This is a genomic window from Actinotignum sp. UMB0459, from assembly GCF_051905915.1.
Classification (GTDB): domain Bacteria; phylum Actinomycetota; class Actinomycetes; order Actinomycetales; family Actinomycetaceae; genus Actinotignum; species Actinotignum sanguinis.
On the sequence record NZ_JBQAIK010000012.1, the window covers coordinates 1 to 230,686 of the forward strand.

At 61.7% G+C, this 230,686-nt stretch carries 196 protein-coding genes, 3 tRNA genes and 1 other RNA gene (1 of these 200 cut by a window edge); 143 read left to right on the forward strand and 57 right to left on the reverse strand.

Going from position 1 to position 230,686, the window contains the following annotated elements; translation table 11 throughout:
- Both ACTFPK_RS03220 and nrdR read left to right on the forward strand, forming a co-directional pair.
- Positions 1–651: LysM peptidoglycan-binding domain-containing protein (locus tag ACTFPK_RS03220; RefSeq protein ID WP_394532332.1), on the forward strand; the 651-nt coding region annotated here is incomplete at its 5' end.
- A gap of 102 nt (positions 652–753) precedes the next feature.
- Positions 754–1,257 (forward strand): transcriptional regulator NrdR, encoded by a 504-nt coding sequence (gene nrdR, locus ACTFPK_RS03225; RefSeq protein WP_016442531.1) that lies wholly within the window; start codon positions 754–756, stop codon positions 1,255–1,257.
- 110 nt (positions 1,258–1,367) lie between these two features.
- Here the strand turns inward: nrdR and ACTFPK_RS03230 are convergent, their stop codons facing one another.
- On the reverse strand, positions 1,368–3,527 hold the full coding sequence (locus ACTFPK_RS03230) for an AMP-binding protein (protein WP_394532330.1): 2,160 nt from the start codon (positions 3,525–3,527) through the stop codon (positions 1,368–1,370).
- Positions 3,528–3,721: 194 nt separating this feature from the next.
- Positions 3,722–5,995 carry a HelD family protein gene (locus tag ACTFPK_RS03235; RefSeq protein ID WP_394532329.1) on the reverse strand — a complete coding sequence of 758 codons (2,274 nt, stop codon included), beginning with the start codon at positions 5,993–5,995 and terminating at the stop codon, positions 3,722–3,724.
- A 267-nt stretch (positions 5,996–6,262) separates the two neighbouring features.
- Between ACTFPK_RS03235 and ACTFPK_RS03240 the strand changes: the two genes are divergently transcribed.
- Positions 6,263–7,384 carry a PAC2 family protein gene (locus ACTFPK_RS03240; protein ID WP_394532327.1) on the forward strand — a complete coding sequence of 374 codons (1,122 nt, stop codon included), beginning with the start codon at positions 6,263–6,265 and terminating at the stop codon, positions 7,382–7,384.
- On the opposite strand, the gene ACTFPK_RS03245 is transcribed toward ACTFPK_RS03240, so the two are convergent.
- Positions 7,381–8,214 carry a spermidine synthase gene (locus ACTFPK_RS03245; RefSeq protein WP_231366666.1) on the reverse strand — a complete coding sequence of 278 codons (834 nt, stop codon included), beginning with the start codon at positions 8,212–8,214 and terminating at the stop codon, positions 7,381–7,383. The two genes, ACTFPK_RS03240 and ACTFPK_RS03245, sit on opposite strands and share 4 nt — an antisense overlap.
- Before the next feature lie 132 nt (positions 8,215–8,346).
- On the opposite strand from ACTFPK_RS03245, the gene ACTFPK_RS03250 reads away from it, so the two are divergent.
- From ACTFPK_RS03250 to ACTFPK_RS03390, 29 genes are all read left to right on the forward strand, one after another.
- On the forward strand, positions 8,347–9,666 hold the full coding sequence (locus ACTFPK_RS03250; RefSeq protein WP_439911067.1) for a DNA polymerase IV: 1,320 nt from the start codon (positions 8,347–8,349) through the stop codon (positions 9,664–9,666).
- 69 nt (positions 9,667–9,735) lie between these two features.
- Positions 9,736–10,143: a DUF3040 domain-containing protein gene (locus tag ACTFPK_RS03255; RefSeq protein WP_439911068.1), complete on the forward strand. Its 408-nt coding sequence runs from the start codon at positions 9,736–9,738 to the stop codon at positions 10,141–10,143.
- Positions 10,144–10,486: 343 nt separating this feature from the next.
- Complete coding sequence (gene mraZ / locus ACTFPK_RS03260) at positions 10,487–10,918, forward strand: division/cell wall cluster transcriptional repressor MraZ (protein ID WP_320757854.1); 432 nt, start codon at positions 10,487–10,489, stop codon at positions 10,916–10,918.
- 112 nt (positions 10,919–11,030) lie between these two features.
- Complete coding sequence (gene rsmH, locus ACTFPK_RS03265; RefSeq protein WP_016442539.1) at positions 11,031–12,017, forward strand: 16S rRNA (cytosine(1402)-N(4))-methyltransferase RsmH; 987 nt, start codon at positions 11,031–11,033, stop codon at positions 12,015–12,017.
- Positions 12,014–12,403: a hypothetical protein gene (locus ACTFPK_RS03270; RefSeq protein ID WP_320757853.1), complete on the forward strand. Its 390-nt coding sequence runs from the start codon at positions 12,014–12,016 to the stop codon at positions 12,401–12,403. The genes rsmH and ACTFPK_RS03270 overlap by 4 nt, the downstream gene beginning before the upstream one ends.
- A gap of 16 nt (positions 12,404–12,419) precedes the next feature.
- A complete protein-coding gene (locus ACTFPK_RS03275) occupies positions 12,420–14,273 on the forward strand; it encodes a peptidoglycan D,D-transpeptidase FtsI family protein (RefSeq protein ID WP_320757852.1) in 1,854 nt (617 codons plus the stop codon).
- The gene (locus ACTFPK_RS03280) at positions 14,273–15,877 is read left to right on the forward strand and encodes a UDP-N-acetylmuramoyl-L-alanyl-D-glutamate--2,6-diaminopimelate ligase (RefSeq protein WP_439911071.1); all 1,605 of its coding nucleotides are present in this window, start codon (positions 14,273–14,275) and stop codon (positions 15,875–15,877) included. Before ACTFPK_RS03275 ends, ACTFPK_RS03280 begins: the two co-directional genes overlap by 1 nt.
- Positions 15,874–17,343 carry a UDP-N-acetylmuramoyl-tripeptide--D-alanyl-D-alanine ligase gene (locus ACTFPK_RS03285; RefSeq protein WP_439911072.1) on the forward strand — a complete coding sequence of 490 codons (1,470 nt, stop codon included), beginning with the start codon at positions 15,874–15,876 and terminating at the stop codon, positions 17,341–17,343. Before ACTFPK_RS03280 ends, ACTFPK_RS03285 begins: the two co-directional genes overlap by 4 nt.
- The gene (gene mraY / locus ACTFPK_RS03290) at positions 17,343–18,428 is read left to right on the forward strand and encodes a phospho-N-acetylmuramoyl-pentapeptide-transferase (protein WP_126134623.1); all 1,086 of its coding nucleotides are present in this window, start codon (positions 17,343–17,345) and stop codon (positions 18,426–18,428) included. Before ACTFPK_RS03285 ends, mraY begins: the two co-directional genes overlap by 1 nt.
- Positions 18,425–20,017 carry a UDP-N-acetylmuramoyl-L-alanine--D-glutamate ligase gene (murD, locus tag ACTFPK_RS03295; RefSeq protein ID WP_439911073.1) on the forward strand — a complete coding sequence of 531 codons (1,593 nt, stop codon included), beginning with the start codon at positions 18,425–18,427 and terminating at the stop codon, positions 20,015–20,017. The genes mraY and murD overlap by 4 nt, the downstream gene beginning before the upstream one ends.
- Entirely contained in the window at positions 20,010–21,248 is a 1,239-nt protein-coding gene (locus ACTFPK_RS03300; RefSeq protein ID WP_439911074.1) for an FtsW/RodA/SpoVE family cell cycle protein, read from the forward strand. The genes murD and ACTFPK_RS03300 overlap by 8 nt, the downstream gene beginning before the upstream one ends.
- A complete protein-coding gene (murG, locus tag ACTFPK_RS03305) occupies positions 21,245–22,336 on the forward strand; it encodes an undecaprenyldiphospho-muramoylpentapeptide beta-N-acetylglucosaminyltransferase (RefSeq protein ID WP_439911075.1) in 1,092 nt (363 codons plus the stop codon). The genes ACTFPK_RS03300 and murG overlap by 4 nt, the downstream gene beginning before the upstream one ends.
- The gene (gene murC, locus ACTFPK_RS03310; RefSeq protein WP_439911076.1) at positions 22,333–23,688 is read left to right on the forward strand and encodes a UDP-N-acetylmuramate--L-alanine ligase; all 1,356 of its coding nucleotides are present in this window, start codon (positions 22,333–22,335) and stop codon (positions 23,686–23,688) included. The genes murG and murC overlap by 4 nt, the downstream gene beginning before the upstream one ends.
- A complete protein-coding gene (locus ACTFPK_RS03315; protein ID WP_439911077.1) occupies positions 23,685–24,575 on the forward strand; it encodes a cell division protein FtsQ/DivIB in 891 nt (296 codons plus the stop codon). Before murC ends, ACTFPK_RS03315 begins: the two co-directional genes overlap by 4 nt.
- Before the next feature lie 231 nt (positions 24,576–24,806).
- Entirely contained in the window at positions 24,807–26,018 is a 1,212-nt protein-coding gene (ftsZ, locus tag ACTFPK_RS03320; RefSeq protein ID WP_320757843.1) for a cell division protein FtsZ, read from the forward strand.
- Positions 26,019–26,082: 64 nt separating this feature from the next.
- Positions 26,083–26,898 carry a polyphenol oxidase family protein gene (locus ACTFPK_RS03325; protein ID WP_439911079.1) on the forward strand — a complete coding sequence of 272 codons (816 nt, stop codon included), beginning with the start codon at positions 26,083–26,085 and terminating at the stop codon, positions 26,896–26,898.
- Positions 26,899–26,938: 40 nt separating this feature from the next.
- On the forward strand, positions 26,939–27,346 hold the full coding sequence (locus tag ACTFPK_RS03330; protein WP_439911080.1) for a cell division protein SepF: 408 nt from the start codon (positions 26,939–26,941) through the stop codon (positions 27,344–27,346).
- A complete protein-coding gene (locus tag ACTFPK_RS03335) occupies positions 27,346–27,639 on the forward strand; it encodes a YggT family protein (RefSeq protein ID WP_126134614.1) in 294 nt (97 codons plus the stop codon). Before ACTFPK_RS03330 ends, ACTFPK_RS03335 begins: the two co-directional genes overlap by 1 nt.
- A gap of 102 nt (positions 27,640–27,741) precedes the next feature.
- Entirely contained in the window at positions 27,742–28,317 is a 576-nt protein-coding gene (locus ACTFPK_RS03340; protein ID WP_284891192.1) for a DivIVA domain-containing protein, read from the forward strand.
- Between the two features lie 5 nt (positions 28,318–28,322).
- Positions 28,323–28,925: a signal peptidase II gene (locus ACTFPK_RS03345; protein ID WP_439911081.1), complete on the forward strand. Its 603-nt coding sequence runs from the start codon at positions 28,323–28,325 to the stop codon at positions 28,923–28,925.
- Position 28,926: 1 nt separating this feature from the next.
- Positions 28,927–29,847 (forward strand): RluA family pseudouridine synthase, encoded by a 921-nt coding sequence (locus ACTFPK_RS03350; protein WP_439911082.1) that lies wholly within the window; start codon positions 28,927–28,929, stop codon positions 29,845–29,847.
- Positions 29,844–30,299, forward strand: coding sequence for a GNAT family N-acetyltransferase (locus ACTFPK_RS03355; protein ID WP_439911083.1), 456 nt, complete (start codon positions 29,844–29,846; stop codon positions 30,297–30,299). The genes ACTFPK_RS03350 and ACTFPK_RS03355 overlap by 4 nt, the downstream gene beginning before the upstream one ends.
- A gap of 10 nt (positions 30,300–30,309) precedes the next feature.
- Positions 30,310–33,840 (forward strand): DNA polymerase III subunit alpha, encoded by a 3,531-nt coding sequence (dnaE, locus tag ACTFPK_RS03360; protein ID WP_439911084.1) that lies wholly within the window; start codon positions 30,310–30,312, stop codon positions 33,838–33,840.
- Between the two features lie 76 nt (positions 33,841–33,916).
- Positions 33,917–34,891 (forward strand): metal ABC transporter substrate-binding protein, encoded by a 975-nt coding sequence (locus tag ACTFPK_RS03365; protein ID WP_439911085.1) that lies wholly within the window; start codon positions 33,917–33,919, stop codon positions 34,889–34,891.
- Entirely contained in the window at positions 34,882–35,568 is a 687-nt protein-coding gene (locus tag ACTFPK_RS03370; protein WP_439911086.1) for a metal ABC transporter ATP-binding protein, read from the forward strand. The genes ACTFPK_RS03365 and ACTFPK_RS03370 overlap by 10 nt, the downstream gene beginning before the upstream one ends.
- Positions 35,565–36,425 (forward strand): metal ABC transporter permease, encoded by an 861-nt coding sequence (locus ACTFPK_RS03375; RefSeq protein WP_439911088.1) that lies wholly within the window; start codon positions 35,565–35,567, stop codon positions 36,423–36,425. The genes ACTFPK_RS03370 and ACTFPK_RS03375 overlap by 4 nt, the downstream gene beginning before the upstream one ends.
- A complete protein-coding gene (locus ACTFPK_RS03380; RefSeq protein ID WP_439911089.1) occupies positions 36,412–36,840 on the forward strand; it encodes a Fur family transcriptional regulator in 429 nt (142 codons plus the stop codon). The genes ACTFPK_RS03375 and ACTFPK_RS03380 overlap by 14 nt, the downstream gene beginning before the upstream one ends.
- A 2-nt stretch (positions 36,841–36,842) precedes the next feature.
- Positions 36,843–37,367 carry a VTT domain-containing protein gene (locus ACTFPK_RS03385; RefSeq protein ID WP_439911090.1) on the forward strand — a complete coding sequence of 175 codons (525 nt, stop codon included), beginning with the start codon at positions 36,843–36,845 and terminating at the stop codon, positions 37,365–37,367.
- A gap of 45 nt (positions 37,368–37,412) precedes the next feature.
- Positions 37,413–38,810, forward strand: a complete 1,398-nt coding sequence (locus ACTFPK_RS03390) for a glycine--tRNA ligase (RefSeq protein WP_439911091.1) — start codon at positions 37,413–37,415, stop codon at positions 38,808–38,810.
- On the opposite strand, the gene ACTFPK_RS03395 is transcribed toward ACTFPK_RS03390, so the two are convergent.
- On the reverse strand, positions 38,807–39,043 hold the full coding sequence (locus ACTFPK_RS03395; RefSeq protein WP_016442565.1) for an RNA-binding S4 domain-containing protein: 237 nt from the start codon (positions 39,041–39,043) through the stop codon (positions 38,807–38,809). The genes ACTFPK_RS03390 and ACTFPK_RS03395 overlap by 4 nt on opposite strands.
- Before the next feature lie 99 nt (positions 39,044–39,142).
- On the opposite strand from ACTFPK_RS03395, the gene ACTFPK_RS03400 reads away from it, so the two are divergent.
- On the forward strand, positions 39,143–40,375 hold the full coding sequence (locus tag ACTFPK_RS03400; protein ID WP_439911092.1) for a carboxylate--amine ligase: 1,233 nt from the start codon (positions 39,143–39,145) through the stop codon (positions 40,373–40,375).
- 15 nt (positions 40,376–40,390) lie between these two features.
- Entirely contained in the window at positions 40,391–42,208 is a 1,818-nt protein-coding gene (murJ, locus tag ACTFPK_RS03405; RefSeq protein WP_439911093.1) for a murein biosynthesis integral membrane protein MurJ, read from the forward strand.
- Positions 42,209–42,285: 77 nt separating this feature from the next.
- Here the strand turns inward: murJ and ACTFPK_RS03410 are convergent, their stop codons facing one another.
- Positions 42,286–43,518, reverse strand: coding sequence for a lipid II:glycine glycyltransferase FemX (locus ACTFPK_RS03410; RefSeq protein WP_439911095.1), 1,233 nt, complete (start codon positions 43,516–43,518; stop codon positions 42,286–42,288).
- An 84-nt stretch (positions 43,519–43,602) separates the two neighbouring features.
- Between ACTFPK_RS03410 and ACTFPK_RS03415 the strand changes: the two genes are divergently transcribed.
- A complete protein-coding gene (locus ACTFPK_RS03415) occupies positions 43,603–44,757 on the forward strand; it encodes a YibE/F family protein (RefSeq protein ID WP_439911096.1) in 1,155 nt (384 codons plus the stop codon).
- A 107-nt stretch (positions 44,758–44,864) separates the two neighbouring features.
- Here the strand turns inward: ACTFPK_RS03415 and ACTFPK_RS03420 are convergent, their stop codons facing one another.
- Both ACTFPK_RS03420 and ACTFPK_RS03425 read right to left on the reverse strand, forming a co-directional pair.
- Positions 44,865–45,209 (reverse strand): PRC-barrel domain-containing protein, encoded by a 345-nt coding sequence (locus ACTFPK_RS03420; protein WP_439911097.1) that lies wholly within the window; start codon positions 45,207–45,209, stop codon positions 44,865–44,867.
- Positions 45,210–45,309: 100 nt separating this feature from the next.
- Positions 45,310–45,963, reverse strand: coding sequence for a DUF2382 domain-containing protein (locus ACTFPK_RS03425; protein WP_439911098.1), 654 nt, complete (start codon positions 45,961–45,963; stop codon positions 45,310–45,312).
- A gap of 288 nt (positions 45,964–46,251) precedes the next feature.
- Here ACTFPK_RS03425 and dusB point away from each other — a divergent pair, with 288 nt between their 5' ends.
- The 3 genes from dusB to dnaG all read left to right on the forward strand — a co-directional run bounded on the left by dusB (position 46,252) and on the right by dnaG (position 51,096).
- Positions 46,252–47,559: a tRNA dihydrouridine synthase DusB gene (gene dusB / locus ACTFPK_RS03430; protein WP_439911099.1), complete on the forward strand. Its 1,308-nt coding sequence runs from the start codon at positions 46,252–46,254 to the stop codon at positions 47,557–47,559.
- 100 nt (positions 47,560–47,659) lie between these two features.
- Entirely contained in the window at positions 47,660–48,910 is a 1,251-nt protein-coding gene (locus ACTFPK_RS03435; RefSeq protein WP_435723762.1) for a deoxyguanosinetriphosphate triphosphohydrolase, read from the forward strand.
- Between the two features lie 89 nt (positions 48,911–48,999).
- Positions 49,000–51,096 carry a DNA primase gene (gene dnaG, locus ACTFPK_RS03440; RefSeq protein WP_439911100.1) on the forward strand — a complete coding sequence of 699 codons (2,097 nt, stop codon included), beginning with the start codon at positions 49,000–49,002 and terminating at the stop codon, positions 51,094–51,096.
- Positions 51,097–51,193: 97 nt separating this feature from the next.
- Here the strand turns inward: dnaG and ACTFPK_RS03445 are convergent, their stop codons facing one another.
- Complete coding sequence (locus ACTFPK_RS03445) at positions 51,194–51,961, reverse strand: IclR family transcriptional regulator (RefSeq protein WP_439911102.1); 768 nt, start codon at positions 51,959–51,961, stop codon at positions 51,194–51,196.
- 640 nt (positions 51,962–52,601) lie between these two features.
- On the opposite strand from ACTFPK_RS03445, the gene fucP reads away from it, so the two are divergent.
- From fucP to ACTFPK_RS03505, 12 genes are all read left to right on the forward strand, one after another.
- Positions 52,602–53,981, forward strand: coding sequence for an L-fucose:H+ symporter permease (gene fucP, locus ACTFPK_RS03450; RefSeq protein WP_439911104.1), 1,380 nt, complete (start codon positions 52,602–52,604; stop codon positions 53,979–53,981).
- A gap of 69 nt (positions 53,982–54,050) precedes the next feature.
- The gene (locus tag ACTFPK_RS03455; protein ID WP_439911105.1) at positions 54,051–54,470 is read left to right on the forward strand and encodes an RbsD/FucU family protein; all 420 of its coding nucleotides are present in this window, start codon (positions 54,051–54,053) and stop codon (positions 54,468–54,470) included.
- Between the two features lie 73 nt (positions 54,471–54,543).
- Positions 54,544–55,332, forward strand: a complete 789-nt coding sequence (locus ACTFPK_RS03460; RefSeq protein ID WP_394532286.1) for an SDR family oxidoreductase — start codon at positions 54,544–54,546, stop codon at positions 55,330–55,332.
- Positions 55,333–55,383: 51 nt separating this feature from the next.
- Entirely contained in the window at positions 55,384–56,169 is a 786-nt protein-coding gene (locus ACTFPK_RS03465; protein WP_439911106.1) for an amidohydrolase family protein, read from the forward strand.
- A gap of 91 nt (positions 56,170–56,260) precedes the next feature.
- Positions 56,261–56,334, forward strand: a tRNA-Ile gene (locus tag ACTFPK_RS03470).
- Between the two features lie 98 nt (positions 56,335–56,432).
- Positions 56,433–57,716 carry an enolase C-terminal domain-like protein gene (locus ACTFPK_RS03475; RefSeq protein WP_439911107.1) on the forward strand — a complete coding sequence of 428 codons (1,284 nt, stop codon included), beginning with the start codon at positions 56,433–56,435 and terminating at the stop codon, positions 57,714–57,716.
- Positions 57,717–57,844: 128 nt separating this feature from the next.
- Positions 57,845–58,696 (forward strand): methyltransferase domain-containing protein, encoded by an 852-nt coding sequence (locus ACTFPK_RS03480; RefSeq protein ID WP_439911109.1) that lies wholly within the window; start codon positions 57,845–57,847, stop codon positions 58,694–58,696.
- Positions 58,697–58,707: 11 nt separating this feature from the next.
- Entirely contained in the window at positions 58,708–59,049 is a 342-nt protein-coding gene (locus ACTFPK_RS03485; protein ID WP_439911110.1) for a cupin domain-containing protein, read from the forward strand.
- A gap of 9 nt (positions 59,050–59,058) precedes the next feature.
- The gene (locus ACTFPK_RS03490; RefSeq protein ID WP_439911111.1) at positions 59,059–59,364 is read left to right on the forward strand and encodes a hypothetical protein; all 306 of its coding nucleotides are present in this window, start codon (positions 59,059–59,061) and stop codon (positions 59,362–59,364) included.
- Positions 59,365–59,411: 47 nt separating this feature from the next.
- A tRNA-Asn gene (locus tag ACTFPK_RS03495) sits at positions 59,412–59,483 on the forward strand.
- Between the two features lie 103 nt (positions 59,484–59,586).
- Positions 59,587–60,099, forward strand: a complete 513-nt coding sequence (def, locus tag ACTFPK_RS03500; protein WP_320757686.1) for a peptide deformylase — start codon at positions 59,587–59,589, stop codon at positions 60,097–60,099.
- 55 nt (positions 60,100–60,154) lie between these two features.
- The gene (locus ACTFPK_RS03505; protein ID WP_016442598.1) at positions 60,155–60,661 is read left to right on the forward strand and encodes a DUF3145 domain-containing protein; all 507 of its coding nucleotides are present in this window, start codon (positions 60,155–60,157) and stop codon (positions 60,659–60,661) included.
- Positions 60,662–60,714: 53 nt separating this feature from the next.
- Here ACTFPK_RS03505 and ACTFPK_RS03510 read toward each other — a convergent pair whose 3' ends face one another.
- Entirely contained in the window at positions 60,715–61,104 is a 390-nt protein-coding gene (locus tag ACTFPK_RS03510; RefSeq protein WP_439911112.1) for a phosphopantetheine-binding protein, read from the reverse strand.
- A gap of 34 nt (positions 61,105–61,138) precedes the next feature.
- Here ACTFPK_RS03510 and ACTFPK_RS03515 point away from each other — a divergent pair, with 34 nt between their 5' ends.
- From ACTFPK_RS03515 to ACTFPK_RS03530, 4 genes are all read left to right on the forward strand, one after another.
- Entirely contained in the window at positions 61,139–61,753 is a 615-nt protein-coding gene (locus ACTFPK_RS03515; protein ID WP_439911113.1) for a hypothetical protein, read from the forward strand.
- A gap of 46 nt (positions 61,754–61,799) precedes the next feature.
- The gene (locus ACTFPK_RS03520; RefSeq protein WP_439911114.1) at positions 61,800–62,414 is read left to right on the forward strand and encodes an L-threonylcarbamoyladenylate synthase; all 615 of its coding nucleotides are present in this window, start codon (positions 61,800–61,802) and stop codon (positions 62,412–62,414) included.
- Complete coding sequence (locus ACTFPK_RS03525; protein WP_439911115.1) at positions 62,411–63,073, forward strand: HAD hydrolase-like protein; 663 nt, start codon at positions 62,411–62,413, stop codon at positions 63,071–63,073. The genes ACTFPK_RS03520 and ACTFPK_RS03525 overlap by 4 nt, the downstream gene beginning before the upstream one ends.
- A 174-nt stretch (positions 63,074–63,247) precedes the next feature.
- Positions 63,248–63,715: a hypothetical protein gene (locus tag ACTFPK_RS03530; RefSeq protein ID WP_439911117.1), complete on the forward strand. Its 468-nt coding sequence runs from the start codon at positions 63,248–63,250 to the stop codon at positions 63,713–63,715.
- Between the two features lie 69 nt (positions 63,716–63,784).
- Here the strand turns inward: ACTFPK_RS03530 and ACTFPK_RS03535 are convergent, their stop codons facing one another.
- The 3 genes from ACTFPK_RS03535 to aceE form a co-directional block, all read right to left on the reverse strand.
- On the reverse strand, positions 63,785–65,572 hold the full coding sequence (locus ACTFPK_RS03535; RefSeq protein WP_439911119.1) for an ABC transporter ATP-binding protein: 1,788 nt from the start codon (positions 65,570–65,572) through the stop codon (positions 63,785–63,787).
- Positions 65,569–67,512, reverse strand: coding sequence for an ABC transporter ATP-binding protein (locus ACTFPK_RS03540; RefSeq protein WP_439911120.1), 1,944 nt, complete (start codon positions 67,510–67,512; stop codon positions 65,569–65,571). Before ACTFPK_RS03540 ends, ACTFPK_RS03535 begins: the two co-directional genes overlap by 4 nt.
- A 147-nt stretch (positions 67,513–67,659) precedes the next feature.
- A complete protein-coding gene (aceE, locus tag ACTFPK_RS03545; RefSeq protein ID WP_439911169.1) occupies positions 67,660–70,395 on the reverse strand; it encodes a pyruvate dehydrogenase (acetyl-transferring), homodimeric type in 2,736 nt (911 codons plus the stop codon).
- A 337-nt stretch (positions 70,396–70,732) separates the two neighbouring features.
- Here aceE and ACTFPK_RS03550 point away from each other — a divergent pair, with 337 nt between their 5' ends.
- Positions 70,733–71,131, forward strand: a complete 399-nt coding sequence (locus tag ACTFPK_RS03550) for a DUF3052 family protein (protein WP_016442607.1) — start codon at positions 70,733–70,735, stop codon at positions 71,129–71,131.
- 99 nt (positions 71,132–71,230) lie between these two features.
- Positions 71,231–71,304 (forward strand) — tRNA-Val (locus tag ACTFPK_RS03555).
- A 57-nt stretch (positions 71,305–71,361) separates the two neighbouring features.
- On the opposite strand, the gene ACTFPK_RS03560 is transcribed toward ACTFPK_RS03555, so the two are convergent.
- On the reverse strand, positions 71,362–72,225 hold the full coding sequence (locus tag ACTFPK_RS03560; protein WP_274734444.1) for an aldo/keto reductase: 864 nt from the start codon (positions 72,223–72,225) through the stop codon (positions 71,362–71,364).
- 125 nt (positions 72,226–72,350) lie between these two features.
- On the opposite strand from ACTFPK_RS03560, the gene ACTFPK_RS03565 reads away from it, so the two are divergent.
- Positions 72,351–73,136: a Nif3-like dinuclear metal center hexameric protein gene (locus tag ACTFPK_RS03565; protein ID WP_274734443.1), complete on the forward strand. Its 786-nt coding sequence runs from the start codon at positions 72,351–72,353 to the stop codon at positions 73,134–73,136.
- A gap of 107 nt (positions 73,137–73,243) precedes the next feature.
- Positions 73,244–73,984, forward strand: a complete 741-nt coding sequence (locus tag ACTFPK_RS03570; RefSeq protein ID WP_274734442.1) for a zinc ribbon domain-containing protein — start codon at positions 73,244–73,246, stop codon at positions 73,982–73,984.
- Positions 73,985–74,341: 357 nt separating this feature from the next.
- On the opposite strand, the gene ACTFPK_RS03575 is transcribed toward ACTFPK_RS03570, so the two are convergent.
- Positions 74,342–76,729, reverse strand: coding sequence for an LPXTG cell wall anchor domain-containing protein (locus ACTFPK_RS03575; RefSeq protein WP_274734441.1), 2,388 nt, complete (start codon positions 76,727–76,729; stop codon positions 74,342–74,344).
- A 546-nt stretch (positions 76,730–77,275) separates the two neighbouring features.
- On the opposite strand from ACTFPK_RS03575, the gene rnpB reads away from it, so the two are divergent.
- Positions 77,276–77,621, forward strand: an RNA gene (rnpB, locus tag ACTFPK_RS03580) — RNase P RNA component class A.
- A 76-nt stretch (positions 77,622–77,697) separates the two neighbouring features.
- Here the strand turns inward: rnpB and map are convergent.
- Together map and panB are read right to left on the reverse strand one after the other, a co-directional pair.
- Entirely contained in the window at positions 77,698–78,609 is a 912-nt protein-coding gene (gene map / locus ACTFPK_RS03585) for a type I methionyl aminopeptidase (protein ID WP_439911121.1), read from the reverse strand.
- Positions 78,610–78,618: 9 nt separating this feature from the next.
- On the reverse strand, positions 78,619–79,425 hold the full coding sequence (gene panB, locus ACTFPK_RS03590; protein ID WP_126134775.1) for a 3-methyl-2-oxobutanoate hydroxymethyltransferase: 807 nt from the start codon (positions 79,423–79,425) through the stop codon (positions 78,619–78,621).
- A gap of 90 nt (positions 79,426–79,515) precedes the next feature.
- Here panB and ACTFPK_RS03595 point away from each other — a divergent pair, with 90 nt between their 5' ends.
- From ACTFPK_RS03595 to ACTFPK_RS03605, 3 genes are read left to right on the forward strand one after another with little or no spacing between them, the layout of a single operon-like run.
- On the forward strand, positions 79,516–80,715 hold the full coding sequence (locus tag ACTFPK_RS03595) for a DUF2207 family protein (protein ID WP_274735403.1): 1,200 nt from the start codon (positions 79,516–79,518) through the stop codon (positions 80,713–80,715).
- Positions 80,716–80,766: 51 nt separating this feature from the next.
- A complete protein-coding gene (locus tag ACTFPK_RS03600) occupies positions 80,767–82,104 on the forward strand; it encodes a glutamine synthetase family protein (protein ID WP_274734438.1) in 1,338 nt (445 codons plus the stop codon).
- A 17-nt stretch (positions 82,105–82,121) separates the two neighbouring features.
- On the forward strand, positions 82,122–85,067 hold the full coding sequence (locus ACTFPK_RS03605) for a bifunctional [glutamine synthetase] adenylyltransferase/[glutamine synthetase]-adenylyl-L-tyrosine phosphorylase (protein ID WP_284898605.1): 2,946 nt from the start codon (positions 82,122–82,124) through the stop codon (positions 85,065–85,067).
- Positions 85,068–85,096: 29 nt separating this feature from the next.
- On the opposite strand, the gene glnA is transcribed toward ACTFPK_RS03605, so the two are convergent.
- Both glnA and ACTFPK_RS03615 read right to left on the reverse strand, forming a co-directional pair.
- Complete coding sequence (gene glnA / locus ACTFPK_RS03610) at positions 85,097–86,521, reverse strand: type I glutamate--ammonia ligase (RefSeq protein ID WP_126134779.1); 1,425 nt, start codon at positions 86,519–86,521, stop codon at positions 85,097–85,099.
- 173 nt (positions 86,522–86,694) lie between these two features.
- A complete protein-coding gene (locus ACTFPK_RS03615) occupies positions 86,695–87,396 on the reverse strand; it encodes a DUF4191 domain-containing protein (RefSeq protein WP_126134780.1) in 702 nt (233 codons plus the stop codon).
- Positions 87,397–87,600: 204 nt separating this feature from the next.
- Between ACTFPK_RS03615 and ACTFPK_RS03620 the strand changes: the two genes are divergently transcribed.
- A complete protein-coding gene (locus ACTFPK_RS03620; RefSeq protein ID WP_274733667.1) occupies positions 87,601–88,116 on the forward strand; it encodes a hypothetical protein in 516 nt (171 codons plus the stop codon).
- Between the two features lie 1,191 nt (positions 88,117–89,307).
- On the opposite strand, the gene sucB is transcribed toward ACTFPK_RS03620, so the two are convergent.
- Complete coding sequence (sucB, locus tag ACTFPK_RS03625) at positions 89,308–91,080, reverse strand: 2-oxoglutarate dehydrogenase, E2 component, dihydrolipoamide succinyltransferase (protein ID WP_274733665.1); 1,773 nt, start codon at positions 91,078–91,080, stop codon at positions 89,308–89,310.
- 18 nt (positions 91,081–91,098) lie between these two features.
- Entirely contained in the window at positions 91,099–92,472 is a 1,374-nt protein-coding gene (gene lpdA / locus ACTFPK_RS03630; protein WP_274733664.1) for a dihydrolipoyl dehydrogenase, read from the reverse strand.
- A 125-nt stretch (positions 92,473–92,597) separates the two neighbouring features.
- On the opposite strand from lpdA, the gene ACTFPK_RS03635 reads away from it, so the two are divergent.
- On the forward strand, positions 92,598–92,912 hold the full coding sequence (locus ACTFPK_RS03635; RefSeq protein WP_274736065.1) for an oxidoreductase: 315 nt from the start codon (positions 92,598–92,600) through the stop codon (positions 92,910–92,912).
- An 81-nt stretch (positions 92,913–92,993) separates the two neighbouring features.
- Positions 92,994–93,419, forward strand: a complete 426-nt coding sequence (locus ACTFPK_RS03640; RefSeq protein WP_274733661.1) for a hypothetical protein — start codon at positions 92,994–92,996, stop codon at positions 93,417–93,419.
- 89 nt (positions 93,420–93,508) lie between these two features.
- Here the strand turns inward: ACTFPK_RS03640 and ACTFPK_RS03645 are convergent, their stop codons facing one another.
- A complete protein-coding gene (locus ACTFPK_RS03645) occupies positions 93,509–94,204 on the reverse strand; it encodes a DUF3043 domain-containing protein (protein WP_274736067.1) in 696 nt (231 codons plus the stop codon).
- Positions 94,205–94,396: 192 nt separating this feature from the next.
- On the opposite strand from ACTFPK_RS03645, the gene ACTFPK_RS03650 reads away from it, so the two are divergent.
- Positions 94,397–95,752 (forward strand): dipeptidase, encoded by a 1,356-nt coding sequence (locus ACTFPK_RS03650; RefSeq protein WP_439911123.1) that lies wholly within the window; start codon positions 94,397–94,399, stop codon positions 95,750–95,752.
- A gap of 64 nt (positions 95,753–95,816) precedes the next feature.
- A complete protein-coding gene (locus tag ACTFPK_RS03655; RefSeq protein WP_439911124.1) occupies positions 95,817–96,818 on the forward strand; it encodes an FKBP-type peptidyl-prolyl cis-trans isomerase in 1,002 nt (333 codons plus the stop codon).
- Positions 96,819–96,982: 164 nt separating this feature from the next.
- Here ACTFPK_RS03655 and ACTFPK_RS03660 read toward each other — a convergent pair whose 3' ends face one another.
- The 3 genes from ACTFPK_RS03660 to ACTFPK_RS03670 all read right to left on the reverse strand — a co-directional run bounded on the left by ACTFPK_RS03660 (position 96,983) and on the right by ACTFPK_RS03670 (position 99,800).
- Positions 96,983–97,198, reverse strand: a complete 216-nt coding sequence (locus tag ACTFPK_RS03660; protein ID WP_439911126.1) for a Fe-Mn family superoxide dismutase — start codon at positions 97,196–97,198, stop codon at positions 96,983–96,985.
- Between the two features lie 133 nt (positions 97,199–97,331).
- Entirely contained in the window at positions 97,332–99,236 is a 1,905-nt protein-coding gene (locus ACTFPK_RS03665; RefSeq protein ID WP_439911128.1) for a DEDD exonuclease domain-containing protein, read from the reverse strand.
- 54 nt (positions 99,237–99,290) lie between these two features.
- Positions 99,291–99,800 carry an SdpI family protein gene (locus ACTFPK_RS03670; protein ID WP_439911129.1) on the reverse strand — a complete coding sequence of 170 codons (510 nt, stop codon included), beginning with the start codon at positions 99,798–99,800 and terminating at the stop codon, positions 99,291–99,293.
- Between the two features lie 69 nt (positions 99,801–99,869).
- On the opposite strand from ACTFPK_RS03670, the gene ACTFPK_RS03675 reads away from it, so the two are divergent.
- Both ACTFPK_RS03675 and ACTFPK_RS03680 read left to right on the forward strand, forming a co-directional pair.
- On the forward strand, positions 99,870–101,084 hold the full coding sequence (locus ACTFPK_RS03675) for a pyrophosphate--fructose-6-phosphate 1-phosphotransferase (RefSeq protein ID WP_016442634.1): 1,215 nt from the start codon (positions 99,870–99,872) through the stop codon (positions 101,082–101,084).
- A 199-nt stretch (positions 101,085–101,283) separates the two neighbouring features.
- Positions 101,284–102,642 (forward strand): class II 3-deoxy-7-phosphoheptulonate synthase, encoded by a 1,359-nt coding sequence (locus ACTFPK_RS03680; RefSeq protein WP_439911130.1) that lies wholly within the window; start codon positions 101,284–101,286, stop codon positions 102,640–102,642.
- 26 nt (positions 102,643–102,668) lie between these two features.
- Here the strand turns inward: ACTFPK_RS03680 and ACTFPK_RS03685 are convergent, their stop codons facing one another.
- Both ACTFPK_RS03685 and ACTFPK_RS03690 read right to left on the reverse strand, forming a co-directional pair.
- Positions 102,669–104,384 carry a protein kinase domain-containing protein gene (locus tag ACTFPK_RS03685; RefSeq protein WP_439911131.1) on the reverse strand — a complete coding sequence of 572 codons (1,716 nt, stop codon included), beginning with the start codon at positions 104,382–104,384 and terminating at the stop codon, positions 102,669–102,671.
- Between the two features lie 36 nt (positions 104,385–104,420).
- Complete coding sequence (locus ACTFPK_RS03690) at positions 104,421–104,918, reverse strand: lytic transglycosylase domain-containing protein (protein WP_274733648.1); 498 nt, start codon at positions 104,916–104,918, stop codon at positions 104,421–104,423.
- Positions 104,919–105,094: 176 nt separating this feature from the next.
- Here ACTFPK_RS03690 and ACTFPK_RS03695 point away from each other — a divergent pair, with 176 nt between their 5' ends.
- Complete coding sequence (locus ACTFPK_RS03695; RefSeq protein WP_274733647.1) at positions 105,095–105,457, forward strand: Rv2175c family DNA-binding protein; 363 nt, start codon at positions 105,095–105,097, stop codon at positions 105,455–105,457.
- A 58-nt stretch (positions 105,458–105,515) separates the two neighbouring features.
- On the opposite strand, the gene ACTFPK_RS03700 is transcribed toward ACTFPK_RS03695, so the two are convergent.
- On the reverse strand, positions 105,516–106,556 hold the full coding sequence (locus ACTFPK_RS03700) for a polyprenyl synthetase family protein (protein ID WP_274733645.1): 1,041 nt from the start codon (positions 106,554–106,556) through the stop codon (positions 105,516–105,518).
- A 106-nt stretch (positions 106,557–106,662) separates the two neighbouring features.
- Here ACTFPK_RS03700 and ACTFPK_RS03705 point away from each other — a divergent pair, with 106 nt between their 5' ends.
- Both ACTFPK_RS03705 and ACTFPK_RS03710 read left to right on the forward strand, forming a co-directional pair.
- The gene (locus ACTFPK_RS03705) at positions 106,663–107,943 is read left to right on the forward strand and encodes a hypothetical protein (protein WP_274733644.1); all 1,281 of its coding nucleotides are present in this window, start codon (positions 106,663–106,665) and stop codon (positions 107,941–107,943) included.
- A 245-nt stretch (positions 107,944–108,188) separates the two neighbouring features.
- Positions 108,189–109,961, forward strand: coding sequence for an RNA polymerase sigma factor (locus ACTFPK_RS03710; protein ID WP_274733643.1), 1,773 nt, complete (start codon positions 108,189–108,191; stop codon positions 109,959–109,961).
- Here ACTFPK_RS03710 and ACTFPK_RS03715 read toward each other — a convergent pair.
- Positions 109,909–110,682, reverse strand: coding sequence for a 3'-5' exonuclease (locus ACTFPK_RS03715; protein ID WP_274733641.1), 774 nt, complete (start codon positions 110,680–110,682; stop codon positions 109,909–109,911). The two genes, ACTFPK_RS03710 and ACTFPK_RS03715, sit on opposite strands and share 53 nt — an antisense overlap.
- Positions 110,683–110,763: 81 nt before the next feature.
- Between ACTFPK_RS03715 and ACTFPK_RS03720 the strand changes: the two genes are divergently transcribed.
- Complete coding sequence (locus ACTFPK_RS03720; RefSeq protein ID WP_026428827.1) at positions 110,764–110,958, forward strand: DUF7455 domain-containing protein; 195 nt, start codon at positions 110,764–110,766, stop codon at positions 110,956–110,958.
- 114 nt (positions 110,959–111,072) lie between these two features.
- Here the strand turns inward: ACTFPK_RS03720 and ACTFPK_RS03725 are convergent, their stop codons facing one another.
- Positions 111,073–111,537, reverse strand: coding sequence for a GNAT family N-acetyltransferase (locus tag ACTFPK_RS03725; protein WP_274733639.1), 465 nt, complete (start codon positions 111,535–111,537; stop codon positions 111,073–111,075).
- Positions 111,538–111,761: 224 nt separating this feature from the next.
- Between ACTFPK_RS03725 and ACTFPK_RS03730 the strand changes: the two genes are divergently transcribed.
- Positions 111,762–113,885: a DNA gyrase/topoisomerase IV subunit B gene (locus ACTFPK_RS03730; protein WP_439911132.1), complete on the forward strand. Its 2,124-nt coding sequence runs from the start codon at positions 111,762–111,764 to the stop codon at positions 113,883–113,885.
- Positions 113,886–113,940: 55 nt separating this feature from the next.
- On the forward strand, positions 113,941–114,975 hold the full coding sequence (locus ACTFPK_RS03735) for a hypothetical protein (RefSeq protein WP_016442644.1): 1,035 nt from the start codon (positions 113,941–113,943) through the stop codon (positions 114,973–114,975).
- An 88-nt stretch (positions 114,976–115,063) separates the two neighbouring features.
- On the opposite strand, the gene ACTFPK_RS03740 is transcribed toward ACTFPK_RS03735, so the two are convergent.
- Positions 115,064–117,496, reverse strand: coding sequence for a DNA gyrase/topoisomerase IV subunit A (locus ACTFPK_RS03740; protein WP_439911133.1), 2,433 nt, complete (start codon positions 117,494–117,496; stop codon positions 115,064–115,066).
- Between the two features lie 77 nt (positions 117,497–117,573).
- Here ACTFPK_RS03740 and ACTFPK_RS03745 point away from each other — a divergent pair, with 77 nt between their 5' ends.
- Entirely contained in the window at positions 117,574–118,746 is a 1,173-nt protein-coding gene (locus ACTFPK_RS03745) for an alkaline phosphatase family protein (RefSeq protein ID WP_439911134.1), read from the forward strand.
- Between the two features lie 75 nt (positions 118,747–118,821).
- On the opposite strand, the gene sepH is transcribed toward ACTFPK_RS03745, so the two are convergent.
- Entirely contained in the window at positions 118,822–120,069 is a 1,248-nt protein-coding gene (sepH, locus tag ACTFPK_RS03750; RefSeq protein WP_439911135.1) for a septation protein SepH, read from the reverse strand.
- Positions 120,070–120,294: 225 nt separating this feature from the next.
- On the opposite strand from sepH, the gene ACTFPK_RS03755 reads away from it, so the two are divergent.
- From ACTFPK_RS03755 to ACTFPK_RS03770, 4 genes are all read left to right on the forward strand, one after another.
- On the forward strand, positions 120,295–120,594 hold the full coding sequence (locus ACTFPK_RS03755; protein WP_016442648.1) for a DUF4193 domain-containing protein: 300 nt from the start codon (positions 120,295–120,297) through the stop codon (positions 120,592–120,594).
- Between the two features lie 125 nt (positions 120,595–120,719).
- Positions 120,720–121,469 carry a DUF3710 domain-containing protein gene (locus ACTFPK_RS03760; protein ID WP_439911136.1) on the forward strand — a complete coding sequence of 250 codons (750 nt, stop codon included), beginning with the start codon at positions 120,720–120,722 and terminating at the stop codon, positions 121,467–121,469.
- A 6-nt stretch (positions 121,470–121,475) separates the two neighbouring features.
- Positions 121,476–121,727, forward strand: coding sequence for a hypothetical protein (locus ACTFPK_RS03765; RefSeq protein ID WP_016442650.1), 252 nt, complete (start codon positions 121,476–121,478; stop codon positions 121,725–121,727).
- Between the two features lie 29 nt (positions 121,728–121,756).
- Positions 121,757–122,455 (forward strand): DUF3159 domain-containing protein, encoded by a 699-nt coding sequence (locus ACTFPK_RS03770; RefSeq protein ID WP_394532236.1) that lies wholly within the window; start codon positions 121,757–121,759, stop codon positions 122,453–122,455.
- On the opposite strand, the gene ACTFPK_RS03775 is transcribed toward ACTFPK_RS03770, so the two are convergent.
- Together ACTFPK_RS03775 and ACTFPK_RS03780 are read right to left on the reverse strand one after the other, a co-directional pair.
- Positions 122,407–123,129 (reverse strand): potassium channel family protein, encoded by a 723-nt coding sequence (locus ACTFPK_RS03775; protein WP_016442652.1) that lies wholly within the window; start codon positions 123,127–123,129, stop codon positions 122,407–122,409. The genes ACTFPK_RS03770 and ACTFPK_RS03775 overlap by 49 nt on opposite strands.
- Positions 123,126–123,773: a potassium channel family protein gene (locus ACTFPK_RS03780; RefSeq protein ID WP_016442653.1), complete on the reverse strand. Its 648-nt coding sequence runs from the start codon at positions 123,771–123,773 to the stop codon at positions 123,126–123,128. Before ACTFPK_RS03780 ends, ACTFPK_RS03775 begins: the two co-directional genes overlap by 4 nt.
- A 51-nt stretch (positions 123,774–123,824) precedes the next feature.
- Here ACTFPK_RS03780 and ACTFPK_RS03785 point away from each other — a divergent pair, with 51 nt between their 5' ends.
- The 12 genes from ACTFPK_RS03785 to ACTFPK_RS03840 all read left to right on the forward strand — a co-directional run bounded on the left by ACTFPK_RS03785 (position 123,825) and on the right by ACTFPK_RS03840 (position 143,331).
- A complete protein-coding gene (locus ACTFPK_RS03785; protein ID WP_439911137.1) occupies positions 123,825–125,612 on the forward strand; it encodes a hypothetical protein in 1,788 nt (595 codons plus the stop codon).
- Complete coding sequence (locus ACTFPK_RS03790; protein WP_439911139.1) at positions 125,609–126,748, forward strand: class I SAM-dependent RNA methyltransferase; 1,140 nt, start codon at positions 125,609–125,611, stop codon at positions 126,746–126,748. The genes ACTFPK_RS03785 and ACTFPK_RS03790 overlap by 4 nt, the downstream gene beginning before the upstream one ends.
- Before the next feature lie 258 nt (positions 126,749–127,006).
- The gene (locus ACTFPK_RS03795) at positions 127,007–129,841 is read left to right on the forward strand and encodes a hypothetical protein (RefSeq protein ID WP_439911140.1); all 2,835 of its coding nucleotides are present in this window, start codon (positions 127,007–127,009) and stop codon (positions 129,839–129,841) included.
- Between the two features lie 270 nt (positions 129,842–130,111).
- Positions 130,112–131,098, forward strand: coding sequence for a methionine ABC transporter ATP-binding protein (locus tag ACTFPK_RS03800; protein WP_274732765.1), 987 nt, complete (start codon positions 130,112–130,114; stop codon positions 131,096–131,098).
- Positions 131,095–131,844 carry a methionine ABC transporter permease gene (locus ACTFPK_RS03805; RefSeq protein ID WP_274732766.1) on the forward strand — a complete coding sequence of 250 codons (750 nt, stop codon included), beginning with the start codon at positions 131,095–131,097 and terminating at the stop codon, positions 131,842–131,844. The genes ACTFPK_RS03800 and ACTFPK_RS03805 overlap by 4 nt, the downstream gene beginning before the upstream one ends.
- A gap of 117 nt (positions 131,845–131,961) precedes the next feature.
- Complete coding sequence (locus tag ACTFPK_RS03810) at positions 131,962–132,804, forward strand: MetQ/NlpA family ABC transporter substrate-binding protein (protein WP_274732768.1); 843 nt, start codon at positions 131,962–131,964, stop codon at positions 132,802–132,804.
- A 296-nt stretch (positions 132,805–133,100) separates the two neighbouring features.
- Positions 133,101–134,690: a trigger factor gene (tig, locus tag ACTFPK_RS03815; protein WP_274778498.1), complete on the forward strand. Its 1,590-nt coding sequence runs from the start codon at positions 133,101–133,103 to the stop codon at positions 134,688–134,690.
- Between the two features lie 493 nt (positions 134,691–135,183).
- Positions 135,184–139,851, forward strand: a complete 4,668-nt coding sequence (locus ACTFPK_RS03820; RefSeq protein ID WP_279057994.1) for a metallophosphoesterase — start codon at positions 135,184–135,186, stop codon at positions 139,849–139,851.
- A gap of 242 nt (positions 139,852–140,093) precedes the next feature.
- The gene (locus ACTFPK_RS03825) at positions 140,094–140,741 is read left to right on the forward strand and encodes a ClpP family protease (protein WP_126135012.1); all 648 of its coding nucleotides are present in this window, start codon (positions 140,094–140,096) and stop codon (positions 140,739–140,741) included.
- 38 nt (positions 140,742–140,779) lie between these two features.
- On the forward strand, positions 140,780–141,457 hold the full coding sequence (locus ACTFPK_RS03830; RefSeq protein WP_375712894.1) for an ATP-dependent Clp protease proteolytic subunit: 678 nt from the start codon (positions 140,780–140,782) through the stop codon (positions 141,455–141,457).
- A gap of 237 nt (positions 141,458–141,694) precedes the next feature.
- Positions 141,695–142,954 (forward strand): ATP-dependent Clp protease ATP-binding subunit ClpX, encoded by a 1,260-nt coding sequence (clpX, locus tag ACTFPK_RS03835; protein WP_274732774.1) that lies wholly within the window; start codon positions 141,695–141,697, stop codon positions 142,952–142,954.
- A complete protein-coding gene (locus tag ACTFPK_RS03840) occupies positions 142,954–143,331 on the forward strand; it encodes a chorismate mutase (RefSeq protein ID WP_274755730.1) in 378 nt (125 codons plus the stop codon). The genes clpX and ACTFPK_RS03840 overlap by 1 nt, the downstream gene beginning before the upstream one ends.
- A gap of 77 nt (positions 143,332–143,408) precedes the next feature.
- Here ACTFPK_RS03840 and ACTFPK_RS03845 read toward each other — a convergent pair whose 3' ends face one another.
- On the reverse strand, positions 143,409–145,244 hold the full coding sequence (locus ACTFPK_RS03845) for an AMP-dependent synthetase/ligase (RefSeq protein WP_126134973.1): 1,836 nt from the start codon (positions 145,242–145,244) through the stop codon (positions 143,409–143,411).
- A 130-nt stretch (positions 145,245–145,374) separates the two neighbouring features.
- Here ACTFPK_RS03845 and ACTFPK_RS03850 point away from each other — a divergent pair, with 130 nt between their 5' ends.
- The 5 genes from ACTFPK_RS03850 to ACTFPK_RS03870 all read left to right on the forward strand — a co-directional run bounded on the left by ACTFPK_RS03850 (position 145,375) and on the right by ACTFPK_RS03870 (position 150,707).
- Entirely contained in the window at positions 145,375–146,280 is a 906-nt protein-coding gene (locus tag ACTFPK_RS03850; RefSeq protein WP_274732778.1) for a PIG-L deacetylase family protein, read from the forward strand.
- Positions 146,281–146,439: 159 nt separating this feature from the next.
- Positions 146,440–147,369, forward strand: coding sequence for an ATP-grasp domain-containing protein (locus ACTFPK_RS03855; RefSeq protein ID WP_274732780.1), 930 nt, complete (start codon positions 146,440–146,442; stop codon positions 147,367–147,369).
- The gene (locus ACTFPK_RS03860; protein ID WP_274732782.1) at positions 147,366–148,592 is read left to right on the forward strand and encodes a glycosyltransferase; all 1,227 of its coding nucleotides are present in this window, start codon (positions 147,366–147,368) and stop codon (positions 148,590–148,592) included. The genes ACTFPK_RS03855 and ACTFPK_RS03860 overlap by 4 nt, the downstream gene beginning before the upstream one ends.
- Positions 148,589–150,007: a sensor histidine kinase gene (locus tag ACTFPK_RS03865; protein WP_274732784.1), complete on the forward strand. Its 1,419-nt coding sequence runs from the start codon at positions 148,589–148,591 to the stop codon at positions 150,005–150,007. The genes ACTFPK_RS03860 and ACTFPK_RS03865 overlap by 4 nt, the downstream gene beginning before the upstream one ends.
- Positions 150,008–150,035: 28 nt before the next feature.
- A complete protein-coding gene (locus ACTFPK_RS03870; RefSeq protein ID WP_274732786.1) occupies positions 150,036–150,707 on the forward strand; it encodes a response regulator transcription factor in 672 nt (223 codons plus the stop codon).
- 70 nt (positions 150,708–150,777) lie between these two features.
- Here the strand turns inward: ACTFPK_RS03870 and ACTFPK_RS03875 are convergent, their stop codons facing one another.
- Positions 150,778–151,305 (reverse strand): hypothetical protein, encoded by a 528-nt coding sequence (locus tag ACTFPK_RS03875; RefSeq protein ID WP_439911143.1) that lies wholly within the window; start codon positions 151,303–151,305, stop codon positions 150,778–150,780.
- Here ACTFPK_RS03875 and ACTFPK_RS03880 point away from each other — a divergent pair.
- The gene (locus tag ACTFPK_RS03880; protein ID WP_274735061.1) at positions 151,304–151,501 is read left to right on the forward strand and encodes a hypothetical protein; all 198 of its coding nucleotides are present in this window, start codon (positions 151,304–151,306) and stop codon (positions 151,499–151,501) included. The genes ACTFPK_RS03875 and ACTFPK_RS03880 overlap by 2 nt on opposite strands.
- Positions 151,502–151,534: 33 nt before the next feature.
- On the opposite strand, the gene valS is transcribed toward ACTFPK_RS03880, so the two are convergent.
- The 10 genes from valS to proC all read right to left on the reverse strand — a co-directional run bounded on the left by valS (position 151,535) and on the right by proC (position 162,496).
- Positions 151,535–154,177: a valine--tRNA ligase gene (gene valS, locus ACTFPK_RS03885; protein WP_274733993.1), complete on the reverse strand. Its 2,643-nt coding sequence runs from the start codon at positions 154,175–154,177 to the stop codon at positions 151,535–151,537.
- Between the two features lie 159 nt (positions 154,178–154,336).
- Positions 154,337–155,062, reverse strand: coding sequence for a tyrosine-protein phosphatase (locus ACTFPK_RS03890; protein ID WP_126134982.1), 726 nt, complete (start codon positions 155,060–155,062; stop codon positions 154,337–154,339).
- Entirely contained in the window at positions 155,062–156,078 is a 1,017-nt protein-coding gene (locus ACTFPK_RS03895) for a metallophosphoesterase (protein WP_274733995.1), read from the reverse strand. The genes ACTFPK_RS03890 and ACTFPK_RS03895 overlap by 1 nt, the downstream gene beginning before the upstream one ends.
- Entirely contained in the window at positions 156,075–156,980 is a 906-nt protein-coding gene (locus ACTFPK_RS03900; RefSeq protein ID WP_274733997.1) for an ABC transporter ATP-binding protein, read from the reverse strand. The genes ACTFPK_RS03895 and ACTFPK_RS03900 overlap by 4 nt, the downstream gene beginning before the upstream one ends.
- The gene (locus ACTFPK_RS03905; protein WP_274733999.1) at positions 156,977–157,783 is read right to left on the reverse strand and encodes an ABC transporter ATP-binding protein; all 807 of its coding nucleotides are present in this window, start codon (positions 157,781–157,783) and stop codon (positions 156,977–156,979) included. The genes ACTFPK_RS03900 and ACTFPK_RS03905 overlap by 4 nt, the downstream gene beginning before the upstream one ends.
- Complete coding sequence (locus ACTFPK_RS03910) at positions 157,780–158,664, reverse strand: ABC transporter permease (RefSeq protein WP_274734000.1); 885 nt, start codon at positions 158,662–158,664, stop codon at positions 157,780–157,782. The genes ACTFPK_RS03905 and ACTFPK_RS03910 overlap by 4 nt, the downstream gene beginning before the upstream one ends.
- The gene (locus tag ACTFPK_RS03915) at positions 158,661–159,701 is read right to left on the reverse strand and encodes an ABC transporter permease (protein WP_274734001.1); all 1,041 of its coding nucleotides are present in this window, start codon (positions 159,699–159,701) and stop codon (positions 158,661–158,663) included. Before ACTFPK_RS03915 ends, ACTFPK_RS03910 begins: the two co-directional genes overlap by 4 nt.
- Positions 159,701–161,230 carry an ABC transporter substrate-binding protein gene (locus ACTFPK_RS03920; protein ID WP_274734003.1) on the reverse strand — a complete coding sequence of 510 codons (1,530 nt, stop codon included), beginning with the start codon at positions 161,228–161,230 and terminating at the stop codon, positions 159,701–159,703. Before ACTFPK_RS03920 ends, ACTFPK_RS03915 begins: the two co-directional genes overlap by 1 nt.
- A gap of 123 nt (positions 161,231–161,353) precedes the next feature.
- Positions 161,354–161,695: a hypothetical protein gene (locus ACTFPK_RS03925; protein WP_126134989.1), complete on the reverse strand. Its 342-nt coding sequence runs from the start codon at positions 161,693–161,695 to the stop codon at positions 161,354–161,356.
- Entirely contained in the window at positions 161,696–162,496 is an 801-nt protein-coding gene (gene proC, locus ACTFPK_RS03930; protein WP_274734006.1) for a pyrroline-5-carboxylate reductase, read from the reverse strand.
- A gap of 146 nt (positions 162,497–162,642) precedes the next feature.
- Between proC and ACTFPK_RS03935 the strand changes: the two genes are divergently transcribed.
- The gene (locus ACTFPK_RS03935) at positions 162,643–163,425 is read left to right on the forward strand and encodes an SDR family oxidoreductase (RefSeq protein WP_274734007.1); all 783 of its coding nucleotides are present in this window, start codon (positions 162,643–162,645) and stop codon (positions 163,423–163,425) included.
- A 75-nt stretch (positions 163,426–163,500) separates the two neighbouring features.
- On the opposite strand, the gene ACTFPK_RS03940 is transcribed toward ACTFPK_RS03935, so the two are convergent.
- Positions 163,501–164,229 carry a pyroglutamyl-peptidase I gene (locus ACTFPK_RS03940; protein ID WP_274734008.1) on the reverse strand — a complete coding sequence of 243 codons (729 nt, stop codon included), beginning with the start codon at positions 164,227–164,229 and terminating at the stop codon, positions 163,501–163,503.
- Between the two features lie 208 nt (positions 164,230–164,437).
- Here ACTFPK_RS03940 and ACTFPK_RS03945 point away from each other — a divergent pair, with 208 nt between their 5' ends.
- The 12 genes from ACTFPK_RS03945 (at position 164,438) to ffh (ending at position 184,907) form a co-directional block, all read left to right on the forward strand.
- A complete protein-coding gene (locus ACTFPK_RS03945; protein WP_126134993.1) occupies positions 164,438–164,776 on the forward strand; it encodes a hypothetical protein in 339 nt (112 codons plus the stop codon).
- Positions 164,777–164,787: 11 nt separating this feature from the next.
- Positions 164,788–166,707, forward strand: coding sequence for an alpha/beta hydrolase (locus ACTFPK_RS03950; protein ID WP_274734010.1), 1,920 nt, complete (start codon positions 164,788–164,790; stop codon positions 166,705–166,707).
- A 266-nt stretch (positions 166,708–166,973) separates the two neighbouring features.
- Positions 166,974–170,183, forward strand: a complete 3,210-nt coding sequence (gene ileS, locus ACTFPK_RS03955; protein WP_439911171.1) for an isoleucine--tRNA ligase — start codon at positions 166,974–166,976, stop codon at positions 170,181–170,183.
- A gap of 127 nt (positions 170,184–170,310) precedes the next feature.
- Entirely contained in the window at positions 170,311–171,684 is a 1,374-nt protein-coding gene (gene brnQ / locus ACTFPK_RS03960; RefSeq protein ID WP_274735064.1) for a branched-chain amino acid transport system II carrier protein, read from the forward strand.
- Between the two features lie 105 nt (positions 171,685–171,789).
- Positions 171,790–172,758, forward strand: coding sequence for a uridine-preferring nucleoside hydrolase UriH (gene uriH / locus ACTFPK_RS03965; protein WP_016442457.1), 969 nt, complete (start codon positions 171,790–171,792; stop codon positions 172,756–172,758).
- A 94-nt stretch (positions 172,759–172,852) separates the two neighbouring features.
- On the forward strand, positions 172,853–174,292 hold the full coding sequence (uriT, locus tag ACTFPK_RS03970; RefSeq protein WP_394532602.1) for a uridine transporter UriT: 1,440 nt from the start codon (positions 172,853–172,855) through the stop codon (positions 174,290–174,292).
- 123 nt (positions 174,293–174,415) lie between these two features.
- On the forward strand, positions 174,416–175,954 hold the full coding sequence (locus ACTFPK_RS03975; protein WP_394532601.1) for a bifunctional folylpolyglutamate synthase/dihydrofolate synthase: 1,539 nt from the start codon (positions 174,416–174,418) through the stop codon (positions 175,952–175,954).
- Between the two features lie 95 nt (positions 175,955–176,049).
- Positions 176,050–177,609 carry an aspartate:alanine exchanger family transporter gene (locus tag ACTFPK_RS03980; RefSeq protein WP_394532600.1) on the forward strand — a complete coding sequence of 520 codons (1,560 nt, stop codon included), beginning with the start codon at positions 176,050–176,052 and terminating at the stop codon, positions 177,607–177,609.
- Positions 177,610–177,750: 141 nt separating this feature from the next.
- On the forward strand, positions 177,751–181,284 hold the full coding sequence (smc, locus tag ACTFPK_RS03985; protein ID WP_439911145.1) for a chromosome segregation protein SMC: 3,534 nt from the start codon (positions 177,751–177,753) through the stop codon (positions 181,282–181,284).
- A 36-nt stretch (positions 181,285–181,320) separates the two neighbouring features.
- Positions 181,321–181,947 (forward strand): hypothetical protein, encoded by a 627-nt coding sequence (locus ACTFPK_RS03990; RefSeq protein WP_394532598.1) that lies wholly within the window; start codon positions 181,321–181,323, stop codon positions 181,945–181,947.
- A gap of 47 nt (positions 181,948–181,994) precedes the next feature.
- The gene (ftsY, locus tag ACTFPK_RS03995) at positions 181,995–183,173 is read left to right on the forward strand and encodes a signal recognition particle-docking protein FtsY (protein WP_016442463.1); all 1,179 of its coding nucleotides are present in this window, start codon (positions 181,995–181,997) and stop codon (positions 183,171–183,173) included.
- Between the two features lie 171 nt (positions 183,174–183,344).
- Positions 183,345–184,907 carry a signal recognition particle protein gene (gene ffh, locus ACTFPK_RS04000; RefSeq protein WP_439911146.1) on the forward strand — a complete coding sequence of 521 codons (1,563 nt, stop codon included), beginning with the start codon at positions 183,345–183,347 and terminating at the stop codon, positions 184,905–184,907.
- Between the two features lie 64 nt (positions 184,908–184,971).
- On the opposite strand, the gene ACTFPK_RS04005 is transcribed toward ffh, so the two are convergent.
- Positions 184,972–186,045: a cation diffusion facilitator family transporter gene (locus ACTFPK_RS04005; RefSeq protein WP_394532595.1), complete on the reverse strand. Its 1,074-nt coding sequence runs from the start codon at positions 186,043–186,045 to the stop codon at positions 184,972–184,974.
- 294 nt (positions 186,046–186,339) lie between these two features.
- Between ACTFPK_RS04005 and rpsP the strand changes: the two genes are divergently transcribed.
- The 12 genes from rpsP (at position 186,340) to ACTFPK_RS04065 (ending at position 196,815) form a co-directional block, all read left to right on the forward strand.
- The gene (gene rpsP / locus ACTFPK_RS04010; RefSeq protein WP_016442466.1) at positions 186,340–186,819 is read left to right on the forward strand and encodes a 30S ribosomal protein S16; all 480 of its coding nucleotides are present in this window, start codon (positions 186,340–186,342) and stop codon (positions 186,817–186,819) included.
- Positions 186,819–187,058, forward strand: coding sequence for an RNA-binding protein (locus ACTFPK_RS04015; protein ID WP_439911148.1), 240 nt, complete (start codon positions 186,819–186,821; stop codon positions 187,056–187,058). The genes rpsP and ACTFPK_RS04015 overlap by 1 nt, the downstream gene beginning before the upstream one ends.
- Before the next feature lie 100 nt (positions 187,059–187,158).
- Positions 187,159–187,821, forward strand: a complete 663-nt coding sequence (gene rimM, locus ACTFPK_RS04020; protein ID WP_394532592.1) for a ribosome maturation factor RimM — start codon at positions 187,159–187,161, stop codon at positions 187,819–187,821.
- An 8-nt stretch (positions 187,822–187,829) separates the two neighbouring features.
- A complete protein-coding gene (trmD, locus tag ACTFPK_RS04025) occupies positions 187,830–189,338 on the forward strand; it encodes a tRNA (guanosine(37)-N1)-methyltransferase TrmD (protein WP_439911172.1) in 1,509 nt (502 codons plus the stop codon).
- A gap of 120 nt (positions 189,339–189,458) precedes the next feature.
- Positions 189,459–189,812: a 50S ribosomal protein L19 gene (gene rplS, locus ACTFPK_RS04030; protein WP_016442470.1), complete on the forward strand. Its 354-nt coding sequence runs from the start codon at positions 189,459–189,461 to the stop codon at positions 189,810–189,812.
- A gap of 714 nt (positions 189,813–190,526) precedes the next feature.
- On the forward strand, positions 190,527–191,426 hold the full coding sequence (gene lepB, locus ACTFPK_RS04035) for a signal peptidase I (RefSeq protein ID WP_439911149.1): 900 nt from the start codon (positions 190,527–190,529) through the stop codon (positions 191,424–191,426).
- Positions 191,427–191,431: 5 nt separating this feature from the next.
- On the forward strand, positions 191,432–192,109 hold the full coding sequence (locus ACTFPK_RS04040; protein WP_016442472.1) for a ribonuclease HII: 678 nt from the start codon (positions 191,432–191,434) through the stop codon (positions 192,107–192,109).
- Positions 192,109–192,432 carry a DUF2469 domain-containing protein gene (locus ACTFPK_RS04045; protein ID WP_016442473.1) on the forward strand — a complete coding sequence of 108 codons (324 nt, stop codon included), beginning with the start codon at positions 192,109–192,111 and terminating at the stop codon, positions 192,430–192,432. The genes ACTFPK_RS04040 and ACTFPK_RS04045 overlap by 1 nt, the downstream gene beginning before the upstream one ends.
- Positions 192,433–192,561: 129 nt before the next feature.
- Positions 192,562–192,987 (forward strand): YraN family protein, encoded by a 426-nt coding sequence (locus tag ACTFPK_RS04050; protein ID WP_051106973.1) that lies wholly within the window; start codon positions 192,562–192,564, stop codon positions 192,985–192,987.
- Positions 192,984–194,504: a YifB family Mg chelatase-like AAA ATPase gene (locus ACTFPK_RS04055; protein WP_016442475.1), complete on the forward strand. Its 1,521-nt coding sequence runs from the start codon at positions 192,984–192,986 to the stop codon at positions 194,502–194,504. The genes ACTFPK_RS04050 and ACTFPK_RS04055 overlap by 4 nt, the downstream gene beginning before the upstream one ends.
- A 136-nt stretch (positions 194,505–194,640) precedes the next feature.
- Positions 194,641–195,858: a DNA-processing protein DprA gene (gene dprA, locus ACTFPK_RS04060; protein WP_196800239.1), complete on the forward strand. Its 1,218-nt coding sequence runs from the start codon at positions 194,641–194,643 to the stop codon at positions 195,856–195,858.
- A gap of 21 nt (positions 195,859–195,879) precedes the next feature.
- A complete protein-coding gene (locus tag ACTFPK_RS04065; RefSeq protein WP_016442477.1) occupies positions 195,880–196,815 on the forward strand; it encodes a tyrosine recombinase XerC in 936 nt (311 codons plus the stop codon).
- Between the two features lie 38 nt (positions 196,816–196,853).
- Here ACTFPK_RS04065 and ACTFPK_RS04070 read toward each other — a convergent pair whose 3' ends face one another.
- The 5 genes from ACTFPK_RS04070 to ACTFPK_RS04090 all read right to left on the reverse strand — a co-directional run bounded on the left by ACTFPK_RS04070 (position 196,854) and on the right by ACTFPK_RS04090 (position 201,248).
- On the reverse strand, positions 196,854–197,486 hold the full coding sequence (locus tag ACTFPK_RS04070; RefSeq protein ID WP_155875922.1) for a M23 family metallopeptidase: 633 nt from the start codon (positions 197,484–197,486) through the stop codon (positions 196,854–196,856).
- A 237-nt stretch (positions 197,487–197,723) separates the two neighbouring features.
- The gene (gene rsgA / locus ACTFPK_RS04075) at positions 197,724–198,794 is read right to left on the reverse strand and encodes a ribosome small subunit-dependent GTPase A (protein ID WP_394532587.1); all 1,071 of its coding nucleotides are present in this window, start codon (positions 198,792–198,794) and stop codon (positions 197,724–197,726) included.
- Positions 198,791–199,543, reverse strand: coding sequence for an ABC transporter permease (locus ACTFPK_RS04080; RefSeq protein WP_439911150.1), 753 nt, complete (start codon positions 199,541–199,543; stop codon positions 198,791–198,793). Before ACTFPK_RS04080 ends, rsgA begins: the two co-directional genes overlap by 4 nt.
- Positions 199,543–200,271: an ABC transporter permease gene (locus tag ACTFPK_RS04085; protein ID WP_394532584.1), complete on the reverse strand. Its 729-nt coding sequence runs from the start codon at positions 200,269–200,271 to the stop codon at positions 199,543–199,545. Before ACTFPK_RS04085 ends, ACTFPK_RS04080 begins: the two co-directional genes overlap by 1 nt.
- A gap of 14 nt (positions 200,272–200,285) precedes the next feature.
- Positions 200,286–201,248 carry an ABC transporter ATP-binding protein gene (locus tag ACTFPK_RS04090; RefSeq protein ID WP_394532583.1) on the reverse strand — a complete coding sequence of 321 codons (963 nt, stop codon included), beginning with the start codon at positions 201,246–201,248 and terminating at the stop codon, positions 200,286–200,288.
- A 664-nt stretch (positions 201,249–201,912) separates the two neighbouring features.
- Here ACTFPK_RS04090 and rpsB point away from each other — a divergent pair.
- From rpsB to ACTFPK_RS04115, 5 genes are all read left to right on the forward strand, one after another.
- Complete coding sequence (rpsB, locus tag ACTFPK_RS04095) at positions 201,913–202,770, forward strand: 30S ribosomal protein S2 (protein WP_016442484.1); 858 nt, start codon at positions 201,913–201,915, stop codon at positions 202,768–202,770.
- 29 nt (positions 202,771–202,799) lie between these two features.
- Positions 202,800–203,648: a translation elongation factor Ts gene (tsf, locus tag ACTFPK_RS04100; protein WP_016442485.1), complete on the forward strand. Its 849-nt coding sequence runs from the start codon at positions 202,800–202,802 to the stop codon at positions 203,646–203,648.
- Between the two features lie 454 nt (positions 203,649–204,102).
- Positions 204,103–205,830: an SHIRT domain-containing protein gene (locus ACTFPK_RS04105; RefSeq protein ID WP_016442486.1), complete on the forward strand. Its 1,728-nt coding sequence runs from the start codon at positions 204,103–204,105 to the stop codon at positions 205,828–205,830.
- Between the two features lie 49 nt (positions 205,831–205,879).
- Positions 205,880–209,842, forward strand: coding sequence for an SHIRT domain-containing protein (locus tag ACTFPK_RS04110; RefSeq protein ID WP_016442487.1), 3,963 nt, complete (start codon positions 205,880–205,882; stop codon positions 209,840–209,842).
- Between the two features lie 176 nt (positions 209,843–210,018).
- Positions 210,019–210,900: a formate/nitrite transporter family protein gene (locus ACTFPK_RS04115; RefSeq protein WP_016442488.1), complete on the forward strand. Its 882-nt coding sequence runs from the start codon at positions 210,019–210,021 to the stop codon at positions 210,898–210,900.
- Positions 210,901–211,001: 101 nt separating this feature from the next.
- Here the strand turns inward: ACTFPK_RS04115 and ACTFPK_RS04120 are convergent, their stop codons facing one another.
- Positions 211,002–212,096: a YeiH family protein gene (locus ACTFPK_RS04120; protein ID WP_016442489.1), complete on the reverse strand. Its 1,095-nt coding sequence runs from the start codon at positions 212,094–212,096 to the stop codon at positions 211,002–211,004.
- 64 nt (positions 212,097–212,160) lie between these two features.
- Here ACTFPK_RS04120 and pyrH point away from each other — a divergent pair, with 64 nt between their 5' ends.
- The 6 genes from pyrH (at position 212,161) to ACTFPK_RS04150 (ending at position 218,017) form a co-directional block, all read left to right on the forward strand.
- The gene (gene pyrH, locus ACTFPK_RS04125) at positions 212,161–212,910 is read left to right on the forward strand and encodes a UMP kinase (RefSeq protein WP_284898402.1); all 750 of its coding nucleotides are present in this window, start codon (positions 212,161–212,163) and stop codon (positions 212,908–212,910) included.
- Between the two features lie 99 nt (positions 212,911–213,009).
- Entirely contained in the window at positions 213,010–213,567 is a 558-nt protein-coding gene (gene frr, locus ACTFPK_RS04130; protein WP_016442491.1) for a ribosome recycling factor, read from the forward strand.
- A complete protein-coding gene (locus ACTFPK_RS04135) occupies positions 213,567–214,445 on the forward strand; it encodes a phosphatidate cytidylyltransferase (protein ID WP_394532580.1) in 879 nt (292 codons plus the stop codon). The genes frr and ACTFPK_RS04135 overlap by 1 nt, the downstream gene beginning before the upstream one ends.
- Before the next feature lie 142 nt (positions 214,446–214,587).
- Entirely contained in the window at positions 214,588–215,127 is a 540-nt protein-coding gene (locus tag ACTFPK_RS04140) for a DivIVA domain-containing protein (RefSeq protein ID WP_016442493.1), read from the forward strand.
- Between the two features lie 10 nt (positions 215,128–215,137).
- Entirely contained in the window at positions 215,138–216,001 is an 864-nt protein-coding gene (locus tag ACTFPK_RS04145) for a GNAT family N-acetyltransferase (RefSeq protein ID WP_284898398.1), read from the forward strand.
- Positions 216,002–216,193: 192 nt separating this feature from the next.
- Complete coding sequence (locus tag ACTFPK_RS04150) at positions 216,194–218,017, forward strand: proline--tRNA ligase (RefSeq protein WP_284898461.1); 1,824 nt, start codon at positions 216,194–216,196, stop codon at positions 218,015–218,017.
- A 149-nt stretch (positions 218,018–218,166) separates the two neighbouring features.
- Here ACTFPK_RS04150 and ACTFPK_RS04155 read toward each other — a convergent pair whose 3' ends face one another.
- The gene (locus ACTFPK_RS04155; protein ID WP_284898396.1) at positions 218,167–218,370 is read right to left on the reverse strand and encodes a hypothetical protein; all 204 of its coding nucleotides are present in this window, start codon (positions 218,368–218,370) and stop codon (positions 218,167–218,169) included.
- 245 nt (positions 218,371–218,615) lie between these two features.
- Positions 218,616–219,755, reverse strand: a complete 1,140-nt coding sequence (locus ACTFPK_RS04160) for a hypothetical protein (RefSeq protein WP_284898395.1) — start codon at positions 219,753–219,755, stop codon at positions 218,616–218,618.
- A 222-nt stretch (positions 219,756–219,977) separates the two neighbouring features.
- Between ACTFPK_RS04160 and rimP the strand changes: the two genes are divergently transcribed.
- From rimP to truB, 6 genes are all read left to right on the forward strand, one after another.
- A complete protein-coding gene (gene rimP / locus ACTFPK_RS04165; protein ID WP_274734904.1) occupies positions 219,978–220,529 on the forward strand; it encodes a ribosome maturation factor RimP in 552 nt (183 codons plus the stop codon).
- Positions 220,530–220,543: 14 nt separating this feature from the next.
- Positions 220,544–221,620: a transcription termination factor NusA gene (gene nusA, locus ACTFPK_RS04170; protein WP_081637310.1), complete on the forward strand. Its 1,077-nt coding sequence runs from the start codon at positions 220,544–220,546 to the stop codon at positions 221,618–221,620.
- 70 nt (positions 221,621–221,690) lie between these two features.
- Positions 221,691–221,927 (forward strand): YlxR family protein, encoded by a 237-nt coding sequence (locus ACTFPK_RS04175; RefSeq protein ID WP_439911173.1) that lies wholly within the window; start codon positions 221,691–221,693, stop codon positions 221,925–221,927.
- 127 nt (positions 221,928–222,054) lie between these two features.
- On the forward strand, positions 222,055–225,123 hold the full coding sequence (gene infB / locus ACTFPK_RS04180) for a translation initiation factor IF-2 (protein WP_439911153.1): 3,069 nt from the start codon (positions 222,055–222,057) through the stop codon (positions 225,121–225,123).
- 89 nt (positions 225,124–225,212) lie between these two features.
- Positions 225,213–225,710: a 30S ribosome-binding factor RbfA gene (rbfA, locus tag ACTFPK_RS04185; RefSeq protein ID WP_274734901.1), complete on the forward strand. Its 498-nt coding sequence runs from the start codon at positions 225,213–225,215 to the stop codon at positions 225,708–225,710.
- Entirely contained in the window at positions 225,688–226,707 is a 1,020-nt protein-coding gene (gene truB, locus ACTFPK_RS04190) for a tRNA pseudouridine(55) synthase TruB (RefSeq protein WP_439911154.1), read from the forward strand. The genes rbfA and truB overlap by 23 nt, the downstream gene beginning before the upstream one ends.
- Positions 226,708–226,806: 99 nt before the next feature.
- Here the strand turns inward: truB and ACTFPK_RS04195 are convergent, their stop codons facing one another.
- Entirely contained in the window at positions 226,807–227,706 is a 900-nt protein-coding gene (locus ACTFPK_RS04195) for a DUF4862 family protein (RefSeq protein ID WP_016442504.1), read from the reverse strand.
- Positions 227,707–227,729: 23 nt separating this feature from the next.
- A complete protein-coding gene (locus ACTFPK_RS04200) occupies positions 227,730–228,683 on the reverse strand; it encodes a carbohydrate kinase family protein (RefSeq protein WP_016442508.1) in 954 nt (317 codons plus the stop codon).
- A gap of 239 nt (positions 228,684–228,922) precedes the next feature.
- Here ACTFPK_RS04200 and ACTFPK_RS04205 point away from each other — a divergent pair, with 239 nt between their 5' ends.
- From ACTFPK_RS04205 to rpsO, 3 genes are all read left to right on the forward strand, one after another.
- The gene (locus ACTFPK_RS04205; RefSeq protein ID WP_394532342.1) at positions 228,923–229,915 is read left to right on the forward strand and encodes a bifunctional riboflavin kinase/FAD synthetase; all 993 of its coding nucleotides are present in this window, start codon (positions 228,923–228,925) and stop codon (positions 229,913–229,915) included.
- 58 nt (positions 229,916–229,973) lie between these two features.
- Entirely contained in the window at positions 229,974–230,354 is a 381-nt protein-coding gene (locus ACTFPK_RS04210) for a phage holin family protein (RefSeq protein ID WP_016442510.1), read from the forward strand.
- Between the two features lie 182 nt (positions 230,355–230,536).
- Positions 230,537–230,686, forward strand: the 5' portion of a protein-coding gene (gene rpsO / locus ACTFPK_RS04215) for a 30S ribosomal protein S15 (RefSeq protein WP_394532340.1). 120 nt of this gene lie beyond the right edge of the window; 150 of the gene's 270 nt are visible here — the first part of the coding sequence; the start codon lies at positions 230,537–230,539; its stop codon lies beyond the right edge, outside the window.

Below are 230,686 nucleotides of genomic sequence, written 5' to 3' on the forward strand. Positions count from 1 at the left end.
ATGAGTGTCGCATACCAGGAGATAACGCGGGAAACTAGCCGTGCTCACACCAGCCGGCGGCACCCGAAACTGCGGGTAGTGGGTGAGCAGTCCGCGGCCGTGCACAGTAAGCCGTGCGGGGAAGAAGTTCGCCACGGGGATGTTCGCGGGGGAGCTTCGGTCACCGCGCTACGGGTAGCTGGCGCACGCCGGCGCTGGAACACTCCGGCTCTGGGTGCGGTGCGCCGCCCGGTGGTCGTTGCGCCACGGCCGGTTGTGCGATCGGCGGCGGGTGCGGCAGCCCGATCCGCTAGTCATATAGCTACTCGAGGGGAAGCCTCATCTGCTACTCGGGTAGCGGCTCAGGCGTCGGTACCTTCGCGCGCCGCTTCAGCTTCGTTGGATGGAATCGTGCGGATGGGTGTACGGGTAGCGCTGACCATTGCTGTCACTCTTCTCCTGGCCAGTTTTGCCATGATCGTAGGGACCACTTTCCTGGAAACAGGAATGGCAACCGTAACAGTGCAAGGCGGGGATACCTTGGCGAGTATTGCCGCCAGCATCCCGGGTGTTCCGGATATTTCCACCGGGGTGGCGGATATTGTCAATCTCAATGGGCTCGTTTCTCATGATCTGGTTCCCGGCCAGGTGCTTGAGATTCCGGGTTATTAGTCATGAGGTACCGGTTGGGCATAGACCGCCCGGATGGTACGGGTGATACCTATGGGACTACCATAGTTATGCGGTTGGCGTATTATAGCTGAGCCATTTAGAATGATTAATGTGCATTGCCCATTTTGTCGCAACCCTGATTCACGGGTGATTGATTCTCGTACCGCTGATGATGGCCTGTCCATTCGCCGTCGTCGTGAATGCCCGAACTGCCACCGGCGCTTTTCCACGCTGGAAACAGCTAGCCTTGTGGTCGTCAAGCGTTCGGGTGCTACCGAACCTTTCTCACGTCAAAAAATTATTAACGGGGTGGGGAAGGCGTGCCAGGGGCGTCCGGTTACCGAAGACCAACTGGCATTGCTCGGAGCCCAGGTGGAAGAAAAAGTCCGCTCCTCGGGCAGCTCGCAGATTGATGCGCATGATATAGGCCTCGCCATTCTTGAACCGCTCAAGGCCCTTGACCTAGTTGCGTATCTTCGGTTCGCATCGGTCTACTCAAATTACGATTCCATTGACGATTTCGAGCGGGCCATCGCAGATCTCCGCCAGGATCCGGATGTTCCGGTTGCATCAGAATCGCCGGATTTCTCGAAACCTCAGTCCTGAGGGAGCAACACGCGGAAAACTGCGTGAATGCTGTGCACCGCCGGAGGTCAGCGTGCTATGCGGCGTCGTTATGAAAACGATGCCGCACGCGCAGACACAATGCTAGGGGCCTAACTCTCAGCGTTCTCCGGGTTTTCCCTATTTCGTGATACGGCGGTGTTCTCCATGTCTGGGCGAGTAGCACCATCGGTGCTTCCCTCAGGATTGGTCTGGTCATTGCGGCCGGTTCCGTTATCTCCTACGGCAGGTGTCATGGATCGCGTGGCACCTGCAACTAGGTCGTGGCTGGACCGTACTACCCAGGTGGCAAAAGATTCTAAAGTAGCCCCGGCAGAACGCACGAAAGTGGCAATCGTTTCCTGGCTGGGGGCAGTCTTATCCACCCACTGGCGTACCGCACCGCCACTTTCCGTAGCAGACTTCGTGACGCTAGAGGCCCAGCTTTGAATTTGATCGACAGTCAGATTATAGGTGGCCTCCAACCCGGCCAATACACGCTCGAAAGTTTCACGGGTCATATCACCTACCGCGGCAGTGGCGCTTCCGGCAACTGCGCCGGCTTTTTTCACCCACACCCCGGCCGTCAGTTCGAAATTATCCAGCTGTTCGCGCACCGAGCGGCGCATTACCTTCCCTAACTGGGAGGTGGGAAGGGCATCAAAAAGAGCAATGGACGAGGGCATAGCGTAATGCGCAAGCTTGCCTTCGGCCCAGCGGCGCACCGCCGCCAGATCAACCGTGGACCCCGGCTCTAAAACGAGAGCTGCTACCACGGATTCGCCACGTTCCGCGGCGGGGATCCCCACAACTGCCACGTCGCGGATCTCTGGCATTTCTCGCAGGACATCCTCCACCTCGGAAGGATAAATATTGAAACCGGAGGAATTAATCATCTCCTTCGCGCGATCTGCCATAACGATGAAAGGCCCATCCCAGCGCCCCAAGTCACCGGTGCGCAGCCAGTCTCCGAACAACGCCTGCGCGGTTTCCTCTGCTTCACCCAGGTACCCAGCAAAAACTTGCGGGCCGCGCACCAAGATTTCCCCCACATCCTCGGCATCTTCCGCCAAATTATCGGGATTGGCGATGCGTACCTCGGTACCGGGGAAAGGAACGCCTAGGGTGGAGGGGCGCCGATCCTGGCTCATCGGAGATCCAGAAACCACCGGAGACGATTCCGTCATCCCGTACCCCTCGATAAGGAAACCTCCGGTGCGTTCTTCCCAGCGGCGCGCCACCTCCTCCGGCAGCGCCATCGCGCCGGACACCCCGAAACGAATCGAGGACAGATCAATAGTTTCCCCGGCGGATTCCCGCTTTTCCACCTCGGCAAGAATACGGGAGAACATGGGTGTTACCCCGGGTAGCACGGTGATGGGGCGCCGCTTCTGGGCAGCCAGCAAGGACTGAATATCGAAATTCGGCAAGAAAATAGCGGTCGCAGCCAGATCAAGGCCGCACATCATCATGAGGGTAAAGCCGAATGCATGGAAGAGGGGCAGTACCCCAGCAATCACCTCGTGATGATCAGCTTCAAAAGGCACCCAAGCAATGATCTGCTTGCGGTTGGACACCAAATTCCGGTGCGTGAGCATTACCGCTTTCGGTTTACCAGTGGTACCCCCGGTGAACATATACAGCGCCACGTCGTCCGCCTGCGGTTTACGGAAGGTAGCGAGGTCCATAGGAACCGCTTTCCGCCACTCCCGATCAAAAGACGCCACGTGAGCCGGAACACTCCCGCGCAAGCGAGCACGCTGGGTGCGAGCCTGCGCCACCGGAAGCTTGAGAAGCATCCGAGAGGTCAGCGGTAAATCTCGGGAGAGGTCCACTGCGAAATAGTGGCGCGGGTCGTGGGGATCTGGTGCCAACGTGGCAATGGTCTTCTCCCATGCGATAACAACTCGCGCATCAACCATCGCAATTTGGCGGCGCAATTCTGGTTGCGGAGCTAGCGGATTCATCTCCGCGACGGTTGCGCCCGTCAGGATCGCACCCCACAGGGCATACATATGTTGGGGGCAATTTGGCAAGGCCACGGCAACGGTATCCCCGCGCTGCACCCCCAAACTGCGCAGGAGAGTGGCAACACGGCAGGACCGCTCAACAAGTTCACGGTAACTCGTTGTTGCCCCGAGGAAATCTAAGGCCACCCGATTGGGATAGCGTGCGGCCGCGCGCAGGAGCGACTCTTCTAAAGTTTCCTCGTCCACCGTGATATCGGAAGGCACCCACTCCGGATAAATATCCAGCCAAGGTTTCACGGTCATTCGTACTCCTTCACCCACCCGAACAGCGGCCTCATAGCATTGACTAATCAATCATAGTGGTAATAATTGCGAACTGCGGTACGCGAAGCTACGGTACGCGTAGCTACGCGTACGCGTAACCACGGCACGCGAAGCCGCGACGTGACGGCCCGAAGCCCACGCACTCTGAACCGCAGCGCAAGGGGCGCGCGGTCTTAGGAACCAACACCGGCGGTGCTCGCGGTGAGCCCGGCCGGGAGCGCGCCTTCAGAAACCACGTGGAGAAGCTGGGTGGGGCGCGTCATCGCCACGTAAATATTGCCCGGTCCTTCGGCCAAAATCTCACTTGGCTCCACGAGCACGACAGCGTCAAATTCCAAGCCCTTGGACTGCACTGCCGTGAGAACTTGGATCCGGGCCGTGACATCACGACCGGTGACGTCTACAGTCCATCCGGCCAGTTCCGGAGCTGTTGCGATAGCGGCCGCTACCCGAGCTACTCGAGTCTCCGGCACGATCACGCCGAGGGTACCGGCCTGCCCGTAACGTGCATCCAAGCGTTCGCACACCTGCGCCGTCGCCCTAATAGTGCCCGTGGTAAGAGTTCCGGGTGCGCAGCGCTCGGCGATCTCCACGGCGCCACCCTCGGTACGGGCCGCACGCACGGGGCGCACCATGACCCCGGCCGCGCGCTGCACCGCCCCGGCGGTATCCAAAATAACGGCCGGTGTTCGGTAGGACACCGTGAGTTCTTCTACGCGCACTCGATCAGCTAGGCGGCCCAGCAACCCCTCCCAGCCGGCTCGTGGTGAACCATCCGGGCGTTGGTCAAGGTCACCGACCACCGTCATGGAACGGGAAGGATTACGCCGGATGAGCATTTCCCACTGCATGGGGGAGAGCTCTTGGGCTTCATCGACCACTACGTGACCGTAGGTCCAGGTCCGATCCGCGGCGGCACGCTCGGCTAGTGAGGTACCGTCCCCGCGTCCACCCATCCGTTCGGCTAGCAGCTCTGCACTCACGATCCCGCCGCCCACGCCCAGCGCCTCCATTGTTTCTCCGGCATAGCTGAGTCGATTGTGTTCGGCCGCATCGCGTGCCGCCCGGGCGTGGCGTTCCGCATCGGTGGCAAAAGATCCGAGAACTTCGGCGAACTCATCGATGAGGGCAATATCGGCGATGGTCATGCCATGCCCGACCGGACGCTGCAACGCGGCTCGTTCCGCAGCATTGAGCTCGGGCGCCACCTCGGCAAGAAGATGCGGTTTGGTGAGCAAGCGCTCCAGCAGTGCCACCGCGGAGGAAGGCATCCAGCGCAGGTTGATTTCCCGGCGAGCATCAATGCTCTCTGCCACATCGGCAATAATCCACGGGTTTTCCGAGAGCTCCACGTTCTGGCCCTCGGCCACCTGGCGGGCCAACACATCGACGAGGTATTTCGCGTAAGTATCGCGGGCTTCGTTATGACGCTTACCTGTACGGCGCGCCCGCCGTTGCGCGTTTTCGACATCCTGCGGGGTTAGGCGTACATCAACCCCGCTGATGCGCATCCGCACGGCCTTGCGCAACGGACGTTCGAGGAGGGTGCGCACCGCCCGCGGGGCGATAGTACGCCATACTAGGCGGCCCTTAATCTCCGCGGCGGGGGCAGTATCGACGGCGCTTACCGTTACCCCGGGCACCAGCCCGGCAATCGTCGTCGATACGACATCAGATTCTCCCAGTGACGGTAACACCTGATCGATATAGCGCAAAAAGACTGGCGAGGGGCCCACAATGAGCACGCCAGAACGCGCCAGGCGCTCGCGATGGGTATACAGAAGGTAAGCAGCGCGATGGAGGGCCACCGCTGTTTTCCCGGTCCCCGGCCCGCCCTGGACCACCAGCACATTATTAGAATCGGCGCGAATAATACTGTCTTGTTCGGCCTGAATCGTCGCGACGATATCGTTCATTTTCCCGTCGCGCGCCGCATTCATCGCCGCCATGAGGGCGCCCTCGCCCGTCAGATTGAGATCTGAGGCGGCACGCGAAGAGTCAAGAAGCTCATCTTCCACTCCGGTGACCGTGCGCAGGCGGGTCTGAATATGGCGGCGGCGCCGCACCTTTCCCGGATGTGCGGCGGTGGCCCGATAAAACGGTTCGGATTGCGGGGCACGCCAATCCAGGAGCAAGATCTCTCCGCTTTCGTCCTTCAAACCGATCCGCCCGATATGATCCGTTTCACCCTCGCGGGTATCGAGCCGGCCGAGAACCAGCCGGTTTTCGACTCGCCGCAAGCGGGTGAGATTATCTTCGTAATGGGTGGCGAAAGAGTCTCTCTCGGTCATCTCACCGGCGCTTTCCTGACCGCTCTGGCTGCGAACCGCAGCCAAGCGCTGGGCATAGGCTTCACGCTGGCGATCAAGGGCACGGTACGCAGTATCCACGAAAAGCTGTTCTTCCCGTATTGCGTCCTCGCGCGCGCTATGAGGATCGTTGACCACGAGCGGCTCCTCCTGATGACCGAACATAATCGGGTGGTGTCCTGGAAAAAAGTAACAATCAATTATGACGGAAAACGCCGGGGCGCGCTATAGTGCGGTGACGGGAACGACAGCGATCAGCCGGTGGCGAATACCGGAACCGTGTTCGGTTACGTCTCGTTGTAGAGGTTGCCGTTATTGAAGTACGACGGCGCCCGGCGCGCTCGGCCGGGCCGGTAGTCTAGGCTGGAGGGGAAGCTAGCGAGCTGGAGAGGGAGGAGGATCACGGTGAATTATTTCGTTTACCCCTGTGAGGGGGAACAGGAAGATTCCTGGGCGAGCGGGGAGCGTTGTGAAAGCGTCGTCGTTCATCTCACCGATCCCATCAATGACATTGGTTCGGTTTCAGAACTCATTGCCTCGCAGCTCTACACCCTAGAGCTCAGCCCGGTGGCTGACATAAATGTGGACGGGCTGGTTGATTATCGGGCGCAGCGCCCGCGGGTGCACTATCTCAACGGTGCGCTGGAAGACATTGCCATCCCGGCGCTCGGGCTGTTCCACGCCAAAGATATCGAGGGCACCTCTTTCTTACTTCTGCTCGGTACCGAACCAGATTTTTGCTGGCAGGGGCTCAACTCTGAGCTCATGGCGGTTTTCGCGCAGCTGGGAGTGAAGCGGCTCTACCGGGCCGGATCGGTGGCCGGGGCACTACCCCATACCCGCCAGCCGGATATGCTCATCCGCACCCGCAATGCCGATCCGGTGGCTCCCGCCCTGGAAGCTGACGTGTGGTATCCGGCGTCCTTCTCAGATTTTTTGGAATACAGTCTCGGGCAGATGGGAGTGGCGACCTTCTCTGTGACGGTGCGGGTGCCCATGTATATTGCCGGGCACCATTACGCGGCCGGGGCAGCCAGCGCGCTCTCCATGCTCGCGAAAACGGCCGGGCTGAGCCTGCCGCTGGGAGACTTGGAAGCCAGTGCCGCCGAAGAATCCGAGCAACTTGCCCAACTCACCGAACATAATGAGCAGCTCGCGGAAATCGTAGCTGCCCTGGAAGCCGAATATGATCGCGCGGAAGGGCATCCGGGCCTTATCCAGGCCCCGCAGCACAGCCTCACCGTTCCCAGTGCCGATGAAATTGGGCGTGCGGCGGAAAGTTTCCTCGCCCGAGTGGATGCCTCAATGGTCAAGCGCAAGGAGCACGCCGATAACGAACAGGCGCAACTGACGGAACGCCTGAAAAATATGCGGGCTGCGTGGCAGCATGCCAGTAGTGGGCACCGGTCCAGCGCCGAAGCACATACTGAGGCCGAGCCGCGTACGGCAGGCGAGCCGGATGCCCACGGCCAGGAAGACGGGTGCCCGGCGCCTCAGCGCCCGCGCGGTCGGCACGCCGCGGACTAGTCTTCGGGCAGGGGAGCGCCTGCGGGTAAGTAGCCGATATCGGCATCCCGCTCGAGGATGGCGCCGCGAGCCCGCCGGCGTAAATCCGCCCGTCCCACCATGCGCGCGGGCAGTGGGAGGCGGCGAACCAGTCGCTCGATCTGCGCGAAAGCGAATTCTCGCTGGGAGGCAGCCAATACGATATTGCCGAAGCGACGCCCGCGCAGCACCGCCGGATCCATAATCGCTAGCACATACTCGAAATGCTCGAGGAGGGCCCGTGATTCATTCGCGAAGCGGGTCAGGCCGGTGGAGGCCACCGAGTTGAGGAGATACACACCGTCGGGTTGCAGAACTTCGGCGACTCGCGCAGCGGCGTCGCCGGTACGTAAATGGGACGGAACATCACGGTCAGCAAAAGCATCGCGCACCACCACGTCCCAGCGCGCCGCCGTGGTGTCCAGGGTGACGCGCGCGTCCTGTACCCGGATACGCAAACGCGGGGACGGGGGCAGATCGAACCATTCGCGTGCGTAGGTGGCGAGTTTGCCGTCAATTTCCGCTGCTAGCTGGCGTGAGCCGGGCCGAGCCGCATCCAGGGCACGTGGAAAAGCGCATCCGGCTGCCCCCAGGTGGAGTACTCGCAGCGGCTGGAGCTTGGGATACATGGCTTCGAGAATGCACCTAAACTGTTGCATATACTCGAATTCTAGATACGTGGGATCGTCAAGATCCAAGGCGGAGGATTCCACCCCGTCCAGGTAGAGGGTCACGAGGGAAGGGCGATCCGAGCGCCGATCCAGTTCGGCGAGGGCATAATCAGTTCGCACGGGTTCGGTAGGCACACTCACAGCTCCAGCCTAATGGAGAGCGCACCGTAACGACGGGAACTCGGAAAAAGAAACCGCGCGTGAGGATACGCGGGCGGAACCGGGCGAACGGAAACGGGGCGACAAAATGGAGCGAGAGGAAACGGAGGGCTTATGTCACGCGCACCGCGCTCACGCGCAGTCCGCCATTCCTGGGGCGATGACGATTCGCGTACTCCTATCCTCCATATTGATATGGATGCCTTTTTTGTATCCGTGGAGCTTCTCGACCATCCGGAGCTGCGCGGGCGCCCCGTCGCGGTGGGCGGCCAGGAACGCGGTGTTGTGGCCGCCGCTTCCTACGAGGCACGCGCCTTCGGGGTGAATTCCGCGATGCCGGTGGGACAGGCACGGCGGCGTTGCCCGAATCTCATTATGCTCACCCCGCGCCTGGAACTTTACCGCGCGGTATCGGAAAAAATCATGGCGATTTTGCGGGAGGTCACCCCGCTGGTGGAGCAGCTTTCCGTGGATGAAGCTTTTCTGGACGTCGGGGGAGCGCGCCGGCTTTTCGGCCCTCCCGTTCATATTGGTCAGCAGCTGCGCGCACGTATCCGCACCGAGGTTGGAGTACCTGCCTCCGTGGGGATCGCCGCCACCAAACACGTGGCTAAAATAGCATCCGCGCACGCCAAACCAGACGGGCTTCTCCTTGTTCCCGCCGCGGCTACCCTCCATTTTTTGCACGATTTACCGGCCGGAGCCCTCTGGGGTGTGGGCGGGCGTACCGAAGAACGTTTGCGTTTGCACGGGATCGAAACGGTGGGGGACGTCGCCGCTGCCGGCCCGGACCAGCTACGCCGCCTCCTTGGCACCGCTGCCGGGGATCACCTCTTCCAGCTGGCCAGCGGCGTCGACCCGCGCCCCGTTACCCCGAGCCGTGAGGAAAAATCCATCGGACGTGAAGAAACCTTTTTCGACCCCCTGGCTGACCGGGACGAACTCCACCGTATTCTGCTTTTCCAGGCGCATGACACCGCAGTCCGGTTGCGTGCAAAAGGCCTGGTGGGGCGCACCGTCGCTATTAAGGTGCGCTTCCCGGATTTCACCACCATTACCCGGTCGGCAACACTGCCGCAAGCCACCCAGGTTGCCGCCGAGATCTACGAACGCGCACGCGAGCTGCTGGACGGGGTGGAGGTCACCGCCGCGGGCTTGCGGCTCCTGGGCTTGCGCGTAGAGAACCTGAGCGAGCAGGGCGGCTACCAGCAGCTCGCTTTCGATGATGATCCGCGCCGTGGGAAAGCTGAGAGTGCCATGGATGCGGTGCGTTCGCGTTTCGGAGCCGGGGCACTCGGGCCAGCAAGCCTCTTGCATCGGCCGACGACGGGGCGCGACAGTGGGGTAGAAGATGCCGGTACGGGGCACGGTGGGACGGGGCGCGGCGATGCCCTAGCCGGTGGGCGCGAAGGGCTCGGAAACGGTGTATCGTGACACAACATATCGTGACGGTGGTGCGCCGGGCACGGTAGACTGGCAGCAGTACAGTAACAAGGAGGCACAGTGGCCCTATCGGACTACGAGAAGAAGATGCTCGCTGAGCTGGAAGCGCAGCTCACCAACGAGGATCCCAGCTTCGCGCGTAATATGAAGCCCGCTGCGCCGGAAGTAGAAGCCATCAGTCGGCAACTGTCCGTGCGCAATCTCGTACTGGGGATTCTCGGGCTGGTTGCGGGCATCGCCATTCTTATCGGTGGGATTTCTGCACCGAAGATGTGGTGGCTTGGTTTGCTCGGCGTCATCATCATGTTTGCCTCGGTATGGTATGCGCTCGCGGGTGTACATACTGAGAAAATTGCGGTGCCTGCCGGAGGTGCGGGATCCCCGAGTGCGTCGGGGCCGCGCGGAGTATCGTCTTTTATGCAGCGCCAACAAGAAATGTGGGAAAAGCGCCGCCGCGGCGAGCACTAGAAACTACGGTAGCGCGGGCCCGGTTCGTCCGGTAGTGCAAACTCGGCACCCATAACGGTGAGAGGATATCGATCCTCTCACCGTTTTCTTTTTATAGATACGACGGCGCAGCTGGGTGCGCCCCGTGCTACCGGACGTTCTGCTTTACCGAGCGCCTCGCGTAACAAATTGGGCGTTCTTCACCCCTGAACACTCCACCGTACTCCACCTGCGCTCCACTCAGTTTCCCCTGTTATGGCGGGCTTTTCTGGGAATCACTAGCGCGACATACCCTCGTCATGGCAAACTGGTGGAGCAAAGTGGAGTAAAGTGGAGACAAGCGCCACGAGAGGGGGTGCGGTAGATGTTCCTCGGCACGTATGAGCCCAAATTGGACGACAAAGGTCGAATCATTCTGCCCGCCAAATTTCGTGATCAGCTCCAGGGCGGGCTGGTGATGACGCGCGGTCAGGAACACTGCATCTACGTTTTTCCGCTCGCGGATTTTGTGGAATTGCAGCAAACCCTGGCTAAAGCCCCCTTGACGTCCAAAGAGGCGCGGTCATATACCCGCGTGCTGCTCTCCGGCGCCGTGGATGACGTCCCTGATAAACAGGGACGAATCACCATCCCGGCGATGTTGCGCACGTACGCGGGCCTGGATCGCAACCTCGCGGTTATCGGCACGGGCAACCGGGTCGAAATCTGGGATAGCGCCGCGTGGGCGGTCTACCTAGAGGATCAAGAATCGGCTTTCGCCGATAGGGAAGAAGAGGTCATCCCCGGCCTCTTCTAGGAATCGCGTGATCGCGGTGGCGGTCTTTCGCGAGAGCTCTGAGGCACTTCCCCAGCTTCAGATCGCTCGCGGGGGATCACTATCGCGGGCGCCGCAATAAGAAGGGCACAGGATGGAGACAGCACGTACCTCGGGCGCGCCGCGCGCCGCCGGGAACGCGCTGCATGCCCCGGTGCTCGTGGACACCTGCATCGAGCTCCTCGCTCCCGCTTTCCAGGTTCCCGCCCCTGTTCTTATTGACTGCACCCTCGGGATGGGCGGGCACACCGAAGCCTTCCTCGAGCGTTTTGAGAACCTCACCGTTATCGGAATTGACCGCGATCCCGCAGCCATTACTTTGGCGGGGGAGCGCCTGGCCCGCTTCGGGAAGCGGTTCCGCCCCGTCCAAACCACGTACGACGACGTGGCCGCGGCAGCGGGCAATCGCCCCGTGGATGGAATCCTCATGGACTTGGGAGTGTCCTCCCTGCAATTGGATGAAACCGAGCGCGGGTTCTCCTACTCCCACGATGCTCCGCTTGATATGCGTATGAACGCCCAGGTCGGGCGCACCGCCGCAGATATCCTCGCGGAAGAATCGGTAGGTGAGCTCACTCGGATTTTGCGCGAGTACGGGGAAGAAAAATTCGCCCATCGTATCGCTACCACCGTTGTGCAACGGCGCGCCAGTGCCCCGTTGCTCCGTACCGGCGAACTGGTGGATATCGTGCGTTCGGCCATCCCCGCCCCGGCGCGGCGCACCGGGGGAAATCCCGCCAAACGCACTTTCCAGGCCTTGCGCATCGCGGTGAATGACGAACTCGGAACACTTGAACGGGCCTTGCCGGCAGCCCTCGCCGCTTTGCGGGTGGGTGGGCGCATCGTCGTCGAAGCGTACCAGTCCCTGGAAGACCGCCTGGTGAAACGGGCTTTTGCCGCCGGGGCCACCTCTCGGGCACCCAAGGGACTGCCCGTTGAACTTGAAGAACATAAACCTTGGTTGGAACTCCTCACCCGAGGAGCGATTCGAGCCAGCGAAGAAGAAATCACCCGCAACTCCCGGTCCGCGTCCGTTCGCTTACGCGCTGCCGAGAAAATCCGTCCCGGAGGTCAGCTATGAGCGCACAGCCCCACGCTGTTGCAGCGCCGCGTACCCGTCCCGTGATCTCGGGGCGTCCCGAACTCACGCTTATCCCCACCCCGGCGGCGCACCGTGGCTTTCTCGGTACCGTGATCATATGCATGGCGCTTTTCTTCGGCGCGTTTGCCACGGTTTTCGCTCTTAATACGCGTATGGTAGGCACGGCGTACGAAATCCGCTCCGTTAAGCAGGAGCTGGCGGTCGCGCAATCGGTGGAGTCCACCCTCACGGATGAAGTGGTGGGGGCTTCCACTCCGCAAGGCCTCAAGGAACGCGCGCAGGACCTCGGCCTCGTCCCCGCCACGGACGTTCAGCATATGGACCTGGGGTCCGCTACGATTCTTGCTCCGATTCCGGGGGAGTGACACGAAGGAAAAGCGCATGAAGGAACTAGCCCGTCGCTGGAAGGCCGCGCAGCCGCATGTACGGCGCGTGCGAACCATGGCGATCATCTTCTTCTTCGCGCTGGGGATCCTCGGGGTGCGGCTCATCGATTTGCAGTTTATTCGCGCCGATGCCCTGGCTGCCTCGGCAGATGCTTTCCGTACCCGTACCTACACCCTGCAGGCCAAACGGGGCGATATCGTGGACACCAACGGGGCAGTTTTGGCGACTTCTGTGGAACGCTACAACGTGGGCGTCAACCAGAATCTCATTGGTTCTTACCAGCACTACAAAACCGATGACAACGGGGACTATGTCCTAGACGCCAATGATCAGCTCATCGTGGAAGGTACCGGGGCGGCAGAAGCCGCGAAAGTGCTCGCACCTCTGCTCGGCGTGGATCGGGCGGAATTGGGAGGCACCCTCCTAGGGGGTGAGAAAAAATCTACCTTTGTGTATATCGCCCGTGATATTTCCCCTGAGAAATGGCGGAAAATCAACGCCTTAGGAATTCCGGGTATCGAACCCGAACAGTTTATGAAGCGCGAATACCCCAATGGTTCAGTGGCCGGAAACGTCCTCGGCTACGTGGGGGAAACCGCAGAAAACCCGCTCCCTACCGGGCAGGCCGGTATTGAGCGCACGTTCAACGATGCCCTTTCTGGCACGGATGGGCGCTTGACGGTGCAAACCGCCGGAGGCGGCGCCGTCGTACCGAACGGAAAAACCGAGCGCGTGGATCCGGTTAACGGCGCGAGCGTGAAACTCACCATCGACCGCGATCTGCAAAACGCCCTCATGGAATCCCTCGACGCTTCGGTGGATGCCAACGCTGCGGATTGGGGCGCCGCCGTTGTTATTGAAGTGGGGACGGGGCGGGTGCTCGCCCTCGCAGATTCCCATGCCCCCGATCCTTCCCGTCTCCAGGAAGCGAGTCCGGATTCTTGGGGCTCGCGTGCCGTACAGGCACCGGTCGAGCCGGGATCTTCAGGAAAGCTCCCCACCTTCACCGCGGCCATTGATACCGGAACCGTCACACCCCTCACCCAATTCACGGTGCCGGATACCATCACCATGCCCAATGGCGAAAGCATCTCCGATAATGATCCGCATCCCACCCAGGGGATGACGGTGGCTGGGATTCTCGCGCAGTCCTATAACACCGGACTCGTTCAGATTGGTGACACGGTGGACGATAACGTGCGCTATGACTATATGCGCAGCTACGGGCTGGGAAGCCCCACCGGGATCGAATTACCGGCCGAATCGGGCGGTATTTTGCGCCCGCCGGAGCAGTGGGGCCAGCGTGATCGCTACACCACCATGTTCGGGCAGGGATGGGCGGCTACCACCGTGCAACTGGCGCAAATCGGGGCCACCATCGCCAACGGGGGAGTATATATTCCGCTCCACGTGGTGGACTCCACCACCGATGCCAGCGGGCGCACCACCCCCACCGTTCCTGGGGAAAGCCACCGTGTTATGAGCGAGGAATCCTCGCGCACCATGATGAATATGATGCAGGCGGTTACCAATAACCAGTCCACCGGGTGGCGCGGCAAAGTTCCCGGCTACAACGTGGCCGGTAAAACCGGCACCGCTCAGGTTCCGGACGCTAACGGAAACCTCACCCGCCGTGTGGGTACCTTTATTGCGGCCATCCCTGCCGAAGACCCGCAGATCGCGGTAGCGATAGCGGTCTACGGCGGGGCTGGGGCCGGATACGGTGGTGACACCGCGGTGCCTGTTTTCGCGAACTTCGCACCTTTCGCGATGCGGCACCTGGGCGTGCCGCCCAGCACCGTTCCGCTTTTCAAATATCCGTGGTTTTCATCCGAGGTAGGCAACTAGTGAGTGACGAATTCCCCCTTCCGCAGGTGCGCCCGGTGGCGCTCAATGAGATTCCGGGCGTGGAAGCGTGCGCCCCCGCGGGGAAAGCGCAGGCTGAGGATACGGATCTAAGCGGTCGTAGCGGCACCACCGTCACTTCCGTAACTGCCGATTCGCGCGCGGTGCGCGATGGTGCACTCTTCGCCGCGCTGCCCGGCGCCCATGCTCATGGGGCGCGCTTTGCCGGACAGGCGGTGCGACGGGGCGCCCGCGCCATCCTCACCGATACCGCCGGGGCAGCGCTTATCGCGCAGGCCGGCCTGGATCTTCCACTAGTGGTTTTGGAGGACCCGGCCGCCCACCTGGGCGCCATTGCGGCACGCGTCTACGGGGAACCGGCAGAGCGCTTGCGCAGTTTCGCGGTGACTGGCACCAATGGTAAAACGACGACGACGTACCTCCTGGACGGCCTACTTACCGCGCTGGGCCGCACCACCGGGCTGGTAGGAACCGTGGAAACAAAAATTGCGGACCTGTGCGTCCCGGCGCATCTGACCACGCCCATGCCCGCGGATCTGCAAGCATTGCTCGCCCTCCTGGTGGAACGGGGCGGGACGGATGTATCCATGGAAGTTTCCTCCCACGCGCTGGCCCAGCACCGTACCAGCCCCGTGGTCTTCAGTGTGGCAGGATTTACCAATCTCACTCGGGACCATCTCGACTACCACCACACCATGGAAAACTACTATCAAGCCAAACGTAGCCTTTTTACCCCGACCTGTTCGCGTAAGGCAGTTATCACCGTTGACGATGATTGGGGCCGGCGCCTGGTTGGGGAAACCGAGGTGCCCACCGTGGCCCTCGGGGTGTTCTCCGAGCTGGATGGCCGAAGCGGATACCAGGTGCGCGATATCGAGCGCGGCCCCGTTACATCCTTCACCCTGGCCCATAGCGAGGGCTGGGAGATGACGGTGCGCACCGGCCTGCCCGGAGATTTTAATATTGCCAATACCGCGCTCGCGGTTGCCATGGTGCTGGAAAGCGGAGCGGACCGAGGCGCCGTTGGCGCGGTGGTGGGTGCCGGGCTCACCCCACAAGTCCCCGGCCGCATGGAAGTAGTGGGCAGCGCACCGCGCGTCGTCGTCGATTTTGCGCATAATACCGCGGCGCTGCGTCTGGCCATGAACGCGCTGCGCCCGACTACCTCCGGTGAGCTCATCGTTGTAACCGGAAGCGCCGGGGAACGCGACGTGGATAAACGCCCCGAGATGGGGCGGACAGTCGCCGAACTGGCCGACGTCGTCTACATCACGGACGACGATCCGCACGAAGAAGATCCCGCACCGATTCGCGCCGCACTCCTGGACGGTGCCCGCAGCGCGCACAGCCCCGCCCGCATCGTGGAGATCGCTGATCGGACCACCGCCATGCGCACCGCCATCCGTGATGCGGCAGCGGAGGATACCGTGCTGCTCGCCGGGCGTGGGCACGAAACTTATCAACCGGTGGCCGGGGGGCGTAACATTCCGCTGGACGACCGCGAGGTAGCGCGGGCGGCGCTCGCTGAGCGCGCTAGCCGCGGTGTACTCAACAAAAACACGCAAGAAGAGAAAGACACGCAATGATTTCCATGTCCTCCGCGGAGGTTATCGCCGCCGTCGGCGGGGCCGCGCTCGCACCGTTGTGCGATACCGAGGTCACCGCGGCGGTTATCGATACCCGCGCCATCACGCCCGGTGCGCTTTTTGCCGCCGTGAAAGGCGCGCGCGTGGACGCGAATACCCTGAGCGGCCAGGCGCGCGCGGCAGGAGCCAGCCTCATTCTCACCGAAGATGGCCCAGCGGCCCTGGCCGGTGGCGCCGAAGCCGAGCGTATTATCGTGGTCGATGATATCCCCGCGGCGCTCGGACGCCTGGCTCGGCATAATCTTGAACTGGCCAGCCAGCTCAATCCCGATTTGCGGGTTATCGCGGTGACCGGGAGCGTGGGGAAAACGACCACGAAGGATCTTCTTGCCGCGATATGCCGGGAACGTGGGAACGTGGTTGCCCCACCGGGATCACTCAATAACGAAATCGGCTTACCGCTCACGGTGCTCCGTGTGGACGCGAGCACCGCCACCCTGGTGGCGGAAATGGGTGCCGACCACATCGGCAACCTCGCCTACCTCACTTCCATCGCGCCCCCGGATATCGCTGTGGTGCTGGTGGTGGCCCGCGCGCACCTGGGCGAATTTGGCGGCATCGAGAACGTGGCGCGCGCCAAAGCAGAACTTGTGGAAGGCCTGCGCGAGGACGGCATCGCCATCCTCAACGCCGATGATCCGCGGGTGGCCGCCATGGCCGGGCGAGTTGCGAGCGGTCGGGTACGCACCTTTGGGCGCGTGAACCCGGCGGACGTGACGGCAACCGATATCACCCTCGGAAGCGACGGCCGGGCGAGTTTCACGCTCCGTATGAACGACGGCGCAGCCAGCTTCGCACCCTCCGCCATCTCCGCCCCGACCGTGCAGTCGGCGCCATCCGCCTCCGCTACACCGTCCGCTCCAACGGTCAGCCTCGGGCTCGTGGGGGAACACCAAGTCATGAACGCACTCGCGGCGGCAGCTGCCGCGTCCGCCGCCGGGGTGAGTTTGCCCGCCATCGTGGCGGGACTGTCGAGTGGGCCGGCCAGCGCTCACCGTATGGATGTGTTCCGCCGCGGCTCGACCCTTATTATCGACGACTCCTACAATGCCAACCCGGATTCTATGCGCGCCGGCATCGCCGCGCTCGGACAGCTCGGGAATGGGCGCAAAGCCGCGATTCTGGGCGATATGCTTGAACTCGGCGCGACATCTCGGGAAGAACACCTCGCCCTCCTCCCGGCCCTGGAAACGGCCGGTGTGAGCCTTCTTATCGCGGTGGGCCCCCAGATGGCAGCCCTCGCGGCGGCGGCCCGTGAGGCCGGTATCACCGCCCGCTCCGTCGGCGCGTGGGAAGAAGCGGAAGCAGCGCTCTCCGATATGCTCAATGAGGATGGGGCACTCCTCATCAAAGGTTCGCACGGTTCGGGTGTGTGGCACATCGCCACCCACCTCAAGGGGGAATAGTGCTCGCGCTTATTATCGCTTTTGCGGTCTCGCTTCTCGTCACCCTATTCGGGACCCCGCTTCTCATCCGTTTTCTCGTGCGCAAACAATTTGGCCAATTTATCCGCCAGGATGGCCCCACCTCGCACCTGGTCAAACGCGGCACACCAACCATGGGCGGTCTTGCTATTGTGGCGGCGGTTGTTATCGGTTACCTGGTGGGCAATATCGGGGCCGGGCGCAGTCCGGGTATGTCCGGGATCCTCCTCCTCGGACTCATGATCGGTATGGCGGGCGTAGGTTTTGCCGATGATTTCACTAAGATTTCTCGCAAACAAAGCCTGGGCCTCACCCCCTGGGCAAAAATCGCTGGCCTGGGGATTGTTGGCGTCGCCTTCGCGGTGCTCTCCCTCATGTTCTCGGATGAAAATAACCGAACTCCGGCATCAATGCGTATTTCCCACGTGCGCGATACCGGCCTGAGTCTCGCCTTTGCCGGCACTGCCGTTGGCATTATCCTCTTCATTATCTGGGCGAATTTCCTCATCACCGCCTGGTCCAATGCCGTGAACCTCACCGACGGCCTCGACGGCCTATCCACCGGTGCCTCCATCATCGCTTTCGGGGTTTACACTCTTATTACGATGTGGCAAAGCAACCACCCTTGCTACGGTCTCGTTGATGCCGCACCCGGGTGCTATCCCATCCGCGACCCGCGCGATCTCAATATCATCGCGGTGGCCCTTGTCGGGGCACTTATCGGATTCCTCTGGTGGAATACCTCGCCGGCCCAGATCTTCATGGGGGATACCGGCTCCCTCGCCCTGGGTGGGGTCTTCGCGGGAATGTCTATCTACACCCACACCGAATTCCTCGCCGTACTCATCGGCGGGCTCTACCTCCTGGAAGTCATCTCCGACGTAGTCCAGGTGGGCGTTTTCAAAATGACACGAAAACGGGTATTCCGCATGGCACCTATCCACCACCATTTCGAACTCAAAGGGTGGAACGAAGTCACGGTCGTGGTGCGCTTCTGGGTAATCCAAGCCCTGTGCGGCTTTATCGCCCTGGGTATTTTTTACGCTGAGTGGTTGATGCAAAGATGAGTGAGTGGCAACATCCGGGCGCGGCGGAACTGGCAGGGCGCCGTATCGCCGTCGTCGGTTTAGGGAAATCAGGGCGGGCCTGCGCGCGGGCACTGACCGAGCTCACCGAGGCGCGCGTGAGCGTGTGGGACGCAGATATCACCAAACTCGGGGCGGTCACCGCGCTCCCCGTGGACACCGGCGGCAGCGACCCGACCCCGGCCGAACTGGCGCGCAAAGTGCTGGCCTGGCGGCCCGACGTCATCATCCCCGCACCCGCCATACCCGAAATCGGCCCGCTTTTTTCCGCAGCCGCTGATAACGGTATTGAGCTGTGGTCCGAAATCGAACTTGCTTGGCGCCTGCGCGCGCACGACGGCACCGGGAACGCCGCCCCGTGGCTTGCCGTGACCGGCACCAATGGGAAGACCACCACGGTGACGATGGCGGCTCATATTTTGCGGGCTGCGCACCTGGGCGGCGAACCCATCGGGAACGTCGGTAATCCCGCCGTTACTGCCGTGAGCGCCACCGGCCCGGATGCTCCGCAGGCCTTTGCTTTGGAGCTATCTTCCTTCCAGCTGCGCACCACCCACACCATGGAACCGGCTGCCAGCATCTGCCTCAATATTGCCGACGACCACCTCGAGTGGCACGGTAGCCGTGCCGCCTACGCCGCCGCAAAAGCCCGCATTTACGAGCATGTGCGCACCGCCGCGGTCTACCCGGTCGGAGATAGCGCTGTCCAAACTATGGTCGATAACGCGGATGTGTGCGAAGGTGCTCGGGCCATCGGCATCACTACCGGCATTCCTGCCGTCGGCCAGATCGGCATCGTGGACGGCCTTATCGTGGACCGTGCGTACGGGAAGCAACGGTGGAGTAGCGCCGTGGAGATTGCTTCTTTGAACGACGTCGCCCAGCTGGCTCCTGCCGCCGCGGCGCTTCCGCGCCACCTTATCTGGGACTCCCTGGCCGCCGTGGCTCTCACCCGTGCCATCGATATTCCCGCGGAGGTGGTACGCGCCGGCCTTCAGCATATGCGGCCGGGCCACCACCGGATCGAAACGGTGAGCGAACGGGCCGGGGTGCGCTACGTGGATGATTCCAAGGCCACCAATGCCCATGCCACACTCGCTTCCGTGTCCGCACTGGCTGAGGGTAGCTGTGTATGGATCGTGGGCGGGCAACCCAAAGGTGCCCGCTTTGAATCCCTCGTGGCGCAGGTGCGGGACAGGCTGCGCGCCGTCGTCGTTATTGGCATCAACCAAGAACCCTGGCACGCGGCTTTGGACGGAGCAAATCTTCCGGTCACCTATATTGACCCGGCTGCCTCCGAACCGATGGCACGTGCGGTGCTGGCCGCTTCGCGCTACGCCCAAGCGGGGGACACCGTCATGCTTGCCCCCGCCAGTGCCTCCATGGATCAATTCACGTCTTACGCGGATCGCGGTGATCGTTTCGCCGCGGCCGTGCGAGCCCTACCGGCACCGCCAGCGGGCGGCGCCTCGTCGGAGAGCGACTCCTTGGCAGGGGAAGGTACCCCAGCGGAGGGAACGGCGCGAGACAACGGTGCACAGGATAGCTCCACGGGGACACGGCATGCGTGATCGGATCGAGAACCCGCAGGCCCCGAGTATCCCGGAGGAACGCGTGCGCAATGTCATGCACCGTTCCATTCTCCTTCTCGTGGTAGCCACTGCGATCCTCACTCTCCTCGGGCTCCTCATGGTGTTTTCTGCCATTACCCCCGGGGCGGTGCGAGCCGAATACGAAGACGGCCCCAACCTGTTCCGCTCGGCCTACTTGCAGATGGCTTACGCTGCTATTGGCACCATCTTGGCGGTGATCTGCGCCCGTATTCCCCTCGCTGTTTTCCAGCGCCTATGGGGCCTGGCCCTCGGCTTCGGGATACTTTTGCAGCTCCTCGTGCTCACCCCGCTGGGTGCCTCCGTTGCCGGCAATCGCAACTGGATTGCCTTCGGCCCTATCCGGCTCCAACCCTCGGAATTTCTCAAACTCGCCATGGTGGTGGCCCTGGCCGCGGTGCTCGGGCGCATGGTGCAAGGCGCCCACTTCCAGCTTTCCGACTGGAGCATCCCGATTGGCATTACCGGCGCGGCCATCGGCGCGGTGCTCGTGGGTGGCGATATGGGAACCGCCCTCATCTTCCTCCTCATTGGAGTGGGAATGTTCTGGATGGCGGGTTTCCCGGGGCGCTATTTCCTTATCAGTGGAGCCTTGGGTTTCTTCCTCGTCGTCGTTCTTATTTTTTCAAGCCGCTCGCGCATCACCCGCATCCAGGACTTCTTCCAGAACCTCTTCACCCTTCCCACCGGGCAAACACCCTCCCAGGCCGATTACGCGCTCTGGGCTTTCGGTTCCGGGGGGCCGGGCGGCTCCGGCCTGGGTACCGGAATTGAAAAATGGCCCGGGAACCTCGCCGAAGCACATACCGATTTCATCTTCGCCGTGGTGGGAGAAGAACTTGGGTTCTTCGGATGCGCCGTCGTCATCGTTCTTCTCGGCACAATCGGCTATGCTCTCCTCACCATCTGCATGTACCACCCGCACCGTTTCGGGCGTTTCGTTGCCGGGGGTGCCGCACTGTGGCTATGCGGACAGGCCGTAGCAAATATGTTCGTCGTCACCGGCCTGCTGCCCGTTTTTGGGGTGCCGCTACCTTTCATGAGCCAGGGCGGCTCCTCCGTCATCTCCTGCCTCATGGCGGTGGGAGTCTGCGTGGCGGCAGCCCTGGCGGTTCCGGGCGTGAAAGAATCATTCCGGCGCTCCAGCTCGCTCGCGGGCAGGGTGCGCGCAGTTATCAGGAGGACCTCGTGACACTAGTGCTCGCCGGCGGGGGAACCGCCGGGCACGTCAATCCGCTACTGGCCACCGCTCATGAACTCGCCGGACGCGGGCACCGTATCCTCGTGGTCGGCACCGCGACCGGTATGGAAAAAGACCTTGTTCCCGCCAGCGGTTTCGATTTTGCTACCGTGGAACGCGCACCGTTCCCGCGCCGTCCCGATAAAGATGCGTTACGTTTCCCCGTGGCTTTCCCGCGGGCGATACGCCAAGCACGCCGTATTCTCACCGGTGTCGATGCCGAGCTGGCGGTCGGCTTCGGTGGTTTCGCCTCCACCCCCGTCTACGCCGCGGCGCGCCGCGCCGGCATCCCGGTGGTGGTGCACGAACAAAACGCACTGCCGGGCCTCGCCAATAAACTTGGGGCACGGGGCGCGGCCGCCGTCGCCCTCACCTTCCCCTCCACGCCGCTGCGCGCCGCGCGCGGCATCACCCGCACCGTCGGGCTGCCGCTACGCCCCGCCATCGCTGCCCTTGCCGGTGCAGATAGAGCGGAGGCGCGCACCGCCGCCGCGGCGCGCCTCGGATTAGACCCGCTGGTACCTACCCTGGTGGTCACCGGGGGTTCCCTGGGCGCTGCTCACCTCAATGACGTGATGACCGCCGCCGCCTCCCGCTGCGCCGCGGCTGGCGTGCAGGTACTTCACCTCACCGGGCGAGGCAAAGCCGCCGAGGCCCAGCGCACCGCCGCTACCATCCCCAGCTACCACGTGCTCGAATATCTGGAAGAAATGGAACTTGCCTACGCGGTGGCCGATACCGTGGTGTGCCGCGCCGGAGCCGGCACCGTGGCGGAAGTATCCGCCTTAGGGCTCCCCGCCGTTTTCGTTCCGCTCCCCATCGGGAACGGTGAACAGGCGCGCAACGCCGCGGACGTTGTGGCTGCCGGTGGAGCGCTGCTCATCCCCAATGCCCAGTTCACCGCAGACTCGGTGGGCACCGTATTGGACATCGTCACCGACGCATCCACCCGCACCCGCATGGCCCAGGCCTCGCGCGCTATCTGTCCGGCTGACGGCGCGGCCCGGCTCGCTGATCTTATTGAGGAGGTTCTCAGGTGACACATATCCATCTCATCGGCATCGGCGGGGCAGGCATGAGCGTGATCGCCGATCTGCTGCATGCCGAAGGCTGGACCGTGACCGGCTCCGACGCCCGCGCCTCGGCCACCACGGAGCGCCTGGCGGATTCCGGCATCACCCTGTGGATCGGAACGGAACCGGAGCGCCTCAGCGCCGACACCCTCGTGGCGGTCTCCTCCGCCATCCGGGAAGATAACCCGGAACTTGCGCGGGCCCGCCAGCTCGGTGCCCGCGTCATCCACCGTTCCCAAGCCCTCGCCCTCGCGAGCGGGAACCGCGATTTTGTAGCCGTGGCCGGCGCACACGGAAAAACCACCACGTCGGCAATGCTGGCGGTGGCACTGGATGAAGCGGGCCAGGCACCGTCCTGGGCTATCGGCGGGAGCGTACGCGGGCACGGCTCCGGAGGGCATCTGGGCACCGGGAAGGTCCTCGTTGCCGAAGCCGATGAATCCGATGCTTCCTTCCTCAACTACCGGCCCCGTATCGCCTTGGTCACTAACGTCGAACCCGATCATCTCGACCATTACGGTAGCCGGGAAGCTTTTGAAGAGGCCTTCGCGGAATTCGCGCGCTGCATCGTCCCCGGCGGGCTCCTCATTGTTTGCGGCGACGACGCCGGTGCAGCCCGCCTGGGTGCTCAAGCGGTAAACGAAGGTATTCGGGTGGTTAGTTACGGGCGGGGCGCACCGCTCCCTGGCGCGGAAGCCCACGTGGCTCTCGAGAACAGGGCGTTACGGTGCGGGGAAAGCCGCGCGCCGCTCTCCCTCCAGGTCCCCGGATCCCATAACGAACTCAACGCGGCCGGAGCGGCAGCCGCAGGTCTAGAACTGGGCGTGAGCCTGGCCGATATGGCCCGCGGTCTGGAGACTTTTACGGGGACGGGGCGGCGTTTCGAGCTGCGCGGTGAGGTCGGGGGAGTCCGTCTCTTCGATGATTACGCTCACCATCCCACCGAAGTGGAGGCTACCTTGCGCGCCGCCCGCACCGAGGCCGGGGAGGGGAGCGTGCGCGTCCTTTTCCAGCCGCACCTGTATTCGCGCACCCGCAATTTTGCGGACCGTTTCGCCACCGCCCTCAAGCTGGCCGATACCGCCATTGTCACCGCCGTATACGGAGCCCGCGAAACGCCGTTCAATGGTATCGAGGGCGATATGATTACTTCCCGCATGGGAAGCGCTGGGCATTTTATTGCCGATAAACACGAGGCTGCCCGGGCGCTCGCGAAAAGCGCGAAGCCTGGGGATCTGCTCCTCACCATGGGGGCCGGCGACGTGACGGCACTGGGACCCGAAATACTGGCGGCGCTGGGGGAGGGGACGGTGCGGTGAAAGAACCATCTCGGCGTCGCTCCGCGCGCGATATTAATCCGCACGCGGAGATCACCTACGTTCCCACCGCTACCACCGCTCCGGTGATATACGACGACGGTGATGCCCCGCTAGCCGACCTTGCGAGTACCACCACGGTTTCTCTGGATGAGCGCCTCGAAGAGAAAGCCTCCGAGAAACGCCGGGTGCGCTGGCGGCGCGTCGGGGTGGCCGGTGCGGGACTTGCCGCGTTCGCCGCCCTGGCCTGGGTAATTTTCTTCAGCCCGCTGCTGGCCTTGCGTGCCAGCGATATTACCGTCTCGGGTATCCCCGCGAACACTGCGGTGACGGCGGAAGACATCACCGCAGCCCTCTCTGAACGGTCAGGAACCCCGCTCCCACGCCTGGATACTGAAGCTCTTGCCACCGACCTAAGCGAGCAATTCCCAGCCGTCAAGGAAGCGCAGCTACGCCGCAGCTACCTCCACGGACTGGAGGTTACCCTCACCGTACGTGAGCCGGTAGCCTGCCTGGTGGACAGAGGATCATGCTCCGCCATGGATCGGGACGGCGTGAGTTTCCCGGTTCTCCCCGAGGTGGAAGCAAAACTCCCGCGAGTAAGCCTCACACCTGGGCCGGCCACCCGCTCCGAGGATGGGAACGACGGTCCGGGTATTCGCATCGCCCTCGATGTACTCTCCAGCCTGAAGGAGGATGTGCGCGCTCAGGTAGCCGGGGTATCGGTGAGCGATAGCGGGCGGGTAGGACTCGATCTCAACTCCGGGCAGAAGGTGATCTGGGGCGATGCCCAACGCTCGGACCTCAAGGCGGCAGCACTGGCCACCGTTATCACCGTCCCCGGCCAGGTGTACGACGTGTCAGAGCCTACGGCCGTCGTCGTTCATTAATCCTGAACCGGTTATCGCACCGATGCAGACCACCGCCGCACCGCTCTACGTAATTTCCGCACCGTTCTGCGCGATTACCGGACCGTTCGACCGGATTTCCACACCGTAGCGCAGATCACTTCGCAACACACCAGCGCGGGGAATTGCACCGTTGTCATTCACCTACTATCTTTTCCGCGAAGTCAGGAACGAAAAACCTCAAGTTTTACTTGAGGTTCGGGAGGAAAGCTCATGGCCGTAGTCAATAACGCCGCCAATATCAAAGTCATCGGGGTCGGCGGGGGCGGCGTCAACGCTGTTGACCGCATGATTCAAGACGGACTTGCCGGTGTCGAATTTATTGCCGTTAATACCGACGGACAGTCCCTGGTGAAATCCGAAGCGGAAACCAAACTTGATATTGGGCGCGAGGTTTCCAAGGGCCTGGGTGCGGGTGCGGATCCCTCGGTGGGTAAGCGTGCCGCGGAAGAAAATGTGGAAGTTATCCAAAGCGCCCTCGAAGGTGCGGATATGGTGTTCGTCACCGCGGGTGAAGGCGGGGGAACCGGCACCGGTGCCGCCCCCGTTGTTGCCAAGGTGGCTCGGGATCTGGGAGCGCTGACCGTCGGCGTCGTTACCCGTCCCTTTGAATTTGAAGGTGCCCAGCGCGCTAATAATGCCTCCATGGGTATCGCGGAACTGCGCCAAGCGGTGGATACTCTCATCGTTATCCCCAATGATCGCCTGCTGGAGATCGCCGAAGAAGACCTCACCATTATTGAGGCCTACCACCTCGCCGATGAGGTGCTGCGCTCGGGCGTCAAGGGAATTTCGGATCTCATTACCATTCCGGGCCTGGTCAACCTCGACTTCGCGGACGTCAAGGCCATTATGAAGGATGCGGGTACCGCGCTCATGGGTATCGGCTCGGCCTCCGGGGAAGATCGGGCGGTGCGCGCTACTGAAAGCGCCATCTCCTCCCCGCTGCTGGAAGCCTCCATTGACGGGGCGCACGGTGTGCTTATTTCCTTCCTGGCCGGCGCGGACTTCGGTATGAAGGAGCTCGCCTCCGCTTCCAAGATGGTCAAGGAAGCGGTGGATCCGAACGCGAATATTATCGTTGGTCAGATTATTGACGAATCCCTCGGTGATGAGGTGCGCGTGACCGTTATCGCCGCGGGCTTTGATGAGGCACGTGATCACCTGCTGCAGATGGACGGCGTACCCGCCGGTCACGATACCGTTGAGCCGATCGAAGATCTGGCCCCGGCGGAACCCGAACCGGAAGTTGAAGCGGTGGCCAGCCCGGCCCACCCGGTGGCCAGCCCGGCCTATCCGGCGGCCCAGCCCGAAGCGCAGGCAGCACCGCAGCGCCCGGGAACCCACCGTGCTATCCCCCCGCGGGTGGAAGAACCTCAGCGTTCCGATTTGGATATCCCCTCCTTCCTTTTCGAGGAAAACTAAAGGGAGTACAAGGGGACTCAAGGGACTTCAGGGAAACACAGCGTATAGGAAACCTCAGGCAGCAATGACTCGTAACGCTCTGGTGGAGTGGGTAGCGAATATCTCCGTTCCCGGCGGTCGCATCCGGGCGGGATTTACATCCCGCGCTGGCGGGGTATCTCACGCTCCTTTTGCGGGTCTCAATGTGGCCCACCACGTGGGGGATGACCCCGCGGATGTGGAGCGTAACCGGGCTCTCCTGGCAGAGCAAATCGGACAGCGCCCCGTCTATATGGACCAGGTGCACGGGGACCACCTTGAAGATGCCGGCGTTCTGACTTCCGCCGGTACCTTCGTGGCCCCCGGCACCGACGGCCTCCTTATTGACATCCCGTTTAGTTCGGGCACCGCACCGGTACCGATGGGTGCTGCTGCGGTAGTCATGGTGGCCGATTGCCTCCCATTGCTCCTGGTGGCGCGTGATCGTCGCGCCGGAGCTGCGGTGCACGTGGGCCGGCGCGGGTTGGAGGCCGGTATCGGGCCGGCCGCCGCGCGCGCCCTCGGTCCGGAGCACCTCATCGCCTACCTCGGCCCGTCCATTTGCGGACGCTGCTACGAGGTACCTGAGGAACTCCGGGCCAGCGTTGCCGCGAGCGTTCCGGAAGCTGCCGGGCGTACCGCCTGGGGCACGCCCTCCCTTGATATTGCGGCCGGGCTCACCGCTCAGCTGCGCGCTGCCGGGGTAAGTGAGATCCACGTCAGTTCTCAGTGCACCCGTGAAGATACCGATTTTTATTCCTACCGACGTGCATCGCGCACCGGCCGCTTTGCCGGCGTGCTCGCGGTGGACTGTAACGCGCCCACGGCGCGCCGTGCTGACAAGGCCGGGCGCGTCGCCTAACGTAAAACGAGAACAGCGAGAAGGGTTGGCTGCTATGGGAATGTTCCAGCGTTTTGTCTCCAAGGCAACGCTTAATGACGACGAGTACCTGGATTACCAGGACGACGCCGATTACTACGAAGATGATTACGAGGCGGAAGCGGAAAGCCCCGTTAGTGAAATTCACGCTGTGGAGCAGCCCGTGGATATCGCCCGGATTATCACCGCGAAACCGCGTTCCTTCACCGAGGTGCGGGGCTTCGCGGAACAGTTCCGTGACGGCCTGCCCGTCATTATCAACCTGGCGGAAGCCGATGATATTGCGCGTAATCGCATTGTCGATTTCGCCACCGGGATCTGCTTCGGGCTGCATGGGGATCTCAATAAGATTTCCGCCGATGTTCTGCTCATGACCCCGCGCACCGTTCGCATGGAAAACCAGCGTCCGGAGTCGCGCGATTCGTTCTAATGGCAGTAGTTGGAATTATCCTTTCCACCCTCATCAGCATCTATCTTTTGGTGCTGCTCGCGCGGGTGATTATTGATCTAGTAACCATTGCGGCGCGTGATTGGCGCCCCAGTGGCGCCCTTCTCGTTATCGTTAATATTGTCTACGCACTAACGGACCCGATTCTCAATCTGGTGCGCAAAATTATCCCGCCCTTGCGGCTGGGAGGTATCGCGATTGACATCGGTTTCATCGTTGTTTTTATCGTGCTTCAAATTCTCAATGGGATAATTTTACGTATCTTTGTCTCGTAGTTCGCCCAGATGAGGTAGGCTTTATCCGAGAGGCGTGTGCTCATAACACAGTCACGTGCTCTTAACACAGTTTCGTTACACTACTTGAGGTGAGAAATGGCAATGCTCACGGCACAGGATGTCATGGATGTCCGCTTTAAGCGCCCGGAAACCGCGGAGACCGGTTACGACGAGGTACAGGTCGACGAATTCCTTGACGCGATCTACGAAACCATCGTTGATCTGTCGAAGCAGCTCCAGGAAGCGGAGAATCGCGCCACCGTCGCCGAAGCGCGCGTGACCGAACTCCAGAACGGTTCGGGTGAAGAACCCGCAGCGCCGGACCAGGCCACAACCACCGCGTCCTTCGCTCAGCCCACCGGTACCGTTGGGGAACAGGCGGCTGCCGTGCTCCAGATGGCGCAGCAGACCTACGAAGAACTCGTGGCCCGCGGTGAAACGGAGAAGGCTCAGAAGATCCAGGATGCGGAAACCCGCAGTGCCAAGATCATCGAGGATGCCGAAGCTCAGTCCAACCGTACCCTGGCCCAGTTGGAGCAGGAACGCGGTCTGGTGGAGCGCAAGATCTCCGAGCTGCGTGATTTCGAGCGTGATTACCGCACACGCCTGCACAGCTACCTTGAGACGCTGCTCGCCAACGTCGATTCTGGCGCGCAGGAACCCGAAGCTCGTAACTAGTGCGTATGGTGAGGCGAAGCACCTCGTGGTTCCTCATCCTCGTGGGGGCGTTGGCTGTTGTGGCCATCGACCAACTCACGAAGCAGTGGGCCATAGCTAACCTCAGCCAAACGGAGCGTATCGCCATTGTGGGGGATGCCCTCGGGCTGCACCTGGTCTTTAACCCGGGCGCAGCATTCTCACTGGGGGCAAATTCCACCCGCGTTATCACCGTCATCGCACTTATTGTGGTGCTCGCGGTCTTCCCAGCTCTCGCGGCGCGAGTACGCCACCGGTGGATCGGTGTCGGTCTCGCCCTCATGTGGGGTGGCGCGGCCGGCAACCTCATCGACCGCATTTTCTTCGAACCGGGCGGTTTCGCCGGGCACGTGGTCGATTTCATCGCCTACTTCGACTGGTTCGTTGGAAACGTGGCCGATATTGCGCTGGTAGCCGGGGCCGTGATCATGATCGTTGTCGCGTTCTTGATGAACGACGGCGCAGCTCCGGGATCAGCGGACTCAGGCACGACTCCGGATACCGCCGCGCTTCCGCTCTCCCAGTCGGCAGATACGGTGCATCCATCAGATTCTGTGCCCGCGCCAGGCGGCCCCGAGCGAGGCGACTAGCATGTGGCGGACCTATCCGGTCACGGAAGAATTCACCGACGTACGTATTGATGCCGCTATCGCGCGTCTTACCGGTCTTTCGCGCGCCGAAGTGCAGCGCCTGATCGATGCCGGAGATGTGCTCTTGGACGGCAACCCGGTGCCGAAATCAGTGCGGCTACGCGCGCAGAGCATCCTGGAAATCGATATTCCTACCCCGCGCACCGTGGCCCCGCGCGGGGGAGATGCCACGATCCCCATCCTTTACGAAGATGCCGATCTGGTGGTGGTGGATAAACCCGCGGGCCTGGCCGCTCACCCTTCCCTTAACTTCACCGGCCCGGACGTGCTGGGCGCTCTCATGAACTCCGGGATGCAACTCTCCGCCTACGGCCCGGCCGAACGCAAGGGGATTGTGCATCGCTTAGACGTGGGAACCTCCGGCTGTATGGTGGTGGCCAAATCGGAACGCGCCTACGTGCTACTCAAGGATGAGTTCCGCAACCGCGTTCCCGAAAAGATCTATCATGCCCTCGTCCAAGGGCATCCCGACCCGCTTTCCGGCACCGTGGATGCCCCTATTGGGCGCGACCCGCGCCACCAGTGGAAAATGGGGGTGCGCGCAGATGGACGCCACTCCATTACGCACTATGACACCCTGGAAGCCATGGCCGGAGGCAGTCTCCTCCGGGTCCACCTGGAAACGGGGCGCACCCACCAGATTCGGGTGCATATGGCGGCGCTCGGCCATCCCTGCGTGGGCGATGCTACCTACGGAGCCGATCCGGGGCTGAGTGAAACGCTCGGCTTGACCCGCCAGTGGCTGCACGCCACCCACCTCGGCTTCGAACATCCCGATGGCAGCTGGCGCGAATTTGAGGCCCCCTACCCGGAGGATCTTGCCACCGCGCTCGAACGTATGCGCGCGGGAGTCTTTTCATGACGACGGCGCAGCTGCGTTGTCTCGAGGGAGACCTGGAACGGGCCCGCGCTATCCGCATCGAGGTCTTCTGCGGGGAGCAGGGCGTGCTGCTGGAAGAAGAACTTGACGACATAGACGAACGCGCCCACCACGTCGTCGTCGAAAATAATGCGGGTGAAGCATTAGGTGCGGCACGGGTTTACGCAACCACGGAGGGCGTCGTACACCTGGGGCGGGTCTGCGTGCGCCCTTCCGCCCGCGGCCTGGGCATAGGGCGCTTCCTGTGCGAGGCCGCGGCCCAGATTGCGCTGCGCGAATTCGGACACGCCGGGCAGGTGCGAATTGTCCTCGATGCCCAAGAGGACAAAATCGGCTTCTACCGGGCCCTCGGCTACGAACTCACCACCCGTGGACCCTTCCTAGACGCGCGCATCTGGCACCGGGAAATGGCGCGGATAGTGAGCGCTGGATAGACTAGGCCCCATGGCCGCTCCCTCAGATTTCGTTCACCTCCACACCCATACCGAATACTCCCTGCTGGACGGGGCCGCTAAAATCAAGCCCTTGGTGGCGCAGGCCGTTGCCCAAAATCAAAGTGCGTTGGCCATTACTGACCACGGCTACTGCTTCGGCGCCTACGAGTTTTACCGGGCCTGTAAAGACGCGGGTATTAAGCCGATTATCGGGGTGGAAGCCTATATGACCCCGGGTACCTCGCGGTACTCCAGTAACCGGGTGCTATGGGGGGATGAATCGCAGCGCAGCGATGACGTGTCCGCGCGCGGGGCCTATACCCATATGACTTTGCTTGCCACCAATAACACCGGGATGCATAACCTTTTCCGGCTCGATTCGCGCGCCTCGCTGGAGGGCCAGATGGGCAAATGGCCCCGCATGGATCTCGAACTCCTCGAGGAGCTGCACGAGGGACTCATCGGCACCGCCGGCTGCCCCTCCGGGGAGGTACAAACAAGGCTGCGCCTGGGGCAGCACGCCGAAGCTCTGGAAGCTGCCGGGCGGATGCAGGAGATCTTCGGTAAAGAAAACTACTTCGTGGAAATCATGGACCACGATAACGAAATCGAGCGGCGCACTCGAAATGACCTGCTCGACCTCGCGAAGAAAATCAATGCGCCGCTACTGGCCACCAATGACTCGCATTATGTGCGTGCGGAGGACCATTCCGTCCAGGATGCCATGCTCTGCATTAACTCCGGTTCCACCCTCCAGGATCCCAATCGTTTCAAATTTGATGGGCACGGCTACCATCTGCGCTCCACCGAAGAAATGTATCGCCTTTTCGGGGACCTGCCCGGGGCGATGGAAAACACCCTCTTGGTGGCCGAACGCTGCAATATTTCCTTCACCACCGCCGCCGAAGGCGCCAATTACATGCCGGTCTTCCCGGTGCCCGAAGGGGAGGACATCACTTCCTGGTTTATTAAAGAAGTGGAACGCGGCCTGCATTCGCGCTACGGGGAACATATTCCCGATCACGTGCGCCAGCGTGCCAATTACGAAGTGGAAGTTATTGTCCAGATGGGCTTCCCCGGCTACTTCCTCGTGGTTTCCGATTACATTCTCTGGGCCAAACGCAATGGCATCCGGGTGGGCCCGGGGCGTGGCTCCGGGGCCGGCTCCATGGTGGCCTACGCGCTGCATATCACCGAATTGGATCCCATCGAACACGGTCTCCTCTTCGAACGTTTCCTCAACCCGGAACGCGTATCCATGCCCGATATCGACGTGGACTTCGATGAACGCCGCCGCGGGGAAGTCATCGCCTACGTGGAAGATAAATACGGGCATGACAAAGTTTCCCAGGTGGTTACCTTCGGCACCATTAAAACGAAGCAGGCTCTCAAGGATGCCTCTCGGGTGCTCGGCTACCCCTTCGACATGGGTGAACGTCTCACCAAGGCCCTCCCGCCCTCGGTTATGGGCAAGGACATCCCGCTTTCCGGCGTGTTCGATGAGAAGAATTCTCGCTATATGGAAGCCGGGGAATTCCGCGATATGGTTTCCACCGACGTGGATGCCAAACGCGTTTTCGACCTGGCCCAGGGTATTGAAGGACTCACCCGCCAGTGGGGCGTGCACGCCTGCGCCATCCTCATGTCCTCCGTCCCGCTCACAGATGTTATTCCGGTGATGAAACGCCCGGCCGACGGCGCGGTCATCACCCAATTCGAATATCCCGAATGCGAGGACCTTGGCATCCTCAAAATGGACTTCCTGGGACTGTCCAATCTCACCACCATTGAAGACGCCCTGGAGAATATCGTGGCAAATAATAAAGAGCCGCTCGATATTGACAGTGTTCCCCTCGATGATGAACGCACCTTTGAGCTGCTCCAACATGCCGATACCCTCGGCATTTTCCAGCTGGATGGTTCGGGGATGCGCACTCTGCTCAAGCAGATGAAGCCCACCAATTTCGAGGACATTTCTGCCGTTTCTGCGCTCTATCGCCCCGGCCCCATGGGGATGAATTCCCATACCAATTACGCGCTGCGGAAGAACGGCCTGCAGAAAATCGAGGCGATCCATCCCGAGTTGGAGGAGATTCTCGAGCCGATTCTGGCCCCCACCTACGGCCTGATCGTCTATCAGGAACAGATCATGCAGATCGCCCGGACGGTGGCCGGCTTCACCATGGGCCAGGCAGATTCGCTGCGCAAAGCCATGGGTAAGAAGAAAAAAGACGTCATGGATAAGATGTACGTCGATTTCGAAGCCGGGATGGTGGCCCAGGGCTTCAGCAAGGACGCGGTGAAAACCCTATGGGGCACCATGGAACCTTTCGCGTCCTACGCGTTCAACAAGTCCCATTCAGCTTGCTACGGTGTGATCTCCTACTGGACGGCTTACCTGAAAGCCCACTACCCAGTGGAATACATGGCAGCCCTCCTCACCTCGCGTAAAGACAATAAAGACAAAATGGCGGTCTACCTCGGGGAAGCTCGCCGTATGGGCATCAAGGTGCTGGTCCCCGATGTGAACGAATCCCTGGCGAATTTCTCCGCTGTGGGGGAGGAGATCCGCTTCGGTCTGTCCGCGGTGCGCAACGTGGGCGCGAAAGTCGTGGACGGCATTATTAGTGCCCGCGAAGAGAAGGGTGCTTTCACTTCCTTCCAAGATTTCCTCGATAAGGTCCCTCTTGAGGTCCTCAATAAGCGCAGCGTGGAATGTCTTGTACGCGCCGGGGCTTTCGATTCCATGGGCTATACCCGCCGCGCTTTGCTCTCCAAAGTCGCGGAAGCGGTGGATGCCGTCGTCGCCCTGAAGAAGAATGAAGCGGTGGGGCAGTTCGATTTGTTCGGCGGTTCGGAAATCGCCGGCGGGGTGGAGGTCGATATCCCCGAGCTGCCCGAATGGGATAAACGCGAAAAGCTCAACCTCGAGCGCGATATGCTCGGCCTGTATGTTTCCGACCACCCGCTCTCCGGCATGGAACATATTTTGGATCGCGCGGCCGATACCACGGTGGTGCGTCTTTTGGACGACGACGCCGCAACGGACGGGCGGACTGTGACCTTGGCCGGACTCGTGACAGCTGTCCAGCCGCGCATCTCCAAGAAAAACGGGAAGATGTGGGCGACGATTGTTCTGGAGGATATGACGGGCAGTACGGAGATCAACTTCTTCCCGGCCACCTACCAGACCGTGGCCGGGCTGCTCGCCCCGGATCAGGTAGCCATTATTACCGCGCGCGTCTCGGATCGTGATGGCAATATTCAGCTCTCCGCACAGGATATGAAAATTCCCAGCGGTGACTTGCTCCCCGATTCTCCCGTGGATGTGCAGTTGGCTGAACGTATCTGCACTCGCGATCTGCTCGGGCAGCTGAGCGACCTGCTGCGTACCTACCCGGGAAGTGCCCCGGTGCGGCTCCATATCCAGCGCCCCGGGCGTACCTCGGTGGTGCAGGTGGGCCAGGAATTCTACGTCAAACCCGAAGCGCGTTTCTTCTCAGATCTCAAGGTACTCCTCGGGCGTAATTGCCTGGTGTAGCAGCTGCGCGGGGCGGGGCGGGCAGTGGGGCCGGCCGCTCCGGCGCGGGTACGGGCGCGTTGGGTAGACTGGCCGGGTGAAGAAAACTTTGACTCGTACGGCGGCCTTGCTCGGATGCACAGCGCTGCTGGGAACCACCGCGCTGCTGACCGGATGCCAGCCATCCTCCACCTCGTCCGCGGATGGTGCCGCAAGCTCCGCAGCTGCACCGAGTGCGGATACCGCACGCATTGGTGTGACGGCATCTTTCACCCCGATCCGGTGGCTCGCCGAACAAATCGGCGGGGACTACGTGGAGGTCACCTCCGCCACCCCCACCAATGTAGAACCCCACGATTACGAGTTCTCCCCGAAACAGGTCGCGGAACTGGAAGCCACGGACGTTATCTTCTACGTCGCCGGATTCCAGCCCTCTCTCGATGCGGCGATCTCTACCATCGGGGGCGGTCATGCCGTCAATCTGGCCGACGCCGCCAAACTGGTTCACCACCGCGGTCTGGCTGATAACCACGGGGATGAAGCCACTGAAGCCGGGCGTGTCCTGGACCCGCATTTCTGGCTCGACCCGGTGCGGATGCGGGACGTGGGTGAGGCAATCACCGCCTCGCTCTCCTCAATGGACCCGGAACACCGCGCTGATTTTGAAGCGAATTTCGCGCGCCTCAAGCAGGAGCTTTCCGATCTCAATTCGCGCTACTCCACCGGTCTTTCCCAGTGCGCTACCACCACGGTGGTTTCCTCCCACGCGGCCTTCGGTTACCTCACGGACCGATACAACCTTGTCCAGGTGGGAATCTCGGGAATTGACCCGGATCAGGACCCCTCCCCGCTCGATATTTCCGAAGTGAAACGCATAATGGCGGAAACCGGGACCCGCACCATCTTTGCGGAAGTAAATAGTCCGGCGAAAACCGCCGAGGCTATCGCCGCGGAAACCGGGGCGCGCCTCTCCTCGCTGAGCACCGCGGAATCCGATCCGGAGGGCGCGGGTTATCTGGCCATTATGGATACCAACCTCGCCCATTTGCGTGAGGGATTGCAGTGCCAGTAAGTCCGTCCCCGGCCCTCTTCGCGCGCGATCTGTGCATTACCCTGGGCGGGCGCGAGATTGTGCATTCGGCGCAGCTGGAGATAGCGACCGGGGAATCGGTGGGGATCTTCGGGCCCAATGGCTCGGGCAAATCAACCTTGGTCAAAGGGCTTCTCGGCGTCGTTCCCCATACCGGAACCGCGCAGGTTTTCGGGGTGGATACGGCCCGGTCCCGCCGGGTGCCCTGGCACCGGGTAGGCTACGTGCCCCAATCGATGGTGCACGCCGGTAACCTGCCTGCCACCGCTCTGGAAGTGGTGCGCTCCGGTTTGCTGTCCGGTCGTCACCTCTTCGCGGATAAAGGGAAAGCGGCCCGCGCGGCCGCCTATGAGGCCCTCGCCGCGGTGGGTTTGGACAACCGCGCCCAGGATCCGGTGCGGGTCTTTTCCGGCGGGCAGCAACACCGCGTCATGATCGCTCGCGCGCTGGTGCGACGCCCCGATCTGCTGGTTCTTGACGAACCCTTGGCCGGGATTGACGCTCGAGCCCGTGCCGATCTGGCCGATATTCTCACCCGCTTGCACGGCGCGGGCCTCACTCTCGTTATGGTGCTCCACGAACGCGGGGAACTTGAGCACCTGGTGGGTCGCGATATTCAGGTATCAGATGGCTACGTCCACGGGGGAGTGGCGCAATGATCGCAGATATTCTTTCCTCGCCCCTCATGATGCGCTCGCTGCTGGTAGCGGTACTCGTAGGGCTGGCCGCACCGGTGGTGGGCAGCTACCTCGTCCAACGCGGCATGGCCCTCATGGGCGACGGCATCGGACACGTGGCTCTGACCGGAGTGGCTCTCGGCTGGTTGACCGGTACCTGGTTGCACGGCCAACCCGAACGTTATGCGGTACCCGGTGCGCTCATTATCGCGGTGCTCGGCGCGCTCATTATCGAATGGGTGCGATCCTCGGGGATAACTTCGGGAGATACCGCACTTGCGATTTTGTTTTACGGCGGTATTGCTTGCGGGGTACTGCTTATTTCCCTCGCGGGTGGGACGACGGCGAACCTCAACTACTACCTCTTCGGCTCGGTTACCACGGTCACGGGGCAGGACGTGTGGTACACGGTGGCCCTCACCGTGGTGATTCTCGCGGTGGGTATCGGGCTGCGCGGCCCGCTCTTTTCGGTGACGAACGATGAAGATTTCGCGCGGGCCTCGGGCCTGCCGGTGCGGGCTTTTAATATTCTCATCGCGGTCACGGCGGCCCTAACGGTGGCGGTCTCCATGCGGGTGGTGGGAATCCTGCTGGTCTCGGCCATGATGATCGTCCCGGTGGCTACCGCCCAGCTGGTGTGCTCCTCGCTGGCTCACACCCAGCGCCTGGCCATGGGGCTCGGATGCGGAGCTGCACTTGTCGGATTGGTCATTACCCGCTATGTTTCTGCCTCTCCGGGGGCTATGATCGCGGTGATTCTCATTGCCGGGTACGCGGCCGTGGCAATGGTATCCACGCTGGTACGGCGCAACCACAGGAGGGTTCATGAACGCGTCTAAACCGCGGGTAACTGCCCAGCGGATCGCCATTTCGAAGATGGTGGAAACAATTCCGGAATTTGTTTCCGCCCAGGAGCTCCACGAAAAGCTCTCCCGGGAGGGCCGGCGCATCGGCCTCGCCACCGTGTATCGCACCTTGCAGGCCATGGCGGAGGAAGGGATTCTCGACACCATGCAGGAGGGTACCGAAACCCTCTACCGCTATTGCGAAACCGAAGAACACCACCACCATCTCATGTGCCGGCGCTGCGGGAAAACCGTGGAAATCGCACTCGCAGGTGCCGAAGATTGGGTGCGTTCCATCGCCACGGCCAACGGATTCTCGGATGTGGACCACACTCTTGAACTCATTGGAATCTGTTCCGATTGCGCCGGGAAAACATCGGGGCGGAGCCGGGAAGGAACGGATCGCTGAGCATGGATTCTTTCTCATTCCTGGCCGGGCGTTCCTTTGCTTTCGTCTATCTTTTCCTTTTCCTGGTTGTTTCCTTGCGCTCCAGCGCCACCTTCTGGCTGGGGCGCTACGCCGCTTACCTGGTGGCGCGGCAGCGCGAACCGCGCAATCGCCTCGCCCACCGCGCCTGGGCATGGGCGCACGACGAACGCGTGATCGCTGCCTCGCAGCGGGTGGCGCGCCGCGGCTGGCCCCTCGTCACCCTCGGCTTCTTCACCATCGGCGTGCAAACCGCCATCCTCATCGGTGCCGGGCTTACCCGCATGAGTGGCTGGCGTTTCACCTTGGCCGCGCTTCCCGGCTGGCTGGGGTGGGCGGCGATCTACTCCACGGTGGGTATGCTCGCCTTGCGAGCGGTGTGGGCAGCTATTTTCGGTAACCCGTGGGGAATTGCCGCAGTGGTGGTGCTGGGCGTCGTCGTCGCATATTTCCTTTTCGTTTTCCGCACCGGCCGGGACCGCGCGGAAACGGGCGCGGCGGTAGACTAGACAGGCCACGCATCATCCGGATGCGCGCAATAGAAAGGAACAACGTTGGCTAAGCCTGCTCCCTCCCGTCTCGATAACGTTATTTCTTTGGCCAAGCGCCGCGGTTTCGTTTTCCCCGCCGGGGAAATTTATGGCGGCACCCGCTCGGCCTGGGATTACGGCCCGCTGGGAACCGAGCTAAAAGAAAATATTAAGCGCCAGTGGTGGCGGTATATGGTGCAAAGTCGCGATAACGTTGTTGGCATTGACTCCTCCATCATTTTGCCGCGAGAAGTGTGGGTGGCATCCGGGCACGTCGGTGTGTTCAACGATCCCCTCATCGAATGCCTCAACTGTCACAAGCGCCTGCGTATGGATCAGCTCCAGGAAGCCCAGGCCGCGAAAAAGCATATTGACGACCCGGATTCCATCCCTACCTCGGAGCTGGGCTGCCCGCATTGCGGGGTGAAGGGCCAATGGACCGAGCCGCGCGATTTTAATATGATGCTGAAAACCACCCTCGGCCCGGTGGAAGACGAATCCGGTCTGCACTACCTGCGCCCGGAAACCGCGCAGGGTATTTTCGTCAACTTCGCGAATGTACAAACCACCTCGCGGAAGAAGCCGCCTTTCGGCATCGGTCAGATCGGCAAGTCGTTCCGCAATGAAATCACCCCCGGAAACTTCATTTTCCGCACCCGTGAATTCGAGCAGATGGAACTGGAATTCTTCGTTAAACCCGGTGAGGACGAAGAATGGCACCAGTACTGGATTGACCAGCGCCTGGATTGGTACAAGGACCTGGGGATCAACCCGGAGCACTTGCGCCTGTACGAACACCCCAAGGAGAAGCTCTCCCATTACTCCAAGCGCACCGTGGATATCGAGTACAAATTCGGTTTCCAGGGGTCGGATTGGGGTGAGCTGGAAGGCATCGCCAACCGTACCGATTTTGACTTGACCACCCATATTAAGCATTCGGGTAAGGATCTGTCCTACTTCGACCAGGCCAGTGGGGAACGCTATGTTCCTTACGTGATTGAGCCCTCGGCGGGGCTCACCCGTTCGCTTATGGCTTTCCTCGTGGATGCCTACGTGGAAGATGAAGCCCCCAATACCGAGGGCGGGGTAGATAAGCGTACCGTGCTGCGCCTGGATCCGCGCCTGGCACCCGTCAAGGCCGCGGTGCTCCCGCTCTCGCGTAACGAGAAGCTCACCCCCTTGGCCGCGGATCTTGCCGCGCGCTTGCGGGCCTCGTGGAATGTTGATTTCGACGACGCCGGGGCGGTCGGGCGCCGCTACCGCCGCCAGGACGAAATTGGCACCCCGTACTGCGTGACCGTGGACTTCGATACCCTCGAGGATCAGGCGGTGACGGTGCGTGACCGTGACACCATGGAGCAGGTCCGTATCCCACTAGAGAAGGTGGAGGGTTTCCTGGCCCAGAAACTGGTGGGCTGCTAAAGGCTCGTAACTCGTACGCGCAGCGCGCCGCGCGGCTGGGCGAGGGCAACCACATCGCCGTCGCGCAGTGCGCTGCCGCGTCGGGTTTCTACCCGACCGTTCACGCTAATATCGCCTGCCTCAATAAGCTCGCGGGCTTCGGCGCCCGAAGCGGCCAGCGATGCTAATTTCACGAACTGGCCGAGTTTAATCGGCAAACGAACCTCGATGTTGGGGATATCGGCTTCGGTCACGATGGTCCTTTCACGTGGGCGGAGTGCTGCCTTCTACTTTAGCGCGGCGCTGCTAGCATAATGACCGTGCCCGCGGCCGGGCACGGAGGGAGAACACGTATGGATGCACTGCCGGTGATTTTCGGTAATGAGGTGGAAGCCTATAGTTTTGCGCGGCTTTTCCACGAGACTTACGGGGTGAATTCGCTCGTCGTTGCCGAATACCCGCGCGGGCATATCAATAATTCCTCTATCCTCTCGGTGCGGTACTGTGAACGCCACATTATGGAGGACGAAGAAAAATTCGTGGCGTTGCTCAATTCTTTGGCCGCGGAGTTCGCGGACCGGACCCTCATCTGCCTCGTTAATGTTGATGAAGGCGTGGATGTGATTGTGCGCAACCGGCACCGTCTGGCTTCTAACTGGTTCTTCCCTTTCGCCGCACCGGAGGTCGTGGACCTGGCGAATTCGAAAGAGGCGATGGCGCAGGTGTACGAAAAGGTGGGGGAGGCGGCCCCGCGGCGCGCCGTCGTACATCTTTCCCAACCCGATACCTGGGATGCGGCGCTCGCCACGCTGCCCTTCCCCATTGTCGTCAAACCCGCGCGCGCCGATAACCCCACTTCGCTTTACGCCACAGGCCTGAAAAAGGTGGAGGTATTCGACGACGCCGCAGCAGCCCGCGCGAAATTTGCCACGCTTGCCGGACGCCAGGTCGATATTGACCTCATCGCTCAAGAACTTATTCCGGGGGATGACACCACCCAGTGGGTTGTCAACGGGTATATCGATTCGCGCGGGCACCTCAGCGCGATTGGCTCGGGGAGGGTATTGCTGGGGCTGCATGAGCCTTCGCTTATCGGCAATGCCGGGATTATCCTCACGGATCCGGATGGTTTCCTGACCGAGCGGGCCGAACGGATCGTGCGCGAGGTGGGCCTGCGCGGCTTCTTCTCCATGGACGTGAAAATTGATCCGCGTACCGGCCGGGCCTACTGGTTGGACCTCAATCCGCGGGCCGGGCGCGGGCACTACTACCTCAAGGTGGGCGGGGTGAATCTGGCGCGTGCCCTGATGGCGGATATCGCCGGGGAAACCGCGCCGCTCCAGCGGGTCAATCGCGCCGGGATTTTCGCGATTATTCCCGCGTGGCTGGCGGGGCGCCGCTACCTGCGCGATCCGCAGCTGGCCGCGGAAGTGCGGCGGGTGCGCCGGCAGGGCCCGGTGGTTAACCCCATTGCCTATAGCAAGGACCGCCACCTGAAACGCACTGTTTTCCGGATGCTTTCCGATATCCGCGCGGTTCAGAAGATGCGGCGCTTCTATCCGCATCCCACCGAATCTGGATTCTAAGGCTAAGCTCAAGGCATGCGTTTCTTCCCCCCGCGCCGTCCGACCGGACGGCATTTTGTGGCTGATCACGGTGCGGATGCCCGCCCGGACATGGCGGAATCCGCTGCCGCAGGCCCCGAGCCTGATACTTCCTGCGGCTCCGCGGGAGCCGATACCTCAGCGAGTTCCGGTGAAAAAAGCGCGAGTGCCGCGCGGGCCTCCATCATTATGTTCTTCGGTACGCTCGTTTCGCGTATCCTCGGCCTGGTGCGTTCCCCGATTCTCCTCGGTGCGGTGGTGGGTCTGACCTCGCCAGCCGGCAACGCTTTCGGGATCGCCAATAAACTCCCCAATCTCATTTACATGATTATTGTGGGGGGCCTGGTCAACGCGGTGCTGGTGCCGGCAATCGTGCGGGCCACCAAACGGGGGGAGAAAGAAGGCGCCGCTTTTATCAACAAGCTCCTTACCGTGGCGATTGTGGGCCTGGGTGCGGTGACGGTGCTTATTACCCTAGCCGCGCCCGCCGTGGTCAAAGTTATGGCGGCTACCATGTCCGAGGACTGGTATCGGCTCACGGTGGCCTGGGCCTACTGGTGCCTGCCTCAGATTTTCTTCTACGGCATGTATACCGTTATTGGGCAGATCCTCAACGCCCGCGAAAACTTCGGGCCCTATATGTGGGCTCCGGCTCTCAATAACGTGGTGGCGGTTCTCGGGATGCTCGCCATCCTCGCTCTTTTTGGTTCGGCCACCCCGGAAGACGCTCTGGAAGCCGGGCGCTGGACCGCCTCACGGGTGGGCTGGCTCGGCGGTATTTCCACCTTGGGGATCGTCGCCCAAGCCCTCATCCTCATCTGGCCGCTGCGCCGCCTGGGCATCCATTTCCGTTTTGATTTCCGGTGGCGTAATTCCGGGCTGGGAGCGGCCGGCCGGGCTTCCTGGTGGATGCTCCTCATGATGGTCACCTCCATTATTCCGACGGCGCTCATCTCCAATGCTGCCGCCGGGGCCTCTGACCGGGCCATTCGCATGGGGATGAATTCGGAGTACGTGGCGGGTAATTTCGCTTACGATACCGCCTACACTATATACTCCCTGCCCACCTCCCTTTTCGTGGTTTCCATCGCCACCGCGGTCTTTACCCGTATCTCGCGGGCAGCGGCGGACGGAGACCGGGATCGGATGCGCCGCGACGTGTCCCGAACCTTGCGTATCGTCTCCACCATCATGTTCTTGGCCGCCATCGGCCTCATGGTTTTCGCGGTGCCCGTCTCCCGCCTCTTCGCTATCACCTCGAGCGCGGAGCAGGCCGTCACTCTCGGGAAAGTGGTGGCCTCCATGGCCCTCGGGCTCTTCGGCATCGGCGCGGTGAGCGTACTTGACCGCGTCTACTACGCCTTTGAGGATACCCGCGGCGCCTTCCTCATTAGCTTGCCTTTCCAGGGTGCCTCTTGCGTGCTCACGGTTTTCTGCGCGCTACTCCCACCCCAGCACGTGGTGTGGGCGGTGGGTATTGTGGGCTCGCTCGCCAATATTTTTGCGGTCATCGTGATGCTGTGGCACCTGTCCCCACGCATGGGTGGGGTCGACGGCGCAGTCCTGGCTTCCTTCCATCTCAAACTCCTGGGGATTTCCGGCCTGGCAGCCGCGGCCGGCTACGGGGCGGCCCGCCTGGTGGGCCCCGTCTTCAGCCCCATGACCCCGGCGCAGGCCCTCCCGGGCCTCATCGTGGGAGGGAGCGTTATGGTGCTGGTGTACGTGGGCGGCATGAAAATCGCGAAAATGGAAGAAATCGACGTGCTCTTCCGCCCCGTGGTTAAGATTTTGGCCCGTTTGCGCCGCCGCTCATGAGCTGGCGGTAGCTAGCCGGGCTGCGCCGGCGGCGCAGCCCCGTCGTCGTACCTATCTTCGGCACCGTGCCGGAGGGGCTAGATCAGCGCTCCCGTGAGCTTGGCCTCCGGGCGTAGCGCCAGGGCGAAGGTACCGATGAATTCCTCCACGTTCCCGTTGAGTTTGCGCTTGTATTCGAGCACCGGGTAATCGGGAGCGGAATCGTCAAAAATACCGGAAATCCCGAGGGAGTTGTAGGTGGAAATATCGTGGGCCGCCGCCCAGCGCAGCAGGGTGGATTCGACCGGGTAATCACGGTTATAGGTGGTGAAATCCTTATTGAAGCCGCGGAGCAGCTGCACCAGCTCATCGCCCCAGCGGAAAGCCAGAACTCCGGCAAAAGGCACACTAGTGCCGTAACGCTGCGTTAAATCGCGGGCCTCGGTTTCCTGCTTGAGGAGGGAAGCGCGCTGGCTGCCGAGCTCCTTGAGGGCGCCCTCCTTTTTGCGGGTGCGCGGCTCGGTGGAATTCTGGGCGATCTGCTCATCGAGGCGGGCGATATTCGCGGTGATCTCTTCCAGGTAGGTAGCTGGATGCGCGTAGGCAATCGCTAGGAAAGAGCGCTCAGGGCCCAGCTTCTCCATCATCCCGGTATACAGCTGTGCGGAATAATCAGAGATTTCCGCCATCTCGGTGCGTTCGCGCGAGGACTCGTAAAGCTGGTGGAAGGTCTGCCATAGCTCAACCCCGCCGGTATGCACCTCCACGCCGTAGCGTCCCACGTGCTTGACCTGGCGGCGCATCGTTTTCGTGAGGGAATCAGCGATCTCCTCGAAACTCTTCCCGGCAATATCTTTCGTGTAAATAAAATGAATATCGGCCGGGTCATGGGGATCCACCGCGATACGCTGAAACCCGGCCGCGCGCAGCTGCTCGGTTACCCGCGCCCCCAGGGGCGAATCCGCAACCTTTTCGATGTCCGCGTATAGAGCGGCGGGGACATTGGGGGTGATGCGCAGCGCAATCACCCACTTCTTGGTGGCAAGATACGCGGCGAGCTGCGTGAAAAAGAAATCGACCAGCTCGCCGTCCTCCCAATCCAGGGTGGGGCCATTGGCAATAATGGCGCGGGTGAACAGCTTTTTCCACGGCTGGTAGGTAATGAGGGCAACACCGCGCAGCTCCTCACCTTCGCGCACCCCCACATAATCTACGGTGTCGCCCTGCTCGGTGCGCCACTGGCCGTATTCGGGAAGCTGGGCGAGGAAGAGACGCGAGCTGTGACGGGTAGCGGAAGCGTATTCCTCGGCAGTCAGGGTGGTGAAATGCATATATATAGTCTAATGACGAAGACGGGCAGTCCCGGGAGGAAACACCGGTTCCCACGTGCGGCGGCGGGCCGGTAGCCTGAAGGCGTGCATCATCATTCAGATATCGAAGTCCCGGCGCGGGTGCGCCGCAAGGTCGGGCGCCTGCTTGCCGCTATTGTTGTTCCCCTCGCGCTTCTCACCGCGATTGCGCTGGCGGTGCTGTGGCCGCGCGGGGAGTCTCCGGTGGGCTCCATTCCGCTGAATTCCCCGGGTGTGCAGATGGTGAGCGGGCCGATTACTTCGGTGGGGCAGACGGATGCGCAGGGCCAAACCCCGGTGGAGATGGAAGTGGAAGGCGTTTCCGTTCCCGTGCACGTTCCCGCCGAGGTGGTGGCCTCCGGGCTGGAAGTGGGGGATGTGATCGAAGCCCGTTTCAACCCGGCTATGGTCACCTCGGGCACCGCACATATTTTCGTTGATTTTGAGCGCGGGATGCCCCTGGCCTTGCTCGCCGGGCTGTACGTGCTGGTCATTGTGGTGGTGGCGCGCTGGAAGGGCCTGGCGGCGCTCGCGGGCCTCGGGGTATCCCTCCTGGTGGTCGGCTTCTTTATTATTCCGGCGCTGGCCGCCGGCGGGAATGCTTTCGCGGTGGTGCTCACCGGTGCTTCAGCGATGATGTTCGCTTCGATTTATCTGGCCCACGGTATTTCTATCCGCACCACCACCGCGATTATCGGCACTTTCCTGGGACTTCTTATCACCACGGCGGTGGCGGTGTGGGCGGTGGGCGCCCAAAATCTCAGCGGTACGGGCGGGGAACAAACCGCGATGCTCTCCTGGAGTCTGGGCGGTATTAATATGCGTACCCTGTTGCTGGCGGGCATTATTCTGGCTGGGCTGGGTGCCCTCAATGATGTCACTATTACCCAGGTTTCCACCATCTGGGAGTTGCATGCCGAGTCGCCGAGTACGCCGCGCCGCCGCCTCATCCGCCGCGGGATGGCCATTGGGCGCGACCATATTGCCTCAACCGTTTACACGCTGGCTTTTGCCTACGTGGGGGCTTCGCTGCCCCTTCTCATTCTTGCCTCGATTTACCAGCGGTCTTTCCTTGACCTCATGCAGGTGGAGCAGATCGCGGAGGAGATCACCCGCACCCTGGCCGCTTCCGTTGGTTTGGTGCTGGCGATTCCTTTGACGACGGCGGTAGCCGCGCTCCTCGCCCCCGTGGCACCGGCGCGAGATCGGGTGAGCGTCTAGCTTGTGGGTTCCCGCTGCGGCCAAACAGCAGGCGATACGTTGGCGACCGGGTTCCCGTGGAGAGCGGGTTCCCCTCGGAGAACAGCTTCCCCGTGGAGATCAGGTACCTAAGCGTTAGTGGCGTGCTCCTTGCCGTCGGCAATATCGGTGAGGGCGAAATGTTCGTAAATACGCTGCTGTTGGTCCTCGGTCAGGCCGTCCTCCACCGACCAGGCAGGAGCACTGGCCACCGCTTCTGCGGAAACCGAGAGGATGAGCTTGCCCTCCACCAGGCGCGAACCGCGCAGCGGAACCAGGGCGGAGCGAAGATTGAATAAGCCGCGCCCGATGAGAGCGAAAGTGGGTTGCCCGCTGGCATCATCGAGAAAAACCTCGCGCACCGGCCCAATCTCCGCCTCGGAGCGGTCATAAGCGGTCGCATCCATAATGTCGCGGACGGTTACCTCAGCCATTCTTCCTCTTTCCTTAGCTTCGCTGCGCGGCTCGCGTGTCTGCACGGCTCACATTCCTGCCTGGTTGTCTGCCGAGCAGACCAGGTTTCTCACGAGCCTACTACTTGGTGGAGCGGTCCGTTTCGTCGTCGATGTCGATCCGTTCCACCCGTACTTCTTCGCGGGTCACGGGCACCTCCACCGTTTCGGTGTCATGTACAACGTACTTATGCACCCGCACGGTACCGGTCGCCACATTGTCCTGAGAGACGTTGAGACGCTCTTCAGAACGAACCACGGAATTATCATTCGTGTCAGTTATCGGGGCGGGATGCTCGGTCGCATTGCGGGGTGTGCTCTCTGACATGCCTCCGGCCGCGATCGGCGGCACGCCAGCTGCAATGCGGGGCTCACCGGCACCGACCGGCGGAACCTCGGTGGCGTAGCGGTCACCTTCGCGGGTATCAGTGAGGTGGTAGTGGGCGAGCAGGCGGTCTTGCTCTTCGGGGGTGATGCCCTGTTCCACGTCGAAATCAGGGGCATCCTTAATCGCATCTTTGACGAACGCCAGGTGGAGTTCTTCACCCTCGAGGTGCGAACCGCGCAGCGGAACGAGGCTGGAGGACATACCGAAGAGCCCGTGGCCCACTTCCACGAAGAAAGGCTGGCCCGTTTCGGCGTCAAGGAATACCTCCTTCACTCCGCCGAGCTTATCGTTATGGGAATCAAATGCGGTGGCGTTCAGGAGATCCTGAACATTCTTGTTCTCGGCCATATGTGGTGTGCCTTCCTGATAGAAAATGTAGAACCGAGGCCAGGTAGCCGAAGCTAACTGATCACGTGTGGTGGTGACACCTAGGTCCCAGCCGCGGCGGAAGAGCCTGGGCCCCACGCGGCGTGGGCGGTGCGGGAAGAACGCAATCTGCCTGGGAACTCTGGCGAGTTCTCTTGTAGCCTACCGTGATGCAGGTCATATAGCTGGGTGTTTAGCTCACGGAATAACTCTCGGTCGTAGCTGTGCGGTACCCTCATCCATGACGCAGGAAGGGAAGAAGGGAAACGTATGGCGGAGAATGCCGCATGGCCGGCGATTCAGCTGGGCGATCTGACTCTGGCTACGCCGGTCATGCTCGCGCCGATGGCCGGGGTGACCAACCCGCCTTTCCGCCAGCTCTGCCGCGAAGAAGCCGAAGCGGGAATCCGGTGCGCTCAGGGCGAAGTGAACGGTGCTGTGAGCACGGGCGCCGGCGGCGTCCCAGGGGTGATCGCAAGCAGCGCAGCGGAAGGGTCCTCTCCAGAACTCCACGTACCCGGTTCCTATGCCCCGGCCGGGCTGTGGGTATGCGAAATGATTACCTCCCGTGCCCTGCTGGAACGAACTCCGGAAACCATGACCATGATCCAGCCCGATCCGAGCGATCCGGTGCGCTCCATTCAGCTCTACGGGGTAGAACCCAAGGTGGTGGCCGCCGCGGTGAGGCTCCTTATCGAGGAAAACCGCGCGGACCACATCGATATTAACTTTGGTTGCCCCGCCCCCAAAGTCACCCGTAAAGGCGGCGGCTCGGCCCTGCCGTGGAAATTGGATTTGTATGAGGACCTGGTGCGTCAGGCTACCGAGGCAGCGAGCGCCTCGAACCGCGGGCGCGATCACGCCGTACCGATCACGGTGAAATTCCGGGTCGGGATCGACGCCGCTCACGAAACTTTCCGGGATGTGGCCCGCATCTCCGAAGACTACGGGGTCGCCGGGCTCACCTTGCACGCGCGCACCACTGCCCAGCACTACGCCGGCCACGCGAATTGGGATTATATTGCCGAACTGGTGGACTCCACGGACCTGCCCGTTTTCGGTAACGGTGATGTTTTTGATGCCACGGATGCCGCCGCGCTGCGCGCCCATACCGGCTGCGCCGGAGTGGCAGTTGGGCGCGGCTGTCAGGGGCGCCCTTGGATTTTCTATGATCTGGCTGCACTCATGCACGGGGCCACGGCGCAGCGCCGCCCCTCCCTGCGGGAAGTTGCCGCGATTATCGAGCGCCACGCCCGTCTCTCGGTGGAGCATTTCGGAAGCGAAAATAAAGCCATGCGGGAGCTACGCAAGCACATCACCTGGTATCTCAAAGGCTTCGCGGTCGGCGGGGAAACCCGCCATTCCCTGGGACTCGTCTCCACCCTGGAGGAACTCCATGAGCGCCTCCAGGGCCTGGACCTGGACCAGCCCTATCCGGCGGCCGCGGAAGGTAAACGCGGGCGCGCCGGAGGGGAAAAGCGCCCGCATCTACCCGATGGCTGGCTCGATTCGCGCGAGCTTAGCCCGGAACAAGCGGCTCGGATTCACGAGGCCGAACTCGATATTTCCGGAGGCTAAACCGGCTACGGTGCGGAGGCTTGCCCGCTACGGTGCCACGCCCGCCAAGACCGCCCGCCCCTCATCACCGTACCGCCCGCAGGCTTGGTACCCTCTAGCTGTGACGGATTTATTTGGGGCTGCCGAAGTCTACGGGCCCGACGACCGCGAACGGTGGGTGCACGAACCACCCAAATCCCGTTCGCGTACCGATTTTGAACGCGACCGTGCGCGGGTGCTACATTCCTCGGCGCTGCGCCGTTTAGGGGCGAAAACCCAGGTGCTCGGGCCCGAATCGGACGATTTCGTGCGCACCCGTCTCACCCATTCCCTTGAAGTGGCTCAAATCGGACGCTCGCTGGCCAGTAACTTCGGATGCGATCCGGATATCGTGGAAACCGCGTGCCTGTGCCATGACCTCGGCCACCCGCCCTTCGGGCATAACGGGGAGCGGGCCCTCGCGGAAGTCGGCGCGGATATCGGCGGTTTCGAAGGCAATGCCCAGACTCTACGTATTCTCACTCGCCTCGAGCCTAAACGCACTACCCGCACCGGGCGCCCGGCCGGTCTTAACCTCACCCGTGCCACTCTGGACGCCGTGATCAAATACCCCTGGGGTAATAACGAAGGTCCGGGCGGAACCCCGAAATTCAATTACTATCGCGATGACGCCGATATTTTCGAGTGGATCCACGGCGAACACGGGCATAACCGCTGCGTTGAAGCCCAAATCATGGATCTGGCCGATGATATTGCCTACAGTGTCCACGATGTTGAGGACGCGATCGCCCGCGGATTCTTCGACCCGTCCTGCCTGACCGACCCGGGCGAACGCCAGAAAGTCGTGGAGGATACCCTTGCCTGGTACGGCGAACCGAGCGCGGGTGAGCTTTCCGATGCCCTTGACCGCCTGCTGCGCGAAGAAGCGTGGCCGGTGCACTTCGGGGGTAATTACCGTGATTTTGCCCGCATGAAAGACCTCACCTCCGACCTCATCGGGCGTTTTGTTTCTGCCGTCTGCCAGGCAACCTGGGCGCAGTCCGGGCACGGCAAATTGGTGCGCTACAACGGTAACGTCGTCGTACCACCAGAAACTTTTGCCGAAATCACGGTCCTGAAAGGGATCGCGGTGGCCTATGTTATGGCTCCGCGCGAACACGAACCGCATTACGTGGAGCAGCGCGCCATTATTTTTGACCTGGTCGAAGCACTATTGGAGAATCCGGATGAGTTGGAGCCGCACCTGGCAGAATCGTGGGCCAGTAGCGATAAGGACGCGCGGCTACGCCTGGTGATTGACCAGGTTGCGTCGCTTACCGATCTTTCCGCGCGACAGTGGCACGCGCACCTGTGCGGGATGCTGCGCCACTAAGATTGCGGCGGTAGTCTCACGCGGGGTGAATTGTGGATCCGCGCGGTCCTTGTGTGCACGGCGCCGCGGCCTCGCTTAGACTAGGCGGCATGGCCGGGCTCATCAAAAGGGAAGACATCGATCGGGTGCGCGCCGCGGTGCGGATCGACGACGTCGCCTCCCAGTACGTGGCCCTGCGCCCCGGCGGAGTGGACTCTCTCAAAGGCCTGTGCCCCTTCCATGATGAGAAAACTCCGTCTTTCCACGTGCGCCCGAACCTGGGGCGCTGGCATTGCTTTGGCTGCGGGGAAGGCGGAGACGTTTTCGCTTTCGTGCAGCGCGCCGAAAGTATTGACTTTGTTGAGGCCGTGGAGCTGCTGGCGCGGCGCGCCGGAATCGAGCTGCATTACGAGGGCGCACGTGAACGCCGGCCGGGGGAGCCTTCCAAGCGACGCCTTATCGATGCCCACCGGGTGGCTTTACAGTTCTATCGTGCTCAATTCGATACGCCGGCCGCGGCACCGGCCCGCACTTTGCTAGCTGAACGCGGGTTTGAGCGGGCGGCCATTGATCATTTTGAATGCGGTTACGCCCCGGACTCCTGGGACGCGCTCTATACGCACTTGCGCAGCCACGGTTTTTCCGACCGGGAGATCGAAACGGCGGGCCTGGCCACCCGAGGGAACCGCGGGCTTTACGACCGTTTCCGCGGGCGGCTCATGTGGCCAATTTTTTCGATTACCGGCGAACCGATTGGCTTCGGGGCGCGCCGCCTCGGGGAAGATGACCGCGGCCCGAAATACCTCAATACCCCCGAAACACCTATCTATAAAAAATCGCAGGTGCTTTACGGTCTTAACCTCGCGAAGAAGGAGATTGCGACTTCCCGTTCCGTGGTGATCGTGGAGGGCTATACGGATGTCATGGCCGCGCACCTAGCCGGAATCACGACGGCGGTAGCAACGTGTGGTACAGCTTTCGGCGCCGAGCACGTGAAAATCGTGCGGCGGCTTTTGGGCGACGGCGCCAATCCGGCCGCCGGGGTGGTGCTGTCCTCCGGGAAGGCTTACGGCGGGGAAGTTATTTTTACCTTCGACGGCGATAGCGCCGGCCAGAAGGCTGCTTTGCGCGCCTTCGGGGAAGATCAGGCTTTTGCCACCCAAACCTATGTGGCGATTGCGCCGGATAATCTAGATCCCTGCGATGTGCGGCTCCAGCGCGGCGATGAGGCGCTGCGCGAGGTGATCGCCGGACGGCGGCCCCTCTTTGAATTCGCAATTCGTTCCCTTATTGAGGATCTTCCCCTCACCACCGCGGAGGGACGCAGTGCCGGGCTGCGAGTGAGCGCTCCGATTGTGGCCGGAATTCGGGACCGGGTGCTGCGCGGGGAATACACCCGAAATCTAGCTGGCTGGCTCGGTATGGATGAGCATGTGGTGCGCCAGGCGGTCGCGGAGGCCGGGCGTCAGGGGCGGGCCCAGGCGCGTGCCGTGCTCGAGGCCGCCAGCGAGCACGCGGATAGCGCTCGCGGTGGAGATAGCTGGTACGGTGCGGAAAACCGGTATAAAGCGGAAAGTCGGTACAGCGGATCATCTGACTATGCCGGTGGTGCGCCGCAGCAGGGGAGCGCCCCCGATGTCGATGCTCACCGGGCATTGACCTTGCCGGCGGTTTCTGAGCTGCGTGACCCCACCGAAAAAGTGGAGCGGGCCGCACTGGAGATTTATCTTCAGCTTCCGGCTTTTGCAGCGCGGGCGGAGATGGACAATCTGCCCCCGCATACCTTCACCCATCCGGTGCACCACGCCATTCATACGGCGATTAGGTCGGCTGGGGGAACCCGGGTATTTGCGGAGCGTTTTGCGCAGCTGACCGGCACGGGTATGGATGTGGAACACGCGGAGCCTCAGGCAAGCGCTGCTTATGTGGAGGCGGTGATCGCGGCCGGGGGGCCGGAGCTAGCCGGGGTTATCTCCCAGCTCGCGGCGGAACCGCTTCCCGAGACTGATGTGCAGCGCCTCCCGCATTACGTGTGGGGGATCGCCCTGGCGCTCATTCGTTTGGGTGTGCTGCGCCAAATTGAGGACGTGCGCTCTGCGCTCCAGCGCACCAACCCGGAGGATGCCGCCTACCAGCAGCATTTCGCCCGCCTCATGGAACTCGAGGCGCAGCGTCGCACCTGCGAGGAACGGATGGAGCTGGGGTAATTCCGGCATATGCACAGCGGCTGCGGCAGCGTGAGTGAATTATTATCAGATTATTTGCGAACTCATTCTCGCCACCGAGGTGATTTCAAGCCTCTTGCTAATCCCAGGAACCTAGTGAGCGCGAAATTTTCGCGGCCGTTTCCACCACGAAGGGCACCAGCTCAATGACTTCGTCCATGGTTTTTTCCAAAGCGAGGGTGGTGATGGACATGGCGTGATCCGCCCGCCCCATATGGTTGCGGATAGGGACTGCCACGCAGCGGATACCGGGAACGTTCTCTTCATCATCCACGGCGTAGCCGCAGTCACGCACCTGGTAGAGCTCCGCGAAAAGCGCGTTGGCCGTGGAAATCGTGCGCGGAGTTTTACGAGGCAAACCGACATCGGCAATATATTTACGCACTGTTTCATCACTTTGGGCAGCGAGGAGGCACTTTCCGATAGAAGTGGAATGGAGCGGAAGTCTATCGCCGATATCGGAGGGGATGCGGTAGGGCATCTCCGATTCCTCAATAGCGACATATACTGCTTCATTACGGGCTCGTGCCCCCACATGCACCTGGCATTTCACTTTGCGGGCCAATTCACGCATAAAAGGCTGAGCCCGCTCGGAAATATCAATATTTTTAAAAGCGTGACTGGCCAGAGCCATCGCCGCCGGGCCCGCTAAATAGTTACCTTCTTCATTAACCGTTACGAACTCGTAATCGACAAGACTTTGCAAGAGCCGATGCACGCTGGATTTCGCCAGCCCGGAGGCCTCCACGATATCGGTGAACCGCGAATGTTCCAGCGCGGCACGTAAAACTATGAGTGTTTTATCCGCCGCACCAGGATTTTTAGGACTTTTGGAAGGCTGCGCCACAGGGAACCTCTTTTCTCATCGACTGTTCGCGACGCCGCGCACGGTCGTAACGATGTCATATTTTAGCGCGCCCGCCTAGGGAAAGGAACAATATCAAGCGCTTCAAGGAACACTGTTCCAGTATGTGGAATTTTGTCGAAAGCATTCAATGATAATCATCTTAATGTCGGTAGTCGCCGCACGGTTCGTGGTGTGGCGTAGCGAAGGTCACGGAGAAAATCGAGCTAGGTCCTAGCCTCGTTCGTATAGAGAGGAGTAAAGCGTCGGTAGATATGCCAGAAATCAAATATGGAACTCAAGTCCGTAGGGTAGAACAAATAGAAAAATGGGGTTATGCTGAGTCACAGCGACGGTGGTGTGAAGGTCTGAGCCGATCTTGACATTGCCGAGCAGCTACGCGAAAGCGGCAGGTGCTTGCGCGTATCGATGGATTTGAGGCTCGATGGGAGGCTGATTTTTACCTCGCTAGCGCGGAAATACGATGGCACAACCACGCAGGATTCAGCGGCGGTGAAGCTGGTGAATCACGGAAGTGCCGGAGTGCTACCACGTTAGCCTTCCTTGCCGGGGGAGAAAGGAACCCCCACTTCCCATGACTTTCAATGATGAAAATGTCGTTCGTGTAAAGAAAGTAACATCTATGTCTAATCAGGATTCGGTTGCGGTCCCTTCGGCTCACGGTGAAGTGACTGCCGGAACGAAAAAGAAAGCGCCATTTGTGTGGCCGGGAATGTTGGTTCCCTTCGTGCTCCTCGTCTCGTGCTTCGCGGCATGGGGTATTTCCACCGACTTGACCGCACCGCTGGTCAACGTATTCTCCTCGGTATTCCATATGTCGGCGTTCCAGTCCTCGCTGGTGCAATTCGCCTACTTTGGTGCCTACTTCCTCCTTGCCATTCCCGCGGCGTACATTAACTCGAAGCTGGGATACAAGGGCGGTGTCGTTATTGGCCTGAGCCTGGCGGCGACGGGTGCGCTCCTCTTCTTCCCGGCTTCCAAGCTCATGACTTTCGGCGCTTTCATCGCTGCCCTCTTCATCCTGGCTGGTGGTCTGTCCATCGTGGAAACCTCCGCGAACCCGTTCGTAATGGCGATGGGACCGGAAAAGACTGCCACCCGGCGCCTCAACCTGGCCCAGGCATTCAACCCGATCGGATCCAATGTGGGTGTGCTAGCGGCCACCCTCTTCATCCTGCCGAATATCCACGTTGCTACCGCCGAAGAACGTGCCAGTATGCCGGAAGCCGAGCTCCTGGCTACCCGGTCCGATGAACTCCAGGCCGTTATGGCTCCTTATATTGCTCTCGGCTGCCTCTACGCTTTCCTCGCGATCAGCATCGCCTTCGTGAAGATCCAGAAGCGCCGCACCATGATCTCCGATTCGGCAGCCGGTGTGAAGCGCCAGAGGGGCACCTTCATGCGCCTCATGCGCAATAAGCTCTACAGCTTCGGCGTGGTGGCACAGTTCTGCAATATCGCAGCCCAAACCTGCATCTGGACCTACATTATCTTCTACGTTATGGAAACCCTCGGGGTGGACCGTCCGACCGCCGGCTGGTGGCTGCAGGGCTCGCTCATTTCCTTCCTCATCATGCGCTTCCTCATGGTGTGGATCATGGGCCGCGTTGATCCCCGCGTTCTCATGACCGTCATGGCTTCCCTCGGTCTCATCTTCACCGCGACCGGTATGCTCTGTGGCAATATCGTCGGTGCAATTGGTATCGCCCTGCTCTCCGGCTGCATCTCCCTGATGTTCCCGACCATCTACGGCCTGGCTCTGACCGGCTTGGGTGACGACACCAAGTTCGGTTCGGCAGGCCTGGTCATGGCGATTATCGGTGGTGCTGTTGTGCCTCCGATTCAGGGTCTTATCCTTGACCACACCAGCGCCCAGTTCTCCTTCATTGTGGTTCTCATGTGCTTCGCGGTCATGCTCGGCTACGCGCTCTACGCTCGCCGGCAGGATCTGGACGCGCTCGCTGCTGCTGATGATGCCAACGCGCAAATCATCGCTGACTAATCCATCCCTCTCTATCGCACGGGTGCCGGGTCGTGTAGACGCGGCCCGGCACCCGAAAGTGAGAACGCTATGCTCAAGAATATTTCCCCGGTTATTAGCCCGGAACTCCTCTACACGCTGGCCAGTATGGGACACGGTGACGAAATTGTCCTCGCCGACGCGAATTTCCCGTCCGAGTCCACCAATGACACCGTCATTCGCGCGGATGGCATCACCATCCCGGTGCTGCTAGACGCTATTTTGAACCTCATTCCTCTGGATCGTTACAACGAGTGGCAGATTGCGCTTATGGAACCGGTTCCCGGCGACGAAGCCCCCGAGGTGTGGAACGAATACGCCCGGATAATCACCGCTCATGAAGGCGATTACCAGCAGCATCTCTTCGAGCGCTTTGATTTTTACGAGCATGCTCGGACAACTTTCGCTGTTGTCGCAACCGGCGAAACCGCATCCTACGGAAATATCATCCTCAAGAAGGGTGTCCTCTAAAAAGCTGACGGAATGGGCCGTCCGTGGGTAGTAGCACTGCTACCCGTGATCACACAATGGAAGTGAGAAAATAATGGATCTGCATCTGCAAGGCAAAGTTATTATCGTGACCGGCGGCATGCGCGGGATCGGTAAGGGAATCGTTGTGGAGCTCGCCAAGGAAGGCGCGATCCCGGTTGTTATCAACCGTTCCCAGATTCTTGATGAGTACCGCGACGAAATGAACTCGCTCACCGATACTTGGGACTTCTACTCCCTTGACCTCAACGAAACCGATGGCATCGCCCCGATCGTGGAGGAAACCTACAAGAAGTACGGGCATATTGACGGCATCGTCAATAACGCCGGTGCCAATGACAACCTCGATCTGGAATCCACCGGCTGGCGCGAATTTGAAAAGTCCCTGCACGGGAACCTCACCCACTACTACGAGCTCGTCCACCAGGCAGTTCCTTACCTCAAGGAATCCCAGGGCGCCGTGGTGAATATTGGTTCCAAAACGGCCATCACCGGCCAGGGTAAGACCAGTGCTTACGCCGCGGCCAAGGGCGCGATCCTGGGCCTGACCCGCGAATGGGCAGCCGCACTCGCGAAGGATAATGTCCGCGTCAACACTATTGTGGTGGCCGAAGCCTGGACCCCGCTCTATGCCAACTGGATCAAGACTTTCGGTGACGAAGAAGCTCAGAAGGCCCGCCTGGCCCTTATCGAGGACAAGATTCCGCTCGGCAAGCGCATGACCCGCGTGGAAGAAATCGGTGCGCTCGCGGCCTTCCTGCTTTCGGATCGCTCTAGCCACACCACCGGCCAGTGGCTCTTCCCGGATGGCGGTTACGTCCACCTGGACCGGGCCCTGAGCTAAATTCGCCTCGCACTAACGGAACGCTGACAGGAAGAGAGGAAGGTCAGGACCGTGCTAGAACTCATTGATACCCATTTCCATGTCTGGGATCTGGACACCCAGGATCTGCCGTGGTTGGCCACAACGGATGGGAGCATCACCCGCACGTGGACATTCAATCAACTCCTGGAAGCGTACCGGCAACAGGAAGATATCAACTTCCGGGGTGCCGTCGTCGTCGAAGCAGATACAGCCGATGCCGCCCAAGAAGTTGAGCTTACCAAAGAACGCCGGGCTGCCCATCCTGAGATTCTCGGGGCGGTGCTGCGTACCGATCTGACAGAGAATACTTACATTCCGGATGGAATCGTGGGGATTCGTGAACCTCTGCATATCGATTCGCAGCCCCGCGGGCGCTGCCTGGAGGAAGGCTTCCTGGCCGGTCTCTCCCAGCTTGCCGAGCGTGGGCTCACCTTCGATGCGTGCATCCGCGTCGGGGAGCTAGGTGATCTGTACCGGGCGGCCGCGCAGGTGCCCGAGGCTCGTATCATCATCGATCACCTGGGGAACGTCGAAAGCCTCGATACCCCCTACCGGGACGCGATGACGCAGCTTGCTTCACTGCCCAATGTATTTTGCAAGGTCTCCGGGCTGCCGAATATCGATAACGCGGCCAACGAGGGTATTTTGAGTTTCGTCACCGAGTTGTTCGGGACTGAGCGCCTCATGTATGCCTCAAATTGGCCAGTCGTTTCGTTGTACTCCAGTTTTGTTGAGAACCTTGCGCTCCTGCGTGGTTTTTATGGCGACGACGCCGATATCTTCCACTGCACTGCCCAACGCTGTTACGGACTTTAAGGACGGTGTGACAACGAGATAAACAATTTGCTGTTAACCGCTGTTCTTATGGGTAGGAGCTGGCACGCGGCGCTGTTATGATAAAGCAGTTGCCCCCGTAGCTCAGCAGGTTAGAGCAGTGGACTCATAATCCATCGGTCGCGGGTTCAAGTCCTGCCGGGGGCACTGCTCGCAGTGCGCCGCCGTCGTCCCTACCATTGTGTTTCAACGTATAGGTTTATCCACCGTGCTTGGCCCACGGGCCGGCACGTCAAGGAGCTTTCATGTCAAAAATTACTGGCGTAACAACGCATGATTTCCGTTTCCCCACCTCGAATACCCTCTCCGGTTCGGATGCTATGAACCCGGATCCGGACTACTCTTCCGCATATGTGGAAGTGAAAACCGATGCCGATGACGGGATCATCGGTGTGGGCTTTGTTTTCACCATTGGCCGTGGAAATGACGTGGTGTGCAAGGCTATTGATTCCATGGCTCAGGCCCTCATTGGGCGCAATGTTGAGGAGCTCCTCGACAATATGCGCCTGGCCTGGGATCTTTTCGTCCACGATTCTCAACTGCGTTGGCTCGGCCCGGAAAAGGGCGTGGAGCATATGGCCATCGGCGCCCTGCTCTCCGCGCTCTGGGATATTAAGGCCAAGCGTGCGGATAAGCCGCTGTGGCGCCTGTTGGGTGAAATGGAACCTGAGGAACTCGTTTCCACTCTCGACTTCCGCTACATGACGGATGCGCTGCGCCCCGAAGAAGCTATTGAGATCCTGCGGGCCGGCCAGCACGGCAAGGAAGAACGTATCGCTAACCTCATTGCCAATGGCTATCCGGGATACTCCACTGCTCCGGGGTGGTTGGGCTATTCCGATGAGAAGATGGTGGCCCTGGCGAAGGAAGAAACCGAGGTCAAGGGCTTCAAGCAGATCAAGCTCAAGGTGGGCCGTGACGTTGCCGAAGATATTCGCCGTCTCGGTCTGGCTCGCGACGCTATCGGTCCGGACGTTAAGCTGGCCGTGGATGCCAACCAGGTGTGGGATGTGCCCCAGGCTATTTCCTGGATCAACGAATTCCACGAATTCGATCTGGCGTGGGTGGAAGAACCCACCTCGCCGGACGATGTCCTCGGCCATGCCACCATCGCGCGGGCGATCAACCCGATTCCGGTGGCGACCGGCGAACAGATGCAGAGCCGCATTCTCTACAAGCAGTACTTGCAGATGAACGCCTTTGGAATTATGCAGATCGACGCGACGCGCGTGGCAGGTCCGCAGGAAATCGTCCTCGAATACCTGCTGGCGAAGAAGTTCAACAAGCCGGTGTGCCCGCACGCCGGTGGTGTGGGCCTGTGCGAAGCCGTGGCTCACTTCGCAATGTTCGACTATGTGGCTGTTTCGGGTACCACGGAGAACCGCGTTATCGAATATGTGGATAACCAGCACGAGCACTTCGTCCACCCGACCATCATCAAGAACGGCAATTACATGCCGCAGCTGGCGCCGGGCAACGGTACTGAGATGACCCTCGAAACTGCCAAGAAGTACACCTATCGCGGTTAGGTTATAAGGGCGATAACAGAACGGGGCGGCCAGGGGAATGGCCGCCCCGTTTTCGCGACATGTGCACATAGAGGACGAAGCTCCGGACGTCTCTTTTCTTTGCGGAGTACCGGGATTAAAGTGAATCCATGATTGATGACAATGCTCCGCTTCCGCAATCTGATCGTCCCACCGCTACCGCCGCCGGGCACTGGGTGCTCGCCCGCGCCGGGAAGCGAGTCCTGCGCCCGGGTGGCTTGCATTTGACGAAAGCCATGCTTGAACATGCCCAGCTGGCCAGCGCGGACGTGGTGGAATTCGCCCCCGGCCTGGGCCGGACCGCGGAACTCATTATCGCCCAGCCCATTCATTCCTACACCGGAGTCGATCAAGACAAGAATGCGGTGACCCGCGTCAAGGGGATCGTCGACAAAGTGGGCGGCGTCGTCGTTAATTCCACCGCGCAAAAATCTGGACTTCCTGATGCCGGTGCCGATGTGGTCGTGGGCGAAGCGATGCTCACCATGCAGGGTGCCAGTTCGAAAGCCGCGATTGTGGGCGAGGCGTTCCGGCTGCTGCGCCCGGGCGGGCGCTACGCCATCCACGAGCTAAGCCTCACCCCGGATAGTATCGATCCGGCCATTGCCGATACCCTGCGCAAGGGCCTGGCCCAGACGATTCGCGTCAACGCACGCCCGCTCACCCAGGCCGAATGGCGCCAGGTACTTACCGATGCCGGTTTCGAGGTGGAATGGGTGGGGGATGCCCCCATGGCGCTGCTTTCCCTGCGGCGCAACCTCGCTGACGAAGGTCTGCGCGGGGTGGCACGGATCCTCCGCAATGTACTGCGCGATAAAGAGCTGCGGGCGCGAGTGCTGGCCATGCGTGCTCTCTTCCGCAAGTACCGCCACCACCTGGCCGGCGTGGCCATGGTGGCTCGCAAGCCCACCGAATCCGCCAGCGCTGCCGATGCCGGCACTTCCGCTACTACCTCTAACTGAAAGGACGACCGATGACTGACAACACCCCGCAGCTTTCCTACCTGGAAGATCTTGGTGCCACGGTGGATTACGCCGCTGCCTCGACCGTTTCCACCACCGCACTGCGCGCTGAAGGCGCGAATGTGGTGGTCTTCTCCTTCGATACCGGGGAGGAACTTTCTGAGCACACCGCCGCCGTTCCTGTACTTATCCAGGTACTGGAAGGGGAGGTGGAGATGCGTACCCAGGGACGCACTGTACAGCTGCGCCCCGGCGGGCTCGTACACCTGCCCACCCGCCTCCCGCACGCGGTGCGTGCCCTGGCTCCCACCAAGATGGTGCTGTTCATGCTCACCGGGCAGAGCGTGGGCTAGAGTAACCCCATGTCAGCATCCGAGAAACTGGACCCATCAGAGAAGCCCGAGCTGCCGGAACAGTCGGAACAGCCGGAGACGCAGGTAGAACCCGTTCCCCTTGACGCCGCCCAGGCGGAGGAGATTCAGCGCATCGCGCGCCGCCGCATGATCGCTGCCGCAATTGTGGGAGTCATTCTGCTGATTATCATGTTCTTCGCCGGGCGCGCCCTGCGCCAGCACCTGAGTGCACCCTCGACTGGTGCGGGCGAATCGGTGGCTGTGATAGTGACGGGCGGCGCTCACGGTCTGGAGTGGCAGAGCGCACACCTCTGAAGTTGCTTCGTGTCCCGCCATTGACTATTATCTTTTCTGTTGCAAATTCCCGCATAGCTCAATGGCAGAGCATTCGACTGTTAATCGAACGGTTGCTGGTTCGAGTCCAGCTGCGGGAGCGAACGAACGGCGGTGAGCGTAGGCTTGCCGCCGTTCTGCTCTGTCCGGCACTCGCGGCGCGGGGCAACATAAGTGTGAAGAATCTTACCAAAGGAGATCGCTATGGCATACCGGGAGATTCGCGTGGTGGGGGACCCGGTCCTGCGCACCCCCTGCGATCCAATTCGGGAGATCACCCCGGGCATCGTGCGCCTGGTCGAAGACCTCCTCGAAAACGTGAACGACGACGCCCGGGCGGGCCTAGCAGCCAACCAAATCGGGGTCTCCCTGCGCGCTTTCTCCTGGCATATCGACGGGGAGATCGATTACATTCTCAACCCCGTGATTGTGGCGCTTTCCGAAGATGAATACCAGGACGGTGAGGAAGGCTGCCTGTCCGTCCCGGACCTGTACTACCCGACTACGCGGGCGTGGTATGCCCGCGCTGAAGGTATTGACCTGGACGGCAAGAAGAAAATTGTGGAGGGGGAGGGGCTCCTCGGGCGCTGCATCCAGCACGAATGCGATCACCTGGACGGCCACCTCTACCTCGACCGCCTGGAACGGGACGTACGCAAACAAGCGATGCGCGATATTCGCCAGCTGCGCGTCTCTTCTGCGCTACAATCGCTCTAGTAGCCCCTCCGCGTGGGTAGCACGGGGAAAGCCACCCAAGCGCAGGAGGAATGCTATGGCACACAAATACGCCACTCGCGGCGTCATATTCATTCACTCTGTTATGCCGGCCGTTCAACCCCACGTTGAATGGGCGGTCACAAGCGTGCTCGGATACGAACCGCATTTTGAGTGGACCAAACAACCCGCCGCCCCGCATATGAACCGGGCAGAAGCCTCGTGGACGGGGGAAGTGGGAACTGGCGCCATACTCGCCTCCGCACTCAACGGCTGGGAACACTTACGTTTTGAGATCACCGAAGATGCCAGCCCGGTATCCGAAGGAGGCCGCTGGTCCGCCACCCCCGGCCTCGGTATTTTCTACGCCCAAACAGATCTCACCGGCAATGTGGTCATTCCCGAAAACCGGGTGCGGGCCGCGCTGGAAAACGCGGGGAACGACGCCGCAGAAATGCGCCGGCTCCTCGATATTGCCCTCGGCCAGGCCTGGGATGATGAGCTCGAACCCTTCCGTTATGCCGGCGCGGGCGCACCGGTGCGTTGGCTGCACCGCGTGGGCTAAAACCCGGGCCGTGGTGAGCTAAGCCCGCGGGGGCGTACCCGCTACTGCGCACGCTACAGCCCGAGGGCGGCCCGCAAATCCTCCGCGTAAAGCGGGGCATTTTCATCCGGCTTCTCCTGCTTCTCAGGGTTAGGCCCCGCGGCATCCGCGCTTGTGGCAGCGGGAGTGGGGCGGGCCGCAGCTGCGCCGTCGTGCTGAGAAGAAGAGGTGGTGATGCTCAGGTCCGCGCCCGGGCAGCTGAGCCGCACCAGATCCCCGAGGGTGCGCGCCGCGCAAACCTCGCTATCGGGTACCACCACGCCGCTAGCGTCTTCCAGCGTGACCGCAATAGCCCAGCGGGTGACGCTATCCACGCGGCTCAGCTCGAAACTTTCGGTGGCATCCGGGTAGCCTTCGCGCTCCAGGATATCCGCGCCCAGCGACATGAGTTGCGCTACCTCCATCGCACGACCTCCCTATTTTCGGTACGCTCGCATCATGGCATTCCTTGATTTGATGCAGCAACTCTTCCAGCATACCCGGGCCCCGGAAGCTGATACTGCCACCGCGCAGGCGCTGCGTGATCGGCTTGCTGAGGACCCGAACGACGTCGAGGCTTTCACGCAGCTCGTTGGCCTGGCGCGTGAAGCTGAAGGTGAACTCCCGCCCGCGGATCCGCTCACCGCGGAGCTCACCGGAACCGGAAGCATTCTTTCCGCGGACCTGGCGATTTATGCCCTCGCCGAAGAACTCTCTAGCTCACCGGCCTCCTGGTACCCGCAGCTGCATATGGCTCGCCTCGCGGTGGAGTCCGATCCCGAGCGGGCCCTGCGGCTTCTCACCACCGCCACGGATCGCAATCCGGACGGGCGTATCCTCGCCCGGGCCATGGCGATTTTGCGCGAGGCCGGCCACCCGGATCAGGCACTCAGCTTAGGGCTGGCCCATTGGGATCCGGCCACCCATAGTTTCGAGGCTGGGGAAGCGCTGGTACGTACCGCGCTGGCGGCCGGGCGCGCCAGCGAAGCCCGCGCGTACCTGCGGGAAATGGAGCCCTATGCCAGTGCGGCGGAGCTCGCGGAGTTGCGCGAGGCTGCGCGCGTGGCGGAGTAAGGCTGCGCGGCTTCTTCCTGTCGCGGCCTCGACTAGACTAGTTGCTATGGCTACCTTCATTGATATTCATCCTGAGGATCCGCAACCGCGGCTCGTCACCAAAGTGGTGGATCGGCTGCGGCGCGGTGAGGTGGTGGCGCTGCCCACTGATTCCGGTTATGCCATTGTGTGCCAGATGGGTAATAAGGAGGGCTTGGAGCGGATTCGTACCATCCGGCAGGTGGGGGATAAACACCATTTCACGCTGCTGTGCCACGATTTCGCGCAGCTCGGGCAGCTTGTGATCGTGGATAATCCCGATTTTCGGCTCATCAAAAGCCTCACGCCCGGGCCCTACACCTTCATTCTCAAGGGCACTAAAGAAGTGCCGCGCATGACCCTCAACCCGAAGAAACACACGGTGGGCGTGCGCATCCCGGATCATCGCATCACCCAGGCGGTGGTCACGGAAATGGGCGAACCGCTGCTCTCCTCCACGCTTATTCTTCCCGGCGCGGAAGAACCCCTCGAAGAAGGCTGGATTGTGGAAGATGAACTGGGGCATGCCCTGGATGTGGTGGTGAACGGGCCCGTGGGGCGCGGCCCCACCACCGTACTTGACCTAGTAGCCAAGGAAATTGCGAGACAAGGAGCAGGCGATACCGCCGGACTTAACCTGTGAACCCCATCCTTATTGATCTGGACGGAACTTTCCACGATTCCGCCGCCATCGTCAAAAAAACTTTCCGGGCTACCCTGCGCGAAGAAATGGGGGAGGACCACCCCGAAGAGTTCTTCGTGCAGTTCATCGGTCCGCCGCTCATCGATACGTTCACGAAGCTCGGCGCAGCCGACCCGGTGGAGATGGTGCGTCGCTACCGGGTGCGCTACGAGCAGTGCATGCTTGACACCCCGATTTTCCCCGGGATGCGTGAATTGGTGAAGGAACTGGACGCGGCCGGGGTGCCGCTGGCCATTGCGACGTCGAAAAACGAAAAGAATGCCCGTGCGATTCTGGAACACCAGGGCGTGGCGCAGCATTTCCGCTATATTGCCGGGGATCCCGAAGATATCCCCGGGTACGGGAAAGCTGAGGTGGTGGGGGCGGCGCTGCGCGAATTGCGGGCGCACGGCGTTGATACCTCGCGGGCCCTCATGGTGGGGGATCGTATTCACGATGTCGAGGGCGCAAGCCAGCATGGCCTTCCCACGGTGCTCGTGGAGTGGGGGACCGCCCCGCGTTCCGAGTGGGAGCTGGCCTGGCGGCACGTGGGAACTGCCCGCGAGCTCGGTGAGATCCTGTGGGATTTTGCCGGGGTGGAGCGGTCACAATCCCATTAACACCAGCCACGGGCATATTAACAAGGGTTACAGTTACATCACCTCGGGATACAGTTTGGTTAAGATGTGACGAGGACGGTTCGCGGCCGTATATATCCATGTGAAGCGTGTTAGACTCAAAAATAAGATCGTCACCGCGGAGGTTGATTATATGACTCAACGGAGGGATCTTATATGAACGCGTATATTGCTGGAAAAATCGCGGCGGGAACTGCGGTTCTGGGTGGTTTTCTTGGCTATCCGCTTCTCTATATCAATGCCTTGGATATCTTACAATGGGCCCCGGAATTTAGCCTTGCTATCTGGACCTGTACCTGTTTTGGGATGCTCTGGGTTGCGCTCGGCCAGGTTTATTTCCTGGGAGTCTACCAGTGGTTTGGATTGTTGGAACAACCCCGGCGCTCGGCACCGGCGTGGCTGCGCCCCACCATGCAGGCCATCCCGGTGACGGTAGCCGCCCTCGGAGTAATCCTCCTGGTCTTCCTCATTATTAAGGATGCCGGGCATCCGAGCATTCTGATTCTTATGGCTGCCCTGTGGGTGCTCAGCCTGGGCGCCAGCGCGGTAGCGCGGCTCATGGCCGGGTATCTTGCCGGCCGGGAAATCCCGGCGGAGGAGAAGCTCGCGGTCCCGGTCGCTTAGGCCCGCAGGTCTCAGGCTCGCGGTTAGCTTGGCGCACCACCGCCAGCATAGGCTCACACCGCCGCCAGCTTAGGCCCACTGGCTTTCGTAGAGGCGGGCATAGGCACCGCCGGCCGCCAGCAATTCCTCGTGGGTGCCGCTTTCTACCACGTCCCCAGCTTCAATAACCAGGATCGTGGTGGCATTGCGGACGGTGGAGAGCCGGTGCGCAATAATGAAGGAGGTGCGCCCTTCGCGCAGCCGCTCCATGGCATCCTGGATAAGCGCCTCGGTGCGGGTATCCACCGAACTGGTGGCCTCATCCAAAATCAGCACATCGGGATTGGCGAGGTACGCCCGCGCGATGGTGATGAGCTGTTTCTCCCCGGCGGAAACATTCTCGCCCTCATCCCCAATATGGGTATCAAAACCGTGGGGGAGGGTCTCAAGAAGATCAGCAATGCCCAGGGCGGCCGCGGCGGCAATGGCGTCGTCGCGCGTAGCACCGTCCTTCCCGAAAGCGATATTTTCCCAGACCGTGCCGTCAAACAGCCAGGTGTCTTGCAAGACCATCCCGAAATGCTCCCGCAGGGATTCCTTGGTGAAAGAATCGATGGGTGCGCCGTCCACGGTAATCGCCCCGCCGTCTACCTCGTAAAAACGCATAAGCAAATTGACGAGCGTAGTTTTCCCCGCGCCGGTGGGCCCCACAATCGCCACCGAATGGCCCGGCTCCACTCGCAGCGAGAGATCGCGGATCACCGGGGTATCCGGCTCGTAGGAAAAACGCACGTGCGAAAACTCGATGGTGCCGCTTCGTGCTTCGGGGGCCACCACCTCGCGATAGCTCGAATGCGCATCCGGGGCCATCTCCTCCTGGGCGAGGTAATCGAAAATTCGCTCCGCGGAGGCCGCCGCGGATTGGATGAGATTCGCGGTGGAGGCCAGGGATTGGAGCGGGTGGGACAGCTGGCGAGTGTATTGCATCATCGCCTGCAGCCCGCCAATTGTCATGGTGCCGGCCATCGCCTGGATACTGCCCAGGAGGGTGACGATAGCGAAGGAACCGTTCTGCACCAGCATCATAAGCGGCTGGGACATCTGCGCAATGGCCTGGGCGCGGAAGGAAGCGTCGTAAAGATCGCCATTCGCGGCATCAAACTGGCCCTGGAATTCATCTTCCAGCCCGTAGGCAGCTACCACATCCAGCCCGGTGAAGCTCTCCTCGACCACGGCGGAGACATCACCCGTGAGCCGCCATTGGTCCCGGAAATAGGGGCGGGAGCGGCGCAGTAGCAGCAGGATCCCAATAATCCCCACCGGGATGACCACCAGCGAGGCAAGGGCCACCGACCAGGACAGATAGACCATGACCGCCACGATCCCGATAATCTGGTAGATCGCGGAGAGCACTTCGGAAAGAGTTTGCAGCAGGGACTGGGTGACATTATCGACGTCGTTCGTAACCCGCGAGAGCACATCCCCGCGCTGCTGTTTGTCCAGCACGGATAGCGGCATCCGATCAATTTTCTGCTGGCAATCCCTCCGCATCTCATAGCCGAGATCCTGAATAATGAGGCGAATAATATAGCCGAACCAGAAACGCAGCAGCGCTGAGAGAATATAGCATCCGGCAGCCAGGCTCAGTACCCGCGCCAGCTCCGGGAAATCCACGCCGCCGGAGCGGATTCCATCAACCACCACATTGGTGCCCTGCCCGAGCAGGAAGGGCGCGGCCACCACCGCCGCGGTGGAGATAAGTGAAAGCAGCAGCACTGCCACAATGCGTCCCACGTAATGGCGTAGGTAGTGGCGAATAAGGGTGAGGAGCGCCCCGCGGATATCGCGGGCTTCGTCAATATTTCCGGCACCTCTCATGCCCGCACCTCCTCACTCGTTGCGGTCGCTGTGCCGCTTGGTTCCGTATCGCTTGCCGCCGTTCCGCCTTCCGGCCCGCTCGGTTCCGTTCCGCGTTCCGCACCACCTTCCGGCCCGCGCTCCTGGGAACGCACAATGGAGCGGTACATCTCATTGGTTTCCATGAGTTCGGCGTGCGTCCCGCAGCCCACCACCTCGCCGCAATCCAGAACGACGACGCAATCGGCGCTGCGCGTGGTCGAAATACGTTGGGCGATAATGACCACCGCCGTATCCCGGATCCGCTCCTTGAGGTTGGCCCGCACCCGGGCATCGGTGGCGTAATCGAGGGCGGAGAAAGAATCATCAAAGACCACCAGGTCAGCACCGGCTCGCCCGGAGCTATCAGGGAGGGCGCGGTACAGAGCCCGTGCGATGGTCAGGCGCTGGCGTTGCCCGCCGGAAAGATTGGTTCCCCCGGTTTCCACCGGCATCTCCAGCCCGCCCCCGGCCTGCACAAAATCCCAGGCCTGGGCGCAGTGCAGCGCATTAATCACCCGTTCCTGGTCAATATCGCGGGTGGAGCCGGCAACATTACTGGCTACCGTGCCGCTAAACAGGAACGCACGCTGGGGTACCAGGGCCACCCGGCGGCGGAAATCAGCGAGTCGAATATCGCGCACATCCACTTCGCTCGCTCCGGCGCCGCGTGCTGCGGCACCGCTCGTTTTCGTTTCGCCGGTCTCGCCATCTGCGCCAGCCCCGGCGCTGCCTTCGACGGTGAAGCGGCCCGTGCTCACATCCACGAGGCGCGGCAGTATTTTGACCAGCGATGATTTGCCCGAGCCCGAGGCGCCAATAATCGCCGTCGTCGTTCCTGGTCGGAGACACAAAGAAATGCCGCGCAAGGCAGGTTCGTCCGCATCCGCGTAGGTGAGGGAAATATCGCGCAAGCGGAAGGTGACCGGGCCGGGCGGCATCTCCCGCGCATCCGGCGCGTCCGCGATGGAGGGAACGGTGGTGTTCACCTCGATCACGCGCTCGGCGGAGACGTTCCCGCGCGGAACCACCATAATAATCATGCCGAGCATCATGACCGCACCCAGAATCATCATGAGGTAGGTGATAAAAGCGGCCAGCGCTCCCACCGGCATGGAACCCCCGGCAATCCGATGCCCGCCAATCCACACGATCAGCGCGGAGGCCAGCCCGATGACCGCACTCATGGCCGGTAGCAACGCGGACCAAATCGTGCCGATCTGGAGCATAATCGAACGGAAATTGCGGTTATGGACCTCGAATTCCCCGGCCATCGCCTCCTCGCGGCGGAAGGCTCGAATCACCCGCACTCCAGAAAGCTGGGAACGTAGCGCATCGTTAATCGCATCCACGCGCCGCTGGAGGGTTTCGTAGCGTGTGGCGAGCATCGCGGTACATACCAGAATAATTGCGGTGAGTACCGGAATAATCACGAGGAGCGTGAGGGAGAGCACGACGTCCTGCCCGATGGCCATGAGCACCCCGCCCACTCCCATAATCGGGGCCGTCACCATAATGGTGAGGGACATGAGGGTGACCATTTGGATTTGATTGACGTCGTTTGTGGTACGGGTGACGAGGGTGGAAGCCCCGAAGCGCTGCTGATCCGCGGGGGAGAAACGCTGCACGTGCGCGAAAGTTTCGCGGCGCAGTTCCCGGCCGAGATGGGTGGATACCAGCGCCCCGTAATAGATCGCCCCGATGGCGCAGAGTACTTGCGCGAGAGTGAAGAGTCCCATGAGTAGCCCGCGCGACCAAATATAGGAGCTATTGCGTTCCAAAATGCCGTAATCGATAACGTTCGCGCCCAGCGCGGGGAGGGTGAGCCCGAGGAGCACCTGCGCGATCTGTAGCACAGCAATCGCGAAGAGCTGGAATTTGCGGTCGCGTAGATGCCTCCACGCCAATCGATAAACGGTCAATCACTCGCCTCCATATAGGTGTGGCGGTCCGAAAGCTCGCGTGCGAGAAATAGCTCGCCGCGTGAGGAAGGACCGCCACACTATGCTACGTGTGAGAGCACGGATGCTCAAACACTATTCAATTAGTTACGACGACGCCGGGCCGCTTTACTCCGGATCGTTATCGGGAACAGGTTCGGCAGCTGCCGGGTTATGCAGATCGTACTTCTCGATTGCCTGGCGGACAACCGAGCGATCAATCTTGCCGGCCTTGGCCAGCGCATACAGGGCCCGCACCACCATCGTGGCATCATCGATCTTGAAGTAGCGCCGGGCTGCCGGGCGGGTATCGGAAATACCGATACCGTTGGCGCCGAGCGTCTCGTAATCACCCGGGATCCATTCGCGGATGGAATCTTGAACCTGGTGCTCGAAATCGGAGGTGGCGATGAAGGGGCCTTCTTCGCCTTCCAGCTTCGCGGTCACATAGGCCTTGCGCGGTTCTTCTTCCGGGTGGAGGTAGTTGTATTCGTTGGTGGCCAAACCATCCTTACGCAGCTCATACCAGGAGGTCACCGAATAGACGGTGGCATCCACGCCCCAGTCATCGCGCAGCATGCGCTTGGCTTCGCGGGCCCAGCGCACCCCCACGCCCGAGGAAAGCAGATTGACACGCGGGCCACCCTGGCCATCGGCTTCATCGAGCTTGTAGATACCGCGGATAATGCCATCCACATCCACATTCTCCGGTTCGGCGGGCTGGTGGATGGGTTCGTTATAGACCGTGAGGTAGTACATGACGTTCTGCTCACGCCCGTCAGAGCCGTCCCCGTACATACGCTTCAGGCCATCCTTGAAGATATGGCCCAGTTCGTAGGCGTAGGCCGCATCGTAAATAATCATGCCCGGGTTGGTGGAGGCGAGAACGGGGGAGTGCCCGTCCATATGCTGGGAGCCTTCACCCGTGAGGGTGGTGCGCCCGGCGGTGCCACCAATAATGAAACCGCGTGCCAGTTGATCGTAAGCTGCCCAGAACTGGTCCCCGGTGCGCTGGAACCCGAACATCGAGTAGAAGATGTAGAAGGGCACCATCGGGGTGTTATGGGTGGCATACGAGGTTCCGGCCGCCACGAAAGCGGAGAGGGAACCGGCTTCGGTAATACCCGTGTGGAGCAGCTGGCCCTGGGTGGATTCCTTGTAGGAAAGCAGCATATCGTGGTCCACCGCGGTGTACTGCTGGCCCTGGGTATTGAAGATCTTGGCCGAGGGGAACATGGAATCCATGCCGAAAGTACGCGCTTCGTCCGGGACAATCGGCACCATGCGGAAGCCGAATTCCTTATCGCGCATAATGTCCTTGAGGAGGCGGACCAAGGCCATGGTAGTGGCCACCTTCTGCTTGCCCGAACCCTTCTTCATGGACTGGAAAGGCTTATCGGCCGGCAGTGCGATCCCGCCCTGGTGGGTGCGGCGCTGGGGCAGGTAGCCACCCAGTGCTGCGCGCCGCTCACGCATATGCTTCATTGCCGGGTGATCTTCGGCCGGCTTGTAATAGGGCGCGTTATAGGGATCTTCCAGCTGGGAATCATCAATGGGGATACGCAGGGTATCACGCAGCAGCTTGAGATCATTGCTGTTGAGCTTCTTCATCTGGTGGGTGGCATTGCGCCCGGCGAAATTGGAGCCGAGATCATAACCCTTGACCGTTTGCGCCAAAATGACGGTGGGCTGGCCCTTATGAGCTAGGGCTGCCCGGTAGGCAGCGTAAATCTTGTGATGGTCATGGCCGCCGCGGCGCAGTGCCCAAATCTCATCATCGGACCAGTCCTCCACCATGGCCTTTGTGCGCGGGTCCCGCCCGAAGAAGTTATTGCGCACATACGAACCATCGTTTGCCTTGAAGCCCTGGTAGTCACCATCCGGTGTGGATGTCATAAGATCCACGAGGGCATGGTCCTTATCCTGGGCGAGGAGTTTATCCCAGCCCGAACCCCACAGCACCTTGATAACATTCCAGCCCGCACCCTTAAAGAAGGACTCAAGTTCCTGAACGATATTGCCGTTGCCGCGCACCGGCCCGTCCAGGCGCTGGAGGTTGCAATTGACCACCCAGGTGAGGTTATCCAGTTTCTGGGAGGCGGCCAGCTGGAGCATCCCGCGCGATTCGGGTTCGTCCATTTCACCATCGCCCAGGAAGGCCCACACGTGCGAATCGGAGGTGTCCGTAATGCCGCGTTCGTTCAGGTAGCGATTGAACCAGGCCTGGTAGATAGAGTTCGTGGCACCAATACCGAGGGACACGGTGGGGAACTGCCAGAAGTCTTGCATCTGGTGGGGATGCGGGTAGGAGGGTAGGCCGCGCCCACCGGAAATACGGGAGGCTTCCTGACGGAAAGAATCCAGGTCCGCTTCGGTCAAGCGCCCTTCCAGATAAGCGCGGGCGTAATTGCCAGGGGAGGAGTGCCCCTGGAAGAAGATTTGATCCCCGCCGCCGGGCGCATCCGGGCCGCGGAAGAAGTGATTGAAGCCCACTTCATAGAGAGTGGCCTGGGCAGCGTAGGAAGAAATATGCCCACCAACACCCACGCCGGGGCGCTGGGCGCGCGTCACCATCACGGCCGCGTTCCACCGGGTCCAGCTGCGGAATTGGTGTTCGAGTTCCTCTTCTTCCGGGGTACCCGGGTAGGGAGGTTCTTCTTCGGCCGGAATCGTATTGATATAGGGAGTGACGAGATCAGGGGAGACCGAAACTCCCTTGGCGCGTGCGTGCTCATCCACGCTGGCGAGGATAAACCGCGCCCGATCCGCACCGTTTGTTTCAATCAGATCATCCACGGACGCTAGCCATTCGCGGGTTTCTTCCGGATCGACATCCGGGATCTGGCTGAGCTGGCCGGATACCATGCGAGCATCAGAATCGTGTGAAGCCACGGAATCTCCTCCATTGCTTGAGTGGTCATGTTTCTTAGGGACGTGTCAAGGCTACCCGTTCGCGGCTTTAGTCCCAGAGCGGCTGTGGTACCTCTTACACATACACTCCTATATTACCGCGTTGTTGAGAGCCATCGCACAGGCGTGAGCCGAATTAAGCTGAGCGGTGGACGGGGCGCACTGCGGGTGGGTTTCGCGGCGCCCGAATACCGGGCGCCGCGCGTCGTCGTAGGGTAATGATCACTAAAATCACGGGCGACGCGGCTGAGATTAACTTGAAAAAATGCCGGCGATCAGATGAGCTTAAGCCATGAGTTCGTTTGGTTTCCAGAAAGGGAACATCATCCAAGAATTTGGCTACGACGACGACGTAGCCACCCAGGTCCGCGCGCAGATCGAAGAAACAATAGGAAGCGAGCTGCTGGACGAAGATTCGCGCGATATCGTGGACGGCGCCATCGCCTGGTGGCGTGCGGACGATGGCGACGTCGATGATCTCGCCGATCTGCTCCTGGATATCAAGGCTAATTTCGACGACGAAAATGCTATCTGCTGGCTCTTCGTGCCCACCGGGCGAGTGTCGAATGCGGTGCCGCATAACGATATTGAAGAGGCCGCCGATACCGCGGGTATGCAACCAACCACGTCCGTGGCCCTCGGGGAATCCTGGACGGGCGTGCGCCTGACCAATAAGGGCCTGCGCTACTAGGCTCCTTACCTCGCCCAAGGATGTGGGCGGTAGGTATTTTCGGTGAGAAGGTGCGCGCGGGCCGCGCATCGGGTAGGATCATCCGAGTGCGCAGCGCGCGGGCCCGTAGCTCAGTTGGTCAGAGCACCTGGTTTACACCCAGGGTGTCATCGGTTCGAATCCGGTCGGGCCCACTCTTTATACCGCCTATGCGCTTATACCGCTATGCGCTTCATCGCGCGCCGGTGGTGCTACCACTCTTCATGCGTACGCGCATCCCAAACGTGCAGGTCACCGGTATCCAATGCGGCTAAATCTCGCATATCCGATTCATCCAGGGTGAAGCTGAAGAGATCAGCATTCGCCCGCCAGCGCTCGCGGCGGGACGACGAGGGAATCACCACAATGCCCTGCTGGACACACCAGCGCAGCACAATCTGGCCGGCACTTACCCCGTGCTTGGCAGCCAGGCGCCCTACCACAATCTGATCCAGCAGCTTCTCCGGGCCGCCCAGCGGGCGCCACGCTTGGGTGACAATGCCGTGGCGCTCATGGAAGGCGCGCAGATCGGTGCGCGGGAGGGCAACCGAGAGCTGGATCTGGTTGAGTACCGGCCACACCCCGGTGGCCTCATGCAGGCGCGTGAGATGCTCCGGCAAGAAATTAGAGACTCCCACGTGGCGCACCAGGCCCTCGGCCTGGGCGGCGAGCATTTCTTCCCAGGTTTCCACGTACAGGCCGCGGGAAGGATTGGGCCAGTGGATGAGGAGGGCATCGAGGTAATCAGTATCGAGGCGGCGCAAGGAATCTTCGATGCTGCGCCGGGTATAGCGTTTCCCCTGTTCCGCGCCGGCCACTTTCGAAGTGATAAACACCTCCGCGCGCGCCACCCCGGAGCGTTTCACCGCTTCCCCCACGGCTGTTTCATTGGCGTACTGCTGGGCGGTATCGACGAGGCGGTAGCCATCGGCGATGATGTGGCCCAGGATGGTGGCAAGTTCGTTTCCCTTGGCTAGCAGAGAGCCGATCCCGACGAGGGGAATCTGCCCGCCATCGGCAAGGGGAACGGTGGGAATAACGGTGGGAATAACGGTGGGAATATCGCATGCGGTCATGCCCCTCAGCCTATCAATGTGACCGATGTCATGTCTATGTGGTGTTTTCCTGGCGGAATTAGGCGCCGTACTTGAGAATGAACGCGCATTTTCAGTTCCGCAGGCGCCCCGGGTAGGGTGGATTCATGACATATACAGTGGCGGATATCACCGCGGTTATGGACGAATTATTCCCACCCGCGTGCGCGGAAAGTTGGGACCGGGTTGGTCTGATAGCCGGCCTGCCCAGCGATGAGGTGCGCAGCGTCGCTTTCGCCGTCGACCCGTGTGAAGCAACCGTGCAAGAAGCCTGCGAACGCGGCGCTGACCTCCTCATCACCCACCACCCGCTCTTTTTGCGCGGAACTTCCACCGTGGCGGGAACTTTCGCCAAGGGGAGATGGGTGACACAGTTGGTGCGCGGGCGAGTCGCGCTTTTCAGTGCCCACACCAATGCGGATGTGGTGGCCTCCACCGTTGCGCTCGCGCGGCTTCTGGGCGTGGAGATCGAGAGGCCGCTGGATCCCGAATCCGGAATCGGCGGGGTGGGGAGCATTGCGCCCGTGCCCTTCGGGAAACTGGTGGAGAAGGTAGCTCAGGTATTACCGCATACCCCGGCCGGGGTGCTCGGGGCGGGTGATCCCGAGCGGGAAGTGCGGCGCCTGGCTATCTGCTCCGGTTCGGGAGATTCACTCTTAGCGGCCGCGAAAGCCGCGGGCGCGGATGCCTATCTCACCGCGGATTTGCGCCACCACCCGGCCACCGACCATATCTGGGACGGTGGCTGCGCGCTCATCTGCGCCACCCACTGGGCCAGTGAATGGCCGGTGCTCGGTGAGATGGAGGAGCGCCTGCGTGAACATTTCCCGCAGCTGGATACGTATATCTCCGCGATTCCCACGGATGCGTGGAATATCGCGGTGCGTGGCTGAGGCTACCGCGGCTGCGGTGGCGGTACCCTGCGCGGGGCGGGCTCTCCCACATAGAATAGGGGAGGCGCGCCGCGCGCCTTTCGTGCGAGTCGAAGGAGATCCACCCGATGAAAGCACCCCGTGCCGATCAACTTATCCTGCTTCAAGTTGCCGATTTGGATGCGCAGCTCAACCGCCTCGAGCGGGAGAATACCCAGCATCCGCTGCGGATCTCCCTGGGGAAACTCCTCAATGCGATTGCCGCGCGCGGGCGGGAAAAAGCCGCGGCGGAAACGCAGCTGGAGCAGGCGCGGGCGGATTTGGCACGCATTGAAAAAACCAGCGCGGAATTAGCGCGCCAGGTTGCGGACAAAGAAGAAAAATATAATGCCGGAACGGGGCTGACATCCCGGGATCTGCTCGTTTTAGAAGACGAAATGGCAGCTTTGCGGGCTACCCTCGAGGAAACTTCGGATAGAGAATTCACCGCGCTTGAAGCGGTTGAAGGCGGCGAGGAACGGGTGCGGGAACTGGGCGCAGCTATTGATGCACTCCAAGAAAAAGTACTGGCGCAGCGTTCCGAATTGGAAGATGTGGTTGCCGAGCTTACCGCCTCTCAAGAAAAAATCCGCGCCCACCGCGAGGAGCTTTATGCACCGCTGGCGGCGTCGCTCAAAAAAGTGTACGAACACTCGGTTGCCACCGGCGGCTACGCGGTCATGACCATGACTCCCAACGGTGCCACCGGCGCCGGAATCACGCTCTCCCCGGTAGAAGTAGCACAAATCAAGTCCACCCCGGAAGATGATATTTATCTTTCCGAGGATTACGACTGCATTATCGTTCCGGTGGATTACGACGAAGCCTAGGTGATTGCCCGGGTGCGGCGGGGCGCGGAGAACATTTTTTCCTTGCCCGAGCATTAGCCAGACCCGGGAGCGAGGCTCGCGTTGAGCCAGATGAGCCATCAGAGTGGTACTCGAGAACACCGGGCCGCACGTAGTGGTTCTCGAGAACACCGGGCCGCACGTAGTGGTACTTCCCGACAAGAAAATGGGCTCTTGCTGTAGCTCCAGTACCACTTCAGCTCTGGCACACATATAGGTGGCCGGAAAGACCATAAAGATCTTCCCGGCCACCATCCGAATGCGCTTCTTGGTGCTATGTTCCCGGCTGCCCGTGCCGGCTAGGCCCGCGGCTGGTAGGGAACGCTAGCCATGCGGTTTCTAGCGCGCGGCACGCTTGCGGGAGGCATACGCCACCGCGCCCGTCCCGGCCAGCATAAGCAGCAGAGCCGCACCGGCCACACCGGTACTTTCCGTACCGGTGTTCGGCAGCTGCGCCGCGGGTGCGGCGTGCTTGGCAACCGACTGCTTAGCGCGGGCTGCCGGGGCTACCGGAGCGGCAGGATCGGCGTGCTTGCCGCCCGGTGCCGGGGCATTCGGTGCGGGCGTTTCCGGTGCCGGCGCGCTCGGAGTGGCAGCCCCGGTGCCGGGTTGCTCACCCGCACCCGGCGTCTCGCCCGCACCAGGAGTTTCCGGCTGCTCTGCCGCACATTTCTCCAGGAAAGTACGCAATGCCGCGATACGGGCATCGACCGCCGCTAGATCATCCGTGAGCTGTTTCGCCGCAGCATCCGCCGCCGCGACCTTCTGCGTCGCTTCGGCAAGGGTGGCGCTCGCAGCCGTATCGTGCTCACGGGCCGCCGCGGCATCAGCTTCCGGCTGGGTAGCCGCCGCTACCAACTTGTCATATTCGGCCTGCAAGCCGTCCAGCTTCGCCGCGGCTGCTTCCAGATCCGCAACCTGCTGGCGGGCCTTATCGCGTGCCCCCTCGGCGGCCGTCAGCGCGGCAGAACTCTTGTCCGCCGCCGTATTCGCCTTCTCAAGTTCCTGGTCGGCAGCGCCCTTCGCGGTCTCGGCCTCCGTCAGGGCTGTTGCCGCTTGGGTGTGCTCCTGCTGGGCTTCTTCGCGCTTAGCCTTGAGGTCATTGAGCTTCGGCACGAACTCATTGATAATCTTCGCGGAGAGGTCTTCCAGCTCCTTGTTCGCCTGCGTGGCTTTCTCCTGTGCGGCGGTGGTTTCCTGCTGGGCTGCCGTCAGCGCCTCATCGGCCGGGCGGGTTGCTTCGGTCGCGGCGGTCTCCGCGGCGGCGAGGGCTGCCTTCGTGGTTTCTACCTGCTGCTGAGCCGCGGTGAGAGCCGCGTCTTTCTCAGCAAGAGCAGCGCGCTTCGCCTTCTCGGTTTCCACCGCGGCCGTCAGCTGCGCGGCGCTTTCCTGCGCGGCCTGCTGATTCGCGGCGTGGGTGGCCTCCAGGCCAGTCTTCTCGGTCTGCGCCGCATCACGCTCCGCTTCTTTGGCGGGAATCTGGGTGGCGAGCTCATTCTTTTCCGCAACCTTGGCGGTATACGCCTCATTCGCCTGCGTGAACGCAGCCTTCTTCGGGGCGGTTTCAGCCTTCTTCGCTTCCCATTCCTGCCGGAACTGCTCCACGTCCTCGTCAGTGTAATTCTTCTTGTCCCCGGCGGCGGCTTCGTACATCTCCTTCGCCTCATCCTCGGCCGCTTGGGCCTCGTTGTAGGCGGCTTCGGCATCATTCTTGGCCTGTTCCAGTCCCGGCAGTGCGGCCTGCACCTCGGCCTGGCGGTTCTTGAGTCCGGTAAGCGCATTCTCAAGATCACCGAGTTTTTGCGTGGCCTGCGCCAGCTTCCCCTCCGAATCCTTGACATTACGCTGGGCAGTTTCATCATCAGCGCGCTTGAGCGTCACATCGTCAGCTGCCGCGGTGGCCGCCTGCTGCGCTTCATCCTTCGCGTTCTGGGCGGCGGGAACGGCAGCGACGGCGTCGTCGTGCGCCCGCTGCGCTGCGGCAACCTTTTCCGCTTCCTGCGCGGCAACCTGGTCGCGGGTATCCTGAGCCGCGCGTTCCTTGGCCCGTGCAGTCTGCAAATCCGCGTCCGCCTGATTCTTCTTCGCGGTTACCTCACGCAGCTGCGCGGCGAGCTTCTCGCGTTCAGCGTTTCCGGCAGCCTCGGCCTTCTGTGCCGCCTCCAGCTTTGCGCGGGCATCTTTCTCCACCTGCGTCTTCGCGTCGAGCTGCGCAGTCTTCTCGTCAAAAACGCGTTGCGCGTCGGCCACCGTTGCGGCGTCTTTCCCCTTTTGGGCCGACGCCGCCACTACCTGGCTCTCCGCCTCTTCCAGAGCGGTGCGCGCCGCGGGAATCGCATCTTTTGCCGCCTGCCCTTCCGCCTGGAACGCATCCAGCGCAGCCTTGGCCGTATCGCGGGCCTGTACGGCAGCCTGGGCGGCCTTCTCCGCGGCGTTCAGTTTCGCGGTAGCCGCATCTTTCGCGGCCTGTGCCTCCGTTGCGGCAGCCTGGGCGGCTGTGAGATCTTGCTGCGCAGTTTCCGATTTCTGGAGCAGCGCGTCCCGTTCGGAATTCGCTTGGGCGACCGCGGCCGTTGCTTTCGGGGAATCCGTGCAGGAGCTAAAGGAAGCGCCCGGAGCGGGGGAGTCGGCGGTCGGTTGGGCCTGGGCAGCCACGGTACCCGCCATTGTGAGGGCGAGGGTGGTCACGGTGAGAGTACTGGCGATTCGGGAGATACGCTGCGTCATGGGAATCCTTCGCGAAAGACATTGCAGTACTATCCTGAGCGGCTAATCTGCAATTTTGAGTGTTTAATGAAACATCCAAAGTCTACGGGCCGTGCGGTGTATCCGTATATGACCTTTGGTTAAATGTGGTGAGCGTCTACGGCGGTGTATATATGCAGCTCGTGGCGTGTGCGTAGCCGTCTGTGTTGCGGTGCGGGGGCCGACCCTCACGCAAAGTCGGCCCCCGCATCCATTACCTACTAACAGAGAAAACTTGCGAAACGTCGCTGTTTTGACTGTTGATCGGATTCTAAGCAGGTTTAATATTTAGGGGCAAGGGATCCTCAAATACTTAATAATTGCGGTAGCTCGAGTAGGAACGGCCTGCCTTACTTTCCCGGCCTTTCGCACTTTCGTATATGAGCAAAGTAACAATCTGGCAATATTACTCGCGGTAATTGATGCGGTATATATATTCAGAAAAGGCATTCTTGTATCGTTTCGAATCCGGGTAATAATCGCGGGGATGGCTGCCGTGCACCCGTCAGACTGGTAGCATAAACGGGTCATGTTGGCTGGGCGGCCGCGCGGCGCGTAAGGCGTCTCGAGGAACGTCCGGGCTCCGTAGAGGACGGTGGTGGGTAACACCCACCCGGGGTGACCCGCGGGAAAGCGCAACAGAAAGTAAACCGCCGCAAGGTAAGGGTGAAAGGGTGGTGTAAGAGACCACCGCGTGCCGGGTGACCGGCATGGCACGGCAAGCCCCACCGGGAGCAAGATCAGACAGTGCCCCGCCAGGCTCCTCGTCTAGGGCACGGGTGGATTGCTAGAGTGCGTCAGTAATGGCGCACGTAGATGGATGGTCGCCGCCGCGTTAGCGGTACAGAACCCGGCGTATAGGCCAAGATGACAGTGGGGGCGGATTCTCGGATCCGCCCCCACGTGCATATCCGCCCCCACGTGCCTATCTGCCCGCCGGGTATATCCACCTAGAGCCGTAGCCCAAGATTGGGATCGGAGGGCAGCGTCAAAATCTCCGGTCCGCTTTCCCGCACCACGATGGTGTGCTCGAATTGGGCGGTGCGTCCACGGTCCTTGGTCACGACCGTCCAGTCATCATCCCAGATCTCATAGTCGATAGTTCCCAGCGTCACCATGGGCTCAACCGTGAAGACCATATTCTCTTCGATGGTTTCCCCGTGTAGAGGTGCGGCGTCGTAATGCGGAATAATGAGGCCGGAATGGAAAGCCTCTCCTACGCCGTGCCCGGTGAAATCACGGACGTCCCCGTAATCGAAACGCTTGGTATACGACTCAATCACTCGGCCGATCACGTTGATCTGGCGCCCCGGGCGTGCCGCCTTAATCCCGCGTAGGGTAGCGGTGGCGGTGCGTTCGATGAGAAGGCGGGATTCTTCGTCGATTTCGCCCACGCCGAAAGTGGCATTGGTATCTCCGTGCACGCCGTCCTTGTAGGCAGTCACGTCCAGGTTGATAATGTCTCCCTCGTGTAGCACCTGGTCATCAGGGATGCCGTGGCAGATGACTTCATTGACGGAGGTGCAGATCGACTTGGGGAAACCCATATAGCCCAGGCACGAGGGGTAGGCGCCGTTATCGATCATGTACTCGTGGGCGATGCGGTCTAGTTCATCGGTGCTCACGCCCGGGCGGATCGCTTTGGCGGCCTCGTACATGGCATCCGCGGCAATGGTTCCCGCCACCCGAATCCGCTCAATCGTTTCCTCAGTTTTCACATCCGAGGCGGTGATCACTTCCGGCCCGTCATGGAACATGTATTCGGGGCGTTCAATATGGGCCGGAACTTTACGGCGCGGCGAAATCTTTCCGGGACGCGCCGAACCGAGCGGCGCACGTGCTGCAAGACTCATAGCCACCATTGTAGTGGCTTAGAAACTGTGCTCCTTATCCGGGAATTCCCGGCTCTTGACGGCCGTGCGGAAAGCCGTGACCGCGTTGCTGAGCGCGCTACCCACCTCACCAAAACGCTTGGCGTAGGAGGGCTGCCATTCATTCATTCCGGCCATATCCGGCCAGACGAGTAGCTGCCCGGACGTGCGGTAGCCGGCCCCGATCCCGAGGGTGGGAACCGAGAGAATTTCGGTAATTTTCGCTCCGAGTTTCCCGGGTACCATTTCGACGACGACGGCAATAGCGCCCGCCTTCTCCAGCGAGACCGCATCATCGATAATGGCCTCGCTTTCTTCTTCATCCCGGCCTTGCACCCGGGGGCCACCCAAGGCAGCGTCGGCGTGGGGCCGGTAGCCGACGTGGGCCACCACGTTAATCCCGGCGTGGGTGAGGGCTTCGACGATGGGTGCGAAAGCTTCCCCGCCTTCTAATTTCACCGCATCGGCGCCTGCCCGCACCAGGCGGATAGCGGTGCGGATAGCTTGCGCAGGGCCTTCTTCATAGGTACCCATCGGCATATCGGCAATGATGAAAGCCCGGGTGGTGCCGCGCATAACGGCGCTGGTGGCGCGCTCAATATCTTCCAGGGTGACCTGGATTGTGGAGGAGAATCCCAGGGCGGTATTGCCGATGGAATCACCCACCACCAAAATATCGATTCCGGCCGCGTCCAAAATGCGCGCTGTGAGAGCGTCATAGCAGGTCAGTGCCGTGAGCACCTCTCCGTTAGCGACCATTTCATTCAGGTGCTGCACCCGAATTCGTGCCGGTGAGAACTCCGTCATGATTACCTCCCGATATCTATGGCTTAGAGTACTAGGTCACGCGCGCCGGTGCATCATCGGGCACGGTACGCTAGGTGCGAGGAGGTGACTGTGGAACCCTTGCTTGAGCTGGTGTCCATGAACGCACTGGAATTCTGGTTAGCCTTAGGGATCGGGGTGACTGCCCTGGTCATTATGTGCCTGGCGCTTATCCCCAGTAGGGAATATGCCGATCTGCCGCGCGGGGTGTATCCGCGTGAACCTGCCGGGGTAACCGGCCATAATTACCGGCGCCGCCGCCGGCATACCCGCCCGCCGGTGCGCACCATCCCTCCGGAGATGCCGGCCGCCCTCGGGGCTTTTATGCACCGCCACTACGCCGCGGACGATGCCGCCATCACCACCCTCCTCGACCTGGCCGCCCGCGGGTTCCTCACCATTGACTTCTTCCGCGATCCGGCCTTACGTGGCCAGATGATCACAATTTCGCTCACCGAGGCGGATACCTCCACCCTCGAACCTTTTGAGATGCGGGTTCTGGCGGCCCTCGCCTCCCCGCAGAGCGCCGAATCGGCAGCATTCCGTGAATCTGAGCCATTCGATGATCGCTCGTATCGCACCGCGATGGAAAACGCCGGGCTGCCCGCCGCCTCCCGCCCGGTGCTACGCGTGCAGGGCTTCTCCACCCGCCTCGCCCTCGCCATCGCGCGCGATAGCAAAGCGGAAGTGGTATCGCGGCGGGGCTGGTACCACCACGGGCGCGAATTAGTGGGGTCGCTGGCAGCCGTACTCTTCTTCGGTGGTATCGCCCTGACGGGATTGGCCTTTATCGGGGCCCTGGCTTTTGAACTGTCCTGGTATTGGCTCATCGTGGGCGGCTGGCTGGTGTTCTGCGGATTCGTGGGGCTCCTCAATTTTTCTTCTCTCACTCCGAACGGGGTGGTGGCCAGCGACCAAGTGGAAGGTTTCCGGCGTTTCCTCACCGCGGCTCCCCGTTTCGCCGGGGTGAGCGCGGACGTCCTCGCTTCTTATGTGGGCTGGGCTTATGCCCTGGAATGCGCGGATGAGTGGGTCCGTTCCCTCGAGCGAATTAACTCGCGGGATATGCGCGACGTCGGCGCGGCCCTCCCGTGGCTGCATTTTGCCGGCGAAGACATCACAAATTGGTACCAGCTGCGCGAGGCCCTGAGCGTATTGGAAACCCGCTTCCGTTCCCACCCGCTCGCCCACGATCTCCCGCACGCACGGCGCCGCCACCTGCGGCGCTTCGTGCGCGGATTACTACCCGCCGCAATTCGCACCCACACCTAATGGACCACGCCTGCAACACCCCACGGATACAGAACGGAAAGATGAAGCGCCATGGATGACCAGCAAGAACACGTCCTTCGCACCATAACCGACCGGGGCATCCGCTACGTGCGGTTGTGGTTCACCGATATCGTCGGCACCCTCAAATCCGTGGCGGTAGCCCCCGTGGAGCTCGATAATGCTTTCGCGGAGGGCGTCGGTTTTGACGGCTCGGCTATTCAAGGGCTCACGCGCGTTTATGAGTCAGATATGATTGCGCGCCCGGATGCTTCTACCTTTGCGGTATTGCGTGGCGTGGATGGGAGCGACGACGCCGCGTTCATGTTCTGCGATATCCTCACACGCGAAGGTGAACCAGCCCGCTCCGACCCCCGGGCCATTCTGCAACGTACCCTGCGGCGCTGCGAGGATCTGGGCTTCACCGCCTACGCCCACCCGGAAGTCGAGTTCTACCTGTTCCAGCCCGGGGCGAGCGATGATGAAGAGCCCACCCCGATTGATTCGGCCTCCTATTTTGATTACGTTACCCGCTCGGTGGCTCATAATTTCCGCAGGGATGTGATCCTCTCCCTGGAGGACGTGGGCATCAGCGTGGAATTTTCCCACCACGAAATTGGCCCGGGCCAGCAAGAAGTAGATCTGCGCTACGCCGATTGCCTAACGATGGCCGATAGCATTATGGCCGCCCGCGTCATCATTAAAGAAGTGGCGCTGCGTCACGGGGTGGAAGCATCCTTCATGCCCAAGCCCTTGGCGCACTGGCCAGGATCGGCCATGCACACCCATTTCTCGCTTTTCGAAGGCGAAACAAATGCCTTCCACGATCAACGCGGCCAGTTCGGAATGTCGGTGACGGCGCGGCGTTTCCTCGCCGGCCTCATGCGCCACGCCCGCGAAATTACCGCTGTCACCAACCAGCACGTCAATTCCTATAAGCGACTGTGGGGTGGCGGGGAAGCCCCACCCTATGTGTGCTGGGGGCCGCGCAATCAATCCGCACTCGTGCGGGTACCCGAATATAAACCCACGAAACCGCAATCAGCGCGCCTGGAATACCGCGCCCTGGACACGGCCGCCAATCCCTACCTAGCTTTTGCTGCGGTACTCGGCGCTGGCCTGGCCGGAATCGAAGGGAAATACGATCTTTCCGATCCGGCCGATACGGACGTTCTTCTCCTCACCGATATGGAACGCTCGGTACTCGGCATCGAATCCCTACCCGGGAGCCTGGACTCCGCCCTCAAGCTCATGGAGGGCTCCGATCTGGTTGCCGAGATTCTGGGCGAAGATGCCTTCGACTACTTCCTGCGTGATAAACGCGCCGAATGGGCCGAATACCGCGCCCAGGTTACCCCGCTGGAACGCGCACGTTTCCGCGCGGATCGCTAGGGTAGCGGGGAACGGGTATGCGTCGTCTCACCCTCGCCCAGCGGGCCCGGCGCTCTGGATTCACGGCCCCCGAACGCGCCGTTCCGGATCTGGAGGCCGGCGCCTGGCCGCCCGAGGATTTCACGCACGTGGCGGACCCGGACCGGGCACTTGCGGCCTGTGCCCGACTCGGTTTAACTCGCCGGGAGGGCGTGGGCTGCGATGCCGCCGCCCGGCCGCGCCTCCTCGCTGTCCTCGGGCTTTCCACCGCGCTGGCCGATCACCTGGCCCGGCACCCGGAAGCCGCCCGTAACCTGTGCGGCAGCGCGGAGGAAGCAGAAAGGCGCGCGCTCCTGAGCGAGGCGGAGGAACGCACCGCCATGCGAGCCGCCCTCGCCCCCTGGCTCACCGGCACCGCAAACAACCTCCAGGATGCTATTGCCGCGCTACGAGCCCACTATTACACCCGTATTCTCACCCTGGCCGGCTGGGATCTCACCCTCCCCGACCCCCTTATCCGTCTGCCCGAGGTGGCCGCCACCCTCTCCAACCTGGCCTGCGCCACCCTGGAAGCTGCCCTCCAGCTCGCCCGCACCCGGGTACCCGATGCCCAGGATATTGACTTCACGATCATCGCGCTCGGGAAAACCGGGGGAGGGGAACTCAATTACGCCTCCGACGTGGACGTTGTTTATATCACCGAACCCCGGCCGGGCGTGAGCGAAGAACGGGCACTGGAGATCGGCACCGCACTGGCCACCACCCTCGCCGGATATATCAGCGCACCCGGTCCCGAAAGTGCCCTGTGGACCATTGATACCGCGCTACGCCCCGAAGGCGGCACCGGCTCCCTTGTCCGCACCCTTGCCTCCCACCTGGATTACTACGCTACCTGGGCGCAAAGCTGGGAATTCCAAGCCCTCCTCAAAGCCCGGGTAGCCGCAGGAAACCGCGAACTCGGTGAAAGTTACGTGCGCGCCACCCGCCCGCTGGTATGGAACGCTGCCTCCCGAGAGAATTTCGTGACCGACGCCCGGGCCATGCGCACCCGCGTCGAATCCCATATCCCCACCGCCCAACGCGAACGTCATATCAAACTAGGGGCGGGCGGCCTGCGCGACGTCGAATTCACCGTCCAGCTCCTCCAATTAGTCCACGGGCGAGTAGATACCACCATCCGCTCGGCCACCACCACCACGGCGCTCGCGAGCCTGTCCGAAGGCGGATATATTTCTCGCACGCACGCCGCCCGCCTCGACCACCACTACCGGTGGCTGCGCTGCCTGGAACACCGCGCCCAAATGGTGCGCTTGCGCCGCGCCGCCGTGCTTCCGACCCGGGAAGATGACCTGCGCCGCCTGGCCCGCTCCCTCGGCCTGCCCGATGCCGCCGCGCTTCTCGAAGCTTTCGCGCAGGTACGCCGGGAGGTGCGTGAACTCCACCAAGATATTTTCTATCGGCCTCTCCTGCCCGCCGCAGCCCAGCTCTCCGCGGATGATATTTCCCTCGCCCCCGAGGCCGCCCGCAGCCGCCTCGCCAGTATCGGCTACCGCGACCCTGCCGGGGCCTTGCGCCATATCGCCGCCCTGACCGCGGGAAGCAGCAGGCGCGCAGCGATCGCCCGCCAGCTCCTCCCCGTGATGCTCGGCTGGTTTGCGGAAGGTCCCGAACCGGATGCCGGGCTCCTCGCCTTCCGGGTGCTCTCGGAAAAAATGGGGGATACCTCCTGGTATATGCGCACCCTGCGCGACGGCGGGCCCGTCGCGCACCGCCTCGCCCTTATCCTGGCACGTTCGCGTTTCCTCGCCCGCGATATCCCCGAGCTTCCTGAATCCATCGCGTGGTTGGGCGACGACGCCGAACTGGCCCCGCGCAGCGCGGATGCGCTGCGCGGGGAGCTGGACGCGCTTCTTGAGCGGCGCAGCAGCCCTAAGGAGATCGCCGGGGCGGGCCGGTGGTTGCGCTGGCGCGAGGTGTTGCGCACCGCCATGGCCCAGGCTCTCGGGCTGCTCGGGCCCGATGAGGTGGCGGGCGCGGTGAGTAACGCTGTGGAATGCGCGGTGGAAGCCGGAGTGCGCGCGGCCAAGTGCGCCGTCGTCGCAGAAAATAGTGCGGCGGATAGCCAGCCCGAGGTTTCTTTTGCGGTGATCGGTTTGGGGAGCCTGGGCGGACGCGAATGTGGCTATACCTCCGATGCTGATGTGATGTTCGTCTGGGATGGACCCGAGGCGGCCGCGGGATATGCCGATGCGCTGGCCCGGGCCTTCATGCGCGTGGAACAGGAAACGGGCGGGGTACCGCCGTTAGCCGTGGACGCGGATATGCGCCCGGAGGGCCGGAGCGGGCCGCTGGCCCGGCGCCTGGATTCCTACGCGGAGTACTACCGGGCCTGGGCCGAGCCCTGGGAATTCCAGGCTTTGCTGCGGGCCCGCCCGGTGGGTGGGGATCGCGCGCTCGGGGAACGTTTCGTGGAGATGATCGCCCCGCTGCGCTACCCGGCACACTGGGATGAGGCGCGGCGTACCGCTATCCGGCTCATGAAAGTGCGGGTGGAAAAGGAACGAATCCCCGGGGGAGTGGCCCCGGCTTCTCATCTCAAACTAGGCCCGGGTGGGAGTGCGGATGTGGAGTGGACCGCGCAGCTCCTTCAGCTTGAGCACGCGGCGGCCTATCCGCAGCTTCGGGTGACCGGAACGGGGGAGGCGCTGCGGGCGGCGGGTGCCGCCGGGCTCATCACCGCGGCGCAGGAAAATGCCCTGCTGGAAGGCTGGCGGGCTGCCAGTGCACTCCGCCAGGCCGCCTTTGTGGCTACCGGCCGGACCGGGAGTGCCGCCCAGGTCATTCCGCGTGATCCGCGCGAACGCGAACGTATGGCCGCGATCCTGGGCGCCGAGCACGCCGCCGATGTCCTCGACCGGCGCGCCCGGGCCGCACGCCATGCCCGCACCGCCGTGGAACATGTTTTTTACGGGCGGGATACGTAGCCCGCGCCCCTTGAGAGCGGGTAGCCCGTTTAGAGCGTGTAGTACAGCTCGAATTCGTAAGGGTGCGGGCGGGCGCGCAGGGGCGTGACTTCCGCATCCATCTTGTACTTAATCCAGGTGGCGATGAAATCCTCCGTAAAGACATCCCCTTCGAGAAGGAAATCGTGATCGGCTTCCAGCTCGGCCAAAGCCTCATCGAGGGAGGCGGGGATCGTCTCGATATCCGCGTATTCTTCCGGAGGTAGCTCGTAAATATCCTTGTCGATGGGGGCGGGCGGTTCGATCCGGTTACGGATGCCGTCCAGGCCCGCCATGAGCTCGGCGGAGAAAGCCAGATAGGGATTAGCGGTGGGATCGGGAACCCGGAATTCAATACGCTTGGAGGCCGGAGAATTTCCGCTGAGCGGAATCCGGATCGCGGCTGAGCGGTTGCGCGCCGAATAGACCAAATTAATGGGAGCTTCGAAACCGGGAACCAGGCGCCGGTACGAGTTCACGGAGGGGTTGGTGAAGGCCGCGAGTGCCTTCCCGTGCGCCAGCAGGCCGCCCACGTACCAGCGGGCCAGGTCCGAAAGCTGGCCGTAGCCGCGCGGATCATGGAAAAGCGGCTGGCCATCCTTCCAGAGCGACATATGGCAGTGCATCCCCGAGCCGGCTGAATCAAAAAGCGGCTTGGGCATGAATGTGGCAGTTTTCCCGCATTCATCGGCGGCCCGGCGAATCACGTACTTGAATTTCATGAGGTCATCTGCCGCGGCGCGCAGGGAATTGAAACGGTAGTTAATTTCCTGCTGGCCGCCCGCACCCACTTCGTGATGGGCGCGTTCCACATCCAGGCCCACCTGCGCCAAATATTGGCACATGACATCGCGTACATCCTCATTGGCATCCACCGGTGCCACCGGGAAATAACCCTGCTGGTGCGGAATCTTGTAGCCGGTATTCCCGCCCGGCTCCGGCCGGCTCGAATTCCACGATCCCTCATTGGAATCGATGACGTACATAGAATGATTGACCGCGGTGTCATAGCGTACGTCGTCGAATAAATAAAACTCTGCTTCCGCACCCACTGAAATCGTGTCCGCAATTCCCGTGGAACGCAGGTAGGCTTCGGCACGTTCGGCAACATTGCGCGGATCGCGCGCAAAGGGCTCATCCGTATAGGGATCCACCACGTTGAAATTCATGATGAGGGTGGGCTCCGCGCGGAAAGGATCCACGAAAGCGGTGGACACATCCGGGAGCAGTTTCATATCCGATTCGTGAATCGAGGTGAATCCGCGGATAGAGGAGCCATCAAACATGTAGCCCTCGTTCATTTTTTCCGCGGTTGCCTGGGTGGCGGGCACCGTGAAATGTTGCATAACGCCGGGCAGGTCGCAAAAACGAATATCGAGGAACTGGATTTCGTGCTCCGCGATAAACTCGGCAGCTTCGGCGACACTTGTGAACATGGTGGACTCCTCCCGGCGCGCGGCTCGGCTAGCGGTGCGGTTTACCCCATGTATTTTAGCGCGCTACGCCCTGCTCAAAAACCTGCGGACACGCCTCCGCCCGGCGGAACTCGTGTGGAATTCCCCGGGCGGATAGCGAAAATTGCGTTGAATATGTACGACGGCGGCGCGGCCTACTGGCCGCGCAGGGCCCGCCGATTAGCGCGAATATTAGTGGGATCAATGCCCTTGGGGATATTGAGCGCCTTATTCCCCAATGCGTCGAGGCGCTGGGACAGGGCCGAAACTTCCTGGGCGGAAATTTCCTTCTTAAGCTTCTTAATAGCCCGCTCGAGCTTGGCGAGCGGAACCTGGCCTTCGCCATTACCCATGAAAATAGCGTGCACCGGGGCATTCGGTGCTACCCGGCGAATAGCGCGGCGCTCATCATCAATGAGCTTGCGGGTGCGTGAGATAGGGCCTTCGGCGACGAGAACCACGCCGGGCCGCCCGATGAGCCGGAAAACGAAATCTTGGTGGCGCGCGTTGAAACGTACCGGTTCGGTTTGCTTGACCCACGAGCCGCGCAACGAATCGAGAATCGCGGAGGTTGCCCCCGGCATGCCATCTAGCTGCGCGTAGCTGGCCGACCGCACCGCCCGGGTGAGAAGCAGCATGGGGAGCAGGAGCATGAGGAGAATACCGAAAACGGTCCACGCGATCCAGCTCTTCGTAAGGAAGCCGAGGAGAATGCCGATCCCCAGGCCCGCGAGCCCGGCCAGGGCAAGCCACCAGCCTAGATGCCGGTAGGTACGCTTCGCGATGGTGAATGCGTCACGCAGAGTCTTGAAAAAGCCCGGCTTCTTCTTCGCGCCCTTGTTCTTATCCTGTGCCATCTGATTCCTTTTAAATCCTTCTCGATAGTCCCCGTCGATTCTAGACGATAGCGCCGGCTTTGTTGAGCACCGGGCCCAATCTCACGCCTGTGGGCAGCTTGAGGAGCGCCGCTGACCCGTGCGACTTGTGGAAAACGACGCCGCGGCAAGCTCGCCTGTGGATGGTCCCTGGACGGGATGGGGCGGTGGTGGTGAACTGTCCCTATGTCCGGGGAAGGGAAGACGAAGCCGGTGGCTCTCCTGGTGCGATTATGCGTTTTCGGGATGGTCGCGGGCATACTCGCGGGAATGGTTCTCGGTGCTCTTGTTCCCGGTATGAAGGAGGCGCGCACCGGCCCGCAGCAGGCGGCCAATGCGGAGCTTCGCGGCGGTCGGGAGCCGGAAGCGCTGGCGGTGGCCCGCCAGCTGGTAGCGGCTCGCGATGCTGCACTCACTGCTGGTGATACCGCTTCTTTGAGTAGCTTGAGCGTTCCGGAGGGCGCCGCGGCGGCAGTAGATGCACAGTTGCGCAGCGCATTGGAAACCTCTCCGATTGCGAAGGTGGAAACCGAGGTGCGGAAAGCGGCGTGGGTGGGGGAGGATCTCCTTGAGGTCATCACCGTGCAGCGGCGCCTCGTGCTTGCCAACGGGGAAACTGTCGGGCCGCAACCGGAGCGGTGTGCGCGGTGGCAGCTGAGTCCACAGCCGTGGCGGATTGTGGCGGTTCACCCGTGTTTGTAAGCGGGCCGCCTGTGTTTATCACCGCCGAGACAATTGACCGGTTACTAACATCACCAGGCGTGTTCGTAAGATTAAACGACACCCCAAGTACAGGCTTAGCAACAACAGGTTTGCGGTAGCGATACCGGGGCGGGTTAGTCGCATCCAGGGCGGGTTAGTCGCATCCAGGGCCGGTGCGTTGTGGAGTGTTAGGGACGCAGAATGTAGGTCACGGATATAGAACCGCAGAAAAAACTGTTACCCACGTGCATACTGTTAGCTGGCCCTGCCGTGGTCACTCGCTCGACATGGGCAAGCGTGGACGATGCGAGCGGTAATACCCATAAATAGCAACGCGCCAACAGTGAAGCCCCCAGGATGCGCCCTCCCGGCAGGAGGCCCCCACAAAAAGCAACCTCACGACAGTGGGCCCCATAAAAAGCAACATCTCGACGGGCAGCTCTTCAGAATGCAACCCCACGACAGTGGGTCCCACAGGATGCAACCCCACGACAGTGCGCCCCACAAAAAGCAACCCCACGACATCAAAACAATTTCTTAATGTAGCTGCCGTTGCATTTTGATTTCGGGCAAACGCGGCTGCCTTCCCGCGAGAGTCTCATGGGTTTCACGAACTTCAATAGTCACACCGGCCTCTGGGGAGGGGGCTCTGTTTTCATAACTGTACTGCGCTTGTCGTACATGCGCAGTACATCCCGGGAAAACACCCCCTCCCCGCCGGCGCGGCAGGCGGTGGGCGGCGAGGCAAGGCAGCAGGCGGCGCGGCGGGCGGCGAGGCAAGGCGGTGGGTGGCACAGGCCCCAATCAGCGTTTCAGCGCGGTGATACAGCGCAATGCTCAGGCGCGGTGGTCCGGTGCAGTGCTCCAGATTCGCGGGTCAGCCAGGCAGCCCGGCTAGGTAAAGTGCGAGTGCGGGACATCGCCTCCCACAGGATGCGCGTAAAGGACACGAAACCATCCCGAAAGGGTGCTCTCCCTCGGACTTTGTTTCCGGGCACGGTTCGTGCAGCTCCGACTGTCTATTAACCCTATTAACCCGTCTATTAACCCGAAAGCTCCCCGGTTCCGATAATGCCCATGAGCACTATCGAAACCGGGGAGCATCTTCACGCGCGGTCACGCGTGCGGCCGAGGTTGTGTTAGTAAGCTACTTTGCTACCCAGGTGCTGAGTAGCCCACTAACCGAGTTCCTTAGAACGCACCCTCGAAATCGGCTTCTTCCAGGCGAGCCTTGAACTCCTTGAGGAAGCGGCCCGCATCTGCACCGTCGACCAAACGGTGATCGTACGTGATGGCGGGGTAGAGGTAGGAACGAATACCGATGGATTCGTTGCCGTCCGCATCCTTGACGATGCCAGGTTCGCGCATAATCGCACCGATCCCCAGAATGGCTACCTCCGGCTGGTTGATGACCGGGGTGTCAAACATGACGCCGTTAGAGCCGGTATTCGTAATGGTGAAGGTACCGCCGGTGAGGTCATCAACCGCGGCTTCGCCATTGCGTACCTTGGCGGCACCGGTGTTAATGGCGCGTGCCAGGCCCGCGATATTGAGATCACCGGCGTTCTTGATCACCGGGACGAACAGGCCCTTGGGGGTATCCACCGCGATGCCGATGTTCTCGTAATCGAAGTACTCCACTTCGTTGTCCTTGATGGTGGCGTTGAGCTTCGGGTGGTTCTTCAGGGTATCGACAGCAGCCTTGACGAAGAAGGGTAGGTAGGTCAGCTTGGTGCCTTCACGTTCTGCGAAAGCAGCCTTATTGGCTTCCCGAAGCTTGACGATCTTCGTGACATCCACCTTGATAACGGTGGTCAGCTGCGCCGAAATCTGGAGGGATTCCACCATGCGCTTGGCGATGGTCTGGCGCAGGCGCGTCATCTTCGCGGTGGTACCACGCAGCTGAGCCGCCTCAGCGGAAGGCGCGCTCGGCGTGGCCTTCTTTGCCGGGGCGGGGGCCGCAGCTGCGGCCGGGGCCGGCTGAGAAGCGGCAGCCTGGGCACGCGCGGCTTCTTCCGCGGCCTTCTGTGCGGCAGCGGCTGCCTCTTCCACATCCTGGCGGCGAATACGCCCACCCACGCCGGAGCCCTTGACCGCGGAGAGATCCACGTTCAAGTCCTTGGCCAGCTTCCGCACGATCGGGGTGATATAAGCATCGGGTTCGGAGAATCCGGTACCGGCAGCAGCCGAATCCAGATCCGGCGTATGCGCCTGGTTTTCCTGCTGGGCAGGGGTGCCGTGCTGCGGGGTACCGGAAGCCGGTTCTTGGACCGCTGCCACACCGGCCGGTGCTTCAGCCGGGGCCGCGCCGGCGGCGGGAGCCGCGGGAGCGGGCGCGGCTGCGCCGTCGCCGATATAAGCGATCACGGTACCCACCGCAACCGTTTCATCTTCCTGGACCACAATCTTCTGAATGGTGCCAGCGGCCGGGGCCGGAACTTCCGAATCGACCTTATCGGTGGAGACTTCCACGATGGGCTGGCCGGCTTCGACTTCCTCACCTTCGGCCACCAGCCACGAGGTGACGGTTCCTTCACTAACCGATTCACCCAGGGCCGGCATTTTCACTTCCACACCGGTGGTAGCCGAGCCGCCCTGCTGCGGGGCGGGAGCTGCTGGTGCAGGAGCGCTCGGAGCGGGGGCCGGTGCCGCCGGAGCAGCAGCCGGGGCCGCTTCTTCCGCGTGGGCCGCGTTGCTGGCGGGAGCCGCCGGAGCAGCCACGCCGGAGCCATCACCGATATAGGCGAGGATGGCACCTACTTCAACTTCTTCGTCTTCCTGGACGAGGATCTGTTCGATAACACCTTCCGCGGGAGAGGGAACTTCCGAATCGACCTTGTCTGTGGACACTTCGACAATCGGCTCATCGAGCGACACGGTATCGCCCACCTGCTTGAGCCAGGCGGTCACGGTACCGGTGGTGACGGATTCGCCCAGGGCGGGCATCTTCAACGGTTCAGACATAGAGTTTTCTCCCTCGATTTAGTGGTTGTGGAGCGGCTTGCCCGCGAGGACCAGTGCCGCTTCGCCGATTGCTTCGTTCTGGGTGGGGTGGGCGTGGATAAGACCATCGAAGTCCTGCGCGTAAGCTTCCCAGGCCACCATGAGTTCACCTTCACCGATCTGTTCGGACATACGTGCCCCGATGGCGTGGAAGCCCACGATGGGGCCGTCCTTGACCGCGACCAGCTTAACGAAACCGGCCGCACCCAGCATCTGGGACTTGCCATTACCGGTGAGGTTGAAGGTGGCGGTGGTGATATTTTCCTTGCCGTATTGTTCCTCGGCCTTGTCCTGATTGAGGCCGACCGAGGCGATTTCCGGGGTGCAGAAAGTCACGCGCGGAATCTTCGTTTCGTCAATCACCTTGGGGTTGAGACCCGCAATATCTTCCGCAACGAAAATACCCTGGAGGAAACCGCGGTGTGCCAGCTGGAGGCCGGGCACAATATCGCCCACCGCGTAGACTCCATCAATGTTGGTGCGCAGCCGCTCATCAGTGAGGACGAAACCACGATCCATCTTTACCCCGACTTCTTCGTAGCCGAGGTTCGCGGTGGCCGGACCGCGCCCGATAGCGATGAGTAGATAATCCGCCTCGAATTCCTTGCCGTCCTGGGTGAAAACCTTGACGGAATGATCGGTCTGTTCGAGGTGATCAAACATGGTTCCGGTGGCGAATTTAATTCCGCGCTTGCGGAACTGGCGTTCCAGATTCTTGGAAACTTCCGGATCCTCATTGGGGACCAGGTGCGGCAGGCCCTCAATAATCTGGACTTCTGCCCCGTAGGAGCGCCACGCGGAGGCGAATTCCACCCCGATGACTCCGCCGCCCAGCACGATCACAGATCCGGGGGCTTCACCCAGCTCCAGTGCTTCGGTGGAGGTGAGCACACGGCCGGTGATCTCCTGGCCGATGGTCTTCGAATAGGAGCCGGAGGCAAGCACCACGTGCTTGCCGCGGTAGTGCACGCCATCAACGGCGATGGTGTCTTTCGCAACAAGCCTGCCCCAGCCCTGCACAATCTCAACTCCGCGCGAGGAGACCAGGCCGGTCAAGCCCTTGAACATCTTTTCGATAACGCCATTCTTGTAAGCCTGCAAGGTAGGCATATCGATGCCCTCAAAAGAGCCCTTCACACCGATGGAGGGGCCTTCGCGCATTTCATCGGCAACATCAGCGGCGTGCAGCAGTGCTTTGGTGGGGATGCACCCGCGGTGCAAACAGGTACCGCCGAGTTTGTCAGCCTCAATGAGAGCAACGGTCAGGCCCAGCTGACCGGCACGAAGCGCGGCCGCGTAGCCGCCGCTGCCGCCACCGAGGATGACGACGTCGTACTCTTTCGTTTCTGCCACAGGATTTCCCTTCGCAATACAACATTTTGGAATGCGGTACAAGAGCCGCTATACCTATATTCTGCCATGCCGAGGTGTTATCTGGAACGCATCACGCTCCCAGCGAGGGTCGCTAAAATCACCGTATGGGTCTTTTTTCGCGTCGCTCCCGTTCCCGTGCTGCTCACGGCGGTGTTCGCCGTTCGACGACGGCGAAACACTTCGCCGATTTCATCGAGACTCGCGCGGGGGTGGAAGCCTATTTTGAGGTGGAAACTCCGCGTGAGCCAGCAGCTCTTCTTCTCGTTGCTCGCACGGGGGAGTGGACCCGCCGGCGGGTGCCCGATCTGGCGGCAGGAGCGCAACTTGCTCGGGAACTGGGCATACCTTTCTACGAAATTAACCGCACCGGCTACCCCGAGTCGGTACGTCGTTGGAATGCGGAGCACCGGCGCGCTTAAAGGTTTATGATGGTACGTCGTCTCCGCGGTCGATCCCGCGAAGGAGACGCACAGCCAGTGCAGGATTCTGGGAGGAGCCAGGTGACTAGTGAAATGATTCGAGACGAGAGGCGCACCGCCGTGGGCTGGCCTCTCTTCCTCCTCATTGCGCTGAGCCTGGGGGCCGCTATTTTCGTGTGGCGTGCCATCGTCGCGGGCACCGAAGATTTTCAACTGGGCTATCCCGGGCGCATGGCTACCACGCTGGTTGCAGCGCTCGTCTGGGTGCTTGCCTGCGCTGGCTCACTCCACAACGGGCGGCGGATGCGCTGGGTGGCCACCACTTGCTGGAGTGCCAATATTGTGATGGCCGTGGTGGGCGTGGTGATTCCTGATCTTTTCCACCAGGTGAGCCCCTGGTACCAGGCCGGAGCCACCTATTATTACCTTCCTACCCTCGGGGCCATTGCCGGGCTGGCCTGGATCATGTGGTCGCGGCCAGCCAGCATCGCCCAGCGCAATCTTTAGAGCTTTCGTTGCAATCTTTAGATTTTCGCCCGCGCCCCTGCGCCCGCACCTGGGCCCCGGCACCGAGGTCTAATTTTTGAGTTACGGGCCTAGCTCTTAGCGGCGCGCTTGGTTTCTTTCTTCGCTTCCCGCGCCTTCTTCAGGTCAGCGGGAGTGCCGCCCTCGGGATACTCACCGAATTTCACCATGGGGCGGGGCATACGCCAACGCCGCGGGGTGAAGCCGCGTGACATCATCTGCCCGACCAGACGATCCGGAGTTTTATCTTCCCCGAATTTGTATTCCACCAGGGTGCGAACCTGGCGGGCGCGCCACCACGCCTCCAAGGCCATGAGCACCAGGACCGCGTAGCAGGTAATAACAAATACATTGAAGACCAGCGGATAGCGGGTGAGGGTGAACACGCCCACGATCATAATGATGGCGAGGCCAAGCATGAGCGAGGAGAACTGGAAACGCGAATCAAGCGCATCGCGCGCGAAAGCTCGCTGCACACCCGCGTGGGCGAGGGGCATATTCCGAATATCCCCCGTTTTCATCGCGGTTTGTTCGCGTTCCCAACGTTCGGACGAGCGGGCGCGTTCCTCGGCCTTGCGGGCCTTCTTTTCCTCGCGCGTCATGGAGGATTTGTCAGAAATAATCGGCCGGCGGTGGCGTGCCTCCACGTCCTTGCGCTTCGGGGTGGGAACTCCCTTGCCCGGTGTGTATCCCTTGGGATGAGTAGGGGCGGGGGCTGCCTGTTCTTGCGCCTGTTCTAGTGCCTCTTTCTTGCGGCCGAATGCCATCTCAACTCCTGCGTCGTCGCCAACTATGCCTTGAACGAGAATAGTCTAACCGTTCGCGCGCGACCGTCCTGTCCATTACGTGCGCGTGCACGGCCCGCGGCCGCTCCGTTTGCCGCATGCGCACGGCCGGCGCCGTCGTCGTTCAGCACCCGCCCGCGCGGGCGCGGGCGCGAACCCGGTACCCTAGGACGTATGAGTAGTGATCTTGTTGCGCGCGTAGATGAGGCCTTGCCCGTCCATCGCGCTTTGCTTGAGGACCTTGTCCGTATCCCCTCCGTCTCCGCTGACGCTTTTGACCAGGCTAAAGTGCGTGAATCTGCGGAATTCGTGGCGCGCATGGCCCGCGAACGCGGCTTCGACGTCGATATTATTGAATTGGAAACGCCCCAGGGGAAGGGCCGTCCGGCAATTCTCGCCCATAAGCACGTTGGGGATGATAAGCCCACCATTCTTCTCTACGCGCACCACGATGTGCAGCCGCAGGGAACCTTGGAGGGATGGGAATCCGATCCCTTTGAGCCGGTAGAAAAGAACGGGCGGCTGTACGGGCGGGGCACCGCTGACGACAAAGCGGGTGTGCTTGTCCACATGGCGGCGATCTCGGCCCTCGGTGATGACCTGGCCGTGAACGTCACCCTCTTTATTGAAGGTGAAGAAGAAATCGGTTCGCCTACCTTCCATGCTTTCCTGGAAACCTACCGGGATCGCCTTGAGGCTGATGCCATTGTGGTGGCCGATTCGGGTAACTGGAAGGTGGGGGTTCCCTCCCTGACCACCTCGCTGCGCGGTGTCGTGCGCCTGGGCGTGGAAGTGTCCACTCTCACCCACGGTGTACATTCGGGACAGTACGGCGGGCCCACCCTCGATGCGGTGACCGCACTCGCGCGGATTATCGCGACCTTGCACGACGAGAACGGTGACGTTGCGGTTCCCGGTTTGGATGCGTGGGACGATGCCGACGTCGATTACGAAGAAGAACACCTGCGCCGCGATGCCGCGATTCTGCCCGGCATGCAGCTCCTGGGGACCGGCTCTTTCAATTCGCGTATGTGGACGAAACCCTCTATTGCCGTTATCGGTATGGATGTGACCTCCACAGCGGAAGCCTCCAATACCGTGATTCCCTCCGCGCGCGCCTTCCTGTCCATGCGGGTGGCCCCCGGTCAGGATCCGCAGCGCGCCGGCGAGCTACTGGCCGAATACATCGAAGCGCAGGCGCCCTTCGGAGCCACCGTGGTCACCGAAGTTGCGGAAGCAGGTTCCGGTTTCAAAGCCGGGGAGGATACCCCCATTATGCATCTGGCTCGTGAAGCGCTCAGCGAAGCCTTCGGTCACGAATCGGTGGATATCGGAACGGGTGGATCTATCCCCTTCATTTCTGACCTCGCGGAAGTCTTCCCGGAGGCGGAGATTTTGGTGACCGGCGTGGAAGATCCGGACGCACGTGCTCACGCTCATAACGAATCCTTGCATCTGGGCGATTGGCGTAACGCTATTCTGGCGGAGGCGCTGCTCCTGGAGAAGCTGGGTGCGGACGAAAGCCGCTAAGCGCGGGTACGCGAAGGCCGTGGCGCGCCCGAGCGGCGCGAACGGGACAAAGAAAGTGACGTTGATGGGAAAGATAATTCTTGCGGGATGCACGGCGGTTTTGCTCGCGTGCGGCCTCGCGGCATGTTCGGGTGGGAACGACGGCGCAGCTAGTTCAACACCGGCTGCTTCGGAATCCGCGAGCGCTGAGGCAAGCGGCGCGGTGGAAAGCCCCGCCCCCGGGGAAACGCCTGAGATTGTGTACTCAGAGGAGGGCATGCCGTCCCTGGGTGGCACGGCGCAGGCGCCGCTGCTGGAGTTCCCGAAGGGGGACGCTCCGGCGGATGTGCGCGTGCGGGTGCTGGAACAGGGCAGCGGCGCGGAATTGGGTGCCGATGCGGTGGCCAAGGTCAATTACGTGGGCCAAGTGTGGGGGAAGAACGAGCCTTTCGATTCCTCCTATTCGCGCAACGCCCCGGCGACCTTCCCGCTCGCCCAGGTGATCCCGGGCTGGAGCCACACCCTGGCCAAAGCCCACGTGGGGGATAAGCTGATTTTGTCCATCCCGGCCAAGTGGGGTTACGGGCCTTCGGGTGGTACCAAGGATGGTTCCATCGGGGCCACGGATACCATTGCTTTCTACGTGGAAATTCTGGATGCCTGGAACGCGAAGAGTGCGGGCGAGGCCGGTGCTACGGTGGAAACCGAGGCCGATGCGCTCCCGGTGGACTACACGGGTGAGTTGGGTCAGCCCATTACCGATATCCGGGTGAAAGAAGGGGCGGAAGCTCCCGCGGAACTCAAGGCCACGGTTATTGCCCGCGGCAGCGGGGCTCCGCTCCCGGAGAAGGGCACCTATGTGCTCCAGTTCGCGGCCGCCCAATGGGATAACGCCCACGCGGAAAATACGTGGGCCCCCACAACTGCGAACTACCCGGCAGGGCCGCGCTCGGTACCTTCCACTCAGCAGATTTTCGCGCCCCTGGCGGGGGTGCCGGTCGGCTCGCGAGTTCTGCTGAGCGTGCCTAGCAAGGATAATCCGGCCCAGGCTATTGCCGTGGTCGTGGATATTCTTTCTGCGGTGTAGTTGCCGGGTAGCTACCGGTTGGGTCTGAGAGGACCGAAAATACACCTGATAGTCACGAAGGGCGAGGTGCCTCTGAAGAGGAGCCTCGCCCTTGTGCTATCCAGAAATGATGCCGCGTTAGCCGCCGCTATCCATGAATAGCGGCGGCGCGGTTTGCTCCTGACTTATGCGCGGATGAGAAGGCTGGTGGATCGCTCCTGTGCGATTGCCAAACGCGCTCCGACTTCTTCCCGATTGACGATATTCCAGATGGCTTTGACGTAATCGGCCTTGACATTGAGGTAGTCAAGGTAGAAGTGGAGCTCCATGAGCTTTCCGGAAATATGCGGTTCGAGTGCCGCGTAAGCGTAGGGAAGATCGGGGAGGATGTAGGTTGCCATTCTCATACTCCAATTCGGGGGCATCGCGGTGCCAGCCCGCTTAGATACATTCGGAATCTCCGAATGGTAATTGAATGCGAATGCGGGCCAGTATATGGGACGCTCATCACATACGTGGTGGAAATGGGGAAGTTTAGCGCTCAGCCAAGCCGGGTGATTCTTCCGATCCCGGGAAGAAAGCTGGGAAACGGTGGGCTGAGGTGAGGGGAACCGCGAGGGGAATCTCGCCCTCGATGGCGAGCACTCGCGAGCGGGGATCGGAAAGCCAGGCGGCAAGGAGCAGGGTTTCCTCCGGGTGCGCGTGCTCAGACGCGCGGGTGGGAGCCGGGAGGAGGGGAGTCGCGCTGCGGAGCGCTGCGGCCTGCTGGGGAACCTCGCGGGCTTCGGTGACAGTTGCGGTACCAAGCAGTCTGCCGTAACTCGTGAGGATAATTTCCCAATGATCCTCTCGCTTAGACGCGGCGACGACGCAGCTTGCTCGCCACAGCGGAACCAGCAAGTCCCGCCGCTGGGCTGCGGTGAGGAGCGCCGAAAGCCGGTCGCGTTCCACCATCGCTTCTTCGAAACGCTCCTGGGCGGCCAGGCGGGCAACGCGATCCATCTGGTGATCCCATACTTCGGCAAGGGAACCAGCTAACAGCCGCCGGGCGCGCGAGAGGGCCACTGCTCCGGTATTGACGGTGCCCCGCGGGGCCAACGCGCAAGGTGCGTGGGAAGCGAAGTGGCACGGGCAATCGCTCAGATCGGCCTTGCGTGGCACGTTGAGTCCGGCGGGATTGAGCCCGGCTTCATCTCCGATGAGCTCGGCGGCGCGCCGGGCAGCTTTGCGGGAGCCGAAAGGCCCCAGTGAGTGTGCCACCTCTGTTGCCGAACAGCTGCGCGTAGTTTTCAGGCGCGCCACAGGCGTGGTATCCAGGCTGATCCAGGTGCGAGTGTGCGGGCGGCGCGAGCGGCGATTATAGGGCGGATCGAAGCGAGTAATATCGCGCAGCTCCACCACCCGTGCTTCCAGGAGAGTGGCGGTGGGGGTGGTTTCTACCCGGGTGGCTAGGTCCACCATCTCCGCCATGCGGCGGCGTTTTTCCGCGGCGGTGAAATACTGGCGCACCCGCCGGTACATATTCCCGGAGCTACCCACGTACAGTACTTCGTTATTCGGGCCGATAAAACGGTAGCTGCCCGGGCTGTGCGGCACCTGATCGGCGAGCACGGCGCGGCGGCGCCGGCGGGCCGGAACCGGGTTGGAGGCGGTGAGCAGATCCTCAATATGGGTGACGCCGAGCGGGCCGAGCCGCCCGATCATCGCGTGGAGCACATCCACGGTAGCCCGCGCATCATCGAGGGCACGATGGCTTGGCTGTACCGCGGCCCGGCAGTAGCCAGCGAGGGTGCTTAATTTGTGATTGGGGACTTCATCGCGAGTGAAAATACGCCGCGCCAGCCCGAGGGTATCGAGGACCCGCAGGCGCGGCCACGCCACATCTATCGCTTCGCACGCCCCGCGCAAATGGGACATATCGAAGCGGGCATTATGAGCCACGAGCACCGGTGGCTCCGCCGCCCGGTTTCGGGCAGGTACTCTACTGCTAGAAGCGAGAGTTCCGCTGCCGGGAACAGGCACTCCACTGCCTAGAACAGACGCTCCACCGTCAAGCGCTGGGGCATCGGGCTCAAGGAAATTGAGAAAAGCAGGGAGGACCTCGCTCAGCGGGGGAGCGCTCACCGTCATTGCGGTGGTGATTCCGGTGAGTACGGTGATCTGGGCCGGGATGGGCACCCCGGGATTAACGAGTGAGGAAAACTCTTGCACCACCTCCCCGCCGCAGGCTTTCACCGCTCCAATTTCGGTGAGCGCATGCGCTCCGGGCCGACCTCCGGTGGTTTCCACATCTACCACCACGAAAGTGACCTCATCCAGAGGAGTCCCCAGATCCGCGAATTCCAACTGGCGGGGAGCCAAGGTGCGGCCGGACCGATACACCTCAATAGGCTCGGTATCGACCCGGGTGCCGGGCCTCGGAATATGCCGTACTGTCATGATTCTTTAAACCTAGCGCGGCCCTCTGACAAAATAATGCGGGGAAGTAGCGCGCTAGAGGCGGGCGCCGTCGTCGTAAGGATCGGTATCTTCGCGAGCCGGGGCCGTCAAAATAATGGCGACCACCACGCCCACCAGAGCGCCTCCCGCCAGAATCCACGCGGTCAGGCGCGGCGCAGGCAGCAGGCCGATAAACATGAGCGCACTGATAAGGACCAGCACCCCGGTGGCCACCCAGGCGAGACTGGCGTAGCGGTGCGCGGGGGCCTGGGGAACATAATATTCGTCGCGAGAGGCCGGGTTGAAAGTAGCGTCGTCGTCGGAAAAATCTGAATCCTCCGGCGCCGGGGACCAATCGCGCGGACCGGCCGCTCGCCCGCCACCCAGAGCCCAGGCCGCATCGGTGTAGCGCGGGGAAACATCCGCCGGCGGCAGCGCGGCATCACTATCCCGGGTGGTATTGACATTCGCTCCCACCCCCTCGGCTTCCAGCTCGCGGGCGATCTTGTCCCATTGCGCATCGAAGCTATTATCCGAGTGCTTGCCTGTAGGTCCTTCTCCCATGAAAGACACTATAGCTGCGGGTATAATCAACAGCGGAATAATCCCCCAATCAGAAACGGAAGGTTAACGATGACTGTCCGCCGCGTTGCGCTCTTGACCGCCGGAGGTTTCGCCCCGTGTTTGTCCTCGGCCGTGGGTGGCCTCATTGAGCGCTATACGGAAATTGCGCCCGATGTGGAAATTATTGCCTACCAGCATGGCTACCACGGGCTACTCACCGGGAATTACATCACCATCGATAAAGAAGGGCGTGAACAAGCCCATATCCTGCACCGTTTCGGCGGTTCGCCCATCGGTAACTCCCGCGTCAAGCTGACCAATACCGAGGATTTGGTCAAGCGTGGCCTCGTGGAAGAAGGCGTGAATCCGCTGGAATTCGCCGCCCAGCGTCTCGTGGAAGATGGCGTGGATGTGCTCCACACCATCGGCGGTGATGACACGAATACCACCGCCGCGGATCTGGCTGCCTACCTGGAAGAAAACGGGCATCACCTCGTGGTGGTGGGCCTTCCCAAGACCATCGATAATGACATTATTCCGGTGCGCCAGTCCCTGGGCGCCTGGACCGCCGCGGAAGAAGCCTCGCTCTACGCCCAGCATATTATTGGTGAGCACCGCTCCAACCCGCGCATGCTTATCGTGCACGAAGTCATGGGTCGCAATTGCGGCTACCTCACCGCGCAGGCCTCCAAGTACTACCACGATTGGGTCCAGGAGCAGGAATGGGCTCCGGCACTGGGGCTAACTAAGGAACGCTGGGATGTGCACGCCGTGTTCCTGCCCGAAATGGCCTTGGATATCAGCGGGGAAGCCGAACGCCTCAAGAAGATTATGGATGAGATCGGCAACGTCAATATCTTCCTCTCCGAGGGTGCGGGCGTGGATGAAATTGTGGCGGAAATGGAAGCCGCCGGCCAGGAAGTGCCGCGTGACCCCTTCGGGCACGTCCAGCTCGATAAGGTCAATCCGGGCCGCTGGTTCGCTGAGCAGTTCGCGCAGAAGCTCGGCGCGGAAAAGGTTATGGTGCAAAAGTCCGGGTACTTCTCCCGTGCCTGGCACGCCAATGCTGAGGATCTGCGCCTCATCAAGGGCATGGTGGACCTGGCCGTGCAGTGCGCCCTGGAAGGCAAGCCCGGCCTCATCGGTCACGATGAGGAGAACGGTAACGTCCTCACCAATATCGCTTTCCCGCGGGTGAAGGGCCACAAGGCCTTCGATATCACCCAGGATTGGTTCGTGGAGACCATGCAGGCCATCGGCCAGGAGGTTCGCCCGCACGCCTAATGCGGCTGCGCCGTGGGCCCGGGCTGCCCGGGTGCCCCGTATCCACACGTGAATGTTCGCCCCGTACCGGTTGACCTGGTGCGGGGCGAGCTTGTATGCAGATCATTTTTAGTGTGGTGCGCGCCTTTGCGTGCAGGCTGCGTCTCATGGCGTTGACGCAATTCTGCCCGCGCCCCCGTTCCGGGCTAAGATTTCGTTTATGTTTGAGGACGATACGCATAAAATTGCTGCGCTGGCCCACACCTGGCGCGATAAGCCTGCTTTGCACCAACCCCATTACGAGGATGAAGCAGAGCTTGCTGCCGTCATGCAGCGTTTGGCGAAAATGCCGCCCCTCGTTTTTGCGGGTGAATGCGATCGGCTCCGTGAGAGCATCGCCGCTGCCCAACGCGGAGAAGCTTTCGTCCTCATGGGTGGGGATTGCGCGGAATCTTTCGAGCAAATCACCGCGGATCGCATCCGTGCCAAGGTCCGCACTCTCCTGCAAATGTCGGTTATTTTGACCTACGGGGCTTCGGTGCCGGTAGTGAAAATTGGGCGGATGGCCGGCCAGTACTCTAAGCCGCGCTCCCAGGCCACCGAAACTATTGGCGATACCACCTTGCCCTCCTACCTGGGCGATTCCATTAACGGGCACGAATTCACGGCCGCGGCGCGCCGCCACGATCCGCACCGTTTGGAGGAGGCGTACCTGTACTCGGTGGCCACCCTCAACCTCATGCGTGCGTTCACGCGCGGTGGTTTCGCCGACTTGCGTTCGGTCCACGATTGGAACCGCGGTTTTATTGCCAACCCGGCTTACGTGCGGTACGAAAAAACAGCGAGCGAGATTGATCGCGCCATGCGTTTCGTGACCGCGGCCGGGGTCGATGGCGCACAGCTGGCAGAAACGCAAATTTATTCTTCCCACGAGGGTCTCGTACTACCCTTTGAGGAAATTATGATGCGCATTGATTCGCGCACTCACGAGCCCTACCTCACTTCCGCCCACTTCTTGTGGATCGGGGAGCGCACCCGCGATGTCAATGGTGCCCACGTGGAGATGTTCTCCCACGCACGTAACCCGATCGGGGTGAAATTAGGTCCGACGACGACGCCAGATACCGCCCTCGCCCTTATTGACAAGCTCAATCCGGAAGGCGAACCGGGCCGACTCACGTTCATTACCCGCATGGGGGCCGGGCGGGTAGAAGAAGCTCTGCCGCCCCTGGTGGAAGCGGTGCAGCGTGACGGGCGCCCGGTTACCTGGGTATCCGACCCCATGCACGGAAATACCATCAAGGCATCCAATGGAATTAAGACCCGCCGCCTGAGCGATATCATGGCGGAAATCCGCGGGTTCTTCGCGGTTCACGAAGCCTTAGGTAGCCACCCGGGCGGTATCCACGTGGAACTGACCGGGGATGACGTGACAGAAGTGCTGGGTGGCTCGGAAGAAATCTTCGAAGAGACCCTGACCGAACGCTACGAATCCTTGGTCGATCCGCGTCTCAACCACCAGCAGTCCCTGGAGTTGGCCTACCAGCTAGCCGAAATGCTGCGCGACGTCCACCTGTAAAACGGGGCGGGACTAGCGCGCCTTGGCTAGCGCGCCGCAATAATGAGCGTGACTTTCTGCCCGGCTGCGGTGCTCACTCCCGGTCCGGGATCCTGGCGCAACACGGTGCCCGGCGCGGCAGCCCGGGTTTCCCGGTAGCGCACCTGCACCTGGAATCCCGCTTGTTCGAGCACGGCGCGTGCCTCTGCCTCCGCCATATCTGCCACGTCGGGAACGGCTGCATCACGGCTTGCGCCGGCAATAAGAAGTTCAACTGTGCTTCCCGGGCGCACCCGGCTACCTGCCTCCGGATCGCTACCCAGCACGGTACCCGGTAGCGCTCCGCTCCCGCCCCGCACCTCCGTCTCCACTGTTAGCCCGAGGGCCTCCATCTGGCCACGCGCTTGGGTGAGTCCGGTGGCAAGCTCGGGTACCGTTACCCGTGCCCACGGGCCCGCCGTGAGAGCCCACGTCGCGCCGCCTGCCCCAGCAAGCAACGCGATTGCGCCTACCCAGGCGGCAATCCACCACGCGCGGGCGCGCCGCCGCCCAGTGCTACGCTGCCGCGGTTTTCTCGGGTGCTGCTGCGGTCGGCCCGTACCTTGTTGCGAGCTAACCGGGCTTACCTTTAGTTTCCGAGTGGGGCGGAGGATTGACGGGGCACGGTGCGCAGGTGCGTGCACCGGAACAGTCGCGTCGGCACCCAGCGTGGGGGCATCCAGCGTGGGCGCTCCAGTCGCGGCAGCGTTGATCGTGACGGCGTGCTCGACTCCTTCTCCAGCCGCGGTCGCCGGCTCGGCACCCCCACTTTCACCCGCCGTCTCTTCGCCCCGAACCGGTTGTGGGCGGCGCGGCGTAACCGGAATACGCCGTAGCGCGGCATCGTCAAGGACCCGGGTTCGCACCGCCCGCAGCAACTCCCGGGCCTCTCCGGCGCTCGCCGGGCGATCCGCCGGATTTTTAGCGGTAAGCACCCCGATAAAAGAATCCACCTCCGCCGGCAACCACGGATTATCCCCCGCTAGGCGCGGTAAATCTTCCCGTGCTTGTGCCGCCGCGAGCTGGGCGGCTGAGTATCCGGCCCAGGGCAGGCGCCCGGCAAGTAACTCAAAGAGCACCAGGCCGGTGGCGTAAACATCGCTAGCCGGGCTCGCCGCCCGCCGCTCCAGAATTTCCGGTGCGGTATAGGCCAGGGTTCCCCAGCGCGGCAGCGCCCCCGAGGATGCGCTCACCGCATGGGCGAGTCCGAAATCAGTTACCGTCACGGCGAGCTGCGGCAGGCGCACGGGGGAGGGCGGCGGGCAGGCGTCGTCGAATAAAATATTTTCCGGCTTGATATCCCGGTGAATAATTCCGGTCCGGTGGGCAGCTGCCAGGCCCTGGAGGACCTGATCGCAAATCTCCAGGGCGGTGCCGAGCTGGAAGGACCCTAGGCGCTCCAGCTCGTGGCGCAGCGTGGGCCCGGGGACGTATTCCATGACGAGGTAGGCGCGCTCGGTTGCGCCGTCGTTCCACACCCCACGGTCGTAAATAGTGACGATATGCGGGCTGCTGAGCGCGGCAACAGCCCGGGCTTCCCGCTGGAAGAGCCGAGTGAAATCATCAAGCGCCGCCAAATCGGGGTGCATAATTTTGATGGCGACCACGCGATCAAGCTTGGTATCGTAGCCGCGGTATACCGCGGCCATCCCGCCGCGCGCCACCGGGGCGTCGAGACGGTAGCGGCCCTCAAGCCACCCGGTCGGCAGGGAAGGAATAGTCACATACTTAGGGTAGCGTGCTGCTGGGAAATGCCGCGTTTAGAAACTCTTTGCTGCACGCAAGACCCGCAGCACATATTTTTGGGTGGAGGGATAGGGCCCCGCCTCCCGCAGGCGCGCCAGACCCTGGTAGTAGGCGGCAATCGCCTCATGTGTGCTGGTGGTGTGGCGCTGCAAATACCGAATAATGGCGATCCCTGCGGTGATGTTATCCGCGGGAATGAGCCAATCCAGATCACGACCGACCATCCGCCCCGCCCACCGCGAGGCGGCGGGAATTAACTGCATCACACCTGCCGCACCTTCCGGGGAGAGCGCGCGGGAATTAAAACCGGATTCGATATAGGCATGCGCCATTGCAAGCCGAGGATTGACGCCCATGAGCGCCGCCGTATCACGCACCATCTTCTGCGTATCGGCCCGACTCGGGGCGATAATCGCATTCAAACGCGCCGCGATTTCCGCGTGCGATAGTTCGTAGCGCGGGGCAGGTGCCTGCGCCCGTAAACGCGCAAGATTCGCCTTCGATCCCACCATTTCTCACTTCCTGGCCGGGGCGGGGGACATTCGATAGCGTCCCGGCCGTTGTTCCACTTGTGACAATAGTGCACTGTTGTGAAAATGTCACCAGATTGTGACGATTTTGTAATGGCGACGACGCCGCGCCCTTGCCCACCGACGCGCATGAGCGGCGCCGGCATTAAGATGGAACTGTGGAAAAAGAGATAACGAATGTGACCTGGTTGAGCCTCCCGGAGCTAGCGGAGTACCTCGAGACTGATCTGCGCACGGTCCGCTCCCAACTGCGCGACGCCCGTTTCCTGGCGGTGCGGCGTGGGGACAATAACGCGCTCTACGCCGACGCGGGACAATTCGTGATGAAAGACGGCAAGCGCGTGCCCCTGCCCTCGCTGCGCGGCACCATTATTTCCCTGCGCGATGCCGGATATAGCGACGACGAGGCGCAGGAATGGCTGCGGCGCTTCGATGCGGAATTACGGGATACCCCGCTGAGCGCACTCATTGCCGGGCACACCCACGCGGTCCGCCGCGTCATCGCCGGCCTGGCTTTTTAGTTCCTCGCTGGCCCGCTTCGGTGTGGCCACGTTCGTGCGGGCCGATGCGCCTCGTGGACTAGTGGGTGCGCGAGCGCAGCCGCTGCAAGAGTTCGCCCAGGCTCTCGCGGGCGGCCTCATTCAGCCGCGGCAAGATAGCACGAGCACTATCCTCACGCTGGCGGATCATGCTTTCCACGTGAGCACGCGCTCCCGAGCTTTCCATAAGATTTTGGGCACGAACGACGTCGTCGCCCTCCAAGGGCTTCCCACGCAAGGACCGCAGCCACCGGGCATCCGCCTCGGTTACCCGCTCTAGCGTTTCGAGGAAGAGGAACGTGTTTTTCCCTTCGGTGAGGTCATCGCCGGCGGGTTTACCGGTAACGGCCGGATCCCCGAAAATGCCGAGGATGTCGTCGCGCAATTGGAAAGCCTCACCGAAAGGCGTGGCAAAAGCTCGTAAATCTGCGATTGTTTCCGGCGCGGGCTGCCCGGTGAGCGCGGCTCCGATGAGCAGCGGGAACAGCGCGGAATACGACACCGTTTTATGGGTAATGATCGCGCTAATATCCTCCCGGGTAGCCGCGCGGGTATATTCGCAGCGGATATCGAGGAACTGGCCGATGCCCACGTCCTCACACATGGTGAAGAAAGGCTCAAGGGGAGCGGTGCGCCCGGCACTCACCGCCTCCTGGGAAGCCAGCGCCAGCACAGCATCGCCCACAATAAGGCCGGCCCGCAAACCGTAGCGCTCGGGGGAACCATCCCACCCGGACGCTCGGTGATAATTCTCCAGCTCGGCGTGCACCGTGGGTACCCCGCGGCGGGTGGCAGAAGCGTCAATAATATCGTCGTGAATAAGGGCCGCGAGCTGGAAAAGCTCCACGGCAGCTCCCAAACGCACCGCCGCCACCATATCCGCACAGTCGGGTTCGGGCAGAGCGGCGAGCATTCCCGCGCGCACAAGCCGGGCCCGGGTGCGTTTACCGCCGGCTGCAAGGGCGGTAACCGTATCGATGAAATCCTCCACCTCAGGCTGATCCCAGCGCCGCAACGAATCCAAACGCGCCTCGATACGGCTATCGACCCCGTTGGTGAAATCGCGAGTGCTCCACTCCATTGCTCCTGCTCCGCTTCTTTATCCACAGATTCGTGAGGTGCGCGCCCCATCCACAGGGTACCGGCACTCGCCAGCACGTGCCGGCTGAAGCTGGTTATCTAGCCCTATGGACACGATCACACTTCATCATCCACGCGATGCCCTCGCTGTTATTCCCCATCTGCTGGGCTTCCACCCGCGCCACCACTTCGTACTCTTCGGGGGAAGCCCGGAATTACATCGGGCCGTGGGCCCGGAGGGTGAGGCACTCCCGCAATGGTTCGGCTCGCTGGAATCTTCTAAGCGGCCAGAAGTTGCTGTGGCCGGGGGTGAAACGCCACTTATCCGCCTGGATCTGCGTGCCGGCCCTATCTCACCCTATGTTGCCCGGCAGATATCTGACACGGTAACTGCCTGCCGCATGTTCAGCTGCGTGGCGGTGGTCTACTGCCCAGATTTTGTTCGCTTCGCACATACCCGCGAATTTGCCTCGGTGCTGGCCCTCCTCGAACTGCTGTGCGCCGCGCTTTCCCGGCTCTGGGATAGCAACCCTGGCACTCGCGATGCGTGGAGTCTTGATTTTTTTATTGCCGATAACGAAGGGTTTATGGATATGGGAGAAGAAACATTTTGCCGCTGGGAAGAACTCGAATCTACCGAGGCTGCGGCTACTCTCGTGTATAAAGGCTCGGCACCGCTGGAGGAAGAACCGCGCCGCGATATCGTCAAAGCCAGTCCCACCCGGATGCGCAATACCGCCGTGGCGCTGGAAGAAGCGCGCGGGGAGCCGCTCACCGCACTGGAAGAGCATTGGGATATGCTCCTCGCTCGGGTGGTACGCCGCCGCCAGGCGGGCCCACCGCGCCTGACCACCCGCGAAGCGGGTCGGGCCCTGGCCGGGCTCGTGCACATTCCCATTCGGGACAAAATTTTGCAGGTGTCTCTCGAACATGATCCGCTGTTGCCCATGTCTTCGGTGGATCCCGCTTCGGGTTTTGCTACCGGGATAGGGGAGCGCCCCAATATTGTGCGAGCTTTGGGGATGATGGCACTTCTGGATGAATTAGCCCGCCTAGCTCCGGATGGGGTAGAGGTTCCTTATGTGTGCTCAGCGTATTTAGCCTGGTGGGTGGGGCAAAATTCCATGACCGCGCTGCGTGCTCAGGAAGCCCTGGAGATCAACCCCGGCTCGCGCCTGGCACGCATGCTCAAAGATGCTGCCGCATGGAACGCGCTGCCGCCCTGGCTGATCGGCCCGAATGAAGGCGGGAGGAGCTCTCGCGCCGAAGCTGGCGGTGAAAGTGGAGGTGCGGGTGAGGACGGAGGTGAAGATGCCACACCTCGCGCTCTGGCCGATAGCGATCCCGAAGCCGTGGCCGATAGTGGCCCCGGCAGTAAAGCGGCGTAAGTAGCTACGTGCGGGAAGGTACCAGTGCCCCCCGGGGAAGGTACCAGTGACCCCCCGGGGAAGGCGGGAGACCTAAGGTGGGAGAACTATAGTCACCGAATATAAGAATATTCTGTGATGATCGGCACGTTAGGGAGGGTGGGGAACAAAAGGCGGGTCGGGCGCGTTCCGCTAAGTAGCTCTTTGGGGTGGATACCCCGTGCCGGTTCTCGGCATTCGTTGATAACACTAGGGAAAGGTCTCACGTGGCCACAAAGTCTGCCAGTGCACAAGAAACCGCTGCCGTGGAAAAAGACACCGCGGCCTCCGCATCCGCTTCGGGTACGAAGAAGAAGGCGGCCTCTCGCTCTTCCAGTCGCACGGCATCGGCCACCTCGGCAGCTTCCGCTTCTGAAAGCACCACGGCTGCGAAGAAGCCGGCGCCTAAGAAAGCCAGTGCTACCAAGGCCACCACTACCAAGAAGGCAGCCTCCAAGACAAGCGAATCGAAGGCGGCCGAATCCAAGGCATCTTCTTCCACCAAGAAGGCCGCTACGGCGAAAACCACCGCGAAGTCCACCGCCTCAAAGTCCACCGCGGCAAAGAAGACGTCCGCGAAGAAGGCAGCGGCTGAAAACGAGGTGCCGGAAACCGCATCTGCCGCTACGGAGGCTACCGCGGCCGGCACGGAATCCACCGAAGATAAGCCGGCGGCTAAGAAGCCTGCCACCCGCAAGACTTCCGCGAAGAAGGCAACTTCGAAGGCAGCTGAATCCAAGACAGCTGCTGCCTCGAAGAAATCCACCTCGAAGCGTGCCACCGCTAAGCAGGAAGAACCCGAAGATCCCGAAGAACATGAGGATCTCGAGGATGAAGATTTCGACGTCGACGCTGAAGATGTTGATGCCGAGGATCTTGACGACGATCTCGAGGATGACGAAGACACCGACCACGATTCCGAGGACGCTGAAGAAGAGCCCGAGGAAGAAGAGGACGAAGCCGATAAGGAAACGGATAGCGCCGCTAAAACGGAAACAACCGGGCGTAACTCCCGGGGTGGTTTCACCGTTAAGGACTCTGATGATTCCGATGAACCGGCGGTGCGTGTTCATGTTGCCGGTGCCACCGCGGATCCGGTCAAGGATTACCTCAAGCAGATCGGTAAAGTTCCCCTGCTCAACGCCGCGGAAGAAGTGGAACTCGCCAAGCGAATCGAGGCGGGGCTCTACGCGCAGCACCTGCTGGATCAGGGAAATCTCGATAAGGAGAAGGATCACGCCTATATCCGTGAACTGCGGATTATCTCCCGTGATGGCAAGCACGCCAAGAACCACCTCCTGGAAGCTAATCTTCGCCTGGTAGTTTCTTTGGCTAAGCGCTACACGGGCCGGGGCATGCTCTTCCTTGATCTTATCCAGGAAGGGAATTTGGGGCTGGTGCGCGCCGTTGAAAAGTTTGACTACGCCAAGGGCTACAAGTTCTCTACCTACGCCACCTGGTGGATTCGCCAGGCCATTACCCGCGCGATGGCGGACCAGGCCCGCACTATCCGCATCCCGGTGCATATGGTCGAAGTTATCAACAAGCTCGCGCGGGTCCAGCGCCAGATGCTCCAGGAACTCGGGCGGGAACCAACCACCGAGGAACTGGCGAAAGAACTGGATATGACCGAAGAAAAGGTCGTCGAAGTTCAAAAGTACGGGCGCGAACCGATTTCTTTGCACACACCGCTGGGTGAAGATGGCGATTCCGAATTCGGTGACCTCATTGAGGATTCCGAAGCGGTGGTCCCGGCGGATGCCGTTGGCTTCACCCTGCTCCAAGAACAGCTCCATCGCGTTCTCGATACCCTATCCGAACGCGAAGCCGGGGTGGTTTCCATGCGCTTTGGCCTTACCGACGGCCAGCCGAAAACCCTGGATGAAATTGGTAAGGTCTACGGGGTTACCCGCGAGCGCATTCGCCAGATCGAATCCAAGACCATGTCTAAGCTGCGCCACCCGAGCCGTTCGCAGGTGCTGCGTGACTACCTGGAGTAAAGCTAGCAGCGGCAGGTTCCGCGTGGCCCCGCGGGGCGCGGCGTTTGCAGCGCACGCTGCGGAACTCCACGTCGAATAACGGGGTGGGCCATATAATCTCAGCGGCGTGGCGGCGAGCATCGTCCCACGCCGCTGCTGTTATTTCCCGGCCATCTCTACTACGCGCGCGGGTGGCGTAGCGCTGCCCCCGCGCCTCCCGGCGCAGATACTCAGCCAGGAGCCGCCCGCACATGCGCGCATCCGTGATGGCGCGGTGGTGTTCTTCTATCGCAATCCCGGCCCGCTGGGCCACAGCCATGAGGGAGTGGCGCCCCTCGGGAAGGTAAATACGCGAGAGATCCATCGTGCATACCGCGGCGTTGCGGGGGATATGTAGTGGGCTGCCCGCCCGGCGAAAAGCCTCGTTGAGAAAAGCAAGATCGAAACGGACGTTGTGCGCCACGAGGATACGCCCGCGCAGCAGCCGTTCCACCTGGGGGAGAAGTTCGGAAAACGACGGCGCCTGCGCCACTTCCGCGCCGCGCACCCCGTGAATTTCCGTGGCTCCCATGGGCCGCAACGGGTTCACCAGGCTCTCCCATTCGCGTTCCGGGCTGCCCTGCTCATCCAGAAGCACCACCCCGATCTCCACAATTCGATCGGTGCGCGCATCTAAACCGGTGGTTTCCAGATCGAGGGCGGCATAGCCCAAAGAACTACCGTGTGCGTGAGAAAGAGCCATGCGTTCAGCTTACCGAGAGCACGGGCCTGAGGTGATCTTCTCCTCAGGAATAAGCGCGCCCTTTTATGCTTTGATAGGTATGTGAGTACTACATTGACTGAATTAGCTCCCTTGACCGCGCAGGATCGTTGCGATGCCTGCGGAGCCCAGGCCTACGTTCGGGTACGCCTGCCCTACGGAGAACTTTTCTTCTGCGGCCATCATGCTTCCCAGCACCTCGATAAGCTGCGTGAAGATGCCCTTGAGATTCAAGACGAACGCGAAAATATCGCCTAACCTCGCTTCGATCTCAACACGAGCGGCCCATCCGGGCCGCTTTTTCGTGGCCAAATCCCGGCTCAGGGGTATCTGAAAGCTCAGCGGCGTTCCTCCATAGTCCCCTGCGATTACCTACGCTGGAAGGCGCTTCATATACAGAAGAGGGAACGGACGTCCTTCCTCATCAACATCGCTGCGTTTGTACGTGCTAAATCCGTGATGAGAATAAAATCCAACCGCCAGCGGGTTCTGTTCATTGACGGTTAGCTCGGTGACCCCGTACCTATCCACGGCTAGATTCAGTAGCCGTGCCCCAAGGCCGACGCCGCGCGCCGGAGCGGCAAGGAATAACATTTCGAGGCGGTGGGCCGCTACACCCATAAACCCGACGACGCCTCCCGTCCGATCCTTCGCGACCACCACATGTTCAATTCCCGTGAATACCTGCGGTAAATCCTGCCGGATCTGATCGATATCGGCTTCAGATAAAAACAGGTGGGTCGCGCGTACCGAAGACTCCCATACCTGGACTAGTTCCTCAAGGAGTTCCTCGGTCCTGTGCGATTGAGCTACCTCAACAACGGTCGCGTCTTCCATACGTTTAGCGTACCGGTACCAGAGGGACCTGAAATATTTTAACTGCTGACGTTACGAACCATGCGAAATGCAGGTTAAATCTGCAGCCCTCGTGACTACGAATTGCCTGTCTAGCGCAGGGAAAAATTCACACGCAGCGCAACCGAGAAGCAGTACCACTCACATATGAGGCGCATACGCGCGCCGCTGCGGCTCGCGAACAGCCGTTCGCGTAAACTACCGGTGTGTCAACTTCCGAAGAATACTCAGCTCGTCACCTCCAAGTCCTCGAAGGCCTGGAAGCCGTGCGCAAACGCCCCGGTATGTACATCGGCTCCACGGATTCACGCGGACTCATGCACTGCCTTTGGGAAATCATCGACAACGGCATCGACGAAGCTCTGGAAGGATTCGCCACCCATATCACCGTTACCCTCTATGCTGACGGCTCGGTTGAGGTAACCGACGACGGTCGCGGGGTGCCCGTGGATACCGTCCCCGGGGTGGGGCTTTCCGGAGTGGAAGTTGTGTATACCCGCCTGCATGCCGGCGGGAAATTCGGAGGCGGATCCTATTCCGCCTCGGGCGGCCTCCACGGCGTAGGTGCCTCGGTGGTCAATGCCCTCTCCGCCCGCATGGACGTGAAAGTCCGGCGCGGCGGCAAGATCTACCAAATGCAATTCAAGCGCGGGGAACCCGGGCGTTTCCAGGACGACGCCCAGCCCTCCCCGGAAGCACCTTTCGAAGCTTTCACCCACGGCAGCGAACTCGATATAGTCGGAAAAGTAGCGAAGAAAAACACCGGAACATCCGTGCGCTACTGGGCTGACCCCCAGATTTTCCTGGCCGAAGCAGAATTCTCCTATGACCTGCTCACCGAACGGGTACGCCAATCCGCGTTCCTGGTGCCCGGCCTGACCATCACCATTCGCGATGAACGCGGCCTGGCGGGCACTCCGGGGGAGAACGGCCCCCACGAGGAAGTGTTCCACTACGAGGGCGGCGTCGTCGATTTTGCGGACTACCTGGCCACCGATCCGGCCCTCACCGCTACCATGCACCTCACGGGCAGCGAAACCTTCACCGAAAACGTGCAGGTCCTCGACCCGGAAAGCGGGCATTTGCGCGCCCAGGAAGTTGAACGCACCTGCGAAGTGGATGTGGCCCTGCGGTGGGGGACCGGATATGACACCACCACCGAATCCTTTGTGAACATTATTCGCACGCCCGGGGGAGGTGCGCACCAGAGCGGCTTCGAACAGGGCGTGGTGAAAACCCTGCGGGCCCTGATCGACACCAATTCGCGGCGCCTCAAGCTCACCGCCAAAGATGCCAAAATCGAGAAAGACGATATTTTGGCCGGGATGACCGCGGTTGTCACGGTCCGGTTAGCCGAACCCCAATTCGAGGGACAAACGAAGGAGATCCTGGGGACTGCGGCAGTGCGCCCCATTGTGGCGCGCGTCGTCGCCGCACAACTCCACAGTATCCTGGCGTCCACGAAACGCGACCAAAAAACCGAAACCTCCAGGCTCCTCGAAAAAATCGTGGCGGAAATGCGGGCGCGGGTGGCCGCGCGCGTCCACAAGGAAATCTCGCGGCGCAAAAACGCGCTCGAAAATTCCACTCTGCCCGCCAAGCTCGCCGATTGCCGCAGCGATGATATTGAGCACACCGAACTTTTTATCGTCGAGGGAGATTCGGCGCTGGGCACCGCGAAGTTGGCGCGTTCCTCGGAGTTCCAGGCCCTGCTACCCATCCGTGGGAAAATCCTCAACGTCCAGCGTGCCTCGCCGGCCGATATTCTGCGCAACCAGGAAGTTTCTTCCATTATTCAGGTGGTCGGGGCCGGTTCCGGGCGCACTTTTGACCTCGCGGCAGCGCGGTACGGGAAAATTATTATGATGACGGATGCGGACGTGGACGGCGCCCATATCCGCACCCTGCTGCTCACGCTTTTCTTCCGCTATATGCGTCCCCTCGTGGAAGCCGGGCGGGTTTTCGCGGCGGTGCCGCCACTGCACCGCATCGAGGTGGCCGGGCGTGGCGGGAAAAAGGGCTCGTATATTTATACCTATTCCGAAGAAGAATTGCATCGGGAACTCAAGAAGCTCGAACGCGCCGGGAAAAGCTATAAGGAACCCATCCAGCGTTACAAGGGCCTGGGGGAGATGGACGCGCACCAGCTCGCTGAAACAACCATGGATCCGGCCCACCGAACCCTGCGGCGTATCCGCATCGAGGACGAAGCTGCGCTGCGGGAAGCCGAGTCCGTTTTTGAGGTATTGATGGGTAACGAGGTGGCCCCGCGGCGCGAATTTATTGTCGAGGGCGCCGACGATATCTCCTACGACAAGATCGATGCCTAAGATTCCGGGCCCGCGCTTCGCTACACTTGAGAGTCATACCCGTAAAGGAGGGCTCATGGGTAACGGCGCGATACGGTGGAGCGATCTCACAGCGGCGGATGGCCGCGCGATTTTCACGCTGCTGGATACTCACCAAAGCACCGTGAACTCCAGCTTCCGCACCTCACGCGAAGAAATCGATCTCATGTTTGAGCCCTCGGTTCCGCATAGTGTTTTTGGGTGGTACGACGACGCAGTACCGGTCCGGCGCCTCCTCGCCTTCGGTATCGTGCGCCTCTACGATGCCCGCACCGCACATCCCACGGTTACACTCTCGGCCAGCGTGCACCCCGGGCTGAGCCCGGAGCTGCGCGAACAGGCAGCTCGCGGGGTGCTCGCCGAACAATTGCGCCGGGCTCCGGCCCTGGCGGCCGGAACCCTGCACCCCGTGGCCGTGGCGAATGTGGAAAGTTGGGATCCGGAACGGGGGAGGGCCCTGGCGGCTGCCGGCTTCACCGACCGGCTCTCCTATCTGCAAATGCGCCGGCCGCTCACGCGTGGGCCGCTGCCCCTACCGCCTTCCGCGCATGCTGAGAACAATGGGGTGGAGTTAGTTCCTCTCACACCCGATTGGGACGACGCCGCGCTTCTTGCCCACAATTCTTTTTACGCAGATAAATTGAATTACCCGATTTACACCCGGGAGCAGTGGCGTATTGAATGCGCTTTTATGCGCCGGGAATGGAGTTTCCTGGCGGTGGATACACGCGGGGATCGCCCCCGGGTACTCGGGTGCATTATGACCGCAGCCTATGAGCAGGACTGGCCCGGCCTGGGATTCTGTGAGGGCTATGTTGATGAGCTCGCGGTGCGGGCGGAAAGCCCGGACGGGGTCAATGCCCGCCTGCTGGCTGCCAGTATTGCCGCCCAGGCGGAGAGCGGCATGGATGCCACCACGTTGGATCTCACCGTCCACTACGAGCCGGACGGCACCTGCCTGACCCCCGACAGTGCGGCGCGCCTGAGCCTGTATGAAAGCTTCGGCTTCGAAGTCACCGAACGCACCCGGGTAGTGCACCACCCGCTTCCGGATCTGCCGGCGCGCTCGTAAGGAGCCGCGTTCCGCGGCGGCGCGCGGTGCCTAGCTGCGTGCGAAAGCACGTGCGCCAAGGCGGCCGCGTCGCGTCGTGCCTGCGCGGCTAGCTTCCGATAGCGGCAACCGGGACCGTCAGGGCACTGCCCGAAGCATCCCGCTTCTCTTCAACCTCGGGTAGCTCAACCGGCTGGCCGGAGGCCGTGATGGCGCGCAGTGGCTCCGGGCCGATAGCGGCCAGTGCCACAACATTTTCCCCGCGCAGGAAACGCTGGGCGCGCACCCCGCCCGTACCCCGGCCTTTTGCCGGGAAACGATCCAGGGGCGTGACCTTGGCACTACCCGGTTCGGTACCCGGGAGGGCCTGCGCATTCGAGGCAATCGTGACCACCAGGGAACCGGCAAGATCATCACCGGGCACCACCCCGAGGGCAATGACCTGGGCACCTTCCGCGCAGCGAATCCCGGCAATACCCTGACCGGCCCGGCCCTGCGGGCGCACCAATGATGCCTCAAAGCGCAATAACTGCGCATCGCTCGTGATAAGAACCACCTGGTCGGTATCGCGGGCCAGCGCGCAGCCCACCACGCTATCGCCTTCCGCCAGGGTAATAACTTCCCAGCTCTCCTTATTCGGGTACGCGCCGTTCACCCGCTTAATCCGCCCGTGCGCGGTGGCCAAGGTGAGCACCGGATCACCCTCGGCGGCGGTAAGCGGGGCCAGCCCGATGACACGCTCCCCGGAATCTAGAGAAATTAGATCCACTACGGGGGTGCCCCCGGCTAGCGAGGGAGCCCCCGCGGTATCCGGAAGTGCGGGGACAGTAAGTACATCCAGGTCGATCATGCGCCCGTGGCTCGTCACCACGCCGATATGCCCGCGGGCCGTGGCAGCAACCCGCGAAATAATCGCATCGTGGGCCCGGCGCGGGCCGCCGCGCTCGGGAGCATCGCCGCTTGCGGTGCGCGCCACCAGCCCCGTTCCCGAGAGCAGCACCCAGGTCGGATCATCGGAGACCTCCAGGGGGAGAGCTTGCGGTGCCGCGGCGCTGGCCGCTCCGTCCGATTCCAGCAGCACGGTGCGCCGCGGAGTCCCGAATTGCTGGGCCACCTCCGTCATCTCAGTCGCCACTACCTCCCGCAAACGATCGGGCGACCCCAAGATTTCTTCCAGCTCCGCGATGGTGCGCTCCAACTCCTCGCGGCGCCCTTCCAGCTCAATTTGGGAGTACTTCGTGAGGCGGCGCAGCCGCAGCTCCAAAATATAATCAGCCTGAGCCTCGGACAGATCAAAAACCGCCATGAGCCGCTCGCGGGCCGCCGCGGTATCATCCGAAGAACGAATAACCGCGATCACCTCATCAATATTGAGGACGGCAATAAGTAGGCCCTCCACCAGGTGCAAATCAGATTGCGCAGCCCGCAAACGATGCTCACTGCGCCGGCGCGTCACCGTGATGCGGTGCTTAATCCACACCCGCAGCAGTTCCAGTAGCCCCAGGGTTTGCGGCTGGCCATCAACCAAAGCCACATTATTAATCCCGAAAGAATCCTCGAGCGGAGTGTGCTGGTACAGCTGGGCGAGTACCGCCTCGGGGTGGAACCCATTTTTTACTTCGACGACGAGCCGCATGCCGTGGTGCCGGTCGGTCAGGTTTTGAACCCCGGAGACACCCTGGATTTTCTTGGAGTTAACGGCGTCCTTGAGCTTATCAATGATCTTTTCCGGACCCACAAGATAGGGCAGTTCCGTAATAACAATGCCGCGTTTACGGGCGCTGATTTTTTCGATGCGCGCCGTCGCCCGGGTACGGAAAATACCGCGCCCGCTTTCGTACGCTTCCCGGATACCATCCAAACCAATAATTTTGCCGCCTTCGGGCAGATCCGGGCCGGGGATAAAACGCATAATATCCTCGAGGCTCGCATCCGGGTGGCGCAGTAGATGCTTCGCCCCGTTAATAACCTCAATAAGATTATGCGGCGGAATATTGGTCGCCATTCCCACCGCGATGCCGGAAGAACCATTGACCAGCAGATTTGGGATGGCTGCGGGGAGCACCTCGGGCTGCTGGAGGGTGTTGTCATAATTGGGGACCATATCGACAACGTCCTCGTCGAGCGAGGAAATCATCGCCATGGCCGGGGCCGCTAGGCGGGCCTCGGTATAGCGCGAGGCAGCTGGCCCGTCGTCGAGTGAACCGAAATTACCGTGCCCGTCCACCAGCGGTAGCCGCATGGTGAAAGGCTGGGCGAGGCGCACCATCGCATCATAAATAGCGGTATCACCGTGGGGATGGAGGCGGCCCATCACGTCACCCACCACACGCGAAGATTTCACGTGCGCGCGGTCGGGGCGCAGGCCCATCTGCCCCATCTGGAAGAGAATACGGCGCTGCACCGGCTTGAGACCGTCACGAGCATCGGGCAGAGCACGCGCGTAAATCACCGAGTAGGAATACTCGAGGAAGGAGGTGCGCATCTCCTCCGACACGTTAATATCGACGATATGTTCCGCGGGGCTCGTATTCTTGGGCATTGCTCAATTATCCCGCTTTTTGACCGCGCGCGGGGCGGCGGCGCAGGAGTGTCGGGGCGGAAAGTAGACTGAGAGGCATGACTGAGCTTCCTGTATTGCCCGGGGCGCGCTCCCTGCGTGCCGTCTTGGGTGAATGTTTAGCCGCCTGCGGGGTGCTGCCCGAACCGGAAAACCCTGCGGCTGAAACGGAACGGGTGGATGGCCCCACATCGGGCCGGGCGAGCGTGCTGGACTTGCCGCCGGCCAGCCGGGTCTGCCTCGTCCTCGTGGACGGCCTGGGGGCGGAAAACCTGGCGGCGCGCATCGGCCATGCACCCACCCTGCGTGCCTTGACCGCGCGCGAACCACTCACTTCCACGGCACCGTCCACCACCGCCGCCGCCCTCACCACCCTGGGTACCGGGGCGCTTCCCGGGCGCACCTCGATGCTGTCCTACTCCCTGCGTTCCCCGCGTACCGGCCGTAATTTCTCCCTGATTAGCTGGGAGGATAGCGGGCTCGACCCGGAAGAATGGCAGCCGGTGCCCACCTGGGCGCAGCGCCTGGAAGCCGCCCGCCCCGGCACGGCCACGCAGCTGGGCGCCATCCAGGATCCGGACCACATCGGCTCGGGGCTAACCCGGGCCGCTTGGCGCGGCTTTACCGCGATCGGGGGGCCGGCCCTCGATGACCGGGTCCACCTAGCCGCCCGGTTCCTGCGCGAGGGTGGGCGTTTCGCCTACCTGTACTGGGGGGAAGTTGATCACCGCGGGCACCGCTGGGGAGCCACCAGTGAGGAATGGACCATGGCGCTCGAAGATTTGGACGCCGGTATCCGCCTGCTCACCCGGCTGCTGCCCCCGGATACTCTGCTGGTCCTCACCGCTGATCACGGCATGGTTGATCCGAGTGAACGCATCGATGTAGCTACCACGCCGGCCCTGAGCGAAGGCGTGGACTTATATTCGGGCGAAGAACGCGCGGTGCATCTCTACACCCGGGAACCGGAAAAAGTGGCGGCGCGCTGGCGGGACTACCTCGGGGACCGATCCTGGGTGTACACCAAAGAAGAAGCAATCGCGACCGGCATGTTCGGGCAGGTTACCGCGCAGGCACGCGAAGCTATGGGGGATGTGCTCGCTTTCCAGCGTGGCCACCTGAGCGTGGTCCACACCGGGCAGATGCAGCCGGGGGCCACCTTTATGCGCGGGGTCCACGGTTCGCTTACCCCCACGGAGATGCTTATTCCCCTGCTCCTGGAGCTCAAGTAGCGCCGGAATGCGTAGCGGTGCGCGCGCTCGCGGGTACACGTGGTGCTAGCACGCTAGCACGGGCGCCCGCCCAAGCTAGTCCTTTTTACCGAAGACAATCTCATCCCAGGACGGCATGGTCGGCCGATCGGTGCGCTTGCGCCCGCGCCGTGCATCGGTAGCTGCCTGTGCTGTTTTCTCTGGCGCACTTGCCGGCGCGGTTTTTTCGGCAGTCGGCACGCTAGCCGAGGCAGCGCCAGTCGCACCGCTCGCCTCAGTTGAGGCATCGGACGGTCCGCCATCGGCATCGGAGGCAGCACCCGCACCAGAAACCGTGCCCGCGGCTGAGCTAGCGGCCCCGCTCTCATCTGAAACGGAAGCCGGGCGGAGCACCGGGGCCTGGGTGAGTTCCTCGGGCTCCAGCAGCGCTCGCTGGCCGGGTAGCTGCCCCTCGCGTGAGGGTAGGGAAACAATGGTGGCCGGAGCCCGCAGCTCCTCCTCATCTTCGGGAGCCCGATGTGCCCCGTCCCATTCATCGGGATCGATATCATGATCGGCATCCGGCATGGGGCGTGACTTACCCCGCTGGGAATCAAGCGAGGCCAGCACCTCATCAATAGAGGCGCGCGCCGGGGGAGTATCCGCCGCGCTCGGGAGGGCAGCGGGGGAGGCCGGTACCGCGGCGGGAACCGCCGCGGGCGGCGTCGTACCGGAAAAAACAGGATCCGCAGTTCCTGCCACCACCGCGGGAGTGTGATCCGGGCGCCACGGGCCCGCATCTGCCGTGAGGGAAGTTTCCGACAGCCACGAGGCCTCATCATTGCGGGCCTGAAGAGTATGGCGATCCGTGTCGATAAACCAGCGGGCCTCGTGCTCGCGCCCGGCGGACACGAAGCGCACAATCAGCGCCCAGGGTTGCCCAGCCTCACGCACCGCATCCCAGGTGATCGAGGCGGTATCCACATCGCGGGCAACGAGACGGGATGTGACGAGTTCTTCAACTGTGAAACCTCCCACATCGCGCCCGAGAGTGTAGTTACGGGCCTGCGCGGCGGTGTAGTTACGTTCAGCAATAATGGGATACGCCAGGGCGGAGATGCGTGAGGGAGGTAGCGCGGCCATCTCGGAAATATCGTCCACGCTGCGGCCGGCACGCACGAGAGCTTGGATTTCACGCGGCCCCATCGGGGGGATCTCCTCATCGGGAGTGCTGGGATGGGGATCCTTGCGCAGGGCAGCACGCAGATCATCGGTGACGGGCAGCAGATAGCGATTGCCCTCCTCATCGTTGAGCGTGAGGTTGTGACCGTCGGGTTGCAAGCCGAGCAGCTCCAGCTTTTTCATCTTTTCCCTTACTCTTGGTACCACTCTTAGGGTGCCACCTCCGGGCCCGAAAAGCAGGTATTGGGCGCGGGTGTGTTTCCATGTGCCGCGCGTGCTGTTACACTAAGCGCGCAGTACCACCCGTCAGGACCATACGCGAGGGCGGAAAGATCCGTTTCTCGCGGGTGGACGCCGGTTCGTGCGGAATCCACCGCGTGGACCCCGGCATTTTTGGAGAGTGACTTTATGGCAACAGATTACGATGCTCCGCGTAAGCAAGACGAGGAGCTCCGCGAGGATTCTTTCGAACAGCTCGCCGGGCGGCGCTCGGACCAGCAATCCGGCGCGGTTGATGAGGACGAGGTCGAAGCGGCCGAGGGCTTTGAGCTCCCCGGTGCGGACCTGTCCAATGTCGAGCTATCCGTCAATGTGATTCCGGCCCAGGATGATGAATTCACCTGCTCACAGTGCTTCCTGGTTCACCATCGCTCCCAATTGGATCACGTGGAAGACGGACTGCCCGTCTGCGTGGATTGCGCGGGCTAACTGGAAGTACGACGACGCCGCGGCCCTTCGGGCCGCGGTATCTCACCACAGTGCATCTCAACACGGTGCGACTTCCCTCATTAGACTAGAGAAAATGAAGGAATCGGGACGAGGAGTATAAAGCTATGGCATGGTTCTCACGGCGGAAGAAAAACACGACCTCGGCATCGCAGCCGGTAGAGCGTGAAGAAACCGGCCAGAACCTCGCTGCGCAAAATTCCGGAGCGGCGGAAGGTAGCGTGGAGGCCACTGCCGGTGCCGAAGCTCCCGCTGCAGGCCCGAAGGAACGCGGCCCCTACGATGAATCCGAAGCCCCGGAGAACCCCGCTCTTATTGACGGCGGTGCGCTGCGACTACCGATTTTGCCCGATGCCACCATGCAATTCTCCGTGGATCGCGAACGTCAGGTCGTGCTCGGCGTGGTCTACGTGATGGGGGATTCCGCGGTGCAATTGCAGGTATTCGCCGCACCGAAATCCGCTAGCCTGTGGGAGGAGATCCGGGTAGAAGTGATTTCCTCCATCGCCAATCAGGGCGGGCGTTTCCGGGAAGCCGAAGGGGAATACGGCCCCGAAATCCAGGCCCAGATGCCCGCGGAGAACGGCCGGGTACCGGTGCGCTTTATCGGTATCGACGGCCCGCGCTGGCTGCTGCGGGTAGCCGTGACCGGGCGCGGGGCGGTAGATCCGGAACGCGGTACCGAAGTACTCCACCGCGTTCTCGATGATCTGGTGGTTGTGCGCGGCACCCAAGCTATCCCGCCGCGCGAGTTGCTTCCCCTCGCTCTTCCCCAGCAGGGTGAGCCGGAACCAGAAACTCCTGATACCGGCATCGAGCTCCCCAAGCGCGGCCCGGAAATCCAAGAGATCCACTAGATAGCTATGGCTACACCGGTGTGGGTGACGGGGGATATTATCGCCATCACGTACCCGGGCGCCCCCGGAGGGAATGGGGCCCATACCCCGGAAGTACGTATCGCTGTGGAAACCACCGCGGGGCTCCTCACCCTTATTTTCCAAGGGAGGCGCACCATCGACTGCGTGCGAGTTGGGGATCGTATTCGTGCTCGGATAGTGCCATTGCGGCGCAGGGGCGTGCTGGTAGCATATAACCCGGAATATATTGTGCTTTAGCGAGCAGCCCTGAGCAGCCGGGAGGCCACATGGATACCACCACACCCGGCGGCGGCCTGCGCGCGGTTCTCGGGGAAGAATTCGATGCCTGGAAAGCGATAGGTGGGGTGCGCGGTGTCATTGAAGCTAATGTTCCCGCCCTCGTTTTTGTCATTATTTATTTAGTTACCCGCAATATTCCCCTGGCGGTCCTCGTTCCTCTGGGAATGGCCGTTCTGGCTATCCTGGTGCGGCTCATGCAGCGGATTGACGTGATGCCGGCCCTCGGCGGGCTTTTTGTGGTTGGAATCTCGGCCTTTTTCGCCTGGCGCTCCGGACGCGCGGAAACCTATTTCCTTCCCGGTTTCCTCACCAATGCCGCTTACGCGGTAGGGGTGACTATTTCCCTTCTCATCCGCCGGCCCATCATGGGATATATTATCGGGATGCTGCGCGGGGATATTGCCTCGTGGCGCAGCGCCACCCACCCGGCCGCTCGGCTCACCTACCGGCGCTATACCCGCATTACATGGCTGTGGCTCGCCATGTTCGCCGGCCGCGTCGTCGTACAACTGCCCTTCTTTATCAGCGGCAATACCGCAGCGCTGGGCGTTATCAAAATTATTGCCGGGCCGGTGCTTTTCTGCCTTATCCTCTGGGCCACCTGGCTACTGGTACGTGGCCTGCCCCCGGCCAGCACCTACCTGGAGCCTTCCGAATCTACGGCGGCCTCTCCTTCCGCATCTTGAGCGGGGGCCGGGCGGGGCCGGAAATAGCTCTTGAGAGCGGACATATCCACATCGTCCCCGCCATCAATGAGGAGTACCTGATCATCCACATCCACGATTAAATCGGCATCGGCGGTCAGTGGCACACCATCACGAATAATGGCGTTAATGGCGACTCCGGAGGGCAGCTCAATATCGCTGATGGCGCTTCCCACCACCGGGGCATCGGCGGATACCGAAACCTGCCACAGGCTCGCCCCGCTGCGATGGAAACGCATGACCTGAGTGAGGGAGCCATCCGAGACCGCATCCTCCACCAGGGAGGCCATAATTCGCGGAGTGGAAACCGTGACATCCACACCCCAGGCATCGGTGAACAACCATTCATTACGCGGGTTATTGACACGCGCAATGGTGCGGGCGATGCCGAACTCGGTTTTTGCCAGCAAAGACACCACCAGATTTACCTTGTCATCCCCGGTGGCACACACGATAATATCGGCCTCCGCCGCGCCCGCTTCGCGCAGTGCGGGAACCTCACAAGCATCGGCCAGGTGCCAATCCGCATCCGAAGCACTCGAAATACGCATAGCGGAGGGCTTTTTATCCACGATAGAGATCGAATGCTCGGATTTGAGAAGTTCGCGGGCCACCGATACCCCGACGGCGCCAGCCCCGATAATGAGAATATTCACTGCGCACCTTCCGATTTCAGCAGCATATGTTGTACGCCGGAGGCGTCCTCGGAAGCCACGAGCACTTTGAGGGTGTCACCGTCCTGGATCACGGTGTCACTGTGGGGGAGGAGTCCGGCCAGGCTACGGATAATATAGGCGACTCGCGCCCCGGTTTCGTCTTCCACATCCGCGACGGTGCGCCCGAACCAGCGCCGATCCACCGCAACTTCAATGAGGGAAATCCGGGCGAGGGGATCGCGGAATTCGTGGTGGGGGCCCAGCGGAATGAGTTCACGCAGCACCCGGTCCGCCGTCCAGCGCACCGGGGCGACCGTGGCGATCCCGAGCCGTTCGTAGATAATCGCGCGAGTGGGATCGTAGACACGAGCCACCACATTGGTGAGCCCGAAAGTTTCGCGCGCCACCCGGGCGGCGATGATATTCGAGTTATCGCCCGAGGAAACGGCGGCGAAGCCGGCGGCGTCGTCGATATTTGCGCGCGCTAAAACATCACGGTCAAAACCGACGCCGGTGATCTGCTGCCCCGGGAAATCTTCGGGGAGCTTGCGGAAAGCTTCAGCATCCTGGTCGATAATGGCCACCGAATGGCCGATGGCGGAAAGCGAGAGCGCCAGTGCGGCACCCACGCGCCCGCATCCCATAATTACGAAGTGCACTACATTACGCTACCGCAAAGCGGGTACCGTATCCTAGTGATGAGAAAATTATCGTTCCTGGGGATGTCCCAGTACGTGGGCGCGGCTACCTGCGTCTGCCTGGCGGTGGTCTTGCTCCCACGCAGTATTCAACGCGGGGCACCGTTCGCGAACCCCACCCTCGTGGGCGCCATGGCGCTGGCGGGGGCCGCGGTGCTTGCGCTCGTGGTGGCGGCCACCATCGCAGCATCCCGCGTCCTGCCCGGCAAAGCCGCGCACCAGGTGGTCTCCCGCTATATCTCACCAGCTTTCGGGACGGTTGCCGCTGCCGCACGTTTCGCGGCTTTCGCGCTGCTCCTGGTCCTGGCCGCCGGCCTGGTAGGTATGGCGGTGAATGCGCTCACCCCGTTGGCGGTGGACGGGCGTCTCATTCAGATCCCGCTGGTCGTGGTCTGTGCCCTACCCGCGCTACTGCATTGGCGTCTACCTCTGGCGGGCGCCTTGCTCGCCGTGCTCGCGGCCAGCGGGGTGATTATTGCAACGCTCATCACCGGGCTGGTGCGCGAAGCCCGCGGCACTGTCTCCCTCGCGGACCTCATCACCAACCGCGCCGAAGAACTACCCGGTTCCCAAGCTATCCACCCGCTCGGAAATACTTTTGTCATTATGTGCTTCCTGGCCGCGGTGGTCCTTCTGGTTGGTGGGCGCATCGGTACCGGGCGCGAACGTTTCTTAGGGCCGCGCGCCCTGAGCACCATTGCCGGTGTTGCCGCGGTGGTGCTTTCGGGCACGTTCTATCTGGAAATGCGCTTGGATATCCTCACGGTCCCGGTGGGCCTACCCAGTATCGTTATGGGTACGGCATTTTGGGGAAGCACCGGTCGTATCGTCACCGCGATTGCCTTCGGCTTCCTCGGGTTAGTCTGCGTTTTCGTGGTTTACGAACGTCTCCCGCGGCTGTTGCGGGAACTTGCATTCGACGGCGCCCTGCCCGCTCGCCTCGCCGCCCCGGAAGCTTCCCGGGCCCGCAGTGGTGTTGTGCTGCTGGTTGCGGTTCTCGCTGGCGCTCTCGGGGTATTTTTGTCGACGACGCACGCCGGTGTCGTCGCCCTTGTCTTTGTATGTTTCCTTATATTTACGCTGCATTGCGCGGCGCTCTCCCTGCGCGGTGGGCAGATCCTTAAAACCTCGGAGCGGCGGGAGGAACGCCGGGCCGCGCATGCCTCGCGCTGGGGTTTCGCTTTCTTCGCGCTGGCGGGATTCGTTGTTCTCCTCGTCACGGTGGCCATGCAGCCGGCCTGGACCCTTACCTCGCTAGCGGCGGTGGCGGTGCCCACCGCGGGGATGCTCATCGCCCAGCGTGGGCGTGGAAAGATGAGCGCCCACCTCAAACCCCTGGACGTGGGAGCTGGGCGGAGACTTCCGGTCCGTACCCACGCGGTGGTACTGGTTCAAGAACTCAATTTGCCGACCTTGCGGGCGGTTACCTACGCACGGGCCTTGCGGCCCTCCACCTTGACCGCGCTCACCGTGGACCTGAGCGAAAGCCGTACCGCCGCGCTGCGCGCCGCCTGGAGCCAATCCCAATTGCCGGTGGGCCTGACCGTGCTGGGCAGCCCCACGAGCGGGGCGCGCGGGCCGCTCGTGGACTATATTCGGTTCCTTCTCGACACTCACCCGCAGGATATTGTGCTGGTTATCGCACCGAAAGTGGTATCCACGACCCTGTGGCACCGGGTGTACCTGCGCCGGTCCGTACCCGCGCTTTTCGCCGACCTGTCCTATGACTCGCGCCTCATGCTGGTGCAAGTTCCCTACCAAATCCATTCGGGAGAAGACCTGTGACCACCCCTGTTGCTCAAGCTCATTATTCGACCGTCGATATCACCCTGGAAGATATCGGCCACGGCGGTATTGCCATCGGGCGTGCCGAGGGCAAAGCGATTCTGGCTCGCTTCGGGCTGCCCGGGGAACGCGTGCGGGTTGCCCTTACCGAGGAACGCGCCCGCTTCGCCCGCGGGGATGTGATTGAGGTACTCGGCGATCCGTCGCCGTACCGGCAGGCCCATCCGTGGCCGGAAGCCGGACCCGGGGGAGTGGGTGGTGCAGACCTGGGACACGTTGTGTTTGACTACCAGCACGAGTGGAAAACCCGGGTCCTGAGCTCAACTCTCCGTAGGATTGGTGGCCAAGCTCTCAGTGATCATCTGGAAACGCAGGGGATTGTTCCTGCGGTCACGGCTCTGGAATCCGACCGCGCTAGCGGCGGTTGGGCGAGCCGTACTCGCATTGACGTGACTGTGACTTCGGGACGTTTCGGAATGTTCCGCGAAGGCAGCCGCGAGGTTCTGCCCATCACTTCTATGCCCCTCGCGGTCAAGGAGATCGCGGAGCTGGGGCTGTGGGACGGAAGTTACCTCACCCGGCTCGCCTGCAGCCTCGGCCCGCTGCGCGATGGGCAGCGGGTGCGTATCCTCGCGCCTTCGGCCAGTCCGGTCGCGGTGAGCCTGGGCGGGCGCACCTTCGATGCGACCGGCGCGGAATGCTCCCCCTTCGTGCGTGAAGAGGTGCGCGTGGGGGAGGAGACCTACCGCTACCGGGTGCGGGCCTCCGGTTTTTGGCAGGTGCATCGCGAGGCGCCAGCTACTCTTATCGATCTGGTGACCCGCGCCGCCGGCGCGGAGCCCGGCGACCATATTCTCGAACTCTACGCGGGTGCCGGGTTGCTCACCGTGCCGCTGGCTCGCGCGGTCGGGGAAACCGGCCGAGTGGAAAGCCTGGAAGGTGCGCGTACCGCGGTGGAAGACGCCCGAGCAAATCTGCGGCCCTACCCGTGGGCGCGTGCCCGTACCGCTGCTATTTCCGCGCGTGATATCGACGACGCCGATCTTCTCCTCGCCGATCCTCCCCGGAGCGGCTTGGGAATCGCGGGGGGCCCGGCCGCCCCCCCCACCCCCCCCCCCCCCAAATTAATGGTTTAATTATATACACCAACCAATGCACCTTAATTTTTCGCCAAGGTTGAGTACCGGCGAACACTGGAAAAAAAAAGCCCCGGACGGGTATTGAATGGACCGATCTACACAACGGGACTAAATGGAACCCAACCTACTAAACCGTAACCAACACATTTTGTCCTATAGCCCCAATAGTAGGTATTCTTTAATAATGATTGCACCTATGTCGTTGGGATCATTATGTTGAGAAAATCTGCCGCAGTCGGAGCTGCGTTGATACTTATGGGTTCTGGGATTGGGGCTGTCACCTCCGCTGTGGCAGCTCCCTCGTCAGCGGGCGAGCTACCCGCCGGCTTCGTGCCTGCCGATGCGGTCGCTGATGTTACCGCGGTCGTGGTGAATGCCCCGAGTAATGAATGTACGGGCCGTACCCTGCGCACCGCCAAGCCGGATGACGGCAAAACATATCCGAGCCAGGATGGTTACTACACCAATAGCGTCACGTACTGCCTGGACCAGTCCTTTGTTACCGGCGATAACAAGATTTCTTGGGATGCCGGCACCAAAACCCTCTGGTTCAATAATTATGTTCAGGATGCCTCGAATACGTACAAGCGTGGCGTGTCCGTGGATACGGATGGGATTGCCTCCGATATTCGGGTGAAATTCAGCGGCGCGAACGTTTTTACCGCCAGTGAGGGTGGCTACACCGCGAACGCCCTTTATTTCGCCGGGAACCAAGACGGTCTGTATAAATACGTTCTCGATTTTGATGGGGATGCCTCTTTTGATGCCACAAATACCATCAATAAGTATCCGGTGAATGTGGCCGATAGTGATCCGGCCGCTAAGTGGCTCAAGGGCGGCTCCATTGGGCTGGATTCTTCCGGTGCGCCGATTGAAATTGTCGGTCAGGGAAAACTCACCGCAGTGAGCAGGGATATTACGTGCGACAAGTGCGGGAGCGGAGATAGCAATACCGCGATGAGCACCGCGATCCGCAGCACCGCGGATCTCAGCATTGGTGGCAATGTTCAGGTCACGGCGCGGGTCACCAATGAAACCGGTTTAGCGACCGGGATTAAAGCCTGGAAGAACCTTAAAATTGACGGTACCCAGGGTGCTACGGTAGCGGCAGAAGCCACCTCCAACACCTCCACGGCAACCGCGATTATGCAGGCCGGCGGCGGCGATGTCGATAACACTGGCGACGTTTTGAGCATCACCGATGCGAAGGTCACGGCGCAGGCAACGGCGCAAGGAAAATCGAGTTTCGGCGTATACAGCAGAGGAAATCTCAGCGTTGCTGGAAAGGCGTCACTTGACGTCACCTCCTCCTCGCAATCTCAAGGCTACGGGGTGTACAGCGAAGGTCAGGTAAAGGCCGACGGCGCAGCCACTCTCACGGTGGCGGCTTCCTCGGCGAATGTTGCCGGGGGAGTGGTCGGTGCCACCGGGGTGACCTTCGCGAGCACCGGTGACAGCCTCATCAAGATGAACGGGGCGAAGAATGCCCCGGCTATCTTCACGGCGGGCCAAGGTACCTGCCGCTTCTTGGGTACGGGGGAGGTAACCGCCCAAACCATCGGTGGCTACGGTGCCTACCTCACCTGCCCGAATACAGAATTCGGGGAGCGCATTGGCGTGACCAAGCCCGGCACTTTCGCCCTTGCTGAATACGCTGCCGGCGCCTATGCGGTTGATGAGAACCTCGACCGGAACAGGGTGGCCGGCCCGACCGGTACCAGCCCTGTTTCTTCGAGTGCCCGCACTCGTTTCGTGGTCAATCACAATGGGCAGCGCACCGGAAACTGGACCATTGGCCGGGGCTACGTGGCACAAATCGGCACCACTGCGCAAACCGATTCCGTGACCGGTCAGGTGACCGAACCTGGCTCGCAGCATTATCCGGACGGCACCGTGCGGCAGCATATTTTCACCGCGCCGCAAGCCCGGGTAGGCACGAGCGCGCAGCTGAGCATTCCGGCTGGGGCGGAGAGCATTCCGGCGGGGGAGGAGAGCCTTCAGGCGGGGGAGGAGAGCCTTCAGGCGGGGGAGAAGGGTATTCCCTTTGCATGGTGGACGGTATCTGACCTCGCCACGCCAACCGAGCAGCTGAGCGCGGAAGCCCTCGGGCAGAACGCGCAGACGAACCCGGCCAATAGTGCGCTGAGCTTTGCCATGCCGGCCGAGGATCTTACGTTGACCCCGGTGTACGGCAAGATTGTTGTGCCCGCAGCGCCCGTGACCGCCCCGCAGCCCTGTGACGGGAGCGGAACCGTGGCACCGGCGAAGGTGACGCTGCCCGAGAATGCTGTGGGAATCATCTATGGCGAACCGAAAATCACCGGCACCACGGCAACCGTGACCGCTACGGCAAAACCCGGGTACCTCATCGCCACGCCGGTTTCCGAGCCAGGCTCCACGCCGAGCTACACGGTTGATAAGGAGCACCGTATGGCCACCTGGACCCTGGATCTCACTTCCACCGCGTGTGCCGCTACTCCGTTGGAGAAGCCCGCGGTGACCCCGATTGCTCCGACGTTGGTTCCGGCAGATAGCTGTGGGACTCCAGCCACGGTCACCATTCCGGAATCCGACGTCGTGGAGTACACCCGCGCGGAGAACAACGGCACCGTGACCGTGACGGCGCAGCTCAAGGATCCGCAGCGTTACGCCCTTGCCGCGGGAGCCACGACCGAGTGGACCTTCGATATTTCCGCACGGCCGTGCCCCGTGCCGGAGCCGCCGGTGAACCCGGAGCCGGGCGCACCTGATACGCCGGGTAGGCCAGGTGAACCGAATGACCCGGGTACGCCGGGCGCCCCGGACGCGCCGGAAGTGCCGGGTACCCCGGAGCCGCAGCCTGGCACGCCGGGCACGCCTACCGAACCGGCCGGCCCGGGTGCTCCCGCTGATCCGAGTAATCCGGACCAGCGCCCCGCGCCGCAGCAGCCGGGTACTCCGGCTACCCCGGAGCAGAAGGCCCCGGCGGTGAAGGTGAAGCGCCCCGCGGCTAAGCTCGCGCATACCGGCACCGCGGTGACTACCGGAATCGCAGGAGCGGCCGCGCTTATCCTGGGCGGCTACGTGCTGCGCCGGAAGTATCGCGGCTAAGCGAAACGGCAGGTCAGCGACCCTAAGCTATCCCCTCGGGGACCTTGGTAAAGTATTTGCGCAAAACTCGCACCGGCATCGCCGGGAGGGAAAACGCGGAAATGCCGGGGGAAACCGAGGGGATAGCGCTGTTTTTCGCCCCCGAAACCTACCGTGGCGTATCTCATGAGTGAGCCATTGCGTTGTTGTCCCCGGCAAAAACACCTACGATGATTGACTGTGCGCAGCAGCCCCGCTGAGCACGCTAAGGGAAACGTCAGGGGATACGAGATGATCGAACTAGCCGAGGTGGAGAAGATCTACCCGCGCCGCGGAGCGGAATCCGTGGCGGCGCTGCGCGGCATCTCGCTCACCATCCCCACCGGGGAAATTCACGGTATCGTCGGTGAATCAGGGGCGGGTAAATCCACCCTCATTCGCTGCCTCACCGCCCTGGAAAAACCCACCAGCGGCTCCATTCGCATTAACGGCGAAGATCTCAACGCGCTGCCGGCCTCGAAATTACGCGCGGCCCGGCGCACCATCGGGATGGTGTTCCAGGGTGGCAACCTGCTTGAGGCACGCACCGCCGCGGAAAATATCGCCTACCCTCTTCAGATCGCCGGTGAAAAATCCGCGAAGATAGCCGAACGGGTGCGCGAGATGCTGGGCGTCGTCGGCCTTGCTGATCGGGGCGATTCTTATCCATCCCAGCTTTCGGGCGGGCAGCGCCAGCGCGTGGCCATTGCGCGCGCCCTGGCCACCACCCCGTCAGTGCTGCTCTGCGATGAGCCCACCTCCGCGCTGGACGCGGATACCACCTTGCAGATCCTCGAACTGCTCCGTGAGGTGCGCGATGCCTACGGGGTGACCGTCGTTATTATCACCCACGAAATGGAGGTGGTGCGCCGAATCTGCGATTCGGTGACCCTCCTCGAATCCGGCCGGATTACCGCCGGTGGCACCATTGAAAGCGTGCTCGCGGACGTGAGTTCGCCCCTCGCGCGCCGCCTCGTGCCCGCTCCGGATATTGAAACGACCAACGTTTCGGGTTCCATTATCGATATTGCCTTTACCGCCCGCCCCGGGGAAACCGCCGGGTCCCAAGCTCTCAGCCTGGCCGCGCGCCTCGGCTGCGATATTGGCGCGGGCGTTTTTGAATCCATCGGTGAGATTCAGATTGCGCGCCTGGCCCTCGTGGTCAGCGACGCGCAGGTCGATACCGTTCTCACCGCGATGACTAACGCCGGAATCACCGCGGAGGTGCGGGCAGCATGACCACTCTTCTCAGTGCAGTTCTCAGCCCGGTTCTTTCCGCGCCGGCCGCATCCGCCGCGGCCGCACTCCCGCTGGAGCGCGGCACCTGGTTCGATGCCCCGGAAATCAAGGACGGTCTGGCCCGCGCCACCTTCGAAACGCTGGCGATGGTGGGTATCTCCACCGTTATCGCTTCGGCGCTCGGCCTTATCCTCGGGATGATCCTCGTGGCAACCGGCCGCGGGGGACTACTTCCCTCGCCGCTCCTCAATAAAACCCTCGGTTTTATTGTCAACGTGGGCCGCGCCATCCCCTTCATTATCTTCGTCTTTATTCTCATCGGCTTTTCGCGTGCAATTGCCGGAACGGGCAGCGCCTGGCAGGGCTTCACCGTTCCGCTCACGATCTCAGCGGCCTTCTACTTCGCGCGCCTGGTGGAATCCAATCTCATGGGCGTTGAGCGCGGCAAAGTGGAAGCTGTCCTCATGATGGGAGCCTCCCGCACCCGCATCATGTTCGGGGTGCTCATGCGCGAAGCGCTGCCGGCCCTCGTCCAATCCGTCACGATCCTCGCGGTTACCCTTGTGGGCTACTCGGCCATGGCGGGTGCTGTGGGTGGCGGCGGGCTGGGCGCCATGGCCCAAAACGCCGGGTACTACAATAACCGCCCGGATGTCCTCACGATCGTGGTGGTCGTGCTGGTGCTCCTCGTCATGGTTATCCAGGCGCTGGGTGACATGCTCAGCCGGCTGGTGGATCACCGCTAAGGAACCGCCGGCCGGGTCACGCACCACCGGGACGCACCCGGAGCAGCGCTGTCAGCGAACGGTGTACAGCGATACGTCATCACCACCAACATTGTGAAAAATAGAGGAATATTAACCATGAAGAAGCTTTCGAAAATTGCCCTGGTAGCTGCGGTGAGCGCGCTCGCGTTGAGCGGCTGCGGTAGCTCGGATTCGTCCTCCTCCGCTCCCGCGAAGAACGACGACGGCGCGGTGCGCCTCGTGGTCGGCGCCTCGCCGGCCCCGCATAAGCAAATCCTGGAATTCGTCAACGATAACCTTGCCAAGGATGCCGGTTTCACCCTGGACATCCGCGAGTACAACGATTACGTGCAGCCCAATGTGGCACTCAACGCCGGGGAAATCGACGCGAATTACTTCCAGCACCTGCCCTACCTTGAGAACGAAATCCAGGAAAAGAACTACACCCTGGACCACGGCGCAGGTATCCACATCGAGCCCTACGGCATCTACTCCAAGAAGATCAAGCAGCTCAGCGAGCTCAAGGACAATGCCGTGGTGGGCGTGACGAACGATCCGTCCAACCAGGCCCGGGCCCTCGATCTGCTCCAGAAGAACAACCTCATCAAGCTCAACCCGCAGGTTGCTTCCCCCACCATTTACGACGTGGTCGAGAACCCGAAGAACCTCACCTTCCGCGAAGCTGATGCTCCGTCCGTCCCGAAGATCCTCCCGGACGTGGATATCGCGATTATCAACGGTAACTTCGCCCTGCAAAACGGCCTGGTTCCTTCCAAGGACGCTATCTACACCGAAGATCCGACCGATAACCCCTACGGCAATATCCTCGCCTGGAACTCCAAGGCCACCGGTGAGAAGCTCGAGGGCGTGAAGAAGCTGGATGCCGCGCTGCACAGCCCCGAGGTTGCCAAGTACATTCGTGATACCTGGCCGAACGGCGAGGTTATCCCCGCCTTCTAAGGTTCATTACCCGAGCCTCATCACCCCGCCTTGCCAGCTGCGCTGGTAGGCGAGTGAGCTCCAGCTGCCCGGTACCTCGCAGCGAGGTACCGGGCAGCTGCGTCGTCGTGCCCCATAACGGTGCGCGGGTGAGAGTGCGTTCACATATGGCGAGTAGTTGTGCGCTAGAACTCCCATCACCCGGGGTGCGTGCCGTAGAATTAGCGGGTATGCCCGCGCCCGGCGCGGCGCAGTAAGGGGACGGATTCGTCCTATCGACAAGGGTTATCACCCCCATTTTTAGACTGGAGAAAAAGTTGGAAAGCTCCTACGAACAGCTCGATCCCACCCAGGTAAAGCTGACCGTTGAGGTTCCTTTCGAGGAATTCAAGCCGGAAATTGACAAGGCCGCGAAGACCATCGGCAACCAGGTGCAGATCCCTGGATTCCGCCGGGGTCACGTGCCCGCGCGCGTTCTGGAAGCGCAGATTGGCCGCGCCGCGATTGTGGAGCAGGCGATTAACGACTCTCTGGACGGCTACTACCAGGACGTTCTGGAAGAGCACGACCTCGTTCCCATGGGCCGTCCCGCGGTGGACGTGACCGGCGTGGCGATGGAAAAGAACTCCACCGACCCGCTTGCCTTCACCGTTACGGTGGATGTGCGCCCGGCCATTGTTCTCCCGGATCCGGCGCAGTACAGCTTCGAAGTGGAAGCCACCAATGCCGATGAGGATGCCGTGGAGGAGCGCCTCGAGCAGCTGCGCGAACGCTTCGCCACCCTCAAGACTGTGGAGCGCGCCGCCGCCAGCCGCGACTACGTCACCATTAACCTCTCCGCCAGCATCGACGGTGAGGAAGTTGATTCGGTGGAGGGTGTTTCCTACCGCATCGGTGATGACAATATGCTCGACGGCCTGGATGAGGCGGTCAACGGTGCCGCGGCCGGCGATGAGCTGAGCTTCACCTCCACCCTCGTGGGTGGGGAGCACGCCGGGCAGCAGGCTGATGTCACGGTCACGGTGGAGAAGGTGCAGGAATCCGAACTTCCGGAAGCGGATGATGATTTCGCCCAGCTCGCCTCCGAATTTGACACCATTGAGGAACTGCGCGCGGACCTGGCGGAAAAGGCCGCCACGGATGCCGCCCAGGTGCAGGTCATGGCCGCCCGTAATCTTCTCCTGGATAAGCTCCGCGAGGATGTTACGGTGCAGCTGCCCAAGCGCGTGATCGACGCTGAAGTAGAACGCCACCTCGAATCCGAAAACCGCGCCACCGACGACGACCACGCCAAGGAAATCCGCGGGGAAATCCGCGATTCGCTGCGCGACCAGATCATCCTCGATGAGCTGGCCAAGAAGTTCGGTGTGGATACCACCCAGGATGAACTCTTCAACTTCCTGGTGCAGCAGGCCCAGTCTTACGGCATGGACCCCAACCAGTTCATCTCCGCGGCCGCGCAGACCGGCCAGCTCGGGGCTTTCAGCGGCGAGCTGCGCCGCGGCAAGGCGCTTATTTCCGCGCTGCGCCTGGCCAAGGTTGTGGACACCAACGGCAACGAGGTGGATGTCATCAAGGTCGTTGGTGAAAAGCCGGAAGAAGAACTCACCCCGGACTTCTCCGCCGCTCCGTCCCGCCCCGTGTGGGATGGCCCGGTTGATGAGGACGCTGCGGTTTCGGATAACGCAGCGCAGGGCGACGACGCCGCGCCGGCGGAGGAAACTCCCGCCGCGGATGCGCCGGCTGGCGATGCGGACGCTTTCGACCCGGCCACCAAGAAGGTGGACGAAGTCGTGGAATACGCCCAGGGTGCGGATGCCGCTGAAGTGGCTCGCGTGCTCGAGGCGGAGAAGGCCGGCAAGGCTCGCAAGACCCTTGTGAAGAAGCTTGAAGAGCTGCTTGGCTAATCTCGGCTAATTCAGATATGCACGAACGTGCCCGCTAGTGCGGTGGGCGTGTGGGGTGGGAGGCTCAGCCTCCCACCCCACACGCGTATATGCGCAGCGTAGCTGCGCCGTCGTCGTGCCACCCACCGTTCCACCGTTCTCCGCAGGGGCGCACCGTCGCGCCGTTCGCTCCCGGACCATTCCCACCGTCGCACCGTTCACTCCCGCACCATTCCCACCGTCGCGCCGCGCGCGCCGCCCCGTCGTACCGCCGTACCGTCGTACCGCCGCAGTGTGATATTCACGTGAAGCTCCTTAAATTAAGAGCCCGTTTACGGCTTATTAAGGCGAATTCAATAGTTTGAGCAATGGAAACGCGTGTTTCCGAGTCGGGCCAATCCGCGCCCCGACTAGCTCAAAGCGAAGGATATTCATGCGACACGTGCGTCGAGTAGTAGCGGCTCTAGCTGCCGCTACGCTAGTGCCGGTCGGGGTGGCATGTACCGTGCCAGCCGTGGCCGACCCAGTACTCCCGGGAGTCGATTCTCCGGCTCTCGCCTCTACGAATGAGAATCCCGTCGTCGTTGACGGGGTGACTCAGCCCATGGATCCACGTCCCGGCTTCCGAGTGCTGCCCTACCTGCAGCGCCCCGGTGCCCACGAGATGACGATTAACTGGTTTACGGAACTGGGCCATAATGCCGTTCTCACCATCACCGGCCCGGGTCTGCCCGCCGAAGGGCGCACCTACACGGTAGCCGGCGTGCAGAACCCGGTGAACGATTACCAGGACTACGAACTTAAGCAGGGCACCCTCAGCCGCGGGAAGGCGCTGTCCGTACCGCAGGGAGCTTGGATTCGTGCTGATCATCCCTATAAGTACAGCCAGCGCGTAGAAGAGCTCCAGCCCAGCTCCACCTACACCTACACGGTCACGGTGGACGGCTACGCGCATTCCGCCACGCTGCGCACCCTCCCGGACGGCAAGGTGGGGATTACTGATCCGCTCCATATCATCGCCTTCTCCGATACCGAAACCGATCCCATCGGGCGCGTGACCTACCGCGAATGGGAACAGACCCTCAACCTGGCGGAAGGCTCCGAAGAGCGCCCGGGTAAGGGCTCGGCTTGGGATGAGAAATTCGGCGGCTCCACCCGTAACGGGAAGTACGCCGTCAATTACATGCTTACCGAGGATAAGGCGCAAGAAATCAATAACGCCGCTATTGCCGCCGCCAAGCCTGACCTGGTGCTGCTGCCCGGCGACATCGCCGAACGCGCCTCCTCGCAGAGCCACTGGGATGAATGGTTCCGTTACTTCGCGGGCGATAAAGGCCAGCTCCTCGATTCGATTCCGGTTATCACCTCGCTGGGCAACCACGAAGTGTACGGCTACGGCAGCCCCGATGATCGCACCGCGGTAGCCCGGGCGCGCGCCGCCTACAACCAGGTTTTTGATACCAACGGCTCGGATAACGCGAACGCTCGCGATGCCTACCACCGCACCGATATGGGGCCGGTGACCATTATCAGCCTCGATTCGACCAACGGTACGGATCAGACCACCAAGACGATGCCGGAAGAAGCCAAGATCGAAGGCAACGACGCAGGCATTACCGCCGCTCAGCTCGGGACGGACACCCAGGGCGTTTTCCCGTACGAGGAATACGCGCGGGACTTCCCCAAGTCCGTGGCGGCCGGCTGGTGGGGCCCGGATGCGGCCCCCGATTCGGTGGATCAGCCCAGCTTCATGCCCGGTTCGGAGCAGTACCGCTGGCTTGACGAGCAGCTTGCTGATGCCCGCGCCAAGGGCCAGATCATCATCGTGCAGTACCACCACGTAGCATATTCCAACGGCGTGCACGGCACTCCGATGGGCCACAAGTTCCCCGATCAGCAGCCGGGTGTGCCCATGCGCCACCTCCAGCCGCTCTTCGAAAAGTACAATGTCGCCTCCGTGTTCTCCGGCCACGACGAAATGTTCCAGGCCTCCTACGTGGACGAAGCGGGCGACGGCGTGGGCGTGTACCACTGGGACGTCGGCGTAGCCTCCGACGGCCTGCGCGGTGAAAAGATGGTCAAGACGGGGGAGAACGGCTCGTACGAACCGCTGCGTTTCAACTCCCACTCCGTGTGGATGGCGCAGGCCAACGAACCGGAAATGTGGAAGACCAACGAGGCGGGCGTGAAGAAACTCATCTCGGGCGGGAAACACTACGGCCACCTGGATATCAAGATTCAGCCCTACGCCGGCCCGGCCCTCGATTCCGGGGTGAAACCGGCCGCCGAAATGGTCATGACCCCCATCTCGCTCTTCCCGATCCTCGACGATAACTACGAGGTGGAAAAGGTGGAGCGCCGCGAGCTGCTCACCGGGCAGTTCACCGTGTACCTGGATGCGGAAGGTAACCCGCTGGCGGGCACCCCGCAGGAAGGCACCGGCCAGGACGAAGAGAAGACCCCGCTGTCCAACTTCTCCCTCGGCGTTATCCCGGACACCCAGTTCTACTCGCGTTACGCCACGGCGGAAACCGGTAACCAATTCGGTGCCATGTACGGCAGCGAACCCTTCTCCGCCCAGACCTCCTGGATCGCGGAAAACGCTGAGAAGTACGGCATTAAGATGTCCATGCACCTGGGCGATATCGTCGACCAGTACAACCATCCCCAGCAGTGGGAAATTGCCGATAAGGCGATGAAGATTCTCGAAGATGCGGGGCACCCGTACTCGATTCTTGCCGGTAATCACGACGTCGGGGCCGATGCGTCGGATACCGACCCGGTCGGCTACGGCACCTACAAGGAATGGTTCGGTGCCGAGCGTGCCGCCAAGAATGTGACCTTCGTGGAGCGCGATCCTTCCGGCGCGCACGAGTACCACATTCTCAAGGTCAATGGCCAAGATTTCCTGGTCATGAACCTGTCCTGGCAGGCCCAGGATGACGCCCTGCAGTGGGCCTCCGATGTGCTCGATAAGCATCCGAATACCCCCACGATCGTCAATTCCCACCAGCTCATTAATGTGGAGGGCGACGGCGTGACGCCGCTGGCCACCGAGTTCGGTGAAAAGGTATGGAACAAGGTCATCCGCAATCACGACCAGGTGTTCCTCACCTTCAACGGCCACCATCACGGCGCGACCACCTGGACGCGCACGAACGACGCCGGCCATCCCGTTTACCAGGTCCTCATGGATTACCAGATGGCCTACATGGGTGGAAACGGCTACATGGGCATGGTCGAATTCGACCTGCCGGGTAACAAGATTTACCAGACCTCCTTCTCCCCGTGGGTGATGACGAAGGCCAAGGACACCCTTGTTCCCGACGACCAGGCGATCCTTACCGGAGCGGGCCAGACCTTCGAGCTCGACTTCAACTTCGCGGAACGTTTCCCGAACCTCGTTATTGCTGATACGAAGGCTTCTTTGACGACGCCGCAGCTGCGCGAGTGGCTTGCCACCTACGATGCGCCGACCCAGGTTACCCCCTCCGCCCCGACCAGCGCGGAGGACTACCCGCAGGTGGAGAGCACCGTGGCCCACTGGAAGATGCCGGTGGATAAGGCCGAGGGCACCCCGGTTGCCGTGGGTGAAGCCATCGTGGATGCCGTGGGTGGGGATAACTTCACCCGGGCCCCGCTGGACCAGCCCGGTTCCAAGGGTGCGGAAGAAGGCGACGTCGTATGGACCCGTGACCACCACCCGCTCTCGGCCAATGCCGGCGCGGTGTGCTTCGCCAATGGTGGACGCGATAACGCGCGGTGGAATAACTTCGTGACCGCCGCCGATGCCGCCGTCAATAACGAGACCTTCGAGAATGGTTTCACCTTCGAGACCTTCATCAAGATCTCCCCGAAGTTCGATAACAAGAACAATGCCTGGATGGCCTGGCTCTCCCGCGACGGGCAGCGCCAGAACATCGCCGGCTACAACAACACCGAGGGTGAAGAACCGCCCTTCGCGTGGGCGATGTCCAACCTGGCGGAAATTCAGTTCTCCTTCGTGGACTCCCAGAAGCCCACCCCGGCCGAATCTTCGGCGTGGTCGGGCGAGATCGTCTCGCGCGATCAGTGGCTCCACCTCGCGGTGGTCAACGATCCGGAAACCAAGATGACCACGATGTACGTGGATGGGGTACCGGTGCTGCGTAATTCGCCGGGCACCGTGGGCGTGGGCACCCAGGGCCTGCCGTGGGTTCTCGGCGCGGGCTCCTATGCCGGGGTGCGTGAATCTGGATTCCAGGGTTGTATCGGTGAAGTTCGCCTCGTGGGTGAACCGCTTGATTCGAGCAAGTGGCTGACCGCGCGCGCCGGGGAAACCCCGGGCGGCGAGCAGCCCGGCGGTGAAGAACCGGGCACGGAGCCGAGCGTTGAGCCGACCGAGCCGGGTACCGAGCCGACCGAACCGGGTACCGAGCCGACCGAACCGGGCACGGAACCGAGCACCGAACCCAGCAAGCCGGGTACCGAGCCGAGCGATAAGCCGAGCAAGCCTGCGGCACCGCAGGGCAATCTGCTCTTCAGCTCCACCGCACTGGCTGGTGGTAACGCCGACCGTGTCACCAGCTACGGTCGCGCCGGCGAAACCATCTTCGTGGGTGACTGGGACGGCGACGGCGTGGACACCCCCGGGGTGCGCCGTGGCAACACCTTCCTGCTCACCAACGCCGCCACCGGCAATGCCCAGATGCAATTCTCCTTCGGCCGGGCCGATGACGAGATCATCATTGGCGACTGGAACGGGGACGGTAAGGACACCATCGGAGTACGGCGCGGCAATACGGTATACGTGCGCGACGACCTGGCGGGTGGCAACCACACGTCCACGGTCTCCTTCGGACGGCACGGCGACCAGATCGTGGCCGGCGATTGGGATGGCAACGGGCGCGACGAACTCGCGGTGCGCCGTGGCAACACCGTCTTCGCTCAGGGGGCTTTCGCTGATACCCAGGCAAAGTCCACCTCCTCCTACGGGCGCCCCGGTGATGTGTTCCTCGCCGGTGACTGGAACGGGGATGGCGTGGACGGCATCGGTGTGGTCCGCGGTAACGTCTGGCACCTGCGTGACAACGTGGGCGAGGGCGTCGCGGTGGCAAGCTTCGGCTTCGGCCGCGCCGGTGATGTGTTCCTCGCCGGTGACTGGAACGGCGCGGGTGCTGATCGCCCGGCCGTCAACCGCTAACAGGTCACTACCAGCGGCTAGTAACTAGCCACCTCTCCAGCGGGAGGGCAGCGAGAATTACCTCGCCGCCCTCCCGCTCTTTTCTTGGCTGCGGCACCGTGACGGCGCCAACCATGCGCCATCAGCGAAAAAGCCTCGAGCCAGGATGATCGCGGCGGCCCGCGGGCGTTAAAGTCGCATACGAGTATGGAATCTCCGCGTGGGGGTTCCGAGGAAGGAAAACCGTGACCACATCACCTCGCATGGAAGGCCGGGATAATAACCAGCCTTCAGCATTCGGCGATGCTGTTTACCAGCGCCTCCTCAAGGAACGCATCATTTGGCTCGGCTCGGAGGTTCGCGATGATAATGCGAATCAGATTTGCGCCCAGATGATGCTCCTTGCCGCGGAGGATCCGGAGAGCGATATTTACCTATACATTAATTCTCCGGGTGGCTCGGTCACCGCGGGTATGGCCATTTTTGACACCATGCAGTATGTTCAACCGGATGTTGTCACCGTGGCTATGGGCATGGCGGCCTCGATGGGCCAATTCCTGCTTTCAGCCGGTACCAAGGGTAAGCGTTATATCACTCCGCATACTCGCGTTCTTATGCATCAGCCTTCGGGCGGCGCCGGCGGAGTGGCAGCTGATATCCGTATCAATGCCAACCTCATCTTGCAGATGAAGGAAGAACTAGCCGGGCTCAACGCGAAGCACACCGGCAAGTCACTGGAGCAGATCCTGGAAGATTCCGAACGTGACCACTGGTTCACCGCGCAGGAAGCACTGGAATACGGCTTCGTGGACCACATTATTTCCAACTCGCAGGTCATGCTCAAGAAGCCGAATAACGATAGTAACGACGGCGCACTCGAAGCCAGCCACGCGGGGGAGGAGCTCTCATGACGATGAATTTCCGAGCCGCGGGTAATCTGCCCGCCATGATGGCCGCCGGTCGCGTTCCCACCGCTGGCTTCGGCCACGGTAGCGCGGGCCCGATGCCCTCCAACCGCTACGTCCTTCCCGATTTTGAAGAGCGCACCCCCTACGGATACAAGCGTTCCAACCCCTACACCAAACTTTTCGAGGATCGCATTATTTTCCTCGGGGTGCAGGTGGATGATGCTTCCGCGGATGATGTGATGGCCCAGCTGCTCGTCCTCGAATCGATGGACCCGAACTCCCCGGTGACCATGTACATCAACTCTCCGGGTGGTTCCTTCACCGCGCTCACGGCTATTTACGACACCATGCAGTACATCAAGCCGCAGATCCAGACCGTGTGCCTGGGCCAGGCTGCCTCCGCGGCGGCGGTGTTGCTGGCGGCCGGCTCTCCGGGCCGACGCCTGGCGCTCCCCAATGCGCGGGTGCTCATCCACCAGCCCGCAATGGAGGGGATGCAGGGGCAGGCCACCGATATTTCTATCGTGGCCGATGAGCTTGACCGCATGACGGAATGGCTGGTCAACACCCTGGCCCACCACAGCGGGAAATCTCCCGATGAGGTACGGGCAGATATCCAGCGCGATAAGATCCTCACCGCCCAGCAGGCCAAGGACTACGGCCTGGTGGACAATGTGCTCGAATCGCGTAAAAATGCGGATACCGTAACCAACGGTTAATAGGATTCGCGCGTATACGCTCCGGGCTATAGCCGGGGCGGGAGCGCGTATCATGGGCGGGTAGGGGCCAGGTGCTCCTGCCCGCCCACCTGCATGGGCGGCGGGTGCGGCGCGGGAGCTGCGCCGTCGTACATCTCACTCACTGTGCGCGCCCCGCGTGGGAACGTGACCTTTGAGCGCAGATGCGGTGGAATAGGGAAGACGCGCGTACGGCGCGGCCGCGAGGCAAGGAGGAACATGGCGACCGTCGATGCAGCAGAAGCTCTCAAGTGTTCGTTCTGCCAGAAAACCCAACGCCAGGTGAAGAAACTTATCACCGGCTCGGGTGTCTACATTTGCAATGAATGCATCGAGCTGTGCAATGAGATTATCGCCGAGGAATTCGGGAAGGAAAACGATGGTTTTTCCCCGAATGAGCTTCCCGTTCCCGCAGATATTTACGCGTTTTTGAACGAGTACGTGGTGGGGCAGGAGGCCGCGAAGCGCACGCTCGCCGTCGCCGTGTACAACCACTACAAGCGGTTGCGCGCTAAAGCCGCGCCGCGTCCCGCTGACGGTGAGGATACTGTTGAGCTCGGCAAATCTAATATTTTGCTGCTCGGCCCCACCGGTACTGGGAAAACGTATCTTGCCCAGTCGCTTGCGCGGATGCTCGATGTGCCCTTCGCGATCGCGGATGCCACCTCTCTTACAGAGGCCGGGTACGTGGGTGAAGACGTCGAGAATATTTTATTGCGGCTCGTGCAGGCTGCCGGTGATGATGTGAAAAAGGCCGAATCTGGCATTATTTACATCGACGAAATCGATAAAATCACGCGCAAATCTGAGAATCCCTCCATTACCCGGGATGTGTCGGGGGAGGGCGTGCAGCAGGCGCTTCTCAAGATCGTGGAGGGTACGGTTGCGGCGGTGCCTCCGCAGGGCGGGCGTAAGCATCCCCAGCAGGACTATCTCCAGATCAATACCTCGAATATTCTTTTTATATGCGCCGGGGCCTTTGCGGGTTTGGAGGATGTTATTTCTACCCGCGTAGGGCGCCACGGTATCGGTTTCGGGGCGCAATTGCACGACGCCGAGGCCAGTTCGACGATGCTCTCGCAGGTCACCCCGGAGGATCTCCATAAGTACGGCCTTATTCCGGAGCTGGTGGGGCGCCTGCCCGTTATCGCAACGGTGGAGGCGCTGGGTGAAGACGACCTGGTGCAGATTCTTACCGAGCCGCGCAACGCCCTGGTCAAACAGTACACTCGCATGTTCGAGCTGGACGGGGTGCGCCTGACCTTCCAGGATGAGGCGCTGCGCGCCATGGCGCGCGAAGCGATGGAACGGGGCACCGGGGCGCGCGGGCTGCGCTCCATTATGGAGCGGGTACTCGGACCGGCCATGTTTGATGTGCCTTCCCGTAAGGATGTCCGGGAAGTGATTGTTACCCGCGCGGCGGTCACCGACGGTGCGGCTGTGGAGATCGTTTCCGCTGCGGAACGGAAGAGCGCCTAGTGAGCGGCGAAGGGGCGCAGCGCCATGCGGAAGAAGAGCGGTGCACCGCGGAACTCGGTGCTTTGCGGGCGCGCCTGGACGTTTTAGACTCCCAGCTAATTGAGCTGTTGGGGCAACGCAAGCAGGTAACCGACGCCGTGGGGCGCCTCAAGGATCGCTACCGGCTTCCCGCCCGCGATATGGCGCGCGAAGGTGTGCAGCACGCTCGGATTGCTGAACTGGCGCGCGCGGTGGGGCTAGATCCCGAATTTGCGGTGCGGGTGCATAATGTCATCACCTCGCGGGCTGTAGCGGATCACCAGCGTATTTCCCGTGCTTCCCGCGCCGCGCAGGTTGATGGTGATGAGCGCGAAGCTGGCGGTGCCGGCGCGGACTAGCTTCGCACAACGCGAGGTGAAACGAGACGGGGCGTGGACTAAGAAGCCCCCGCCCCGCCTCGTAGCTGAACTATGACCTAATCGCGGTTCTTATCGCCCTTGTCCCCGTAAATATCGCGCCCGATCACGGTGGCGAAATCGCGGAGCACCGCGGTGCGCTTCACCTTGAGAGACGCGGTGAGGTAGCCGTTCTCCGGGGTGAAATCAATAGGGAGAATAACGAATTTACGGATGGATTCCGCCCGGGATACCGCTTCGTTGGTGCGCTTAATGGCGCGGTCCACCGCGGCGATAATCTGCGGATCATGCACGGCTTCCGAAACGGACATGGCCGGCAGATTCTTATTCTTCAGCCAGATGGGCAGCATCTCTGAATCCAGGGTGATGAGGGCGCCCACGAAAGGCCGCTGATCACCCACCACAACCACCTGCGAAATAAGCGGGTGGCCGCGCAGCCGATCCTCCAGGATCGCGGGGGAGACGTTCTTCCCGCCGGCGGTCACAATAAGTTCCTTCTTCCGCCCGGTAATCCACACGAAGCCATCTTCAATCTTGCCGAGATCGCCGGTGCGATACCAGCCGTCCTCGGTAAATGCCTTGGCGGTTTCTTCCGGGTTATTCAGGTACTTGTGGAAAACGTGATCGCCCTTGACCAGCACTTCACCGTCGGTATCAATCGCGACGTGGCAGCCGGGATACGCCGGCCCCACCGAACCTATCCGCTGGTGGTTGAAGCGGTTCACGGTGGTCGGTGCGGACGTTTCCGTTGCCCCGTATCCTTCAAAAATGTTAATCCCGATGCCGCGGAAGAAATGCCCCAGCCGTGCGCCCAGCGGCGCACCCCCGGAAATCACATTCTCGAGGTTCCCGCCGGTAATCTCCTTAATCTTGGAGTAGACGAGGCGCTCACCCACTTCATGCTGAGCTCGCAGCGCCAGAGACGGCCCGGCCGCGCTATCCAGGGCCCGCGAATAGGCGATAGCCACCTTGGCGTAATAGCGGAAAATCTTTTGCTTCACACCTGTGGCCTGGGCATCCGCCGCGTTGTAGATCTTCTCGAAAACGCGCGGTACCGCCAAAATATAATGCGGCTTGAAGGACTTCATATCCTCAACGAGGTTATGGGTATCGGGGCAGTGCCCGATGGTGTTACCCGCGTAGAAGGCCACCAGGTTAATAAAGCGTGCGAAAACATGGGCCATGGGCAGGAAGAGGAGGGTGCGCTTCTCGCCGGAGAGGATCGGGGCGAGGTTATCATCCAGCGGCCCGTTAATAACTACGTGCAGCAGGTTGCGGTGGCTGAGAACCACGCCCTTAGGCCGGCCTGTCGAGCCAGAGGTGTAGATGACGGTAGCTTCGTCGTCGGCATGCATCGCATCGATACGGCGGTCAATCTCAGCATCGAGATCCATGGTGCCGCGCGCGGAAATCCGGGCCAAGTCATCGTCAGAAATAACGAAAATATCGCTAAAGAAATCAAAATCGGAACGGAAGGGCGCCATAACCGCGGCCATCTGTTGGTTTTCAACGACGGCGAAGCGGCAGTGCGCATCTTCCACAATCCAGCGAGCCTGCTCCGTGGAATCAGTTTCATACACGGTGACGGCCATCGCGCCAATGGACCACAGCGCGAAATCAACCACGCAGAATTCGTAGCGAGTGTGGCACATGAGTGCGATACGATCCCCGGGCTGGACGCCCATGGCGATAAAGCCGCGTGCCAGGGCACGATATTCGGATTCGAAAGTCCGCCACGCCACCGGCACCCATTGCCCCAACGAGGCCTTGCGCGCCACCACGGTGCGCTCGGGCTGCTCGCGTGCGATATTACGGAAAACCCACGGAATCGTCATTTCATCGGTGATATGAATCTTTCCGGGAGTGAAAACTTCAGTCCGCTCGATTTCGGCCATGATTCTCCTCAAGGTTACGCGTGAGTAAGTAAAGTGTACGGCACGCGCGGGAAACGGGGGTGGAGGCGCGATGAGAGAGTTCTCATCACCTCCTCACCGCGATATTAACACGGGGCGGAACACTGGAGCCATGACGATCTCCATGAATGCTCTGCTTGCCGTGCTCCTTTTGGTGACGGCACTGTCCGTTGTTCTTCTTGAAACTTCAGTACGACGACGCATCCGCGCCTTCCGGCCCCTCCAGCTTTTCACGCTGGGAAGTGCCTTCCTTCTTGTCCCGGCTAATATCGCCTTGTTAGGTGGGGATGCGCCCGGGAACCTGGAGCGGTGGGTGAGCCTGGGCTCCGTTGCGGCGCTGGTTACCCAGTTTGTTCTCTTGGTGAGTGGTTGGATTCCGGTGGGGGCGGCGGTGCCCACGCGCCGTATCCTCGCCGTCGGGGCACATCCCGATGATCTGGAATTGGCCTGCGGGGGTACCTTGGCTCGGTTGGCCGATGCCGGGCATGAAATTCATGCCATCGTGGCCGCGGATGGTGCGGTGGGAGGTAATGCCGGGGAGCGGGCCGGGGAAGCCCAGCGCGCCGGTACTTTCCTCGGGGTGACCACCTTGCGCACTCTCGGCCTGCCCGATACTCAGCTAGCTGATCACGAAAATACTCTCACCAGCGCCATCGAAGAAAAAATCCGAACCCTCAACCCGGATATTATTTTCACGCATTCGGCCCACGATCAACACCAGGACCACACCGCCGTGCACCGCGCTACCATGCGGGCCGGGCGGCGCCACCCGGCGATTCTCTGCTACGAATCACCTTCGGCTACCGCGAACTTTTCCCCGCAGGTCTTCGTGGATATCACCGAGTACACCGGGGTGAAAAGCGCCGGGGTGGCCATCCACGCCGACCAGATGGACAAACCGTATATGGCTGGCGACGTGCTCACCGCCAAAGCTAATTTCCGTGGCGAACAAGCCAAAATGGAGGCCGCCGAGGCTTTTGAAGCGGTGCGTATTCCCGCTTTCCGTGGCGTGCTCTAAGCCCCGGGGTAAGTGCCCACCCCGCGGCGCTGCGCTGTGCCGTGTGGTGCACCGTTTGGTGCCGTGTAGCGCTGTTCTCCGCACCGCGGCACGCTGCGCTGCGCCGTATGGTGCACCGTGTCGCGCCGTCTCTCCACTATTACCGAAGGATCAATCACGATGACTCATTCCGCTCTTACTTCCCGCCCGCGAGTGCTCGTTACCGGGGCCGGCGGCCCGGCTGGCTCCTCCCTTCTCACCCAGCTGGATGCCCGGCGAATCCCCGTGCTCGGCGTTGATATGGCGCCTCGCCCCCGTACCGATGGTGCGCGGATCCTCCCGTGCCCGCCGGCCACAGCTCCGGATTTTGTTAGCGCCCTGGCCGCCATCTGCGAGGAGTATTCGATTGACCTCATCATCCCCACCGTGGATGAAGAACTTTCCATCCTTGCTCCGCTGCGCAGTGCGCTGCTCCATCGGGCCCGCATTGCGGTTTCACCCACCGCAGCGGTGGCTATTGCTGCCGATAAATGGCTCACCCATCGGGTAGCAGACAGCCTCGGCCTGGCCGTGCCCCGGAGTCTGGAAGGCCCTGCCCTCACCGAGGAAGGTGCCTACTGGCTCGGATTCCCCTACGTGGTACGCCCGCGGGTCGCACGTGGCGGGCGCGGGGTACGCCTGGAAACAACATTCCCGCCCACCGTGCCATTGCGCGATACCGAGATGGTCTCCGCCTTCCTCCCCGGAACCGAATACTGCGCGCAGCTCTACCTTCCTCTTCCCGCATCGGGGCACACCGCCACCGTGGTCGTGCTAGAGAAAACCAGCCTGGCCTCCGGACAGCACGGAAACGCGACCGGGGTCCGGCGCGTGAAAGCCCCAGATGTTGCCGAACTAGCGCTCGCGGCGGCGCGGGCGGTGGGCGTGAACGGCGCGGCTGACGTTGATATTCGCCGCGATACTCAGGGCCGCCCCGCGCTCATCGAAATCAATGCCCGTTTCGGCGCGCATAGCGCTCACGCACCAGAATTGTTGGACGCGCTCCTGGATGCTTACGCACCCGCGGAGGCTACTTCGGCACCTCACTCCGCTATCGAGGTGACCGCATGACCACCTTGCTTCTCATTCTTGCCGTTCCTACCCTCATCCTCACCGCGGTGACCTGGATGATGTACCCGGCCGCCATCCTCGGTGAGATGCGCCAACGCCCCCGCCCCCTCTATGGCCCGCACACGAAAGTGTCGATTATTATCCCCGCCTATAACGAAGAAGTGGTGCTCGGCGCCTGCCTGCGCTCCATCCTTGCTACCGGCTGGCGCCGTTTGGAGGTCATCGTCGTCGATGATGGTTCCACGGACGCGACCGCCGCCGTTGCCGCGCCCTTCACTCGCGATCCGCGCGTGACCTTCCTCAGTAAGATCAACGGAGGGAAAGGCAGCGCCCTCAATCTCGGTATCGCTCATGCCACCGGGGAGATTCTCATTTTCGTGGATGCCGACGGGCTCTTCACTCCCACCACCATCCCGCAGCTTTTGAGTGGATTCCGCCATCCTGGGGTGGGCGCCGTATGTGGCAACGATCAGCCGGTCAATATCACCGGTCCGCTCACAGCTCTGCTTGCCCTCATGACCCACGTCGGGACAGGCATGACGCGCCGTGCCCTCGCTTTGCTGGGGATGCTTCCCATCGTGGCAGGAAATTCCGGGGCGTTCCGTGCTGATGCGGTGCGCCGGGTCGGAGGTTTTCGGGAAGATACCCTGGGGGAGGATCTGGAGCTTACCTGGCGGATCCACTTTGCCGGATGGGACGTGGAATTCGCGCCCCACGCCCTGGTACTGGCCGAAGTCCCATCCACTCTGTCGGCATTATGGAAACAGCGGGTGCGCTGGCAACGGGGTCTTATTCAAACCGCTCGTATCCATCGCTCCCGTCTCACCTCTCCTTGGCGGCGCCCCATTGACGCCTACCTGCCTATCAATCTCTTCTCACTCCTCGTCGCCCCGGCGTTCCAGGTAGCCACTCTCGCGGTGTGGGCGGTTGCAGCACTTAGCGGGGCGGCTCCGAATTGGATGAACATACTGGTGGGGGCGGGACTGGTGGTCGCCTTCGCGGTAACGGTGCTTTCTCTTGTCCTGGATCGTGCCTGGCGCGACCTGCGTCTCCTTCCCGCCTTGCCCCTGTGGCTCCCCTTCTCCTGGATGATGAGCGCCGCGACGGTGTGCGCGATCTGGCTAGAAATGCGCGGAAAAGCCAGCGAATGGAATAAGCTGGAACGAACGGGCGTGCACACCGTGCCGCTCCCGCCCGCCGCCGTCGAACGGGAAACAATGTGACATCACGTCCTATTACGATTCGTTTTCGGATTGCCGCCACCATGGTCGCCCTCGTTGCGGTCGTGCTGGCGGCAACCGGCGTTGCCGTTGTTCTTACCGAAAGCCGTATGTGGCGCGCCCAGGTGGATGCCACCCTGGTGCGGGTGGCAGACGAATTTCGGGTGCTGGCTGAAAACGGAGTCGATCCGGAAACCGGGCAGCCCTTCGCCGGGCCATCCCAGCTCATCGAAACCTATCTTTCGCGCACCGTCCTTTCCGAAGCGGAAGGGGAAATGGGGATCGTGGACGGGCGGGTCGCCTGGGTGGGCGGTGATACCAGTCCGGTACGCCCCGAGGAAGACTCCGGACTGGTGCGCCACCTCCTCCCGCTCACCCGCAGCGGGGAAGTCACGATGGGTACCTACGCGGGTACGCAGCGTGAATATCGCTATATCGTGGTGCCGGTGCAGTTCTCCGACTCGCAGCCCGGCGCGCTGGTGCACGTGTATCTTCTTGATGTCATCAGTGCCCGTATCTGGAACCTTATGACGGTGCTGGCGGTGGTCTACCTGGTGGCGGTGAGCGGCGTCGTCGCCATCGCGTGGCGACTGGTGGGGCAGCTGCTGCGCCCCGTGGAGCAGCTGCGTGCCACGGCCGAAAATATTACCGCGAATGCGGATTTGTCCCGCCGGGTGCCGGTGGAGGGGCGTGACGATCTGGCGCGGCTCTCGACGGCGATAAATACTATGCTCGATTCCCTGGAAACCATGGATGCCGATCAGCGCCAACTTTTAGATGACGTCGGGCACGAATTGCGCACCCCCATCACGATTGTGCGCGGGCATCTGGAACTCATGGACGCTGCCGATCCGAGTGACGCCGCTGATACCCGCGCCCTGGCTCTCGAAGAACTGGACCGTATGAATTCGCTGGTAGGCGACTTACTCACCCTCGCAAAATCCGAGCGTGCTGACTTTGTGGTGCCTCGCGAAGTTGATATTGCCGCGCTCACCGAGCGGATTTTCGATAAAGCTACCGGGTTGGGCTCGCGTGCCTGGAACCTCGGCGAGGTGGCACGTGGACAAGTATGGCTGGACCCGGAACGTATTACCCAGGCAGTGCTGCAATTGGCCGCGAATGCCGTCAAATACTCCGAAGATGGCTCACCGGTAGAGATTTCCTCGACCGTGGCCGGAGGCCGCGTGAGTTTCACGGTGGAAGATGCCGGCTGCGGGATCGCCCCGGAGGATACCGCTCGCATCATGGAGCGCTTCGCGCGCGGGCGTAACACCGGGCGTTCGGAAGGCTCCGGGCTCGGGCTCGCGATTGTTAGCTCTATCGCCCGGGCCCACGGCGGGGAGGTAACGGTGCGCTCACGTTTGGGGGAGGGCTCCGTGTTTACGCTGAGTTTGCCCAGCGTTTACCGGGGAACGTGATAGCCTCACAACCGGAGAAGGGAGCAAGATGAGCACCATCCTCATCGTCGAGGACGAAGAGCGCATTGCCCGCTTTATTGCGAAGGGGTTGAGAGCAGCCGGCTACACTTCCACCACCGCATCAAGCGGTGGGGAGGCTGTTGACCTGGCGGTTCATACCCCGTTCGATTTGATTATTTTAGATATTGGTCTGCCGGATATCGACGGTTTTGCGGTGCTCGAACGCTTGCGCGGTCAGGGGCTGGATACTCCGGTTATTCTCCTCACCGCCCGCACCTCGGTGACAGACCGCGTGGCCGGGCTCGAGGGCGGGGCCGATGATTACATGGCGAAGCCTTTTTCTTTCGAAGAACTCCTCGCGCGTATCCGTTTGCGTTTGCGCGACGCCGCAGCCACTCCGATACCAGCTAGCTCTGCCACCCAGCTTTCCCACGGCGGCATCACACTGGATTTGCTATCCCACCACGCCCATGTGGGTGGGAAACAGGTGGAGCTGTCCGCGCGCGAATTTACCCTGCTGGAAACCTTTATGCGCCACCCGGGGCAGGTGCTTTCCCGCGAGCAACTCCTTTCCCGGGTTTGGGGCTATGATTTCGATCCAGGTTCCAATGTGGTGGACGTGTATGTGCGCTACCTGCGCGGGAAAATCGGGCGTGACCGCATCGAAACGGTGCGTGGAATGGGCTACCGCCTGAGCTAGAGCAGCGGGGCCTTCTCAGAGAAGGATCGGGCTGCTAGCTCAGGCGGTAGCACCGAGGTATTCAGATGATTTAGTCGTCGCCATCATCCCAATCATCGTCGGCATCGTCATCGTCGCTGCCCCAATCATCATCGGAGTACTGGGGCGGGACGGGGCGTGCGGGCGCGGGAGCTACCCGCTGCGGGGCGGGAGCTACCCGCTGCGGGGCGGGAGCCAGCGCAGCCGGTTCCGGAGAAGGAGCCGGTGCCGGAGCAACGTTCGCGGGGGCTGGTACGGTGCCCGCGGGCGCCGTCGTCGTACTATCTGAAGCGCCACTGGCGAATTGGTGCGCATTTTCGGCCACATCAATCAAAAGACTGCGCAGGGTAGCACGCTGTGCGTTGTTGAGCGGAGGGCGCGTCGGTGCGGGCGAAGCAACCGAAGCGGCGCTGCCAGCACCGGTGGTGGTAGCGGAAGTGGAGGAAGGCGCCGTGACGGTAACTGCGGGGCCCACAGACTGGGTACCGCTCCCGCTCACGGCGTGAGCAAGCTGCATCCCCAAGAAACCGAGGAGCGCCAGCCCGAGAAGCACGGCAAGAAGTTTCACACGAGTTGTCATGCCTTTAGTACACCGGAGCGAGATGACGGGGCTAGGAAACAATGATGAGAATCTTCTCATCATCGGGACCTACCTGTGGGGGCGCAAGACACGGTGTGGTGGTGAAGGCTACCTGGTGGCGCGTTCTAGCGCGAATACGGGGGTGGCGGGCCCGCTCTCGCAGACCCGCCACCCGAATTCGCTCAGTTGTACGTAGCGCTACGCGTGATGCGCCGTGGCGCTTACGGTACTACTTCCGCTTCGGCTCCGGCTCATCCAGTTCGTAATCACCAATGGTGATCTGGTCACTGGCCTCCGTATCCGGGGTGAAGCGGAGCTCCCCGCGCACGTGGGCGGCGCGCACCAGATCAGCGCGCACCTCCTCCAGCAGGGAGGTATTCCCACGTAGCTCGACCCGAGCGAAGCTGGTGCGCTGCGACACCTTCGCTGCGGATTTCACGCCGCGCAGCACCGTGAGGGCCTGGCCGGCGATCTCGAGCAGTTCCGCATTCCCGGAACCAGCCGCCTCGCGCAAAGGCGCCGCCTCCGGCCACGCCGCCCGGTGCACCGAGCCGGTACGGTACCAGCTCCACACCTCAGCGGTGGCGTAGGGGATAAAGGGCGCCAGCAAGCGCAGGAAGGTATCCACCGCAAGCGCCAGCGTCACCCGGGCGCTCTGCGCCTCGGGGCTATCCGAGTAGGCACGGTCCTTGACCAGCTCCAGGTAATCATCACAGAAGGTCCAGAAAGCCGTTTCTGCCACTTCGAGAGCACGAGTGTGATCAAAGGCATCAAAAGCGGCGGTCGCTTCCTCCACCACGTGCGCCAGATCTGCCAGTAGGGCACGGTCAATCGGTTCGGTTACGCGGGAAGCATCCAGACACACCGGAGCACCCGCCCCGCCCATACCGAGCGCGAACTTCGAGGCATTGAGCACCTTCATCGCCAGACGGCGCCCCACCTTCATCTGCTTTTCGTCAAAGGCAGCGTCCACGCCCAGGCGCGCGGAGGCCGCCCAGTAGCGCACCGCATCCGCACCGTGCTTGACGAGCAGATCCATGGGGGTGACCACATTGCCCTTGGATTTGGACATCTTCTTATGATCCGGATCGAGAATCCACCCCGAGATCGCCGCGTGCTTCCACGGCAGTTCCCCGAATTCGAGGTGTGCGCGCACCACCGTGGAGAAGAGCCAGGTGCGGATAATATCCTGACCTTGCGGGCGCACATCCATGGGGTACACGCGCTCGAAAAGATCCTCATCGGTGAGCCACCCGCCCGCGATTTGCGGGGAGAGGGAGGAGGTTGCCCAGGTATCCAAGATATCGGTTTCCCCGGCGAAACCGCCCGGCTTACCGCGTTGATCTTCGGTGTACCCGGCCGGCACATCGCTGGAAGGATCTACGGGCAGGCTCGCCTCATCCGGGGTGATGACGGCGTCGTACTTCACTTCACCGTTCTCCGAAATCTCGTACCACACCGGAATCGGCACCCCGAAGAAACGCTGGCGCGAAACAAGCCAGTCAGAGTTGAGGCCCTTGACCCAGTTGTCGTAGCGCACGTGCATGAAATCGGGGTGGAAGGCCAGCTGATTGCCGGCCTCAATGAGGTTATCGCGCAGCTCCTTGCCGTTTTTCTCCACGTGGGAGCGCCCGCCGTTGCGGATGTACCACTGGCGCGAGGTCACAATTTCGAGAGGCTTATCGCCCTTTTCGAAGAAGTTTGTTTTACGCATGGTCGGCTTTTCCTCGCCGATCATTTCCCCGGTTTCCTTGAGTTTCTCCACCAGAGCCTTGCGCGCCGAGAACGTGGTTTTCCCAGCCATCTCCGCGTACATGGCGTGCCCGGCCTCCGAAGTAATCCACTCGGGGATATCGCGCACGAGCCGGCCATCCTTACCGAGCACGCTGCGTAGCGGCAGCTGCAATTCGCGCCACCACTCCACGTCCGTGACGTCGCCGAAGGTACAGCACATGGCGATACCGGCACCCTTATCCATCTCCGCCTTCGGGTGGGCGAGAACGGGCACCTCCATCTCGAACACGGGCACGCGCACGGTGGTGCCGAAGAGGTGCTGGTAGCGCTCATCATCAGGATGGGCGATGAGTGCCACGCAGGCGGGCAGCAGTTCCGGGCGGGTGGTTTCGATCACCACATCCTCGCCCTCCCCGTGGAAAGCAAGGGCATGATAGGCGCCCGGATAATCGCGGGCCTCAAGTTCAGCCTGCGCCACCGCGGTCTGGAACGTAATATCCCACAGGCCCGGGGCCTGCGCCTGGTAGGCTTCCCCGCGCGCAAGATTACGCAAGAACGCGGTTTGGGCTACCTTCTGGGCTTTTGCTCCGATGGTTTGGTAATTCTGCTTCCAATCCACGGATAGCCCCAGGTGGCGCCACAATGCCTCGAATTGCTTTTCGTCCTCTTCGGAGAGTTTCCAGCACAGCTCAATGAAATTACGCCGTGAAATGGGCACCTGGTCCGCGTACTTAATGGATTTTGCGCCTCCCTGGTGCGGCGGCACAAAATTCGGGTCGTAGGGCAGAGAGGCATCCCCGCGCACCCCGTAGTAGTTCTGGACGCGCCGTTCGGTGGGGAGGCCGTTATCATCCCAGCCCATGGGATAGAACACTGATTTGCCGCGCATACGCTGGTAGCGGGCCACGGTATCGGTGTGCGTATAGGAAAAAACGTGGCCGATATGCAGCGAGCCGGAGACCGTGGGCGGCGGGGTATCTACAGAAAAGACTTCGGAACGGGTAGCGGTGCGGTCAAAGGCGTAGGTGCCTTCCGCCTCCCACCGTTCGCCCCAGGTAGTTTCAAGACCGTCGAGAGTGGCACGATCCGGTACCTCCGTGTGATCGAGGAGTTTGGACTCTTGGTTAAAACTAGTCATGGGGCTATTGTTTCACGCCCCGTGCGCTGCGGGAAACTGCGCCGTACGTGAGAGGGGCGACGGCGCAGCTACGGCGCGCGGTGCTTCGGGCGCCGTAGCTGGTATCCGAGGCCGTCAGAATGGCGCACCGCCCCGTTATCAGAATGGCGCACCGCCCCGTTAGAGGCCGGTATCCGGTTCCACCAGGTGGGCGTGCAGCAGATTAAAAACAGCCGGGTCGATCCCGTGCCCGAGGAGGTATTCGCGCGCCCCGCCGGCCGCCTCAATGCGCACCGTGGCGGCGCTCAAGGCTTCTTCGGTCACGTAGACGGCGCGGTGCGCGGCCGCCCCCGGGATATATTCGCGCCCCATGACGAAGGCAAGGTCCTCCTGGTAGCTTTCGCCCAGCGCCGTGGCGGAGGTGAGGTAATCCGCCAGGATTGTTTCGCGGCTTGCTCCGAGGATGGAGAGGATCAGCCCGGTGACCACCCCGGTGCGGTCTTTACCGGCGGTGCAGTGGATAAGCACCCCGCCTTCCGCGGATAGCTCTGCCACCGCGGTGACCGCCTGCGCTAATTGCCCACCGAAATTGCGGGCCATCTGCATATACAAATCGGCAAGTTCGGACCATTCCAGGTGGGCAAGCTGATTATTGAAAATAGGCACGGAGGCAACGCTCACCCCGTAGTCTGCCCAATTGGTGGTGCCGGCGCGTTCGGCGTCGTCGCGCAAATCAATCACGCCGGTGATGCCCTGCGCTCTCAAAAAATCTCCCAGGCTCTCATCGTGGCGGAAAGCCGCTGAGGAACGTAGCAGGGCGCGCTCGCGGATATGCCCGCCGGCCACTGGAGTTCCTCCCAGGGAACGAAGATTATGCAGGCCGAGGGGCAAGCGTGGGGAAGTCATCACTGTCCTTTCGAACTGGCGTAAAGCGTATTTTCTAGCAGGTAGGAGCCGGGCCCGTCCCAGGCGAGCGGATCGCTCGGGCTCCACCCGGGCCGCCCGGCTCGCCGGCCGATAGCTACAACCTCCTCCGGGCTATAGGCAAAGATCTCCTCGCCCGGCTCTATGTCGCTGGGCAGTGCGGCCGCGACGTCGTCCAGGTAGGTGATGTCCTGGTGGATACTGGCCTCGCTGATCTGCACCACCGAAAAAGCCGAGCGGGCTCGTGCGCTTTCCCATTCGGGGCCCCTTCCGAGCGTTGTTTCGTTGGCGAGGGCCGGGCCGACCACCACGGGAACCCCTCCTGCGCGCCCGCGTCCGGCCAGGTGGTAATGCCCTGCCAGCACCACGGCGGGCGCCACTTCCCAGGATTGCAGGCCCTGCGCCAGGCGCGGGGCATCCATGAGACGCAGCGCCCCGTGGAGCACCGTCGGGGCAGCCAACGGCGGGTGGTGGAGGACAAGAACGGAGTGGATGGGCGCGGTGTCGATACCGGGGCAGGGCACGCCCTCCACCCCCGGTGTGCTATCAGCATTCGTGATGGCGTCCTCGATGCGGTGGATTTGTTCACCGAGGTAACCGAAACCGCGCCCGGGAACGGAGCTGTCAGCCGCAACGAAACGCCAACGTGTTTCTGCCACGGTGATATCGGTGACGGAAAAGATAGGGTCCATGGGTGCGCCGGGCAGGTCGAGGGCCTCGCGCATGGCGGGGCGCCGGTCGTGATTCCCGCAGGCCCAGACCACTGGCGCATCCCACCGTTCCGCCAGTGGTGCAAGGGTTCGCGCAGCGAAATCGTAGGAAGCGGGGGTGCCGTCATCGGAAATGTCTCCGGAGACCACGATGGCCTGGCAGGGCGCGAGCTCGCCGGCGGCCGCAACAGCCGCTTCTAATAGCCCGGAAGTGTCAATTTTTCCGTAGTGGCGGGCACGCTCGGCCCGCACATGGGTATCGGAGAGGTGCAGGATTCGCAAGCTCATAGGTCATCGTCTCCCTCGGATGGCGTGATAGACGGGGCGGCAGTCTCGGGCTGCGGTGGCTCAGGTAGCAGCGGAACTGCCGCGATAAGTTCACGGGTGGCCGGGTGACGCGGATGCTCCAGAACCTGCGCCGTGGGAGCATATTCGACGACGGTGCCCCCGCGCAGCACCAGGGTGTCCTCACACAGATTCTGGACAATGCCCAAATCATGAGAGATCACAATGAGGGTGAGGTTCAGGCGGGCACGCAGGTCGTGGAGAAGCTCCAGGACGGTGGCTCGTACCGAAACATCGAGGGCGGAAACCGGTTCATCGGCAATAAGAACCTTGGGTTGGCAACCCACGGCGCGCGCAATAGCGACCCGCTGGCGCTGCCCTCCAGAAAGCTCGTGCGGATAGCGTGAGCCCCATTCCGGGTTGAGATCCACGGCGGCCAGCGCATCACGCACCATCTCCCGGTGCTTGCCCGGCACGCGCAGCAGGCGCAGCGGTTCTTCAATAATCTGGCCCACCGTCATCCGCGGGTTGAGGGAAGCAAAAGGATCTTGCAGCACTAATTGGACTTCGTGGCGCAGGCGGGTAACACCCAACTTTCCGTAGCGCACCTCCTGGCCCCGGTAGGTGATTGAGCCGCCGCTCGGCTCGAGTAAGCCGAGCATCATGCGGCTCAAGGTGGTTTTCCCCGAGCCGGATTCGCCGATAATCCCCAGCGACCGCCCCGCTCGCACTTCGAACGACGTGGGTGCCAGAGCCACGGTGCTTCCGTAGGATTTGGTGACATTCTGGCAGCTAAATAGGACCTCCCCGCGTTCGACAGGCCAGTCTTTTTCCAGCGGCGCCCGAGAAGTCATCCGCAGGGCGGCCTCACGTGGATCCCAAGTTTTTTCCGATGTGCTTGTCATGACTGGTCACCTCCGTGCACCGTGGGACGTTGCAAGCTGGTGGCGCGGGCCGCTGCTACAAGATCGTGGGTATAAGGATGCGCGGGACGGAGCAAAATATCCGCGGCGCTCCCTTCTTCTACCAGTTCGCCGCGGCGCAGTACGAGGATGCGTTCGGAGGTGTGGTAGGCCACCGCCATATCGTGGGTAATCATGAGAACCGCGGTGCTATGTTCGCGGGCGGCATCATCCATGAGCTGCAAAATATGGGACTGCACCGTGGCATCCAGTGCGGTTGTCGGCTCGTCCGCAATGAGGAGGGCGGGTGCCAAACTCATCGCCATGGCAATAACCACGCGCTGGCGTTGGCCCCCGGAAAGCTCATGGGGAAAGCGGTTAATAATGCTTTCCGGGCTAGGGAGCTCCACCATGCGGGCCAGCTCGCTGGCCCGCTGCGTCGTCGCCGATTTTTTTAATCCCGCGTGAATACGCGAGGCCGCCACCAATTGGTGCTTAATACGCACCACCGGGTTGAGCGCCGTATGCGGTTCTTGGAAAATACAGCCGATGCGGCGCCCCCGAATTTTCTGGAACTGCGCATCGGAGGCGCCCACCAATTCGCGCCCCTCAAAACGAATCGAACCGGTCACGTGCGCCCCGCGGGGGAGCAGCCCTTGGATTGCCATTGCCGTCATCGATTTTCCGGACCCGGATTCACCGATGAGGCAGACCCGTTCGCCGGCCTCCACCGTGAAGGAAACTCCGCGCACCACCTCGGTGGAACCGAAAGCCACGGTGAGATTACGTACCTCAAGAAGACTCATCGCGTTTCCCTTCCGCGCGGATCTAGCACATCACGCAGTCCGTCCCCCAACAGGTTGAATCCGATAATCGTCAGGACAATCGCGGTGGCCGGGATAAGAATAACGGTCGGGTGGGAATACATGAAGCTCTGGTAGGTGGAGAGCATGCGCCCCCAGGACGGAGTGGGGGGAGGGGTGCCCAGCCCCAGGTAGGACAGGCCGGCTTCCGCGAGCGTGGCTGTTCCCATGATTTGGGTGACGCGCACAATAAGCGTGGGAGTGATCGCCGGGAAAATATGCCGCGAGAGAATCCACCAGGAGCGCGCCCCGGCCGCCACGGCCAGGAGCACGTGATCGGAGGCGGTAGCACGGCGCAATTCAGGCAGCACGGTGCGGGTAACCGCCGGAGCGGAGCCCAACCCGATGGCAACGGTGGACGTGAGGGTAGAACCGGAAAATGCGGTAACGAGAATGAGGGCGATGATGAGGGTGGGGAAAGCCACCCACACATCGGTGAGACGCTCCGTCAGGGAACCGAGCCACCGCGGGGCATAAACAATAATCGAGGCGAGGAGCAGCCCGACCACCAGAGCCACCACAGCTCCTCCGACGCTGGTGAGCACCGTGACCCGCGAACCCAGCACCATGAGGGAGAAAATATCGCGCCCCAGCTGATCGGCGCCAAACCAGTGCGCCCCGCTCGGGCGGGCCCAGGAGGCACGCGAATCCACGCTTTCCGGATCGTAGGGCACCCAGATGAAAGAAAGAACAAAGGTGGCCAGTACCGCCAGCACCACCGCGGTGCCGATAAGGCCGGCAGGATTGCGCAGCAGGGCCCGCAAGCGGGCCCGCCACGGAGAAGTAGCGGAGAGGGCCCGCAGGGCTGGAGAAGGAATACTCATCGCAACCTCACTCTCGGGTCAAGGAGCCGGGAGGCCACATTCGAGAGCATCATCAGGAGAATAACCGCTCCGGAGAGCACCATGAGGAAGCCTTGGACGGTAACAATATCGCGGGTAGATACACTCGCGACCAGGTGGTGCCCGATACCGGGAAGCGCAAAGACCTGCTCGACCACCACGGTGCCCATGAGGAGGGCCGCTGCATCGAGGGCGATAACAGCCAGGAGGGGGAGCCAGGCATTCCGCAGCGCCTGGGTGAGCAGGGCGCGTCGGCGGCTCATCCCCTGGGCACGGGCGGTGCGCACATAATCTTGGCCAAGCTGTTCCAATACGGCGGAACGCACGTAGCGCACCAGTCCCGCCGTTTGCGGGATCGCCAAGGTAATGGCGGGCAGGATGAGACTACGGAGCGCCGCTCCCGGATCGCCCCATCCCTCGCGCGGGAATCCGGTGGAGGGAAGATGAAGCGGGGTTGCCAGGTACATGACGAGAAGCATTCCCAAGATGAAGGTGGGGATGGCGATGCCCAACTGGGAAAGCCAGGAGACCAGGCGCCCGGCCAGAGTGGTGGAGCGAGCCGCGGCATATACCCCGATCACCAGAGCAAAAATAACTGCCAAACTCAAAGACATCAGCGCAAGCGGCACGGTGACCTGGAGTTTCGTCACGAGCTCGTGGGTCACCGAGAGGGAAGAAAAGGGAGAGGTGCCGAAATCGCCGGTGAGGGCGGCGCTGAGCCAGCTCAAATACTGGACGATGAGGGGACGATCCCAGCCGTGCTCGGCCCGGATTGCTTCAATTTGCGCGTCGGTGGCGTCGAGGCCACCCATGATAACGGCCGGATCGCCGGGCAGGGTGTGAAGCGCGAAGAAAATCACGAAGGAGGCGAGGAGCAACGCCGCCACCGCCCACCCCAGCGCGGAGAGCACGATGCGGGCGGTACGCGACGTCGTGGTACGGAGCACCGTTTCGCGGTCCACGGTGCCGGGAGCTGCACTAGCCCCCGGCACCTGCGCGAGCGCGAGTGGTTCAGCCATTAACGCGCAACCTGAATATCAGCGGCGTAGAAGCGAGAACCGGTCCGGTTGGTCGGGAATCCGGAGACCCCTTCCCGGGAGAAAATAATGGCCTTGGGGCTGTAGAGCCAATCCGAGGCCGCATCTTCGGACACGAAGGTGGCGAGCTCACCGAGCTTCTTATCACGTTCCTCCAGCGAGCTGGCGGTCATCGCCTCCTTATTGAGGCGTTGAGCATCCGCGCTGTCGTAATGCCAGTAGTAGCTGGGATTGGAGTAGTAGGTGAGCGTCCACGGATCCACGTGGAGCACCATCGTCATATCGTAATTGCCCCCGCGGTAGACCTCATCGAGCCAGCTGGAAAACTCCATCCGGTCAATCGTCACATTAATGCCGATTTCCTTGAGCTGGGCCGCTATATATTCGGAAATAGCGGAATCGTAATTATTGGCTACCCGCAGGTTGAGAGAAAGATTTTCAGCACCGGCCTTCTTGAGCAGTTCACGGGCGGCTTGCGGATCATAGGAATCAATATCGTTGAGGGAATCGCTCCACCAGGCCATCTCGGGGGAGACCATGGAGCCGACCCGCACCATATTTCCACCCAGCGCGGTAATGAGACCATCCTTATCGATGCCCTTGCGGATAGCGGTGCGCACATCCTTATTTGCCAGCGCAGGATTGCTGTGATTGAAGCCGAGCGTCATCCATGAAGTTTCCGTGCCCTGCGAGGTAATAATTGCCGGGTCGGCCGCGAAACGCTCCACCGTATCGGTGTTTTGGGTGGTGAGAATATCAATTTGTCCCGAGGCAAGCGCGTTCGCAGCGGCGGTCTGATCCGCGTAATAGTGGTAGACCACTTCCTTGGTGCCGGCCGGATCGCCCCAGTAATTGTCATTGCGTTCGAGGGTGATGGTGGAGCCGGTCTTCCATTCACCGATGGTGAAGGGCCCGGTGCCATTCGATTCCTTATTCAAATCGACCGTGTTATCAGAGGGCACCATCATGGCGGCATCCGTGGACATGCTGTCCAAGAAATTCATATTCGGTTCGGATAGGGTGACGACGACGGTATGCGGGTCGGAAGCCTGCGCGGATTTAAAAGTGCGCATGAGCTTATGATCGGGATTCTTCGAACCTTCGGCAGCTGAAGCTTCCAGGGTGGCAACCACATCCGCGGCATCAAAATCAGAACCGTCGTGGAATTTCACGCCCTCGCGCAGATGGAAAGTGTAGCTGAGCCCATCTTCGGAAATATCCCAGGAAGTGGCCAGAGCTGGCAAAATATCACCATTTTCAGCGCGGCGGGTGAGGCCTTCGTAAACATTATCGATAACAAGTTGATCGAGAGCTGCGCCGGAGACCGAGGTTGGATCCAGCCCGGTGGGTTCCAAAATAAAACCAACGTGCACCGAGGCATCCGGGTTCGCATTCTGAACCGGGGCCGGGCCACTGGCGGGGGAGGAAGCCTCACCGGAGGGCGGGTTGGTTGAGCATCCGGACAGCGCGAGTCCGGCAACGAGCAGGGCGACGCCCGCAAAACGCTTCATATCTGTTCCCATCAGGTAGTGAAGTCAAAATATGGCTCGGCGCATCGCAGCGCGGACGCTTCACCATATATGTATCTATCGAGTCAATGTGAACCGTTGGAAAACGTGGAGTTAAAAGGCGAGCTACCTCTCCTTTGCGTCAGTATCGCGGATAGAGCGGGACGCGCGGGTCCCGGGTTTGGCGTGCTTGGCGCGCCGGCGAGCCTCAGCGGCTTCGCTTTCCAGATCGTGCACCACGAGGCGAGCGTGGCGCGCGGTCAAGATGGGGTGGATTTTCTTCGCGGCGCGCATGGCGGTGGCGGTTCCCTCCGCCGCGGCCGCCAAAATGCGTTCTTTTTCTTCCGCGGTCCATTCGTGGGTGCGCATAAAACGTAGTGACCGTGCCTCGCGCAGCATGGAAATTCCCCACAGAATCAGCACCACCAGGAAAATCCCAGCGAAGCTGAGGATCGATAGTCCGTTCATTTAACTGAGATTCCTATCTTTATCAATACTGGCCTGCACGCCGCGCACGACGGCCGCCCCGAAACCGGCACGTTCCAATTCCACCACACCGGCCACGGTGGTGCCGCCCGGGGACTGCACCGTATCGGCCAGGTCGGCGGGAGATAGTTCACTTGCGAGCACCAGGCGCGCCGCACCTTCCACCGCCTGTGCGGCGATACGCACCGCCTGCGCGGCCGGGAGCCCATCAGCAACGGCGGCGCGTTTGAGGGCATCAATATAGGTAAAGGTGAACGCCGGGGAGCAGCCGGCGAGCGCGGAAAAGACGGAAAAATGCTTTTCTTCCAGGGTGATATGGGCACCCACTGCGGCGAAAACTTCCCGCACCGCGTCCTGTTGAGCGGGGGTGACGGAGCTGGAGAAGCACAGCGCCGTCATGGAGGCGCGCACACTGGCGGCCACATTCGGCATGGCGCGCACGAGCGGTTGCCCCGGGGCGAGATGGCGGGCGAGAGTGGCAAGTTCAAGGCCCGCCGCGATAGAGACGATAACGGTGCCGGCGGCACGTGCGGCGTCGCTAATTTCTTCCAGAACGCCCGCAACCGCGTACGGTTTCACCGCGACGACGACGATTCCGTCCCCCACGGCCGTGACCAGCTCGGTATTTGAGGTGGCCGGGCGCGCCCCCGTTTCCTTCGCGAAGTCGCACGCCGCCTGCGCATCTTTTGCAGAAACGACGACGGACGCCGGGTCCGCACCCGCGGCAAGCACCCCGCGCGCCAGGGCTCCTCCCATATGTCCGGTTCCGATAAAGCCGATCACGAGCACTTCCTTTCTACCAGCTAGGCCCGGTGCTCCCGCAGCGGCGCTGAGCGAACACCGGGTATGCTCTCCGCGTTTTATTTTAGGCTGAAGAAAGGTGTTTTATGGCCGGCGTGGCTCTCACCCGGCAGAACGGAGGGTTTGACATGTCACATCGAGTACTCGTGACCGGAGCATCCAGCGGAATTGGGGCGGCGAGCGTCCGTGCCTTGCGCGCGGCCGGATGGGAGGTGATCGCCACCGCGCGGCGCGAAGATCGGCTCCGCCAGCTCGCCGAGCAAACCGGGTGCAGCTACGTGGTAGCGGACGTGACCAAAGAGGCCGACGTCGCACGGCTCGCCGCCACCGTGGCGGAAGCCGGCGGAGTGGACGCCCTGGTCAATAACGCCGGTGGAGCACGCGGGCAGGATCGCGTGGCGGACGCGAAAATCGAGGATTGGGAGTGGATGTACCGCGTGAACGTGCTCGGTACCTTGCGCCTTACCCGGGCGCTGCTTCCACATATGCGCGAGAATGGCGGGAGTATCCTCTTTGTGACCTCCACGGCGGCGCAGGAAACCTACGTGGGTGGGGCCGGATACACGGCGGCCAAGCACGCCGAACGCATGATAAAAGACACCCTGCGTTTGGAACTGGTGGGAGAACCGGTCCGGCTCATGGAACTGCGCCCTGGCATGGTGATGACGGAGGAGTTTTCTAAGAACCGGCTCGGCTCGGATGCCGCAGCCCAGAACGTTTATGCCGGGGTTGCCGAGCCACTCCTCGCCGAGGATATTGCTGAGACGGTGGTGTGGATGCTCTCCCGCCCCGCCCACGTCAATATTGATTCGGTGGTTATCCGCCCCGTTGCCCAGGCGAATTCTTGGACGGTGGCCCGCGCCGGGAGCGACGTGGTGGAGTTGCCTTCCTCGGGGCTGGACGGCGAGTAGGGGGCACCGGGGCGCTGGCACGGTGCCGGCGTAGTACCAGCACCGTGCCAGTATGTGCGGGCATCGTGGGGGAAATTACCGCCCCTCGGCGACCTGCCGGGCAAGTTCAGCAATCGCCGCGGCAATCCCGAGGCTGAGATCATCGAAGGTACGGGCGCACCGGGGGAGCACCGGGGCGGCGCTTTCGCCTAACGGTGCGCTGCACACCGTTTCGGGCAATGAGGCACGCCCCGTGTCGCTTAGTGGCGCCGGCTGCGGCGCGGGCGGCGCATCGGTTTCCGCACCCACCGTGGCCGTCCCAACGGTGCGCAGGGCCGGCACGTGAATGAAGATGCCGGGAACCGCAAGCCGGGCCACCCGGTAAGCAACGTTATTGCAGAGGTAGCGTCCCGGATCTTGGCTCGTTTCCGCAGCAATACCGGACTCGTTAATAGCGCGGGTAATATCTGCCACCCGCACGGGGCTCACGGCGATATCTGGACCGCCGGGAATAATGGGTTCGCCGTGGGGTTGGGCTCCTGCATTATCAGGAATCCGAGCGAGGTTTTCATTAAAGGCTTGGAGCTCCGGGGTGATGGCGCTGCGGCCACCGGCCTCCCCGATGGATATGACCGCATCGGGATGAATACGCTCCACTGCCTCAGCCAACACTTTCCCAGCGCGCGCGAAAACCACCGGCAGCATTACCGTCGTGACTTCCACCTCGCAAGGAAGAACCATATCGTGAAGATGCGGGATAGATCGCAGGGCCGCCTCTCGGCTCGCGTTTTCGGTATCGGCACCAAAAGGCTCAAAATAAGTCACTAAAAAACGCACACTTCACCCTACCGCGGACCTCCCTGTGGATAAATGCACGGGTCAAAGCTTGCCTGTGGATGGGCTCTGGACGGATGTTTCCATGCCTGGCACCATCGGCTCAAGCGCTCAGCAAGCGGCGCTAACACACAGGAACTCGAGCGCTCAGCAAGCGGTGCCAGCGCAAAGATAACGGAAACAACACGGGGAGGCAGCGGTGGACGGGGTTCTCATCACGGAATCTGTCACAGCGGAACTGCGCGCGGCGCTCGCGGATGTGAGCGCCGCACTGGCTCCGGTACAGGTCGATAACGTGCCGGGAGCAGTGAGTGCGGCCTTGGGCGGCACCCCACCGCCGGCAACCGTGAGCGCAGGATGCACCGCGGTCAACAGGAGCACCTGTAGCATCGCGGCCCGAGCTGATGAGCTTGCCGATTCGCTCGCCCTAGCTTGGCGTATCTATCAGGAGGCAGATGGCGAGGCCGCAGCGGATTTTACTGGTGTCAAGGGCGTAGAAAACGTTGCGGCTACGGATATTGCGGGGGTGAAACAATGAGATACCTAGCGGTGTCGTGGGCTCAGCTGCGCCGCTGGAACGGTGCCTTACTCACGGCGGTGCTCAGCGAAGTAGCCTCCGCGCGCCGGCGCTGCGAAGAAGCCAGCTGGCAACTACGGCAGCTAGCCACACGCTCCCTTGCAGGCACGTGGGAAGGCTACGGGGCGCGCGCCTTCCTCTCCGATGTGCGGGCCCTGGCAGCACGTGCCGCCGCGCACACCGACCGTATTGACCACCTGATCCAGGCTTTGGGGGAAGCTCAGCATAAAATCACCCGTACCCAAACAGCCGTGAGTGAAGCGCTCTCCCGCGCCAACGCTGCCGGCATGGAAATCACGCCCGGCGGTGAGGTGATTGACCCGCTCGCTGGCGCGGATACCACCGGGGTAGCGGAGTGGGAACGCCGTCAGATAGCGATCCAGATTAGGACGGAGGTAGAGGTAGCCCACAGGTCGGCCGATAATACACTCAGCTATCTAGATAAGGTTTTCACCCAGCTGGCCGCCGGGCAGATCGCCCCGGAGGCTCGCACCAACCACTATCGTTCGGTAGGGCGGGTACCGGTCGGGAAAAGCGCGGCGTATGTGCACGCGTGGTGGGCATCCCTGGGCGATGCCGAGCGTTCCTACATGCTTGTTCACTATCCGCAGGATCTCGGTAATCTTGACGGAATACCCTACGCGGTGCGGGATCGCGCCAATATTGCCGTGGCCCGCCAGGATGAAGAAAGGGCCCGCGCCTATTACGACCCTATTCTTACCGAATTATCCGCAGAAATCGCCAGCGCCCAGGCAGATCTCGAGGGCAACTTAGGGAAAAGCGATAGGGAACTTCGCACCGCCCAGCTCGGTGCGGCTCAGTTGCGCCATGCCACTATCACCGCCAACCTGGCGGCTTACGCCACGATCCGCACCCAGCGCGGCCTGGATCGCAACTGGCGTGAGCACCTCTCCCCGTCTCCGGCTCGCTCCGGTTCGCATCACGATGCGATGCGGCACTCATCGTCGTCCCCGGCACGGCCATCTTCGGGGCGCGCAGGCCCGGCGCGCTCCTCCTCGCGGGTGGGCCCCGCGCAGCCCCGTCAGCTTCTCGTTTATCGCGGGCCGAACCGGGCCCGCACCGGAACCGGCGCGGAATTGCGAACTATCCAGGTGGCCCTTGCCCAAGGCGATGTCGATACAGCCCCGTCCGTCACCATTGAAGTGGGTGGAATGACCACCAATGTGGTCACATCCCTCGACTCCCATATGGGGGCGGCAGGCCGCCTAGCTGCTCTGCAGCAGGAAATTGTCACCGCCCGCGGCGAAACAGGGAGTCCCGCGGTGGTGACCTGGTTTGATTACGCCGCCCCGCAAAGCGCGTTGGACTCCTCTCTCTACACCCCGGCGCGCGCCCGGGAAGGCGGAGCTAACCTTGCGCGTTTCGCGGAGGGTATCGCCCAGGTTCGGGGCGGGGATCGCCCGCGTATTAACCTGCTGGGGCACTCCTACGGTTCGGTGACGGCTTCAGCGGCTGCGGAGCGGGCTAGGCCCGGCGTCGTCGACACCCTTGTGGTATACGGAACACCCGGGGTAGTGGCCGAAGGTTGGGATATGAATACCGGGCCGCACGGAGCTGGAAACGCCGCCTCCAATCACGTCCTCTCCAATAAAAAAGACATTATTAACGTGGTCAATGCCGTGGGCGGGGGAGCGGTTTCGGGTGGACATACCGATGCGCTAGGTTTCAATCCGCGCCGGGATCCAGATTTCACCGCGCATCATTTCGCGGGGCGCGGGGGTCTCTTCTCCCAGCATTCGCAGTACTTGGAAAACGTAGACTCCCCGCAGATGCGCGAACTGGCTCGCATCACTACAGAGCCCGGTGCGCTACCGGCTGAAGCTGCGCCGTCGCCCCGATCTGTACCGGTGCGCCCGCCATCCGGAAGCTAGATGCGCCCCGCGCGAGGAAGGGCTACAATGAGCGGCGTTGGCTTTGACCCGGCAATCACCGGCGAGCTCTCGGAAGAACAGCCGCGCGGCCCGTGCCGTGCAGCCCAGTAGAACCGAGCGGGTGGACCCGTTAGCGTCCTAATGAAGCGGTTACCCGCCGTACCACGCGTGCGGTGAGTAGCAAATGAGGTGGTACCGCGGTACCGGAATTCCGGCGTCGTCCTCAATCCGATTAGGTTTGAGACACGAGGAGACACCGCGTGGATATGTATCCGCTTCATCGCGAGGGCGGCGTGCCCGCCTCCCCGAACTTCCCGAAGATGGAAGAAGGCACCCTCGCTTTCTGGAAGAAAGACAATACGTTCCAGTCCTCCGTGGCGCAGCGTGAATCCGGGCCGCACGGCTCCAATGAATTCGTTTTCTATGACGGTCCACCCTTCGCCAACGGCCTACCCCATTACGGTCACCTTCTCACCGGTTACGTCAAGGATGTGGTGGGGCGCTACCAGACCATGCGCGGGCGCCGAGTCGAGCGCCGCTTCGGCTGGGACACCCACGGGCTGCCGGCCGAGCTGGAAGCCCAGCGTATCCTCGGCATCGATTCCACCGATGAGATCGAGGATATGGGCATCGCCACATTTAACGAGGCCTGCCGTTCCTCGGTGCTGCGCTACACCAAGGAATGGGAAGAATACGTGACCCGCCAGGCACGTTGGGTCGATTTTTCCCATGATTACAAGACTCTGGACACCACCTATATGGAATCGGTGCTGTGGGCCTTCAAGACCCTGTACGACAAGGGCCTTGCCTACGATGGCTACCGGGTGCTGCCCTACTGCTGGAATGACGAAACTCCGCTATCCAATCACGAATTGAAGATGGATGACGATGTCTACAAGGACCGGCAGGACCTCAGCTTGACCGTCGGGTTGCGCCTAGAAACGGGTGAACTTGCCCTTATTTGGACGACGACGCCCTGGACGCTTCCCTCCAATCTGGCCATTGCCGTGGGCCCGGACATTGAGTACCTCACCGTGGTTCCGCGCGAAGGCAAGCTGGAAGGCGAGCGGGTGATTATCTCTGCCGCGCGCTTGGAATCCTATGCGAAGGAACTGGGGGACGACCCGGAAGTTGTGGAACGGTTCCCCGGTTCGCAGCTGGTGGGTCGCGCTTACGCCCCGATTTTCGATTACTTCATGAACCGGGCGGCCGACGAGGCACCCGGCCCGCATGCCTATCACGTGATCGCCGGGAGCTTCGTGACCACCGAAGACGGTACCGGGCTCGTCCATATCGCCCCCGCTTTCGGTGAGGACGATATGTTCGCCTGCCAGGAAGTGGGCATCCGCCCCGTGGTCCCGGTGGACGGCGCCGGCCGTTTCACCGCCGAGGTGCCCGATTACGAAGGTACCCAGGTCTTTGATGCCAATCTGCCCATCACCCGCGATCTGCGTGAGGGAACCGGGCCGCTGGCGCGCCGTCCGGAAAACGAGCGCGCCGTGCTTGTCCAGGAGCGCTCCTACCTGCACTCCTACCCGCATTGCTGGCGGTGCCGTAAACCGCTCATCTACAAGGCGGTCTCCTCGTGGTTCGTGCGAGTAAGTGCCTTCCGGGATCGGATGGTGGAGCTTAACGAGCAGATCGAATGGACCCCGGCGCATATCAAGCACGGCCAGTTCGGTAACTGGTTGGCCGGAGCGCGCGATTGGTCCATTTCCCGCAACCGCTTCTGGGGCAGCCCCATCCCGGTATGGCGTTCTGATGATCCGAACTATCCGCGTGAAGACGTTTATGGTTCCCTGGAAGAACTCGAGCGTGATTTCGGGCGACTGCCCCGCAATGAGAAAGGAGAGGTGGATCTCCACCGTCCTTATATCGACCAGCTGACCCGTCCCAACCCGGATGATCCGACAGGGAAGTCCACCATGCGGCGTATCACCGACGTGTTGGACTGCTGGTTTGAATCCGGCTCCATGCCCTACGCCCAGGTTCACTATCCCTTCGAAAATAAGGATTGGTTCGAGGACCACTACCCGGGGGATTTCATCGTCGAATACATCGGGCAAACCCGCGGCTGGTTCTACACTCTCCACGTGCTCGCCACCGCGCTCTTTGACCGCCCGGCCTTCCGCACCTGTATCTCCCACGGCATTGTGCTGGGGGATGACGGCCAGAAGATGTCGAAATCGCTGCGTAACTACCCGGATGTCTACGAGATGTTCGACGAGGTCGGGGCCGATGCGATGCGTTTCTTCCTCATGAATTCGCCCATCGTGCGCGGCGGGAACCTCATCGTGACCGAACGTGCCCTGCGCGACACCGTGCGCCAGGTGCTGTTGCCGCTGTGGAATGCTTACTATTTCTTCGCGCTTTATGCCTCGACCTGCTCGAAGGGGGAGGGCTACCGGGCCCAGCGGGTGAGCGACCCCTCCGGTCTTGATGTTATGGATCGCTACCTGCTGGCCAGCATTAAAGAGCTGGCCGATAAGGTGCGCACCGACCTGGATACGTACGATATTCCGGCCGCCTGCGACCGGGTGCGCGGTTTCCTCGATGTGCTGACTAACTGGTATGTGCGTACCTCCCGGGATCGCTTCTGGAATGAGGACCACGCCGCCTTCGATACGCTCTACACGGCGCTCGAAGTGCTCATGCGGGTGATGGCACCCCTCGCACCTCTCGTGACAGAAGAGATCTGGAAGGGCCTGACCGGTGGGCGCTCCGTCCACTTGGAAGACTGGCCTGAACTGCCTGATTCCTGGGCGGATGATGCGCTGCGCGAAGCGATGGACGAGGCACGCGCCGTCGTCTCCGCCGCGCACTCCCTGCGTAAAACCCACCAGTTGCGGGTGCGGCAACCGCTGCGTAGCCTCACCATTGTCACCGACCGTGATCTGGCACCTTTCGCGGACCTCATCGCTCTGGAAGTCAATGTCAAGAACGTTGAACTCAAGGACGTGGCGCAATCGGGGATGAAGGTCAGCCGTGATCTCAAGGTCCTCCCGCGCGAGCTGGATCCTCAGCTGCGCAAGATGACCTCCGCGCTTTTCCAGGCCGCCAAGGCCGGGAACTGGAGCGAGGACGGTGCGGAAGCGGTGCTCCATACCGATCCGGAGGTGCGCCTGGCGCCCGGACAGTTCGAGATCACCGTATCGGTGGAAGCCGATCCGGGCTCGGTCGCCGCGGCGCTCGATTCCGGTTCTTTCATTGCCCTGGATACCGAGGTGGATGAAGAACTGGAGGCCGAAGGTTACGCCCGCGACGTCGTGCGCGCCGTGCAGGATGAACGCAAGAACGCGCAGCTGCACGTGGCCGACCGGATCGCCCTCAAGCTCACGGTTCCCGCCGAGCGAGTGGATGCGGTTAGCCGCTACCTGCCTTTCATCCAGGAGGAAACCCTCGCGGTGCAGGCGCAGGTGACGGCGGGTGCAGAAGGCGCACCGCTCGGCATCGAGGTGACGAAAGTCGCGCGCTAACGGGAGGCGCGCTCTGTAACGGCGCGCCGTGATCCTCTAGAGTAGGGGCCTTGCACGGGCCGCGGTAGACCACCATGGTGTCTGCCGCGGCCCCGCAGGCTTCTCACAATTCACACGAAGGTCAGGGATGAAAAACTCGCGCGTCCTCACGCTCGCTGTTACCGGTTTGGCGCTCTTTGCCATGTTCTTCGGGGCGGGGAACCTTATTTTCCCGGTGATGCTCGGTATTCAAGCCGGAACGAATACGCCGCTGGCTATCGCTGGTTTTATTGGCACCGGGGTTATTCTCCCCGCCGTTGGGCTCATCGCTGCCACCTCTAGCCGCGATGGCACCCCGCAGGATATTGCGACCCGTATCGGTCGCATCCCCGGTCACGCGCTTCTGTGGGCAATTTTTATCACCACCGGAGTTTTGTACGCGGTACCGCGGGTGGCCGCGGTGAGTTTCGAGGTTGCGGTCCGCCCCGTGATGCACGACGACGCCGCTGCCCGCCCCGCCCTCCTCGTTTTCTCCGCCGTGTTCTTCGTGGTGGCTGTGCTCGTGGCCCTCAACCCAGGCAAAATGGTGGATCGAGTGGGAGGAATCCTCACCCCTGCCCTCGTTATTCTCATGGCGATTCTTATTGCGGTGGTGGTGCTCAACCTGCCGCCCCAGGTTGCGCTTCCGCAGGCACCGTATGCGCCCAATGCGCTCACCGGTGGACTGCTCAGCGGGTATATGACCATGGATGCGCTGGCGGCCTTCGTCTTTGGGTTGGTCATCGTGTCCTCGTTGCGCTCCAAAGGTTTCACCTCCCGCGGGGCGCTCTTCGGGGGAGCGGCGGGCGTGGCCCTCATCGCCGCGATTATCCTCGCCGCGATCTACCTGGGGCTGTCCCAGATCGGGGTCCGGGTGGCCACCGAGGGCTTTGCCAACGGTGCGGATGCACTGGCGGCTGTTTCCGAGCGTTTCTTCGGACGCAGCGGTCAGCTTATTTTCGGGGCCATTACGATTCTGGCGTGCTTGACGACGGCGATTGGCCTGCTGGGCGCGGCCACTCAGTTTTATCGCAGTTATCTTCCGGGGCTGGCGTACCGTCCTCTCCTCATCGGGCAGGGAATGTTTGCTTTTGCCATGTCCACGCTGGGACTGGAAGGAATCCTCAATTTCATTAATCCGATCAATCGCTTTATTTATCCCATCGCGATTGTTCTTATTTTCGTGACGCTTGTTGATCTGGCGGTTCCCGGGCGCCTGCATTGGGCTTACCGAGCCTCCGCCTGGATTGCGGCACCTCTCGCTCTCCTGGACGGGCTGGTTGTCACCGAATGGGATATTTTCGCTCCCGTCGCGGAATTCTTGGCGCTATTCCCGCTGGGTGCAGAAGGGCTCGCCTGGGCCGGGCCGGCGGTGCTCGGTTTTGTTCTCGGGCTAGCGGTAGACGGGATCCAAGGGCGGTTATTCCCACCGACTCTGGTGCGAGCCAAAGCCGATGAGCCAGCGGAGGCGCCAGTAGCCTGATAATTGCGGGGTGTCGGCGAACGCTCGCGGTGAAACTATTGTTTCTATGTTTTAATGAAACCACGTAGAACTCCGTGGGAGTTCCCCAAGGATGTGGAGAAAAACATGGCAACACAGCACACCCCGGAAAAAATCATTTTGGATTGCGATCCCGGTCATGACGACGCCGTTGCGATGCTGCTGGCGTGGGCGAATCCGCAGATTGAACTGCTTGCCGTCACCACGGTGGGTGGCAACCAAACCCTGAAGAAGGTTACGAATAATGCCCTCGCCGTGGGCACCGTCATGAAAATGACCGGCGTGCCTTTCGCGGCCGGATGCGACCGACCGCTGGTACGCCCGGTGGAAGTCGCCCCCGATATTCACGGGGATACCGGCTTGGACGGCACCGAACTGCCAGCCCCGACTATCGAGCTTGATTCCCGGCACGCCGTCGACCTCATTATTGACACGGTGATGGCGCACGAACCGGGAACCGTCACCCTGGTTCCCACCGGCCCGCTCACCAATATCGCGCTGGCGGTACGTAAGGAACCGCGCCTGGCCGAGCGTGTCAAGCAGGTGGTCCTCATGGGTGGGGGCTACCACGTTGGTAACTGGTCCGCGGTGGCCGAATTCAATATTAAGATCGACCCCGAAGCCGCGCATATCGTTTTCAACGAGCCATGGAAGGTGGTCATGGTGGGCCTGGATCTCACCCACCAGGCGCTCTGCACCCCGGAAGCCTACGCAAAAATTGATGCGGTGGGCACCCAGCCGGCCCGTTTCGTCCACGAACTCATGGATTTCTTCCGTGCTTCCTACCAGGACGCGCAGGGCTTCGACTACCCGCCGGTGCATGATCCGTGCGCGGTTGCCTATCTTATTGACCCCACCATCGTGGAAACGGTGCAGGTCCCCATTGATGTGGAACTCACCGGAACCCTCACCGTGGGGATGACAGTGGCTGATTTCCGCGGACCCATTCCCGAGGATTGCCACACCTGGGCTGCGACCCGGCTCGATCACGGGCGTTTCTGGGATCTCATCGCCGATGCGCTGGAGCGCGTGGGTGAACACCACTACCTGGGCTAACCACGGGGCTAATCCCCGTCCAACCCAACCTTTGTGAACGGAGGGCGGTGCCGCCACGGTGCGGCGTCGTCCTCCCCGGTGAGAAAGAAAAACTATGGCATCGTCCGTTCCCACACGTGCCTGCCGGGCGCAATCCGGTTCGCGCACGAATATTATCGTGCTGATGGCCGCGCTGCTCTGCGCGGTCTTCGCCTTCCAGCTCAACGCCTCCATGCTTTCCCCAGCTCTGCATACTATGAGCGTGGAACTCAATGCGACCGAGGTTGAAATTGGCGTGACCCAAACGGCCTTCTTCGCTTCCGCCGCGCTCTTCTCCCTTTTCCTGCCGCGCTGGGGCGACCTTATCGGGCGCAAGAAGATTCTGCTGGGCATGCTCCTGGCTACCGGGATCGGATGCGTAGTCTCGGCACTCGCTCCCAATGTCACGATCCTCGGTATCGGGCGTGTGATTCAGGGGACGGCGGGGCCGATGGTGCCTCTCACCCTTGTGATGCTGCACCAGGAAGTGCCCGAACCGCGCCGTTACGCCAAGTACATGGCTATTCTTACCTCCGTCAACGGCGGTATCGCAGGAGTAGACGCCCTGTTGGGCGGCTGGCTCGCCGGGAACTGGGGCTTCCGCTCCGTTTTCGTGTGCATGGCAGTTGTGTGCGCCGTCGCTTTCCTGGCGTCGGTGTTCGGGACCCGTGAATCCCAGGGCGACCGCACCCCGATGGACTGGCCCGGCGTTATCGCGCTCCTCATCGTTTTTGGCTGCGTCTATTTCGCTTTCAATGAGTTAGGCAAGCTCGGGGATGCCCGCTGGTGGCTCATCGGCGTGGAAATCCTGGTGGCCGCCGTTTCCGCGGTGATTTTCTGGAAGATCGAGTCCTCGCGCGCACACCCGCTGGTGGCCACTCGCTACCTCAAGCAACGGCGCACCTGGGCTCTCCTGTCCACCACTCTCTTCACCATGACCGGGGTATTCGCGGTCATGAACGGTCTCATCCCGAACCTGGCGCAGCTGGAAGCCAGTGCCGGTGGTCTGGAGCTCCCGGCCGAAACGGTCTCCTTCGTGACGCTGACGCCCTACGCGCTTGCCGGTCTTATTATGGGGCCGATCGCCGGGCAGCTCGCTTCGCGTTTCGGCTACAAGAAGGTACTCCAGGCGGGGCTCCTCTCCACGGTTATTTTCCTCGGGATCGCGGTGTTCGGTGTGGGGGCACCGTCGAAGTCGCTTATCTTCTTCCTGTGCGTGGCCATCGGTATTACCTACGCCGGTACCGTCAATATCATGCTCAACGGCTTGGGTATCGTGCTCTCCCCGGCTGATAACCAGGGCTACCTACCGGGAATGAATGCCGGTGCCTTCAACCTGGGAGCCGGGCTTTCCTTCGCGATCCTCACCGCTGTGGCCACCGCCGTGGGTGGCACTGAGAACCTGGTGGGCGGTTATCAGGCCGGAATTGCGGTGGGTGCGGTCCTTGTGATTATTGCGCTTCTCCTCTCCACCCTCATCCCGTCGGTGGAGAACGCGGAGGAATCAGCCTCCTAGATACATCCGTACATAAGGGTCGTTCGGACCGGTAGTGTGCGGGAACGGGGCCCACGGGGCTGGCAGCGCCAGTCGCACCGTGGGCCCCGTGGTATATGCTGGTGTGCCGTGAAAGGGGCAGGTATGGGTACGAATAACGCTGGGTACGATGGCGCGGGGTACGACAGTGAAGATGCGCGGGAAGCCGAACTTGACGCGGCGCTTTCCGAGGTCCTCCACTCTGGAATTTTCGGGGACGAAGCGGTGCTCCGAGAGGTCAAGGAGTCACCTGATCCCACCGTTGAACTCGCGGATACCACCGCAGAAGAAGCTCGGGTGGATGAGATCTACCGGGATATCCTCACCCGCGCCCCCGAACATAAGGTGCAGCCCTCCCTTGAGCGCGTTCAGATGTGCCTGGATTTACTCGGTAATCCGCACCATTCCTACCGGTGCGTGCACGTGACGGGTACCAATGGGAAAACCTCTACGGCACGCATGATCGAAGCGCTGCTACGCGAGCACGGTCTGCGTACCGGGCGTTTCACCTCCCCGCACCTAGTGTCGGTGCGTGAACGCATCGCTATCGACGGGCATAATATTTCCCGCGCGGATTTCATTCAGGCATGGGAAGATGTCGCGCCGTTCGTCGAACTAGTGGACCAGCGCTCCCAAGCGGAGGGTGGGCCGCGCATGAGCTTCTTCGAAGTGTTTGTGGTCATGGCCTACGTAGCTTTCGCCGCCGCACCTATCGATGTGGCGGTGGTCGAAGTGGGCATGGGGGGAAGGTGGGACGCCACCAATGTGATTGACGGCGACGTCGCTGTTCTCACCCCCATCGCTCTCGACCATGAACGATGGCTCGGGCACACCATCGCACAGATCGCGGGTGAAAAAGTTGGGATTATTAAACCCGGGGCCAGCGTGGTGAGCGCCTCCCAACCCGAGGAAGCCGGTGCGGCTATCGCTCAGGCAGCCCACCGGGCCCGCGCCCACGTATCCGTCTACGGGAAAGACATCCAGGTCCTCGGGCGGGAGACTGCGGTGGGCGGTCAGCTTATGACTGTGCGCACCCCCGCGGCCCGCTACGACGATATTCCTCTCGCACTGCGCGGCTCGTATCAGGCAGAGAACGCGGCGCTGGCCATCACCGCGGTTGAAGCATTCTTCGGGGGGCGCGCGCTTGCGGGTGACGTCGTCGAACATGCACTGATGGCCGTTACTTCGCCCGGGCGCCTCGAAGTGGTGCGTACCTCGCCCACCGTCCTCGTGGACGCGGCCCATAACCCTCACGGCGCCGCACACACAGCCGCCGCGCTGGAAGAGTACTATCCCGGCCGGCGGGTTGGGGTGCTCGCCATGATGGCAGATAAGGATGTGGAAGGAACCCTCGGGCAGTTCGAGCCGGTCTTGGATGCTGTTGTCATCACCGATATGCCCGGTGAACGTGCCATGGACGCCGAGGACCTGGCAGAGCTGGCGCGGGCGGTCTTCGGTGCAGAAAGGGTGCGGGTGGAACGCGATCTGCTCGCTGCGATTGACGAAGCTGCCGGATGGGCCGAGGCCGAAGCGGGCGATGAGCTCGCCACGCCGGTGGTGACAGTAGTTGGATCGGTTTATCTGGCAGGAATGGCGCGTCAAATGATGGGTAAAGGGGCTCCTGACGAAGCCCCTACCGAGTAGGACGGGGCGGGCACCGGGCCCGAAAGCACTGGCACGGTGTACCAAATTGGTAGAGTAGGCAACGTTCTACCAGTCTTCAACCCCGAGGTGGCACTGTGCTCGATATCCTTGCCAGCAATACCGTTCTCGTTGTTTTCATTGTGGTGGCGCTTGGCGCTGCCTTCGGGGCGATTCCTTTTGGTCCCCTGAAATTCGGGGCAGCGGGAGCGCTTTTCATCGGTTTGCTTGTCGGTGCGGTGGTTCCGCCCTCCACCTCCCTCCTCGTGCTCCTGCAAGATTTAGGCCTGGGTATTTTCGTTTATATGATCGGCTTGGAAGCCGGGGAAACATTCTTCCAGGAGATTCGCAAACAGCTGGGCCTTATGCTCGCCTCAGTTATTGCGATTACGGCCGGTGCGGCGGCCGCGGTGGGACTGGGGGAGCTTCTCGGTTTATTGCGCGGTACTGCGGTGGGTGTTTTCGCAGGTTCGCTCACCTCGACGCCCTCGCTTGCTCTCGCCCAGGAAATGACCGACCCGGATAATCCGGCGGTGGGCTATTCCATTGGTTACCCGGTCGGGGTCACGCTCGCCATTGTCATGGTCGCTATTTTTATTAACCGGGAATGGAAAGCCCGTCATGACCAACTCGATCCGGATGATGTGGAACTGGAACAGGCAACCGTGTACGTGGATCGGGAGATCTCCGCGCAGCAGATGCGGGATATAGCCGGACAACAGGTGCGGTTCGTAGCAATGCGGCGCAATCGCCGTTGGCATATCCTCGATATGGAGCGTGCTCTGGAACCGGGGGATAGGGTTCGTATTTTCGCTTCCCGGGCGGCGCTTTCTGAAGCTATCGAACGCCTGGGTAGCCGGATGCGTCATCGGCGGCTGACTGATCCCTATCTGACGGTGCACCGTTTTACGGTATCCAATCGGGATATTGCTGGGCTCACGGTGGGTTCCCTCCCGCTCTATCGCCGTTTCGAAGCACGGGTGACGGTTATCCGCCGTGCCGATGACGAGATCCTCGCCACCCCGGATACCTACCTGGAAATGGGCGACGTGGTAGAAGTCGCCTTACCTACCTCGCGGGTAGAAGAACTCGAAGAATACTTCGGTGATTCGGTCTCCAGCTCATCCGAACTCGACTGGGTGGCAGCAGCCGGTGGCCTTGCCCTGGGCTTTGCTCTCGGGCTGGTGGAAATTCCGCTGCCGGGTGGTGCGGCATTTTCCCTGGGGGCGGCAGGTGGTCCGCTTGTGGTGGGGCTGATCCTCGGAGCGGTGCACCGCACCGGCCGGGTACCCTGGCAGCTCCCGCGCCCCGCGAATCTGACCCTGCGCCAGTTTGGCCTCATGCTTTTCCTCGCCGCGGTGGGCCTCAACTCCGGTTCTGCTTTTGCCTCGACCGTCTTCACAATGGTGGGCTTGAAATCGCTGCTCTTGGCCGCGGCCGTGAGCATTGTCGGGTGCGGAGTCATGATGGCTGCCGCATGGGCGCTTGGTTCCTCGGCTACCCGTTCTTCTGGAGCGGTAGCAGGACTGCTTGGCCAACCGGCCGTGCTTTCCTACGCTACCTCACGTACCACCGATAACCGGGTGATGACCGGTTACGCTACGACCTTCGCGATTGCACTTATCTACAAGATCGTCGTTGTCCCCTTCATGTTCTAGCGGTCCCGGTACGGTGCGGTGTGTCGCCGGCGTGCCACCGCGACCACGGGTACCGGTTGCAACTGTCGTAACGCCCCGTCGTAGCGCCACCGGTGGCGTCGTCTGGCATAATCTGTAATCGTGCACTTAAAAACCTTGACCATGCGAGGATTCAAATCCTTTGCCACCGCCACCACAGTGCGCTTTGAACCCGGGATTAATGCGGTGGTAGGCCCTAACGGCTCAGGGAAATCCAATGTGGTGGATGCTCTCGCCTGGGTGATGGGCGAACAGGGTGCGAAAACTTTGCGTGGTGGCTCCATGGCGGATGTTATTTTCGCTGGCACGTCGCGCCGTCCCGCGCTCGGACGCGCGGAAGTCTCCCTCACTATCGATAATTCTGACGGTGTGCTCCCCATTGAGTATTCGGAAGTGACGATCACCCGAACCCTCTTCCGTGCCGGCGGTTCCGAATATGCCATTAATGGCACACCGGCACGCCTCCTTGACGTCCAAGAACTGCTCTCAGACACCGGCATGGGGCGGGAAATGCATGTCATTATCGGGCAGGGCCGCCTCGATGAAGTCCTCACTTCGAGTCCCGAAGAGCGCCGCAATATTGTGGAAGAAGCTGCCGGAGTGCTCAAGCACCGTCGCCGTAAAGAAAAAACTCTGCGCAAGCTCGAAGCAATGAAGGGTTCGTTCACGCGGGTGGAGGACCTCACTGCGGAGCTGCGCCGTCAGCTCGGACCGCTCGCCAAACAGGCTGAGGCAGCCCGCCGCGCCCAGATCATTCAGGCAACCGAACGCGACGCGCGGGCTCGTCTTCTCGCTGATGATCTGGCCCAGGCGCAGGCCAGGCTGGAAGCCGGGGCTGCCGAAGATCAACGTACCGCTCAGCTGCGCGAAGAAAACCAAGTGGCCCTCACTCAGGCCCGAGCCGCTCTCGCTACGGCAGAAGAACAGCACGCGCGCCTCAATCCGCAGCTCTCAGCTCTTCGGGATAGCTCTGAGCGCCTGGCCTCCCTTGAGGAACGATTTCGCGCCATGGACGAACTGGCGCGCGAACGTGAACGCGCCCTGAGCACCATGCCTGCACGGGGCGGCCAAGACGACCCGGAGGAGCTCCATGCGCGCGCTGTACGGGCCCGGGCCGAAGAAGAAGAACTTGAGGGGCGCGTTCGCGATGCTCAGGATGCTTTACGCGCCGTTCTCACCCAGCGGGAGGAAATTGAAACTGCGGAAGCTGTGGCCGAGCGCGCCTATAACGAGGCGAGCCGAGTGCGCGCCGATGCGCGGGAGAACGCCGCACGCCGTGCCGGGAAGGTTTCCGCGGTGCGTTCGCGGCTTGAGGCGCTCGCGGCTGAAGTTGAGCGTGTGGACAAGGATGTGGCGGCCGCGCGCCAGCGCGTGCAGACCACCAGCGTGCAGGTCACGGATCTCGAAGAGGAGCTTGTTGCCACCTCCGCCGGGGACGATACCCTTGCTTCCGCACATGAGGAACATACCCGGGCTCATCTGGCGGCCCGCACTGCCGTGGAAGAGGCGCGCGCGAACGAGGCACGTGCTCGCGAGGAGATGGCGCGTTTACAAGCAATTGTTGATACCCTCGCGCTCTCTTTGGAACCGGAAGATGCCACCGCGTGGGCTATCGAGCACGGCGCAGCGTTGTTGCGTGACCACCTCCACGTGGAACGCGGTTGGGAAAGTGCGGCGGAAAATGCACTGGCGGGAACCGCCGCCGGTGCGGTGGTGGATGACCTCGACAGCGCCGTGGACATTTTGCGTGGCGCCGCGCAGGCGCAGGCCGGGCGCCTCACGCTTACGATTACGGAAGGGAAGAACGACGACGCCGCAGCTGCCGCGCGCGAAGCTGCACTCAGCGCCGCCTTCGCGGCGGTGCGCCCGGATCCGGACGCCGCCGTGCATGCATTAGCGGTGGTGAGTTGGTCCGGGACGGGCAGTGACCTGGCTGGCCTCCTCAAGCAGCTCCTAGCTGGCACCGCACTCACCGTTGACCTTGTTACAGCCCGCCTGCTCGTGGCAGCCGGGGCACCCCGTGCGGTAACAACGAGCGGGGACGTTATCACGGCGTGCACCGCTACCGGGGGAGAAGCCACCGCCGCTGCCACCCTCACCCGCCAAGCTGCCTATCAGGACGCTTCCGAGCAGCTTGATGCCGCCGCCACTGCCGCTGATGAAGCAGCCGTGGCGCTGCGGAAAGCTGAGAGTGCCGAGGAAGGGGCTCGGGCCCGCGCCGAGGCTTCCGGGAGCGAACTGACGGCGCGGGACTCTAATCTGGCTGCCGCAACTGCCCAATTAGGAGCTTTACGCCAAGCCCTCGCTGCGGCCCGTGCCGATGAAGAACGCGCCGTCACACGCGCCGCCTCCTTGCGGGAAGATATTGCCACCCGGCAGGCAGAGCTAGAAAGTTTCGCGAAGCCCGAAGAAAATGCTACTGAGATTCCCGATGATGGTGAACTTGCCCGTCTTTCCCAGCAGCGCGATACCGCGCATGAAGCCGCTGTGGCCGCCCGTAAACAAGAAACGGAGGCTCGATTGGCGCTGCGCACCGCAGAAGAACGTTTCCGAGCGTTGAGCGGGCGGGCTGATGCCCTGGATAACCGGGCTCGATTGGCCCGCGAACGTCTTGAACGGGAAGAACGAGCTCGCCAGGTTCGCGCCGACCATGCGGTGCTGGCAGGACAGGTCGCGGCCGCGGCGGTGCGAGCCTTAGCGCACGTACGCAGCCTACGTGCCGAGGTGGCCGAGCAGCGTCGTCGGGTAGAAGAAGAACAACACGGCGCCGAGGGGCAGCTCACGCACCTACGCGAACGCGTCGATCAGCTGCGTACCCGCGAACGCGACCTCGCAGATTCCACCCACGCCCGTGAATTGGCGACTGCCCGTGCCCGCATGGAATACGAACAGCTGGCCGCACGTTCCCTCGAAGATTTGGGCATCGATAGTGCCACCCTCGTAGAGGAATTCGGACCGCATATCCAGGTTCCCACCGAGGACGGTGCGGTGCCCTACGTGCGGGCTGAACAGGAACGGCGCCTGGCGACGGCGCAGCGAGCCCTCGCGCGGCTGGGCACCATTAACCCGCTCGCCCTGGAGGAGCACGCCGCGCTGGAAGAACGTCAAAAGTACCTCGCGCAGCAACTTGATGACCTGAAGAAGACCCGAGCCGATCTTCTCGATATTGTGGCGGAGCTTGATGAACGAGTCACCCTCGTCATGAAAGCCGCGCTCAGCGATATTAGCGCCCGTTTCGAGCAGGTCTTTGCTCGCCTCTTCCCGGGTGGGGAAGGGCGCCTTATCATCACCGATCCGGAGAACGTGCTGACCACCGGGGTGGAGATTGAAGCGCGGCCACCCGGCAAGCGCGTCAAGCGGCTGTCCTTGCTGTCGGGTGGGGAACGCTCGCTCACCGCCATTGCTTTCCTCGTGGCAATCTTTATGGCGCGTCCCTCCCCGTTCTACGTCATGGACGAAGTAGAAGCAGCCCTCGATGATGTCAATCTGGGGCGCCTTCTCGAGATTTTCCGGGAATTGCAGCGCTCTTCCCAGCTCCTGGTCATCACCCACCAGAAGCGGACAATGGAAATCGCCGATGCTCTGTACGGGGTAGCGATGCGCGAGGACGGGGTTTCCACCGTGGTATCCCAGCGCATGTCTGAACTGCGCGAATAGCGAGAGTTACGTTGCAGTTCGGTAACAATTGCGCAAGTGCGCGGGTCGGAGGTAGCCGGCCGCCGCGAAAATTCTCATAATAAGACCGTGCCCCTTATCATCGTTGTTATCGCCATCATTATTGCTGCCGCGGCGCTGGTGTATGCCCTGTCATTCGCGCGGAATTCCGGGAAAAGTACCGGAGCATCCGTTGCGGAATCATTTGACGCGTGGCGCTCTGATGAACTGGATATGGACACTTATGACATCGTCCACCACGATACGGCGGTGGACGATATGTTCGAAGCGTTCGCGCACGAATCCGAAGCCTATATCACCTCCGAAACCCTCGACGAGCACTTTGATCGAGCTCGGGAAACGGAGCGTGAACTCTCGGAAACGGTGCGCCGCAATAGTGAGAAACTGCGGGCGCGTATTCCTGCCCCGCCGTTGCGCCGTCGTGCTGAGAGTGCTGTAGAAGATACTCGCACGGAGGCGGACGTTGCTTATGTTTCCACGGGTGTACCGGAAGGAATCCATGTGGCGGATGTCGCCGGGGAGCCGGATGGTGCTCTGGTAGCGGACGTGGTCATTGACGGTGCTGGCGGCCAAAGCTGCACCGTTGATATTGAGGAAAACCTGGAGGGTGAAGACGCTGAAACGCGCGAACGGCGCAGCGCCTGATAGGGGACCAGCTGGAAAAACCCGGCACCCTCTGCAAGACTGGAGGAGTGGATAATCCTGTAGTTCTTGCACTTGTCATCGCGGGCGTTGTTGCCCTCCTCCTTGTTCCCCTCGTTATTTCCCTGGTGAAGAAGAACCAGCGGCGCGAGGAATTGGAACGTCGGAACATCCCGGTTCTCGAAGGGGATTCCACCGCGGAAACCTCGGAAGGTGCCGATGAAGAAAGCGCCGGAGAAATCTCCGGTGAAACCACCCCGGATATTGTTACGGTTCCGGCGGTTGAACAGCCCGAATCAGTTCCCTCCCGGATGCAGCGTCTACGCGCCCGGCTGGCTCACTCGGGTGGCTTCGGGCAGGCTCTTTTGGCGATTCTTTCCCGCGGGGATCTCTCCGCGGCAGACTGGGAAGAACTGGAAGATACCCTCATCATGGCCGATGTGGGGCTGGATGCCACCACCGAGATTATGGAGGGCCTGCGCTCGCGGGTGAAAATTGAAAGCACCAACGATCCGCAACGGGTCCGTGAGATTTTGCGCGAGGAGCTGCTACGCCACGTTGGTCCAGATATGGATCGCTCCCTCAATCTCACTCGCAGTGAAACGGATTCCGGGGCGGTGCATCCCGCGGCGGTTCTTATGGTGGGTGTGAATGGCACCGGGAAAACCACCACGGTCGGTAAGCTCGCGCGTTTGCTGCGCGCGCAGGGAACCACGGTGCTGCTCGGTGCGGCAGATACTTTCCGCGCGGCCGCAGCCGATCAGTTGGTCACCTGGGGCGATCGAGTGGGCGTTGATGTTGTGCGTTCGGATCGCGAAGGGGCAGATCCGGCCTCCGTCGCTTTTGATGCGGTAGCGCAGGCCGATGCAACCGGTGTGGACGTGATTATCGTGGACACCGCCGGGCGCCTCCAAAATAAGGCCGGACTCATGGATGAGCTCGGAAAAATCAAGCGTGTCATGGAACGCACCACGCCGGTCAATGAAGTTCTCCTTGTTCTGGACGCCACGACGGGACAAAACGGGATGCAGCAGGCCCGTGTTTTCGCGGAGGTGACAGGACTAACCGGGATCGTGCTGACCAAACTGGACGGCACCGCCAAGGGCGGCATTGTTATTTCGGTGCAGCGCGAACTCGGCGTGCCCGTCAAGCTGGTGGGCCTGGGGGAGGGACCGGACGATCTGGCACCCTTCGATCCGGAAGCTTTCGTCGATTCGCTGCTCAGCTAAAGGTATTCATAGCCGAGCCAAGGACATGCATAGCTGAGCTATAGCGCGACGGTGCTGCGGAATAGATCCACCGCCGCTAGATTCGAGTTTGACGTGCGGTAGCGGGTGAATATGCGCGCTCGCGCCCCCTGCTTTACAATGGAACGAGTTTGTTGACGCGAAGGCTGGCCAGTGTTTAATAATCTTTCCGACCGGATTTCCGGTGCATTCAAGAATCTGCGCTCCAAGGGTGTGCTCACCCAAGCGGATGTAGAAACCACCATTAGCGAGATTCGGCGTGCCCTTTTGGACGCCGACGTCGCGCTTCCCGTGGTGCGCGAGTTCACCGCCGCGGTGCGCGAACGTGCCACCGGTGCGGTACGCTCCCAGGCTCTCAATCCCTCGCAGCAGATCGTCAAAATTGTTAATGACGAACTCATTGAGATTCTCGGCGGGGAAACTCGGGAACTTAATTTTGCGCAGGGGCGCCCCACCGTGGTCATGCTCGCCGGTCTCCAGGGCGCGGGTAAAACCACGCTGGCCGGTAAGCTCGGGCGTTGGTTCGCGCGCGGGGGCCGCAAAGCGCTCCTCGTCGCCTCCGATTTGCAGCGGCCTAATGCCGTGCAGCAGCTTCAGGTGGTGGGTGAGCGTGCCGGGGTAGACGTATGGGCTCCCGAACCCGGTAACGGGGTGGGAGACCCGATCCAGGTGGCGGCTAGCGGTGTAGATTACGCGGCCGCGAACGGCTACGGTGCCGTCGTGGTGGATACCGCCGGACGCTTGGGTATCGACGAGGTCCTCATGCAGCAGGCAGCTGATATTCGGGCTGCTGTTAACCCCGACGAAGTTCTCTTCGTTATCGATGCCATGATCGGTCAGGACGCGGTCGCCACCGCGAAGGCCTTCCAAGACGGAGTGGGCTTCACCGGCGTCGTTATCACCAAGCTCGACGGCGATACCCGCGGCGGCGCGGCGCTCTCGGTGCGTGGCGTGACCGGCAAGCCAATCCTTTTTGTCTCCACCGGTGAAAAACTGGAAGATTTCGAACGCTTCCACGCCGACCGCATGGCCTCCCGCATCCTCGATATGGGCGATATTCTCTCCCTCATCGAACGCGCCGAAGCCACCTGGACGCAAGAACAGCAGCGCGAACTTTCGGAGAAAATGAGCGAGGGGGCTTTCGACCTCAATGACTTCCTCGTGCAAATGAACCAAATTAAACGGATGGGTTCGCTCAAGAAACTCATGGGGATGCTGCCCGGCATGGGGCAGTACCGCGAAGCCCTCGAGCAGTGGGATGAGTACTCGATGGGGCGTGTGGAAGCCATTATCCAATCTATGACGCCCGCCGAACGCCGCACCCCGAAAATTCTCAACGGTTCGCGCCGCCAGCGCATTGCCCGGGGCTCAGGAACCACCGTCCAGGAAGTTAATCAGTTGGTGCAGCGCTTTGAAGGCGCCGCGAAGATGATGACGCAGATGAGTCGCGGTGGCGGAATTCCGGGTATGCCCGGTATGCCCGGCGTTGGCGGGGGATCACGCAAGCAGAAACGCGCGAAGAAGAATGTTTCGGGCGGTAAGAAGGGACGTTCGGGTAATCCGGCGAAACGCGCCCGGCAGGAAGCCGAAGCAGCGGCGGCACGGCAGCGTGCCGAACGGGGCTCGGCTTTCGGTAAGGGGGCCCAGCTTCCCGGCTCCGCCCCGGCGGTGCCCGATATGGCAAGCATGGAAGAGCTCAAGCGCTTCCTTAAGTAACGACGACGGCGCAGCGGGCAGGAGGAATCTTGCCCGCTGCGATGTTTTGGCAGAGTGGTTATTTTTAGGAGGTAGCGGCGTCGTCGTTCTTCCCTGTGGTTAAAGCCTCCACCACAATATCCGGAACCGCATCGGAAATACCGCCCAGCGGCACGTAACCTTCCGGAATATCCTCATAGGATCGCGGGTCCTCCAGTGGCTCCACGTGGATGAGGGCGCGGAGGTGAGGCACCGCGGCGCGTAATTCCTCCGCGATATCTTCGGCGAGCTCGTGGCCCTCGCGCACCGTCCACGTGGAGGGGACCAACAAATCAAAATTACAAAACGACTCGCGCCCGGCCACTCGGGTTTGCAGCCCGTGGAAACGTACCTCACGGCGAGTGTGCGAACGTAGAATAGCCACGATTTTTTCGGTATCCGGCTCAGACAGGGCTGCGTCCATGAGTCCCGCGAGTGACTCGCGCAGCAGCTTAACCCCGGTGGCCAGAATATTGACCGCAACGAGGATAGCGACGATGGGATCGAGCAGCGGTTCATCGGTGAGTGCCACCAATCCCACACCCGCGATCACCCCGACGGAAGTGATGACATCCGTAAGGAGGTGTTTACCATCGGCACGCAAGGTGGGCGAACGGTGCTTCGCCCCGGCGCGCAGCAACACGACACCGACAATTCCATTGACTAAGGATGCGAGCGCCACAATGCCCAAGCCCCATCCCAGCGCCGCCAGCGGCTGGGGGTGAATAATGCGGTCAATGGCGGAAAAAATAATAAAACCGGCTGCCGCGAAAATCATGGCACCTTCCACGGCGGAAGAAAAGTACTCGGCTTTCGAGCGTCCGTAGGTATAGCGTGCATTTGCGGGTTTCGCGGCCGCGGAGAGGGCCAGCACCGCGACCACCGCCGCTGCCAGATTAACTAAGGATTCTGTGGCGTCGGAGAGAAGGCCCACCGAATCGGTGAGCCAGTAGCCAGCCGCTTTGAGCGCAATGGTGATGAGTGCGGCCGTAACGGAAAGCCAGGCGTAGCGCACGAGCTTGGAGGTAGGTGCGGGCACAACCGCGGGCGAACCCACGGCGCTAACGGTGCCAACGGTGCAGGCTGCGGTGGCGGGAGCGGGATTATTCACGCCTCCCATCTTGCCAGGCGCGGCGGGGCTTGTCAGGTTGAAACGGTGGTATAGGGGTGCGCGCCGTAGCTGTCCCCCCCCGTCCGCATCGGCACCGCAGCGGAGCGACGGCGTAAGTGATCTCACCGCGCAGCGGTGCGATGCCTGTTTCCTCCTCCGGAAAATTCTGGCAGAATAGCTAGATGTACTTGGAGGATGCCGGGTCCCTCTCAACCCGGTATTGTCCGTGTTCACGGATTGCACGGTGCGCGTCCCCCAACCGGCCGGGTAATCCACCCCAATGAGAAAGGATTGACCACAAAAGTGGCAGTCAAAATTCGTTTGAAGCGCATGGGTAAGATCCGTGCGGCCCAGTACCGTATTGTTGTGGCGGATTCTCGCGTCAAGCGCGACGGCAAGGTTATTGAGGAAATCGGTTACTACGATCCCAATACCCAGCCCTCTACCATCCGCATCGATTCTGATCGGGCTCAGTACTGGCTCGGCGTGGGTGCTCAGCCCACCGAAGCCGTGCTCGCGCAGCTTAAGGTGACCGGTGACTGGCAGAAGTTCAAGGGATACAAGGATGGCCAGGAAGGTCGCCTGCGTGTTCCGGAAACGGTGAACGCTGAAGAAGCGCGCGCCGCAGCGGTCAAGAAGGTCCAGGACGACGCTGAAAAGCGCCGCGCTGCCGCCGCTGAAGCAAAGGCGAAGGCCGAAGCGGAAGCCGCAGCTGCTGCCGCCGCTGAAGCTGGGGAAGCCGAAACCGGTGAAGCTACCGAAGCGGAAACCGAGGAAGCCTAATGCTGACGGACGCTCTGGAACACCTGGTCAAGGGAATTGTTGATTACCCGGATGATGTCAACGTCTCGGCATCGCGTAATCGTCGTGGCGAACTTCTGGAAGTTCGGGTGAACCCTGACGATCTCGGTCGGGTGATCGGCCGTGGCGGGCGTACCGCCAAGGCCCTGCGGACCGTCGTCAACGTGCTTTCGGACGAAGGCTCCGTGCGCGTGGACGTTATCGAAACGGACCGTAACTAACGTAGCGGCATACCGGCCCTCAACCTTTCGGGGTTGCGGGCCGGTTTTGTATGAGCCACCACCGTTCCCCACCGTGTGCGGGAACCGAGAGAAGGACACGATGCAACTGACGGTAGCTATTATCGGGGCGCCGCACGGGCTTAAAGGGGAAGTCCGTTTGGATGTTCGCACAGATTCGCCTGCCCGCCGCCTCGCTGTGGGGACCCAGCTGGAAACAGATCCGGCGGATTTCGGGCCGCTCACCATCACCCGCACTCGAGAATATCGGGGAGTTACCTACGCGCTCTTCGCTGAATCCACCACTCGTGACACCGCCGAAGCGCTGCGAGGGGTGCGTCTCGTCGTGGAAACTGATGAGGATGAGCCCGAAGAAGATGCCTATTATGCCCATGAGCTACGCGGTCTGGAAGTCCTCGACCCAGAAGGCTACGAGCTCGGTATTATTACCGGCTTAGAAAACGGCCCCGCCCAGGATATCCTGGTGGTGCGTGAGCCGGATGGCCGGATTACCCGTGTGCCCTTCGTGCGTGAGATCGTGACGGCGGTGGATCTGGATGACCACTGCATCGTGGTTGATGCCCCGGCCGGGCTTTTCTCCGAAGATGACATGATCGTGGTGGAAGGTGATGACCTGGCCGGCGCCCTCAGCGCAGCCGAAGACGAACTCACCTCCGCCGAAGATGCACCCAGCGCGGCCGAAGGCGCCCTTAGCGCTGTCGAAGAAAGTATGACGAAGGAAAACAGCGCTGAGGAAGTGAAGTAATGGCGAGCTTGCGCATTGACCTCGTTTCCGTTTTTCCGGAATTCTTCGACGTGCTCGATTTATCGCTGGTGGGCAAGGCGCGCCGTCGCGGCGTCGTTGATATTCGCACCCACAATCTGCGCGACTGGACCAGCGACATCCACCGCACCGTGGACGATACCCCCATCGGAGGTGGGGCTGGCATGGTCATGAAACCGGATGTTTGGGGTCGTGCTCTCGATGACCTCATCGGCCCGAGCTCTCCGGAAACAATTACTCTCGCGATGCCCACCCCGTCCGGTCGGCCCCTCACTCAGCGCCTCGTGGAAGACCTGGCCACCCGGGAGCGCATCATTATCGCCTGCGGGCGCTATGAGGGAATTGATGCGCGGGTAGCTGAGCACTATCGTGGGCGGGGTGTGCGCGTAGAGGAGTTTTCTCTAGGAGATTATGTTCTCAACGGTGGGGAAGTGGCGGCAGTGGCCCTCGTGGAGGCGGTTACTCGTCTTATTCCCGGGATGGTGGGGAACCCGGAGTCTCTGGTGGAAGAATCGCACGGTGCGGCCGGTCTGCTCGAATACCGTGTCTACACCCGCCCGGTGCGCTGGCGCGAGCTCGAGGTGCCCGCAGTACTGCTCAGCGGCAATCACGGGGCGGTGGCGCGCTACCGTAGAGACGAAGCTCTTACGCGCACCGCTGCGCGCCGTCCCGATATGATCGCGGCACTGGATACTTCACGTCTGAATAAACACGACCGGCCGGCGCTCGCGGCGGCGGGCTATGTATGGCGCACCAGTGACGCCCACCCGGTGGCGGTGGATACGGAGGTCCTGGGGGTGGCGGGCGCTGCTGGTTCCGGGGACGGGGTGTCCTCGGGTGAAGTGCTTTCGGGCGAGACACTCAAGAACGGAACGCTGCCAGACGGAGAAGTGCGCAACGGAGAATGGCGGCGCACCGCAACCGAGCTGGCGCAGCTGGCCACCCGCACCTTCCCGGACGCGTGCCCGCGTTATCTTAGGGAAGCGGATATTGCCGCGTTCGCGGCGGCGAATCTTTCCGTGGAGGCTTTCGAAAAATATCTTGCCGACCCACGCTGGATGACGGTGGTAGTGCGTGCCGCGAGCGGAGAGTCGCGCGGGGAATTGCTGGGGTACAGTCTCACGTTGCTTCCCGATAGCGCGGTGGGAATGGGCGGCGACGACGTCGCCGGGCGCGAGGACGGTGCGCCATTCATGCACCTCCCGGAGCGGAAAGGCCCGTTGCTTGAGCTCTCAAAGTTCTACGTGGAGCGCAGCTGGCACGGGAGTGGGGTAGCGGATCTGCTCTGGCAGGCAACGGTGGAGGCGTGCCGAGACAGAATACTTGATGCCGAGGTGGCGTCCGCACCGTACCTGTGGCTCGGAACAAATAAAGACAACCGACGCGCGCAACGATTCTACAAACGGTGCGGTTTCCGAAAGGTAGCAACCCGAGAATTCCGGGTGGGTGAGGTAATCAACTCGGATCTCATTTTTGCCTGTCCGCTGACTGTGGCATAATAGTGGAGTTTCCTCGCTTTCATAATGCGCTGTGCCTGCCGCAGGGGGTCGCGCATCGGCGAGATCTTAACCGATAACAGCGCCCCTGGCCTGCGTGCAGAGGCGGAAAGTGAATGAATAATGCAGACTCTTGATGTAGTTGATGCTTCGCGTTTGCGCGACGATATCCCCGATTTCCGCGCCGGTGACACCGTGCGTGTGAACGTGCGCGTCGTGGAAGGTAACCGCACCCGTACCCAGGCGTTCCAGGGTGTTGTTATTGCCCGCCAGGGTGATGGCCTGCGCGCCACCTTCGATGTCCGCAAGATTTCCTTCGGGGTGGGCGTGGAGCGTAAGTTCCCGGTGCATTCGCCTTCCATCGAATCCATCGAAGTGATTACCCGCGGTCGGGTGCGTCGCGCCAAGCTGTACTACCTGCGTGATCGCCACGGTAAGGCAGCGAAGATTCGCGAACGTCGCACCGATTCCAAGTAAGGAACGGTACGAAGTTCTCGTTCACATATGGACCCGCGCCCCGGTGCGGGTCCATTTTTTATCCGCGCGGATCTTGACCAATAGCCGACGGCAGCCACTAACCGAAGATAACCGCCCATAACCGTGGGCAAGAGCTGGAGTATTCCTGGAGCCCCGCCAAAATAACGTGGCGTGACGGCGCGGATAACCTTAGGTACGTTCACGTGCGCTGGTAGCATGGAATACGCGTATCTTTTATCGAATGCAGGGGCGGAGGGGCGTATGGGCGAGGGCACGTCAGGCGGGTCACGGGCGTCGGAGGATGCCTCGCGGTGGCCAGCAGGGCGGACCCACCGGAGCCAGGCCCGAGGCCGCCGGGCAGCTCCCGCACCTGAGGTACAAAACCTGCACGCGGCACCGGGCGTGGATGAGTTACCCGAGCTTGACGACCTCTTTGATGGGGAGGAATCGCAGGCACCGCAAACTGTGGTGAGCGCAGCGGAGCAACCGGCTCCAGAGCCAGAGCCGCAGCCGGTGCCGTGCCCGCCTGAACCACCGGAGTCCAACGAGACAAAAAACGTGTCGGAGGGGCCGGCTAAGATAAGTGCAGCTGAAGCCCGCTTGCGGCTAACGCTCACGGAACAGCTCTCGAACGCGGATGAAGGTCTCTATGCCGATGCTTTGCGAGATGAACTGGCCCGAGCGGAAGCACATGTGAACCACGGAGGAACAACCATGAATACAACGGACGGTCACTCCTCCGCTGCCAATACGGAGCAGCCTCCCTCCTACCCTCCCGAAGTGGCCCCGGTGCGCCCGGAGGCGGACACCCGGGAAGCCCCCGTGCGTAACTCGCGCCTGCGTAGCGTAGTGGAGATGGCGCTCACCGTCGCCGTCGTTCTTCTCGTCTCCGTCATTATCAAAACTTTCTTTATCCAAGCTTTTAATGTGCCCTCCGGTTCTATGGAAACCACGTTGAGTACCGGGGATAAGTTTTTCGTCAACCGGATGGTGACCGATAACGAGGAGCTACGCCGCGGCGATATCGTGGTCTTTGTGGATCCGGGCGGGTGGCTTGATGATGTGGAAGAAAACCGCTCCTGGATTGCTCAAACCGGCACTCGAATCCTGCAAGGTATCGGGCTGCTTCCGGCAGACTCTGGTCACTACCTGGTGAAACGAATTATCGCGAAAGGTGGAGATACTGTCAGTTGCTGCGGGGAAGACGGCCGCGTGCAGGTCAATGGCGTACCGATCACGGAGGAATATCTCAATTACGGGGTGTCGCCCTCCTTACAGAAATTTGAGGTGAAGGTTCCGGAAGGGTACCTGTGGATGATGGGGGATAACCGCGCCAATTCCAAAGATTCGCGGTGGCATCAGCGTGAATCCGGAAACGGATTCGTGCCGGTAGAAAACGTGGTGGGCCGGGCCTGGTACGTTTTCTCACCGTGGAGCCGCCACGGGCGCCTACCTGATATGAGCCATGTTTTCGCCGGTGTCCCCGAACCTGCCGCGCCCGCGGGTGCGCGGGTGGCACTGCCGGACAACCCGGTTGATCCACGCTCCTTATACGCGGCTACGGCGACCCAAACCGGGAACCCTCCTGCTGTGCTCTCCGGGCAGGGTGGGTAGCACCCGTGCAGGAACCTGATCGCACCGTTGAAAAAGAACTGTTGGCTCGGCTCGAGGCACACGGCGGGGGTATTCTCGCTGCCGTGGATGAAGTGGGTCGCGGCGCCATCGCCGGACCGGTCTGTGTCGGTATAGCCCTCCTGGATAGGAGCACCCCGGATGACTTCCCGCTCGGATTAGGCGATTCGAAAATGCTGAGCGCGCACCGGCGGGAAATGATCTACCAGGCGGCCCGCGACTGGCCGCTCGCGGTGGCGGTGGGAAGCGCAGCCGCCAGTGTGGTCGACACGGTGGGAATTATTGAAGCCTTGCGATGTGCGGCTGCGGATGCTCTCGCTCAGCTGGAGAAATCCGGATTACGCCCCGATGCTGTTCTCTTAGACGGAAAACACAATTGGTGGGCCCAGGATTCCCTCTTCGATGCCGAACCGACGGTCCCGCAGCTTCCGGTCACCACCGTGATTAAAGGGGATGCTTCCTGCGCGGGGATCGCCGCAGCATCCGTCGTCGCGAAAGTTGAGCGAGACCGCTATATGGAGGCACTCGCAAAAGAATTCCCCGATTACGATTGGGAACATAATAAAGGGTACGGTACGCGTGCTCACCTCGATGCTATCGCGCAGGTGGGGCCGAGCCCGTATCATCGAACGTCGTGGCATTTGCCCGCGGTAAGGAGTGAATAATGAGCGAGATTGACGGCTACGAAGCCGAATTGGAACTCGCGTTATATCGCGAGTACCGCGATGTTGTGAAGATTTTCCGCTACGTGGTGGAAACCGAACGGCGTTTTTACTTGGCCAATGACGTAGACGTGAAAGTACGATCCTCGACTGCAGGTGACGTGTTTTTCGAGGTGAACCTGAGCGATGCGTGGGTGTGGGATATCTACCGCACATCCCGTTTCATTCGTTCGGTACGGGTGGTGACTTTTAAAGACGTCAATATCGAAGAGCTCAACCAAACCGATATTACTCGGGAACTTGATCTTCCTGGTTCCTCGCTTTAATCGGGAGAATGTTGCGTCGTGAGCTCTAGCGAAGCTTACGTTTATCCACAGGTATCTGAAACGACGACGCTATCCCCAGCCGCGCACCGCACGAGCCACCATTGGTAATATCCGCGTCACACTAGGGGCATGTACCAGTGTGAAACTTTGCATGCCACCATTGCTCGCAACGAGCTCGCCCCACTTCCTCCTTCCGCCACCACCCGGGAGGTAGGCGAGTGGGGAGAAAACGTGGCCGCCGCATATGTGCGGGAGCACGGCTACCACGTGCTGGCCCAGAATTGGAGATGCCGATGCGGGGAAATTGACCTGGTATGCCGCGAAGAGCCCAGCGGCGCACTGGTTGCGGTTGAGGTGAAAACCCGCCGCGGGCGGAATACGGTTCCCGCTCCTCTGGCCGTTAGTACCGAAAAATATCGCAGGCTTCGCCATCTTCTGGCGCAGTGGCTCCACGTAGAAGGTGGAACCTACCCCGCACTCGCGGTGGATATCGTGGCCGTGAATGTGCCTACCTCCGGTCCCGTCACTATCGACCATCTGCGGAACGCCTCATGATTGGCACCTCCCATACCGTCTCTATCCTCGGTGTTCGGGGCATGCCTATCCGGGTGGAAGTAGCGCTCCTTTCGGGACTGCCCAATTTCACTATCGTTGGCCTGCCCGATGCTGCGGTGAGCGAATCACGCGAACGCATCCGAGCCGCTTTCGCCGCGGCTCGGATCCCATTCCCGGCCGGGCGCGTCACTGTGAACTTGTCTCCGGCAGATACCCCGAAAGTCGGTACCGCTTTCGATGTGGCGATCGCTGCCGCCATCCTCGCTGCGCAGGCCCATTCCCACGTGCCGCCCGGAAGCGTCTTCCTAGGCGAATTAGGGCTGGACGGATCGGTGCGCCCGGTGCGGGGAGTATTACCGTGCGTGCTGGGCGCCGCTCACCATGGCTTCCAGCACGCCATTGTTCCGCACGGTTGCGGAGCCGAAGCTGCGCTGGCCCAGATCCAAGTGGGAGAAATCTGGCATATCACCCAAATAGCGCAGCGCCTGGGGGTTGCTAGTGATCCCGTGCCGCCACCGCCACCCGTGCCGGTATCCCCACCCCGCACCGGCAGCGATAGTGGCGACCTCGCTGAGGTACGGGGCCAATACCTGGCCCGCCACGCCTTGGAAATAGCAGCCGCGGGCGGCCACCACCTTCTCATGATCGGGGCACCCGGCGTGGGTAAATCCATGCTGGCCACCCGGCTACCGGGAATTATGCCTCCCCTCACCCGCGCACAGGCGGTTGAAAGCGCCAGCATTCGCTCCATCGTCGGGCAATTTGAGGAGATCACCACCCGGCCTCCCTACGTGGCGCCTCACCACACTTCAAGCGCCACCGCGCTGGTGGGAGGAGGCAGCCGGCCCCGCCCCGGAGCGATCTCCCTCGCGCACCACGGTGTACTTTTCCTCGATGAACTTCCCGAATTCACCACCAGAGCCATCCAGTCCCTCCGCGAACCCATGGAATCGGGAGAAGTACATATTCACCGCGCCCAAGGCTCGGTATGCTTCCCGGCCCGTTTCCAACTGGTAGGAGCAGGAAACCCGTGCAGGTGCGGCAGGCTACTTGATTCCCCAACCTCCTGCACCTGTTCGGGGGCAGACCGCGCCCACTACCAGCACCGCATCGGAGGCCCGCTCCGGGATCGCATCGATCTTATGGTTAATCTGCCCAGGCCTAGTCGGGCTGAATTAGCCGCGGGCAACAGCGGGGATAGTAGCGAAACGGTCGCCGCGCGAGTGCGTGAAGCACGTGAACGCCAACACCACCGCTTCCGGGGCGAAACCTGGGATATCAACGCGGCGATACCAGGTACCTGGCTCCGTGCGCATACCCAGTTAGCACCCAGTTCAAGCGCGAGCCTGGGTGAGGCTCTCACCCGCGGTCTCATCAGCATGCGGGCCGCGGATAAAATCCTGCGAGTTGCCTGGACCCTTGCAGATCTAGCAGGCCATACACAGCCCACCACCGACGACGTTGCCGGGGCATTTGCCCTGCGCGGAAAAGGAAATTCTAGTTATGACAGAGGATAAAACACCATGGACCGGCAGCGAAATAACCGGAGCTGCCGGCGTAACACAAACCGCCACGGAAACGTCCGACACAGTAGCGGCTCACCCGGGAATTACCAGCACGAAAAACACGAGCACGCAAGAAGAAACCGCAGCAATGGCATGGACACGCTTGGCCGAAGGGGAGGACTACCATGCCGTTGCGCTCACCGAACATCTCGGTTACGCCGGAGCTCTGGATTGGTTGGAAGAAATACGCGCGGGTGCCCCGATTCCTGAATCGCTGCGCGCAGCCACTGCTCGCTGGAGTGCCCGCTACGATGCACAGGGCTTTGCGCGCGACCGTGAACTACTTAACCGAGGTTACGGCTTCACCTACCCGGGTAGCCCCACCTGGCCGCGATCCTTAGCACAGCTCGGGGAACAACGTCCGCTGGGACTATGGTGGAAAGGAAATATTGCGGCGCTGGATCGCCCCACGCTCGCGATGGTGGGCTCCCGCGCCGCTACCGACTATGGCGAAAAGATCGCCACCGATTTCAGTTACGAACTTGCTGAACGCGGTGCTCTTATTGTTTCCGGGGGAGCCATTGGTATTGATGCGGCTGCTCACCGTGGCGCTATACTCGCGAACGCTCCGACCGCGGTGGTCTTTGCCAGCGGGATCAACCGGCCCTATCCTAAAGTCCACCAGGAACTCTTCGCGCGGATTCTTGATACTGGCGGGCTTGCCCTTTCCGAAACTGCTCCGGGCAATGCCCCTCACCGGCACCGTTTTCTGGCCCGGAACCGGATCATTGCCGGCCTATCACGTGCCGTTGTTGTTATTGAAGCTCCCTATAGGTCGGGCGCCATTAATACCGCGGGGCACGCACATACTTACGGCATCCCGGTCGGGGCAGTGCCCGGATCCATTTACGCGATGTGTTCAACGGGCTGCCATCGGCTGCTGCGAGAAGGAGCGGTGTGTATTACCGGGGTGGAAGATATTGTGGAATTGCTCGGCTTTAGCGCCGGCCAGCAATTTGTCCAAGATCGCGCGCGGGTGGCGGAGGGGAACACCACGGCTGCTCACCGCGGCGCATCGGCCAGCCGAACGGTTACTCACGCGCTTGCCGGCGGGGTGCAATTAGGGCTCGGGCTAACTGTTACCGATCCGCTTGCCGGGGATCCCCGGGCGGTGCGGGTGCGCGACGCGCTACCGGCTCGCAACTACCAGCCCCTGGATAAAATAGCGCAGACCGCGGGAATGGGATTTACCGAAGTGATGGCGGCCCTCGGGAAACTTGAGATAGCAGGAATTGCGGAGAGCCGGGGAGGGAAGTGGCGCCTGACGCCCCAGGCTCGGGAGTCGAGCCGACAGCGGGCCACCTAAGGCTCGCATAAACTGGGGAGTATGCGAGTAGCAGATATTTTGGACCGTTATGAGCGAGAACTGCGGCTGCGCCGCGGATACTCCGAACATACGATCCGCGCCTATCTACACGAGGTGGTGTCTCTCCTCGCTTTCCTTCACGAGCTATCTACCGGAAACAAGCCGGCGGATCAGGACTCATCCGATCTTGATATTGATCTCGAACACCTGGATCTCGCTGATTTGCGGGCCTGGCTAGCCCATTCACGCGAACACGGGAGTGCCCTAGCCTCAATGGCTCGGCAATCTGCTGCAATACGTACTTTTAGTTCCTGGGCATACCGATGCGGCTATACCGCTTCGGATGCGGCAGCACGGTTGAAATCACCTCGGGTCACCAACGAGCTCCCGCATGTTCTCAATGAGCACCAGGCCCAACAGTTGCTTAACAACGCGAAAAGCCATGCGGTCGAGAGCGGAGAAGCTCTCGCCTACCGGGACTGGGCGGCCCTCGAGCTCATGTACGCGGCTGGTTTGCGTGTGAGCGAAGTCTGTTCTCTGGATATTGACCAGGTTCGCCCTGATTTGACGGTGCGCGTCGTCGGAAAAGGAAATAAGGAACGTGTGGTCCCGTACGGGGTGCCGGCTATGCGGGCCGTGCAGGAATACCTGCCCGCGCGTGCCGCTCTTATGAAAGAACCGACCAGGGCTCTCTTTTTGGGGGCACAAGGCAGGCGTCTCAACCCGCGTTCGCTGCGTGACGTCGTGCACCGGGCTGCCAGCCGTGCGGGAGTACCCGATATTACCCCTCACGATTTACGCCATTCCGCAGCCACGCATCTTCTTAACGGTGGCTCAGACTTGCGCAGCGTTCAAGAGATCCTCGGTCACTCATCCCTGCAAACCACGCAGCGCTACACTCACGTCAGCGCCGACAGGCTCCGGGCTGCTTTCGCCCAAGCCCACCCTCGGGCCTAAAGAAGTATCGCAGGAGTATTACTGAAGCGTCACTGGTATCAGGGATAAAGACGGATCTCACGCCGGTAGAGGAGCGAAAGCGGGTCAATATAGGTTTTCCCGCGCCGTGCACCCCAGTGCAAAACATCGCCGGGGAAGCGTCCGCCATCCTCATGGCCGGCCAGTAATGTCCCAATCACCATTCCGGTGCTCACGGTATCCCCGCGCCGTACCTGTGGTTCGACCGGTTCGTAAGTGGTGCGCAGGCCATTGGCGTGTTCAATAGAAATAACGGGGCGGTCCGCGAGCATCCCGGCATAGACCACGGTGCCCGTGCCAGCGGCAAGGACGGGGCTGCCTGCTGGGAGCTCCACATCCACTCCGCGATGCCCGGGTAGCCAATTGTGCTTCGGTGGATCAAAGGGGCGAGTGACCACAGGTTCGCTACCGGTGGGGGAGCGGAAGCCAGTAGTGCGGGGAAGCGAGGACGTTGTATAGGTTGTATTCCTGGCACTCGTCATGCGCGCGGATGCCAGCGGTGCCTTTGGCTTACTTTCCGTTGCCGAAGCTGCGGCCTGCGTGGGAGTGTTTTCCGACGACGGCGCTACTGTGCCAGATGCTGATTGCGAAATGAGGCTCGCTACCAGGGTGAGAGCCGCGCCTGCCGCGGCCAAGCAGCGTGCCACGATCATGCACCTCGCACGGGAGGAGGAGCGCACGGTGGCCCGAGCACGGGTACTGGTGCCCGGGCCACAGCGCATACCGGGGAATCGAGTCGCAAAAATCCTGAGAGTCTTCATAGGGCTGAGCATTCCCTGACTAGAGCTCACCCGCCAGCGGGCTTCTTCATGCTGTGGATAGTTCATACGTATCCGCAGCCTGTGGATGGCTCTGGCCTTTATCTGGGCGCTCGCTCGGGTTTTGCGCTGTTATCCGCGGTTTTTGCCTTTCAGGCGCATCGTTTCCCGACGCCCGCGGGTATTCTCTTTCGAAGCGTACCGATCCTGGCTCCGCGCCGTTCGCGCATCGCTGCGGCAACGTAACCGCTCCGCCTCCGCCATCATCCGCAGATAGCGGTCTAGCCGGTCCGCATCCAAAGACCCGCTCGCACAGGCCTCACGCACCGCACACCCCGGCTCACGCCCGTGGCTACAATTCGCGAAATGGCACGATGCAGCCAAGTTGTGAATATCCGCGAAGGTATCCGCAATAGCCTCCGTGTCCATCGTGGCTCCCAAAGCGCGTACTCCGGGGGTATCGATGACCGCGAAGTTTTCTCCGCAGACCAGCTGACGCCCAGTGGTGGTGTGCCGACCCTTATGGTCACTTTCGCGCACCGCTCCCACAGTCTGGGTAGCTCCTAGCAAAGTATTGGTGAGGGTGGATTTCCCGGCACCGGAGCGCCCCACCACCACGACCGTGCAGGAGAGGCGCTCAACGAGCCGCGCCACGTCCGCAGCCGAGCGTGCATCAAGCGCAAGCACTTCCTCGCATCCCTCACCCAGTTCCTGAAGATCTGCCGGGTTTGCCAGGTCCGCCTTCGTGAGCACCAGCCAGGGACGTGCCCCGCTCGCGTGGGCCAGGGCCACGAAACGTTCGATACGCCCGCGACTGGCTGCTGGCACCACGGGTTCCACAATGAGAACCACATCAATATTCGCGCAGATAGGTTGCTCGAGAGCGGCACGGCCCACCGACGGGCGGGTGAGGTAGGTACGGCGCGGCAAAATGTCGAGAATATGCCCGGCATCATCCACGCCTACCCAGTCACCCACCACCGGCGGCCAGGATGCACTATCCCGACGGTGGCCCGGAATATCGAGGTTAATACGCACCGGCGCCCCGCCTGGCGCACCGGTATCATCAACGAGGAGCACTTCGACGGCGCCGCGATGCACTGCGGCGATCCGCCCGCCGTGCACGCGCGCGGCGCCGCCAAGGTTCATTTCCGCGACTTTCAGGTAGGCTGCCCAGCGTTCATCAAAGCCCAGAAAACTCATACGACATCCCTTCGCATACCCGAACGGAGCCGAGCTACCGCGTGGCGGGTCGCTATCACACCGATACCGGCCCAGATCGCCGCAACCGCAATATCGCGGACTACCAGCCACCCGGCCGGCTCAGCGATACCGGCAATGGTTCCCGAGAGGGGGACGGCATTCGCCAGTACTACCAGCACGGGCGGATAGTAATCGAGGGGCACAATTACCCCGGTGAACACCGGCAGGAACGTCGCGAGCAGTGTCGCCCCCAGATACGGATCGGGCAGATCCACCCCGATCCCGGCCGCTGCCACTCCGAGCAGCACCCCGCATACCAAAGCAGCCACCGCTAAGAGCGTCACGCGCCCCAGCAGTGCCGCATTTTTGTCCGGGGAGAGGAGGAAGACGGTGCCGATGGCCGCACTACCGGTGGAGACTGCCAAGACACATGGGACAGTAGCCACGGCCACCCAGTACACCACGTCGAAACGCCGGCGCAGGTGAACTTCCTGGAAGATCCCCAGTGCCCGGTCGGTTGCCACCGCGCTGACCACCCCGGAGGCCACCGACGTGGCCAAAGCAACCAGCGCCGCGGCATAGCCGGTGCGCACCAGGTCCGGGGTTCCCACATCATTGCCGAGCACCACATCAAAAAGCACGTCGAGGAGCGGAAGCACCAAGAGGGTGGTCACCGCCGTCCCCACCGTCGCAAAAGTCACCAAGGAAGCCCAGGAGACCCTGATAATCGAGCGATAGCGCGTCAGCATCACATCACCTCCAAGGTCCCGGAGCGGGTAGCACGGCGCAGCGCAGCGCGCCCCGCCACACCCGCCACTGCCAGCCACGTACTCAGCACGACCGCCCAGATCGCCGCGTCGCTCCAGGTAATAACCTCTCCAAAGAGCAAAGAGGTGGGCATCGAGAGGGGTACGAAAAGGGAGAGATAAGCCAACCACGCAGGTGGCGCCGTCGTCGTAAAAAGAATGCCGGAAGCTAAAAACATCGGAACTAGAAGCAGACCTTCGTAACTAATCGCGTTCGGGGTGAGCACGAAAAGCGCGGCGATGACGAAGGAAACGCTCAAGCAACCCAGCCACAACAGAAGAACGCCGCACGCAAAACTCCACGACGGTGCGGTGAAGGTAACCGAGGCGGAGCACAGAGCCCACGTCACCCAGGCCACCGGGAATGCCGCCAGCCCGAAGGAGCCAGCCGAAGCCACGACTGCCGCCACGCTCCGTAGCGCCCCAATCGGAGCACTCACCAGGTAGATGAGGGTGCCTTTGTAGCGCTCGAAACCAATAATTCCGGCCGCGCAGGTGGCCGTGGTCCACATGCCGATAATCCCGGCACGGACCCACCCCTGCGTCGCGCTCATAGCACCGAAAGCTCGGAAACTTAGGAATTGCGCCAGTGCCGTGGCGAGCGTCGTCGTCACCATGAGCTGGATGAAATAGGGGACAGACACAAATTGGCGCACGTGAAAAGCGCTCATACGTAACTGCCGGATCACCGCGCCAACCCATCTGCCAGCGCGAGATACGTTTCCTCCAGCGAGGCGGGGCGGGTAACCAGGTCCTCCGGCTCGTGCCCGAGGAGCGCCACCAGGCGTTCGGCCCGCGCACCGGAGCGCGCATCCCAGTAGATCGTGACGGCCCAATTACCCGCGCGCGGACGGCGAATAATCACCGCTTCGGGGAATTCAGCTTCGAGGCCGGCGACAATTTCCGCCTTGCGCGCACCCAGCGTGAACGTTGTGGTTGCACCCACCCCGGCATAGTCCGCAATATCGCGAACACTGCCGCGCACCGCGATTTTGCCGGCGCCGATGACGGTGATGATATCCGCCAGTTCTTCCACCTCCGGCATGGAATGCGAGGTGAGGAGCACGGCGGTGCCGCCGGCGGCAACGTCGCGGATAATATCGCGCACCGTCAGTGCAACGTCGGGATCCAGCCCCGTGGTCGGTTCGTCAAGAAGGAGCAGCGGCGGGGCACCCAATAAGGCGCGCGCCAGGTGGAGACGCTGGCGCATGCCGCGCGAAAACTGGCCCACTTTAGTCCCGGCAGAATCGGTGAGTTTGACACGCTCAAGCACATCAGCGACGACGCCGCGCCGCTGCCCGCTCGCCACCCCTTGCAGGTCGGCGAAATAAAGGAGATTATCGCGCGCCGTAGCCCGCGGATAAAACCCTAGGTCGCCGCCCAACACCAAGCCCAGGCAGGCGCGAGCCTTCTCGGGATGGCGCACCGCGTCGATCCCCGCGATCCGCACCTGTCCCGATGTGGGAGCTAGCAAGGTGGCGCACATCCGCACCGTTGTGGTTTTCCCGGCCCCGTTCGGGCCGAGTAAGGCATGTACCTGGCCTGCCTGGACCTGGAGGGACACGTCTTCAACTGCAACAAATTTTTCTTTCCCGAAAACGCGCCGTACGTGGGCGACGTCGAGGACGGGAATATGAGGATCTATCAAAATCCTTATCCTTATCAATCCAATTGCCGTATTCAGGGCAGCATGAACCCCTATCGCACGCACCATTTAGGAAAGTACATAGGTGTACTCACCCGGGTTTCAGAAAGATAGATATAAGCTCCGGGCGCGCATCATCGCTAAGTGCGTGCGAGAATACGACTTTCTCGCATTTTTATATAAAGAGAATTTCCTTGATGCGATAGGTATTGGATTCAAGGACTCCCATAGGGCAGGTCGCTCCTAGATTGCAGTTTCAGTAACTATGCAGGTCATCCTATAGTCATGTGGTAGTGCTGTACAATCCCACTCATATTTTGAGACGTCGCGTGTGCTCGCTTGTAAGCGGTGCTCGCTCCGCCCGCCCCGTCTGCATGTGGCCCCGTGTGCACCTTCGTTCTAGCCGCAGAATTCCCGCGAAAATCACATCCGCGCGCCGTTCCCCGTTTTTCCGGGTGGGGTAATATGTACAGGCGGCCGGTTATCTCCGGTCGTAATACGCGTGCCCGCATAAGAGGGTCGCGGATCGGTCCCGGCACGGGCTGCCCAGTGGGTGGCGCATATGGGAACCGCGGTTCGTGGGCACCAGGGCGCGGCGGCAATTCCGCCGTCGTGCAAGAACCGATACCGCGCCATCGTAATGATGGCGCCTGAGAAAGGACGCCGCATGGCTGTCGTCACCATGAGCCAGCTGCTGGAAGCTGGTGTGCACTTCGGGCATCAGACCCGCCGTTGGAACCCGAAGATGAAGCGTTACATCCTCACGGATCGTAACTCGATTTACATTATTGACCTGCGCAAGACGGTCGCCGATATCGACCGCACCTACGATTTCGTTAAGGAAACCGTGGCGCACGGCGGAAATATCCTCTTTGTGGGCACCAAGAAGCAGGCGCAGGAAGCTGTGAAGGAACAGGCCGAACGCACCGGGATGCCCTACGTGAACGAGCGTTGGCTGGGCGGCATGCTCACCAACTTCCAGACCGTTGCCAAGCGCATTGAGCGCCTCAAGGAACTCGAGCAGATGGACTTCGAAGACGTCGCCGGCTCGGGCCTGACCAAGAAGGAACTCCTCATGCTGTCCCGTGAAAAGGACAAGCTGGAGAAGACCCTCGGCGGTCTGCGTGATATGCACCGTCTTCCCTCTGCCGTGTGGGTTGTGGACACCAACAAGGAACACCTCGCGGTCTCCGAAGCTAATAAGCTCAACATTCCGGTGGTTGCCATCCTGGACACCAACTGCGATCCGGATGAAGTTGCCTACCCGATTCCGGGTAACGACGACGCCATCGGCGCCGTTGGGCTGCTCACCCGCGTCATCGGTGATGCGGTAGCCGAAGGCCTCCTGGCTCGCGGCGCCGGCAAGAACGCCACCGAAGATGCGATGCCCGAGTGGGAACGTGAAGTTCTCGCAGCCGGGGAAGCTACTGAAGAAGCCACTCCCGCCGCGGAAGCTGAAGCTGCTCCGGCCGAAGTGACCGAATCTGAAGAAAACAAGTCCGAAGAAGCTGACGCCCAGGCCTAAGCCTGAGCGCTACAAGTGAGGAGTGAAGCATGGCTAATTACACAGCCGCCGATGTGAAGGCGCTGCGTGACAAGACCGGCGCCGGCATGATGGACGCCAAGAAGGCTCTCGACGAAGCCCAGGGGGATTCCGCCAAGGCCGAAGAGATCCTGCGCGTCAAGGGCATGAAGTCCGCCGCCAAGCGTTCGGACCGCACCGCTGCGAACGGCCTGGTGGCCTCGCATGTATCCGATACTGCTGCCGGCCAGCGTGGCATTCTCGTGGAGATCAACGCCGAAACCGATTTCGTGGCCAAGAATGAGAAGTTCATCGGTATGGCCGATGAGATTCTCACCGCCGCTGTGGATTCCGGTGCCGATAGCGTGGAAGCGCTGCTCGCCGCCAAGCTGGGCGATGGCACCGTTGCGGATCGCATCACCGCCATGACCGCGGTTATCGGCGAAAAGATGGAAGTCTCCCACGTTGAGGTCCTCGAGGGCGAGCACGTGGAAGCTTATATGCACCGCACCAACCCCGACCTGCCCCCGCAGGTGGGCGTGCTGGTGGCCACCGATGCCAAGGCTGCCGAAGTTGCGCATGACATCGCCGTGCACATCGCCGCGCTCGATCCGAAGTACCTCTCCATTGAGGATGTTCCGGCCGACGTGGTGGAAACTGAGAAGCGCATCGCCACCGAGACGACCATCGCTGAAGGCAAGCCGGAAAAGGCCGTGCCGAAGATCGTGGAAGGCCGCATGCACGGCTTCTACAAGCAGGTCGTTCTCGAGGAGCAGGGCTACGCCCGCGAGCCGAAGACCCCGGTCAAGACCATCGTGTCCCAGACCGGTGGCAAGGTGACCGGTTTCAAGCGCCTGCGCGTCGGTTCGCACGCTGAGTAAGTTCATGCGCGTGCCGGGACGTAGTTTCCGGTTGCCGGGAGCTTAGCTTTCGGTTGCGAGAACACTAAACGCCGGAGGGCGGGATGTACGAGAGTACGTCCCGCCCTCCGTTGTATGTAGCGCCGGCGCTTTGAGTGCAGGTGCGGCGCGATTGATGGGCGCCGGTGCGGGGCGATGTGTGCGCAGTGATGCGCGCCGTTAGTACGACGACGGAGCCCCGCGTGCCGCGGGGCGGGGCTACCCGACGTACGCTCCGTACCGAACTTTAGGATACGAGGACTTCAGTGGGTTCCGAATCCAAATAATCTTGCGATATGGTTGAAATGTATACTGTACCAGTCCAGAGCCGGGGTGCTTAATATTTGGAATATAAGGTGTAGACATGAATATTCTTTGAGAATAATATGCAATCGGAATGTATTTCAGCAGTTGTAAACTGAAGGAAATATTCGTCATGGTTGCACGCGTCTCGGGGGAGCTCATTTTGTCCAAGCATATCCGTGTTGTTCTAACTATTCTCCTTGCTGTGGGGTTCATCGGATTTAGCGCCGCTCCTGCCTCCGCAGATCCGACCGATGTTCCGATTAACGTGGGCAGTGACGCCTACGCAATTGATAATGCGGGGCAGATTACCAGCGAGAGCGAGTTTCTTTACGACTCCTCCAAGGGCGATACCGCCGCCGATGCCTATCAAATCGCCTACCGCGGCACCCTCGATATGACGAAGGTTTGGCAACTCTATAGTTTCTTCAAGAAGATGTGGCTGTGGAGAAACGACGATGACCAGGCACGCTACGCCGCCAAAACCTTCAGCGGGGAGTGGGATATTTCCTTCACCGTTGATCCCACGGTGGTCTCCTCAAATCCGGACTTCGTGAGCTGCGAGGCTGTGCAGTCCGAAATGGATAGGCAGAATGCTCCCTCCAAGTTTGGCGAGATCATGCGCTGCGAAACTGCGGCATACGATGCCACCACCGGCAAGTTCACCGCTCACTTTGGACTGCATCACGCGGATGGCAACAAGGTGACGGGCGCAGATCTCGATAAGCCGGAATACCAGCCCGCTAAACTTGTTCTCACCACCCCGGCGCACGCCTTCTACGTTCCACAGTCCAAGTTTGAGGCCGGCAAGACCTTCAAGATGGTGGAGCCCACCGTCCGTGGCAACATGACGATGGACTACTTCTACTTTGGCATGCCACTGCGTTTCAACGACACTTCGGATCCGGTGACCTTGACGATGGTTGCTACCAACGATGCCACCTTCACTTTCGCCAGTCGGGATCCTGAACGTCAGCTCCCTGAGAGCGTCACCAAACTTGTGCCGGAGCGTGTGACTAAGTTGCGTGACGGTGCACAGGTGACCCCGCCCGCCCTCGCGCAGACAAGCGTTATCGATGGCCAAGGTACCTGGACCTTTGACGCATGGGAACCCGCTGAGGCAACTGTGGCCGGAAGTGACCTCAACTTCGTTGGTTACTGGAAGTACGCGGTGAACCCCGACGCGGTCTTCACCGCAACGTACAAATATGTGGCGGTTGATGGCTCTGCGCTCCCCGACGAAGTGATGGCCACCTTGCCGAATTCGGAGCAGGTTACTCAGGGCTCGACAGTCACACCGCCAACTCCGGCGCAAACAGAGTTCACAAGTGCCACTCGTACTGAGAGTGCGGATGTGGCCACAACGTGGAAGTTTGATGGGTGGGAACCCACGAGCGCGGTTGTTGATGGCGCGGACCTGAGCTTCACGGGCACCTGGACGAAGACGGTTGTGGAAACACCGCTACCGCCCAATCCGGAGCCCGAACCGGAACCGGAGCCCACAACGGAGCCGGAACCCGATCCGACGTGTGATCCAACAGTTGAGCCAACGGTTGATCCGACGGATACTCCCAGCACGGATCCCTCGCCCCGTCCATCGACGGAGCCCTCACACACGCCGACGGTCGCTCCAACACCGGAGCCGGCACCCACCTCCGCGCCGCAGCCCACGGTGCCAGCGCCCGTGGCGCCCACGGCTGCTCCCACGATCTCCCCAACGGTCGCACCAACGGCTAAGCCCGCGCCAGTAGCACAAGAACTGTCAAAGACCGGGCAGTCCGCGACCCCGTTTGCGCTCGCTGCCGGAGTTCTTATGCTTGCCGGAGTCGTGATTCTCGGCTTGCGCCGTCGCTCTCACTAAAACACCCGAACGACGCAAGAAACGCAAGCTTAAAGATAGGAATAACAACGTGGGCAAGAAAACTGTTGCGGTAGTAGCCGCAGCCCTCCTTGGTTTTTCAACGAACGCTCTAATATCCCCGGCTTTTGCGGCGACAACGGTGGGGACGGAGCCGGAGCTCCGTAGCGCCATCACTGCCGGCCAGAGCGTGAGTCTGAGCGCAGATATCACGCTAACCGGAGAAATTGAGATCCCGAGCAACGCGGATGTGAGTGTTGAGGGCCAAGGGCATACCATTACGGCCGGGGCACCGAGCGCCGCCCCGGGCGGGAACGACCATTACAATATGTTCCGCACCGCTGGCGGGCAGGTGACCTTCTCTGATGTCACCCTTGATGGCGCAGGTAAGCGCCGGGGACTGTGGCTCGGTGCGGGCTCTACCGCCACCCTCGACAAGGTGGCGATCAAGAACGGAACAACCGCCGGAACCCGCAATTTCGAAGGTGGGGCCGTGTACGTTCTTGACGCCGCCCTGAACGTCACCAACGATTCGGTAATCGAAAACAATTCGAGTATCTGGTCACAGGCCACCTACGATATGTGGGTCGCAGATGAGACGAAGAGGAATCCTGCCTTTGGGAACCTTCCCGCCGAAACTCAGAGTGCTCAGATCAGCCAGATGCCTAACGGTGGGGCGATTTACGCCACCGGGGCGCGCTCTACGGTGAACATTAGCGATTCCACGCTCCGTACTAACCAGGCGAAGGATCATTCGCAGGACGGTGCAGGGGTACGCGGTAACGAAGGTAACGGCGGCGCCGTCTACATGGACGGTGCGGCCACATTGGTGGCGGAACGGACTTCCTTCATTGATAACCACGTCGCCCGGGTTTCCACGGGCGGGTACCAAGGCGGTGCGATCTATGCGGGTGACAGGACGACGGCGCGCATCACCGGCAGCACCGTCAACGTTGGCGCTCCCTTCAATACCGGTGGCTTCCTCCGTGCTTTCAACGCGAATGTCACTGTAGATAACAGCGATTTCACCTTCACGGGGCGTGGGAACGCCTACGGAATTTCCGGTGGTGCTTTTGCGAGCCAGAACTCGGCGCTCAAAATTAATAATTCGCGCTTCGTGGCCAGCGATAGTTCCAAGGTGACCTTCGCCGGCGGTTTCATCGATATCGTCGGCACCGGAAGTTTTGAACTGACCAATTCGCAACTAACGGGGCGCGGCAGCGGCAACGGAAAGGGGCTGGCCACCTTCGGCGGTGCTATTGCCTTTGAAACAGGATCGAGCGCCACCGCAGTGATCCAGAATTCCACCGTTCGCGATGTGCACGCAGACTCCAACGGCGGTGCGATTTCCCTTTCTACCCGGATCGGTGAAGAATCCGCGGTTAATCTTCGCGTTGTCGATTCCACGATTTCTAATGCCGGAGCCCTGGTTTGGGGGCCTGCCACACAAGTAGGCGGTGCGCTCTTCGTGGGCCCGGGAAACACGGTAGCTCTGGAAGGCGTGACGCTGAGCTCCGGGCGCTCGGGGCGCGGTGGTCTTATTTACAACGAAGGCTCTACCACCATCACCGGTGGGACGGACTCCTCGAAGCTCTCGGGAGGTTTTGTCTATTCGGCGGTTGGTGCGGGCATTTTCAATGACGGCTACCTGAAACTCGACGACATGAGTTTGGGCGGCAACAAGAAGGGCGACTGGTCAGTACATCAGGATCATCCGTCGAGCATCGAGGTGGATGGTGCCCGGATTGGGGAGTACCCGGGTTTGAATGTGTATGCCAACAAGGATGTGATCATCACGCCCAAGGCGCGCCTTGATACCGGTGACGTGCGGGTGATCGACGGACAATCCGCGGTGCTCCTAACGGGCAAGCTCACTAACCAGCTCAATATTTCCCTGAGCGAGAATGTCAAAAATGTCAGTGAAGCGCCTTACGCCGGGCAAAATGAGCCGGCGCAGCGCTACATTGGTTACACGGTTGCGAAAGGCACTGATGGCTACGCACCTGGCGCAGATGACGCGAATACGATCCACTATGTCACTCGCGATAACCGCCAGGCTGCCGCGGAATTCGGTGACCATACAGGTGCGGGTGCCTGGGATTACGTGCTTTCCGATGAGGGCACCGTGGTTCTCGGGCAGCGCGCCACGATGTGGTACCACCCCAATGAAGGGCACTTCGATGCCCAAGCGCAGAACGTTGAGGCAGAACAGCCCTATACGATCTACTCCTCGACAAAGCTCCTTCAGGAGCACCCGGCGGCTCGCCCCGCCCAAATGACCCCGTACCAGGGTACGAACCCGGTTCGCGAGGAGACGCGCACCATTACCGACAGCCTGGGCCGCACCGCTGAGCTTGGCACCTACACATTCGTGGGTTGGTATTGCTCTGCCGTCACTCCCGCCGAGATTGCGGGCGGGCAAGCGAATAATAAGGGATACGATTTCGCGCACGCCTTTACCGACGGTGTATCAGCTGACTCCGTGGCCGATGCTAAGGGGAACAAGAACCCGTGCACGGCCGCTAGTCGAGTAATTGGCGGCGAGACGGCGCGCGCTGAGCCCGCACCGTCACAGCCGGCCGCCCCTATCACGCAGATTGTGGACCCGAATGAGCTCACTGCCTATGCGGGCTACGCTCCTGCTTACGGCGTGACCTCCACATTCGTGAGCGGTACTGCCGGCAAGGAACTGCCCGAGGGCGTAAAGAAACAGACCCCCGCCATCGACACCAAAAACGGTGCTGGCTACACGGAGGGCGATACTGTCGCTTCGGCCGCACCAGATTTCACGGCGGTTCCCGATGGCAACGGCCAGTGGACTTTCCAGGGCTGGGATGCGACCACCAAAAAGGTCACGGGGGCCGATCAGGAATTTATCGGTACGTGGGTGTGGCAACAGCAGCTTTTCAAGGTAACCCATGAATTCCGTGCTGCGGACGGTGCTAAAAAAGCCCTGCCAGAGGCACTAGCGGCGCGCACTCCCGCCGATAACCTCGGTGAGAAGGGTCAGGGTTTCCCGAAGGGAACGCTTGTCACCCCCACAGACACCTTCGATAAGGCGAGATACTCGGATGCTCCCGGGGAAGTCTGGTCTTTCACGGGGTGGGACCGCGCGAGCGACACCATTACCGATGCCGACGTTCACTTCCTCGGCTACTGGAGCCTGACACGGTATCCGCAGCCAGCTGTGATGGGAGCCTACGGGGAATGGCAGGACGAGGAGGTGACCTGTGAGAAGAATACGGTGACGCAGACCCGTATGAAGACCACGTATACGGTCACCTGGAATGCCACTACTTTGGAGTGGGATACGGTCCCCACGACTGAGACCGAAAACCAGGAGCGGGAGAAGACTCCGGAGGAAGTGAAGGCCTGCACTCCGGAACCCACCAAGGCCCCGATGCTCACCGAGTGGATTGATGGGGAGAAATCCTGCGAGACCCACCAGGTAGTGCAATCCCGCACGAAGACCACGTACACGTATACCTGGAATGTGGAAACCCTGAGTTGGGATGAAACAGCGACACCGAGCACCGAGACGCAATCACGGCCAATGACCGCTGTGGAGCTCAAGGAATGCTCGGTGGAGCCAGATCCGGCACCGGAGCCTGGGCCGCAGCCGCCTGCACCGGCACCGCAACCGGAACCTGGTCCCGCACCGCAGCCTGATCCAGGGCCCGGCCCGGAGCCGGATCCTCAACCAGATCCGCAACCGGAACCGAGCAAGCAGCCTGCTCCGCGTCCTGACCCGCACCCGAGTGTCACGCCGTCGGCACCCGGAAGGCCGAGCCCCGAACCTACACGGGAGCCGAGTCTGATTCCGACACCGGTGCCGACGTCCGGGCAGCCAGCCCAGCCGGCGCCCACGCCGGATCAAACACCTACGCCACCAGCTGGGCGCTCGCAGCGCCTCGTGCATACGGGTAGCGGGACTGGCGGCGCCATTGGCGCAGCCCTCCTCTCGATGCTCCTGGGCGCAGGCGCCATGGTTTATCGGCGCGGTGAGCGTCGCTAAATAGGTAGCGTGAGATAGTTGAGCTGTGCGCTCCGTCCGGCAAGGACGGGGCGCACAGCTCCGTCGTCGTACCCTCACGCACCGTGCCCTGTCCCTATCTGCTCATAAATGTCTATAGCTCCCACCGGGCACTTTCACATAAGATGAGGGACGCTGAACTGACAAAGGAGTAAGAGGTGAGCATAACCATTCCCGATCCGCACACCCTCGCGGTTGAGAACGCCCGAGCGGCATACAAGAAAACTAAGAAACCGCTGACGCGATCCTTCGTGATGGCACTCTCGGGCGGTGCCTTCATTGGCATGGGCTACATTTTCTACATTACGTCGCAACAGGGCCTGGCCGACGGTCCGCTCGGCCCGGCGAAAGTCCTGGGAGGCCTGTGCTTCTCGGTTGGCCTCATCCTAGTGGTGCTGACCGGCTCGGATCTCTTCACCTCAACCACGATGACGGTTATGCCGCTCTACCACAAGAGGGTGCGTCCCCGGCGGTTCTTCGCTCACTGGGGCACTTCTTTGGCCGGCAATTTGGTTGGTGCGCTGTTTTTGGCGTTGCTCGTCTTTGGCGCGGGCCAGGCGCTCTCCAACGGCGGGGCGTGGGGGGAGGTTGCCCTCCATACCGCGGCGGGCAAGGCCGCGCATTCTATCCCGGAGGCCTTCCTCCTGGGCGTGCTCGCGAATATCGCGGTGTGTGCCGGTGTATGGATTGCGCAATCGGGGCGTTCTACGGCGGATAAGATTCTCGCCTGTCTATGCCCCATCCCGCTTTTCGTTGCCGCCGGATTCGAGCACTCGGTGGCTAATATGTTCCTGCTTCCGCTCGGCCTTATGTGCAAGTACTGGGGCGGGGATGCTTTCTGGAATTCCGAAGCGGTCCTCGCTTCCGGTCACGGGCTCGCTGACTACGCCGCATTCACGCCGGGCGCCGTTGCCCTCAATATCGGTGTGGTGATTCTTGGCAATATTGTGGGCGGCGGTTTCATCCTCGCCACCTACTTCTGGGTTGCGTATCTACGTGACGACGACGCAGCCGACGTTTACGACGCGCCGTTGAAGTAATCCACGCCGATACCGGCTAACGTGCCCGCATATGGACATACACGAAGCGGGGGCTTCCATCTACGTAGGAAAGCCCCCGCTTCGTGCATCTTACGCCGTTGCTACACCACAAAAACGGCCACGCACGCCAGTCCGATCCCCACAATCACCAGAGTGAGAAGGAAACCGAAGAGGACGGTGCGTGCCCCCGTATGCATAATCGTTTTGAGATGAACGCCGGCGCCCATGGCGCCCATAGCGGCGATGAGGAGCCAGTTGGCGACGTCGTTACCAAGAATCTGCAAGGCGCTGGCCGCCCAAGCCTGGTTTTCCAGCACGGAGGCGATCCCCACCGCGATCAGGAAGCCGAGTACGAATAACGGGATGAGAGGTGCGGAGCTCCGCGTATGGCCGTGAGTATCGAGTGCCGCACCGTCCAGCCCCGCGGCTCGGGCCTCGCGTTGCTTAGCGGCGCGCTCCAGTAGCCCCACCACGGCGATCACCGCGGCCAGGCACACCACGCGCCCAAGCTTGGCGGCAGTAGCGGTATCGGCCACCCCACCGTAAATATTGGCGGCGGCCACCACCTGGCCAACTTCGTGAATGGTGGCGCCCATCCATACAGCCGCCTGGTTGGCACTCAAGTCCAGCAGGTGGGCGAGCCAGGGGAGTGCCACCAGGGTGAGGGTACCGAAAAGCGTCACGCAGGCAATAGCGGTTGCCGCGGCGGTATCGCGTTCATCTTCGTTACGCACCCGCACCACGGCGGAAGTTCCCGCCACCGCGGAGGCCCCGCAGATGGAGGTGCCCACGGCGGTGAGAATAGCCGAAGCGTGGGGCACCCGCAGGAGTTTGCTCAGGGGCACAGAAATGAGCATCGTTGCGGTCACGCAGGTGACGATCGTGATGAGGGTACCCCAGCCCAAGCCCAAAATTGCGGGGATGGACAGGCGCAGCCCCAGGAGTACCACCCCGGTGCGCAGTACCCGTTTGGAGGTGAAAGTGAGACCGCGGTTTGCTGAACGAGGAATAAGTCCCAGGTTGCGCACCAGCATGCCCAATACGATAGCGAAGAGCATGGCGGAAAGCAGGGGCATCAGTTTACTCAGGCCCCAGGACGCTACCGCGATGAGAGCGGCAAGCAGCACGCCCGGCGTGAGGGCGCGCAGTGACGCCGCCCATGTGGCGGCATCAGAAGAAGTATTTTCATTAGACACCCGGATATTATGCCCCAGTGCACGCTGGTATGGTTAAGCCCGATGAACTGAGCGACGGGAGGCAATGGTGACGCTACTGGAACATGACGCGAGCTCGGATGGGGTCCGCCGAGTTCTTCTTAAATTATCGGGGGAAACTTTCGGGGCGGGTAGTGTTGGCGTCGATGCCGCGGTACTCCAGCGTGTCGCCGGGGAAATTGCCGAAGCGGCGGCTTCTGGAATCGAAGTAGCCATTGTTGTTGGTGGAGGAAACTTCTTCCGCGGAGCTGAATTGCAGCAATCCGGAATGGATCGTGCCCGGGCGGACTATATGGGGATGCTCGGTACCGTTATGAACGCGATCGCGCTCCAGGATTTTATCGAGCAGGCCGGAACCCAGTGTCGCGTGCAAACCGCAATTCAGATGACGCAGATTGCCGAACCCTATATTCCCTTGCGCGCCATCCGTCACCTCCAGAAGGGACGGGTGGTTATTTTCGGTGCCGGAGCCGGCATGCCCTACTTCTCCACCGACACGGTTTCCGCCCAGCGTGCCCTGGAGCTGCGCTGCGATGAGCTTCTTATGGGCAAGAACGGGGTGGACGGAGTCTATACCGCGGATCCGCGCACCCATCCGGAAGCGGAAAAGCTCACCGCTATCAGCTACGATACGGTGCTTTCCCATAATCTCCAGGTGGCCGACGGTGCCGCCTTTGCTCTGGCACGGAATAACTCCCTGCCGATGCGGGTTTTCGGTATGACCGAGCCGGGTAACGTCACCGCAGCGCTGCGCGGTGAGAATATTGGAACGGTGGTCTCCGCCCAGGGCGTATAGCCCCGCTAAGCCGGTAAGATATGTCACATCGGGCGCGTGGTAGCTGCGTCGTCGTACCACGTAGCTACGCGCCGTGAACGAAACTGCGAAGGAAAAAAGATGATTGAAGAAGCTTTGCGCGAAGCTCGCGAAAAGATGGGCAAAACTATTGAAGCAACCAGCGAAGAATTTTCGCATATCCGCTCCGGGCGGGCCAGTGCCGGAATGTTTAACCCGATTCTGGTGGACTACTACGGCACCCTCACGCCGCTCCAGCAGCTAGCCACCATTACCATTCCCGAACCGCGCACCGTTATGATCACGCCTTTCGACCCAGGTGCCAAGCAGGGTATTGATAAGGCGCTGCGCGAATCGGACCTGGGTGTCAATCCCTCCGATGACGGCAATGTGCTGCGCGTGAACCTCCCGGCTCTGACCGAGGAACGCCGCAAGGACTACGTCAAGCTGGCGCGCAACCGCGCTGAAGACGGGCGCGTGTCCATCCGTGCGGTGCGTCGCAAGGCTAAGGACACCCTCGAAGCTATCCAAAAAGATGGCGAGGCCGGGGAAGACGAAGTCAAGCGCGCCGAAGACGAACTGGAAAAGCTGACGAAGAGCTTCGTGGAGCAGATCGATAAGCTCCTCGAAGGCAAGGAAAAGGACCTGCTCGAAATCTAATGTCGCGCACCTCGTTGCGGAGCCTGCTCGCTCCGCGTCCCCCGCAACCGCCGCGCCCCACCTCCTCGCGGGCCGGACGTAACCTCAAAGCCGCCGTCCCCACCGCGCTCATCCTGCTAGCACTGGTGGCTCTCAGCGTTCTCTGGCGTATCGAGCTCTTTGTGGTGCTCGTGGTGGTGGCGCTCAGCTTTGCCGTATGGGAGGCCACCGGCGCGTTTCTCGCGCGCCGTATCCGGCTGCCGCTCACGACGCTACTGGCCGGGAATATCGCGATACTGGCGCTGGCCTGGTGGCGCGGACTCGGGGCCGCAGTGCTCGCTTTCGGGGTAACGGTGGTGGCCTGCGCTCTGTGGCTGGGGGTACGCGACCGGGCGCGCGCGCAAGTGAGCGACGCCGCCTGCGCGGTTTTCGTCTCTCTATGGGTTAGCGTGCTGGGGAGTTTCGCGGTGGCACTGTGCCAGCTGGATTCCCCGGCGTGGATGGTGGCAGCACTTATCCTTCTGCCCGTTGCCAATGACACCGGGGGTTGGGCTGCGGGGGTGCTTTTTGGGCGCCATCCGCTCGCCCCGCGAATTTCGCCGAAGAAAACCTGGGAGGGGTTGGCGGGATCAATCCTGGCCTGCCTGGTGGTGGCATTGTTGCTTGCCACAGTGGCTCTCGGGCACAGCGTGTGGTGGGCCTTCGGTATCGGGATGGCAGCGGTGGTGTGCTGCACTGCCGGTGATCTGCTTGAATCACGCCTCAAACGCTGGCTCGGTGTTAAAGATATGGGTGCAATTTTCCCCGGGCACGGTGGCATGCTTGATCGTATTGATTCCATCCTGCTGTGGGCGCCGTTCTGCTACCTTTTCTTCGCGGCGGCGCAAGGGGTGTTCTGAGGCGCGCCCGGTGTACGGTGCGACTGCGCTGTGAGCGAGAGCGGCGTGTGGTGGGCGCATATGGCAAAATGAGTGCGGCACATTAAGAGGGAAGGTCGGCAGGTCGGCACTGTGGTGCCGGCGTAGACAAGTGAGGTGAGTTGTGAGCACGTTTAAACGAGTGGGTCCGCTCACGCGCGGATACAATACCGAGCAGGTCGATGATTTCCTCGCCCGCGCAAAAGACGCATATTCGCGGGGCACTGGTGATATGGACGAAACGGATGTGCGGCGTGCCGGTTTTTCCCGCCAGCGTGGCGGATATGATCCGGCCCGGGTAGATGCTGCTCTCGACCGTCTCGAAGCTGCCTTTATTCATCTTAAGCGGGCTAATACTATCGGGGCGCGTGGGGAACAAGCCTGGCTCAACCTCGCTTACCAGGATGCTAAAAGCCTTTATCCGCGCCTCCTGCGCCCGGCTGGGCAGCGTTTTGCTGATGCTGAAGGCTGGGGATACCGCAAATCGGATGTTGACGAACTGCTCGATCGCCTCGCCCGGTATTTTGACGGTGAAGAAACCATCACCTCAGAAGTGGTACGCGACGCTATTTTCCCGGAATCACGCGGGAAAAACGCTTATGACGAAGCCGTCGTTGATGTGTTCCTCGAGCGGGCTGTCAGCGTCTTGCTTGCGGTGGAGTAAACGCACTGCGATGAAACGCTCCATTTGGCCGCATCGAGCTGCATCATCGCTGCGCCGTCTCACGGGCGCGGATAAATCCCGCGCTCTGGAATTTTTAGCCCGCGACCCGATCAACTCCGTGCTCGCCCGCGTCAATGTAGAACGCATGGGCGTGGGGACATCCTCGGCGCTGGCGGCGATGCACCGCCGCGATATTGAAGCACTAGCCTGGGACGGCGGCAATATTATTCCCCTGGGATTTTCCCCGGCGGGTCTGCGCGAACTGGGCGACGATATTCTTTCCCGTCATCGGGTAGCCTGCTCCATCCTCGGGCCAGCCGATCAGGTTCTTGGACTGTGGGAGCATCTGGAGCGCTCCTGGAGCCCCGCTCGCGAAATTCGTGCGCGCCAGTATTCCCTCTCTATGACTCACGCCTCCGCGGTAGCACCAGATCCGCAGGTGCGTCCGGCCGAGCCATGGGAATTCGGCGCTGTTTTCCCCGCGGCAGTCGCCATGTTCACCGAGGAAGTCGGATACGACCCGACTGTTTATGGGCCGAGCTACGGGCGGCGGGTCCGTGAGCTGATCCGCTCCGGTTACACTTTCGTGCGCATGGGCATCGATCCCGCCACCGGCGCCCCGCGGGTGGAATTCAAGGCTGATATCGGTGCATTGGCCGGGGGAGTGGCGCAGATCCAAGGTGTATGGACTGCTCCTGACCTACGGGGACGCGGGATAGCGACCCGGGCGATGGCCAGCGTCATCGACCAGGTGCGCGCCCGCTATGCATCCACTGTCTCCCTTTACGTCAATGACTACAATACCGCCGCGGTTAGGCTCTACCAGCACGTAGGTTTTAGCCGCGCGGGGGAATGGGCAACGGTCCTCCTCTAGCTTCAGGGCGCCGCATGTACCATCTGGCACCACGTTGCCGCTCCGTTTGGCGCTGTTGCTCCGTTCGGGTACCGTTCCCACCATCCGCTCCGGTGCCGAGTGGGCCGTGCCCCGTTTGCGCCGTTGCCCCATCCACCACCGGTGTCGCGCCGTCCTGCATCATGAGCGGGTAGAATGGCGGGCGTGCTGAGAATGTCTAGTCTTTTTGTGCGCACCTTGCGCGAAGACCCGGCCGACGCCGAGGTCGCCAGTCATAAGCTCCTAGTCCGCGGCGGGTACGTGCGGCGCGTGGCCCCAGGTATTTACACCTGGCTGCCGCTCGGCTTGCGGGTACTGCGGAAAGTGGAGCGGGTTGTCCGCGAAGAAATGGATGCATCCGGGGCTCAGGAAGTACTTTTCCCGGCCCTGCTCCCGCGCGAACCTTACGAAGCGACAAACCGCTGGAGTGAATACGGCCCCACCCTCTTCAAGCTGGTGGATCGCAAGGGTAACGACATGTTGCTTGCCCCCACGCACGAGGAAATGTTCACGCTCCTCGTTAAGGATCTTTATTCTTCCTACAAGGACCTGCCCCTCACGCTCTACCAGATCCAAACGAAGTACCGCGATGAGGCCCGCCCGCGCGCCGGCGTGATTCGCGGGCGCGAATTCGTCATGAAAGATGCGTATTCCTTTGATATGGATGAGGCGGGGCTGGACGCCTCCTACAATACGATGCGCGCCGCCTACCAGCGCATTTTTGAGCGCCTGGGCCTGCCTTACGCGATCGTCTCCGCCATGTCCGGTGCGATGGGTGGCTCGCGTTCGGAAGAGTTCCTGTTCCCCACCGCTATTGGGGAGGATACTTTTGTCCGGTCCGCGGGTGGTTACGCCGCGAATACCGAAGCGGTTACGACGCCGCAGCTCCCCGAACAGGACTTCTCTGACGTTCCGGCACCCGAGCTGGTGGACACCCCCGGGGCGAAAACCATCGCTGACCTGGTTGAGATGGCAAACCGGGTGCATCCCCGCTCGGACCGCCCCTGGAACGCCGCAGATACCCTCAAGTCGGTTATCGTGACCCTCACCCATCCCGACGGGGAGAAAGAAGTGGTGGTCATCGCCCTTCCCGGGGACCGCGAAGTCGATATGAAGCGCGTGGAAGCTAGCTTGGCTCCGGCCGAAGTGGAGCTTGCTTCTCCTGAGGATATGGAGAAGTACCCGGGAATCGTGCCGGGTTATACCGGCCCCGGTGCGGTTGGCCCGCAAGCGCGTGGTGGCGCCGTTGCTGACGGTGCCGATGACGGTGCAGCGACCGGCGACGGCGCAACGGTGCCGGTGGCGCGCCTCCTCCTTGACCCCCACGTGGCCCGCGGCTCGCGCTGGATCGCGGGTGGCAACGCGGTGGATAAGCACGTATTCAACCTGGTGTACGGGCGTGATTTCGAGGCCGATGGCGCCATCGAAGCCGCGGAAGTACGCGCCGGCGACGAGGCCCCGGACGGCTCGGGCCCGCTCGATATCGCGCGCGGTATCGAAATTGGTCATATTTTCCAGCTGGGGCGCAAATACGCCGAAGCGCTCGGCCTGACGGTGCTCGACGAAAACGGCAAAACCCGCGTGGTCACCATGGGCTCCTACGGCGTGGGTGTTTCCCGCGTCCTCGCCGCCATCGCCGAGCAGTACCACGATGAGAAGGGCCTGGTCTGGCCGGTGGGCGTCGCGCCCGCGCAAGTACATATTCTTGCTACCGGTAAGGACGACGCCGTCTTCTCTGCCGCGGAGGACTTAGCCACGCAGTTGACCGCCGCGGGTATCGAAGTCCTCTTCGATGACCGCCGTAAGGTGAGCGCCGGAGTGAAATTCGCTGATTACGAGCTCCTGGGTATGCCCTACGCGGTGGTGGTTGGCCGGGGTCTGGCCAATGGAACGGTGGAGGTACGCACCCGCGCCACCGGGGAATCCGAAGACGTGGCGGTGGCGGATGCCGCTTCGCGTGTACAGGAGCTCCTGGCTGCTGCCCGGGCTAGTGAGTAGTCGCTCCCACGCTGGCTGACAGGGTGCTCGGATCTTGTAATTCGTAACTACAAAATGCGCTTCCAGCTGCATAAATATGTATGTTCTGGAAGCGCATTTTGTGTGCCCGGGGGCGGGCCGGAACGGGCAGGTATCCGGGCTATGTTCAGCTAAAAGGCACCTAGGACCCCCACCGCGAAGCAGAAAGCCAGGAGAGTTCCCATATCCGCGACGGTCTCAAGGTTGAACCCGAAACGTGGCGGTTTACTGCCGGGCTTGCGGTATTTCTTGACGATAACGAATAAAACCGTGAAAACGGCGCAGGCGCCTAACAAACGCGGCCATTGGTAGGCGAGCGCCTCGCCGTAGCCCACTTTTTCTCGAGTAATGCCCGTGAATTATTGACGTGGAAAGCGAGTAACAAGAAAATCCACAGAACATAATCGGCAAGCAGGTCTAAAATGCGCCGCATACGCCGCTCAATGGCAGAGTCTTCATCTGAACGCGGCAATCGATTAGTGAGGCCGGGGCGGTCTGGTTCATCGCTGAGAGAAGCGCTATTTGTCCACATACAAATAATGTGCCGTATTAGTTATTGATTATTACGGGGATAACGTAATTAGCCTGCCGTGTGCGGTGAAAGCCCGGGGAGTGCGGGACTACCGAGACTCTGGCCCGTGGCACCGCTGGCGCCTGTAACACCGCCCGCAGCGGTCCCGCCGCCACCACCATCCAAAGCAAGCGCAAAATTGAGAGCCTCCGTGGCCGGCGCTCCGCTTTGCCATAGTGCACCGATCAAAGTGGCGTACGCGGCGGATGCGAGCTCGTCCTCTGCAACAGCCGGGAGGGGAATGCTGGCGGCGCGGGTATCCGGGGTGCCAGCGCGAAGTAGGGCTTCTTCCAGATCAGCAATGCGCGCGATGCGTTCCATGCGCTCGGCATGTCCCTCCATACCCCGGCGTGCCGCATCAACTTCGTACCACTGGCGGGCCGTATTCGCGGCAGCGAGAAGCTTCGCGTCGCCGCCCGCCGATGCCAGCTGAGCGACGTCGTACCTAGGGCCACCCGCAACCGCGGCACCAAAGGGATCGGGGGCAGGTAACCCGGTAGCCACGGCCACTACCTGAGCATCCCACGTTGCCCGCAGCGCAATAGCGAAATAGAGTGCGCGCTCGCCGGCTACTTCCTCAGATATCTCCTCGCGAGCGACGACGCCTTTCGCTGCGCCGCCTGTTGCGCCATCCGCCGTACTCGCGGTCGCGCCTTTCGCCGGAGTTTCCGCTTCGGGCAGTAGCGCATCCGCGGCCGTTACCGCAGCGGAGCTAATCTTGGATAATTCCGCGAGTAATTCAGCAGCATCGGGAGCCAGGGGAGAAGGCTCGGGAGAATTTGTATGCCCGGCCGGGGCACCGCTCGGCCACGCCTGCCATACCCCACCAAGCTGGTTCTCCCATATGCTCGCGTGCTCGGCAACATCCTGGTATACCTGCGCGGCGTAGCCGGCCGTTTCAGCGGCCAGGTCGGTGGCGGCCGCCGAGCACCGCTGGGATGCCACGGCAAGACTTTGGCGCAGTTCTTGCGTTGTCGTCATGGGTGCGGGGGAGGGATCGCCATGTTCCCACCGTGCTCCCATCGCAATAAGAATGGCGCCAATGATGAGGATCGTAAGCGCGGCGGTGCCCACCAGCTGCACAGTGGTTCGAACCGGCTGAGAGGTGCGCCGATGAGTGGGCGCTCCGCTCCGGGGTGCAGCTGCCATACTTCTCCGCTTTCTTGACGAGAATAAAACCGCTTATATTGTGCCACCTCCACCGGCCTGGGAGACGGTGCGCGCGCTGATGACGGTGCGCTGCGCACCGTGCCACCATCGGCACCGGAAGAGCTACTTGCACCGTCGGCGCGGGCATCGATACCTGCGACGTAGGCACCGCCTGGCACACCCGTGTACCACGGCGCGGCGCGGAAACTGTAGGATTAGCCCATGAGTCATTCCAAGAGTTCGCGTCCTCCCGCGCGGCGGGACCGCCGCTCTACCGGGCCCCGTAAATCCAGTCAGGCACAGCGGACCGGCGAAATCATCGCCGCGATTGAACCTCTTGTTTCCCAATGCGGGCTCTACCTGGAAGGCGTAACGGTGGGCCGTGCCGGTGGGCGCGCCGTCGTTCACGTCACGGTCGATCTCCCCAGCGGCCCCGGTGGTGTTGGCTCAGATCAACTGACCGACGTTTCGCGTCTTATTTCCGCGCGTTTGGACGATGTTGATCTCGTCCAGGGTGCCTATAACCTTGAAGTGTCCACCCCCGGTGCCACCCGCCCGCTCGTGGAACCGCGCCACTTTTCCCGCGCAGTGGGGCGCCTGCTGCGTCTGACACCCTCCGGTGAAGATGAGATCGTGAGCCGGTTGCGCGCCGTCGAGGGCGATACCCTGGTCCTCGCATCGGATAACGGGGGAGCGGAACGGCGCTTACCCATTGGCCGGGTGGAACGGGCCCGTGTTGATATTGAATTCCATCGCGACGGCGAGGAAGAGTAGGAGAAATCGTGGATATTCAAATTCACATGAACGAGCTGCGGGCCCTGGAAAGTGAACTTGGCCTGAGCTCCGATGTACTCGTCGAAGCAATTGAAGATGCCCTGTTGCACGCCTATGCGCGGGTGCCCGGTGCGATTCGCGGGGCCCGGGTCGATATGGATCGGCGCACCGGCAAAATCGTGGTGTGGGCCCCGGAAATTGACGAAGAAGGTAATGTCGTCGGTGAATTCGATGACACCCCGCACGATTTTGGGCGCATTGCGACGGCGACGGCGAAATCCGTGATCGCCCAGCGCCTCAAGGAAGCCGAAGCGAATCGCGTGCTCGGCTCCTTCAAAAATAAGCAGGGTGACATTATTTCCGGCGTTGTGCAAGGCCGGGCCGGGCGCGATAGCTTCTCCCGCGATCTCCTCGTGGAAGTGGGGGACCACGAAGCTATTTTGCGAGCGGAGGAACAGGTTCCTACCGAGCATCTCAACAGGGGGGATCGCATCCGCGCCCTGGTCTTGGACGTAGTGGTCACCAGCCGAGGTGCCTCCATTCGGCTCTCGCGTACCCACCCGGATTTTGTGCGCCGTCTCTTCGAACTGGAAGTGCCTGAAATTGCCAGCGGGACTGTGGAACTCGTGGCGCTCGCGCGCGAAGCGGGGCACCGCTCCAAGCTTGCCGTGTACGCGGAAGATCCGGAGGTTAATGCCAAGGGCGCATGTATTGGCCATAACGGTCAGCGCGTGCGTGCGGTCACCACGGAGCTGGGTGGGGAGAAAATTGACATCGTTGATTACAACGATGATCCGGCGGTATTTATCGCCGCGTCACTGTCCCCCGCGAAGGTAACCCGGGTGGATATCATCTCCGTGGAGAAGCGCCAGGCCCGCGCCATTGTTCCCGATGGGCAGGCATCCCTCGCTATCGGTAAAGAAGCGCAGAATGTGCGCCTGGCTGCCAAGCTCACCGGGTGGTCCATCGATATTCGTAAAGAATCCGATGTGCAAGAAACTCCCGCTGTGGAAATTTCCGGTGGCGAAGCCCTCGGCGGAGCTGAACACGGGGAAGATCACGCGGCACAGTCGCATGATGACGTGCGTTAGTAGCATCTTGCCGCTAAAATAGATAGGGTGTGAATTTCGAGGCGGTGGGATGATGGCGAAAAATCCGCGCATGTGCGTGGGGTGCCGTCAGCGTGCCGCCCGGGAGGAACTGGTGCGCTTAGCGCTAACCGATGCGGGAGTTGTTGTGGATAAAGAACAGCGGCTGCCCGGCCGGGGAGCGTGGGTGCACGCCCGCCCTGACTGTCTAGCCAGGGGAATGCGGACGGGACAACTTGCGTATGCCTTTCGCTGCGCCGTCGTTCTTCCTCCGCATGCCGTAACAGAAGTAATCAGTTCGCTCGCGTGAGCGGAGCGAAAACCCGAGACCAAGAAAGCGGGTTGGAAGCTGATGGGCACCCGATGAGTACCCAACGATGAACAACCGGATTTAGCGGGTCCGTGCGCACTTTTGCCGGGCCCAACGAAGGAGAACTGTGGCAAAAGTCCGCGTCCATGAACTCGCCAAAGAACTGGGGGTGACCAGCAAGAAGCTGCTGGCCACACTCAAGGAGAATGGCGAATTCGTCAAATCTGCCTCGTCCACCATTGAGGCACCTGTTGTGCGTAAAGCACGTGAATACTTTGAAGCGCACCCCGAATTGGTTGAATCCAAGGGGAGCGCTAAGCCGGCACCGCGCAAGCCCGTCCGTAAGCATCCCGTGGCGCCCGATGCGGTGGATATGCCCGCCGGTTCGGCCTCGATTGTCGATGTGACGGCACAGGCGAAGGCTGCCGCGAACTCCGGTGCTGCCCGTACTGGCACCGGCGCACCCAAGCCCGGCCCGAAGCCGGCCCCGGCCAAGCAGCATGCGGATAACGCCGCGGCGCCCACCCCTGCCGCGGTGGCGGGCGCTGACGGAACCGTTACCGGAACCGGCGCTAGCGCCGGTGTGCCTAAGCCCGGCTCCGCAGCTGGCGCTCATGGCAGTGCGGCCCCGAAGCCCGGTAAGCCCGGCCCGCAGCAAGCCGCGCCGAAACCGGCTCCCAAGCCCGGTGCGTCTGCACTGTCCGGAAAGTCCGGGGAAGCGGGTTCTGCCCACGGTGCCGATGCCTCGCACGGCGGCGCAAAGCCCCAGGAAACTGGGCACTCCGGCCGCTCCAATATTCCTACCCCGCGCGGCGCGGTGAAATCCGCCAAGGCGGCGCGTGCCGAAGCTGATCAGCGCACCCCGCGCCCCGGGAACAACCCCTACGCCACTTCGCAGGGTATGCCCCGTCCCGGTGGCGGGCGCGGCCCGCGGCCCGGCAATAATCCGTATGCCACTTCGCAGGGTATGCCCCGTCCCGGTGGCGGGCGCAAGAATGCGGGAACTTCCCGCCCCGGTGCGCATCAGGGCGCGCATCAGAACAACCACGGTGGCGGCGGGCAGCGTTCCGGTGGCGGGCGCGGGCACGGAGGTTCGCGTCCCTCGCCGGCGATGATGCCCAATCAGATGGCTGGCGCTCCCTCCTCCGGGCGGGGCGGTCGCGGCGGTGGCCGCGGGCGCGGCCCGGCAGGTGGCGGTCAGAACCGCGGCGGTCAGGGTCGGCCCACCGGCGGTTTCACCCGCAGTGGCGGGCGCTCGCGCGGCGGTTCCACCGCCGGTGCTTTCGGGCGCCGCGGAGGTGGCGGAGGCCGCAAGTCCAAGCGGACCCGGCGCGAAGAATACGAGGCACAGTCCTCGCCGATGCTTTCCGGCGTCCAGGTTCCCCGCGGGGATGGCTCCACCGTGGTGCGCCTGCGCCAGGGTGCTTCGCTGGCGGACTTCGCCGAACGTATCGGTGCGTCCTCGGCGGCCCTCATCACCGTGCTCTTCCGCATGGGCGAAATGGCCACGATGAACCAGTCGCTGGACGAAGATACCTTCAAGCTGCTGGGAGCCGAACTCGGCTACGAGGTGGAAGTTCTCTCCGCTGAAGATGAGGATCGTGAAATCCTGGAGAGCTTCGATATTAACCTCGAAGAAGAAGAGCTCCTGGAAGACGAAGAGAGCCTCAAGCCGCGTCCCCCGGTTGTTACCGTTATGGGCCACGTGGACCACGGTAAAACCAAGCTCCTCGATGCGTTCCGCCACTCGCGGGTGGAAGGTACCGAATCGGGCGGTATTACCCAGGCCATCGGTGCTTTCCAGACCGATATCGAATACGAAGGCGAAACCCGGGCGATCACGTTCATTGATACCCCCGGTCACGAAGCCTTCACCCAGATGCGCGCCCGCGGTGCGGATATTACCGACATCGCGATCCTCGTGGTCGCCGCGGACGACGGTGTGATGCCCCAGACGGTGGAAGCTATCAACCACGCGCAATCCGCGGGTGTGAAGATCATCGTCGCGGTCAACAAGATCGACGTGGAAGGCGCCAACCCGCAGAAGGTGCGCAGCCAGCTAACCGAATACGGCCTCATCGCCGAAGAATACGGCGGGGACACCATGTTCCTCGACGTGTCGGCCAAGCAGCGTATCGGCATCGACGATCTCCTCGAAGCCATCCTTTACGTGGCCGATGCCGAACTGGAACTCAAGGCCAATCCGGATCGCACCGCGCGCGGTGTTGCCATCGAAGCGAAGCTCGATCAGGGCCGCGGTTCGGTGATTACCGCACTGGTGCAAACCGGTACGCTGCGGATCTCCGATCCCATCGTGGTGGGTATTGCCCACGGGCGCGTGCGCGCCATGTTCGATGCCAGCGGCAATCCGGTCAAGGAAGCCGGGCCTTCCATGCCGGTCCAGGTGCTCGGCTTGGACGCGGTGCCCTCCGCCGGGGATGCCTTCCTCGTGGCGGACGACGAACGAACCGCACGCCAAATTGCCGAACAGCGCGAATCTGCCCAGCGGGCGGCTTCTCTGGCACGGCGTCGCAAGCGTGTCTCGCTGGAGAACCTCGGGGATGTCCTCAAGGAAGGCAGCGTCGAAACGCTCAACCTTATTATCAAGGGCGATTCCTCCGGCGCGGTGGAAGCGCTGGAATCCTCGCTCCTCGATATTGAGGTCGATGACGAAGTGGCGCTGCAGATCATCCACCGTGGCGTGGGTGCCATCACCCAGAACGACGTCAATCTCGCAACCGTTGATAACGCCGTCATTATCGGCTTCAATGTGCGCCCGGCGGAACGCGTAGCGGATCTGGCCGAACGCGAAGGCGTGGAGATGAAGTTCTACTCGGTCATCTACCAGGCCATCGAGGAAGTAGAAGCGGCTCTCAAGGGCATGCTTAAGCCCGTCCTCGAAGAAGTCCAGCTGGGCAGCGCCGAAGTGCGCCAGCTCTTCCGCTCGGGCAAGGCCGGCACCATTGCCGGCTCCATTGTCCGCACCGGCGCGATCAAGCGTGGGGCGAAGGCACGGTTGGTACGCGACGGCGTCGTGGTACAACCCGAGCTCGAAATTGTCTCGCTGCGCCGCGAAAAGGACGATGTTACCGAAGTACGCGAAGGCTACGAATGCGGCATTACGCTCGGCTACCGCGATATTCACGAAGGCGACATTATTGAAACCTTTGAGATGCAGGAGAAGGCCCGCAGCTAGGGGACTGTCCTGAGGAACGTTGCGGCCCGCCGGCTCGCCACTGGCGCTGGCGGGCCGCAGCATATCCACCAGCAATAAAGGAGATGAAGATGGCTAATCCCCGTGCGGAACGGGTGGCGAAACGTATCCAGCAGATCGTGGCGCAAACCATTAACACCCGCATGAAAGACCCGCGCCTGAATATGGTGACCATTACCGATACCCGGGTGACCGGTGATCTCCAGCATGCCACCGTATTCTTCACCGCGATCGGGCACGAGCACCAGGTGAAAGATGCCGCCCGCGGACTGGAAGCGGCCAAGGGCGCTTTGCGCTCGGAAGTGGGGCGTCAGCTCGGCTTGCGGCTTACCCCGACCCTGGAATTCGTGGCCGACGAACTACCCGAAGGAGCCCGCACTTTTGAGGACGTGCTGGCCGCGGCCCTGCACCGTGACGCCGAACTGGCGCGCAACGCGGAGGGGAAGGAATACGCGGGGGAGGCAGATCCTTACCGCAAGCCCCGTGAGGTCACGGAAGGCGACGGCGCCGCCGCACCGTCAGGCTCCGAGGCATCCCATGAAACCGATGCGCCAGAATCCCTGGCCTGATCTGCCCCGCGCGCAGCATCCGGCGCCGAGCGGCGTCCTGGTTATTGATAAACCCGCTGGGGTGACCTCGCACGACGTGGTTGCCGCGCTGCGCCGTCTATGTGGCACCCGTAAAGTGGGGCACGCCGGTACGCTCGACCCGATGGCCACGGGGGTGCTCGTGGTGGGTATCGGCGCCGGTACCCGCCTCCTCACCTACCTGAGCGGGGCCGATAAGGATTACCGGGCTACGTTCACGCTCGGTATCGGCTCTGATACCGAGGATTGCACCGGTAGCGTCACGTTCGCTCCAGGTTTTTCCGGTACGACGGCGCAGCTCGACGCTGCCCTCTCCTCCCTCCAGGGTGATATTTCGCAGGTGCCCTCGGCGTATTCGGCCAAGAAGATCGCCGGCAAGCGGGCCTATGACCTGGCTCGAGCTGGCCAGGAGGTGGTGCTCGATGCGGTGCCGGTTCATATTGCTCGGCTGGAGCGTAGCGGGGAGCTTCGCTGGCACCAGGCGCCGGTAGAGACTCAAGCGGGAACTGTGCCGGTTGCGGATGTTGATGTGGAAGTGAGTTGCTCCTCGGGTACCTACGTGCGCGCCCTTGCCCGCGATACCGGGATAGCGTTGGGAAGCGCAGCCCTCATGAGCGCGCTGCGGCGCACCCGCGTGGGTGGCTTCCGGCAAGCCGAGGCGGTGAGCGTAGCGGAAGTGGCGCAACTGGTGCAGGGCGGGGCACAGCCCCCCGTTATCCCACTGGCGCAGGTGGCGGCTCGCGCACTCCCGACGGTGCAGATCGCGGCAGCCGAAGCCGAATCCGTGCGCCACGGCCAGTTCCTTGAGTCACGGGGGAGAGCAGTGGATCCCGCCGCAGGAACGGTACCGGGACAAGCACCCGGTGTGGGAAGTGAAGCTGGCACCGTCGCCCTGCTGCACGACGATGAGCTTGTTGCGGTGGCACGCCGGCACGGGGATACCTTCCGGCCAGCCACCGTCTTCCCGGCCGGCGCATAAATACAGAGATACGTAGACACACGGGTGCATAAAAATCCCCGCGCCGGCACCTCTCGGGTGACGGCGCGGGGTGATGCACGTGCTAGCGATAATGTGCGGTTAGTTCGCTACCGCGGCACGGTGGATATGCTCGAGCATGGCCACCCGCTCGGGCAGCGAAGCATTGGCCGGCACGCAGATCTTGGCACCCAGATACTGCGCCCCGCCCTCGCGAGCGGCATTGGCACAGCGGGTGATTTCTCCCGCCGTCATAATCGATGTCGGTTCATCGGTCTGCGAGGGGAGATGCCCATCAATCCAGGAGTAGCCGTACTGGGTTTCTGCCGGGCCCGCTCCGGAGAACATAAGACCGGCAAGTACCCCAGCCTGTCCGCACGCCTCGATATGCGCGAAAGCAGTATCCGCGCTACGTTCCTCGAGTGCGGAGCGGCCCCAGTTAATGTGGATACCCAGGCCCAGCTCTTGGCAGATGGCAATTTCTTCCTCGAGAGCAAGGAAGCCCTTTTCCGGAGCTTGACCTTCAATATAGCGGTCACAATGCTCAATCACCGGAACTGCCCCGGACCAATCCCACTTCGATAGCTCGGCAAGGGAGGCGCGGAAAGCTGCGCCGTCGGCCTGCTTTGTGGGGGCCGAATGGAGCTGCACCTTCGTGATGACGGTGCGGCCGCTGAGTTGAGAGAGGGAAGCAACGGCGTCGCGAATCTCGCGGGTGAAAGTGAGAGCGGCCGCGCGGCCCTCCTCATCGGGGGAGGCCAGTCCGAAAGCCGGGTTTTTGCCGACGTTCTGCATGGTGCCGGGAATCGCGGTAATTGTGTTAAGTGTCCAGTGCGGGGCGATCACATCCGCAATAGCCTTGGCATCGCTGGCCAGGACTCCGGGGAAAGGAATCTCGATTCCGGAGATCCATTCCTGCTCCGCCAGCAGGTGATAGTAGTCGGGCTGCGAGGCAGGTTCGGGGAGCGAAGCATATGCCCCAACAACGAAGGGGAGTGTCATTTATTTTCCTTCCAAAATAATACTTAACGTAGCGCCGGATCGCCGGTACGGACGGTGTCCACCTCCGCGGGAGTGGGGGAGTACGCACCGTCGTGGCTGACGGTCAGCCCCGCCGTAATAACCGCCTGGTGTAAGGCGGGGCGCACGTCGGAGAAGTGGGCGGCGCGCAGCCGCTGCTTGGCTTCCACCGACCCGAGAAGCCCAGCCTCCATAAGCCCGGCCAGCATCCCGGCCATAAAAGAATCGCCGGCACCCACGGTGTCTCCCAGCTCCACATTGAGCGGATCGACGACGAGCATATCGCGCTCCCCGGCTAGCTTGACATAAGCACCCCACGGCCCGCGGGTGACCACCACCATGCCAGGCCCGGAGGTAACCCACCGGCGCATAATCCGCTCCACCGGCTCACCGGGGTAGAGCCATTCGAGGTCCTCATCAGACGCCTTGACCACATCGCACAGTGCCACCAGTTCCTCAATGCTCTCCCGCACCTTTTCGGGAGAACCCATCAGATCCGGGCGGGCATTCGGATCATAAGAAACGGTGCCGGTGAGGGCCTGGCGCTTGACGGCGCGCAAAATCTTCTTGCTCGAGGCACCCACCACCGCAGAGTACGAACCACAGTGCAGATGCCCCACCGTATCCGGGTCCGGAATCTCGGGGAGGTCCGATTCGACGTCGAACTCATAACGTGCCCGGCCCTCCGCGTCGAGGAAAGCGCTCGCGGTGGTGGTGCGACTGGCGCCGTCGGACCCGGGGACAATCTCCACACCCATGGCGGCTGCCTGCGAAGCGATTCGTTCCCCGCGCTCATCACGTCCGAACCAGGTAGCGAGCTCCACGTGTTGGCCGAGTCGGGAGACACCGGATGCCACATTGAGAAGTGAACCGCCCACGACCTCAGTGCCCGGTCCGGTCTCTCCTTCACGGATAATAATGTCCACAAGCGCTTCACCGGCGCTCACAAATCGTGCCATTGGTGCCTCCCATCGCCACAGCTGTTCTGCGCGCAGGCCCGGGGCACCGTAACCTGGCTGCCCGACGCTGCGCACGCTTTCTTCGCGTACCAGTTTATCTGGAAAATCACCGGGATTTTGGGGTATACGGGGCAAGAACGGCCCTGCGCCATGACGGAAAAATGTCAAGCCCGCGCGCGCAAAAAATTCTGGTTTTTGCGCACGTGGGATAACGGTGGGGATAAGCTACCCTGGAGAACGTGCAGATTTGGACATCTCCCATAGATATTTCGCCGGATTTTGACCGGAGCGTGGTGACCTTCGGGGTATACGACGGCGTCCACCGTGGGCACCGCGCCGTTCTCACCCGCGCGGTTGATATTGGCCGGGAACTCGGTTGGCCCGTTATTGTTCTCACGTTTGATCCCCATCCGGCCACCGTCCACCGCCCCGAGGCGCATATTCGCCTCGTTATGAGCCTGCAAGATCGTATTAACCGCATTGAAACACTGGGAGTGGATGCGCTCTATCTCCAGCATTACGACGCGGCCTACGCCCGCGCCACCGCCGCGGAATTTGTGCGGGATCAGCTTGTGGGCCAACTCCGGGCCGGCTTCGTGGTGGTTGGGCACGATGCCCGTTTCGGGGCGGGGAATACCGGGGATGAGGCGGTGCTGCGCCGCCTCGGTACCGAGCTGGGTTTCGGTGTGGAAATCGTAGGAGACCGCTGTGACGCCGCGGGGGAACGGTGGTCCTCTACCCGGGTGCGCGCCGCGCTTGCTACCGGTGATGTCGCTAGCGCAGCGCAGATCCTGGGGCGCCCGCACCGTATTCACGGCACCGTGGTACACGGGGCACGGCGCGGGCGTGAATTGGGGTTCCCCACCGCCAATCTCAGCGGGGATGATTTGGGCGAAGTTCCCGCGGATGGCGTGTACGCCGGGTGGCTGGTGCGCCATATTCCAGGTGGTACCGCCGAAGAATATCTCCCGGCAGCCATCTCGGTGGGAACCAATCCTCAATTCGAGGGCCAGGAACGCACCGTGGAAGCCCACGTACTCGGGCGTAGCGATCTCAACCTCTACGGAGAACCCATCAGTATCGATTTCGTTTCCCGTATCCGCCCCATGCTCACATTCGGTTCGGTTGATGAATTGTTGGCACGGATCGACCTGGACGTTTTGGAAACCGCAGACCGACTGGGTGTTCCGCCCGCCGGACGTGTCCCACCCGGGTCAGTGCAGGCCTCATGACCGGCCGCATCATCAGCACGGTCGGGAAACGGCGTGCAGCATTCGCTAGGGTAGGTGCATGAGTACATTCGCTCTTCGCGTCGCCATCAATGCTCTTGCGCTGTGGGTGGCCACGCTCTTGATCCCCGGTCTGGCAATGGTGGGGGAGGCCCCCGATACCCTCCGTCTCATTGGATGGTTCGTGGTGGCCGGCCTCATTCTTGCCATCCTTAACGCGGTTATCCGCCCGATCCTGAAATTCCTTTCCTTCCCGCTCTATATCCTCACCCTCGGGCTCTTCTCCCTCGTGGTCAACGCGGCGATGATCTCGCTCACCGCCTGGGCCTCCCAGGGCTTGGCGGTGCACCTGGTTGTGGGCAGCTTCTGGGCCGCGCTCTTCGGCGGGATTGTGGTCTCCCTCGTCAATATGGTGCTCAGCGGTTTCGTCGATCGCTCCTAGCTACCTGCCATCTACCGGCCAAGAGAAAGCGGGGAAGGCCACACCCGCACTGGCGGATACGCCAGTGCGGGGCGTCGTCGCCGTGTGCTAGAATTTTCAGGCCGTTTACATCGGCCACGGTAGCGTCATGCCTGGGAGAACATGCCCCGGAGCTCCGTGCAACGGAAACTAAGGAGAATCGCATGGCCCTCAAGCCTGAAGAAAAGCAGAAGATCATTGCCGAATACGCCACGCACGAGGGCGATACCGGTTCCCCCGAAGTGCAGGTGGCTCTGCTCTCGGCTCGTATTTTGCAGCTGACGGAGCACTTCCGCTCGCACATCCACGACCAC

Coding starts and splice junctions, on each gene's coding strand:
- ACTFPK_RS04080 (WP_439911150.1), bottom strand. CDS start 199,543: ATGCTGACGCGCTATCGCTCGATTATCAGGGTCTCCTGGGCTTCCTTG.
- ACTFPK_RS04055 (WP_016442475.1), top strand. CDS start 192,984: ATGATTGGCACCTCCCATACCGTCTCTATCCTCGGTGTTCGGGGCATG.
- dnaG (WP_439911100.1), top strand. CDS start 49,000: ATGGCCGGGCTCATCAAAAGGGAAGACATCGATCGGGTGCGCGCCGCG.
- frr (WP_016442491.1), top strand. CDS start 213,010: ATGATTGAAGAAGCTTTGCGCGAAGCTCGCGAAAAGATGGGCAAAACT.
- ACTFPK_RS03400 (WP_439911092.1), top strand. CDS start 39,143: ATGGATGCACTGCCGGTGATTTTCGGTAATGAGGTGGAAGCCTATAGT.
- ACTFPK_RS03480 (WP_439911109.1), top strand. CDS start 57,845: ATGATTGATGACAATGCTCCGCTTCCGCAATCTGATCGTCCCACCGCT.
- ACTFPK_RS04195 (WP_016442504.1), bottom strand. CDS start 227,706: ATGACACTCCCCTTCGTTGTTGGGGCATATGCTTCGCTCCCCGAACCT.
- ACTFPK_RS04050 (WP_051106973.1), top strand. CDS start 192,562: ATGTACCAGTGTGAAACTTTGCATGCCACCATTGCTCGCAACGAGCTC.
- ACTFPK_RS03505 (WP_016442598.1), top strand. CDS start 60,155: ATGGCACACAAATACGCCACTCGCGGCGTCATATTCATTCACTCTGTT.
- glnA (WP_126134779.1), bottom strand. CDS start 86,521: ATGTTCACAAGTGTCGCCGAAGCTGCCGAGTTTATCGCGGAGCACGAA.
- ACTFPK_RS03575 (WP_274734441.1), bottom strand. CDS start 76,729: ATGACGCAGCGTATCTCCCGAATCGCCAGTACTCTCACCGTGACCACC.
- ACTFPK_RS04200 (WP_016442508.1), bottom strand. CDS start 228,683: ATGGCACGATTTGTGAGCGCCGGTGAAGCGCTTGTGGACATTATTATC.
- ACTFPK_RS03335 (WP_126134614.1), top strand. CDS start 27,346: ATGGCAGTAGTTGGAATTATCCTTTCCACCCTCATCAGCATCTATCTT.
- ACTFPK_RS03860 (WP_274732782.1), top strand. CDS start 147,366: ATGACCACCTTGCTTCTCATTCTTGCCGTTCCTACCCTCATCCTCACC.
- ACTFPK_RS03895 (WP_274733995.1), bottom strand. CDS start 156,078: ATGAGCTTGCGAATCCTGCACCTCTCCGATACCCATGTGCGGGCCGAG.
- ACTFPK_RS03845 (WP_126134973.1), bottom strand. CDS start 145,244: ATGGCCGAAATCGAGCGGACTGAAGTTTTCACTCCCGGAAAGATTCAT.
- dusB (WP_439911099.1), top strand. CDS start 46,252: ATGGCGGAGAATGCCGCATGGCCGGCGATTCAGCTGGGCGATCTGACT.
- ACTFPK_RS03275 (WP_320757852.1), top strand. CDS start 12,420: ATGAAGGAACTAGCCCGTCGCTGGAAGGCCGCGCAGCCGCATGTACGG.
- uriH (WP_016442457.1), top strand. CDS start 171,790: ATGGCAACACAGCACACCCCGGAAAAAATCATTTTGGATTGCGATCCC.
- ACTFPK_RS03485 (WP_439911110.1), top strand. CDS start 58,708: ATGACTGACAACACCCCGCAGCTTTCCTACCTGGAAGATCTTGGTGCC.
- ACTFPK_RS04005 (WP_394532595.1), bottom strand. CDS start 186,045: ATGGGAGGCGTGAATAATCCCGCTCCCGCCACCGCAGCCTGCACCGTT.
- ACTFPK_RS03765 (WP_016442650.1), top strand. CDS start 121,476: ATGGCTACACCGGTGTGGGTGACGGGGGATATTATCGCCATCACGTAC.
- ACTFPK_RS03655 (WP_439911124.1), top strand. CDS start 95,817: ATGGGAAAGATAATTCTTGCGGGATGCACGGCGGTTTTGCTCGCGTGC.
- clpX (WP_274732774.1), top strand. CDS start 141,695: ATGGCGACCGTCGATGCAGCAGAAGCTCTCAAGTGTTCGTTCTGCCAG.
- pyrH (WP_284898402.1), top strand. CDS start 212,161: ATGGTGACGCTACTGGAACATGACGCGAGCTCGGATGGGGTCCGCCGA.
- lepB (WP_439911149.1), top strand. CDS start 190,527: ATGAATACAACGGACGGTCACTCCTCCGCTGCCAATACGGAGCAGCCT.
- ACTFPK_RS03375 (WP_439911088.1), top strand. CDS start 35,565: ATGATCGCAGATATTCTTTCCTCGCCCCTCATGATGCGCTCGCTGCTG.
- ACTFPK_RS03910 (WP_274734000.1), bottom strand. CDS start 158,664: ATGAGTATTCCTTCTCCAGCCCTGCGGGCCCTCTCCGCTACTTCTCCG.
- ACTFPK_RS03325 (WP_439911079.1), top strand. CDS start 26,083: ATGACTCGTAACGCTCTGGTGGAGTGGGTAGCGAATATCTCCGTTCCC.
- dnaE (WP_439911084.1), top strand. CDS start 30,310: ATGGCCGCTCCCTCAGATTTCGTTCACCTCCACACCCATACCGAATAC.
- ACTFPK_RS03560 (WP_274734444.1), bottom strand. CDS start 72,225: ATGACCGCATGCGATATTCCCACCGTTATTCCCACCGTTATTCCCACC.
- ACTFPK_RS03920 (WP_274734003.1), bottom strand. CDS start 161,230: ATGAAGCGTTTTGCGGGCGTCGCCCTGCTCGTTGCCGGACTCGCGCTG.
- ACTFPK_RS04070 (WP_155875922.1), bottom strand. CDS start 197,486: ATGATCGTGGCACGCTGCTTGGCCGCGGCAGGCGCGGCTCTCACCCTG.
- ACTFPK_RS03680 (WP_439911130.1), top strand. CDS start 101,284: ATGTTTGAGGACGATACGCATAAAATTGCTGCGCTGGCCCACACCTGG.
- ACTFPK_RS03340 (WP_284891192.1), top strand. CDS start 27,742: ATGCTCACGGCACAGGATGTCATGGATGTCCGCTTTAAGCGCCCGGAA.
- brnQ (WP_274735064.1), top strand. CDS start 170,311: ATGAAAAACTCGCGCGTCCTCACGCTCGCTGTTACCGGTTTGGCGCTC.
- panB (WP_126134775.1), bottom strand. CDS start 79,425: ATGACGGAGTTCTCACCGGCACGAATTCGGGTGCAGCACCTGAATGAA.
- ACTFPK_RS03250 (WP_439911067.1), top strand. CDS start 8,347: ATGTCACGCGCACCGCGCTCACGCGCAGTCCGCCATTCCTGGGGCGAT.
- ACTFPK_RS03900 (WP_274733997.1), bottom strand. CDS start 156,980: ATGACAAGCACATCGGAAAAAACTTGGGATCCACGTGAGGCCGCCCTG.
- ACTFPK_RS03700 (WP_274733645.1), bottom strand. CDS start 106,556: ATGGAGTGGAGCACTCGCGATTTCACCAACGGGGTCGATAGCCGTATC.
- rsgA (WP_394532587.1), bottom strand. CDS start 198,794: ATGAGTTTTCTGGGCTTTGATGAACGCTGGGCAGCCTACCTGAAAGTC.
- ACTFPK_RS03770 (WP_394532236.1), top strand. CDS start 121,757: ATGGATACCACCACACCCGGCGGCGGCCTGCGCGCGGTTCTCGGGGAA.
- rplS (WP_016442470.1), top strand. CDS start 189,459: ATGCAGACTCTTGATGTAGTTGATGCTTCGCGTTTGCGCGACGATATC.
- ACTFPK_RS03230 (WP_394532330.1), bottom strand. CDS start 3,527: ATGACCGTGAAACCTTGGCTGGATATTTATCCGGAGTGGGTGCCTTCC.
- ACTFPK_RS03530 (WP_439911117.1), top strand. CDS start 63,248: ATGAACGCGTATATTGCTGGAAAAATCGCGGCGGGAACTGCGGTTCTG.
- rsmH (WP_016442539.1), top strand. CDS start 11,031: ATGGAGACAGCACGTACCTCGGGCGCGCCGCGCGCCGCCGGGAACGCG.
- def (WP_320757686.1), top strand. CDS start 59,587: ATGGCATACCGGGAGATTCGCGTGGTGGGGGACCCGGTCCTGCGCACC.
- ACTFPK_RS03535 (WP_439911119.1), bottom strand. CDS start 65,572: ATGAGAGGTGCCGGAAATATTGACGAAGCCCGCGATATCCGCGGGGCG.
- ACTFPK_RS03635 (WP_274736065.1), top strand. CDS start 92,598: ATGGGTCTTTTTTCGCGTCGCTCCCGTTCCCGTGCTGCTCACGGCGGT.
- ACTFPK_RS03760 (WP_439911136.1), top strand. CDS start 120,720: ATGGCATGGTTCTCACGGCGGAAGAAAAACACGACCTCGGCATCGCAG.
- ACTFPK_RS03740 (WP_439911133.1), bottom strand. CDS start 117,496: ATGCCCAAGAATACGAGCCCCGCGGAACATATCGTCGATATTAACGTG.
- ACTFPK_RS03620 (WP_274733667.1), top strand. CDS start 87,601: ATGTCCGGGGAAGGGAAGACGAAGCCGGTGGCTCTCCTGGTGCGATTA.
- ACTFPK_RS03725 (WP_274733639.1), bottom strand. CDS start 111,537: ATGGAAGACGCGACCGTTGTTGAGGTAGCTCAATCGCACAGGACCGAG.
- ACTFPK_RS03550 (WP_016442607.1), top strand. CDS start 70,733: ATGAGTTCGTTTGGTTTCCAGAAAGGGAACATCATCCAAGAATTTGGC.
- ACTFPK_RS03565 (WP_274734443.1), top strand. CDS start 72,351: ATGACATATACAGTGGCGGATATCACCGCGGTTATGGACGAATTATTC.
- ACTFPK_RS04105 (WP_016442486.1), top strand. CDS start 204,103: ATGGTTGCACGCGTCTCGGGGGAGCTCATTTTGTCCAAGCATATCCGT.
- ACTFPK_RS04160 (WP_284898395.1), bottom strand. CDS start 219,755: ATGGCAGCTGCACCCCGGAGCGGAGCGCCCACTCATCGGCGCACCTCT.
- rpsB (WP_016442484.1), top strand. CDS start 201,913: ATGGCTGTCGTCACCATGAGCCAGCTGCTGGAAGCTGGTGTGCACTTC.
- ACTFPK_RS03890 (WP_126134982.1), bottom strand. CDS start 155,062: ATGACTTCCCCACGCTTGCCCCTCGGCCTGCATAATCTTCGTTCCCTG.
- ACTFPK_RS03355 (WP_439911083.1), top strand. CDS start 29,844: ATGACGACGGCGCAGCTGCGTTGTCTCGAGGGAGACCTGGAACGGGCC.
- dprA (WP_196800239.1), top strand. CDS start 194,641: ATGGCATGGACACGCTTGGCCGAAGGGGAGGACTACCATGCCGTTGCG.
- ACTFPK_RS03460 (WP_394532286.1), top strand. CDS start 54,544: ATGGATCTGCATCTGCAAGGCAAAGTTATTATCGTGACCGGCGGCATG.
- ACTFPK_RS04085 (WP_394532584.1), bottom strand. CDS start 200,271: ATGAGCGCTTTTCACGTGCGCCAATTTGTGTCTGTCCCCTATTTCATC.
- ACTFPK_RS04065 (WP_016442477.1), top strand. CDS start 195,880: ATGCGAGTAGCAGATATTTTGGACCGTTATGAGCGAGAACTGCGGCTG.
- ACTFPK_RS03615 (WP_126134780.1), bottom strand. CDS start 87,396: ATGGCACAGGATAAGAACAAGGGCGCGAAGAAGAAGCCGGGCTTTTTC.
- ACTFPK_RS03915 (WP_274734001.1), bottom strand. CDS start 159,701: ATGGCTGAACCACTCGCGCTCGCGCAGGTGCCGGGGGCTAGTGCAGCT.
- ACTFPK_RS03975 (WP_394532601.1), top strand. CDS start 174,416: ATGGGTACGAATAACGCTGGGTACGATGGCGCGGGGTACGACAGTGAA.
- ACTFPK_RS04145 (WP_284898398.1), top strand. CDS start 215,138: ATGAAACGCTCCATTTGGCCGCATCGAGCTGCATCATCGCTGCGCCGT.
- ACTFPK_RS03490 (WP_439911111.1), top strand. CDS start 59,059: ATGTCAGCATCCGAGAAACTGGACCCATCAGAGAAGCCCGAGCTGCCG.
- ACTFPK_RS03705 (WP_274733644.1), top strand. CDS start 106,663: ATGGACACGATCACACTTCATCATCCACGCGATGCCCTCGCTGTTATT.
- aceE (WP_439911169.1), bottom strand. CDS start 70,395: ATGGTATCCGGCCAGCTCAGCCAGATCCCGGATGTCGATCCGGAAGAA.
- ACTFPK_RS03645 (WP_274736067.1), bottom strand. CDS start 94,204: ATGGCATTCGGCCGCAAGAAAGAGGCACTAGAACAGGCGCAAGAACAG.
- ACTFPK_RS03875 (WP_439911143.1), bottom strand. CDS start 151,305: ATGACAACTCGTGTGAAACTTCTTGCCGTGCTTCTCGGGCTGGCGCTC.
- uriT (WP_394532602.1), top strand. CDS start 172,853: ATGGCATCGTCCGTTCCCACACGTGCCTGCCGGGCGCAATCCGGTTCG.
- ACTFPK_RS03855 (WP_274732780.1), top strand. CDS start 146,440: ATGACTCATTCCGCTCTTACTTCCCGCCCGCGAGTGCTCGTTACCGGG.
- ACTFPK_RS03880 (WP_274735061.1), top strand. CDS start 151,304: ATGCCTTTAGTACACCGGAGCGAGATGACGGGGCTAGGAAACAATGAT.
- ACTFPK_RS03515 (WP_439911113.1), top strand. CDS start 61,139: ATGGCATTCCTTGATTTGATGCAGCAACTCTTCCAGCATACCCGGGCC.
- ACTFPK_RS03665 (WP_439911128.1), bottom strand. CDS start 99,236: ATGACAGTACGGCATATTCCGAGGCCCGGCACCCGGGTCGATACCGAG.
- ACTFPK_RS03825 (WP_126135012.1), top strand. CDS start 140,094: ATGGAAGGCCGGGATAATAACCAGCCTTCAGCATTCGGCGATGCTGTT.
- ACTFPK_RS03570 (WP_274734442.1), top strand. CDS start 73,244: ATGAAAGCACCCCGTGCCGATCAACTTATCCTGCTTCAAGTTGCCGAT.
- murJ (WP_439911093.1), top strand. CDS start 40,391: ATGCGTTTCTTCCCCCCGCGCCGTCCGACCGGACGGCATTTTGTGGCT.
- rimP (WP_274734904.1), top strand. CDS start 219,978: ATGAGTCATTCCAAGAGTTCGCGTCCTCCCGCGCGGCGGGACCGCCGC.
- ACTFPK_RS03735 (WP_016442644.1), top strand. CDS start 113,941: ATGGGTAACGGCGCGATACGGTGGAGCGATCTCACAGCGGCGGATGGC.
- ACTFPK_RS03475 (WP_439911107.1), top strand. CDS start 56,433: ATGTCAAAAATTACTGGCGTAACAACGCATGATTTCCGTTTCCCCACC.
- ACTFPK_RS03850 (WP_274732778.1), top strand. CDS start 145,375: ATGACGATCTCCATGAATGCTCTGCTTGCCGTGCTCCTTTTGGTGACG.
- ACTFPK_RS03925 (WP_126134989.1), bottom strand. CDS start 161,695: ATGAACGGACTATCGATCCTCAGCTTCGCTGGGATTTTCCTGGTGGTG.
- ACTFPK_RS03715 (WP_274733641.1), bottom strand. CDS start 110,682: ATGGCTCTTTCTCACGCACACGGTAGTTCTTTGGGCTATGCCGCCCTC.
- ftsZ (WP_320757843.1), top strand. CDS start 24,807: ATGGCCGTAGTCAATAACGCCGCCAATATCAAAGTCATCGGGGTCGGC.
- ileS (WP_439911171.1), top strand. CDS start 166,974: ATGTATCCGCTTCATCGCGAGGGCGGCGTGCCCGCCTCCCCGAACTTC.
- ACTFPK_RS03300 (WP_439911074.1), top strand. CDS start 20,010: ATGCGTGATCGGATCGAGAACCCGCAGGCCCCGAGTATCCCGGAGGAA.
- ACTFPK_RS04015 (WP_439911148.1), top strand. CDS start 186,819: ATGCTGACGGACGCTCTGGAACACCTGGTCAAGGGAATTGTTGATTAC.
- ACTFPK_RS03605 (WP_284898605.1), top strand. CDS start 82,122: ATGCGTCGTCTCACCCTCGCCCAGCGGGCCCGGCGCTCTGGATTCACG.
- ACTFPK_RS03830 (WP_375712894.1), top strand. CDS start 140,780: ATGGCCGCCGGTCGCGTTCCCACCGCTGGCTTCGGCCACGGTAGCGCG.
- rimM (WP_394532592.1), top strand. CDS start 187,159: ATGCAACTGACGGTAGCTATTATCGGGGCGCCGCACGGGCTTAAAGGG.
- ACTFPK_RS04175 (WP_439911173.1), top strand. CDS start 221,691: ATGTGCGTGGGGTGCCGTCAGCGTGCCGCCCGGGAGGAACTGGTGCGC.
- ACTFPK_RS03780 (WP_016442653.1), bottom strand. CDS start 123,773: ATGGGATGCGGGCGCGTGGGTGCCGCACTGGCGCTCTCGCTTTCCGCC.
- ACTFPK_RS03670 (WP_439911129.1), bottom strand. CDS start 99,800: ATGGGAGAAGGACCTACAGGCAAGCACTCGGATAATAGCTTCGATGCG.
- map (WP_439911121.1), bottom strand. CDS start 78,609: ATGGTGGCTATGAGTCTTGCAGCACGTGCGCCGCTCGGTTCGGCGCGT.
- ACTFPK_RS03380 (WP_439911089.1), top strand. CDS start 36,412: ATGAACGCGTCTAAACCGCGGGTAACTGCCCAGCGGATCGCCATTTCG.
- ACTFPK_RS03650 (WP_439911123.1), top strand. CDS start 94,397: ATGAGTAGTGATCTTGTTGCGCGCGTAGATGAGGCCTTGCCCGTCCAT.
- smc (WP_439911145.1), top strand. CDS start 177,751: ATGCGAGGATTCAAATCCTTTGCCACCGCCACCACAGTGCGCTTTGAA.
- ACTFPK_RS03870 (WP_274732786.1), top strand. CDS start 150,036: ATGAGCACCATCCTCATCGTCGAGGACGAAGAGCGCATTGCCCGCTTT.
- ACTFPK_RS03905 (WP_274733999.1), bottom strand. CDS start 157,783: ATGAGTCTTCTTGAGGTACGTAATCTCACCGTGGCTTTCGGTTCCACC.
- truB (WP_439911154.1), top strand. CDS start 225,688: ATGCGCCAGAATCCCTGGCCTGATCTGCCCCGCGCGCAGCATCCGGCG.
- mraZ (WP_320757854.1), top strand. CDS start 10,487: ATGTTCCTCGGCACGTATGAGCCCAAATTGGACGACAAAGGTCGAATC.
- ACTFPK_RS03425 (WP_439911098.1), bottom strand. CDS start 45,963: ATGGCCGAGAACAAGAATGTTCAGGATCTCCTGAACGCCACCGCATTT.
- ACTFPK_RS03675 (WP_016442634.1), top strand. CDS start 99,870: ATGACTGTCCGCCGCGTTGCGCTCTTGACCGCCGGAGGTTTCGCCCCG.
- ACTFPK_RS03410 (WP_439911095.1), bottom strand. CDS start 43,518: ATGCATTTCACCACCCTGACTGCCGAGGAATACGCTTCCGCTACCCGT.
- ACTFPK_RS04210 (WP_016442510.1), top strand. CDS start 229,974: ATGAGTACATTCGCTCTTCGCGTCGCCATCAATGCTCTTGCGCTGTGG.
- ACTFPK_RS03800 (WP_274732765.1), top strand. CDS start 130,112: ATGATCGAACTAGCCGAGGTGGAGAAGATCTACCCGCGCCGCGGAGCG.
- sucB (WP_274733665.1), bottom strand. CDS start 91,080: ATGTCTGAACCGTTGAAGATGCCCGCCCTGGGCGAATCCGTCACCACC.
- ACTFPK_RS04150 (WP_284898461.1), top strand. CDS start 216,194: ATGTCTAGTCTTTTTGTGCGCACCTTGCGCGAAGACCCGGCCGACGCC.
- ACTFPK_RS03795 (WP_439911140.1), top strand. CDS start 127,007: ATGGGTTCTGGGATTGGGGCTGTCACCTCCGCTGTGGCAGCTCCCTCG.
- ACTFPK_RS03660 (WP_439911126.1), bottom strand. CDS start 97,198: ATGGCAACCTACATCCTCCCCGATCTTCCCTACGCTTACGCGGCACTC.
- ACTFPK_RS03270 (WP_320757853.1), top strand. CDS start 12,014: ATGAGCGCACAGCCCCACGCTGTTGCAGCGCCGCGTACCCGTCCCGTG.
- rbfA (WP_274734901.1), top strand. CDS start 225,213: ATGGCTAATCCCCGTGCGGAACGGGTGGCGAAACGTATCCAGCAGATC.
- ACTFPK_RS03690 (WP_274733648.1), bottom strand. CDS start 104,918: ATGGTGGGATCGAAGGCGAATCTTGCGCGTTTACGGGCGCAGGCACCT.
- ACTFPK_RS04135 (WP_394532580.1), top strand. CDS start 213,567: ATGTCGCGCACCTCGTTGCGGAGCCTGCTCGCTCCGCGTCCCCCGCAA.
- ACTFPK_RS03285 (WP_439911072.1), top strand. CDS start 15,874: ATGATTTCCATGTCCTCCGCGGAGGTTATCGCCGCCGTCGGCGGGGCC.
- valS (WP_274733993.1), bottom strand. CDS start 154,177: ATGACTAGTTTTAACCAAGAGTCCAAACTCCTCGATCACACGGAGGTA.
- ACTFPK_RS03745 (WP_439911134.1), top strand. CDS start 117,574: ATGACTGAGCTTCCTGTATTGCCCGGGGCGCGCTCCCTGCGTGCCGTC.
- murD (WP_439911073.1), top strand. CDS start 18,425: ATGAGTGAGTGGCAACATCCGGGCGCGGCGGAACTGGCAGGGCGCCGT.
- ACTFPK_RS03510 (WP_439911112.1), bottom strand. CDS start 61,104: ATGGAGGTAGCGCAACTCATGTCGCTGGGCGCGGATATCCTGGAGCGC.
- ACTFPK_RS03330 (WP_439911080.1), top strand. CDS start 26,939: ATGTTCCAGCGTTTTGTCTCCAAGGCAACGCTTAATGACGACGAGTAC.
- ACTFPK_RS03345 (WP_439911081.1), top strand. CDS start 28,323: ATGGTGAGGCGAAGCACCTCGTGGTTCCTCATCCTCGTGGGGGCGTTG.
- ACTFPK_RS03385 (WP_439911090.1), top strand. CDS start 36,843: ATGGATTCTTTCTCATTCCTGGCCGGGCGTTCCTTTGCTTTCGTCTAT.
- sepH (WP_439911135.1), bottom strand. CDS start 120,069: ATGAAAAAGCTGGAGCTGCTCGGCTTGCAACCCGACGGTCACAACCTC.
- ACTFPK_RS03805 (WP_274732766.1), top strand. CDS start 131,095: ATGACCACTCTTCTCAGTGCAGTTCTCAGCCCGGTTCTTTCCGCGCCG.
- ACTFPK_RS03420 (WP_439911097.1), bottom strand. CDS start 45,209: ATGGCTGAGGTAACCGTCCGCGACATTATGGATGCGACCGCTTATGAC.
- ACTFPK_RS03755 (WP_016442648.1), top strand. CDS start 120,295: ATGGCAACAGATTACGATGCTCCGCGTAAGCAAGACGAGGAGCTCCGC.
- ACTFPK_RS03455 (WP_439911105.1), top strand. CDS start 54,051: ATGCTCAAGAATATTTCCCCGGTTATTAGCCCGGAACTCCTCTACACG.
- ACTFPK_RS03935 (WP_274734007.1), top strand. CDS start 162,643: ATGTCACATCGAGTACTCGTGACCGGAGCATCCAGCGGAATTGGGGCG.
- fucP (WP_439911104.1), top strand. CDS start 52,602: ATGTCTAATCAGGATTCGGTTGCGGTCCCTTCGGCTCACGGTGAAGTG.
- ACTFPK_RS04045 (WP_016442473.1), top strand. CDS start 192,109: ATGAGCGAGATTGACGGCTACGAAGCCGAATTGGAACTCGCGTTATAT.
- ACTFPK_RS03810 (WP_274732768.1), top strand. CDS start 131,962: ATGAAGAAGCTTTCGAAAATTGCCCTGGTAGCTGCGGTGAGCGCGCTC.
- ACTFPK_RS03600 (WP_274734438.1), top strand. CDS start 80,767: ATGGATGACCAGCAAGAACACGTCCTTCGCACCATAACCGACCGGGGC.
- tsf (WP_016442485.1), top strand. CDS start 202,800: ATGGCTAATTACACAGCCGCCGATGTGAAGGCGCTGCGTGACAAGACC.
- ACTFPK_RS03350 (WP_439911082.1), top strand. CDS start 28,927: ATGTGGCGGACCTATCCGGTCACGGAAGAATTCACCGACGTACGTATT.
- nrdR (WP_016442531.1), top strand. CDS start 754: ATGATTAATGTGCATTGCCCATTTTGTCGCAACCCTGATTCACGGGTG.
- ACTFPK_RS03520 (WP_439911114.1), top strand. CDS start 61,800: ATGGCTACCTTCATTGATATTCATCCTGAGGATCCGCAACCGCGGCTC.